We start from the raw sequence: 230,686 nt of genomic DNA, 5'->3' as shown, positions 1-230,686 counted from the left end.
ATGCCGGGACATGCTCCGGGCTATGATCAACCAGCATTACAACCACCCGTCCGTCATCATCTGGGGGCTGGGCAACGAGAACGACTGGGAGGGGGACTACGACTATTTTGACAAGGAAGCTATCCGCGGGTTTATGAAGGAGCTGCATGAGCTCTCCCATCATCTGGATGACTCCCGGGTGACGGCCATCCGGCGCTGCGAATTCTGCAAGGATATCGTCGACGTCTATTCCCCCTCCATCTGGGCCGGGTGGTACAGGGGCATCTATACCCAATATGAAACCTATACCCGGAATGAATTCGAGCAGACCGACCGTTTCTTCCATATGGAATGGGGCGCGGACAATATGGCGGGACGCCATGTGGAAAAGCCGTACACGGGCTTTGCTGAGATTGCCTCAGGGACGACTGCGGAGGAGCGGGACGGGGATTTCCTGATGTCCGGCGGTGATCCCCGGGTTTCGGTGCTGGGGGACTGGTCGGAAACCTACTTCTGCGATCTTATCGATTGGCATCTGAAATGCCAGGAAACCATGGGCTGGCTGACGGGTACCGCCCAATGGGTGTTCAAGGATTTCTCCACCCCGGTCCGCCCGGACAATCCGGTGCCGTATGTGAACCAGAAGGGTGTTGTGGAGCGGGATTTGACCAAAAAAGAAGCCTTTTACGTGTTCCAGTCCTACTGGAGCACGGAGCCGATGGTGCGGATTTACGGGCACTCCTGGAAGGTACGCTGGGGCAAGGAAGGGGAAAAGAAGCGGGTTCGGGTCTACTCCAACTGCCGCTTTGTGGAACTGTTCGTCAACGGTGAAAGCCAAGGGGTGAAGGAGCGGAACAGCCAGGATTTCCCCTGCGCCGGTCTGCGGTGGGATGTGCTGCTGCCGGAGGGAAGCAATGAACTGAAGGCTTTAGGCTGGGGCGGTACCCTCGGCAAGAACGACAGCGCCAACACCGGAGCGGGGAATGGCACCACTGTAGGGTTAGAAGCGGCTGTGGAGGATCAGGCGCAGCTGCATTACCAGACGGCTGTTTGGTCGGCACCGGCCCAGCTCCGGCTGACCGCCCGCCGGGTGGCGGAGGACCGGGTGCTGCTGGAGGCGGAGGCTTACGACACAAATGGGGTGTATTGCGCCGATGCCGCCTGCTTCGTGCGATTCTCCGGGGCGGGTGACGGCAGGCTGCTGGATAATCTGGGCACCACCCGGGGCAGCCGCCTGGTGCAGCTGGCCAACGGTCGGGCTGCCATCTTCGCAGAAGTGAAGCCTGGGGCGGGATTTGTGGCGGCTGTCTCCTCGGCGGGACTCCCCGCTGCCCATGTTGTGGTGGAATAAACAGAAGACAAACGGAAAACCGGATGGGGACAAAAAAAGTCCCGCATCCGGTTTTTTCATGGCTGTATTCGTTCGCTTAGCATCAAGCCTGTTCGGATAGAGTGTTGCTGCTTGGGTATATGTTTATCTGGGGGCATTGGGGTGGTGTACAGCTGTAGCCTTCAGTCCGTCAATTCCTGCACAATCCGCCGGATTTTTTCGGCGCTGCGGGACAGGGTCTCCAGCACCTCCAGCCAATGGTCTCCCGCCTGGAGGTATTCGCTCTCCGGATCCAGCACCGGCTGGTTCAGCGCCAGCACCGCCCCGGCCTGATTGCCGCTGTCGAAGGCGGCCAGGCTGCTCCGGATGGCGGCGATGCTGTAGTTGTTCTGCCGCAGCATATAGATAATCCGCAGCCGGGCCATATCGCTGCCTCCATAAATCCGCTGCCGGTTCGTGCCGGACCGGGAGGGGGCGGTCAACCCGTTGCGCTCCCAGTTTCGCAGAACCTCCGGGGTTACCCCCAACAGCGCAGCCGCCTCCTTGTGGCTATATCCCTCTCCGGGAACGGCCAGGGTTTCCCCTTCCGCCCAGGCCTTCAACAGGGCTGCAGTTTCCAGGGCAACGGCATATTCCTTTTCCAGGAGCCGCTTATATTCGTCCGTCAGCCGCCGGGCCTGGGGCAGGTCCCATTCCCTCAAGGCCTCCACAATCCGGAAGGCCGTATGCCGCAGGGTGCTGTTGGTATACGGATCCCCCAGGATGATCCGGCAGACACGCAGCTGTGCCAGGTGCCGCACCGTAAATTGCCGGTAGCCGTTGGCACCGCGTCCGGCCTCCGAAAGCAGTCCGCACCGTTCGTAGAAGCGGATGGTGTTGGGATGCACCCCTGCAATTTGGGCCAGCTGGCCGGTGGTGTAGAAGCCGGACTGCCGGGCGGGGCTGTCCCGGTGGTCCGCCGGGGGCGGGATAAAACGGATGATGTCCCCGGCCCCGCATTGTAGCACCGTGCAAATCCGGGCCAGAACCTGGAGATCGGGGCGTTTGATTTCATTCCTCAGGTATAAATTCAGCTGGCTGCGCTGGATGTCCGCCTGTTGCGCCAGCCGCGCCGGGTCCATATGCCGCAGGCGAAGGGCCTGCTCCAGCGTAATTTCAACCTCTCCCCATTCCTCCATCCTAACCGGCCTCCTGTGAACAGCTATTTATCCTAGGGTCTGTCCTCAAACTCCGAGGGGAACAGATTTTGGCGAATTTTCGTTCCAGGCAAGGCACTTTTGTGAAGGCGTACCGGGGGTACGTCAAGCGAAAGTAACGATAGCCTGGGACGAAAAGGCGGTAAAAGATGCCCCCAAGCGGGTTTGAAGACAGACCCTAACCCTCCAACTATACACCACCCTGGTTTGGGTTTGCTATACTGGGATCCGAATAAGCTGCGATCAAAGTGGAGGTGGGAATATGCCGCATATTATGGCGGAGGAATTAACGAAGATTTACCGGGTGCCTGTCCGCAAGGGAGGCTTGAGGTCAGCCTTTGCCAGCCTGTTAAAGCCCGAATTTATGGAGGTAAAGGCGGTGGACGGCATCAGCTTTTCCATCCGGCAGGGAGAGATGCTGGGGGTCATCGGCCCCAACGGCGCAGGCAAAACCACAACGCTGAAGCTGCTCTCCGGCTTGCTCTGTCCCACAAGCGGCAGGGTGGAGGCGGCAGGTTATGTCCCTTGGAAGCGGGAAAAACGCTATCTGCAGAGGATCAGCCTGCTTATGGGAAACCGCAGTCAGATGCAATGGAACAACACCGTGTACGATTGTATGACCATCTTCCGGGATATCTACCAGGTTCCGGAGGCAGCCTTCAAAACCCGGCTTACGGAGCTGGCCTTCATGCTGGATGTGGATAAGCTGATGCCCAAACGGGTGCGGGACCTGTCGTTGGGGGAACGCTCCAAGTGCGAGCTGATCCTGGCTCTTTTGCACCGCCCGGAAATCCTGTACCTGGATGAGCCGACACTGGGGATGGATGTGACCATGCAGATGCGGCTGCGGGAATATATCGGGGAATATAACCGGAGGTATGGGGCAACGGTGATTCTGACCAGCCACTATATGGCGGATATCACCTCCTTATGTCCCCGGGTCATGCTGATCACCGGAGGAAGGCTTTCCTTCGACGGTCCGTTGTCGGGATTGTCGGAGCAGCTTATGCCTTACAAAATGATCCGGCTGGCCTTGGCGGAGAACGGGGAGCTGACCCAGGAGCTGCTGGACAGCCGGGGGATTCCTGCGGAGCTGACCGAAAGCAAAAGCGGCGCCTATTCGCTGCGGGTGCGCAAGGAGAATGCGGTGCAGGCCAGCGCGATGCTGATGCAGACAGCCGATTTGGCGGAGTTCAGCATCACCGATCCGCCGGTGGAAGCGGTCATCGACAAGCTGTTTTCCGGGGAGGTGGCCCGATGAATTGGCGTGGGGGATGGGCAATGATCCGGGCTCAATTATTTGGATATCTCTCGGCAAAAGGCTTCTTCTGGACCCTCGCTTTAGGGTGGATGACCGGGCCATTGATTTATCTGTTTGTGTGGATGACAGCCGCGGGAAACGGCACCATCGGCACCTATGACCGGAACGGCTTCGCTGTTTATTACCTGTGCGTCATCGTCGTCAATCAGCTGACCTACCCAACCACCCACTGGTCCACGGCCCAGATGATCCACAACGGCTCCATCTCAAGTGCGCTGCTGCGTCCGCTGCCTCTTGTCTATGGTGCTATCGGGCAGGAGCTGGCAGTAAAGCTGGTTTGTGTGCCCTTTGTGCTGGCGGTGGCGTTGGTTTTGGGGGTATGCCTGGGGGTGGACACCGGCATGGATATTGGCCCGGAGCATATCCCACTGGCTGCAGGGGCTATGCTGCTGGCTGTGGGAGTCCGCTTTTTGCTGGCGTATTGTCTATCCCTTGTGGCCTTCTGGACCCGCCAATCCGGCGCTTTGCTGAGTGTCAACGACACCTTGTTTTATCTCTTGGCCGGGCAGGTGGCGCCGGTGGCGCTTTTTCCCGGTGCGCTGAATCGCTTGGCCTCCGTGCTTCCGTACCGCTACATGCTCTCCTTCCCGGTGGAGGTGCTGATGGGGAGCTTGTCCGGTCAGGAGCTGGTCCGGGGCTTCGCCATGCAGGGGATCTGGCTGACGTTGTTCACAGGCGTCTGCTTCTATATCAACAAACAAGGCGTACGCCGCTATTCCGCTGTGGGAGGCTGAGGCAAAACATGAAAGAGCTGAAACTGGTGGTGACCTTTATCCGGATGGCCTTGCAGGAGGAATCGGCGTACCGGCTTAACTTCTTGCTCCATCTGCTCAAGGCGGTGCTGGAGCTGGCGGGCAGCATCGGCGGCATCTGGGTGCTGTTCCGGAACAATGAAAGCCTGAATGGCTGGACCATGCCGGAAACACTGGCTGTGCTGGGGGTATACCTGCTGGTGCAATCGGTGAAAAATCTGGTGATTGGCCCGAGTATGAACCTGCTTGGGGGGATGGACGGCGAAATCGAACAGGGAACCTTCGATTATACCCTTCTGCGCCCGGTTTCCAAGCAATTTTATGTCAGCCTGCGCAAATGGTCCCCGTGGTCCGTTTTTCACATGGCTGTCAGCATGGGGGTTATCATCCTGGCTTTGGCCAGTATGGATAAAGCTGTATCGTGGGGGGCCCTGGTGATCTTTGCCGCTGCTCTTGCCGTCGCCATCGGCATTCTCTATTCCCTGATGCTGTTTCTCAGCTCCATGGCTTTTTGGTACAGGGGGACCTATCTGCTCTGGATCATGGAGGATCTGATGCAGGCGGGACGTTACCCAATGGGGATGTATCCCCGGTTTGTCCGGCTGGCGCTAACCTGGGTGTTCCCGTTGGGCTTCATTGTATCTGTGCCGTCGCAGGCGCTTGTGCAGGAGCCTCCCCTGGCGGCGCTTCTGGCAGGGGCAGGGATTATGGCTGTTCTGTTTATTGGAGCCTCCGTATTCTTCACGGCCAGCCTCCGCAAATACACCAGCGCCTCCAGTTAAGAAAAATATATTTTCATTCTCCCTGCCCAGGAGTATAATGGCAAAAACCAGTGTGTCTGGAAACTCTGGCGGGTTTTCAGTCACACCATATAGGGAGAGAGACAAACATGCTGCAATTCGGGAAAAATGGAGACTTTACCATTGTGCAATTTACGGATATCCACTGGAAAAACGGTGAGCCGGGGGACGAGCAGTCCTACGCTCTTATGAAGCGGGTAATCGAGGTGGAGAAGCCGGATCTGGTGGTGTTTACCGGCGATGTCATCCACAGCGAGGCCTGCCACGATCCCTTCGCCTCCTACCGGGAGGCCGTTAAGGCGGCAACGGAGTCGGGTGTGAAGTGGGCTGCTGTGTTCGGCAACCACGATGCCGATGCCCATGACGTGTCCAAGGAGCAGCTGATTGCCCTGCAGCAGGAACTGCCGGGGTGTGTGACGGAAGCGGGACCGCAGTTGGAGGACAGGCTGGGCAACTGCTGTCTGGAAATCCGTTCCGGTGACGGGCAGCGGCCGGCGGCAGCCTTGTACCTGCTGGATTCCGGCGGGCATACGGATCATCCTGTGGGCGGTTACCAGTGGATCACCCACGGCCAGATCGGCTGGTACAAGGAGCGGGCCGGCCGGCTGCAGCGGGGAAACGGAGGGGTCCCGGTTCCGGCCTTAGCCTTCTTCCATATCCCCTTGCCGGAGTACAACCAGCTGTGGGACTACCATACCTGCTACGGTGTCAACTATGAGGGGATGGGCTGTCCGAAGGTAAACTCCGGTTTGTTTACAGCGTTCCTGGAGACGGGGGATGTGCGGGGGGTATTCGCCGGGCATGATCATGTCAACGACTTTTGGGGCGAGCTGCACGGCATCCGGCTGCACTATGGCCGGGCTTCGGGCTGTGGAGAGTATGGCCAGGAAGGGGCCTATGGCAAGGAAGGCATGCTCCGGGGCGCCCGGGTAATCCGGCTGGACGAGGAGAATCCGGCGGAGTTCGCCACCTGGCTGCGGCTGGAGGATGGTTCGGTGGTGGAGACCCAACCCGTGCATCCGCCGGAGAAGGTGTGGAAGCGGATTTAGTTTGATGCGGATAGCGGGGCGGGCGCACCGGCGCACCCTTCCGCACTTGTGCGGAGGGGGCTGGTTGGCGGACAGTGCACCTAACGGGGAGCGAGCCTAGCGGACAGTGCATCTAGCGGACAGTGCGCCTAACGGGGAGCGAGCCTAGCGGACAGTGCGCCTAACGGACACAGGTTCCACTATTTCGCTGAATCATGCCATTCTGGCTGCTGAACGGACAGAGAATCCGTTATTTGGGGAAAAAGATGCGGCTGGAATGCCCAAAAGCCGAAATAGCGGATCGTGTGTCCGCGAAACGGCCAAAAAGGCGCGAAATGGGAGAATAACGAAACGACGGTCCGTTACACCCCGGGGGTACGTCGACGAAGCGCGAAAACAAGGAAAAGAGGCTTGCCATCGGGCAAGCCTCTTTCTATTGCCGCAAGCAACCGCCGCAACCGCCGCAAGCAACCGCCGCAAGCTACTGCACTACTGCCGCATGCTATTGCGGTATGCTATGGCTGCATCGTTCACGCATGAGCTACTGCTTCTTATAAGCGGCCATTCGCAGCAGCAGGGTAACCGCCTCTGCCCGGGTGGTGGAATCGGCGGGGGCATACGCGCCGCCTTCCTTTCCTTGGGCAAGGCCCGCTTCCTTCAAGGCCGCTGCCGCGCCTTTGGCCCAGGCAGGGATTTGCCCGTCATCGGCAAATCCGGAGCCAGCGCCGTTGCCCGCCGCATCAAGACCCAAAGCGCGTGCCGCCATCACGGCCATCTCGGCCCGGGTCACCTCCGCCTGGGGACGGAAGGTGCCGTCCTCATAGCCGGAAACAATGCCCAGCCGCTGCGCCTGGCCGATGGGCTTCTTCGCCCATTCCCCGATGGCAGCCTCATCGGCGAAGGACACTGCCGCAGCGTCCGCATCCGGCAGCTGGAGGGCTTTTACCAGGATGGCGGCAAACTCCGCCCTGGTCACCGCCCGGTCCGGCTGGAAGCTGCCGTCCGGGTACCCCTCCAGGATGCCGCTGCCTGCCGCTTGTTTAATCACGGCCTCGGCCCAGTGGCCGGATACGTCTGGGAAGGACACGGGGGTGCCGGGCAACCCGGACTTTTCTTGAATTGCCATAACCGCATACTTGCCAAAACGGTCGGTGGATGCGGTCATTGTATTGCCCTCCACCTTGCTGTCCTTCAGCTCAACCCAGGCGTTGGCTGCTTCATCGTAATAAAACAGCGCCGTTTTGTGCCCTGCCGGTATTTTGGCCGGATCGAACTGAACGGTCAGCGCAAAGGGCTTCGTTAACGCGGAGGAACCCTGCTTCAACACTTCATACACCCCGCCGCCCAAAGCCGAACCGGCGGGAAGCACGGGGATCAGGTCCGCCTTCACCTGCTCCACCGTTAAGGTGATTTCTCCGGCTGCCGCTTGGGACGGCACGGATACTATAACAAGTCCGTTCAGACTAACCTCTCCGGCTTGCCCGGCAGCAAGGGTTTTCGTGGAGGAGCTGCCGGTTTGGACCGGCTGGCCGCCGCCCATTGCCGGACCCGACCCCGGGGAGCCGGTATTGTCCTCATTCGGTTCCTCAATCACCCCTGCTTGCACCTTTATGGGGTGGCTGGCCGCTGCCTGCTCCAGAAGACCCGGTGCCGCAAACCGCCCGTCCACCGTGGTGGCCGTAATCACGGCGTCTCCTGCCGCATGGCCTGTTACGTTGCCCTTGGAGTCCACGGATGCAACACTGGGGTTGCTGGAGCTCCATATAACCTCCTTCACCAATGCCGCTTCCGGCGTCACCTGAGCCTGCAGCCCCACGGCGGAGCCGGCAATCACGGATGCCGGGCCTGTAATGGCCACGGCCTCAGGAGGCGCATAGGAGGAGATGCCTCCCGTAAGCAGCGGACGCAGCCGCCAATAGACGCTCCACGCGTTGTTGCCTGTGCCGGTGGTATTGCCGTTTCCGGCAATCCGGATGAAGCGTGCCTTCACAGGCTCGTCGAAGGTAAAGGTCTGCAGCGTATTTTCCGCCGCAGAGGCGCTTCCGGGGTTAAGGGTTAGTGCGTTATAGTAAGTCTGTCCGTCGGTGGTCCACTCCACCGGTGCAGATTCCCCCCCGCCGCCTGTTACGGTGCCGGAAGGGACGAAGGACCAATTCTGCCCGTCTGCCGAATATTCGATGCGCAGCTTATAGGTACGGGGGCTGGTCGCATGCTGGGTGAAGCCCACCTGTACCCCGTGCAGAGTCTGCTCCTTTTCCCCTAAGTACATTCTGATCCATACGGCACCGCTGGCTGCCCATCTTACGGAGGTTGGTCCGGCATAGTCATTGGGGTTCAGCACGTTCACCGCATAGTTCTGATTGCTGGCATCCACCTGCTGGTCGCTGGCCAGAACAATGGGAGATTTAGGAGTGGAGGCAAAGCTCACCTTGTAAAAATTCTTTACACCGGTGGCATCAGTCAGCGTAATAAGCACGGGTTCGCTGCTGTTATGCTGCGGATAGGCAATGTCTACAGCAATTCCCGGCTCCGCAACAGCGGTGATGACCGGCGGCTTGGAATAATCGTAATCCAGCGGCAGGTGATAGCTGTAGCCTGAAACCTCCGGCGAGAAGCCTGGCAAGGTTTGGCCCTCCACCTGCAAATCCCTTAGCTTGGGCTTGTAGGAACTGGACCGGTCGATGATGGGAGGAACAGTATTTTCCTTAATGACAGCCGCAGCCTTTGCACCGTGGCTGTTAACCAATTGCTGAACGTACAGGCTCTCCGGCAACCGGTCTCCTTGGGGAGACAGCTTTTTATTGATCCCGTACTCATAAGCCTCAAAATTGGGGACCATACCGCCGTTCATTTTGGCCGCTGTCATATTCTCGGATGTGCCCTTGTCCGTCTTCTGGCGTCCGGTTTCCGGATTGGTGGCGGAGCCCAGGCGGTTGGTCGCGCTGTCGAACCATTGGCCCATGATATAGTTCGGTGTAAGCTGGGGCTGTGTCACCATAAAAGGCCCGGTGGAATTGTAGATCAGATAGTTGACGCCCGCCCAGCCGTGGGAGGTGCCCATGTTCCACCGGTTCTGGAGATAAAACCGTGCGGTGGTGCTGTCGTACAATCCCCCGGAGGACCAGCGGAAGTGGGGCTCCGAGGCATTGGAGGTATATTCGCTGCTGCTGTCATAGAACACATTGGGACCGGAAGTATAAGAGTCCACAATAAAGGCATGGCGCATATACCGGGCATGTACCCGTTGGGTAAACATAAATTGGGATTTTCTGTAATATATGGAGTATCTGCGCTCTCCGGCATCCATCAGGCTGACCGGGTCCAGCACATAACCATCCTGAACCGTAATATTGCGGGAGCTGCCGTCGGTGACAAAGGCGCTGTCGATCTGATAGGTGACGAAATTCCGCATCCACCCGTCGCGCACATTCACCATAGCCACGAAGACCTGGGCATGGTTCTCATCGTTATAGGACAGGTAATGGGAGCCGTATTTCTGCAGGGCGGGTTTGCTGTCCGTATTGTAGAAGTGGGAGATACCCTGGATATTCTCCACACCCACATGATTGATCCGGTTGTCCTCCGGTGATTTGGCAAGAGTGGAAACGCCCCAGCGCCGGTCCAGATTATCCGAGAGGGGTTCGGCGAAGGTGATGGTTCCTGTTGCCGCATCAATGGCAATAATTGTCCGTTCGGCGGAGAAAGGAATTCCGGCAAAGCCGCTTTCCAGAGTGCCGTTGGTCAGCCAGCTGCTGGCGCCATCGATTTTGTCCATGTACATGGCCTTCACCCAGTTGGTGTTGACGGCCTTTCTTACGGAAACTACATCCCCCACGAAGAAGTCGTCTGTACGTGCAACATGAACGAAATTTTGCCCGGCTCCTACGTACTGGTCCGTAATTTCCACCGTCACATTGGCGGGAGTGGAGGCTTTGGGTCCCGTAATGTAAATCATGGTACCCTTCATGGACTTGTCATACGGACTGCCCCCGGTTGCGGAATGGTTGGCCGGCGGTGTATAGGACGGGCTAAGGGTCCACGTGGCAATAAGCTTGGTGGTATCCGGCTCTTCCTCCTCATTGGCGATTTGCTGGTTGTAGGGGTTAGCTGCAGAACCGTCGCCTACTACAGGAGTTGGGGTTCCGGCACCCGCTCCACGCAGCACCACACCGGAGACCGCAATGGTCAGAGGTTTGCTGATGCGGAATACTCCCGGCTCCAGATAAACCGCACCACGGAAGCCATCCTCCTGAATGGGATACATGGAAACATAATCAATGGCATCCTGAATGGACTGCCAGGCATCCTGGGTATTGTCCGCAAGCGGCGCTACCTTGGCGCGCACCGGCACGTTGGGGATGGCTGTACCGCCTCCCTTGTAGCCGACATCGGAATAATCCATGATCCGGTTGCCCTTGTAATCCGGGACATAGGCAATCCTGCCCGCATCATCCAGCTGAAGGGCGGGATAAGCTTCATTTGCCCAGGAATCGGGACTCACATTGGCTACATTGGCATTGCCGGAATGAAGCGGATGGGTAACCGACTTGTATAAATCAAACCGGTCAATAGCCGTGAAGTAAAAGGTGTCGTAAAGGGCTCCGCCCTGGTTGGTGAGGGTGAAGGAAACCTTGTAGGTGCCGTTGGCCAGAGCAACGGTGTCCGGTACGGTGAGCTCTGTCTGTGTGTCTGCGTTCACGGCAGGAAAGCTGTACGCTGCAGCGCCTCCGGGGCCGTAAAGCGTTCCGGTAATGGTGGTGCCCGGCAGAGCTTTCACAATGCGGAAGATTGGGAACTTGCCGGAAGAGGCATGGGCATCCACTACAGCCGGACGGCCAACAGTCAGGCTCATTCCCGGATAAGAGGGCTCGATCAAAGCGTAACCGCTGCCATAATCATTCATGTAAACATCCGAATACAAGGGTGATGTGACATTCAGCTCAAAGGGCACAATCGTTCCCCCTGTGAATTGAAAGCCCAGTGTAGTGGTTCCTTGGGGGAGAGATTCCAGATATCCGGTTGCGAGCACAACCTGCTGGATTCCGCCGGAAGGGGCAGACAGTGAATAATCCTGTCCCATTACCAGGTAAACGGCCTCCGCTACGGTGGGGCCTGCCTTTATTCCGGCAAGAGTATCGCCCTGAAGCTGGAGGTTGGCTGTTACTGTGCTGCCGCTGCCCTTTTCATAAGAGGCGGATACAGGAATAACAGCGGGAGAAACGACGGAGCCGGCAGCACTCAGCACCGTGAGGCCGGAAGCGCCCAAGGTGCCCGGACTTCCGGAAATTAACGTAAAATGGATCAGGACATACCGTGCCGACACCGGAGCCGACAGAGGACCTGTGGAGGTTGCTGTCCAAGCGGAAGTACCGGGTGTAAGAGAGGCGCCCCAGTTGGGATCATCGGGTGTAACAGCTGCCGGAACGGCAACATGCTTGGCCAAGGCCCAGGCATTGCTGGACCAATCCAGGACACTGGCGCTTGAGTTGTTGGTGGCGGGCAGGTTTGTCCAAGCTTCTTCGCTTGTGCTGTACAGCACCTCATAACCCGACATCCGTTTTTGGACGTTGGAGAAGCTGGTAGGAATGTCAAAACGGAATTCATTCACAGCTTGAGCCGAACCCAAATCTACGGCTACCCACAATGAAGCGGTATTGCCTGCAGTCGGGAAAATGTTGGCGGCCGAGCCGCCATACTGCCAATAGCTGCTTCCGTCATGGGAGGCGGCCAGAGGGGCCTTGCGGTTCGTATTTTCCGAGCTGACCTTTACATTCTCCCCTGTTTTCAGCGTTATTGAGGCCAGAAGATCGGTTCCCGGTGCAGCCGCATGGGCGCGGGAAGACGGGATCAGACCCATTCCCATACCGGATAATAAAGCGGCAACCAACATGATAGACAGCGCTTTCGAAAAGAATCGTTTCAAGCGTGTAACCTCCTGATCAGTCATTTGGGCGAGCTTTCAAGGTATACCATACCATAAACCCTATTTCATTAATGTCGCCGGATCATGTGAAAATATCGTTCAAATACGATGGTGTTTGGCCGGAAGAGAGGAAGGACCTGAGTCCAGGGATGGATCAGGTCCCGTTCCAGCCAACGGCGGCTATTGCTTCAGATAACGCTGGTAGGCTTCGTTCTTGATCTTCAGTACCTCTTCAATGCCCAGTGTCTTCAGCTTGCTGACATAAGCGTCATAGGTGGCTTCCAGAGGCTGGGCGCCGAGAATCCATTTTTGGCCCATTTCGCTGGTATAGGTGTTGATGGAAGCCTCCATGTTCCCCAGCTTCTTCTCCTCCTCCGTGGTGTAAGCCAGAATCGGAATCTGCTGGCGGATATACTTGTTGTTGATGTATTCGCTGATACCCTTGTCCGCAATGCTGTTCAGGTATTGGCGTTCATATTCGAAGTCCTGGTGGAAGCTGAATTGAATTTGGGCGCCATATTTGTACAGGTTCTGGGTCACTTGACCGCCTTGAAGAATTTCATCGGTGAATTTGGGCTTGCCGTCCACCATGGTGTAGGTCAGTCCTTCCACCCCGAAGTTGGCCATTCTTCTGCCTTCCTCGGTGTACCAGAAATCGAAGAACTTGATGGTCTCTACCGGGTGTTTGTTGCTGGCGGAGATGCCCCAGCCGTCGGATTTCACCACTGCCCGCGCTGTGGGCTCCACAATCTTGCCCTTGCTGTTGGCAGGAGGTGCGATGGGCAGGAATTTGAAGCCGGTAATCTTATCCTTCAGCGTATCGTTAAAGGAGGCGTTGCTGGCGAACCAGTCGTGGTTGGAGCCGCCAGTATTGTTCCCGAGAAGAATATCCCGCGCTTTGGTGCCCCTTGTGAAAATCTCCTTGTCGATCAGCCCTTCCTTATACCATTTGGCGACAGATGCGATTCCCTCTTTGTATTCCGGCTCCAGAGGGCCGTAGACAATTTTGTTGTCCTTCAGGGCATAGCCTTGGTCGGCGGCCCATAGCGAAAGCAGCTCATAAACACCCGAGGCGGAGCGGCTGAAGAAGGGGATTTCATCCGGCTGGCCGTTGCCGTTGGGATCCTTCTCCTTAAATTCCTTCAGCACCTTATAATAATCATCCACCGTTTTGGGGGAGGACAGGCCCAATTTATCCAGCCAGTCCTGGCGGATAAACCAGCCGGAGGCTGCTTCACCATCGGGGGCGAAGGGCAGGAAGTACATTTTGCCGTCGGCGGCAGTGCCCACGCTTCTTACGTCCGGGCGTTTGGCCAGGAAGGCCTTGATGTTGGGCGCATGTTTGTCGATCAGGTCATTCAGGGGAACAAAGGCGCCCTCTTGGCCGAATTTATCCATATTGGCCTTGGTGGACATGACAATATCGCTGATTTCCCCGGAGGCCATCATCATGTTGAAGGCCTCCTTGCGGTCCGTTACGGTTTTGGGGAGAGTGGCCTTCAGGGAAACATTGGTCAATTCAGCGGCTCTTTTGAACACGGCCCAGGATTCGTTAAATACGTTCCCGTCGAACATCAGGTGGACCGACAGGGAAAGGGGCTTGTCACTGGCCTTGACGCTTGTTTGCGGGGATGCCGCCGCTCCTGCAGGAGACGGGCTGCCTGCTGTTGGTTCTTCCGCGCCGCTATTGCCTCCGCAGCCTGCCAGCAAGGAGCCGCCCAGGGCCAATGCCATGATGGAGCATACTGCCGGACGGATGGTTGTTTTTTTCATGATAGAACCTCCCTTTTTAGTGTTGCCATGCTTTTATGGTAACGGTTCAACTAACCCTTGATAGAACCGATCATAACGCCCTTTACAAAGTATTTCTGGATAAACGGATAAACGGCGACAATCGGCACCACTGACAGGACAATGGTGGCGTAAATAACGGTTTCCTGGCTGAAGGCGGCTACATCAGAGGTCATCATCATGTCCTCCGTCGGCTTCATACTGACCACCAGCTTGTTCAGCAGCACCTGCAGCGGAATTTTATCCTCATCCTTCAAAATAACCATGGCCCAGAAGTATCCGTTCCAGCGGTTTATGGCATAGAAGAGGGATATAGCGGCAAGGGATGGCTTGGAGAGGGGCAGCACAATGCGCCATAGAACCTGTGCATCGGTAGCGCCGTCCACCTTGGCCGCCTCCTCCAGATCCTCGGGAATGGATTGGAAGAAGGAACGAAGGATCACCACATTAAAGGTGCTGATGGCAAAGGCGAAGATAATGGCGGTCCGGGTATTAATGAGCCCCAGCTCCCGCAGGTTCAGATAAAACGGGATCATACCTGCGCTGAATAGCATGGTGAAGGCGATAAAAAAGCCGATGGCGCCCCGTCCCAGGAGACGCTTCTTGGATAGGGGATACGCACCGAAGATGGTAAACACCACGTTCACGACCGTACCCGCCAGGGTGTAAAAGATCGTATTGGCATACGCCATCCACAGGGAATTTTCCTTCAGCACCTGCTTGTAGGCGTCGAAGGTAAGGTCTACCGGCCAAAACATAACCTTGCCGGTAACCACGGCATCCCCCGAGCTGATGGAGGCGGATAACACATACAAAAAGGGATACACAGTGCTGAGCGCCAGCAATGCCAGAAAAATATGATTGCATATGGAAAATGCTTTTTCACCCTTGGACAATTTCATAGGAGGACTCCTCTCTTTACCATAAACCGCTCTCTGTGAATTTCTTGCTGAGCTTGTTGGCGGCAATCACCAGGACAAGGCCCACGGCGGAATTGAACAGGCCTACAGCAGTGGTCAGGTCATATTGGCCCTCCCTGATCCCCGCCCGGTACATATAGGTGCTGATGACATCCGCCGTTTCGTAGGTGGCCGGCTGGTACAGGAGAATAATCGCCTCGTAGCCTACATCCAGAATATTGCCGATCCGCAAGATCAGCATGATCATCACTGTGGGCAGAATCCCGGGAAGGGTGACATGCCAAACCTGCTTCCACTTATTGGCCCCGTCAATAACGGCCGCTTCGTACAGCTCGGGGTTGATGCCGGATAAGGCGGCAATGTACAGGATGGCGCCAAAACCGGCTTCCTTCCAGATGTTCATGGAGATGAGGATGGTGCGGAAATATTCGGGAACCGTGAGGAAATAAATCTTTTCGAAGCCGAGCTTGGCCATAATAATGTTCACCAGCCCGTTGCTGGGCGCCAGGAAGTTGGTGACGATCCCCGCCACCACCACCACGGAAATAAAGTGGGGCAGATAGGTCAGAGTTTGGACCGCCTTTTTAAACAGCACATTGCGGACCTCATTGAGCAGCAGGGCCAGAATAATCGGCGCGGGAAAGCCCCATATCAGACTGTATAGGCTGATCAGGAGGGTATTGACTAAGGTGCGGACAAAGTACGGACTCTGAAAAAAGGAGATAAAGTGGTCAAAGCCGATCCATGGACTGGCTGCAATGCCTTTAAATACGCTGAACTCCTTGAAGGCAATCTGCAGCCCGTACATGGGCTTGTAGGCAAACATAAGATACCATAGAACAAACGGGATCAACAGCAGATAAAAAAATCGATCTCTCTTCACACATTTGGCGATTCTCCGCCAATCCGGGTGGAAGCCGGTCAGAACCGTCCGGTTCTTGAGCTTAGTTTCCATGGACGACACTCCTTGTCTGGTTGGGGCAGCTTTTTTTGAAAGCGCTTTAGATTTATATTAGCAACAGGGCTTCCGTGCCGTAAATCGCTATAATCGCGGCTCTCTCCAAAACCCACATTCCACACGGCGGGAAGGCTTTTGCAATCAGGTCCAGTATAGATTCTGTCGATGAGTATGGAAACTGGAGATTTACCTGGAGGGTAGGGGTGGGCTATACTATGGTTTACATCTCGAGTAAAAAAAGAAGAAATTAATGTAAGCGCATTCTTTTGGCCTGCTACAGGGGGAACAACATGAAAAAGAGATTTTGGAGGAAGCTTCTGGCTGCCTGTATTACCATTACGCTGCTTTATACGGTTATTGCCGGACTGGTGTTTGCTGTTCAGAATAATCAAATCATTCAGACAGAGCTGCTTAACCAACGGAGGGCGTTTATGGACCAGGCCCGCACCCGGATGGATATGAAGCTTAACGCGGCTTTTAATTATGCGGCCCAGCTCCGGGTGAAGAAGGACATCCTTTCGTATGCCCGTGAACAGGAGAAGGATTATTTTGTCATTACCAATGTGTTTAATGAGTTGAAGGCAAATATGAATGCTTTTACAAATTTTGGGTATCAAATCGATGTGGTCAAGCAGGGCGGGGATTTGATCATTACCCCCTACAGTACCATGACCCGGGAGCAGTATTACCGGTTTATGAATTTTGACAGCGGTACGGCAGCGTGGCTGGAGGCCTTCGAGGAAACCCGTGCTCTTCCCTCCACGGCCATGGTGCAGACAAAGCAGGCCGCTGGCAGCAGGAGTCCGGTTACGGAAAATGGGGAGCCCGATTCGAGAGGGCCGCTGGTCACCTTTGTGCAGCATGAGCCGCTCCCCAACGGGGAAGGAATTATGATCGTGATTTCCTTCTATCAGGATCAGTTTTATCCGGTTTCCGGATCGGATCAGGAGAGCTTCAAGCTGCTGTACGACAAGGAGTGGATAGGAGCAGGGGACGCCGCAGGGGAACATGTGCATCAAGCGGAAGCGGTGCTGGCGGGACTGGAGGAGAATGCCCGTTACGCCGAGTTCGAGCTGGACGGCAGGCAGGTGTTCATTGCCAAGTCGGACAGCCTGGGTAAGCTCTATTACGTGTATTCGCTCCCTGAGCATACCTGGGGACAGGGGCTGACGGGGGTCCTGAAGAAGCTGCTGCAGTTCTACGCTGTCATGATGGCTTTGGGTGTTGCGGTTTCCTTGGTGGCGGCCAACAAGCTGTATAAGCCGGTCCGCGGGGCGGTGAGCTCCTTTTCGAAGGATGGGGAGCCCATGGTGATGGACGAATTCGCCTTTATCCGGGAGTATGCCGGGCGTATCCAAACGGCCAATGACCAGCTTCAGGAGATGCTTCAGCATAACCGGCTACCCCTCAAGAAGAAATTCATGCGCGACCTGATTCTCGGATTAATGCCGGGTGGTCAGGCAGAGGCAGGGATCCGGCGGCATGAGCTGGAGTGGCTGGAGGGTCCTTCAGTGGTGGTAGTGCTGGAGTTTATGGAGGATAAGCTGTGGGGTGAGGCGTATACCCTGGAGACGATGCTGGAGATCAAAGCCCAGGCGGTGCTGATTGTTCTGGAGCATCTGAATGCGTATGGGCCCAATGACAGCGTGGAGCTGGATCATCTCCATTATGCCATCCTGCTGAAATACAGCGGCACGGAAGCGCTGCGCAAGCTGGTGCTGAGTGCGGTGGCGGGTGTGGAGGAGCGGTTCGGCATCCGGATTACGGCCGCCGCGGGACGTCCGGTTGAGAGTGGGGCGGTGCTGAAGGAATCGTATGTAACGGCAGTGAAGCTGCTGGAGGAACGGCAGGTTCAGGATCAGCACCCGGTCATCACCTTCGAGGAGATGGAGCACCGGTCCGGAATGGGCTGTTATTATCCGTTGGATGCGGAGCGGGAGCTGACGGTGTGTGTGCTTCAGGGGCGGCCGGAGGAAGCGGCGGAGCTGTTCGACCGGGTCTGGGAGGAGAATGAAGGAAGGGCGAAGGACCGGGAGGAGACGCTGCAGCTGTTCCTGTATGCCATGATGACCACCATCAGCCGGATTCTGCATCATCTGAACAAGCCGGTCTCCGAGATTATTCCCGGCGGGCTGCCCGCGTACCCGGCAGCGGATCCCGGCCGCCGGACCGGGGAGCTGCGCGGCCAGCTCCGGGAGGTGCTGCTGCGGGTGGCGGTATATGCCCGCGACCGGAGCAAGGAGCAGGACCATTCCGTGGCCAGCCAGATGGTGGCCTACGTGCATGAGCGCTACCGGTTGGACATCTCGCTGACGGATATGGCGGAATCTTTTAACCTGTCGCCCAATTACATCAGCCAGCTGATCAAGGAAAAAACCGGGGAGAGCTTCAAGGATTACCTCAGCGCCTACCGGGTCAAGCAGGCCAAGCGGATTATGAACGAGCAGGCGGAGCTGAAGATCCATGATGTGGCCGCCCTGGCCGGCTGGAGCAATGTGAACACCTTCATCCGGGTGTTCAAGAAGTACGAGGGTGTGACGCCCGGCCAGTACAAGCAGGAGATGGAGCGCTAAGGCGGCGGCGCGGACGTAGGCCTGCGGCGCAGGGGGGGCACGGCCGGGGGCCGGGAGTGGGGCTGCGCCCGCCCTGGCTGGCGGGGCAGGCGCTAACGGAACTCAGCGACCGTTAGACGCTGAATTGGGCAAACTTCGTGTTTTAACGGAACTCAGCGACTCTTAGCGCACAAATTTGCCGCCAAACGGCTGCCCAAACCCCTCTAAGAGCTCCTGAGTTCCGTTAGCCGCAGAACAAGCCTGTTTTTAGCGTCTAAGATCTTCTGAGTTCCGTTAGCGGTGGGGCGGGGGCGTGGAGGGCATAAAGTTGGTGAGGGGCCAGTGTGTTGAGTAACCATAAGAGCTTCTGAGTTCCGTTAGCGGTCGGGCGGGGCTCAGAGAGCGTAAAGCTGGTGAGGGGCGAGTGTGTTGAGTAACCATAAGAGCGTCTGAGTTCCGTTAGCGGCGGGACGGGGGCGTGGAGGGCATAAAGTTGGTGAGGGCCAGTGTATTGAGTAACCATAAGAGCTTCTGAGTTCCGTTAGCGGCGGGGCGGAGGCGTGGAGGGCATAAAGTTGGTGAGGGCCAGTGTGTTGAGTAACCATAAGAGCGTCTGAGTTCCGTTAGCGGCGGGACGGGGCTCAGAGAGCGTAAAGTTGAGTAACATTAAGGGCTTCTGAGCTCCGTTAGCGGCGGGACGGGGGCTCGGTGAAAGGAACCACAGAAAACGAAAACCCGGCACTCTCCCACAGGAGAGACCGGGTTCTTTTAGATAGAGTGAGCGGATTACAGAGTTACGCCATCCTTGAAGATGGAGATTTCGCGGTAGCCGTTGATTTCGTTACGGGTTTCCTTGCCGGAGGCTACTTCGAGCACAAGGCTGAAGAAATCGTCGCGCACGTTCGGCATGTCCTTGCCTTCCAGCAGCTGGCCGGCGTTGAAGTCGATCCAGTTGCTCTTGCGGGTAGCCAGATCCGAGTTGGTGGCCACCTTCACGGTCGGAACCGGAGCGCCCAGCGGGGTGCCGCGGCCGGTGGTGAACAGAACGATGTGGGCACCGGCTGCCATCAGAGCGGTAACCGCTACGATGTCATTACCAGGGCCTTGCAGCAGGTTCAGGCCGGGTTTGGTGGCATGGTTGCCGTATTGCAGTACGTCCACCACGTTGCCGGTGCCGCCCTTTTGGGTGCAGCCCAGGGATTTTTCCTCCAGGGTGGAGATGCCGCCTTTTTTGTTGCCTGGGGACGGATTTTCATAAACCACTTGGTTGTGGCGGATATAGTATTCCTTGAAGTCGTTGATCAGGTTGACGGTTTTGTCGAAAACCTCTTCGTTCAAGCAACGGTTCATCAGAATGGTTTCTGCACCGAACATCTCAGGCACCTCGGTCAAGATGGTCGTGCCGCCGTGAGAGATCAGGGTATCGGAGAACTCGCCCAGAAGCGGGTTAGCTGTGATGCCGGAGAAGGCATCGGAGCCGCCGCACTTCAGACCCACAATCAGCTTGGAGGCCGGTACAGGCTGGCGCTTGAAGGTTTCGGCATAGCCGACCAGCTCGTCGATCAGGCCCATCGCTGCTTCCAGCTCGTCATTTACATCCTGGGTGGACAAGAAACGGACGCGCTGTTCATCATACTCGCCCAGGAACTTCTTGAACTCAGGAATGTTGTTGTTTTCGCAGCCCAGACCCAGTACCAGAACACCGCCGGCATTGGGGTGGCGGACCATGTCAGCCAGGACCTTTTGGGTCATGGTTTGGTCGTCGCCCATTTGGGAGCAGCCGAAGGGATGAACGAAGGAATACACGCCGTCTACACGGCCCTTGTATTTCTCCGTGGCTTCCTTGGCCAGCACCTCAGAGGTTTTGTTTACGCAGCCGACAGTGTTGACGATCCAGATCTCATTGCGGATGCCCACCTCGCCGTTTTTGCGCACAAAACCATTGAAGGTTGCTTCCTTGCGGGGTTTCTCCTCGCTCAGGTTGGGGTTGTAGCTGTATTCCAGCTTCCCTTCCAGGTTGGTCTTGATGTTATGGGTATGGATATAGTCACCGGCTTGGATCGGTTCCTTGGCATGGCCGATAGGAAAGCCGTATTTGATAATGTTTTCGCCTTGGGGGATGTCCCGAAAGGCAATTTTGTGACCCTTGTCGATATCTTCACGGGCGGTAACGGTGTAGCTGCCCAGGGAAACGGTCTCGCCCTTGGCAATCGGCACCATGGCGACTGCCACGTTGTCGGCAACGTTGATTTGAATCAGTTTATCGCTCTTGATCATCTTAGATCACGTCCTTCAGTGTGGCGGCTACGCCGTTAGTCAGGATGCTGTGCAGGTAGTCGGATACCAGAGCAGTGAAGCCTTCAACCTCGTTCAGGTTCTTGCCCCACATTTCGGTGTGGGAGAGAACTTCTTCAACCAATGCGCCAGCTGCTTCGCGGCTGCCGTCGTACTTGCTCCACAGGGAAGCGAACATTTGCAGGACCGGAAGATCGTCATTGATTTGGTACTCGTTGCCGGCAGGGCGTTTGCCCACCAGAGCATTGTCCTTCAGCTCAGTGCCTTGGTAGAAGGCCAGCAGGGCAGCCAGGGAGAAGGAAAGCACCTTAGGCAGCTCGCCCTTGCGGTTCACGTACTCCAGAATGGACGGCAGCACGCGGGTCTTGAACTTGGAAGTGGAGTTCAAGGAGATGGACAGCAGATAGTGACGGATGAACGGGTTGGCAAAACGCTCGGTAACAGCTGCAGCAAATGCCTTCAGCTCGCTATCCGGCAGATCCAGAGTCGGGATCACTTCGTTGTAAATCCCTTTTTCCATGAAGGAACGGATCAGCTCGTCGTCCATGCACTCCTTGACAGTGTCCAGGCCATACAGGTAAGCAGCCAGCACGGTCATGGTGTGGGCGCCGTTCAGAATCCGGACCTTACGGGTACGGTACGGAGTCATGTCGTCGGTCCAGATCACGTCCAGGCCAACCTTGTGGAACGGAAGCTCCTCGGCAAAACGCTTGTCGCCTTCAATTACCCACAGGTGGAAGATTTCAGCGGTGTTCAGCAGCTTGTCCTCGTAACCCAGCTTTTCGGTCAGAGCCGCGATTTCGTCACGGGGATAGCCGGTTACGATACGGTCAACCATCGTGTTCAGGAAGTAGTTGCTGTTCTCAATCCAGGAGATAAAGCCGGCGCCCAGGTTCCATTCTTCAGCCAGACGGAGCACGATTTTCTTCAGGTTGTCGCCATTGCGCTCAATCAGCTCGCAAGGAATGATCACAAGACCCTTGTCTTCAGCGCCGTTAAAGGCGGTGAAGCGTTTGTGCAGAAGCACAGTCAGCTTGCCGGGGAAGGTTGCAGGAGGAGCGTCGTCATAACGGTCCTCGGCGGAGTATGCGATGCCGGCTTCAGTGGTGTTGGAAACCACGAAGCGCAGATCCGGGCTCACAGCCAGCTCCAGGTAAGCGGCGAAATCTTCATATGGGTTAATGCCGCGGCTGATGCAGGAGATGATGTCCTTTTCCTCAACGATTTGGCCGTTTTGGATTCCGCGCAGCAACAAAGTGTACAAACCGTCTTGTTCGTTCAGCATCGGAGTCAAGCCTTGAGCGATGGGTTGAACCACGGCAACCCGGCCGTTGAAAAGGTTTTGCTCGTTCAGCTTGTGGATCATCCAATCCACGAAGCCGCGCAGGAAGTTGCCTTCGCCGAATTGCAGTACTTTTTCCGGCAAAGCAGCAATTGCTTCCGGGTTGGCCAGCTGAGTTTTAGACAATGCTGTCATTTGGGTAGTGCCTCCTAGTAAGTAAGTATAATTTCACGTTATTGTTAACGTGTGCATGATCAAAGTATACCATATGAATGGGGGGATGGGAATCCCTCTTTTGGCGCTTGTGACAGCTGTCACAAAATATCCACCCATGATTCCGCTTCATTTGTCAAAAAAGACGAAGGCCCTTTCGGTAAAGGAAACGGAAAGAACAGAGCGGCCTCCAGATGCGGTCCCGGTGAAGTCCGGAGCCGGTTACCCGGGGGTGCCTGTTCCTTCCGGATGCAAAATGAATAGGGATTCTAGGCTCGTCCTCTGGCCGTATCCGAATCGGAGCCCCGTTTAATCTTAAAGACCTTGCGCAGATACGGAAGCACAAAATAGTCGCCGCCGAACCTTCCCGAGTTGGAGCTGCCCAGCAGGATCAGGATGCTGAAGATGATCAGCCAGGGGTTGGAGGACACGGTGCCCGCCAGGAGGAACATGAAGTTCATCAGCATGCCGAAAAAGGCGGCGACTACGGTAAAGGTACCCAGGATAAGCCCCAGTCCCACCAGAAATTCGCCCCACGGGATCAAAAAGTTGAATAATTTGGCATTGGGTAAAGCAAAATGTTCAAGAAACGAAACGAAGCGGGGGTAGATGGCCTCCTTGGTGGCGCTGTCTACGGGAGGTTTGGCGATGGCATTCTTCAGGAAGCCCGAGGCGTCGAAGCCTCCGGTGATTTTGTGCCAGCCTGCGTCCAGCCATTTCCAACCCAAGTAAATCCGGGCGATGAGAAGCAGCACGGAGGCCACTACACTTTCTCTTAACCATCTGGTAATCATAAGCTTGCCGCCTTTCCATCGAAAATTTTGGTTGCCCAACACGACCTAGCAGAAAAGAGGGATTGATGATGAGAAAAACAAGGCTTCCCGTGCTCCCCGGCATGTGTATGCTTGCAGGTGTGCTGGTTTTTGCCGCTGGCACTGAAGTGTCTGACGCTTCCGCACTCCGCGTGCCTGTGGCCGCAGGGCATGTCCGGTCCGAGGCGCTGCCCGAGGATGACCGGATGAAAGCCGATTACAGTGTACAGTTTCCCCTAACGGGGTTATTTTCAACCGGGCAAAAGGATGCCCGCCCCATCGCGGTTATGGTGGAAAATTCACCCGCTGCCCGTCCCCAAAGCGGACTCGGCGATGCAGATGTGGTGTATGAGATTCTGGCGGAGGGGGATATCACGCGTTTCGCCGCTTTTTACCACTGCCGGAGTCCGGTGAAGGTGGGGCCTGTCCGGAGCATCCGGCCATATTACGTGGATGTGGCCGCTGCCATGGATGCGGTGCTGGTTCATGCAGGTTGGAGCCAGGAGGCGATGAACCGGGTGGACGCCGGGGGTGTGGACCACTTCGACGAGGTTTATGGGGACCGGGTGTACTATTGGCGTTCCCCGGACAGGAAGCAGCCGCATAATCTGTACACTTCTATAGAAGGGATACGCCGCGGCATGGACAAAAAACAGCTCCGTACCGCATGGACTCCCGTGTTGCCAATGTTTGAAGCAGGAGAGGCCCGCGGGGAGGCGCGGCCTTCCGGAGCAGAGGGGAGAGCAGCCGGTGCGGAGGGGGAGGCAGTTAGCGGCGAACCGGCAGGCTCGGCGTCGGCCGATGCTTCTGTAGCTGCGGGGGCCGGAGGAACCGGCGAAGCGGTGCGGCTGCCGTACTCTGCCGGGTACGCGGTGAGCTATAGGTATGATGCCGCATCGGGCCAATATTTGCGCTGGATGAATGGCGTGCCCCACACGGATGCGGAGACGGGGCGGCAATTGGCCGCGGCCAATGTGCTAATCTGCCGCTCCAGCCACAAGGTCACAGACAGCGCAGGCCGCCGCCGGGTGGATGTGCAGGGGCCGGGCAGCGGCTACGTCCTGAGCGGGGGCAAGGTGCAAGCCGCGGTCTGGCAGCTGCGGGACGGGCTCGTCCGCGCCTACGCCGCAGACGGGCAGCAGGAGATCACCCTCGCCCCGGGAGTCACGTGGATCCAGTTTGTGCCCGAGGCAATGGCGGTGGAGCTGGCAACGGAACTGAGAGGCTCTTAGCGGGCGAAACCGGGGGTTTGCCGGCTGTAACGGAAGTGAGTGACCGTTAGGGAGGGGAATCTCCCGAAATCAGCCACCAATTGTGCTGTAAGGGCCGCTGAGTTCCGTAAGATTACAGCGGAGGCGGTTTTGGGGCTGTAAGGGCCGCTCAATTCCGTAAGCGGAGGTGGCCGGTGTTATAAGCAGATGCGGAGGGGCCGCATATCCGCCCCTCCCTATGCCGCCCCTCAACGTTTACCTGCGGCGGCTCTTATACCGCGTCCCGGTCCCCTTGCGGACCACGGGGCGCTTTTTGCTTTTGCCGCTTTTGCGGCTGTTTTTGCGCTTGCGGGAATAACCCTTGCCCTTGCTGACGGAGTTGGCTGCCGCCTTGGCCCCGAAGGAGCCCATCAAGAGCTTCAGCATCGGCGCCATCTGCTGGAAGCTGGAAACCATCTTCTGCACGCGGGTCATGGTGCCCACGATCCCGTCGATGCCGCCCATTTTGTCCACAAAACCCTTGATCTGGTTCATGTTGAGGGAACCTAACAGCCCGCCTCCCCCTGAGCCGCCGCCTCCTCCTGCCGCACCCCCGCCACCGCCGCTAATGAGCTGGGTCTGGGGCGAATAGGGAACAGGCATGTTGGAAACGCCGCCCATATAGGGGTTTTCCAAACCGGGATAAGGAGAGCCGCCGGGATACTCGTTGTACGCGCGAATTTCCGGCCCATAAACATCCTGCTGACGGATGTACGCCATTTCGTTTGGTCTCACAGTTGTCACAACCCTTTTTTGTGTTTTTCCCCGTACCGTTCGGGCGAAGCTGGCTGCAAAAGTGGTGGGGGGCTTCACTTATCGGGGCGAATTTACTATAATCTATGTCATGGGCAAACGTTTGGTATAGACGAATGTCCCGGTTGGTGCTGTCTTTTCAGTTTAGTCCGGTGACGCATAACAATTTTACAGTTTTGAAATTTTACAACCGCAAAGCAGGGATTCGCCAAAGAACGTCGAAATCCATCTAAGCCACAGTGAAGAGCAGGGGATGATGAGGATGCAGCTGAAGAAGCTGAACGATAAAGCCATCGAGCAATTATTTGAAGCGATTCTTACCTTGAAGGATATGGAAGAATGCTATGTGTTTTTTGATGACCTGTGCACCGTCAACGAGATCCAGTCTTTGTCCCAGCGGCTTGAAGTAGCCCGGATGCTGCGCAAGGGCTGCACCTACAACCAGATTGAAGCGGAGACCGGGGCCAGCACGGCCACCATTTCCCGGGTGAAAAGATGCTTGAATTACGGCAATGACGGGTATAAAATGACATTAGAACGGCTGGGCAGATAATCCCCGGCCGGTGAACTTTTTCCGGTTGGCTCATGCCCGGTTTTGAAAGCGCTCCGCTTCATCGCGGAGCAGATACGGCGTGTTGAGAACGATGAAGGAAGCTTCGCTAAGAAGCTTTTTTCTGCTGTTAAGAATGATTTTCCTGGCCGGAAACAGGCTGTGCTTCTTTACCGGATCAAGAAACGGGTCCCGTCTTAAGCGGACGGAGCAGCCGTTTCTTCTCATGTTCGCCTGATTTCCCGCTAGTCGGTTTGACTTTAAAAATTCCTTCCGCTAGCATGGTAGTACGTCCGCTATGTCATGACCGGGAGGTGCTTTGTTACATGAGCAAGTTCGGTGTAATGGTCATTAGCCACGGATCGCGCAGCAAGGAATGGGTCCGCCTGGTAGATGATGCGGTGGCCCAGGTCAGGCTGCCTGCGCAGGTTCCGGTGGTGTCGGTGTTCTTGGAGCTGATCGAGGGGCGCCTGATCCAGGATGGTATACGGATGCTGGAGGAGATGGGCGTCACGGATATTGTGGCGGTGCCCTTGTTTATTTCCTCGGGCAGTACCCATATCGACGAGATCAGCTACGCGCTGGGCGTCATCGACCATCCAACCCTGCCGACGGATATGGTACCGTTCGAACGGAAGGCAGTCATCCATTTTACCCCCCCGATTGATGATGATCCGGAGATTGCCGGCATACTCTATGAGAAGGTCCGGGAGCTGTCCGCAGACCCGTCCCGGGAGCTCTTGCTTCTGGTGGGACACGGTTCTGTAGAGAAGGGCTTCCACGGCCGTTGGCGGCAGGTTCTGGAGGGACTGGCGTCCCGTGTGCAGACGCTGGGAGGCTTCGATGCGGCGGATGCAGCAATGCTCCTGCCGGACCAGATCAACTTCAAGCTGCGGCTTTGGCAAAAGCGTAAACCCGGCCACCGGGTGATTGTGGCGCCGCTGTTTTTGAGTGAAGGATATTTTACCAGGGAGGTTATCCCTTCCCGGTTGAAAGATTGGGCTTACAGCTATAACGGACGGGCGCTGCTGCCTCATCCCCTGATGTCCGGGTGGATCGAAGGCCGGGTGCTTACCGTGCTGCGGGCCAAAAGTGAATTGATTCTGCGATAACGGGTGAGTGGAGAATGGCCAAACGTGCAAGACTGATTTACAATCCGACGTCAGGGCGGGAGGAAATGAAACGGCGCCTTCCGGAAATTCTGCAGCGGTTGGAGCGGGGAGGATTGGAAACCTCTACCCACGCGACTACCGGCGAAGGGGATGCGACTTTGGCTGCGGCGGAAGCGGTTGAACGCGGATTTGATGTCATCATTGCCGCCGGCGGGGACGGCACCCTCTATGAGGTCATCAACGGGATGGCTGAACGGGAGAACCGGCCGCCGTTAGGCCTTCTGCCCTTGGGCACCACCAATGACTTTGCCCGTGCCATGTCGATTCCGAAGAATCTGGAGGCCGCCTGCGATATCATCATCCACGGGGCCACCCGGGTGATCGATCTGGGCAAAGCCAATCAGCGGTACTTCATCAATATCGCCGGAGGGGGCTCCTTGACGGAGCTGACCTACGAGGTTCCCAGCAGGCTGAAGACCATGCTGGGCCAGCTGGCTTATTATATGAAAGGGCTGGAGAAGCTGCCACGCCTTCGCCCTGTTGAGATTGTCCTGAAATCCGAAGACCGGGAGCTGCATGAAGAGGTAATGGTGTTCCTCATCTCCAATACCAATTCGGTGGCGGGCTTCGAGAAGCTCTGTCCCGACGCGGCGATTGACGACGGACTAATGGACATCATTCTGGTCAAAAAATGCAATCTGGTGGAAATGATCCGTGTGGTGACACTTGCCCTGCGGGGAGAGCATCTGAACGATCCGCATATTATCCATTTCCAATCCAAACAGATCCAAATTACGTCTCCGGACTATACCCAGCTGAATCTGGACGGGGAATTCGGCGGTACACTGCCGGGAACCTTCTCGGTGCTGCCCTCCCATCTGCAGATTCTGGTGGACGAAACCGGCAATTCCAAATATAAAGGCAAATAACGGAGGCTTTACATGAAGAAGAACGGCAAGAACGGGCGGCAACGCAGCCCAGAAGCGGGCGGCAGACCGTCCGGCAGCCGCGGCGGCAGCAGTCAAGCCGGCAGCGGCCGTCCGAATGGCAGGCAGGATGGCCGGTCAGTAAGGGCTGCAGCTGTGGATGCTCCCTTATCCGTGGGCCAGGTGGTGGACGCGGAGATTATCGGAATCGGACATGACGGAGAAGGGGTAGGCCGGACGGCGGACGGCTTTACCCTTTTTGTGCATGGGGGACTGCCGGGTGAGCGGGTTAGTGTCCGGGTGGAGCATGTGAAAAAGCAGTTCGGCTACGCCAAGCTGCTGCATGTTGCGGGCCGAAGCGCTGACCGGCAGGAGCCCCCATGCCCGCTTTATACGGAATGCGGCGGCTGCCAGCTCCAGCACATGGGCTATGAAGCCCAACTGCGGCAAAAGCGGAAGATCGTGGTGGACGCCCTGGAGCGCATCGGCAAGCTGAAGGTAGCGGAAGCAGGGGAAGCGGCGGTTGGGAATGGGGACGAGCCATCCGAAGAAGAGCAGGGTTCTTCCGGGATTGTGGTCCATCCCACCATCGGTATGGAGGATCCTTGGCGTTACCGGAACAAGGCTCAGGTGCCTTTTGGACAAGTAGAGGGCGGACTGGTTGGCGGCTTCTATGCCCAAGGCAGCCACCGGATTATAGACATGAAGGAATGCCTCATCCAGCATGAGTGGAATGACCAGGCGGTAGGTCTGGTGAAGTCTCTCTGCGGGGAGTTGGGCATCCGGGCGTATGATGAAGAGACAGGCCGGGGTGTGATCCGCCATGTGGTGGTCAAGGTGGGCTTCCGCACGGGAGACATCATGGTGGTGCTGGTCACTAACGGAGACGACTTCACCCGCCGCCGCGAGCTGGTGGAGATGATCCGCCGGGAGCTGCCGGGGGTCAAGAGCATCTGCCAGAATATCAACACGGCCAAAACCAACGTCATCTTCGGCCCGCGGACAGAGGTGCTGTGGGGCGAGGAATATATCTATGATTATATCGGGGACGTGCGCTTCGCCATCTCCGCCCGGTCCTTCTACCAGGTGAACCCGGTGCAGACGGAGCGTCTGTACGGCAAGGCACTGGAATACGCAGCTCTCTCCGGCGGCGAAACCGTCATTGATGCCTATTGCGGCATCGGCACCATTTCGCTGTTCCTGGCGCAGCACGCGGAGCGGGTCTATGGCGTCGAGATCGTGCCGGAGGCCATCGAGGACGCGCGGCGCAACGCGCAGCTGAACGGCCTGGAGCACAAGGCCGAATTTGCCGTGGGCGCAGCCGAGACTGTCATCCCGGCCTGGGCCGAGTCCGGCATCCGCGCCGACGTCATCGTCGTCGACCCGCCGCGCAAGGGCTGCGACCCGGCCCTCTTGGACTGCATCGCCAAGATGCAGCCCCGCCGCGTCGTCTACGTCAGCTGCAACCCGGCCACCCTGGCCCGCGACCTGCGCATCCTGGAGGATGCGGGCTACCGCACCGTCGAAGCGCAGCCGGTGGATATGTTCCCGTGGACGGTGCATGTAGAATCGGTAGCTTTGTTGGTGAGGAGTAGTGTAGCCAACACATAAACTCCTGCTATTACAAATAAACTCCTGCTATTACAAATAAACTCGTGCTAAAAATCGAATAAAGTCGTGATAAATGAGAAACCAACTATGATGGTGAGAAGAAGCGGACGACGCCTGAACCTGCCAGTAAACATGGCAAACGGAATTGCCGCTACAATGGAACCAACAGCATAAGAAGTTACTAACCGACCAGCCATCCCTTTGCTAATGTTTAACCCTTCTGCGAGATTCGTTTATAAATGATAAAAATAATGAGCACTATGTGAATTTACAAGCATTCTTTGAGTTAGTCCAGACAAGGGTTAAAGCATTAAATAAAAAGACGAAGCCCATTATGGCTTCGTCTTTAGTAGATTTGCATACCCATTTAAACCTAGATATTAAGGTCCTTTTTACAGATGAACTATTGCACCGAAAATACAGTCTCTAGCTCAGGGATGTATTCCTTGACCATATCTTTGACTTCCACCCGTCCTTTAGCCTCAGGTGGAGTTTCACCTAGGGATACAACTAAGTACGGTTTGATGATTATGGTACGTGGTAGAGTCTTGAACGGTTCAAAACGAATATTATAAGATTCGCTAATAGGGTGATAACCAATGGGCTTCAGTTGAACGCCATGTTCATCCACAATGTCATACTGAAGAGCGATGATGCTCCCGTTAGCACCCTTGTATTTCGAAGGGATAGAAGCGAGCATTTCTTCTATGCTTTGGCCCGATTTAGTTTTGTACTCAACGGATAACTGCGTTGTGATTGGGGTGATTTCCACCTTACTAATCTGCAAGTTAATGTTATCGTGATGCTTGGTCTCCTCTGAAGTTAGAACGGTAACGGGTGTTGATCTTGTAACAGGCAGAACAAATTGGAACGGGACATCGTAGCCCTTTAATGTTACGTTTACAGTCAAGTCAAACTGATCAGGGAACTGGATAGTCTGTGTTGTTGTGAGCGGCTTATAATAAGTGCTGAGAACCTCAACCATTATGCTGGAAGCAGCCTCCCCGTCCATATGTTCGTAATTCCAGAGTAGAGGTTGGCCTTTATAAAGAACCTCAAACGTATCCACCTCCCCTTTATTGGCATCAGAAGGCATCGAATTGGGCTTGGAAGCCAGAGTGTTTCCAGGAGTGGTTATGTTCATAAGAATTCTGGTCCCATCAAATAACAACGTTGGTATATTCATTGTCAAATTGCCATGGGTCACGCTTTGGTTTACGTTTGTGATGAAATCCTCGGCTTGTTGAATACCGGGATCTCCGTTGTTTTCTCCCCATAATGAATAGATTTGTCCCAAAATCGGAATTTGCTTGAGTGCATTAGCCATTACGGGCGATACAAAGCCGGAAGCAATGAGGGCAAGTCCAAGGATTGCAGCGGCTACAGTGGAACCCCACCGTTTATTAAAAGTTCTTGATACCTTTATCTTTCTCTGAAGGGGGGGGATGGAATTATTGGTTTCCCTGATGATTTGGTAAGTCTCATTCAGCTTGGAGCGAGTAATATCCGATAATTGATTGGGAAGTAGGCTTTGGCAGTTTTTTAATTGTTCTTCTAACTTAGTGTTCACCATGTCGCAACTCCATTTCATGATTGATTTGAGATGAATGCTTTAGCTTTTTGCGGGCGCGATGCAGCCGGGTCTTCACGGCTATTGTAGAAATTTTGAGAATATCGGAAATTTGACTGATCGGCATGTCCTGTAAGTAATGAAGGAGAATGACAATCCGTAGGTTTTCCTCAAGATGTTGAACAGCATCCCATAATTCAATTTTCTCATAATCCTTGGAAAGGGAGGGGACGTCGGGAAGCTCTCCGTAAGGGAGGGCTCTTGAACTGCTTTTGACCATTTTGTTACATTCATTAATCAGAATCCGAAAGATCCACGTTTTGAAATAAGCGGGCTCTCTGAGTGTATGGATCGACTTAAAGGCTTTAAGCATCGTCTCCTGCAGGGCATCTGCACAATCTTCGTCTTTGTTGACGATAGACCGTGCAGTTCTATATAACGGTAGCTCTATCTCTTGCATCAACTGCATGAATGCTTCAGGATCCCCGGTTTTGGCTTTGACGACAATAGGATCTGTATGCAAGGGTTCACCTGCTTTCTTGAATAACAGTATTAGAATATTCGTAACGTTACATACATTAGATCGCGTAAGTAGCTAGAAGGTTACATTGGAAAAAAACAACGTATTCAAGGACTGTCGCCCGTTTGTAAGAACGGGGCCAAACAAGGGCCAGGCAAGCAAGCTCCCGAGCGAAAAGAACAAACAAGTTGTGATACCAAGGGGAAGTACCAGAGAAATTATCAATAAAACCCACCCGTCACGGGTGGGCCTTTTTTTGCTTATCGAAGTTTTTTCTGAAAACTCTTCTTGAAGGCAATTGGTATTCCACAGTCATTGGATGAGGGCACATGGTATAAGATTTGATCACATTGAGTACTCCACACAGGTGGAGTGCGTAATAGGACTACGTCGAGCCGATACCTAGAAGTGCTGAATTATCTGTGTTCTGCGACTTATGCATCGTTTACAACTGATGGAAGGGACTACAGAAGAGAACGCCATTCCTCGGCGTTCTCTTTCTCTACACATATTTTCAAAAGGCGGTGCTCTGAAACACAGAGGCAACCGCCTTTGCGGTTAATCGCTGCCTAGAGGAAATGTATGAGAGCCATCACCGTTTGAATGATCAAAGTCCATATCCATTTCAGCATTACCATCAGAGTCAAAATACCACAGGAGTCCCATCTTCCTTTGTTTCGTTGTAGTTTTTCATGATAATGAAAAAAATTGGAAGAGTTGAAGGATCTGCTTTTTGTGGAAGGACGTGAACAAACAAACCGGCTAATACCTTGCATTTCAAATTTCCGCCTACCCATTTCACATTTTACTTGATATTTACATTGTAAGTGCTATCATTATACTTATAAACCCATAATATGTATTTATATTCCATAATAACGATGATAAACAGTGGCTCAAAGGGTAAACAAGACGGTTTGACCCCTATATGTAGTGGTTTTGGAGCAAAAAAAGGCTAAATTTGAGGCGAAAAAGTGCAAATTTAGCCCTTTTTTGTGATTTTCATAGATGACAAAGTGCGATATTTTCCAAGTGCAAATAGCGCAGACAGGAATATATCGACTTTATGAAAGGGAGTGATAGAGCATCGCTGGTGAATCATTATTCACTGATGACAGAGTGTTTTCTAAAAAACTACGAAAGAGGGTTTATTTATGTTGAAAAGGTTAAAACTATTAAGCTTAATGATTTGTATGCTGGCCAGTCTGTTAACTGTCGTTCCTTTGACAGCAAGCGCGGCTACCATTGTAAGCTATCCATTACCGTCGAGCTATACCACGACCAGTCAATACACGGTAACAGCAGACTCTACGAATATACCGGTCATCGACACTTCGGAGGTATTTGTAAACTATAACTATTGTAATTTCTCTTTTTCAGGGACGACTACAATCACCATAACAGCAAGCGAACCAATCAATACATATCGAATTTCTCCCCTGGCTTTGGGAATCACGGCAACGAAGAGCGGCAATACACTTACCTTTACACTTTCATCACCACAATATCTGATCGTTAAAATCAATAACCTGAAGGATCTGGTTATTGCGGCAGATGCGCTTGAAACCAATGTTCCGGCTTCATCCGGTACAGGCATATACAATGTTAAAACTCAATACGGTGCCGACAGTACCGGGAACGCTATGGCTACAACTGCCATACAAAATGCCATCAATGCGGCTAACGCAGCTGGTGGCGGTATCGTATACGTTCCAGCCGGAGTTTATAAGTGCGGAAACCTTGTGTTAAAAAGTAATGTTTCGGTTTATTTGGAGGGTGGTTCGGTTATAAGGGGTTCAGGAAATCCAAACGATTACACGACCCATTTTCATAAGAATTCTCTGAATAAGGATGGAACATGGTTTATTTATACCGAAACCAATGCAAACAATATTAAGATATACGGCAGGGGAACGATTGACGGCAATGGCCATTATATGAGGAATACAAACAATTATTTGAACAATATTCTTGTACCCTTGCAGTGCAGCAACTTCACGGTTGACGGCATCACCATAAGAGACAGCGGTGGCTGGGCTACCATCGTTACAAGATCTAATAATGTAACCTTCCAGAATACAAAACACTTCAACAACAATGAACATGATTATGAAAATGATGCAATCGACATTCAAGAGAGCCAGAATGTACTCATCAAGCACACTGTAGCCGTATCGGAGGATGACACATACTCCTTTAAGACATGGGATGTAGCAACTACGGATATAGCCGCAAACTGGCCTGGAAGTCCTGAAAGCCAGTCCAATGTCGTTGTAGATGATGCTTTAGCTTGGAGCAGATGTGGAGCATTCAAGGTTGGAGATGGAGTGAAACAGCTTCAGGATGGCATCGTTGTTAAAAACTCTTATGTATACCGGTGCTGGCGCGCTGTAGCGGTGGGTCATCTTTATGGGACTCCGGCAGCTCAAAACATCATTTTTGACAATATAGATGTAGAAGGCTTCTGGCCAAGATCCGGTGTTCACTCCAGGTGGTTTGATCTTTCTGCAAAAAGCGGTCCGATCAAAAATGTGGTCTACAATAATATCAATTTACGCGCTTTAGGTGAAGTTTCCATAATGAAGGGGTGGAGTGACACCTCTACTGTCTCCGGAGTTACAATAAACAATGTTCGCGTCGGTGGAGTTGCGGCAACGACATTGGCAGAATTGCAAATCACAGATACGAACAGCTATGCTGCAGCTCCAAAGTTCAACACATTGAAATTTGAAGCGGAAGGCTATAATCTGAGTTCTGGTGTTATTTCCTATGAGGCATGCACGGATGGCGGGCTGGATGTTGGCGGAGGGAGTAATGGTGACTATATCGCGTTTAAGAATGTAGACTTTGGCAGTACAGCTAAAACAAGTATTGATTTGAAGGTTGCCTCCGCTAATTCCGGCGGAAGGATAGAATTTCACCTGGACAGCCCTACAGGCACTATGTTGGGTTATTGGACGGCAGAAAGCACAGGCGGATGGCAGACATGGTCACTCAAGAATATCCCGCTTAATGCCGGGACAGCTGTAGGAACCCATACGGTATATGTTACTTTTGTGAAGTCAGATTCAACCACAGTTGCAAATTTAACTTGGTTCCAGTTTAAATAGATGCAATAAGATGGATAAAGGGGTATATCACATGATATGCCTCTTTATCAACTTTGCAGTGCTACACTATTTTCCCCAGGTCGTGGCCAATCTCCTCGAATTTCCTGTACTCATGCGGGATATTCAACGAATCCATATATAAATGTAATATTTCATTATCGCAAAATAAAATGTCAGCTGTCCCGATATGAATATCAATGTTTAGTTTGCCGCGGATTTGCTCCGCATTTTGCCGTACCAAGCATAAAATATTGTTTTCCTCCAAATACCATTCTTCTCTCAACATATCCTCGTATACCCCGATGACTTTCTCCGGTGTTACCCCCACAGTCCGGTATTCTTTAAAATAGAGATGGTGATAGGTTCCCGCGTATGCGGTTACGGAACCAAACAGCCCGGGGTGCTTAACGGCATAATAAAACGCCATGTTGCCGCCCATCGAAAACCCGGACAGCATTCTGTTCTCCCGGGTGGTGTCTGTTCGGTACTGACTATCGATATGGGGGATCAATTCCGTAATAAGGATGGATTCAATTTGCAATAAGGCATCGAAATAATTCTCTTCCGACGAAATCGCGTTGATAAAAACAGTAATGGCCCGTCTGTTTTTGCAGACCTCCTCCAGCGGCCAGATCTCGGAGGACTCGTTGCCCGTCCAACCGTGGATGTGGTACACAACGGGATAGGTTTCGCCGCAGTCTGTGTACCCCGGCGGAAGATAGATGTTATAGCCGATTACGTGATGTAATAGGTGGCTGTAAAAGATTTTATGAGTCATATGTTGAGGTGATTCTGCTGGTGGGTTTACAAAGTTCATTTAACATGCCTCCGATATTGGCTGCTATAAATATTGTTATAATTTGATTATATTACTAGACAAATGGTTTTCAAGTGTAAGATAAATGAGCATATGGACGGCTCTAATTGCCCAGTTATGGATGTACCTAAACGGTCCATACCTTGTTAAACTAACCTTTACAGAGATGTAGAGGAAGGAGACCGGGAATGATGAACCATTTTGTGGAGGAAAATCTCAAAAGGGTCAGAGAGCACATGGAAGCGGCCTGTGCCAGGTCGGGGCGTCGGCTGGAGGATGTGAAGCTGCTGCTCGCCACCAAAACGGTAACGCTGGAAAAGCTGCAAATGGCGATGCAGGCCGGGGAGGTGCTGTTCGGGGAAAATAAAGCCCAGGAGCTCCGGGACAAATTCCCGCTGATGCAGCAATACAACCGGGTAGAATGGCATTTCATCGGTCATTTGCAGACGAATAAGGTGAAGGATGTAGCCAAATATGTGACGCTCATTCATTCTGTTGACCGGTTGAAATTGGGACAGGCTCTGAACCAGCAGCTTCTGAAGGAAAACAAAACCATGGACATTCTGGTGCAGGTCAATACGTCTTACGAGGAGAGTAAATTCGGAGTTCCGCCCGAATCCGCTCTGGAGCTGGTGGAGCAATTAGCGGCGCTGGAGAGGATCAGGATTAAGGGACTGATGACAATCGGGAAGTGGAAGGGAACGCCTGAGGAGACACGGCAATGCTTTCGGCTGCTGAAATCCATACGGGATCAAATCCGGGAGAAGGACATCCCGCATGTGGGGACGGATGAGCTTTCCATGGGAATGTCCGGCGATTTCGAGGCAGCCATTGAAGAGGGCGCAACAATTATTCGTGTGGGAACCAAAATTTTTGGAGAGCGGTACTTGCCGGACAGCTATTACTGGAATGAAAATATACGCGGGAATGAGTAACCATCAGCCCTTCCGGGCGCCTGCAGCTCTTTCAATTAAGGAGCCGTGCTTCGAGCTACACGAAGCACGGCTCCTATTAGCGTTGGATACCAAATTTTAGCTGCACGTGTGAACTTAAAGATTTCTTTAACTTTCTCACAGGGGCTAATCCGCCATGATACAGTAACGGGATAGGATAAAATCCGCTAATAGAAGAGCAAATATGCAGCTTGAAAGGTCGGAATTTGATGAAATATATCCGAATGGCAATCTTTTTGTTGCTTCTTCTTTTTGCAGCATCTCCATTGGCAGCAGCACAAGGCTCAAGCTATGCTGAAGCGCTAAACCGCTTGGGATTGTTCAGTGGAACGGAGAATGGATACGAGCTTTCGAGGGTGCCTACCCGGGCAGAATCCCTTGTGATGATGCTTCGTCTGTGGGGGAAGGAAGAAGAACTCCTGAAAAGCACCTACAGTAATCCATTTCTCGATACTGGCTGGGAAGGTCCCTATGTGTCGTATGCCTATGCACAGGGTGTAGTGAACGGAATCAATGAAAATCATTTTGGCGGTGAGCAGCCAACCTCTCTTACCCAATATTGTGCAATGGTTTTACGGGTTTTGGGATATTCCGAGTCAAAGGGCGACTTCACCTATGAAACCGCTGTAGCTTTTGCCTCGAGGGTTTTAGGAATAGACCTTACAGAAGGAGCCGAATTCAACCGGGGCACTCTTGCCAGAATAAGCAGCTATGTGTTAAACACAAGACCCAAAAACCAGCTTGCGACACTAGGCCAAATCCATAGTGAAGCAGGTATTTTTACAACACAGGGCTTAAACGAGGCAAGGTCGCTCTGGGAGCAGGATAAACAGGTGGAGTCTTCGACGGTTTTAATCTATGCCGTGGGTTCTGACCTTGAATCACAGCAGGGCCGGCTAACGGCTGACCTGGAAGAAATACTTCGCGGCCAGCCAAGCAAACATACAAAAATCCTGATTCAAACAGGTGGAACGCTCAACTATCACAATACATATATGACGAATGGAGCAGCAGAACGTTTTGAGGTTAGCGGTGGCCAGCTTAAAAAGCACGAAGGCCTTATCCAAACCGCCGCATCAGACCCTGCAACACTGAGGGATTTTCTCGTTTGGGGCAAAGCCGCTGCACCGAGTGAGCGATACATATTGATTTTATGGGACCACGGGTATGGTACGATGGGCGGATTTGGGGCAGACGAGCTAAACGGACGAAAAACCATGAAGGTTTCGGAGCTTTCCGAGGCAATCGGTGCATCGGAGCTGTATTTCGACTTAATCGTCTTTGATGCATGTCTGATGGGCACAGTGGAAACGGCCTATGCTCTTAGGAACCATGGCAGCTATCTCATCGCTTCTGAGGATGCAACCCCTGCAGCAGGGCTGTATTATACGACCTGGATCGGTGCGATGGAGCGAAATCCACGAATTAGCACGGAAAGAGTGGGGCGGTTAATGTTAGATTCCTTTACCCTTCATTCGGGGCTTGAAGGTAATAGGGCAACAACAATGTCAATGATGAAGCTTTCGCAGGCTGAATCACTGGTTCAGGCAATCGAAGTGGCAGCATTCGATTCTCCACTGACAGAGCTTGCGAACCACTCCGAGCTATTAGGTAAAAACGAGGGGATATTTGACCAATATGATCTGATTGATATCATGGGCGAATCATCAGAGATCACTGCTGCAGCCCAAGCGCTTGCATTCGAAGTAAGAAATTCGGCAGGCTATAAAAATCGCAACGGCGTGGCGCTATATGTCCCTAACAGAAGAATCGAACAGACACCTGAAATGAAAGAAGAGCTAACAGCCATTGGCCTTAGCTCAAAATATATAGCAACTATTTTCAATAAAGATTAGATCGCGACTATACGAGGAGGTACTTTTATGAAGAAGATTGTAAGCTTGATGCTAGTCCTTTCGCTTCTAATATCAGTAGCGCCTGTTTATGCGAATGTGGCAACAGAGTACACGTATGTGTTTGGGGTGAAAACAGGAGGAAACGGCGACGGCGGAACAGGCGATGATATTTACATGGGCGTAAGCACCTATGAATCGGGAACAAACTCTGATCATGTAGCAAACCTTGGCGGCGCTGCAGCTTGGTCTGAATCACAACGTACATTTAAAATGCAAAATATACCACCCTGGAGAATGAATGAATTGGTTTTTTGGCTGGTGGGCAGCGACGACTGGTACGGAGAGTCTGTGGTTCTGTGGCTTCCTTATCTGGAGGGGAATACAAATCCGACACAGGCGAAGACCATTCGACTGGACACATGGACAAAAGATCGCGGCAGACTTTACCGTGATATTTCGGACGTAACCAAAAGAAAATTCACAGATATGGGTTATGTTGATGCGCTTGGGGGAGAGTTTTATCTGGATGCCAATTCGTCAGGCTCTGAAAGCGCACAATGGAACAAATATGTCAGGGATCAATATGGTCACTATGACATTATGCAATATGAGGATGCTCCGGTTTTCAGCTATAGCGTTTCGGACGACGCGGTAGGCAGGGATTGGCTAACCTTCCAGGAGCCAACCAAAACAAAAACGTTTCAGTTGGATATTGACCGCAAGAAGCTTTACGATCAAATGGTTGCACAGGACAAAGCAGAAATTTCGCTAACCTACAGGGTGGCGCTGCTTGCCCAGTCTACCCATGCTGAAAGCCTTGGGGGAACCTTCGCCCATACAACCTCAGGAAACCCCGAAGTTAAAACCTATTTAACAACAAAGGTAGGGCAAGAGGATTACTATTATAAGGATGTAACGTATACGTTTTATCGCAGCATCTATGACCTTGGAAACCCCGATATCAGCCAGACGATTACCTATTCGCCCAGCACGGACAATAAATATGTAAACCGTAAATTTACAGATATTACGATCACAGCCGAGGCGGTTTCCATACATAAAAAAAGCATGACGCAGGAAGTGAAGACGGAGCTCATCACAAACCTTCAAGCAACCCCTGTGCTGTATCTTGGAAACAGCACGGAAACACCCCTTGCTAACCTTACCATGACCAAGCTGCAAGGCAATGACGGAAAACCAAACGGCAAGCTTCAGTTTACGGGAAAAGTGCCGATGGATGTCAGCGCAGTTGAAAGCGAGGGTGTAAGACTGCAGCTTAACAACGTGTCTACCCATTTAATGAAAAATGGGCGGGCGCAGGCCTATCAATTGGAAAATCCAACGCCAGAATCCGCAACCTCCCAAAGCTTTTATTTTTCAACTCACAAAGTGGACACCAAAACCCCAACCATAAGAGTGACCGACGCGAATGGAAATGACCTTGTGGGGGCAAATTCCATTCAAAACAATATCAGAAAGCTGCATGAGTTTTATATGGTTTCAAGCGAAACCCTCTATCCGGAGGGGAATGTCGCCCACACCACCTCGAATCAAAACTATTTTAAATATGAGCTGTACAAGAAAACCAATGATTCCTATGAACCTGCAATGACAAGAATTAAAAACTTTGACGGTACAGGAAACAGAACAACGGTGACTGCACCTATTAACACGCAAGTGTTAAACGGAGTTAGCATAAAGCTCAGTCCCATCGATCCGACAGAAGGCGAATTTAAGCTTCGGCTTTATGGATGGGATAAAGCTGACAATCCGCTGGGCGGAGATGCCGGATACGCAGAGATTGAACATATCAAAATCGATAGCCTGGCGCCGCGAGTGACCATTCACGAAACGGTACAACCGCAGGATGCGCAGCTTCGCAAAAGAAATGACTATCGTTTCGAAATGAATGACCTGCAACAAAGCAATAACGGCTGGTCAAGGACGTATTATACCTTTATAAACGGAGCAGCGGCGCCATCTGATACTCCAATCGATCAAATTGAGCCTGTATCAGGAGAGATCGCTTCCACTCAAGGAATGTGGGCATTTGTAGACTCAGAAGGTGACAGCGCAACGGCTATGTTATCCATTCCAAAGGGTGAGAACTTTGACGGAACGCTCTATTATTTCACCGTAGACTCACTTGGCAACGATTCAAGAAACGAACAAGCGTCAAGATACTATAAAAGACCTGTGCAGATTTTCAATGGAAATGTTGCCGACACCCTTATTACGGAGGATTTCAGCCTTCCAAAGCCACGGTTTGATATCCGTTTCGACACAAGTGATCCAAACCTTGAAACAAGCTATAGATGGATTGCCCATCCCAGCAATACCTGGTCGCCCACCTTTACACAAAACCTACGGGTTTATAGTGGACAAGATGTTGGTGATGCTTCACAGCGTAATGCTGCTAATGGAAGAATCATCACGATGCACGAAAGATACATCCTTGAATATACGGTTACAGATAAACCATCTGGAAACACTGCCGATTTTTCAAGAGTATATTATTTTGACTCCGAGTACCCCGAAATCAGCTATACCGTCGGAAGTCAGCATGATCTTTTTAAATCATCCCATCAATTTACTGTAAAGGTGACAGATGACAGCGGAATTGCAAGTGCATTTTACTATTTATCCAGGCCAGACACAGATATTAGAATCGAGGATACGCCAAACTATCCTTTGACTCTGACACCTAACAGTGAAAACATAGCAGAGGTTAATCAAACCTTGACCATGACAGGGCTTCCGTCAGGTGCGTACAGCATTGTTGTTGTTGCACAAGACCCGCATGGCAGAGAAAGAAAAAAGGTTTCTCCCTATTTTGGCATGAGGTCAGGACCAGCGAAGATTGATGAATTAAAGCATACCCAACCCAAGACGTTAAACGGAATGGGGACAACAACGGATGGAACCTATAAGGTCTCAGCTATTTTGAGTGAACCGCATAAATCATGGACGATTGATAGCACGAAGAAATATCAAAACCCGGTCTATTATGCAACAACGGACGGTATGCCCACAGATAACGGCGTTTTAGTGCCTACGTTTACAGCGGGCAATAACTTTGGCGGATATTATCTCTTCACACTCGACACACCTGTGCCGCTTCAAGAGGGTGTCAACACCATCTATCTTCAGTTCGGGCTTATCAATTATCCTGCTGATGAAAAACCTGAGTTTCTGACAGAAGCAAGACCGGTCACCATTCTTTATGATAGCCAAGCACCAACCTTTGAATTGCCGGACTATAGCACCATTCAGCCAACAAACGCATCCGTGACAGCCAGAATAGCAGCGTATGATGCGGGTACAGGAATCAGCAAGCTGACAGTGGAGCCAAAGGATGCAGACATAATCACGGTTTCTCCCTATACCAACGGCGGATTCACAGTAACGATCAGCGAAAACATAACAACAAATCTCATCCTGTCCGATGAGCTTGGAAATCGTGTTTTGGTTCCGGTTTCCGTTTCTAACATTGACAAAGCGGCTCCATCTGCCCTTGCAACAAGTGAAATCGTGGCAAAAGGAGCAAGGCAGGATGGTACGATCACTGTTGATGTTTCGGACAAAAGTGACTCAACCGTTTCATTCGCACTGATTAAGGACCCCGAACAAAACCATATTCTAACAGAGGCCGACTATGCGTTGTTCCGTTCAAGCCCATCTGTGGACGTGCACAGCAGTCCGGCAGTCGTTGATGGCGAAGGGAACCTACAGAAAACCTATACCATCAATCTGAAGGGGCTTAGCGGCACCTATGCAATTGGGATCAAGGCTGTTGACACATCCGGAAATGTGACGGAAAAAGTATTCTTTGACTCCAAGCTGGAGCTGGTTGATGCCCAAGCATCCATTGTAAGGGTTAGCGCAAACCCTACAACAACCAAAACCACCGCAACGGCTTCCGTTTATTTTAACGTCCCTGTAACCGTAATGCCTTACGCGCCTGTAGAGGGTGATGTTGTGGGGGATATGGCAAGGTCGAACCTTCTTCATACCGGACTGTTAACAACATCCGCTGATTATGGCATGGTCTATGATGTTGTTGTTCAGAACAATAATCCCATCAGTCTCTATGTTCAGGACGAGGTTGGAAGGGATAAGGTTTTACAATTCACACCGGATGTTGAGTTTGTTACAGGCTTCGACATTACGGGGCATGTAGAGAAAAATGGTCAAACCATCCAAAACGGAAGGTTTATATCCTATAACCAAGACGACACGCTTTATTATGTTGTCGTTCCCAATCCAGCGTATTCGGGGCAATATTTCTTTGTTGAAAACGCAGCGTATTCCGGATTAGAGCTGCATACAGAGCTGAGTGTTCCTGAGCCTTCATTTACAGAGGTAGAAGGAAGAACAGCGTATTCCAAGCTTGTTTTTAACGCGCTAAGGGATGGCACCGTGACCAAATCCGTTTATTTCGAGGCATACACCACAGAAGGGATGGAAGCGGACCGGATGGAAGGGGAGTATGCTGCCATTACAGTCGTTGACGAAACGGCTCCTGTTGTAAAGGTGGACTATTCGAATACGGAGTTAACCAACCAGAATGTGTTGGCAAAACTGGCCATATCTGACCCGGAAAGCGGAATCCTGTCCTTTGAACGTTCGTATGACGGCATCAGCTTTAGCCCGGTTGACTCTATGGTTTCCCATACCGAAACCTTCGAGAACAATGCGACGGTATATTTCAAGGTGACCAACAAAGCAGGCATGGTAACCGTTGAACCCGTCACCGTTTCAAACATGGATAAAACGCCAATCGAGCTGGACAAACATTACACGGTTGAATACAGCTATGAAAACTATCTGGGAGATTGGGTTCCCATCAAGGAAGGAAAAGCCTATAGAAGGGTTATGGCCACGCTCAAGTTTACCGGCGGCGGAAAAACTCTTTCTATGACAAACAACAACGCGGCACTCTCAAGGATTCTGACTCAAGAGGTGAACACCTTCACCTTTGAGTTCAAGGATCAAGCGGGAAACACAGGCTCTCATAAGGTTAGCTATGACCAATTTGACAACACAGCCGGTCAAACCTCCTATGTGTTATCGAACACATCCAGGACCAACCAAAACATCTTCGCGACCATCACGTTATCGGATGATTCAGGTGAAATCGCATTTGCCGAGGTGAAGAAGGGCGATGTGGTGTACCCGTTCAAGGGTGAGCCCCTTGAAAATGAATATGTCGTGGAGCTTGACAGCTCAGGCATTTATTATGTGACAGCCTATGACAATGCCGGCAACCGTTGGACGACTCCAATCACCGTTTCAAACATTAACAAAACGGCGCCAACGGCAACCGCAAAGACGTACAGCACGCTTCCAACCACACTTACTGCGCAAAGCGTGAATGTGGAGCTGACACAGTTTAGCAAGGATATCAAAACCATAACAGTCACCGGTGTAGAGCCAACCGGAAGCCTGACTGCCAACGATATCGTGCATATTCCCGGCACAAAGGCTGTCCGTTTTAGAAAGAATGGCACAGTGACCATGTTCTTTGTTGACGACTATGGCAACCAGGGACATGAGGTGATTACCATTTCGAATATTGTATCCACGCCGCCGCGGATCGAAGCACTTGCAGCATTAGCAGAAGATAAGCTGAGCGTGAATGTCACATTTGACCAAATCCGTGACGCTGACGGTGTTCCGTTGGACATTCTCCGAAAGCTGACAGACCTTACCGTGTCTTATCGTGGATATGAGCATGCACTTTTAACGGAGGTAAAGGACGAAAATGGCGTTGGGTCCTATAAAAATACGGTGATCAACGTAAACACCAACGGGGAGCATGTCTTTCTGGTTCGGGACCCGGCAGGCATCACGCAAAAGATTCTTCTGACGGTTGAAGGCATTGAAGTTGGAACACCGGCCGTTAGGGAGGTTCGTTGGACCTATAAATATCTGGAGCAAAACCAAAGCGGCGAATGGGTAGAAAAGGAGCATCATAACAAGATTATTGTTGGTGAGGATACATCCGGAAAAGAAAAAGGATATGTTGTGGGAATCGACAAAAACCCGGCAACGAACCAGAATGTGAATGTCACCGTCATCACGGACAAAGACGCCAGGTTCGTGGGCGGAAACGATCCTTGGGAACAAGAGAAGTCCATGAACTACCGGGAAAACGGACTTTACAATTTTAACCTTGAAGGAAGAACAGGGGCCTATACCTCGTATGGTGTGAACATCGGACTAATCGACAAAACGCCTCCTGTGTTAAAGCTTAAAAACGGCGAAGAGCTGATCTTCATCGAAGGAATGACGCCTAACAAGGATGCCTCCATTGCCTATGACAAGTCAAAGCTTCTGGACTTCGAGGCGTGGGACTCGGTTGCCGGTGATAATGTTGATCTGACAAACCGGGTCACCATAAACTACGGGGCAGGCGGGAGGGTGTTTAACCCTGACAGCATCTCAGCCAATGAATTTGTCCGCTCCAATCCGTACTATATCGACTATACAGTAAGAGATGATGCCGGAAATCAAACCACCCTTCGCCGAACCGTTCGCCTTGTGGGGCTTTATGACACCATAGCCCTTGTTAACGGAGTGATGCCGGACAGCTCCAATACTGCAACCGTTCTTGGAAACAAGGTTGAAATTTCGCTGAAGAACTTTTCCGGAATCTCGTATGCACGTTATGAAAAAGGGATTTTAACACAAGGTCAGATGAAAACAAAAGGAACGGTGCTTCGGGAGAAAAACGGAGTGTATACCATTGAAAATGTCCCGAACGGTTGGTACACCGTATATATCCAAACGGATAAACGCGACTATTTCAACATTTCTGTATATGTTTCGAATCAAGGAGGGAAATAGGCAATGACGATTCATAGAACAATGAAACGCAGCATAGCTGCAATTCTATTTCTATCTATGCTATTCACTTTTGCAAGTTTCCCTGTTCGTGCAAATGCCAGCAGTGCGGATTATTCCATTGCGAACGAGTTTATGAAGTATTCTATAAATTCTAGAACGGGTGGTTTTTCAATTGAAACCACGGACGGTCATCCGCAAAAGGCCTTCGACAACAATATTCCGCTGCTTTATCGGGAGGATACGGCAAGGAGCAATGGCACATCTTTTACCACCGTTCGCATTGACGGCAAGGATTATATTTTCGGTCAGGAATACGGCTGGTTTGGGATCGATACCAAGCTTCATGAGCCGGTGGTTTCAGAGCAGAACAGGCTGTTAACCATTGATTGGGATATCAAGGGTTACACCATTACGCAGAAGGTGTCCATCTCCATTGATCCTAACAACTCGAGGGCTGGAAACATTGGTATTTCCTATGATGTGAAGAATAACAATGCCAAAGCCGGAACGGTTGGGATTCGTCTTCTTCTGGATAATGCACTGGGTTCAGCAATTGATTCCCCTTATGTGTTGGTTGATCCAACACAACCCACAATCGTTGAAACGGAATATAGCGGTACAAACCTTCCCCAGCAAATCAGATATGTGGATTCTCTTTCCGCTTCGGACAAAATGGCGTATGCCCTTTTGTCCGGCTGGAGCGGCAACAAAGACGTAAACGTGGATAAGGTGATTGTGGGTCACTGGGTGAATCTTGCAAACACACGATACGATTATACGCCAAACCCCAGTGTTGACTTTACCAATTATTCCAACAAATATTTGGTTCCCGACACGGCAACGGCTTATTATTGGAACGAAAAATCAATTGGACCAGGTGAAGGCAGAATTTCCGAGATGCTCTATGGGATCGGCAACTTCTCGGAGCAAACACAAAAGGAGCATGTTTCGATTGGTATCCAAACCGAAAATGTTCTCTTGGCTGCCGACAAAAAAGCATATGAAAACAACGGGACTTTTAAAGCAACGGTAACCATTGACAACAGTGTTTCGGGAGCAAGAGAGCTCCTGGAGCCCATTGTGAGGCTTAGCCTCGATGAGGGGCTGGTTTTTGCAGCAACGAAAACACGGGAATACACGGTGAAGATTTCGGGCGGTCTTAACATTGGAACGGTATTTGATATTCCCAATGTGGAGATTATTGCAGAGACTCAGTCCATGATTACATCCAAACGGATGGTCGTTTCCTTAAACGCCACAGAAATTATTGATTCCAGCACCCATAAGGTAGTGGATTATAGTGCCAATACGAACATTCTGATTCCTGCAGTGGAAGGAAAGCTTCCGGAAGTCTCCATGAAGCATATTTTCCCCGCGTCCGTTTATTATGAAGGCGACAAGAATATCACCGTTTCTGGCGATATGAAGGTTTTGGCCGGGGCCCTTTCGGGAAGTAACGGCTGGAGTCTTTATCTTGTTTCATCAGCAAGCGGTGAGGCTGTTTTGATTGACAAAAGAAAAATAAGCTTCATTGAAGAAGGTCAAACCCTTGCATTTTCAACGAACCAAACCATGGCAGTTGGCAAATATGACATTGAATTCAGATTTACAAATCAACAGCTGATCGATGCCTTTGGCACAAAAGTGAAAGCAGCCGCTACCTTGGATGTTACCAATAACGCAGCGGATAGAAGTGCAAGCTACGGTATTGTTTCGCTGGTCCGGTTTACAAACGCTGCTAACAACAGACAGCTGTATGACTATATTAGTTTTGCAAACGAAGATGCAATGAAAAAATTTGTATCCGGCGGCGTTAATAAAGACGGTATTCTTAACAAGGGCATCACATTCGAAGAAGATAAAACAGAAATTCTGTTGACCCTGCGCGGGAAAATCAGGCTGATGGATACGGGTAAAGAGAAGTATTACTCGGCCAGCAGAGCCGATGGCGACATTACCATCAACAATATCCTCACCTATGACAGCAACCAGGCCTTGAAGATGACAGTGGACAGCAATGGTGCAAAGCTGGAAGGCGATGGCACCATTAAAGTGATTAACTCCATTAATATTTGGCATAATAAGTGGTATTTTGAAGCCAAGAATGGAACCAAATTCAGCCTGAACCGGGAGGCTGTTTCCGAGAAGGAGGCTCAGGCTTTTGAGCTTCAGCTTGGCGATGCCGGTTCTATGCTGCAGAATATTGCGGGTTTTCTGATCAATATTAAATATGGTGTGATGACCCGGGATAAGGATGATTTTGGAATCAGCTTTGGCGGAAGGATTTCCATGCCGCTAAAAGCTGCTGACCCATCCAAGGGTGAGGAGCATTATGACTATAAAGGATCATTAACGGCAAACGTTGAAGATGTGCTGTATGGAAGTGACGGGAACGATATCGGCTTCCGCGGCATTAACACAACGTTGTCCGTTGAGCTGCCGAAGGATATTCTAGGACCGTTAGTCGGAAACGAAGCAGGTGTGAAGGCCGAAATCACCATTAATACCATTGAAGATATATATAGCATTAATGCCGGTGTTTCCATAACCATGCTGGAAGTAGAAGGGTCCTTGGCGCTGAAAAAGGTTCCGATTAACGAGGTTCCCAAAATGATGCTCGATAAGCTCACCTTCTTTTTGGCGCCATCCACAATGAAAATTCCTGTGGTTGCCCCTTATGTATTTATCACCGGTCTTGGCGGAGGGATCTCCAACCTTGCAGACACCGTTGCCGGAGACCCGGCCGGCGAGCTTCCGCCGCTTACCATCCATCTCCAAACAAGGCTCTTAATTAATGCCATTATTGTAGGCGACTTTAAGCTGGAGGCAAAGCTGTCCGGTCTTGCCATTGAGGGTACTGGCCGGCTGGCAAAGGACGAAGAGGGAAGGCTTTTGAATATCCGGGCGGGCATGAATGTGCAATGGATATCGCCCTTTCAGCTTAATGCCTTTGGCGACATCAGCATTCACGCCGGAGCCATTCGCGGTGGGATAACGATAAAAATCACGGAGGATTATTTTTACGGGTATGTTTACGCGGGGCTGTTCATTCCAGACTCCATCCCGTTTGTGGGGGGCAAGGAGCTGGCAGGAGTTGAGGCAGCTGTTTCATCTGACTTTGTTGGCGCAAACTTCAAGGTCATTGGGATAAAGCTTGGCTTTATCTATTATTGGAACGGGGACCTCAGCTTTGGCGGATCCATCGATCTGTCTTCAAGAGGAAAGGCTGTTCACTATGTCCACGCGGAAGCGCTGGACGAAAGCGGCAACCTTGTGCCAACCACCACGATATATGGATCGAATATGAGAAGACTCCCTACAAAGGCAGTGGCTGCAACCCGAGCGGGTAATGGTATTACCAAAGAGGTTAGTCCAACAACGAAGGATTCGCTCCTCTTTGAAATTCCGCTTCGCGGATTTGTCAAACCTTCTGCATCAGAAATTATGGTCACCAATCCGGATGGCATCCCATTGACAATGGTTGAAGATGATCATAACGGCAATGGAAACTATCTTGTTCAATCCTTGGATGGCGTTAATTATCTGTACATTTCTATTACTGACCCATCCCTTATTGTTCCTGGAAACTGGTCCATTTCCGTTGCAACACCTGAGGTTTATATCGATAACTTTGAAGTGAACAGTGTTGATTATATGCCTGAGCTTACAGGGATTAGCGCGTCTCACAGCGAAACTTCAAGCCGTGATATCAGCGTTTCCTGGACCACGGATAAAGAAGGCCAATATTCGGGTGCACTGAATGTCTATGTCACAAAAGACCCGTCCGTCATGCAAACCATCGAATCCGCGAACATTCAAGACACTTCATCACTAATTAGTATTGGCAACCTGGAGCTGAATCAAATTGAATCCGGCTCTCATGTGTTCACACTTCCCGAGTCCTTTCCTCAAGGGGACTATCATGTTGTTGCCATGCTTGTGAACCATCAAGGCGGGATGAGTAAAAAGATTACCTCATCCACCTTCACCTTCACAAATCCATTGCTTCCTCAGAAACCACAAGCTGTTTCTGCGGTCTACAATGGGGACGGCTATGTGAGGGTGGATATAACGGGCACTGACCCAACGGCAACACATTATCTCGTGGCGATCCAGGACGAGAATGGTGTTGAGGTGGAGAATTCCTTTGGCCAATTTAAGGCTGGCAGTGACATCATTCTCAAACCATTAGAAGAGCAAACAAACCGGCCTCTGTTACAGGAGGGCAAGACCTATGTTGTTCAAGCGCAGGCTGTCAGAATTGTAGAAACTCCGCTTAACCATGCGGAATATTATCGTTCAACCGAAATTGCAGCCTCGCCAAGCTTTGTTATGCCTTCCATGGATAAACCTCAGCTTTTAAGCGTAGAAACAAACATTAACCTATCCAAAGACCGCTATTATCTAAACACGGACCGGTTAGAGGCAACGTACACCTTCGACCGGCCTGTCAAAATGACCTTAAACCTGAACACGGAGGATAAAAACACACCTCAAGAGTTTAAGACGGTTTGGTCATTTGAAGAAAGTCTGGAAGACGGCCAGCAGCTGATGGACTTCATAGCGGTTGGCGAAAACCAGGATACCATCCAAGGCAGCAGGTCATCGGGTGCCATCGGGTTTACCGTGGACACCAAAGCGCCTGTGTTACTCCTTAACGAGGATGTTCAAAAGAGCCTTGACAAGGAGAACGTGGACAACACCGTCAGCAATCAAGTTGTTTTTGTTGGCCCGGCCTCAAGCTATCGCTTCCACGGTCTGACAGAACCAACCGCAACGTTAACCTTAGACGGCAGTTCAGACGGAATTGTTATCCATCCGGACGGAACATTCGTTGTTACTCGGAGCACCTCAAGCCAAAGCCCGGACCAAACCCTGATGCTTAAAGCGGTTGATGATGCCGGGAATGAAACGGTGGTTCAGGTTTATCTTGTGAACCGTGCATTGACGGAGTTTGAAAGCCTTACACTCATCTCTGATCTTGAAAGCTCCGAGGATCAGCCTGATTCCATCGAGCTTGGTTTAGGCGGCAAAACGGCGCTTTCTGTTAAAGCCCGCCGCACAGCTGGCGACACCGTTTTAGAAGCAAAGGACGTTGTGTGGCACGTTCTATATAATCAGAACATCATCAGCCTTTCACAAGACGGGACAATTGAAGCATTGGCTCCCGGCGAAACGGCAGTCAAGGTGAGCTATAGACTTTCCGCTTTTGAAGGTATGAATGGGGAGACGGTCTATAAGGAATTGTCGGACGTTATCAAAATCAGTGTAAAGGATCTTGGGTACCGTTACGAGGTCCGCCAAACACAAGGGTTCTCGTTGTACACCCTCTACACGGAAATAAACATGGGTAAGGCAACGGTTGTGATTGAAGGAAACAAACAAACGCTTTTTTATGACAACCGTAAGAAAGCCTACATTGGTTCCTCCAAGGGGCTTGTCACAGGCGAGCAATTAACGGCCAACCTTGTTTTTGAACCCACGGTGAAATCGCCTATTCTTCTTCGTGGAGATACCGATGGCAGCGGTGCAATTGATAAAAGCGACATTTCGGCAACACTGGATGCTATTCTGGACAATGTCTACAACGGGTTTAGTTCTCCAGATAGCTGGATGAGATCGGATAAAAACGGTGACGGCATTGTGGACATTGTAGATGCGCAGCTCACCCTGATGGAGGCACTCCAAAGATGATCAAATACTTGAAAAGCATTCTTTGCATCATGCTTCTATGGGCTGTTTTACCATCCTTTGCCTACAGCGCAAACGATGCCGCGGACCTTGGTTATCGTGTACACATCACCGTAACGGACAGCTCGGGTGCCTCCAAATCATCCTTTGAGGTTGGCGAAGAAATGTTTGTTACACTACGTCTTTCGTATACTGGCGCCGGAAGGGCGCCGGTATACGGATTCCAGGGAAAGCTGCAGTTTGATTCCTATGTTCTGAAGAATACTGGTGTTCATACGGAAAAGGATATTTCAATGAAATATTCCGACGGTGCCATCAACTATCTCTACCTGGATATGACCGCCAACGGAGCAGAGGATTCCATGCTTCCAAACATCGGAACGGCTGTTTTCCAAGCCAGAAACAATGGAACCTTCGACTTTTCTGTAGGCAGCTTCATTCTGACCAACAAGGATGCGACACATCGGTACATAGAGCCGTTTGAGGATGTGCAAATCGTGGTTGGCACTGGCATAAAGGAAGCCTCCAAATCCCTGCTCTATGAAGACATTGTGGCTGCAAAATCCTTGCTTGCTTCCGTTATCATTGCGGATAATCCCAAAACCATATATAGTCCGGACTTTTGGTATCCGACAAAAGCTGCTCAAGCATTGAGGAGTGTGATTGCCGAGGCTGAGGCTGTTTTGGATCAAGCAGATGCTGTGGCTTCGGAAATCTCAGGGGCAATAGAAAGGCTTGGCATTGGCGTTGCCAATTTCGAGAACTCCAAAATTATTGGTCCGAAGCGTTGGGCTGCCCCGGACGATAACGATAATTCTGCCGTTGTTGTTAAAGATCTTAAATATTTGGTTCGTGCTTCTGTTAAAGGCGGGAATGGCAAAATTGCCGAGGGTTTTGAAGCTCAAACGGTTCGTGCCACCACCTCTGCAACCATCCGACTGATTCCTGATGAAGGGTTTGAAACTGAATATATCTTCGTCAACGGTGAAAAATTTATAGGCCGCGACATTTACACCATTCCAGAGGTGAGCCGCGATACAACGGTTGTTGTGACATTTGCCAAGAAACCTCCGTTTACCGATATCGCACATGACGATTGGTTCTATTCACCGGTAAGGTATGTGTACAACAAGGGGTTATTCACGGGAACCACTGAAACAGAATTTAACCCCTCCGGGAACATGAGCCGGGCCATGCTTGCTACTGTATTATACCGGATGGAAAATCAACCAAATGTAGAATTTGCCGATGTATTCTCTGATGTTCAAAGCGGTCTCTGGTATTCAGATCCTATTATGTGGGCGAACCAAAGCCACATTGTTGACGGATATGGCGAGGGGATATTTGCCCCCAATGCTGCCATCACCCGCGAGCAAATTGCGGTTATGCTCTATCGGTACGCGAAGGGGAAGAATCCTGATCTTCCTGCCGGAATGTCAAGCCTCAGCTTCAAGGATGCACATGAAATCTCCGACTTTGCCAAAGAGTCCATTATTTGGGCGGTGTCCAAGGATATCATGAAGGGCAACTCTGATTTGACGCTAAATCCTGCCGGTCTTGCCACCAGAGCAGAGGTTGCCACTATGCTCCAAAGGTTTAATGAGTTAAATTAACGATTACAATGCAAATACCCCTTAGAATTGGAGAACCCCATGGGTAATCCGGTTATGCTAAGGGGTGTTTTTTTATTTTTGTTTTGCATATTCACTATTTTCAAGTGCCTTCGTAAGACGCGGCAAAGGGATGCCTGTCTTTTTGGCTTCCCTCACCACTTCAAGTACCGCAAACCCTGCTTTGCTATTGTTGTATTCCATGAACAGCCGCGGCAGGCTGCCTTTGGCAAACACAACTCTGTTAAAAAGTACGCCGAGAAGTGCGGGCGGAAGCTTAGTCAGCAAAAGAGTAATGGCATCCGGCTTTGCACCTCTTGCCTTCAGCACAGGGATCATTTCCCTTATATTCAACCCCACATTGGAAAAGGAGTCCTTATGGTTCATGATCGCTGGAAAGCTTCCCCGTTTTAACACCTCGGTCTCCATTGCCGCATTCATGGCAAAGTGATTCCACAGCCAGTTTTGCATATCCTTCACCCAGCTAATTTTAAAATGGGCACTTTCAAAGCATGCTTGGATCAATTGGTTGATATGCTTGGTACCAACCCGCGGTTTTTCAAGAAATACCATTTTGAGAAAGCCGCCTCTAAGCCGATTGTTTTCGATGCCGCCTCCTGCTCCGGGGAAGCCAAACACAACATTATTCATCGGCAATGGGGCAATAGAGGATTTTAAATCCTGCCACAGGTTATTGAATATGAGGATAGGAGTATTTCCTGCAGCAGCGGATAGCAATTGTGCCGCCTCCGGAAGCTGTTCCGTGTTGACGCTCACAATAATCAGATCATAATGGGGAAGGATCTCCTCATGCAGCTTGATGCTCCAGCTTTCCTTGATCAGCTTTTTCCCTTTTCGTGCATCCCACATTTCAAGGTCTATACGGCTTCCGAAGGTTTCCTTTCTGCCTTTTCGAACGTAAAACTCAACGGTATGCCCCGCCTGCTCCAATGCCCACGCGTATTGGGTCGATATTAAACCTCTGCCGAAGAATAGAATTCTCATGTTAGCCTCCTCCAAAAAAGTTGATAGTTCCTTGTTGATGATCCAACAACGTGTTGTATAATGATATTGTAGGTGTTCACTATACGGTCATCAACCATCAGATTTTTAATATCTGTCGGATCATCTGTAGAACGGAAGAGAGGCCAATCATGAAGAAACAACCTGAAATGACGGACAAAACAAGGCAAGCCTTTATCCATGTGTTCTGTGATTTATACAGCCAAAAACCAATTGAAAAAATATCGATTCAAGAGATTGCCAACAAGTCGGGATACAATCGCAGTACCTTTTATCAATATTTCACCGATATCTATGCGTTATTGGACTACGTGGAAGAGAATGTTCTGAAATCCATTCGCGAGGAAATGGCCAGCAGGGAGCTTTCAACGCATTCGTTCCAGGATGCACTTCAATGCTTGGAAAATGCAGAAGAAATTCTGGTCCTTAAAGCCCTCTTGGGGGACTATGGTTCTGTTCATTTTGTTGAGCGTCTGAAACGCGAAATCCCCTTTGAGAAATTGATGGCAGCCTTCCAAACCAATGATAGCGTAGCGCCATACCTGATGGAGTTTTACATCTCCACCTTAATCTCTATGTTTCGCCTTTGGATACGCAACGGCAAGGATTTATCGTCGGAGGAATTGGTTAAGCTGATCGATAGCCTATTTGCAAATGGGATAACCCCGTATCATATCCTGATCAAAGGGAAGAGTTAGTTATGCCAAAAAATGAACATATGCTTTCGATTCTCTGGATGTTGAATGCAGGAGAGAAAGTAACGGCCAAGCAAATATCCGAAAAGCTGGAGATCCACATCAGAACCGTCTACCGGTATATCGATGCCCTATGTGCCAGCGGGGTTCCGATCATATCCGATGCAGGGCATAATGGCGGGTATAGCCTGCTGCATCATTTTATTAAATCGCCTCTGCTATTTAGCATGGAGGAAAAGAAGGCCTTGCTTCATGCCGCCCAATTTGCACAAGAAGCCGGATATCCGTTGAGTGAGGCATTGGAGCATGCAACCTCCAAGCTGCAAATGTATTCGAATCCGGAGCAGGAGAGGTTATTACACCATCATGCAGCCGGATTTGGCGTCATCAACCGCAGGGGATACCCCGCTCTTCAGCCGGTCCTGCAGGAATTGGAGCACGCGGTGGCACATGAAGAGTCTGTAGAAATTTCGTACCGCAACAGTCATGACAAGCAGTCCTCCAACAGGGTCATCGATCCCTATGGTGTGGTGAATTGGAACAATAAATGGTACACCGTTGCATTTTGCCGCCTGCGCAAGGAGATCCGCAGCTTCCGGGTAGATCGAATTCTGAACATTACACGCACGGCATTCACATTTCGGCGTCCCGGGGATTTTTCAGCGCGTGCTTTTTTTATGGACAAGCTGCTGCCGGATGCAGCCGGTAAGCCCGGATTGATTTCTTTCGTTGTTGGGGGCCGGGCAGAGGCGTTGGATGATGTATGCATCCATTGGTTTTTGGAGCATCATTTGCAGGAGCGGACAGCAACGCAGGCCACCTTTTTGCTGGAGGAGGAGTTGCTGTATACGCATGTTCCCAATATTCTTCTTCCCTACGGGAAGTCCATTCATGTGATCGAGCCGCAGAATCTAAAGGATAAACTCGTGGCCCTTGCCACCGAGTTAATGGAATATTATCGAGACTAACAACTTCACTGACAGTGGCTGTCAGTGAAGTTGTTTTATGATAGGGATTGTTAACCTACTACACTTGATGAGGAGCACGTAAAAATGAATCGTACCGTCTATCTTTATGTATGTGATACCATGTCCGATTGGGAAATCGGGTATGTAACCGCCGAACTGAACTCGGGAAGATACTTCAAAAAGGGGCTGGCTCCAGTCCAAATCGTCACCATTGGGATCGAAAAAACTCCAATCACAACCATGGGCGGATTGAAGATCATGCCTGATCGTACAGTGGAGGACTGCAGCATTCGAAACGGGGATGCGCTGATGTTACCCGGTGGCAATACATGGACAGAAGCGATTCACGCGCCTATATTAAACCTGGCCAAGAGGTGTCTGGAGGAAGGGATTGTTGTCGGGGCCATTTGCGGTGCTACCTTCGGACTTGCTCAGGCAGGATTGTTAGATTCCCGCGGGCACACAAGCAATGATCTGGCCTACCTCAAAATGGTTTGCCCTTCTTACACGGGCGAAGCAAATTACAAAGCGGAATCCGCTGTCACCGACGGGACATTGATCACCGCATCCGGAGTAGCTCCATTGGAATTTGCCGTTCATGTTCTGCAAGCGCTGGAGGTATGGTCGCCAGCCACAATAGATGCTTGGTATCGTCTGAATAAGACGCATGAGCCTCACTATTTCTACGAGTTAATGAATTCCATCCAGTAACAGTAAAAAAGATTGTTGAGGCGAAATCCGCGGGCAGGAAGGATATATAAATAATATGAAGAATATGGATATGTCGAAGATTTCTTTCTTCTTATGGAGGTGTTGGTTATACCCCAAATAACTAAGGGTGGCAAATTTGTTTTCGGATGGTCGGTGGTGCGAAGTAATGGCCAGGTCAGGCTTCCTGATATGGCTTCGGACGAATATCATATCACTTCGGAAGGCAAGGTAATCCTTTTTACAGGTAGTGCCAAGACCGGAGGCTTCTGTGTGACACGCCGCGGATTGCTTCTGGAATCTCCGATGGGTGTACTTCCGGATAATCCGGATTTGGACCGTTATGAGCGCCCGGAAGGCGTTTTTGTAAGCTATAAGGGACGAAAGTATTGTTGGCTCACGGTCTCCGAGGACCGGACCTTATCGTTCACTGAAGAAATGCTGCGGATTCTTGGAATTGGCCCGGGCTCCCGGTTGCTGTCCATTCGGGGGAGCTGCTTCGCATTTGTGATGGGGGCGAAGGGACCGCTGTTGGAACGGGCAAACCATTATCAAGGTGATATCGATTGTTTTGCATAGTAAATCCTGGACAAGCTCTCGGCTATCGGGAGCTTGTTCTGTCAATTCTGTTGGTCCACGCATATCCATAATAAAGGTTCCAATTTCATTTGGTGTTCTATGTATAATGAATTGAGAAAGGAGATAGGGAGGAGCATGGTAGAGAAAACTATAACAATAGACGGAATTCCTGCTCTTTTGTGGGGCGGGGATAGTCCGAAGGTAATCATTGCTGTACACGGCAACCTGTCCTCCAAGTCGGATGCTCCGATTCGGATGCTCGCGGAAGTGGCTGTTCCGTTAGGCTATCAGGTGCTTAGCTTCGATTTGCCTGAGCACGGAGACAGGAAGGACGATCCTGCGCTTTGCAAGCCCCAATATGCCGTGCCGGATTTAAAGCAGGTGTTTGCATTTGCATCCGCACGAGCAGACTCCATCCGCTTATGGGCCAATAGCATCGGTGCCTATTTTAGTTTATTGGCCTATAAGGATGAGGTCATGAAACAGAGCTTATTTCTTTCTCCAGTGGTGGATATGGCGCGGCTGATTCAAAATATGATGACATGGTTTGGCGTGACGGAGGAGCAGCTGTACGAAGAAAAGGAGATATCCACCCCAATGGGTCCTGTCTTGTATTGGGACTACTACCAGTACGTTAGGGAGAATCCCATAATGAAATGGAACACTCCAACCTCCATTTTATACGGGAAAAAGGATGAGCTTTGCGAGTATGATGCCGTTTCATCCTTTTGCAGCAGGTTTCATGGCAGGCTTACCCTGTCAGATCATAGCGAGCATTATTTTCATACGGAGGAAGATTTGGCGATATATAGAGAGTGGCTCCGGCACTCCATACCGAGGAAATAAAAACGAACAACCGAAAGCGGTGACCGAATGAACGCAGAAGCGATCTTTGACCAATTCCCGGTCCTAAAGTCAGATGAAATCATATTGAAGAGGATTGAAGACTGTCACATCGACGGGGTTTTCGCCATCTATGACAATGACACCGTATTCGAATACTGTGGTATCCTCCCCAAGCATAATAAGGACACCGTGAAGAACATGATCGGGCATTTCCAGCGGGATTATACCAAACGTTCAAGGGTGAAGTGGGGGATTTTCTCTCCGTCTCAGCCTGATCAGCTGCTGGGGATTATCGAAGCTCTCGATTTTAATCAGAAGGTAAATGCGGTGACGATTGGTTATTTCTTGGCTGAAGCGCATTGGGGCAAAGGGATTGCTGCCGAGGCAGTAAAACGGCTGGTACATTTTCTATTTGTGGAGGCCAAGGTCAACAGAATTCAGGCTGAGGTGATGCCTCTTAATGAAAAGTCAAAGAAGGTGCTTCTCAAAAACGGCTTCATCAAAGAAGGCACGTTAAGACAAGCCACCTTATGGTCAGGCAAAGGGATTATCGATATCGAGCTGTACAGTTTGCTTCGAGAGGATTATCCCCTATAACCGGATGATCCGGCGAAAATGCAGGTACCCGATCTGATCAGGCCAATCCAGCTCCGCAGCATAGGGATCACGATAAAACGTAGCGGTGGGCAGGTAACCGAGCAGAACGCCCAGACCACCGCAGATCGCAGTGCCGCCGTCGCCGCCCTTGCCGCGAACCATCCCATCCTCCGAAACGGTAAGCTCGCAATGGTAGGGATCGCCAAGGAAGTGAAGCCCGAAGAAGTTGGGCAGCTCCAGGTCGTAGGGACGTTCAGAGCCCGGGAGGCCGTTGTCCGTGTGGGTATGCCCATCGGCTCCGGCGTGGTCCAGCTCCCCGAAGTGACGGACCTTCATTGTATAGTCGAAGCTGTCCCCCCACGGGAACAGGGTCCGGGTGCCGCCGCCGTAGAGGTATTCCCATTCATCCTCCGTCAGAATGGAGAAGCCTTCCGTAAGCGAAGTCTCGGCCCATTCGGGATAGTCGTCGCTGGTCCAGAATAACTCCACCCGCACCTCTTCACCCATCCGGGTAAAACGATGCGCTTCATGCAGCTCATAGGCATTGTAGGTTGACTGGAGGAAGGTGGCCAAATCGGCCTGCAGCTCGTCATCCTCTGCCAGCTCTTCGGCAGTCGCGTCCTCCCAGCTGACCGACTGAACCTGACGCTCCACCAGCATCGGCCCGATGGTCACCTGCCGCAACGGCGACATTAGCTCCCGCAGCAGCTCCGGGGTTTCCTCCAGCGTCCTTCCAATATCCTCCAACCCCTTCTCCAGCTCTGCCCGCGTTGGAGCATCCATCCGGTCGATACGGTTTTCCCAGCCCAGGGTGACCCGGTCTCCCGGAATGAAAACGAACTCGCGGTCCTCGTAACCGAATACGCCAGTTTCCAACTGTTGGCCATACCGTGCGAAGGTATCCATACGCAGCAGCGAGAAACCCCCAGGAAGAGGCAGCGCCCGTAATTCCGACTCCTTCTCCGCAGTGGTCAAGGTTTGCCAGACAGAACGTTGATGGGTGTGCATCTGATTCCTCCTATCAGGACGGTAGATGATTCTATACTAGCAAGCCCGCCCCATGTGGGCAACTGATGTATACCAATAAACCGAACTTCAGGGGAGATCTATGAAAAAAACAGAGAGACAAAACGGGATCGTGCATTTATTACGGGTACGCAAGAAAATGACGGCACATGAGCTGGCCCGCTATTTTGAGGTGAGTGAACGGACCATATACCGGGATATCGATGCCCTTAGCCAGCTTCAGGTTCCCATTATTGCCTATGAGGGTTTGGGTGGGGGCTACGAAATTTCCCCTTCTTACTTCATGCCCAGCATTAAGCTCAGCGAGCAGGAAGCCCTTATGCTGCTGATGGTATTGAAGGCAGGCGAGGAGCTTCATATCCCCAATCTGGCCACAGACTATAACTTGCTCAGCAGCAAGGTGATGAATGCTCTATCTGACGAGGAGAGGCAACAAGCGGCTCAGGTGATGTCTCACATCGAGTTTAACATCATCCGCATTATGCCGAAGGGCTACATTGAGGATGTGCTAAAGCCTATACTGGAGGCGTTCGGGCGGTCCTGCGATCTGCGAATGGGGTATTATCACCCGGAGCGGGATGAGACCGAGCACCGGCAGGTATCGCCGATCAGGCTGTTTTTTACGGATGGGGGCTGGTATGTGAAGGGCTTCTGCCATGTCAGACAGGCCAAACGAACCTTTCGGCTGGACCGCATCGTGTCCCTGACTTGCCTGGATGTAGAAAACCGCTATATGAACAAGGAGCTGAACCTGCCGGATCAGGACAGGTTTACCTGGTTCACCTACGAGCTCCTCATTGATCCAGCCCTGTACCGGATTATCAAAGAGGATGCCTATCTCCAGCACACGGAAGTAAAAACGGCAGCAAACGGGCTGCATCTGACGATTCGGACTCCCTACAAAAACGACATCCTTCAATTGGTGTTACACCATCCGGAGCAGGTGACGGCCTTACAGCCGGAAGCCTTCCTTCAAGAAATCGAAGCCATAAGCCAAGCCATTCATAAGAAATATTGCAAACCCTGACACTCTGATGTCGGGGTTTGTTGTTTATGCTGGAGGCACATCGGTGAGGAATAGAACCGGATTGAGTCCACAAGGAGGAAAAACGATGATTTATACGGTGAGAGGTCCCATCCCGAAGAGGGAGCTGGGTCTGACCTTAGGACATGAGCATTTCAAGTGGGAATTCGACGAGTGCAAGGCAAACAGCATGTATTTTGACAAAAGCTATTCAGAGGAGGAGATTCAGTCAGACCTGAAGGTGATACTGCCCATCCTGCTGGATATTAAAAAGAAGGGCGGCCGGGCCGTGGTAGAAGCTTCGCCGCCAATCGGCGGGCAGAATGTCCGCTTATTAAAGGAATTGTCGGAGCAAGCGGATATGCATATCATCCCGTGTACGGGCTGGAATATCACCAAGCAGATCTATGAGGTATTTCCCAACCAGTTCGAAGAGCAGCTGGCCAACCGTTGGATCAAGGATTTCCAAGAAGGGCTGGATACCATCGACGGCATAGTAATTCGTCCGGGGCACATCAAGCTGCTGCTGGACAAGGGCGTGTTGTCCAAGGTGGATCAAGCCATGCTGGTTGCCGCGGTAAAGGCCAGCAAAGCCACAGGGATGCCCATTCACTGCCATATCCTCGAGGCGAAGATGGTCCCGGAGGTCATTCGGGTACTGGACGCAGAGCAGGCGGACTATCAACGATTCCTGTGGGCCCATACGGATAAAGAAGCGCATAAGGAAACCATCAAGCTCGCGGCGGAAAAAGGCATGTGGTTGGGCATGGACATCATCCGAAAGGGAACCAGCCCGGAACGGTTCGAGTTGCTGCGTTACATCCTTTCACTGGGCTATGGACACAAAGTGCTGCTTTCCCAGGATTACGACTTCTACGCAGAAGCAAAAGAGTCGATAGAGGGTCATCCGTGTACGGTCATCTTTGATGAGTTTATTCCTTATTGCGAAGAGAACGGAATAGAGAGGCAGGAGATTATACGGATGATGACGGAGAATCCTGGGGAGTTTTATGATGTAGGTACAAAAGCTAGATAATTGGTATAATGGTGGTAAATTACGAGAAGCGGAAGAGAAGGATCGCATATGTAATGGACTCCACCTTAGCGGCGGAGTTTTTTACGTAAGCCGCGGATGGGGGGAAGAGAATGAGGAAGCTTCAGATCGGTGCGATTGTGCCATTTGGCGGTTATCAATGGCGTATTCTGGATATACAGGACAATGCAGCCTTGATGATAACGGAATCCATAATTGGACAGCATCCCTATCATAATGCCGCGGGGGATGTGACATGGGCGGACTGCGCCCTAAGAAGCTATCTGAACGGTGACTTTGTTAACACATTCTCCGCGGCCGAACAGGCAAGAATCATTCCGGTGTTGAACCAGAACCACGACAATCCATGGTACGGTTCAACAGGCGGAGAGGATACGCAGGATTACATATTTCTGCTAAGCATCGAAGAAGCCGTATGCCACTATTTCGGGGACAGCAGGAAAAACCTCGACAACCGCAGCGCCAAACAACGCTACTGGTTTCAAAAGAAGGACGAAAACAACGACAAACGAAAAGCAACACTCCATGGGCGTGGATGGTGGTGGTGGCTCCGGTCGTCCGGACGTGACAATCGAAGAGCCGTATATATCCACGGCGACGGCAATATAGGCATCCAGGGAAACGGCACCTTCCGCTACAGCAGCAACACGATCCATCCTTCTACAGGCGATAACAGTGGGGGTGTTCGTCCTGTTCTGTGGGTGAGGTTGAAAGGATATATTTCGGGTGCGAAAACGCAATGAAACTGATGAAGGAGCGTTGCGGAAATCAGAGCGTAATTCAAAAGCATCATCGATTGGTTCGATGAAGTTGGCAGTGAAAACAATCCGACCTCAATAGTCTGCAACTAAGCAAATAAAGTTTACCGCTAAGCCGAGCGAGATCCATGCAAAATCCTTGCTTTTCCTTGGCTATTTCATGCCCGATTAACATGAGATCGAACTTCATAAGATAGCCTATGAGGTGCAGCGGCACAAGTAACTTTAGATTATTCACAGATTTCTCTCGAATTTAAGTATATCAAATCGTTTTTTTTCAATTTTTTATCCTAAGTTTTTTGTGCTAGTTGAAGATATCAACACATATGAAGTTGGTAACAGTGCTTATACAGTTTGCTGACCTAAGAAATTCTTCTTGGCATGGCCAAGTCACTCCAATTTAGTTTTTGCAAAAACAACTTAAATGATCTGTAAGGTGACGAAGTATGTCTATAATATTGTTGTGTTGAAAGGATTTAACTCCTAGAGTCGTTCCGTTAATTGTTAAAGAACCAGGGATACTTTCTCTGTTTCGATAATGGTATAATTGAGAAATAGTTTATTACATTTTGGTGAATTTCAGGGGGAACAGATGTGAGTGAGCAAGTTACTTCTCAACAAATAAATACAATTTTGTGGCAAGCGGCAGATACATTCCGAGGGAAAATCGACTCCAGTACATATAAGGATTACATCCTAACGATGTTGTTCATCAAGTATTTGAGTGATTTGTATAAGGAGCATGTGGAGGAATATACAAAACGTTATGACGGGGATAAACAACGCATTGAGCGTGCATTAGCCAGGGAACGTTTTGTATTAGATGAGCTGTCTACATTTGATTATTTATATAGCAAGCGGACTGATTCTGAGATTGGTGAGATCATTAATAAAGCATTGGAACGTTTGGAGAACGAAAACACAGGGAAATTGCGTGGTGTATTTCGTAATATCGACTTTAACAGTGAAGCGACACTTGGTAAAGCAAAAGAGAGAAATGCCATGCTTCGTGCATTGTTGGAGGATTTCAATAAACTTACGTTGAAACCTTCCGTTGTTGGAAGTGAAGATATCATAGGTGATGCCTACCAATTTATGATCGAGCGATTCGCATCCGATGCTGGCAAGAAAGGTGGAGAGTTCTTTACGCCATCTATGGTGTCGGAACTTCTTGCTCGATTGGTTAAGCCCAAAGAAAATGATCGTATCTATGATCCTACGTGTGGATCGGGTTCCTTGTTGATTAAAGTGGCGAATCAAGTGCCAAGCAAGAAAGTTGCTATCTATGGTCAAGAACGGAACGGACAAACACATTCCTTAGCACTCATGAACATGTACCTTCACGGAATAGATGATGCTAAGATTGAATGGGGCGACACGTTATCTAATCCACTTCACTTGGAAGATGGCAAGTTGATGAAGTTCCAGGCAATCGTTGCTAATCCCCCCTTCTCTCTCGACAAATGGGCAATGGGCTTTGCTGGTGAAGGTAATAATGATGAGAAGTTCAAAATGGAAGCGAGCCTGGACCAGTACAGAAGATTTGAGTGGGGCGTACCACCTACATCAAAGGGAGATTATGCGTTTGTACAACATATGCTTTACTCATTAGCTGAGAATGGTCGGATGGCAACAATCCTTCCTCATGGAGTTTTATTCCGTGGGTCGAGCGAAGAGAAGATTCGTCAGCAAATTATTGAGATGAACCTATTAGATGCAGTTATAGGTTTACCTGCAAATCTATTTTATGGAACTGGTATCCCTGCATGTGTAATGATATTTAAGAAGAACCGCAAAAGAAATGAAGTTTTATTTATTGATGCATCAAGTGAGGGCAATTACGAAAAGGGCAAGAACCAGAATAATTTACGTGAAATTGATATTCGTAGAATTGTTGAAGCATACGAAGGATATGAATCTATAGAAAAATACTCATACTTAGCAACATTAAATGAGATAAAGGACAATTCATATAACTTGAACATTGCTCGTTATGTCGATAGCTTCGAGGAAGAAGAGGAAATTGATATGAAAATGGTAAAGCAAAATATTATTGATATAAAAAGGGAACTCAGCAATGTTGAAACAGAACTTGAAGCAATATTAAATGAGCTTGGATTATAGGTGAACTATGAATAGATTAAATATAGCAGATACAGAGAATGAGAAATCCCGTATGCCGAACGAATGGAAACAGGTCCAGTTAAAAGAACTCATTTCTACATTAGATTCGGGTGTCAGTGTAAATGCGGAAGATTACCCAACTGACAATACTGGGTATGGAGTGCTGAAAACCAGTTCTGTCGCAAATGGATACTTTTATCCAAATGAAAACAAGAAAATAAAAAAAAATGAAATCAAAAGGGCGAAATTAAACCCTAAAAAAGGATCTATCATAGTTAGCCGTGCTAATACTCCTGAGCTTGTAGGTGAAGTTGGGTATGTAGATCAAGATTATGAGAACCTATTCTTGTCCGATAAGTTGTGGCAAACCAGTTTGCGAGAATCAGTAGACGGATTATGGTTAGTTAGTGTTCTTACATCACAAGAAATAAGAAATAAAGTAAAAGTCTTAGCTACTGGTACAAGTAGTAGTATGAAAAATATATCAAAGGAAAACTTTCTGTCGTTGAGTACAATGCTCCCTGGGTATAATGAACAGCGTAAGATAGGAAAAATAGCAATGATCTTTGATAAGGCGCTAGAGTTAAAGGGGAGATATATAGAGAAAAAAAGAGAGCAGAAAAAGGGATTAATGTTAACACTACTAACAGGTAAAATGAGATTACCCGGATTCGAAAGTGAATGGGGATATGTTCCGCTGAGGGAAATTCTACAAGTTAGGAACGAGAAAAGTGTCATAACGGAAGAATTACCTTTGTTTTCTCTAACCATTGAAGATGGTGTTACAGCTAAAACCAATCGGTATAATAGAGAGTTCTTGGTTAAGAGTGATAATAAGAAGTACAAGATATCGAGAAAAGGCGATATTGTTTATAATCCATCAAATTTGCGTTTTGGGGCGATAGCACTTAACAAAGTTGACCATCCATTATTATTGTCCCCTATTTATGAGATTCTCTACATTAGAGATAAAGAACAATATCATTTGGAGTTTTTAACACAACTGCTCACTTCTGATAGACAAATAAAGAAATTTTCAGCTAAGGCTGAAGGGACCTTAGTCGAAAGAATGGCTGTAAAGATCGATGCCTTTTTGGAAACCGATATATATATTCCCTTCGATATTGATGAACAATCCAAGATAGCTGAGGTTTTGTCAGTCATTGACAGGCAAATTAACCTTTTAAGGAGTGAACTTGAGGAGTTAAAACTTCAAAAACAAGGCTTAATGCAACTCTTACTTACAGGGAAAGTACGGGTAAAGGTTTAACCCTTGCCCTTTTCCTAATCCCTTACATAGGAGGTGTGAATGTGGATCGAATGAATAGCTATGATGAACGATTTATAAGCCAACAACCTGCTCTTGAAGTCTTAAAGGGCTTAGACTATCAGGTTTTGACTCCTGAACAAACGGAAATTATGCGCGGCAGCATCTATAATGTTTTAATAAGAACTGTATTGGAAGAACGGTTAAATGAGTTCAACTCGTATGAATATAAGGGCACTACATATAAGTTCAGTCAAAACAATATTCAGCAAGCCATTCGTAATCTGGATGAGCCGTTAACCGATGGGCTTGTTAAGACGAACGAAAAAATTTTCGAAACTTTGATGTTAGGGCGAAGCTACACGGAGTTTTTACCCGATGGTTCAAAGAAGTCATTTACCATTCAGTACATTGATTGGGAAAACTTCGAGAACAATGTTTTTCATGTGGTTGAGGAGTTTACTGTAGAGAGAATGGATGGGCGGGGAACTGTGCGCCCTGATATTGTCTTGTTCGTGAATGGGATTCCATTGGCGGTATTGGAGTGCAAGAAGGCATCAATCTCGATGGAGCAAGGGATTAGCCAAATGATCCGTAACCAGGGGAAAGATTATATCCCACAGCTCTTTAAGTTTGTGCAAATCGTCATGTCTACGAACAAGAATGAAACAAAGTATGCAACCTGTAACACCCCAAAGAAGTTCTGGTCTGTTTGGAAGGAAGAGAAAGAAGAATGGTTGCAATCGATATTAAATGAAACGGTTATGGGTCGTTTGCCAACGATACAAGACAAAAATATAATCTCTCTTTTCCACCCAGAACGATTGCTGGAGCTAACCCACTTTTTTACCTTGTTCGATAAAGATGTTAAAAAGGTAACTCGATATCAGCAATACTTTGCAATCAAGGAAATCATCAAGACCATTCATGAACGTGATGAAAGTGGAAATCGTCAATCAGGGGTTATATGGCACACGCAGGGTTCTGGTAAGAGTCTTACAATGGTGATGCTGGCAAAGTATATCCTATCTGAGATGAGTGAGTTTAACCCAAAAGTAGTGGTTGTAACGGATCGGGTTGAGTTGGACAAGCAAATACATAAGACGTTTAAGCATACCAGACTAAAGGCAAGCAGAGCAACAAAAGGTTCGCATTTGGTGGATCTTATAAGAGATAACAATGCGGATATCGTAACTACTTTGATTCACAAGTTTGATACTGCTTCTGTGATGCTAAAGCCTGTTGAGTCGAGAGATATCTTCATCTTAGTTGATGAATCACATCGTACTCAGTATGGAGAACTACACATCAAGATGAAAAAGGTGTTCCCCAATGCTTGTTACCTCGGATTTACGGGAACACCACTTATGAAGAAAGAAAAGAGTACCATGATTAAGTTTGGTAAGTTGATTCATACATACACGATTGCAGATGGAGTTAAAGACAAAGCTATAGTTCCCCTTCTTTACGAAGGGAAAATGGTCGATCAAACCGTGAATCAAAAAGCAATTGACACTCGACTTGAAATGATTACCCGTAATCTGAATGACAAGCAGAAAGATGAGGTCATGAAAAAGTGGAGTCAATTCGAGAGAATAGCTTCATCCAATCAGCGTCTTTGCATGATTGCCTTCGATATTAACCAGCACTTTCTGGACAATTATAAAACACAAGGTAGCCAGTTTAAAGCGATGCTTGCGACCAATAGTAAGATCGAAGCTATTCGATATTTGGAAGCATTCGAAGAGCTTGGTGATCTTACATGTGCCGTTGTTATATCGCCGCCTGATCAACGGGAAGGGCATGAGGTTGTTGATGAGGTTTCGAGAAATAAAGTGCTCAATTTTTGGAATCGAATGGTGAATCGCTACGGTGATGAAGAATCTTATGAAGATGCCATAAAAGAGGATTTTATCGAGGGCGATGAATTTGAGTTATTAATCGTTGTAGATAAGCTTCTTACAGGTTTCGATGCGCCGCGAGCGACTGTTTTGTACATTGATAAGCCAATGAAAGAACATACGTTGTTACAGGCAATCGCCAGGGTCAATCGATTGTATGATGGCAAGGACTATGGGTTCATTATTGATTACAGAGGATTGTTGGATCGACTCGACCAAGTTTTAGAAATGTATTCGGGTGCAGGGCTCGAAAACTATGATCCCAAGGACTTACAAGGAGCCATATATGATGTGATTAGCGTTATTGGTTCTTTGAGGCAATATTACTCCGACATGATTCAAATTTTTTCACCCATCAAGAATAAGCAGGATACGGAAGAGTACGAGGTTTGGCTTGAAGATGAGGAACGGAGACAAGAATTTTATGGAGTTCTCTCAAAGTTTGGGCAAAATCTTGGGATTGCGTTAGAGTCCGAGAAAATCTATAATGCTTTACCCGCAGAAGAGTTGAAGAAATATAAGAGAGACTTGAAATTTTATCAAGAGCTTCGGAAAGCAGTAAAGCTGCGGTATTCAGATACCATTGACCATAAAGAATACGAAGCAAAAATGCAAAATCTAATGGATCATTACATTTCGGCAGAAGAGGTTATTCGCATAACCAACCCTGTGGACATACTTAATGAAAAAGCTTTTGAAGAAGAACTTGAGCGGTTAGATTCAAAACGTGCACGAGCAGATGCGATTCGTACACGTCTGACAAAAAGTATCAATACCAAGTGGGATGAAAACCCTGCATATTATAAAAAGTTCTCTGAACGGATTAAGGAAGCAATTGACGCATATAAGCAACAAAGAATTTCAGAGGCTGAATATTTGCAGAAAATGAATGATCTTAAAAAAGAATATCAGCAAGGGGAACCTGTTAGGTCTTACCCCGAATCCATTAAGAAAAATGCAAATGCACAGGCTTTCTTTGGTGTGGCGAAAGGTATCATCAAAGAACAGAGGACTTCCTATGGTGTGGGGATAGACATAAAGAATGAACAGAAGTTAAGTGAAGAATTATTAGCCGAATTAGCATTGAAAATGGAAAGCATTATACGTGCATATACCAAGGTAGACTGGCATGATAATATGGAAGTTCACAATAAGATCGCTCAGGAAATAGATGATCTTATTTTTGATTTTATGAAAGAGCACAAAATTAGACTAGATTTTGATCAAGTGGATAAGATTATTGAGCAGATCAAGACTGTAGCATTAAGACGTTATTAAGGTAGGACAACATGGACAAACATCAGATTATTTATGCCAATCGTATAATAGAGTTTATTCTTGAACGGAAAAGTGTTAAGAATGTAAACCTCAACATTAAGCCAGATATGACAATTATGGTGTCTGCTGCAGAGAAGGTACCACTTGGTTTTATATATGATTTCGTTAAAAGTAAAGGCGAATGGATATTAAAAAACGTAAAGAACTTCGAACATGTACAATCGTATAAACAAAGTGAACGGGAATATGTCAGCGGTGAATCATACAAATACTTAGGAAAGCAATATCGTTTGAGGGTAAAGGAAACAACTGGAGAAGAAGGTGTTAAGTATTATCGAGGGTTCATTATTTTAGTTGTTAAAGAGTCGGGTAATCTTATTCGAAAAGCTAAATTAATGGAGGAATGGTTTCGAGTAAAGGCAATTAAGGCATTCGAGGAATCCTTAGATAAGCAATATCCAGTCGTACAAAAATACGGAATCCAAAGACCTAAAATTGATTTGCGTATGATGAAGGCAAGGTGGGGGTCCGCATTAATCGAATCGAACACCATCTTACTTAATTCAGAGCTAATTAAAGCACCCAAACATTGTATCGATTATGTAGTGTTACATGAATTGATTCACTTCCGATATAATGATCATAGTAATGGTTTTTACGACATGTTATTTGCCCTAATGCCTGATTGGGAAAAGCGTAAAGCAGTGTTGGATGATGAGATAGTAAGGGAACTTTAGAGTTTAGGGGCAAAGTGCAGATTATGGTTAATGCAAAATGGACAAATAGAGAGCGATGGTTGCTCCCAATTTGTCCATTTTACATTATGATTTCATTCCTTTATTAGATGCGTAATTAATGGGACATCTACTTGTAAGAAAACATATATAACCACTATTTAAGCAAACTTAAGTAGTGGTATTAAAAATATTTTTCTTTGGAGGATTCTGTAATATTATGTAGAACTTTATTCCGATAGGACTAAATATTCTTTTAACTAATTATTTATAAGGTAACTGGAATTAAAAACTGTCCATTATGTTAATTAATATTATCGAATCCTTTAGAATATAGAGATTGTATACAGGCGTCGATTACAAATAAATTGTATAATTTATACTGTAAAGGTGATGATGAAATGTTATCTAAAACGGACTTGAATAAACTAGATGTAATTAATAAAATGGTTCTAGTTGAGCAAGAACTAAATGATCAATTTCAATTAGAAGATAAGACAATTCAGAATAGCTCGTTATTATCGCTAGGACTTAATAGAGCAAAGTTTATTAACAGTCGTATAACTCAAACGATAGTACAAGATTGTTATTTAAGAAATGCTACATTTCAAAACGTCGATTTGACGGGTACAAAGTTTATAAATTGTAATTTAGAAAAGGCCAGTTTTAGAGTGTGCAACTTGCGCTATACAGAATTTTCTAAATGTAAAATTAATCTCCAAGAGATTCTGTCCAATCTTCCAACAGAATCGAATCTAAAAATTAATATATTGAAACAGTTGTTGATTAATCAAACAGAAATGTCGGAGAAAAAATCTTGCGACAAATTAAATGTGTTGATTGCTGAGGAAGAGCGTGTAAATTCTAAAAACAAATTTTTGTGTTTAAATAGCTATTACAGTAATATAGGCACTTTGGATCGAGTAAATTCATTTTTTAGTTATATTATGCAAACAATAAGTGGATTTGTTTGGGGATATGGATTAAGTCTTTGGAAGTTATTTAGATTTGCAGTTCTTACAGTGATCTTTTTTGCTGTAATTATTAGCTTTCTTGATTTAGAGTATATAGATAAAATTAACAACAATAAAGTTAGTAGTTTAGAAATACATAATGCTCTCTTCTTGAGTTTCTTGGTATTTTCGGGTAGTGGTTATGGTGAATTTTTACCAAATGGTTTTATGTCAACTATAACATTTGTAATAGAGAGTGGCTTAGGTATCATCTTTTTAGGTTTTTTTGTTTCAGCTGTGTACAGGAGGATAGCTAGATGAGCAGAATAAATTACTCACTTCATAAAGATGTTATCGCAGTAATTGAATACGGCTCCTATGCTAGAGGAGACAGTGATGAAAGATCTGACTATGATTTATTTATTTTAATAAGACAGATTTCTGATAAAAAAATAATAAGACTCAAAGAGTGGGTGGGAAATCAATTAGAGAACATAAAATATGAACTAGCTGTTTATGATGAACAAACATTTGAACTAATGTTAAAACACGGCTCATTATTTTTATGGCATTTAAAACTTGAAGGTAAATTAATATTTCATAGGAATAATATATCTATAAATACTCTTTTTGAAGGTCTTGAAAAATTTAAAGGCTCTGTAGAAGATATGTTTTTATACCATCGTTTATATAAGTCTGTACTGACTAGTGTAAAAAGTTATGGAGTTAATTTATTTGATCTTAGTATGCTCTCCATTTTAATACGTAATTCACTAATAGTATTTTGTTATAATAAAAATAACCCACAATTTGGAAGGAAAACGGTATTTGATACGGCATTAAAAATATCCGGTCATTGTTTACCTATTAGCGAATCAACTTATAATCGTTTAATTGATTCTAGATTATTGTATTCTAGAGGAGAAAACGATAATTTGGAAAAAATGCCAAACGCTGACGAGTTTGAAGTTATAGCCAATGAAGTCCAGCAATTGATTTTCTTTGTTTTAAATTCTTTGGGTGTAAAAACTTATTTAGATCGTGTCAAAGCAATCGTGAAAAATAAAATAGATAGGGATTTGTACACTAGTTACGAAATCCAAACAGAGTTTGAAAGAGACTTATATATTTCATTGTTACATTTATGCAGGGTGTCTGATTATTCACTATTAGGACTTGAGAAAAAGCACCAGGAGGCTTTTCAAAGAAGATGCAAAGAGCTAGATATATATGGTGATGTAATTCTTGGGTTTAAAATCTTTAACAGTTTTCAAGTTTTAAAGAAGGATACAACGACCTACGGAGGGGAAAGCAATATTTTTAAATATTCTTACCCAGATGGAAAGGGAATAGAAAGATTAAAAAAGATTGTGGATTTTATTGAAAAGAATAAAGTTACAAAACATATAAAAAAAATAAAACTTCTAAGGATAAATATAATGGTAGATGTATTGTTGGATTTTTTGAATTCAATGGTAAATAAAGACTTGGGGAATTTTATACAGGATATTGAGCGGTACTCAGAAATAATTAAGAATAGAAATTCACAAATTGAAATCCACTAGAATACTGCTTATTAAAGTGCATAATTCTTTTCCTAGTAGAAGATAGCAATCTCTCCGCACGGTTTTATCCGCGGCTTTACAACACTTCTGTGTAAAAATGGGTTGCTTAAAAGGAGTCTTGACAGACATGGATCAACCGTCGTTGCAAACGAGTACGGAAGTGTGGGAGTTTTTATTATTGCATGGTGGGATCGATCTCAAGACGTACGATTTGGATATTGTGAATGAGATGCGAGGAAATCTTAACATTCCTTTGAGCAAAGGAAAGAATAATTTTAGACAAGATTTAATCATCCATGGGGTTGATGTTGAACATCTAATTGTTGCTTTTTTTACCGCGGTAGCTCCATTCTCTAGTATGATGTCAGATCTTCTTGTGCAATTTGAAAAGTCAGGGGCTTTCAAAACGACTCACAACTTGAAAATTAAGTTTGATTTCAATATTAAGTCAACTGCGTTGGAATTTGATTTGGAACATTTTCGTTCGTGGCAAATACAGTTTATTCATGCATTACGTCCGATTTACATGTACGAGGTTACTTCTCATATTTTATTTCAGTTGTACATGGATATATGCACTTTTTTAGATGTGACAGGCCGCAATTGGAATCCAAATCATCAGGAAGTAAAACGGTGGATAAACGATTACGATAGCGGCTTTTTGCCTAAATATATAGTTAAATTTCAACCAGTCGGAAATGAGGGGTTTGATAGCAAGTTTAGTATTTTATGCGATATATGGAATCAAGTTTGGGCTGATTGCCATTATTATAATATTACGCGAACGACAAATGTGCAGATAGGAAAAGATGCTGACGATTATGCACTATATCTGCTAGAATTGCTGTCAGATGGTTGGCTCAAGAATTTTCTATTTGTTTTGGAAGCTATTCATAATAAAGCGTTAGCTAAGATTGAGGATATCGATGCAGAATGGTTAGTACAGGAACAGCCCAAAGAATGGCGTCAGAAATTTTTGCTAGAAGCTATTCAGTTTATGTCAAGTCTTTTGGAGCGAATCCCCAGAACGCTTCGCAATAAATCCATGCTGACACGAGAATTGTTATCCTTTCTTGAGCTCCCTGTTTGGAAAAAACGTTATGATTTATATGCCGCATGGATATCGACTCAAATAATGATTGCCATGGATCCAAACATGACCTACATTCATGAAAATGGGGTTGTCACATTTTCGTTTTCCAGAAATCATTTGGCCACTTCTCGAAAATATGAGCCTACCTTAGAATTATGGTCGGAGGTACGATCTCCCTTGGCCAATCCTTTAGGAAAATCGCGTCAAAATAGTATCCAACCGGATTACTCGTTATTATCAGATATCGGAGATGCTGAAAGAAGTACTCTGCTTGTTGTGGAGTGTAAGCAATATCGAAGAGCGGTTTCGAAAAGCTTTGCGGACGCATTGAACGATTATGCCCGTGGAAGGCCAAATGCAAAGGTTCTGATCGTAAACTATGGAAAAGGAAGTTCTGACATTGCTTCTAGAATCGACCCCCAGTTTTATTCCCGTGTAAAAGTAATTCATGAGATGTGTCCAAACTCGAGTGCGGCCATTCAAGAATTTCAAGATTATCTTAAAAAAACTATTAATCAAGCTTGTAGCGAGAGCTATCAATCAACGATTATGAATTCCCCAGAGCAGGTTACTACACCGCTGCCATTAAAAGTTATGTTAACCTGGGGAGAAAAACCTTATGATTTAGACTTGCATTTAAAAATTGTGACTAGAGACACAGATTCTATTGTTAATATTGATTATCTAAATAAAGGGAAAAGTGAAGACTCTCCTTGGGTAGCTTTGGAGAGGGATGAACAAAAAGGTTTCGGTCCAGAAGAAATGCTGGTGTTTCAATGGATTCCAGGTGGCGTTTATCATTTTTCAGTAAATAACTTTTCCAAGACACCCTCAATCGCACAAAGTGGAGCCAAGGTGAGCGTATTTGTGTATGGATACCCTTCAATTGAGATTTCATGCCCAGTGGAAGGGAGCGGCGAATCATGGGAAGTATTCTCTTTTGATTCTGTAAAATCGCAACTTAGGATATATAATCGATTGGGAAGTTAAATAGAATTCATTCTTATCCTACCGCACTCAAAAACAACCTCAAAAGCTCCAACGCATCCTTGCGTTGCTTTTCCGGACATTGGTTAAGCGCCGCGAGGATGTTTTCTATTTCATCATGGTTGGTTCCGTCATTGTCTTGTCCGAACAGCATTTCGTTGGGGGACATTTTGAGCAAGCCGCCGATGCTGAGCATGGTTTCGATGGACATGCCGGCTTGGCCGCGTTCAATGTCGGCGTAGAATCTGGGGACTCGGCCGATGTGTTCTGCCAATTGCTCGCGGGATAGGCCTAGCGCTTCGCGGCGGGCGCGGATGCGCTGTCCCACTCTCTTTTTGTCGTATGTATTCATAGGAACTCATCTCCATTTCTGTAATGTGGAGTTTATAGTTCCCATTATGTAGGAGCATATACTTGACTTAAATGAGTTTTAAAATTACCATTAAGGTAGTTTTAAAACGTATTTTTGTTTCGTTATATGTCTCTGCGAAGGATAGGAGGGCAGATGAGCAATTTCATTTTGAGACAATTGGAAGAGGAACGCCACAAGCTGAACAAGCTGGGCGAGCAATCATTGGAGCAGTTCATTTCTCTAGCCCGAAACCAAGCCGTACAAGAGCAAAGCCGCAAGGTAGACGAACTAATCACCCGTTATACCAGCACAGCAAGGAGGAACCCGCATGAATGTTCCACCCTGGTTTTTGGAGACGATTCAAGGTCGGTTGGAGGAGGTGGCGGCGCGGATTGAGCGTCATGGTGATTTTGGGCAGGTCCGCGGGGAGGAGGATGCGGCGTTTGCGGCTTTGTTCGGCTCGGTGGATGTGACGCGGATTCCGGAGTTTGTGGAGTGGGAGGACAAGCATTATATCCGGCAGGGGCTTCAGCATGAACGTCTGTATCTGCAAGGGCTGCAGGATGGGGTGCAGCTTGCGGTGGGGTTGTTGTTTTCTTCTGGACCGTTTGAGCGGGAGACGCCCGGTAAAGGTTGATCGGGTTCGAATCAGGTGTGATCCAGCCACTCGTCAAACGGGTGGCTTTTTTTACTGAACATTTACAAGGACATTTTCCTGTTGGAATGATATTATTTAGTTTATTAGCATTATTTTCGTTTTTTTGCAGATTGGGGTTGGGTTCATCATGGGCAGGCTTCTTCGGTTCGGTTCTCGTACGCTCTGGCTTTATGTAGCGGCTGCTGTTGTGGTTGGGGTGGTTGCTTGCTATGCCGTCATCTCTGCATCGGGTTCCTCTACGATCCAAAGTGAAAGAGGCGTTCTGGATGTGACGCAGGCGCATATCAGTGAGCATCCCCTCCCGTTAAAAGGGGAGTGGGCGTTCTATTGGCAGGAGCTGCTGTCGCCGGAGGACATCCATAATCGTGCTGGAAGAAACGGAGATCAAAACCATTGGATGAACATCCCCAACTCCTGGCTGGGTTACCGGTTAGATGGTGAGACGCTGAACGGTACAGGCTATGCGACGTTTCGGCTGGTGATTAAGCTTGGTGAGCAGGATCGGAATGAGCGGCTTGCGCTGCGGCTGCCTACGATCTTCCATGCGTATAAGCTATGGGTGAATGGTGAGCTGTTGGCGGAGGTTGGGGTGGTTGGTCCGGACAAGAGCAGTGTGACTCCGCGTCTGGCCACGAGGCTGGTGTTCTTCCAGCCTGAGCGTGACCAGGTGGAGCTGGTGATGCAGGTGGCCAACTTCCATCATAAGCGTGGCGGCATCACCTCGAATATTGAGCTGGGCGGCAGTGGTGTGTTAACGGTCAAGACCAAGCTGAGAATTGCCGCTGATATGTTCATCACCGCAAGCCTGCTGGTGATTGGACTGTATCACCTGCTGCTGTTTATCCTGCGGCGCAAGGAAAGGGCTGCTTTGTATTTTGGCCTGTTCACCGTGTTGATGGGGATACGGTCCTTGCTGGTGGGCGAGCTGCTGCTCACCCAATTGTGGCCTTCCATTCCATGGGGCTTGCAGTTCAAGCTCGAATATCTGATTCTTTGCAGCTGTGCATACATCATCATGAGGTACTTCGATTGTATTTTCCCTGATTATGTGTCGCGGTGGTTTCATCTTGCCACGCGGATCGTAACGGCTGTTCTGTGTACCGTTGTGGTGGTGACTCCTGCACGCATCTATACCCAATTATTGGTAATAATTGGTGTGTTCATTGTTCTCCATATGGTTTATCTCATGGTTGGGCTGGCCCATGAAGCTGTGCGGCGCAAGGAGGGAGCGCTGATCTTCCTGCTGGTGTCGGTGGTGGCTCTGGTTACGGTCATCAACGATTTCCTATACTATAATGAATGGTCCCGGGTGGGAAATACATCGCCGCTTGGTTTGCTGGTATTTGCGGTGGCTCAGATCATTCTGCTTTCGTCCCGGTTTACCCGGGCGGCAACGAATGAAGAGCGGATCACACGCGAGCTGCAGGATGCGAACCACAAGCTGGTGGAAATGAATACGAATCTGGAACGGCTTGTACAGGAGCGCACTCATGCCTTATCTGCTGCACATGATGATCTCCGCACCTCCTATGACCGGCTGCTTCATTCCGAACAAGGGAGGAAGAAGCTGCTTGCTTATATCACCCATGATCTGCGGCTGCCGCTGTCCAGCATGCTGGGGTATGTAGAGGCGGTGCAGGACGGGGTCAAGCCCGAACGCAATGATCAGTATCTGAAGTATATCCGGGATAATACCATACGGATTAACCGCATGATCGAGGAGCTGTCCTTCCTGTCGCATCTGGAGACGGGCCAGGTTCCGTACCGGATGAGGCCGGTTCAGGTGAAGCCCTTCCTGCAAGGTTTTTTTGAACAGTATGAGCTGGTTGTGCGTGACGCAGGGCTGGAGTTTGTGCTGGATATGGGAGCTGCGGAGGAGCCAACGCATAACCTGCTTGTTGTGGAGATGGATGAGCAGCGCTTCGATCAGGCTTTATTTAATCTGGTGTCCAACGCCATGAAGTTTACCTCCAGGGGCGGGCTGGTGCGTATTGCGCTGGCAGTGGAAGAGGTGGAGCATCTCCGGTATGCGGTCATCCGCGTAGAGGATTCGGGCATGGGCATTCCTCCGGACCAGCTGGAGGAAATCTTCAACCGCAATTACAAGGTGGAGCGGCCGGGCGTAGAGCAGGGAGCAGAGGGCAGCGGGCTGGGGCTGGCGATTTGCAGAGAGATCGTCCAAGCCCATGGCGGGACGGTCCGGGCGGAGAGCGACGGCAGGACGGGGGCGGTATTCTACGTGTCGATTCCTTGTATGGTAAGGAGCTTAAAATAGCGGAACATGATTTCGCAAGGAAGGTGACGGTATGGCGGACGCTTACAAAATATTGATCGTCGATGATGATCCCCATATATGCGAAATTGTTCAGGTGTATTGCGAGAGGGAGGGATTCATCTCCTCTTACAGTCATAACGGGGCGGAAGCGATGAAGCTGCTGGTTTCGTTCCAGCCGGATTTGATTGTACTGGATGTGCTGCTGGCGAATGAAAACGGCATTGACTGGTGCAGGAATGCACGGGCTTACACGGATGCGCCTATTCTGTTTCTGAGCAGCCGTGAGGAGGACGAGGTGAAGATCAGCGCCTTATCCTATGGCGGCGACGATTATGTGACCAAGCCGTTCAGTCCTGGGGTACTCATGGCCAAGATCAGGGCTCACCTTCGTAGAGTGTCCAAGGGCAGGAGAGAACAGCTGCTGGAGCTGCCGGGGTTAACGCTTGATTTCTACGCACAGACCGTCAACATGGGGAGTGAATCCATCTTTTTATCCCAAAAGGAGTTCAATCTGCTGTCCTATATGGCACAAAACGTGAATCGCCCCGTCAGTGTCGATGCGTTGTTTCAGCTCGTCTGGGGAATGGAGAGCCTGAAGGATACAAGAACGGTGGCTGTACACATCAGCAATCTACGCAAGAAAATCGAGGCTGATCCTGCCAATCCCGAGAGAATCATTACGGTTCGGGGAGGCGGCTATATGCTGGTTGCCAGAGGAGCGGCACAAGTGCGGACCTAGGCTGTGTTTGCTAACACTCCCTAGCGCCGCGGGGGTTATCGGTTCTATCTTTAAAAATTGAACAAGGGGCTTCTCCGTTATCCTCGGATAATGAAGAGGCCTCTTGTTTGTTGTGCGTCGATGGAGCAATAAAGGGGCATTGCGGCTGGTATTCTATGGTATACTCTTGGTAAATCGCGATCAGAAAGGTAGTCACCCCCATGATGCTGTGGAAGCACCCGCTTATTCAATTGTTAAACCGCAACAAAGGAAATCCGAGAACGCTGATTCTGATGGAGCCGCTCTGGGGGATTCCGTACAATTTAATTGCTCCATTTGCCACGCTGTATATGTATACCCAGGGTATAACGGATGTTCAGATTGGCCTGATTCTGTCGGTGGCGATGTTTGTTCAGGTGTTTTTTTCGTTCTTTGGCGGGATTATCACCGATAAGCTGGGGCGTAAGGTGACGACCATGCTGGGGGATTTTATGGGCTGGAGTGTGGCTTGTTTGGTCTGGGCTGTGTCGGGCAGCTTCTGGCTTTTCCTGCTGGCGGTTGTATTCAACAGCTTCGAGCAGATTAACCAGACGGCCTGGTTTTGCTTATTGATTGAGGATGCAGAGCCCAAGGATTTATTGGGCATCTATACGTGGGCCAACATCGGCGGTTTGGTGGCTGTCTTTTTTGCGCCTATTTCGGGCTTATTGATCCAGTCCTTCAGTGTGGTTCCGGTTGTCCGGGTGCTGTATGTGGTTTTCGCGGTCAATATGCTGATTAAGGTGATCATTACGCTCCGGCATTGTGATGAAACCCGGCAGGGCAAGCTCCGTATGGCCGAGACGAAGGGCACCTCTGTTTCGCAGATGCTCTATGAATACAAGGACCTGATTCCCAAGGTGCTGAAGAATAAGGAGATTCTGAAGGTGCTGATGGTCTCCGTGATTTTGCATATTACGAATCTGATCAGTGCCAATTTCTTCAGCTTGTATGTCACCCAGCGGTTAGGCATCGCGGAGCGGTATCTGGCGTTTTTCCCCATATTGAATGCAGCGGTGATGCTGAGCTTCATGGTGGGTATCCAGCACCGTCTGGAGGGGGTGAAGTTCCGGATTCCCATGCGGACGGGTCTAATCATGTATGCCGCATGTCCGATCCTGCTGATCCTGACTCCCGCCGGGAACATGCTGTTCATAATTCTCTATGTGTTTGTGGCAGCGGTGGCCAATGCTCTGGTTATGCCCCGCAAGGACGCTCTGCTCCAGCTGAACATTCATCCCCAGGAGCGTGCCCGCATTAATGCGCTGATTATGGCCTTTACCATTGCGTTTGCTTCACCCTTCGGCTACCTGGCCGGGTGGTTATCCAGTATGGACCGCCGGCTGCCGTTCTTATTTGTATTTGTGATTTTCGTGGTGGCGATCGTGATTGTTGGGCGAATCCGTGATCCGGAGTTTGCTGAGGAGCAGGGGGAGACTGGTTGAGGGGAGGTATTTTACACATGAGGATACTGCCTTGGTTTGTAGGCTTGTTTACAGGTAAGGGTGAAGACCAGGAAAGCGTAAACAATGGCGAAAGCAATATAGCTTCTCTATCAAGCCCCTTACCTCGAAGCGCGGCATTCGTTAACCTATTTCAAGAGCATAAGCCGGCGGAGTATCATTTTGAAAGATTCGTATACGCGGCACTATGCAGCAGTGGGCTTATTAAAAAGGGTGTTTCACATTCCCAGCTTATATTCATAAAAGAATCATCAGCAGGAAACATTACATGCCAGCTCAAAGTCAATAAGCAAGGAGAACGAGAGAAGAATATTTTTCGTGTTTACTTGAATCATGTATCGGATGATACGTTACAGCTCCAATTGTTTTCATTTTCAACCTACTGCTGTAATCTTAATATTGAAAAAGAGGTTTACCGATACCTTGCGATTATCGCCAGTGAAGCGGGCTATTCGTATCTGGAGCCGTCGGGGATTGTCTACGAATCGAAGGATGACTTTGATTTTTCAACACCGGATATAGGCGATTTGTTTCCTTTTTTAGGACACTTAAGGAGGTTGCCTTCAGAAAAAATTCAAGAGATGGATAGCGAAGCAGATGATGACGATTTACGGAAGCTGCTGGAACTCGTGCATCCTGTGGAATTCAATCTATTCAACTTGATTTCCTATGAACAAACGGTCGCTGTCCCTGATCTTATTATAAGAACGAATCGGGATCTATCGGAAATCCAAAAAAACTACTTGATTAAAATGGCGCGTACGCTGTATTGTGGCCTGCATACCCGCCCAGATCATCGAACTACCGTCAGAGGACAATGTGTTTTGCTAAGCCAGATTGTATTTTTTCTGGCTGCGGACAAATTGAATATACCCGTGCCCAATCTTACTATTTTGGATGGATGTATGAAGGGGATGGGAGCACATACCGTTGCAGCAATAAACGGAAGAATAGTGGATGCGACATCCGATCAGTTTCACGATGGTGGGCGCTGGCTCAATGTCTATGAAGATAATAGTATTTACTTTGACTATTCCAAGTGCTCTCCATCAGAATACAATGAAGAATACATACAACCGTATATCGAATTATTTCGAAGTCAATACAAGGAAATATCGGTAGAGGATTTTCTGCGCAGTACAGATAAATATCTGTTTAAACGATCGAGTGAAGCTCAAGTGTGGAGTTAGGAATATACCTTTTGATCAGGCAAGCTGTATTCGTGATGGGTTTTCTGAAATTTTCGTACTTAATATTCCACACCGCGAACCTTCGAGAAGATCATGGTATTCCGCAGTGAACCGTTAACATCACATGTCTCATTGCGAAGAATCCCCTCTAATGTGAAGCCGCAGCGTTCCGCTACCTTGGCGCTCCGCAGATTATGGGCGTCACACCGGATCTGGATGCGGTTCGCCGATAGCTCTCGTATGGCAAAGTCTGTAATGGCATGTACGGCTTCGGTGATGTAACCCTGCTGTTGGCAAGAGGTGCGGACCCAATATCCAATTTCGAACTTATGCGTCTGCCAATCAATTTGGTGAAGGCCGCTGCTGCCTACGAATTGACCGGTTTCCTTATGTACCAACAGCAGTCTCAGGTCCTTACGCCCGATAAATTGCGCTCTGGCATGCCGCAGGTTTGCCTCGGTTTCTTCGATGGCCGGGGTGTTTTGCGCCCAGGGCATCCAGGGACGCAATTCGTCTATACTTTCTCTGATCGCCTCGTTTACAGCCGCTCCATCATGCCATAACGGTGCACGGATGATCAAACGTTCACTTTCGAAGCTTTCCGGGAAATCCAGCAGGATCGGGTCGGGATTGGCGGTGCTCATATGCTTCCCTCCAAGGAAATATTTCCAGTAACCATACCATAGAGGGCGTTTCTTTTTCAAGAGAAAGTTATGGCAAACAGGCCATCCTTTTCTTGAAATGAAAGCGATAGTTTCATATAATGTTGATGCTGCTTTTCTGAGAATGGGGAGGTATCCGCTATGCTCCGTATTGCCATCTGTGATGACACGGAGGCTGAGCTGGAACAGATGCTGGCCTTGGCCAATGCATACATTGCCGGCTGCGGCCTTGCTGCTGATGTGCGGGCATTCGGTCATCCGGATGTGCTTTTGACAGCTTATGAAACGGAAACCTTCCATATTTTCCTGCTGGATATGGTGATGCCCATGGTTAACGGATTGGAGCTGGGCCGGAGCATCCGCCGGATCAGCACCGATGCACAGATCATCTACATCACCACCGAACCCGGGTTTGCGCTGGACGCCTATGCGGTAAACCCGCTGCATTATCTTCTTAAGCCCGTAGACAGACAGGCGTTTTTCTCCGCATTGGATTTGGCTGTGGAGAAGGTGAACTTCGGTGAGGAGCTGCATGTGACCGTCAAAACCCGGCAGGGGCTCCGCACGTTGTCCGCCGATGCCATTGCCTGCTGTGAATATGTGCGCCACAGTGTCGTGTATACGCTATTAAACGGCGAACGGGTAGAAACCACTACGATTACCGGCAGCTTTGCCAACCACATTGCCCCACTGCTCCAGGACCGCCGCTTTATCCAGCCCCACGCCGCATTTGCCGTCAATATGAGCCGGGTGGAGCGCTTAAGCAGGGAGGAATTCACCCTCCGGGGCGGTTTCCTGGTTCCGGTGTCCGGTAAGCAATATACCTCCGTGCGCAATGCCTACATGAGCTACCGGCTTGGGGAGATGTAACGATGGAGCTGTACGACATTATCCGGTCGGCCGCCACCAATGCCATGCTGGTTATGCTGCTGTTTACGCTGGCGCAGTCCAGATACCGCGCGCCTGTCCAGTGGGCGGCGCTGGCCGTCATCGTGTGCCTGAACACGGGGTTGAACATCTGGTTCTATCTGCAGGATGATTATACCACCCTGGCCAAGCTGGACATTGTGTATTTCATATTTGTGGGCATCGTGGCCAAGCCGCTTTTTCGGGACCGTCTGATGCAATGGCTGTTCAACTGCTTCATGGTCATGAATATCTATGCTGCCGGAGTCATTCTAAGCTTCTATCTGTGTCATTTGCTCCCGTATCCCAATTATGCGGTCACGCTGCTGCGTGTACTGCTGTTCGGCGCGGCCATTTATCTGTTCCGCCATCATCTGCGGCCCTTGTACCGCCAGGCAGCCGAACGGTGGGATGTGTATCTGATTGTGTCTGCGGCGCTGTTTATGAACTTTGCCTGGTACTTCTTCTCCGGCGCCGACGTGACCCGGATGCTGACGGAGAATATAGCTCCTCTTCTGCTCCTGATTCTGCTGGCGGTGCTGCTGTATCTGGCGGCCCTTCTTTCGCTTCGCAAGCACATGCAGGAAACGCTGCTGCGGGAGGAGCATCTGAACATCCGGGCCGACCGGGAGCTGACCCGCCACCGCCTGGCCCTGATGGACGAAGCGGTGCGTCAGATGAGCATTGCCCAGCATGATCGCCGCCACTTCAATAATACGCTGCTCGGCCTGCTGGAGCAGGGCGAAGCCGGCAAAGCCGCCGGCCTTATCCGCAGCTACAGCGAGTCTTTGCCCCGGAAGCCCCGGAGCTATTGCGACAATGTGCCGGTGAATGCCGCCGTGTCCTATTATGCCGAGTTGGCCAGGCAGCAGGACATCCGCTGCGATTTGCGCCTCGATATTCCCCAAACCCTGGATGTGGACGAGATGTCCCTTGCGATAACGGTGTCCAACCTGATGGAAAATGCCATAACCGCCGTATCCGCCCTTCCCGCACCCGACCGCCGCCTGCGCCTGACGGCCGTCTATGCCGGCCAGCTGATTCTGGAATGCTCCAACCCCTTTACCGGTTCGGTCGCCTTTGACGAAGCGGGGCTTCCTGTTTCCGCAAAGGAGGGGCATGGCACGGGCAGCCGGAGCGTGGCGGATTTTGTCAGGAAATGCGGCGGGGAGCTGGTGTATGAGGTGAAGGAGGGGCTGTTTCGGGTGCGCATCGGCATGATCGGCAACAATAAGTAGAAAATGGCGGTTTTTAAGTAGATTTGCCGCACACACTCCTTTTTTATGCTATTTTCGACAGAAAATACGTATAAAGAGGGAGTTTTTTTATGTCTCATCCAGAGAAGCAGCGGCTTGGAAGGAGAGGGAATATGATGCTGAAGAGGCTCGTCAGTGTACTGCTGGTGCTCTGCCTCGCAGCCGGCCTCGTTCCGCCCCGGGCATTGGCAGCAAACGGCAGCGATCCTGTGCCGCCGGTTCCCTTCACGGACGTCAGCAGCAGTGCCTGGTATTATGATGCTGTTCGATATGTGTACGAAAACAAGATTTTCGGCGGCACCTCCGATACCCGCTTCACCCCGGATGGCACCATGACCCGGGGTATGTTTGTTACCGTGCTGGGACGTATGGCAGGTGTGGATGCCACGAGTACAGGACCGTCCGCCTTCTCCGACGTCCCCCGGAACGCCTGGTACGCCCCTTATGTGGAGTGGGCCGCCAGGTACGGCATTACCTCCGGCACCGGAAACGATACCTTTTCTCCCGATGCCAGTATCAGCCGTGAGCAGATGGCCGCCTTCTTTGTGCGTTATTTTGAAGGCTTTGGTGTGGATTACCAGACGGGCGCGAATGTCGCCACAACACCCGCTGACATGGGAGAGGTGGCCGATTATGCCCAAGAAGCCGTTCTGAAGCTATGGCAAGCCGGACTCTTAAACGGCGATGGCGCAAGCTTCAATCCGTCTGCTAACGCAAGCCGTGCCCAAGCGGCGGCACTGTGTATGAGTACGGACAAGGCGGTCAAGATCTGGTACAAGGAGCCGGGTGTTCCATCGAAGCATGTCCGTACTGTACCCGAGGCGGAACCAAAGCCAACAGCGTCCCCTGGAAGCAATGACAGCGGTGACGGCGACTCATCTGAGACGGCTGTCACCTACTATACCTTCAAGTTCGATACCAATGACGGCACCGTCATTTCTGACCGGAGCCTCCGCAAGGACAGCAAGCTGAACAATCTGCCGGTCCCTTATAAGGCGGATTCCATCTTCATCGGGTGGTGCTACGACGAGGCGCTTACCCGGCTGGTGGCGGCTGGAGATACAGCGCAGGAGAGCGCCATCCTGTATGCCAAATATGAGGAGATGTCTCCCCTCCCGCAGGATTTTCAGACACCGGTAGCCCGGGCCATTGACACAAGCCCGGATTTCGCCGTAACGGTCTCGGCGCCGGACAGCATGGACCTGGACCAGTTCAAGGACGCGGTTACCCTTAAAAACCTCAGCTCCAACGAAAACAAGGAATGGTTCAGCATCACCGGCGGCAGCGGCGCCTTTGCCATCTCCGGCGTCAATGATCTGGGGGTGCAGGGTGCCCGGCAGAGTGGTTTTGTGGAGGGCTCTGCTTATAAGATCACGCTGGAGGATAAGGCCCTGTCCTTTGTGGGGCAGGATGCATCCGCCCGTGAATATGTGTTCACCATCAAGCGGGCAGAGGTGGTGAATGTGTCTCTGAATGCGCAGATGGCGCAGATTCCGCTGGCGGATATTTCCGGCCTGACCGTCAATGGAATACCTGCCACCACGGTTTCCATCCCCGTGATCACCGTAGGCCCCCATGGAGCCCCCGCCGAAAACGGCACGACCACGGGCAGCTTTATCTACAGCAAAGGAACCTTGGCCGCAGGCGACACCATTATGATCTATGAGGGGGATACCCCTCCCCAAATGGATGCCGTTAGCAGCGATAATAATACGGCCTTTGTGCGGATCACCCAAGCGGAAGGCAGCAGCTATACATACAAAACCGCGGATGCGGAGGATGTCCTGTTTACACCGGATGTATTGCCGGTCAGCATAGGGGCGGACCGCGACGGGGATGCGGGCAACCACTCCATCACCGTGGACAGGGCGGATCTCACCTATACCGATGACCGCTTTGCCCACATGGGTCTGGACTCGCAAACAACCATTGACGCGGGAGATTTCATCTCCTTCTATTCCGGCACACTGCAAACGGACGGCACTCTCGCCGATGGCGGGCACATGCTGGGTTATGCCAGGGTCACGGCTGTGACCGAAGCGGAAGGGAGCTACACCGTTGCGTACACGGATGTCAGTCTGTCCGAGCTGCAGCAGGCCATGGCCGCTTATAAGAAGGAGACCATCCGCTCCGATAATCTGCTGGAGGGTGTGGACCGTAAGGCCATCGAGTCCAGCGTGGAGCAGCAGGCCCGCAATAGCGGCTTTGCCGAGGAAGCCGGCAGGTATCTGGCGGCGTTGGCCTTGGAGACGGATTCCTTTACCCGGCTTAGAGACGATTACAGCCTGACCGCCGTGGAGATGACCATGGACGGCCAGCCCATCACCCGGGAGACCCTGCAGCGGATGGGCGGCGCCAAAGCGGAGGTTGAGCTGAGCAAGCTCCAGGCGACCCTCAGCACGAGCCTTGTCCACTTCGAAGGGATTGACGGCTTGCGTCTCACGCTGGATGTGGGGATCAAGGTGAAGATCGAATGCAACGATAATGTGACCATCGAGATCGAAATTGTCGGCTCCTTCGAGCAGGAGGTCCGCGTTGATATCGGTGTGGACGGGGATGCCGTGTGGAAATGGTGGGGCATCTTCCCATACATTGCGGAGTATGAGGTCACTGCCTATGTAGAGCTTTATGAGTACACCGGCATTGGCATTGAAGCCACCATTGCCACCAAGGAAACCGAAGACGAGGGCTTTGGCACCAAGAATGAGGAAATTGAGAAGATCGGCAAGCAGATCAAGGATCTCATGGACCAAAAGGAGAAATACATCGGAGACGGCTCCGGTACCGTGGGTGATAGTCTGGAAGAAAAGTATGCCGCCATGCTGGAGAATGAAAGCGATTGGGTGACGCTGTTTGAGAAGGCGTTGGTGGAGCAGGAGCAACAGGTCATGCTCATCATCGCCATTAACATCGAGGTTAAGCTGGTGGTGAGCGCCAACCTGAACATTTCCCTGGGGCTGGATTTCTGGTATGAGAATGCCAAGCGCTATATCTATACCGTGCAGGTGTTTGCCGGGAATGTGACAAGCGATACCATTGATCTGGTGGAGGAGCACTACGAATTTGAATTCTATGTGATGGGCACCATGGGTCTCCGGGCCGGGATTAAGGCGGAGATCAAGGTGGGCCTGTTCTCCACGAAGCTGGCCAGTGTGGGCTTCGGCGCAGAGGCGGGCGCCTATGTCCGTGTTTGGGGGTATTTCTATTATCAGCTGAAATACACCGCCTCCCAGGGGAGAAATAGCGCCTATTCCGGTGCGTTGTACCTGGAGCTGGGCATCTATCTGGAAATTACCTTCGAGGCCCAGGCCCTGGTCGGCACCTTCAAGTACAATCCAACCTTGTACGGGAACGAGTGGCCTCTCCTTACGGCAGGCTCACGGGACAACGTACGCAATTTTGCCTACGGGGCGGATGCGGTGCCCGCCATCCAGTTGAAAAGCTATATCACCACCACCCAATTGCCGGACAGCCTCTTCGAGATGGCGTATCTGGACTTGAAGGAGGGGCTGGATGAGGGCAAGCTGTTTACCGCCATCTATGATGACAAAACCAGCTTCCGAATCGCTATGACCAACGAAGCCTTTTCCTACGATGCCGACAGCAACTACATCACGGTGAATCCCGGCGGACAGCCTGAGCAGGATGGAGAAATGGTCATCACCTGGATCACACAGCCGCTGGCGTTCAGCTCCGCCCCGCTGGAGCGGCGCATTCCCCTTCATTGGGACAATCTGAGGGACGGTTATGTCATTGCCCCCTACTCCAACGGAGGCAGCTATGTCCCCGTCATTCTCAAAAAGTACGGGGAGGCAGTCCCCGCTCCGGCAGACCCCGTCAAGGCGGGGTATACCTTTGGCGGCTGGCACAACAATGCCCAGCTGACCGTTCCGTATACCTTCCCGGGAACGATGCCCAATGCGGATACCGATATCTACGCGGCTTGGAGCTCCGCCAGCGACACCCCATACAGGGTGGAGCACTACAAAGAGACTTCGGGCTCCAGTCAATATGCCTTGGCGGAGCAGGAGCAGCTGCGGGGCACCACAGGCACCACGGTTTGGCCCTCGGCCAGAGCCTATACCGGCTTCCGCACCCCCGGCCAGAAGGAGCTGACCATCAAGCCGGACGGTTCCTCTGTCCTGCGTTATTACTATGATCTGCAGACCCGCACCATAACCTTCGATCCCGGCATTGTAGGCGGGGATAAGGTCGTGAACCGGCTGAAATACGGCTCCGCCATTACTGCTCCCCAGTTTGGCGCCAAGGGTTATATCTTCAAGGGCTGGGACCGGACGGTCAGCACCTATATGGGCGAGCAGGACCAAACCTACACCGCACAATGGGAGAAGGACACCGGCACGGAGTACCGGGTGGAGCATTATGTTCAACAGCCCGACGGCAGATATTTCCTGCAGGATATCGTCTTGAAAACAGGCCAAACCGGCGAACGGATCAGCACCTCCGCTCTGGTAAACAGCCGGTATGTGACAGAGGGCGAAACCGCCTTCGAGAACGCGACCGTCAATGGCAGGGTAAGCGAAGCGGAGCCCATTTCCAGCGATGGCAAAACGGTGATCAAGGTCAACTATAAGCGCATCCGGCATACGGTGACCTTCGAGCCGGCAAACGGCGGGAATCCCGTGACCTATACGCTGTACGCCGGTGCGGCCATCGTGCCACCCGGCGCAACGCGGGTGGGCTATACCTTTGCAGGGTGGTCCCCTGAGGTGCCGGAAACGCTGGGAGCAACAGACCTCGCCTTTACTGCGCGGTGGGAGGCGGCAGGGGGTATTGCATACAGCGTTAAGCATATCCGCGAGGATGTGGACGGCGCTTATCCCGCCGCAGGCAAGCTTGTGGAATGGGAATTCCATACGGGCATAACCGGGGAAGAGACGCAGGCAGCGGCCAAAACCTATGAGGGCTTCACAGCCGGAGAGACGGCGCAGGAGCGGATCCGGCCGGACGGTTCCGCTGTGGTGGAGATCCGCTACGCCAGAAACAGCTACAGCGTACATTGGGCGGCGGGCGATATGACCATTACGGTTCCGGTCAAATATGAAGCGGTGATCGCCAAGCCGGAAACCCCGGTCAAGCAGGGTTATGTCCTGGATTATTGGCAGGGGTTTGCAGAAGGGACCCTCATGGGCACCGGGGAGCGGACCTACACTGCCGTTTGGAAGCCTGCAGCGGATACGCCCTACACCGTCAAGCATATCCGCGAGGAGGTGGACGGCACCTATTCCAGCGGGGGCGGACTGGTGGAGAGCGAGACGCTGGCCGGGATAACCGGAACCTCTACGGCTGCCAACGCCAAAGCCTACAGCGGATTTGCCCCGGGAGAGGCGGTGCAAGCAACCATTCAGCCGGACGGCTCCACCGTGGTAGAAATCCGTTACGCCAGAAACACCTATGCCATCACCTGGGTGGCGGACGGGCAGACCTTTGCCACTACCCCGAGTGTCAAATTCGGTACGGCGGTTCCCGCCAAACCCGAGGGTACACCGGTCAAGGCAGGTTATACGTTCCGGCAGTGGAAGGGAGTCCCGGATATTATGCCCGCCAAGGGGCTCACCGTGACGGCCGAATTCACCGCGAATACGTACACAGTGACACTGGATATGGCTTGTGAGCTGCCCGGCGTTTCCATAACGGTTACCTACGACAGCCCTTATGGAGATGCTTTGGCTGCACCGGAGCGGGCGGGATATCACTTTGAACGGTGGGTGAACGCTGGCGGCGATACGGTTACGGCGGCCAGCAGGGTAAGGACGGCGGAGGACCACACGCTGACAGCGGTGTGGGCGGTTAGGACGGACACCGGTTACACCGTGAAGCACATGAAGCAGGATGTGGAGGGCCATTACCCGGAATCACTGGTGGAGGCTGAACACAAGGCCGGCATCACCGGAGCGGACACCGCAGCGGCTGCTAAGGACTATGCTGGTTTCACAGCATCGGAGTCCGTCACCCAGCAGGCGGTTAAGGGGGACGGCTCAACCGTCATCGAGATCCGCTACACCAGAAACGCCTATCCCCTGATCTGGGTGGCGGACGGTAAGACCCTTGAAGCCGGGTCTGTGAAGTACGGAGCCAGCCTTATAGCTCCGGAAATTCCGGACAAACCGGGCTACCGCTTTGTCCAATGGAGGAATATCCAAACCTCTATGCCGGCAGAGGCATTGACCGTTACTGCCGAATATGCTCCCTGCTCCTACACGGTAACCTTCGATGCCAACGGCGGCAGCGGGTTAACCCCGTCGGTTACCTCGGTAACCTACGGCAGGACCTATGGCACGCTGCCCACAGGCGTTGTCCGGGAGGGGTATGCCTTTGCCGGATGGAGCCTCGGTGAAAGCATAATTAACGGCGCCTCCGTGGTAGCCATTGCGGCAGACCATACGCTGACTGCGCTGTGGGACCCGTTGGATGGCATCGCGTATACGGTAAGGCACTATAAAGACTGGGGTGATGCTCGTGGCGAGGAGCTTTTCCTGACAGAGGAAAAAACCGGCGTTGCGGGGGACACTACCCATGCAGCGTCCACCGATTGCACGGGCTTCACTGCCCAGCCCATTATCCAGAAGACCATCGACGGCAGCGGCACAACATGGGTCAGCGTCGTCTACACCCGAAACAGCTATGAGGTTGTCTGGATGGCGGAAGGGAGGCCCTATCAAACCACCCGTGTAACGTATAACGATACGGTCGTTCCTCCTGCCTCCATCCCGGACAAACCAGGCTACTATTTCGCAGGCTGGGAATCGTATCCTCCGGTTATGCCGGCCAACCCGATCACGGTGGAGGCCAGGTTTACGGCGCTTTCGTATCAAGTGTCGTTTGATAAAAACGGTGGTTTCCTCGCAAATCCCAACGCAATGACGGTCACCTATGACCAGACCTACAGCGAGCTGGCCTACCGAATTCCCTTCCGCGCAGGTTATACCTTCGAGGGCTGGCAGAACGGGCAGGGCCAGATCGTCACCGCGGACAGCGTGGTCAAAACAGCAGGGGACCATACCTTAACGGCTGTATGGAGCTTGAGCAAGGTGACCTATACGGTGGAGTATTACCAGCAGGATCTTCCGGTCAGCGCGCATACGAATACCCTGGTTGACCAGGTGTCCTATGACAGCTACAACAGCGATATCCACGTTGTGAAAACACAGGTGCCGAAATATGAGTATGAGGGTTTTTCCCTGAATGAGATCTCTCTCAATGATGAAGCCAAAAGGATCGCATTCTACTACTGGAGGAACTACTATGCCCTGAGCTATGACAGCGCCGGAGGAGTGCAGGGAACGGGAATCATGAATCTGCCCTATGGCACATCCATCAACCTTTTCACGCCTGTCCGCGCCGGCTACACGTTCCAGGGCTGGGAGCCGGAGCTTCCGGCGGTTATGCCTGCAAGTGACCTGAGCATCGTGGCCCAATGGCAGGCGGAAGAGGACAATGTGATCCTGTTGAAGGGGTACAGCCCAGAAGGGGATAAAATCATCTACGGTACTACGGATGCAACCCTTGTGCTGCCCACTCCTTACCGGACCGGGTTTACCTTTGGCGGATGGTATACACAGGAGACAGGCGGCGAACGGATAACCGCCCTGCGGGTCACAGGCGATATCACCCTGTATGCCCGTTGGACGGGGAACCCCTACCAGGTGGGCTTTGAGCTGAATGGCGCTGATGGAGAGGCTCCCGGAAGCAGACAGGTGATCTTCGATTTGCCGTATGTATTGCCTGACGTGAGTGGCGTCAGGACCGGCTACAGCTTTGCCGGCTGGTTCACCGCAGATAATGGCGGCACCCGGGTGACTGCGGATACGCCCGTGAGCACCCCATCGGACCACATCCTGTACGCCCAGTGGAAGCCAAACGAGTACCGGGTGGAGTTTAACGGCAACGGCGCAACCGGCGGCAGCATGGATGCCCAGTCCCATATCTACGACCAGCGCATTGCCCTGGCCGGGAATGCCTTCGTCAAAACCGGCGGCATCTTCACAGGCTGGAATACACAAGCCGACGGCAGCGGCACGGCCTACTCGGATGCTGAGCAGGTGATGAACCTCTCCGCACAGGAGGATATCACCCTGTATGCCCAGTGGGCACTGGGGCAGTTTACCATTACCTTCAACAGTGACGGAACGGCAGTCCCGTCCATTACACAGGCGTACGGTACAGCCGTAGCCGCCCCGGTCCCTCCGGCCAAAACCGGCTACAGCTTTATCGGATGGAAGCTGGAGGGGACTGACGGCCTGTATACCTTTACCACGATGCCCGGTGACAACATCACCCTGACGGCACGGTGGGAGACCGTCTTCTATACGATCCGCTATGCCTATGACACTAATCTGTATCTAAGGGATGACTATCTGCCCGGCTATTATTCCGTCCTGAGTGATCCCATTCGTCTGCCGGAGCTCCAATACGATAAAACGGGTTATACCTTTGCAGGGTGGTATACAAGTGACCGGTTTGCCGAAGAGGACAAGGCCGGAGTGGTCGCCATCCCGGCGGGCAGCTCCGGTGACAGGACCTTCTATGCCAAGTGGACGCCTAACCAGATTGTAGTGACCTTCCATAGCAACCGCGTCCCGGATGAGACCGTGCAGCAGCTCTTCACCTATGACGCGGCGCAGCCGCTGGCCAGCAATTCCTTTGCAAATATCGGGTATTCCTTCGCCGGCTGGAGTGTTGCAAGGGACAGCGCTGAGATTTACCGGACTGACGGACAAGTGGTGAAGAATCCGGCTGCCCAGGGAGAGGTGCATCTGTATGCCATTTGGAAGGAGAATATCAGCACTATTTCGTACAGTCTGAACGGTGTGGCTGCCAGTGTGGACAACCCTACCCTCTACCATGGCACCTCAGGGGAAATCAGGCTGAATGCGCCTACCGGCATCCGCGGGGGATTCCAGTTCCTCGGCTGGTATGATTCCGGCGGCCGTATGATCGAGTCGATTCAACCAGGCAGCACCGGCGCCATTCAACTGACGGCAAAGTGGGCACACGGCGGCTTGTTCTCACTGAGCTATGTGAGTACCGCTTATGATAACAACGGGACCGGCACCAGCACCTACCGGGTGACCCGGACCATCCCATCTGCCGCCGTAATCACTGAGGATGTCCAGTACGTGTTCTACCGCACCGTCAACGGAACAGCTATCGGAGGAACAGCGGAGGCGGAGCACTTCAAGCATGTGGGCGGTCAGGCTGTGTTTGCCACCTTCACCTCCGCGGACGGTGACGGAAGCTACCGGGAGTTCAAGGTGGAGGGAGAAACGGCTACCCCGTCGCTCCGCAGCGGCACGGCCATATCCGACAATGCGCTGGCTTCGGCTTATACCATGGGTGGAAACCGCTACTACTCCGTGGAGCTGTATAAGCTGACCAGCGCCAGGAATCTCTGTGCCGGCATCATCCACCCGGAGAAGAGGACGGTCAAGCGGGAGCTGGCCCAGAATGCAGAGTATAGGCTTGCACAGTCTGCCATAGGCGCATACAAACGAATCGCAGAGACGTCCAACAATCGTTTGGAAATCAAGGAAAGCAGCGGTGGCAGCAGCTATACCGGCACACTGGCGGTTGGTTTGTCTGCCCAGGCCTTCGATCCGAGCCGTTACAATGACAACCCGAGCCTTGGCGCATACATCAATGCCACCGCAACAGGCATGGGGGTGCAGCTGCGGAATCTGACGGCAACGGACGGCGGCTGGAGAATGTACCGCTACGTGCTGTTTAATCATGTGGAGGGGAATGTATCCTTCGACAAGAATAAAAACAGCACCAACCTGCCCAATTTGCCGCAGGCCAGCAAATATGGCATGATTTACGGCATTAACGGAGACAAGGATAATAGGGATGCCTACACCGTCACCCTGCCGGGTGCTGTGGGTACACTTGGCGCAAGCGGCACCCAATACGGCGTTCATGTGACCAGTACGCTGGGAGCATTGGGGGGAGGCTCCGGGGACTACTATGTCCCATATGGAAAGGATGAGCTCTGCTCCATTACCATGGGAGCCTACAACTCCGCATCCGCCGACTCTTACTTCTACTTCAACGCCGGCGAGCTGTGGGCCAAACCCCTCGACCAGGCCAAGCCCAATCAGATCGGCGTTGCCCCTATGGCTGTTGGCCGGTACCAGGCAGGCGATACCATTTCCATCTCTGTGGTGTATGACGAGATTGTGGCCGACCGCAATAACGTGACGCTTGGCGCCATTGAAGGACTGAATCTGAGCTATGCCGGCTATGTGGGCGGCGAGGGCACCAATGTTCTCCACTTTGTGGGCACACTCAGTGCGGATTACGAGGTGGAGGAGAAGGTGAATGAGGCGCTTGTGACCTGCAAGCCCGTCAGCGGCGCGGCCAAGGATATGTGGGGCAACTAAGGGGGGCTGCATCACGCAGCTCCAGGAGGAGCACACGGTGAAACCGATTCTCTCTTTTCGTATCCGGAATGGCTTCGAAGCATGTCGTCACTTTTGGGGGGTTATTTTGTTAGGCCAGCTGTTTCTGGCGGTGTCGGGAACGGCGGCAGCGGAGCAGCCGGGGGTGAAGGTGGCTCTCATCGACAGCGGCATCTCCCCTATCGCCATTGACGCCGCCCATATCGGCAAGGGCTGGAATTACGCCTTGCCCCGACGGGATACGGCTGATGTTATCGGCCACGGCACGGCTCTGGCGGGTTTGATTCTGGAATCGGCGCCGGATGCCGTACTGGTGCCGCTGGTGTACGATACCAGAACCGCCGGCGGGAAGCCCGTCCAATCGGATCTGAATACCATCGTCCGGATCATCCGGGATGCGGTGGATGAGTACGACTGCCAGGTCATCAACCTCAGCGCAGGAGTCACCAGGGATGTCCCTGCCCTGCGGGAAGCCATCGCGTATGCGGAGCAGCAGGGGGTCGTTGTGGTGGCTTCGGTGGGGAACCGCCAACGGACCGCTCCCGAGCTTACCTATTACCCTGCTGCCTACGAAACCGTCATCGGTGTGGGGGCGCTGCGGCAGGATGGCCGGGCGGCCTCCTTCTCCCAGCGGAACGGGGTGACTCTGGCGGCTCCGGGAGAAAAGCTGCAGGTGTTGGGGCTGCGGGGGGAGAGCACTACCGCCTCCGGCACCTCTTATGCCGCCGCTCAAGTCACAGGAGCTGTGGCTGCCGTTCTGGCGGCGCAGCCCGACCTGCAGCCGGAACAGGTGCGGCAGCTGCTGTATGACAGCGCCAGGGATGTGGAAGCGGCCGGGTTTGATCCGGACACGGGTTATGGCGCCATGCAGATTGACGAAGCCTTGAAGCTGGTGCGTACAGAAGGTTATGGAGGCTTCAAAACAGGCAGGGCTGGTTTGGAGGGACCTCTGTGAAACGACTATCCTGCAAAAGTGCATCTATTCTGCCAGAATTTCGACGCTTGCTGCATACCAAATGCAAATGTGCATTTATTTGGAGCCGCAGGGTCCAACTTGCTCCCATCTGACGGAAATAACTGCATTTTTGCAGGATAGATTGTACAAACGAAGGTTAGTCTCTCAAATAAATGCACATTTGCATTTCGGAAAGAGGCTGGAGGGAACCAAATGTTAATTTGAAGGACTCACACGGATTTTCGTCATAAAGACGAAGATGCCCAGCAGAACCAGCAGGTTGGCAGCGGGGAACACCACCATTTCCGCTACCGATATGTCCACTCCAGCCAACTTTTGGTTAATGACCATGGCCGTAAGGGAGGTCAGCATGGTGGCTCCTTTCATACACATCACCGCAGAGAGCAGCAGCCCGGCTGGTCTTCTGCGCATCAGCAGAATGGCCGACAGAATGGATACGGGAATGATCAAACCCAGATCCATTACCTGTATGACCAGTGTGGTGTAATGCTCCAGAACCAAGGGAGTGCCTCCATCCAGAAGAGGAGGAACGATCCTGCCCAGCCACATGAGTGCAATGGCACACATGAAGACGATCATGAGAATGCCGATTGTTCGGGTGGGCAGCTTCTCGCTGAATGCTTGTTGGAGCAGGGCCATATCAAAGGAAAGCATCACCAGCACAAACGCGAAAAAGCACAAGGACATCAGCGCCACATACACCAGAAACAGCGGGTTATATGTACACAGGAAGGAATAAGACATGTAGGTATACAGGAAATAGGCCAGTGTTCCCGCGAATAACAATCTTGCTCTCAGCGACTTTCGTCTTGCAAACCAGCAGGACAGGATCAAAAGCGGAACGCCGAGAAACACCGTCACCCAATCCTGTGCTATCGCTTGGGCTGCCGCCGCAACGGAGTCCTTGGCATAGATGCCCTTGCCGTGGAGCTGGACCATTTCCCCGTGAATGGATAAGAAGGTTTGGCCCTCTGCGCCTTCCCCCGGCATAATTCCGATGATTCCCGCCACTAGGGACAGTAGGACAATCAGGGCGGTAAGAATACTGATGGTTCGTTGATGCTTCATTCACATTCCTCCTTTAGGCTGTTTAGCCGGATTCCGAAGTGCTTGCAGAACAAACTCTGTTGTATGCTCCATCAACCGCTGCCGCTGCTCCTCATTCACCTGCTCCACAATGCTTCGCAGTGCAAGTCCGAAGGCCAGGGACCAGATGGTTTGTGCGGTCAGCTCCACCTGGGCGTCCGTAGACCCGGCCCATCCCGGCAGCTCCCGCAGGACTCTGCACACCATGCTGATGGCCGGACGTTCACAAGCCGCACCCTGCTGCAGCACAGAGGTACGGGCCAGCACGGCGGGGGAAGAATTGAGCATAATGCTTTTATAGGCATCGCCCATTTCTACAGCCAGCATCATGAAGCTTTTTATGCTTTCCTTCAGCCGCTCCTCCGGTGAATTCCCGGTGGTTTGGAGAGGAGACAACGCCGCCAGTATCCTGCGGTATTCTTCCTCCATAAGGATTCCGATGATCTCCTCTTTGTTCTTGAAATAGTGGTAGATGATGGCGGGGGAATAGTCGATCATGCCCGCTATTTTGCGGATGGAGATTCCGTCTATCCCGCTGTGGCTGACGATTTCGCGCGCGGCGTTCAGAATATCCTCCCGCATCTCCGCTTTTTCCCGTTCTTTTCGTTCGGCAATGCTCATCCTATACACCTCTTCGTTTGTTGAACAGTGTTCAATCATTGAATAGTGTTTATTATACTCCTGTTATTTTTGGGGTGTCAATGGCGTGATACGGGCAGCAAAAAAACCGGACGGAACACCATGTGTTTCCGCCCGGCTTATTCTTTACGTCCGGGATAGAGGATATGAGGAAGCTTACACCTTTACGGAAGCGTAATAAATCCCGCTGCCAAAAGAAGCCGCAGAAACGGAATAATCCACGGGAGCAGGAGTGGTACCCCCCGCAGGAGAATGGGTAATGCCGGGGGTACAATTGCTGGAGTTAACATTAATCCATGTGCCGCTTGCGTTCCGGTACTTCGTATTGAAGGTTTTCACTTGATTGTGCCGAATGGTGAAGGCAGGAAGAGGATTGGGAATCGAAGCAGAGGAGTCCCACTGGCCCTGTGCACAAGCCAGAACGACGCGCCCGTTGGCGAAGGTAGCGGTGGAGGAATAGGTTGGCGAGAAGCTGTGGCGGTGAACGCCATTTACATAGAATTTCACAACATAATTGGAGCCCGAGCTCAATAAAAGCTGCAGGCTGATATTCACCGTATCCCCGTTGACGAATTCCCCGTATGCTCCTCCGGCATCTGTTCCCGGGACTGCGCCGCTGTTGGCAAACCAATGCCAGCTGCTTTCGCCGTTGCGGGTGGAGATGCCGCATTCATAGTCGCCGAAGCCTACATAGAAGTTAATAAATCCGCCGCCGGAGCCAAAAGAGAACGCGCTGGGCAACACCAAATCCGTGCTAAACCCATTCACTGCAGGAGTAACCGGTAGCCGGACAATCTTGGAATATTCAATCGCCATGAAATTTCCTCCTCTTGAAGTAAGTCGAGAATACTAGCAAGCTAACTAGCATCTCACCCTTACCATATTGCAGAATGCTAGAGAAGGTTTGTGCATACTGACAGGTGATGCCGTATTTGGGCGTTTCCCTGTTTATAACGTGCTCCGCCGCAGCTCATAGAAATACTGCACGGCCGGATGTTTGGCCTTTATCTTTCCGAACAGGTTTACGATCCGCTTTTTGCCTACCCGTCTGTCGATCAGGGCCAGGATGTTCAACAGGATATCCGGGCTCTCCAGACTGTCTTCGATGGATGTCGATAAAAAGGTGGTAGCGGCGGCGGTAAAATTGGATTTACTTAGCGCCGCCTGGGCCAGCATCAGCTGCTTGGCGTGGACGGTGTTTTTTCTGCTCCTGGCTATGACAGGAAGACGCGCCTCCGGCACAGCCCCTTTGGTTTCCATGCGGATCGCTTCAATCTCTTCCGGATTAACAGGAACATCGATATCCGGATCATTCCGGACCTCCTGCTCCGTCTCATACCAACGGATGGGGCTGGACCGGTCATTCATATTCAGGATATCCTTCTTATCTACGGCAAGGTAACAAATCCCCGGCCGGTCAAGCAAGTAGCGGTAGCCGGTTGCCCGGTATGCCACTCTTTCTGCTAGTGCCGGACTGAGAAAACCCTCCAGCTGCTGCTTCAATTTACTCCAGCTCATCTCCAAATCCTTTCATCCCTAAAAATATAAAGCTAAATGGTGCATGGCCTGCTTCTTTCTTTACTTATAGCATGTTTGGGCATTGTGTTCCAATACGTGTATCATACGCCCAGACAAACTGATAATGGCATTATATGTACTACCTCGTTTCTTCTGGTGCTAGATTTGACCTACATCCCCATTGATGATGTAAATATGTTAATTGATTAATTACCGTTAATTACTAATAAAAGTGGATTTATGGAACCTTTTTGCTTTTACTTGCGTCTAAATGGGGAATGAATATTTGAATATGGAAAGAAGGTGAAAAGTGATGAATGCATGGAAAAAATTATGGATGGGAACGAGCGTGGCTTGCTTGCTGTTACTCGTATCAGCATGTTCTAACAAGGATATTACTGAAAGTAAGCATTCTCCATCTCCAGTTCCTAGCGCAACACCGACTACACAAACCCAAGTGAATGATCATTCTTTGACCGAAAAGGATATGATGATTGGCGACTTGAAAATTGGGCAATCCCCAAATGAAGTAAAGCAAAAGCTTGGTAAACCAACTGAAGAATCAATCTCGCATGGTATTGGAGATCCATTATGGATATATAAAGAAAAAGGGCTCGAATTAAACCTTGGCGAGGCAGTTTGGGCAATTCGAGTAAACAGTCCTTTCCTGGGGAAAACGCCAAGAGATATTGGTATCGGTAGTACAAAGATAGATGTAGCAACAGCATATCCCGAAGCAAAAGAGGTCAAGGGAAATGGTGATAGTCAACGTTTGGAGCAAAAATCAGCAAACAATAAATATTCAATTATATTTACGCTTGAGAAAGACAAGGTGACCCATATTGCTTTAACTATGGACCTTGTAATCAAATGATTTAGAAAACCCCAATAAGACAGCTGTCTTATTGGGGTTTGATGTTTTACCAGGAAATGTTGCTGAACCCATATACATTCGGATCACTAGACTGCTGGTAAGTGTAGTTATTCAAACAATCTCTCCCGGTTATCGTCTCATACATATTTTCGTAACCGCCACTTGCTGTCCACAATCTCCTTGTGGCTGTGCTATTCAGAGCGAAGGAATTTGATGAAGCACAATAACTAGTAGAACTGCCTGTATATCCTGAGTAGTATCCATATCTTAACGCAGTACATGCTGCATTAAGACCAGTATTCCCGAACCCTCCATCAGAGTATGCGAATTGGACATGACGGTAGCCAGAAATGATCAGATGGGCATAAGCCGAGACCCCTTCAATAACATTATTAAAAAATGTACCGTGAGGTGTGCCATCAGATGTACCGTCGTAGCCACAGTTGCCAGTTTGAAAACCTGGATTCCATGCGCTTTGAAAAGAGGACCGGCTCCAGCCATGCTCAAAAGCCCAGTGAGCAAGAATGATTGAAATTGGCAAAACTCCGTAATAAGGAGATTGAAAGCTCTGCCAAGACACCCATTTGGCTAAGTCAATGATATTGTAGGATGTTCCTTGAGAAACTACAGCCCCGTTGATAAAGTCAGATTGATTAGAAAGACATGCATTGGCACGTAAGCTATTGCTTTGCAACTTCCCGCCTGCTGGACCGAGAAAGTCACTGCTCTCTGCTTTTTGACCACAATTACAAGGTTCTTTCTTTCTGTTCTCTTCCACTCACAATCAACTCCTCATAAAAATTAACAGATTTTAAGTCTGCAATCCTAAAATATTCATAGAATGCGAACTTGTAAGGGCAGAAGAGCAAAAAGTATCTTTGGACAAGTACTATTCCGCGGCAGACTGTAATTGACATGTCAACTACTTCTTTCCCCCTTCCCAACCCACCGGACTTTCTGTATAATGCGGATGTAAGCACTTACAACTTTTATAAAAAAAGGAAATGGTGGTCGGGGCCTTGCTCAGAATTCATACCATGCGCAGCCAGATTCTGGTGGGTTTTGTCGGGGTGATGACGGTGGTTCTTTGTGTATTCGGGGCCAGCACGTATCAATCGGTGTCTCTCCTTTTGAAGAATAACTCCAGCGGCCATATCGAGCAGACGGCGGTGCAGGCCAACGGACGGCTGGATGCGCTCTTGGAGCAGACCAATGCTCTGACGGCCCAAATTATGACGGACGGGTATGTGCAGGAACTGCTGCTTCACGAGCTGAAGGGCAGGCAGGCCGACTTCACCCAGCGGCAGGGGCTGCTTCAGGTGATCAGCCGCTTCCAGTCCTATTCCACCGGGGTGAACCGGGTGGAGCTGTATGCTGCCGACGGGCGCAGGCTGTTTCCCATGGATGATCAAAGCCTGGGCGCCCGGGTAAGCCCGAAGGATATTCAAGCCGCCGATTCGGGTTTGGGCCGGCTGGCCTGGCTGGGCATTGACCCGGGCGATTCTTCGTCGGTATTATCCCTGCGCCGGATCAATCTGATGGACCGCTGGTACTCCCACGGCGGTTATTTGCTGCTGAGTCTGGACCGGTCCTACTTCGATTTTCAGACGCCGTATCCTCTGGGCCGCATGACCGAGATGATGATTCTGGCCGATCACGACGGCTCTCCCATTGCCATGAATACCAAAATCCCCCTTCCCGTGCAGGAGCTTTTGGACAGCACCAGCTCGACGGTCCCGATTAACGGGGAGGAATATATTCTGGTGAAGCAGCCCTCCGAATCCACCGGCTGGACCTTGATGATTCTCACTCCCGTCCGCGATGTGACCAAGGGGATCTCTGTCCTCCGTCAGGCCTTGCTGCTTTCGGGGGCAGCGGGTTTTGTGCTGTTCATTGTGCTGTCCTATCTGCTCTCGGGGCTTATTACCCGGCCCATTCTCCGGCTGATCAAGGCTATGCGCGGCGCCCGGGATGGTGTGCTGAAGCCCAACCTGGAGCATTCCCGCACCATGGAGCTGCAGGAGCTGAACCATACGTATAACCAGATGGCGGACAATATCAATGCCCTCATTAAGCTGGTCTACGAGAAGGAGCTGGTCCAAAGCCAGACGGAGCTCCGGGCTTTGCAGGCGCAGATCAACCCGCATTTTTTGTACAACACGCTGGAGGCCTTCTATTGGTCGCTCTCTGACAAGGGGGAGGAGGAGCTGGCGGATCTGGTGGTAGCCATGTCCCACATGTTTCGTTATGTCATCGGCGGCTCCGGCAAGCAGGAGTGGGTCACCATCGGCGATGAGCTGGAGCATATTGAGCGGTACCTTCACATCATGCGGATGCGCTTCGGCCTGCGGCTGTTCTGGTCCGTGGATTGCCCGGATTCCTGCCGGGCTACACCCATCCCAAAGCTATTGATCCAGCCTTTGGTGGAGAACGCCATTGTCCATGGCATCGAAGGGAAGGTGGAGGGCGGAAGAGTCCGCATCGCTATCGAGGAGCTCGGGCAGCTGGGGGGCCAGAGGCTTGCCGTAGTTGTAGAGGATAACGGAGCGGGGATGGAGGCCAAGGCCTTGGAGAGCCTGCTGCTGTCCATCCGCTCGGGCACGCCAGTTTCCACGAAGGGGACGGGGTTGGGGCTGCGCAATGTGAAGAGACGGCTGGAGCTATATTACCATGATCAGGCAGGTGCCCTGTCTGTGGAGAGCACACCGGGAGCGGGCACGGTGGTGCGGTTTGAGATTCCCAGGGAAGAAGGGGAGAGTGCATGAATTCGCTTAAGACTGTACTGGTGGTGGATGATGAGCCAAGAACCCGGGACGGGGTCAAAAAAACGCTGGAAACGGACTTGTCCGGAGCAGTCCGGGTTATAACCGCGGGCAGCGCGGCTGAAGCCACACGGGTGCTGGAGGAGGAGCAGGTGCATCTGCTTATCACGGATATTCGCATGCCGGAGATCACCGGGCTTACACTGGTGGAGAAAGCCCAGGCCAAGGGAGCCAGCCCGGTAGTCATTATTATTTCCGGCCACGCCGTATTCGAATATGCCCACCATGCCATCCGGCTGGGGGTGTTCCAATATCTGCTGAAGCCCCTGGAGAAGCGCAAGCTCCTGGAAACGGTGGAGCAGGCTCTGAAGCTGGACCAAAGCCGCCACCGCCAGCAGGCGATGGAGAGGATGGTGGATCAAACCCTGCTGGAGCTCCAGGAAAGCGGGGAAGGGCGGATCGGCGAGCCGGTGCTGAAGGCTATGCGTTATGTGGAGAGCCATCTCCAGGCCCCCTTAGGCCTGCGGGAGGTAGCGGAGGTGGTGCACCTGAACGCCAGCTATTTCAGCTTTTTGTTCAAGGAGCAGACCGGGTTGACCTTCCTGGAATATGTCACCCGCTGCAAACTCCAGAAGGCCAAGGAGCTGCTGCTTGCCACGGCTTTGCCCATCGGTGAAATTGCCGCGCAGGTGGGGTATCTGACCCCCAAATACTTCATCAAGCTGTTCAAGGAAAACACGGGATTAAGCCCCAGCCAATACCGCAAGCAGATGTCCGGGGACAACGGGCCCATCTAAAGAATAAGGTATTTTCCCCAAAACCTGTAACCTTACGGGAACAAAACGGCCATGCTACGATAAAGACACAGCTGCCGGAGCATTGCGCGGCGGCGACGATACCCAAGGGGGAAGTTGGAATGGTCAAAAAAGCGTTTGCTGGTCTGTTGGCGCTGTCCATGCTGGGAGCGGTTTCACTGGCGGGCTGTGCCTCGAACAAGGATGAGGAAGGGTCCAAAGCATCATCTGCACCGGCAGCTACAGCTGCAGCGTCTGCCCAAGCCACCACTCAACCGACCGCCAAGGCGGAGAAGGTCACCATTAACTTCATGCATCTGTGGCCGGCAGGGAGCTCCAAACAGCAAAATGTAATCGTTAACAAAATCATCGACGACTACACCAAGGCCAACCCCAATGTAACCGTGAAGCAGGAAATTCTGGAGAACGAGCAGTACAAAAGCAAGCTGAAGGTGCTGTCCGCCTCCAACCAGCTGCCGGATGTAGGCATGACCTGGGCAGCGGGTTTCCTGGAGCCGTATGTCAAGGGCAACTTGTTCGCTACTCTGGATGACGGGCTGCAGGGCAAGCTGAAGGATAAATTTGTGGCCGGCACTACAGAGGCGTATGCCATCGGCGGCAAAACCTACGCGTACCCCCTGGAGCTGAACATTACCCCGGTTTATTATAACAAGGCGCTTTTTGCCAAGTACGGGTTGAAGGTGCCCGGCACGTATGATGAATTCCTTGAGGTTGTGAAAACACTGGTCAAGAACAATGTGGCTCCGATTGCTCTGGGCAATAAGGACCGCTGGACCGGGTCCCTGTGGTACATGTACCTGGCCAACCGCATCGGCGGCACGGAGCCGCTGAAGAAGGCTGTGGACCGCAGCGCCTCCTTCGAGGATCCCAGCCTGATCCGGGCGGCCAAGGAAATCCAGCAGCTGGTAGATCTCAACGCCTTCAATAAGGGCTTCAACGGGCTGTCCAATGATGAAGGCAAGTCCGAATTTATGAACGAAAAAGCAGCCATGTACATGATGGGAACCTGGGAGCTGCCCAACTTTACCACCAATCCGGATGTGCCCAAAGCGTTTAAAGACAATGTCGGCTTCTTCAAATTCCCCACCGTCAGCGGTGGCAAAAGTGATGTGAACAGCTGGGTGGGCGGTCCCGGTGTTGGCCTGTTCGTGGCGCAGAACTCCAAGGTGAAGGAAGAGGCCAAGAAGTTCGTGGAGTATTTTGTAGAGCAATGGGGCAAGGTTTCCGTCACCGATGCGGGTGTGATACCGGCTACCAAGGTGGATACCTCTGCTGTGCAGTTGCCCGCCATGTATATTGATCTCCTCAAGGAGCTGAACAATGCCAGCAGCATCACACTGTTTGCCGATGTGCAGATGAAACCCTCCGCCGCTGAGGCGCATCTCAATATGATCCAGGCCATCTTCGGCAAAGCGGTGACGCCAGAGGACTTCGCCAAGAAGCATGAGGAAGCGCTGACCAAGGCAGCCAGCGAATAAAGCCGGAAGGAGGAACGGTAACCACATGGATAAGGTGCTGTCCAACAAATGGATTATCGCATTATATGTACTGCCTTCGCTTCTATTGGTCCTGGGGCTGATCTACATTCCCATTGTGCTGACGGGTTATTACGGGCTGACCAAGTGGGATGGCATCGGCGCCAAGGAGTTCATCGGTCTGGATAATTATCTGGAGCTGATGGGCGACAGGCTGTTCTGGGAGAGCGCCTTCCATTCCTTGCTGCTGGCCGTTTTCTCCGCTCTCAGCCTGCTGGTTTATCTGGCGGTGGCGCTGCTGCTGGCCGGACGGATCAAGGGCTCCAATCTGCTGCGTAAGATTTATCTGGTGCCGATGCTGCTGTCGTCGGTGGCTATCGCCCAGCTGTGGCTGAAAATCTACCATCCCACTAACGGGATTCTGACCAGCGCTCTGGAGTTTATCGGTTTTACGAATACACCTGCCTGGCTGGCTGAACCGGCTTATGTGCTGCCTGCCTTGTTTGTCCCTATTCTGTGGCAGTACGCCGGCTTCTATATTCTGATCTATTATTCCGCACTGAAGAATATCCCCTCCTCCCTGGAGGAGGCGGCCCGTATCGACGGAGCGAATCCGCTGCAGATTGCCCTGCGGATCAAGGTTCCGCTTATCGCCGAGGTGTTCAAGGTAACGGTGGTGCTGGCCGTTGTGGGTTCTCTGAAGTATTTTGACCTGATTTATGTGATGACCAACGGGGGACCCAACGGCGCCAGTGAGGTGATGGCCTCGTATATGTACCGGATCGCCTTTAAGGGCTTCAACTTCGGATATGGCAGCGCCATCGGGTTCTTCCTGCTGCTGATCTGTCTGGTTGTTACTTGGCTCATCCGCAAATGGACGGCCGCCAAAGAAACCATCGAATATTCCTAGGAGGGCACGTTCATGGCCAAAGCTGTCATCACCCGGAGCAGAGCGGTCTTACGGCAGCCCGGATCCGCAGTTTTACAAGCAGGTGGGTGGGCGCTGCTCTATCTCATTCTGGCAATGGTTGCGGTTCTGCAGGTATTGCCCCTGATCTGGCTGGTTTTCTTCTCTCTGAAGAATAACCAGGAGGTGTTTAATCTGTCTCCCTTTGCCCTGCCTCTCCATCCCCGCTGGGGGAATTATACCAAGGTGTGGACAGAGGGCCAGATTGGCCACTATTTCATGAACAGCGTGTGGATTACGGTGACGGCGGTAATATTGACGGTGCTGCTGGCCAGCATGGTCACCTATGCCATTACCCGGATGAGATGGAGGAACCGTTCTCTGGTTCTGGGGCTGTTTATGACCGGGATGATGATTCCCGTGCATTCCACCTTGATTCCGCTGTTCAGCCTGTTTTCGGATTTTAATCTGAAGGACCACCCGCTGTCGGTGATCCTGTCGTATACCGCCTTCAATATGCCGATTACGATTATGATTCTGCTGGGTGCCTATTACGCCCTGCCCCGGGAAATTGAAGAAGCGGCGGTGATGGATGGCTGCACGGTCAACCGGATGTTCTTCAGAGTGGTTCTTCCCATGACCATATCCGTCTTAACCACTACCGTGATTATTAACATGATTTATAACTGGAATGAGTTCATCTTCGTCAATACGTTCATCAGCTCGGATCATCTGAAAACCTTAACGGTAGGCGTGCAAAATTTCGTTGGGCAATACAGCACGGACTGGGGCGCCATCGGAGCAACACTGGTCATCAGTATGCTGCCCATTGTTGTGGCCTTCTTCATTCTAAGCGAGCAGATCATGGAGGGGGTTACGGCAGGGGCGGTGAAGGGGTAAAATTAGCGGGGAGCAGGATATGGCAAGGGGCTGACTGAAGAGTCCCGAAATAAATAAGCTGAGCGGAAAACCACAAGTTTTCCGTCCAGCTTTTTTGTGTCTGTTTGTCTTGTTTGGCAGTCAGGACGAGTGGGAGCAACGTGTGAAGTTTTAACGGAACTGAGAGATGCTTAGACAGCCAAAATGACCTCTGCGGGTTTTTAACGGAACTCTCCGTCTCTTAGCGGCAAATTAGAGGGGAGGAAGCAGCCGAAATGAGCGGTAAGAGTCGCTTGGTTCCGTTACGTTTCAAATCGGGCGTATTTAGCTTGCTAAGAGTCGCTGAGTTCCGCTACAGCTTTGCCACCTGTATCACCGTTACCTCACAGGTTAGCAACCCAACAAAGAGGTGGCCAATCTGCCGCATGGGCTCTACAGGAAACTGAGGCGACCCGGCTATTTTGTGAACAATTCGCGAACTTCTACATTATTCGATTTAAATTGACAATATTATGGGAATTTAGCGGGGGTTTGTGAGAATTTTGCAAGACGCTGTCGGTAGAATGGAATGTGAACTTTGTAGAAGGACTTACAAAGTAAAAGTGTGAAACGGGAGTGAAATGAATGCAGCATGCAAGAGGTTACAGAAGGCTGTTAGCTATGGTAATGGGATTCATGATGTTTGTTTCTACCGTAACACCGATGTTGACTCCAGTTGCTCATGCGAATGTAGACCCTATTATCGATGAGGGATACAGCTGGACCGTGATCAACGGTGAAGAAGATTTTAATAATCCTTACGGAATGACAATGGATGCCAGTGGTAATTTGTACGTAGTTGATGGCAATAACGACAAAATCAAAACATTCTCTATGGGCCATTGGACCACGAAAGAAGTAGCCATCCGGCTATTGAACCCAAGAGCTGTGGCAATAGACCGCAACGGCAACATGTATGTAGTGGATACATTTAATAACCTGATCAAAAAATTCTCCAATAATGTTTGGACAGATATTACCAACGGGGAAGGCTTCTCCGGTCCTTTTGGCATAGCCGTAGACAGCCATGGGACTGTATATGTGGCAGATACCTTCAACAGCAAAATTAAAAAGCTGGTTAACGAAAAGTGGGTGGATATTACATATAACGGACTCTTCCAATACCCCGAGGGTTTGTTTGTCGATGAAAGCGGAATGGTCTACGTGGCCGATACGGGTAATAACACCGTCAAAAAACTGGTTCAGGAAAGTTGGACCGAGGTTACCGGCGGCGAGCTGCAGGAGCCCAGAGGGGTGGCCGTAAGCAGCATCGGGGAGCTTTATGTGACGGACAGCGGCAATAACAAAGTCAAAAAATGGTCCAATGGCGTTTGGACGAATCTCACCGGAAGCGGGAGCTTCAGGTACCCGACAGGTATAGCAGTAGACCCGGCAGGCACGGTTTACGTGTCAGACAGTGAGAACAATAAGGTTAAACGGTTAACGGCCACGAATAACGCATCCATGCCTTCCATTGGGACACAACCGGCAGGTGCTACGGTGACCACAGGGACCGCAGGTCTAAGCTTGAACGTAACGGCAGCCGTATACGACAGCGGCACGCTGAGCTACCAATGGTACAGCAACACGACGAACAGTGCTTCCGGGTGGACGGAAATTCCCGGTGCCACACAGAGCAGTTATACTGCGCCTACAACTGCGCCGGGGACAACATACTATTATGTGGTTGTCACCAATACGAATCCCCATGTAACGGGCATTCAAACCGTCAAGGCGGCCAGCAGTGTTGCAGCTGTAGCAGTGAGTGCAGAGCCTGTGACACAAGGCTGGACAGATATTACCAACTCGGGCGGTTTTTCCGGTCTGGGTGGACTGGTCATTGACGACAACGGGATTCTACATGTGGTGGATGCCGGAAACAACACCGTGAAGAAGCTGCTGGACAACGTGTGGACGCAGATGAGCGGTCTGGAGGGCAACGAGGGAAGATTCAACGATATCGCGATGGACACCAACGGAAATTTGTATGTCCTGGATGCGAATGGCCCCTCGATCACAATGCTTTCTGGCGGAGCCTGGACGAGTCTGGATCCGTCAGGCTTAATCCGCCCATCGGATGTGGCCGTTGACAAAAACGGGAACGTGTATGTAACGGATAACTTTACTTCCTTAAAAATGCTGGTGGAAGACCGCTGGGTGGACATCGCCAGTACAGCCGGATTTAGTAAACCCACCGCAGTAACGGTAGATTCTGAAGGGAATCTGTACGTAGCGGATAATGACCGGATTAAAAAACAGTCTGGCGGCGTTTGGACAGATGTTACAGGCTCAACCCCGTTCATCTTCGCAATTATGCTCTCAGCGGATGACAACGGGAATATATACGCTGCGGATACCATCAATGGTATTGTTAGAAAACTGTCCGGCGGCATTTGGACAGACCTCAGCAGTCCTGGAGAATTTATGATGCCCGCCGGTATAGCGGCAGACAAGAGCGGAAATGTGTATGTCAGCGACGCAATGGCCAAGAAGATCAAAAAGTTGACTGTGGCCAGCACAGTTGTGAATGCGGCGACACCTTCCATCACGTCTCAGCCGGAGGGTGCTGCGGTGAATGTTGGGGACGCACGCCCCACCCTGAGCGTAGCAGCAAACGTAACCGATGGCGGAATCTTGAGCTACCAGTGGTACAGCAATACGGAGAACAGCACCAGCGGCAGCACAGCGATTGCCGGCGCCATAGGCAGCAGCTACGAGCCTCTGACCACAACAGCAGGGACCACCTACTACTATGTGGTTGTAAAAAACACGAATACAGAGGTTACGGGAGCTCAAACAAAGCTTGCAACCAGCCATATTGCAGCCGTAACGGTTAATCCGCCGGTGCCTGCGGCTTCGCCCACTATTCTTAATCATCCGTACGGCGATACCGTGTATGCAGGTGATATTGTTACCCTGGGTGTAACCGCAACGAAAAGCGATGCCGGAGCATTAAGCTATCAGTGGTACAGCAACACGGTGGAAAGTATGGAGAATGCCACCCTGATCGAAGATGCAACGGCGGATTTTTACCAGCCGGCAGCGGATACAGCGGGGGTTATGTACTATTATGTGGCCGTGAAGAATACATTGGGCAGCCAATCTGCCACAACCTACAGCAGTATAGCTAAGGTAACGATCAAGGCGGCACCTGTAACGGGCGACTGGATTGATATTACGGGATACAGACCCGTTAACGGACCCATTGACGTAGCGGCAAGTAACGACGGGACACTGTATGTAGCGGATGCCCATCAGCTTAAAAGAAGGGTTGCCGACGGAGGCTGGCAAGCTATTACGCCGCCTGTTGGACAGATTACCGGTATCACAACAGACTCCAATGGGGCTCTTTATTTGATAATGAAGAGTTCCAGTATGGTTTTGAAGTATTCCGAAGGAGGTTGGGGAGCCATTATCGCCGAAGGACTTTCCGACCCGGTGGATGTGGCCGTAGACAATCAAGGGAATATTTACGCGGCAGATACAGAGTTCCGCAGAATTATGAAGCTTGTGGGGGACCAATGGGAGAATGTTACGGATTCTTACATCAATGCTGCCGGCTTAGCAGTAGGTCATGATGGAACGATTTACGTAACCGATCATAACAACAGGGTTAAAAAGCTGTCGGGCTCCTCTTGGGTGGATATTACAGGTGAAGCTGTTTTTCTTAATCCGAAGGGGATCGGGGTCGACAGCCGTGGGGATGTCTATGTCGCCGACTCCGGCAATTCCGTCGTGAGGAAGCTGTCAGGGAACGAGTGGACTGATGTGAGTATAAAGGATGAATTCTTTGTTCCTTATGGCATGTTTGTGGCTGGCAATGGAGAGGTGTATGTATGCGATATTGATGCCGGATTGATTAAGAAGCTGGCTGCTCCAGCCTTGGCGCCATCCATTACAACGCAGCCGACCGGAGCAACAGTAAAGGTAGGAGATATCGGCCCGGTTCTGAGCGTAACCGCCAAGAGCAACGATGACGGACAACTCAGCTACCAGTGGTACCGCAACGATACCCCCAGCACCAACGGTGCCTTTATGATCGAGGGTGCCACTAGCAGCAGCTACACCATCTCGACAGAGAACGAGTCGAGCCGTTACTACTACGTGGTAGTGACCAACACGCAAAATGGGGCCAACGGCAATAAAACGGCGAAGGTTATCAGCGCTTTTGTAAAGGTCACGGTAGAAGAAGTGGTGAACGCGGCAGAGCCGACCATCATGGGTCAACCGGTGGGCAGCACCGTGAAGGTAGGGGATGCCGATCCGGTTCTGAGCGTAACCGCCAAGAGCAATGATGACGGGCAGCTCAGCTACCAATGGTACCGCAACGATACCCCCAGCACCAACGGTGCCTTTATGATCGGGGGTGCCACTAGCAGCAGCTACACCATCTCGACAGAGAACGAGTCGAGCCGTTACTACTACGTGGTAGTGACCAACACGCAAAATGGGGCCAACGGCAATAAAACGGCGAAGGTTATCAGCGCTTTTGTAAAGGTCACGGTAGAAGAAGTGGTGAACGCGGCAGAGCCGACCATCATGGGTCAACCGGTGGGCAGCACCGTGAAGGTAGGGGATGCCGATCCGGTTCTGAGCGTAACCGCCAAGAGCAATGATGACGGACAACTCAGCTACCAGTGGTACCGCAACGATACCCCCAGCACCAGCGGTGCCTTTATGATCGAGGGTGCAACGGGCAGCAGCTACACCGTCTCGACAGAGAATGAGTCCGACCGTTACTACTACGTGGTGGTCACGAACACCCAGAATGCGGCCAACGGCGACAAAACGGCGGAGGTGATCAGCGCCTTTGTGAAGGTGACGGTAGAAGAAGTGGTGAACGCGGCAGAGCCGACCATCATGAGTCAACCGGTGGGCAGCACCGTGAAGGTAGGGGATGCCGATCCGGTTCTGAGCGTAACCGCCAAGAGCAATGATGACGGGCAACTCAGCTACCAATGGTACCGCAACGATACCCCCAGCACCAACGGTGCCTTTATGATCGAGGGTGCGACAGAAAGTACATTTGCTGTGCCGACAGATACAGCAGGAATCTTCTACTACTATGTGATCGTAACCAGCACGAATCCTGCTGCCGGTGAGCCAACAACGGCAACCAGCCATGTGGCAAAGGTTATTATTGAGCTGCCGGCTTACAACGTAACGTATCATGTTCAGGATGGAAAGAATTATTACGTAGGGATTTCCCATGGCTCCAAGGTTCCCAAAATGAAGGATCCGGAAAGAACCGGTTATACGTTTGGGGGCTGGTACAAGGATGCGGCGGGAACTGTAGCATGGAATTTCGATACGGACGTGGTAACCGGTGATGTTACACTGTATGCCAAGTGGACGGAGAATTCAAGCAGCGGTGACGGCGACGGGGGTTCTGATGATAACACCGACAATGGTCCGGGTGTCGCTTCCGGCAACCAGTCAGGCGGTGCTCCGGTTCCAGCCAATGACGCTGTCATCGTTCTGGTCAATGGCCGTGAGGAGAAGATTGGCAAAAGCGCCTCTTCTACAGAGGGAGACCGTACGGTAACCACCATAACAGTGAATCCGCAGCAATTGGAGGACAAGCTTCAGGCAGAAGGTCAAGGTGCGGTGGTGACCATTCCCGTATCCGCCAAGTCTGATGTGGTTGTTGGTGAACTGAACGGCCAGATGGTGAAGAACATGGAGGACAAGCAGGCCGTTCTGGTGGTCCAAACGGGAACTGCCAGCTATACCATTCCTTCGGTTCAGGTGGATATCGCTTCGATTTCGAAGCAGCTGGGCTCTGCAGCAGCCCTGGAAGAGATTAAGGTGCAGATTCGGATTGCCGAACCGGAAGCCGCAATGCTGAAGGTAGGAGAAACGGCGAACGGACAAAATGGGCTTACATTGGTTGCTCCTCCGGTTCACTTTACGGTAGAGGCATCCTATGAGGGTCAAACCGTCGAAGTCACCAAGTTTAGCGCTTATGTCGAACGCACCATTGCACTGCCTGAAGGAATCGATCCCAATAAGATTACCACAGGGATTGTAACGGAAGCAGACGGCTCTGTCCGTCATGTGCCCACCAAGGTAACCGTGATTGGCGGCAAGTATTACGCGCAAATCAACAGCTTGACCAACAGCATGTATTCGGTGATCTGGCATCCGCTTACGTTCAAGGATGTGGAGCAGCACTGGGCTCAACAGGATGTCAATGACATGGGCTCCCGCTTGGTAGTAAATGGAGTAGGGGACGGTCTGTTTAATCCGGATGCAGCGATTACCCGTGCCGAGTTTGCAGCGATTGTGATGCGGGGACTAGGGCTGAAGCCGGTGGGCGGCTCTGCGGTGTTCACTGATGTGCAGGCATCGGATTGGTATTACACTGCAGTTCAAACCACTTCCAACTACAAGCTCATCGATGGCTTCGAGGACGGCACCTTCCGGCCGAATGAGAAGATTACCCGGGAGCAGGCAATGCTGATTATCGCAAGAGCCATGGCGGTAACCAAGCTGCAAGATAAACTGCCGGCCAAAGAAATCAGCGAGCTTCTGAAGCCCTTCGCCGATGCCGCGGCGGTGTCCGATTGGGCGAAAACAGGCATTACAGCCAGCCTTCAAGCAGGTCTGGTAACCGGCCGGAGTGCGGATGAGCTTGCTCCGCAGGCGTCCATCACCCGCGCAGAAGTGGCCACAATTGTGAAGCGGTTATTGAAGGAATCCGGTTTGATTTAAAAAAGGTGACCAACATATAAAGGGAGTCCGGCATGTCAGTAGAATCTGACCTGCCGGACTCCCTCTTTTTATTACCGAAGCTTCTATTCCACAACTGACAATAAATAACCGTAATGCTCTTCTTCCATTTGTTCAAGAGGAATGAACCGGATGGAGGCGCTGTTGATGCAGTAGCGTTTGCCGCCGCGGTCCTTGGGGCCATCATTGAATACATGGCCCAGATGGATATCACCGGCCCGGCTTCTTACCTCGGTGCGAATCATCCCGTAGCTGGTATCCTCTTTATAGGTGACAACCTCAGGGGCAACGGGTTTGGTGAAGCTGGGCCATCCGCACCCGGAATCATACTTATCTTGGCTGGTGAATAGGGGTTCGCCGGTGGCAACATCCACATACAGACCCGGCTCGTAGTTATCCCAATATTCGTTGCTGAAGGCATGCTCCGTGTCATTTTTGACCGCTACCGCGTACTGGTCCTTGGTTAACCGCTCCTTCAGCAGCTCATCGGTGGGGCGCGGATATAAGGCGGGATCAATGGACAGCTCCTGCCCATCCAGAATACTCAGATCGATGTGGCAATAGCCGTTGGGGTTCTTCACCAGATAATCCTGGTGGTACTCCTCCGCCAGATAATAGTTTTGCAGAGGCAGGACCTCCGTTACGATGGGTTTGTCATATTTACCCTGCTCTCGGGCCACTGCCTGCTGAATGACTTCCGCTTCTGCAGGGGTGGTGTAGTAGATACCCGTACGATACTGGATGCCTCTGTCATTGCCCTGTTTATTGACGCTGGTCGGATCAATCACCCGAAAATAGTAATCAAGCAGAGTCTGCAGAGTAACCTGTGCCGGATCGTACTTCACATGAACCGTTTCGGCAAAACCCCGGTCTCCGCGGATCACATCCTTATAGGAGGGATTCTCGCCCGTTCCGTTGGCATAACCCGAGGTGACATCCTGAACTCCGGGAATGCGGGACATATAGGCCTCCACTCCCCAGAAGCAGCCACCTGCCAGATACAGGCTCCGCAGATTTTCCTCCGGTATAGTCATGCTTTTGACAGAGCGGGGGGAAGGAGCAGCTGCATGGCTGCCGCCTCTACTGCCGCAAGCGGAGATGGCCATAACCAGGGCAAGGAGGAATAAACCAAGTACAGTACGTTTCATGACCCTTCCTCCTTCCTCATTTTATACCCTTTAAGGTATCGATGATTTGCTCATTGGATGCGTGGCCCGGAAGCGATTTCGCCAGAATCCCGTCGGAGCCGATATAATAGGAGCTGGGATACGCTCTGACCTGGAATTGTTTGGCCCAGACGCCATTTTCGTCGAGGAGCACGGTTAAGTGCTCATAGGGCTGCCGGTTGAACCACTCGGTAAATTCCTTGGCGGATTTTTCCCCTTTGTACTCTGGTGTAACGATGGTTACCACCTCGAAATCCTTGGTTTCGCCGGCTAAGGTATTCAAGTCCCCCAGACCCGCCAGACAAATGGAGCACCAGGAAGCCCAATATTTCACGTATACCTTCTTCCCCTGGAGATCCGCCAGCCGATGGGAGCCGCCCTTCAAATCGGTTAAGGCAAAGCTGGGTGCCGCCTCACCTTTGTTCAGGATAGCTGGCGAAGAGGCCGGTGACCCCATACCGGCGGATTGGGTCATAGGTTTCGAGCCGCATGCGCCCAAAACAGATAACAGTCCTGTTGCAACCAGCACAATTCCCATCCGTTGCCACGCCTTCTTCATAACTCACTCCCCCATCCTTTTATTGAAACCAGCTCACGATGTTATTCAGTTTGTCTGTCATAAGCAGAAGGCCCATTACAATCAGCATACAGCCGGAAGCAACTTTGATTGCCCCCATGTAACGGTATACACGGCGGAAGCTCTTTAATAAAAATTCAGAAAATACTGACAATAATAAAAAGGGAATGGCCAAACCCAGGGTATACAGGAGCATGAGAAAGCCCCCATATGCGGGAGAGCCTTCACCTGCAGCGATGCTGAGTATAGCTGCTAACGCGGGGCCGATACAAGGCGTCCATCCGAAGCTGAAGGTCAGGCCAAGCACGAAAGCTCCTATATAGCCACCCTTCTGAATACGGGTGCTGGACAACCTTCTTTCCCGTTCCAGCCAGGACAGCTTGATCAATCCCGTTTGATAAATCCCGAACAGAATCACGATGGCTCCGCAAATGGCAATGAACCTCGGGCTTGAAATGACATTGCCCAATATGCCGGAACCAAAACCCAATAGAATAAACACCACCGACAGACCAAGGACAAACAATAGGGTCCGCCCAATAAATACCGGCCGAAGGGGAGGGGAGGAGCTGCCATGCCCTCTCTGATCCGCACTGCCGGCTATACTTCCGGACAAGAAGGATACATAGACCGGAAGCAATGGCAGAATGCATGGCGCAAAAAACGATAACAGCCCCGCACCAAACACCCCAAACAGGAATACCGCATCACCGGCCATCGGAGGCACCTCCTGATTTCTGACATGCTATGCTTCATCGGCTATTATAAATCGGGAGGGTAAACCAGAAGCAGCTGCCCGCCCCCTTGGTGCTGTACACCCCGATTTCACCGCCGTGGAGCTCTACAATCGATTGGGCAATGGCCAGGCCCAGCCCGGCGCCACCGTTATTCTTGCTGCGTGACTTATCTACCCGGTAGAATCGTTCGAAGATCCGCGAGGTTTCCGCCGCTTCGATGCCCTGGCCTTCATCCGTAACGGAAATCCGCAGGAATTGGCCCTCCAGAGCGGCGGCCAAAACGATTTTACCCTCAACAGGTGAATATTGAATGGCATTCTGCAATAGGTTGGACAGGACCCGCTTCATTTGGGCAGGCATCATAAGGGCAGCGGGCAATTTATCCGGCAGCTCAATCTCGACCTGCAGTTTTTTCTCGGCGAGTTGAAAGGAGAAACTCTCCAGGGTGCTGATTAATAGCTCATCGGCATGGCTTGGAACAGGCTCGAATATTTCACCATTGGCCTCCAGGCTGGATAGCTCGAACAAGTCCTGGATCAGCCCGCCTAATCGTTTGGTTTCCAGCCGGATGGTATTGAGATAACGCTGAAAGGTTTCCTCATCCTTGATCACATCGTCCTCCAACGCTTCAACAAAGGATTGAATGGAGGCCAAGGGTGTCCGTAAATCGTGGGAGACATTGGCGATCAGCTCCCGCCGGGCGGATTCGGAGTGGTGCAAATGATCGAAGCTTTCCTTCAGCTTGCTGCTCATTCCATTAAATTGCTGAGCCAGAAGCTTAAACTCCTGCGGGCCGACTAAGGGGACCCCGGTATGGAAATCCCCTTCGGCAATCCGCACTGTCTGCTGGGTGATCCGTTCAATGGATTTTTCAAGAGGCTTCGTCAACAGGTGCTGGAGGATAAAAGAAAGCAAGCCGACTCCGGCCGTAACACCGGACAGCCAATAGAATTGCTCGATGGAGAGCAGCATTTTGGAATAGCTGATAAATAGGCAAATGAGCAGCACGCCAATCCCGGTCAGGCTGGACAATAGTAAGTACGTACGCAGTTTCATGAGCTGCCATCACCCGCAAATTTGTAGCCGATTCCCCAGACCGTCTTGATGAATTTCGGATCGGAGGGGGTCTGCTCGATTTTTTCCCTTAGTCTCCGGATATGCACGGTAACCGTGGTTGTATCTCCCTCGTAGCTGAAATCCCACACCTTACTCAGAATCTGAGTCCGGGAAAAAACCTGGCCGGGATGGCTGGCAAGCAGGTACAGCAATTCGAACTCCGTCACGGTCAATTCAACCGGCTGCCCGCTGATCTCCACCTTGCGCTTGGCCACGTCAATGGTAAGTCCCTCGCATTTGATGGTGTGTTCTGCTGAAGTGGCTGGCGATGCCTGGACATACCGCATCCGGCGCAGAATTGCCCTGACCCGCAGCACAAGCTCTCTTGGACTGAAGGGTTTGGTCAAATAATCATCTGCACCCATGGTCAGTCCCATTAGCCGGTCCTGCTCTTCACCGCGGGCGGTCAGCATCACGATGGGGATATCCTCCGTTTGCCGGATTTCGTTGCAGACTTCCCAACCGCTCTTATGGGGCATCATCAGGTCAAGCACAATCAGGTTCGGCGTTTGGCTGCGCCAAAGCTCCAGGGCCTCCACACCGTCCTTGGCGGTGATAACCAGATACCCCTCCCGTTCCAGATACCTGCGGCAAACATCGGTAATATTCGTATCGTCATCTGCAACCAGCACCCGTTCCTTCATGCTGAACCACCCCAAATTCCGGAAATTGAATTTGACACCATCATATCATAAGAGGATGGTTCAGCTCAGCTTTCCTCAGTTCATGGCCATGGCAGGCTTCATGTATTGTGTGATCAGCGCTTCCACCACATAGGTGCTGCCATCATAAATGGCTGGGGCTGTATCCAAAGTGACCTTCATGCCATCGATCATGATTTCCTTGGAGTCAATCCACAGCTTAATCATTTTCCCCGCTGGCATCAACATCTTGTCGTCCTTCATCATGGAGCCGTCGTCCATCATCTTGTCGTCCTTCATCATCGTGTCGTCGCCCATCATGCTGTCGTCCATTTTATCCATATATACTAAGGTTACGGATCGTTCCAGGTCATTCCATTCGATGCTGTAGCCATACATTTCCGATGCCTGCCTCAGATGAAAAAGCTCCATTCCGCTGTCACTCTTCATTGTTTTCAGTGCTGCGGCGTGGGCGAAGCCCGAAAAGGCCAGGGACAGCATCAATACCGCCATCATCATCAGCGTCTTGCCTTTGTTTGCTTTCATCATCCTTATCACTCTCCATTGGTTTGGTATCTTACATGGATTAGGATAAAGAAGAGAGCTTACGATTCCCTAAACGAAGTATTACGAATGTCTTACAGCTGCAAGCTCCAGGCTAACGAAGCTGTAGAACATGATCAAGTGGGCAACAATTAAAACACCTTCTCCACTCGTGTGCCTCATAAACGTTTAATATCCAATTTAACCCACTACTATCCTGCAAAAGTACATCTATTCTACCGGATTTCCGCCGCTCCCTGCGCCCCGAATGCAAAAGTGCATCTAATTTCCGCCGCAGGCTCCATCGTACACCCATCTGACGAAAATAACTGCACTTTTGCAGGGATAGAAGAAAAAACGAAGGTTTGTTTACAAAATAAATGCACTTCTGCATTTCGGACGAGGGAGGGAGTCACGTTCCCGCGTGCGCGTCCCTGAACGCTCTTCACAATAGATTCGTTAGCGTCTCTATCCGCCAAGCTGGACACACCAAACAGGACAGAACCCAAGGTTCTGCCCGTTTGATGAGTCATATCTTCAAAGCAGCTCTTACGGCTGTTTCATCATAACGGTGCACTCATTCCGCCCCTTCACAACGTCAACGTAGCAGATCACCGCTCGAGTCGTACAGGCGTCCCCGGCCAGCTCGGGACGGTCCCACCAGATGAGGGGAAGCTTGCTGAACTCCAAGTCTGCGGTGAAGCTTACGGACAGCACCTCACCCTCGGGTGTAAGCTCAACAGCTTCCTGCCAGTCAGTCAATATCGGGATTGGCTTCTTGGGGCTGGTGCCCGTTTCCGCAAAACCAACCGTTGCTCCGTAGTCGATATATTGTGCAGGTGTCTGCTCCCCTTCCCCGGCCATCCACCGGGCATCCGCGCCGTAATAACACAGCACTCCCGGATTATGTCCATCGGTTTGTCCCCAATGGGCGGGAGGGCTGCCTTTATGACGCTTAGCGGCAACCGCATCATGGCAGGTTAACGGGTCCGCCAGCTCCAGGAGCTGGGAAGGATGCTGTCCATGAGGATAACGCAGCTCCAGCCATTGACGGACCTCCTCCAGCGTTACCGCTACAACACCCTCAGGCAGCTGGGACAGATAATGCCCGATATAATGCTGGGACGATTCCCTGTGGGCATCATGATCCTCGTTATGAATAACGAAGCAGGTAAAATCGTTATGCGCATTGCTCACAAACCCCTCATGAATCCTTGTCCAATAATCCTCCTGCTGGTCCATAATGCCGGCCACCCGGATATCGTCCGGATCGGTGCTGTAATAGACGGATGCGCCGGGATACTCCAGGAAGCTGTTGACCAAATCTCTCGACGTCCAGGCAAATGCCCATAATGCGCCGCTCTCGGCCGTAGGATAGCGGAAATTATCCTCCCGCAGCCGGTACGCATCCCAGGGGGCACCTTCATGGTACATGCTGCTGTCACAGGTTTCATGATCGAAGCAGATTCCCCAGATGGCCCCGAACTCCAGCTCCTTGGCCGCCTGTAGGAAGCTGCTGCCGATGCCGCCTACCCACTGGTCTACACCCAGTATCTTCGGATGCATGAGCCAGCCTTGGCGGGACATGGCCGTCTTGATGGCTTCCCGGTGATGCTTGAGCATCCGGGCCGTCTCCTCCACCGTAGCGTCCACATTGTAGTTCACTGGATTATGGTGAAAAAATGAACTGGGCAGCACACCCACATCGTCGCCATAAGCCTGATGCCAGCCGGTTAACAGCTCCGCCCCGGCCTGGGCTACATCCGCATCGATCAGCCATGTTACAGGAGCTTCATACTGGTGACAGCCCTCCGCCATGTATATGGAGGAATCCAGCGCATGGCCGTGGCACATGACAGGGTCGCCGTAAACATGATGAAGCCGCGGCTCACCGGTCCGTTCAATCTCCTTGACCTTGCTTGGATTGTAACCCCAATGGAAATTGGAGGTGGTCACCATACACAGGAAGTGCTCCTTCCTGCCAAAAATCCGTGTTGGAATATCCTGCAGCCGGGTTTCTCCGTCCAGCCGGAGCTCCACCGTCAGACTGAGGTAGGCCGTTCTTCTGCTGTTGGCCCGCAGGGTGATTACCCAGCCCTGTTCCTCCCGGGTAGGTTGGCCTTCCAGCTCTATGTCTTCCGGACAATGGATTACGGTAAGTTGATTGGCGGTTGGGCCGCATAAACGGATGGTATGAGACTCATGTTCAACCAGGATCAGCTTTTGGAGTAAATCTAGCGTTGTGTTCAATCGGAGCACCCCTTACGATAGAATCAGATCTGTGCCCATTATAGCTCCGCCGTCCGCCGCCCGGTCAACATACAAAAAAGCCGCAACTTACATAAAGGAAAAAACGTCAGATATGTGTTGGTATTTATGTCCGGTATCAGAGGAGGATAAGATGGTTAAGGTGATATTGGCTCTGTTCACGTCTCTGTCGTATTGGTTTGGGTCGGGCGAGGAGGCCGGAGTGATTCCTGCCGGTTCGGCTGCGCCGGATCATTCATCGGAGTATTGTGCGGGAACGATGGAGTGGGATCGTGAAACCGCGGAATTTTTCTACGGAACCTGGAAGGTGGAAAGGCTGTTGGGTTTCGCCGATTCGTATAATGATGCTTCCGAATATCCTGAGGGACAGCAGGTTATCGGCGATGAGCTGATGATCAATGAACATGTTTTCTCCTCCAAAGGGTTTCAGCAATATGACGTTTATCAATATGAATTGCAAAATCCGCAATATAACATTCAAAACGTATGCTACAACAAGGATGCTTTTTACCGGCTGACAAAAATGGATATGCCAAGCTTGAATTTTAATGATCAGGTCAAACTCATCGGTGTATCCGACTCCGCTACGGGGTTTGGGATACCAATGAGCTTTATGTCCATCAATGAAAACAGGCTCATTCTGATTTTGGAAGCAACGCAGTTTGAACTGAAAAGAGTTACGGAATAAAGATCACAAAAGAGGAGGACAACATGCGGATTCTGCCTGTTTCGAAACGATTGCTTCAGTGGGGTGGTATGGTGGTGGGGGTGATTCTCCTTGGGATTTTTGTGTACCGGACAGGGGACGCGCTATATCATAATAATCAGCTGCGGAAGGATTTCTCTCCGGCGGCCAACGCCAGCCCGTATCAGCAAGGCATTCCTCTGGAGCAAATGGACCTGGCTGAATATGCCTCGTATTTTTCCGGGAATTCCGCAGAACCCGCTTATACCTTGACTCATCGGATACCGTCGCCTGTGGCCTTGCACTATTACGAAAATATCCCCGCCGGCGGAGAAGCGCCTGCCCTGGAAATTCCCAAAGGCACCACCATCACCGCTATTCCGGAGGGGACAAAAGGCTCGGCATTCTATGAAACCGGTTACGGCTATACCAGCTACCCTACGTATGAGAAGGGCTGGCGGTATGTCAGACCGTTTCAGACCAAGGAGACCTCGGAGGCTGCAGCCAACGGGAAGCATTATTACGTCAAGCTGGAGAGCCTGGAGGCGGTATTGGACAAAACTATTGAAGCCAATGAACCCTTGCGTGCCGCCATCCGTCAGCAGAAGTGGAGCATTAGCCACGGGAAGTTTGAGTTAGCCCGGTATGTGGATAACAAACTCCATCAGCATGGAGCGTATCTGTCCCCGGATTTATCCCGGCCAACCTTCGACGGCTGGAGCATAGCGCTGCTTGGAGCCATTGGAGGGCTGGGGGCGGGACTGTTCCGGACGAGGACCAAGCCAGGGGTTACCCGGACGTAGCTAAGCAGCTTTAATCGATGGTAAAAGAAAAACGCCCTGCTTCCTTGTCGAAGCACAGGGCGTTTTTGGGGATTACGTCTTTAGATATGGAAAATCCGGGAGACGGCATTGATCAGCAGGAAAATTCCAAGGACCCGCAGGGGCAGCCGCGAGGAGGTGCCGTCCTTGCGGAAGAGAGCCACGGCGAGGCGTCCGATTCGGATATTGATGAATAGCCCCAGCAGCAGCTCGGCCACGCTCAGAGTGAGGATCATGATAAACTCCTCTCCTGCGCCCGGAAGCCAAGGCGCATATTGCGGGATGCGACCAGCAGGGCCGCAAACATACAAAGTGTGCCTAAGCCTGCCAGCAGCAGAAGGGTGGGCCATTGAGACTGCAGGGAGGAGGACCCGCCGTTTAGCGCCTGGAGGCTGCGGGTCAACCATGTTCCGGGAACAAGCCGTGACAACCCATAAATCCAGCCTGGGGCGGAGGCCTTTTCGATGGAGAAGAAGGCCCCCCCCAGTATCCCGGCCAAGGCCGTTGCGATGGAGCCGAACACCGTAAAGCTGCGGTGGCTGCGGGCCAGCAAGGCCAGCACCAGGGAGATTCCCGACAGCGCCCACCAGTAGGCGGCCCAAAGGGGCAGCTCCGCAGCTGCACCCCCTCCAATCCCAATGTGCAGCAGGCCCCGGCCGCCTCCCCAAACCAGCCCGATCATCAGCAGGCCAAAGCCGAGCCCGGCGCCGATTTTGGAGAGCATATGCTGCCAATAGGGCAGGGGCGAGGCCAGAAGCCGCTCAGCGGTGCGGTTTTCCCGCTCATCGATCAGTGAGCGGAAGGCCAGGAAGGCGGCAGCCCACAGAAACATGGCCATAAAGCCGTTCAGCCGGGGCAAAGCCAATTTCCCGGCAGCTGTTTTCTCAGCGGCATCGGAGGTGTGGCCGCTAGCGGAGGCTGCTGGGAGTGTTCCGGCGGCCACGGCCGCTTCGGCCTTGGTTATGGCCGCCTCCAACACGGCAATGCTGCTGTCCGCTTGGCCAACCAGCAGGCGAAGCGGCGGTTTGGCCGCAGCAGGCTGGCCGGTGTTTCCTCGAGCCGCCAAGCCGCCGTAGCCGGGGTCAATGACAAGCCCGGCCGCCAGCTCACCGTCTGCAATGCGGCTGCGGATTAGCTTCTCTGCAGCAGGCACCACCTTGACGGTTTTGTCTTGCTCCAGGTGGGCCAGAAGGATTTTGGAGAGGCTGCTGCCATCCAGACCCGCCGTGTAGAGGGACGCCCTCGGTTCAGCTGCGGAATAGGAGAACAGATAAGCCAGCAGCAGCGGTGCAGCGATCAGAGCCAGCAGCGCTGCCCGGTTCCTACACATCAGCTTGATTTGTTTGCCGGTTATGCACAGCAGCGGCATGGATATAGCCTCCTTGTTTTTGCGAAATGAAGAATGCAGCGGTGAAAAAAACCAGCGACAACGCCACCAGTGTCAGCACATCCCCCCGGATATCCCGGAGGCCGCCGCCCCGCTGCAGGGCCAGATACGCATTCAGCGCCTTGCCGTTGGGCAGCAGCTCCTGAATGCGGCGGAGGCCGTCGGGAAGGCTGTATTTGCTGATGAAGCTGCCTCCCAGGAAGCTGAAGCCGTAGAGTATGGGCGTTGACATGGACGAAATGGCGCTGTGGCTTCCGGCGGCGAGACCGCAGCATAATACAATGGCGCCGATGGCCAGCCCGTAAGCAAGGGTAACCAGCAGCACACCCGGCACGTGATTCCAATGTACGCCGAACAAAAGCCGTGCGCCGGCCATAACCACCGTCATCTGAACGCATACCGCCAATGTCATGCCCAGCAGCTTTCCAAGGCTGTACTCCCAAACCGGCAAAGGAGAGGAGCGGATTCGTCCCAGCGTTCCCTTCAGGCGGTCGTCGACGATGCTGTGGGCCAGCTCGAAGGCTGTCAGGATCGAGAACATCACCATCATGGCTACGGATTCGTATTGCACAGCGTTCAGCGGTCCGGCCACAACGGCAACCTGCTCTACGTTCAGCACAGCCGCCAAAGACGCAGGAATCCCGGGCGCCGCAGCGGGTGCCGCTTGCTGCACGGCTCCGTCCCCGAACATACTGCCCAGAATAAACACCAACACCAGGGGCAGCAGAATCAGCTTGTAATAAAAAATTTTGGACCGGGCCAGTAGCCGTATATCCAGCAACAGCAGCCGTATGAATGGCGGGCTTCGAAGCATCGGGTTTTCCTCCTAATCTCGCGGCGCACCGCCGGTAATGTTCAGGAAAATCTGTTCCAGACTGGCTTCCTCGAAGGAGAAGCGTGTTGGCTTAAGCCCCTTCCTCGCCAGCGCCTCCAGCGTATCCGCCGCAGCGGTTTCGCTTGGGGCCAGCAGCAGGGCCAGCCTGCCCTCCCGCAGCTCCGCCGAACGGACACCGGGCAATGCGGCGGCCAGCTCCCGCTCGGCAGGCCCGCATTCCGCCAGCCCTACCGTCAGCAGATGCGGCAGCCCAAGCCGGGCTTGAATGGCCTGCTTCGTTCCTTCGGCGGCCAGCCGTCCGTGATCCACCACGGCGATCCGGCTGCATAGCTGCTCCACCTCCTCCATGTAATGGCTGGTGTAAATCACGGTGACGCCCTGCTCACGGTTCAGTCTTTTCACCGTCTCCAGAATTTGGTGCCGGGATTGCGGGTCAATGCCTACTGTGGGCTCATCCAGAATCAGGAGGGAGGGGTGGTGGATAAGCGAGGCGGCGATGTTCACACGCCGCTTCATTCCTCCGGAGAATGAAGATACGTCCTCGTTTTGGCGGTCCGTCAGGCTGACAATATCCAGCGCCTCTCGGACCCGCTCCTTCAGCAGGGGCCCTGACAAGCCATAGAGAGAGCCGAAGAATTCCAGATTGTCCCGGGCGGTGAGGGCTTCATAGAGGGCAATATCCTGGGGAACGATTCCGATTTTGGCCTTCAGCTCCTTGGTGTGCCGGGTGAGCTCCTGTCCTGCGATGCGAATTCGGCCTGATGTAGGAGCAAGAATACCGGCAATCATCGAAACAAGGGTGGATTTGCCCGCTCCGTTCGGGCCGAGCAGACCAAGCGCCTCGCCCGGCACCACTTTAAGCGACAGGCGGTCAACGGCGGTATAGCTGCCGTAGGTTTTGCTGATTTCGATCAATTCAAGCATGAGAGAAAGCCGCTCCTTTTTTTTCGTAGGATGAGGATGCAGCTTCAGTATAGACCGGATATATGGAGACTCCTATTCACCAAAGCCATCCTTTCACCGGTGACTTTCTTCATCTGTGGGGCTGGGGGTGACTGTGATACAATACCTAATTGGGGGGGGATTGGAATGGAGAGGATGCTGTCTATACAGAACCGGCGCATATCTGTTCTGCTGGCCTTTAAGCTGCTTGCGCTTATGTCCGTGCTATATGCCCTGGTGCAGCAGCGGGAGGAGCTTCCCGCCGGACATGTACTGCCTATGGTCCTGTGCCTGTGCGCTGTGGGAATCGAGCTGGTTAAATTTTTCCGCCACCTCTCTCCCGCCAGGTGGTGGGGAGTCACAACCGCTGCCAGCCTGATTTTTGCCGGAGCGCTTGGCTGCCTCGCCCCCTTCAGTGACAGTACACTTTATACCATGCTGCTGCTGATTGAATTGATGATCATGTATCCCGGCTGGCCTGTGGGGCTGCTGCTCCTGCATGCCGCCGCTTATGTGCTGCCATGGCTGATATATCCAGGTTGGGCAAGCTGGTCCTCCTTGTTCAGCAACTATGCGGTTTCCGGAACCATCGGCTACCTGTTCCACAACATCATTGAGGAGAAGCGTAAAACCGAGCAGCTTAACCGGGAGCTGGGGGATCTCAACCGCCGCCTGAAGGCGTATGCCTCCGCTGCCGAGGAGCTGGCTGTTTCCCGGGAACGTAACCGGATCGCCCAAGAGCTGCACGATTCCATCGGCCATACGCTGGTTGCGCTGAATATGAATCTGGAATACGCCGAGCAGATGGTGCTGCGGGACCCGGCCCGGTCTGCCGAGGTGGTCGCCAAGGCCCGGGTGCTCACGGGCTCCGGTCTGGTGCACCTGCGCAAGGCGGTGGAACGCCTTCGGCCGGAGCAGGAGGGAGCGGCCGGCGGGACCTTCTCCCATCGGCTGGGGCTTCTGTTTGCCGATTACGGCAGCGGCGGGGGGATTGCCTTTGAGCTGACGATGAATGAAGCTATGGAAGCGGAGGACATTCCGGTGAAGGAATGTGTGTTCAGCACAGTGCGCGAGGCCGTCACCAACGGCGTGCGGCATGGAGCCGCCACAGAGTTCGCGGTAAGCATCAACCGGGAGGCGGAGGAATGGGCGGTCCGCATCCGCAATAACGGCCGGGCGGAGGAACCGGGTCCCCCCGCAGACGGTGACGGATTAAGGGGCATGCGCGAGCGGGCTGCAGAGCTCGGCGGCCGGGTGGACATCCGGGGGACGGAGAAGGGCTTCCAGGTGGATATGCGCCTTCCGGCTAAAGGGGGAGTACGATGATCCGGGTGTGGATTGTCGATGATCAGGAAATGGTCCGCGAGGGGCTGAAGATGCTCCTCAGCCTGCATGAGGATATGGTGCCGGTGGGGGAGGCGGGAGACGGAGCGGAGCTTCTGGAGCGGCTGACAGAGCTGGCGGCCGGCGGTTTTCCGGCGCCGGATGTACTTCTCATGGATGTGCGTATGCCGGTTATGGACGGTATTGAAGCAACCCGGCGGGTTAAGCAGCTTTACCCCTCCGTCAAAATCCTGATTCTGACCACCTTTGACGAGGAGGCCTATCTGTTCGGAGGACTGCGCAACGGTGCGGACGGCTATATGCTGAAGGAATCCGGCTCGGCTGAAATCGCCGCCGCCATCCGCACCGTCTGCGGCGGCGGTATGCTGCTGGACGCCAAAGCCCGGCCCAGCATTATCCGGGTGCTGGACGGCCTGCCCCGGGAGCCCGAAGCAGGCCGGGGTGACCCGCTGGCGCTGCTTACCCCCAGGGAGCGTGATACAGTCCGGCTTGTGCTGGACGGCAAAAGCAACCGGGAGATCGGCGAAGCCATGTTCGTCACCGAAGGCACCGTCAAAAATTATGTGTCTCGGATTCTGGAGAAGCTGGAGCTGAAGAGCCGTGCGGAGCTGATCGTGTACCTGGGCGGTTCCCACTCTCGTTACAGCAGCCGCAAGGGAGAATAACGCTTACACTGTTGCTAACCCGAACATGGGCAGCGTTCAAGGATGTGAGCAGTCCAATCCTCTCTATTATTCAGGAATAAGATAGATGGAGAGGTTCCCCTCTCTTCTTCCAAAAAGGATATGGAGGCGGCTTGCACATGAGCAGAAAACAAACGGGACGGGTGGAAAATCAAGTGTATTCCAGCCGGGTGCAACGGCTGATAATGCCCAAAACGAAGTGCTGTTAGCCGACAATTCGCGGAAGCTTCTGGTTTTTAACAAGGGGGGAAGAGTCCTTGTTGGCGGAGGTGGAACAAGCCACTACAGCAAGCCGCACCGGGCAATTACCCTGCGCTAATGCTGCCATGGTTAGCTTTGCCCTTTGAAGCTCCATTCTTCGGGATGGGGCTTTTTTTTTTGTAACAAGGGCTTGCAATGGAGGGCCCCTAGCAGGAAAATGAAGGAAACCGCCAACACAGACCGATCACCATGGATACATGCCGTGAAACGGAGGATTCGTATGATCATTGATATCCACGCCCATGCCGCTGGCGAGTACAGCACCGTTGATTCTCTGAAACTGGTGGCCGCGAAATACGGTATTGAGAAAATCGGTTTATGCACAAGCCCCAAGAACATTCAGACGCTCCAGACCCCGCCGGATATGCCGTTTACCCAGAAGCCCGACAGCATTTATATGATGAACCGGTTTAATAGACTGGCTTACCGGCATTTTCTGAAGGGTGACGGTGAGGGGAACCGGTATGTTTCCGAATTAAGGAACCGGCTGCCTGAGCTGGTGATCCCGTTTCTCTGGGTCGATCCTCTGGATGGCGGGCATATGGAGCGTCTGGAGGAAAACCTCCGTACCTGCCGGCCCGGAGGCATCAAGCTGCATCAAGCGTGGAATCCCTTCCGGATTGACGGTGTTGAGTTTAAGCATCTGATAGATGTGGCCACCTCGTATAAGCTGCCGGTTTTCATTCATGTTTACTCCAAGAAGGAAGTGCTGAAGCTGCTGCGTTTCATCAAGGAAAACCCGGACGCGGTGTTTATTATCGGACATTTAACCGGTACCGGCCTCTTTAGCACAAGCGGGGTGAGCCTGAAGAATATCTACTTCGATACCTCCAGCTCCAAGCGGATTCAGGGCAATGACATCAAGCAGGCCATTGAGGCTTTTGGCTATGAGCATATCGTGTTTGGGACGGATACGCCTTATGCCGGCATCGATAGACAAATTGAGCGGATTGAAGGCTTAAAGCTGCCTGATCGTATTAAGGAGCATATTTTTAGTCTGAATGCCAGGAGCCTGTTGGCTGTAGATTAATAGAAGACCTGCTACTACGAAAGCTATGTATAGAAAAACGCCTGGCTTGTTTTCGAAGCACAAGGCGTTTTATGTTTAGTATAGGGTAGGAATGGGCGGACAAGAAACAGCATTGATTAATCTCGGATCAAATCCGTAATACGCCCAGAAAAACCCATTCCACCGGTAGCCTGAAATGCCGCTTTGCTCTACGCTAATGGGGTAAAACCAGAAGCTGTCCCCATTCCATAACCAAACATAAGTATATTGTTGCACGCAGTCCACGATATAAGAGACATCAGGTTTTGGCGGTGCGTAGGAAGGGGGCGGGGGAAGCTGTACGGCAGATCCTTGATAACCTGGCATAAATGCCATCGCTTTCCCTCCTCACTAAGATAACAAAACGATAACAAGCAATTCGAAGAGGACTAATGTAAGGATCGCCATGTCGCTGGGTCCGTAAAAAGGCCGGTGACCCCCTTGGGTTGAAACTCTTACATGAATATGACCGCTGTCACAGCCCAAAATTACACCTTCAATAACATGGCCATCCAATGTCTGAATGCGGACGAACCGGTTTATATGAGTGCTGCAAATGTGGTGTAGACGGTCCCGGATGGATCTTAAGTTTTGTGCAACGTTTGGGTCGGCTTGATAAAGCACCTGTTGATGTGCCACAGGATATTGCGTGCTAAGGCTCATGAATATAACCTCCATAAAGCTTCATAATAGAATCCCTTCATCCTATGCGAATACCTATTCACAGGTTCATTCCTATTGCTGTGCGGGAGTTACGAACCGGGTTACCGGAGCATATGATTTCTTATTGGAGGGGATACGTATGCTCTTTGTTTTATTTCAGCTTATTGGCGGGGTTATTCTTTCCTTCGGGTGGATCCCTCAAATCATTCAGATGTTAAGAACGAAATCGGCTGAAGACTTAAATAGGAATACCTTTTTGCTGTTGTTTACAGGAATCGGATTTATGGAGGTTTATGGGGTTCATTTGGCTATGGAAGGTGTGGGGTATGCATTTCTCATCACGAATAGCATGTCTCTCGTTTTAGTTGTTATCATTCTTGCACTCATTATGAAGTATAGGCGCCCTGCAGAGAAAAAGAATGGACATAGAACGTTTTAGGAATGTATCTTGATGGGTCATCCGTCATGCACTTGAATGTGCAGAAGGATGGCCTTTTGATTTCTCATGGAAAAAACAGGTTGTGCGTGGGAGGAATGCCGCGGCCGGTATCGAATATAAAGCGGAAATCAGGTGGATAGATTTGTTTATATTGCGGGGATTTTGGCCCGGCCCGGTGCGATCGTTCCGGATGGCTTTGCGTATCGTGATATTCCGGATTGCCTGATGGGGATCGGCTGGATTCAAGGAAATACCTCCCACCTGGAAAAAGGAGCCCACGGCAAAACCGAGAAGATCATGAAGACAAACGGGTATGCCCCTGATTATTCCGCTGTCGGTATTTCGATGGAATACTATTCCTTCGAGAAATATGCGAATATTGAAGAAGACGGCAAAAACACCTTCACCTTCGGCTACTATTTGCCCTGCAAGAAGGTGGAATAGGTATTCGAGGAGGTACACAGGCATGAGCCTGCTGCATGGGGAATTGGAATGGATGGAGAAACTTCGTCCCGAACTGGTGGGATATTGCTACCGGATGATGGGGTCTATCTTCGAGGCAGAGGATGCGGTGCAGGATGCCATGGTCCGTGCCTGGCAGAGCTGGGACCAACTGCAGCAGGAGGGCTCGCGCAAAGCTTGGGTGTACCGGATTGTGACGAATATCTGCATCGACCGGCTAAGAAGTGCAAAGCGCCGGGCTCTTCCGATGGATCTGTCGGAGCCTGCCGCGCAGATTACCGAGCCTAAGGAACAGCTGCCCAATGCCTCCTGGGTATGGCCTGTCCCGGACTCTGTCGGCAATCCCGCAGATATTGTGGTGAATAAAGAAAGCATTCGGTTATCGTTTATTGCAATTCTGCAGACCCTGCCGCCCCGGCAGCGTGCCGTGCTGATCCTGCAGGAGGTCTTCCGGTGGCCGGCCACTCAGACGGCAGAAGCCATGGGGATGACCGTGGCTGCCGTGAACAGCGCCTTGCAGCGGGCACGGGCAACGTTAACGAAGGCGGAGCTCCGGTCGGAAGCTCTGCAGGAGCTGGATGATGATGCGGATCAGGAGCTGCTGGCCCGTTATGTGGAGGCCTTCGAAAGATACGATATTGATTCGCTGTTGGCGTTATTTCATGAGAACGGCAGCTTGTCCATGCCGCCTTTTGTCATGTGGGTGAACGGCAGGCCGGATATGTCCTTGTTCTATGAGACCACACGCCGCCACTGTCTCGGCTCCCGAATGCTGCCGTTGCGGGCGAACGGGGGCTGCCCCGCATTTGCGCAGTATGTGCCTGCCGGAGATGATGGAAGGCTGCTCCCCTGGGCCATTCATATTCCGGAAATCAAGGACGGCCGGATTCTGCATCTCCATCATTTTATCGATCCGGCATTATTCAGCCGGTTTGGGCTGCCTCCCTTTTTGGATACAAAAATAAATTAATCGGTAGACCGATGATTTCTTCTAAGCCCGTTCGTCTATACTCATGGTAGTGAAAATAGATGGGCGTTCAAGCCTAAGGAGGATTCACCGATGACTGTAAAATTAACCCCGTATATCACCCTTGAGGGAAAAGTGAAAGAAGCGATCCGGTTTTATGAGCAGGCTATCGGAGCAGAGGTCCTTTCGTTGGCCACCTATGGGGATATGCCGGACATGCCGGAGACGTTCACCGACGAGCTTAAGCAGCTTGTGGCCCACGCTAAATTGAAGGTTGGAGAGTCGGAGCTGATGTTTTCGGATGCCTTTGGCGGTTCGGCCATTGAAGCGGGCAAACGGGTAACCATTTGTATTACAACCAACAACGTGGAGCAGTCCCGGGGAATTTTCGAGGCCCTGCAGCAAGGGGGAACCATCAACATGCCCTTTAGGGAAGAGCCGTTCAGCCCCGGTTTCGGGGATGTGACGGATAAGTTTGGCGTGACCTTCCAGATTTATACGGAGCTGCAAGGGTAAAAGGCGGGACGGCCAATTCTACGTTGGTAGGCAGATGACTCCTGGTATTTGAAGGGGTCATCTTTTTTTCAGCGGTTTTAATTTTCACCAGTACTTGTGGACCGGCACTCAGAGCTGCTACACTTTTTCAATGAGGTTACCTAAGTCCTTGAAATTCTTATTTAGAAGGGACGAATACATGTGAACAGCTCTTATATTAAAATAATGACGGCAATAATTATTGTAATTTCGATGTTTTCGATCTCGGCATGCGGAGCTAAATCAGGAAATAAGGCTCCTGTTGTTGAGTCACACGCAGATTGGCATTCTTTTAAGAGTATTGAAGAGTTGGCACTATACTCTGATCTTATTGTTGTTGGTGTAGTCGAACAGGTCAAAAATCCGGTAAAAAGAAATATGAGCTTAAGTGAAAACCAACCACCACTATATGAGATCGCCACATTATCGGATGTAAAAGTAACCGAGGTTCTTAAGGGTAACGTAAAGGGTGGTGATCTTATTGAGATCAAACAGGAGGGTGGACTTTACGAAGGAACCCAATACGTTACGGACGGCGTCGAGTTTGTAAAAGAAAAAGGGGAGTACATCCTTTTCTTAAGAGCCTTTGATAAATATAAGGCAAACGTACCATATGCAATTATTAATCCCAAGCAGGGGCTTATCCAATTAAACGCCCCGAAAGTGGATTCAAATAGCAATAAAAATGCGGCCGATCAAAACAAAAACTCACAACAGGATTTATTTAATGATAAGCCTACAAAAGAAGTTAAACTTGATTCCATAAAAAAAGCTGTTACAGAAACGAATAAACAACCCCTGCTCAAAGTAAATCCTGAAGTAGAAAAGGGATTGCTTAACCAATAAACGTTCTTAACCAAGTTAAAAACCGTCTTTTCTAAAAAATGGAGGTTACCACAACCATTTTCGAAAAGACGGTTTTTTTGTGAATCTTGTAGATATTTCATGCTGCTTCTGCTTCAGGTCCCGCAGAAGGTCTGATATGCACAGGACGAAGGTTCTGGAGGTGCGCTATATTCCTCCTGCTCCGGTGTATACGCGTACGGTGCGGCCAGCACAGCAAGGAGGCGCTCCATCACGCTATAATCTCCGTGTTCCACCGCCGCCTCCAATGCGGCTTCAACCCGGTGGTTCCGGGGGATCACCGACGGATTGCAACTGCGCATCAGCTGGCGTACGGCGTCTTCGGTGCTTTGCTGCCTGCCGAGTCTAGCCTGCCAGCGTTCTTTCCACCGGACGAATTCGGGACTTTGAACAAGACTTGAATCCTCGGTTAAGCCCAAGGTGAGCGAGCGGAAGGTATTGGTGAAGTCCGCGCGGTTCTTTTCCATCCACTGAAGCAGATCCCCGATTAAGTGTTCATCCTCCGGCTCCTCGTTTGAAAGGCCCAGCTTGGCCCGCATGCCAACAAGCCAACTCCCGCGGTAAAGCTCGTTATACTCCCCGATTGTATCCTCCGCCAGCTTCACGGCCTCTTCCTCATCCTCATGCAAAAGCGGCAGCAGCGCTTCGGCGAATCTGGTTACATTCCAGGCTCCGATGCCTGGTTGGTTGCCGTATGCATAACGCCCGTGGGTGTCAATGGAGCTGAATACGGTAGCAGGACTGTAGGCGTCCATAAAAGCACAGGGTCCGTAATCAATGGTTTCTCCGCTTATGGCCATGTTGTCCGTATTCATTACTCCGTGAATGAATCCGACTCGCTGCCATTGGGCGATTAAACGCGCCTGCCGTTTGATTACCTCACGGAGCAGGACAAGATACCGTTCCCTCCCCTCCGCCTTCACATCAGGAAAATGCCGCTTCAGCGCATAGTCCGCCAGAGCCCGAAGCTCATCGGTGCTCCCCCGGTTAGCCGCGTATTGAAAGGTGCCCACCCGCAAGTGACTGGCTGCGACCCGGGTCAGAACGGCGCCGGGCAGTACCGTCTCGCGGATCACCGGCTCGCCGGTGGCCACCACGGCAAGACTGCGTGTTGTCGGAATGCCTAAGGCATACATAGCTTCGCTGATGATATACTCCCGGAGCATGGGGCCAAGGGCGGCCCGGCCGTCACCGCGGCGGGAATAGGAAGTTCTGCCCGAGCCCTTAAGCTGGATATCCACCCGTTGTCCCGCGGGGGTGATCTGCTCGCCAAGCAGCAAGGCCCTGCCGTCCCCCAGCATGGTAAAATATCCGAATTGATGCCCTGCATATGCTTGGGCAAGAGGCATGGCTCCCTCAGGTATCCGGTTCCCGGCAAACACCGCTACTCCGGTTTCCTGCCGCAGCTCACGAACATTTAGTCCCAGCTCAGCAGCAAGCGGCTCATTGAGCACCGCCAGCTCCGGAGTGCTCACAGCGGTAGGGTTTTGTTTGGAAAAAAAGACTTGGGGCAGCCGGGAATAGCTGTTGTCCAGCTTCCATCCGGCTTCTACTTTTGCTTCTTGCTCAGACACGGACCATCCCACCTTCTGCAGCAAATTTTCAGCTCCCTATAGCGTGTACCTTCATTGTATAAATATTCCGGTTCAGATGCGAATGATTTGCCCTCTCCCAAAACGGTTACTTCAATGTTAACTTCAACAGGAGGTGCATCATATGAAACATTGGCGTACATCCTTTATGCAAGGCGCTGCCCTGTCTATTTCGCTTTTGCTTGCTGCTTGCTCCGGAGAGTCGGCAGCTCCGGGTCAATCTCCTGCGGGTACGGCTGCTGATACGCCTGCTCCCACGGTGTCGGGTTCCTTGGGTACACCCGCCGTCAGCATGTCGCCAAGTTCGACTGCGGGAGCGCGGCCAGCTGCCCGTTCCATAGAGGTAATGACATCAGAGGGATACCAGAAGAAGGAGGCAAAGCTGCAGCAAGGCCCAGGGTACTCCTTCTACATGTTCGACGGTTTTACCTACGACGCGGCGCAAGGACGGCTTTCGCTTGCAGCAGCTCCGGATTATTACGCTGTAATCGAGCCGCTGCCTACAGGCTTTTCGGTGGAGGCACTCCGCAAGCAGGGGCAGGAGGAGCTGGCAAAGTTCGGGGAGACCAGGGAATATACCGGGGAGCTGGTGGAGCATCCGCTGAGATTTACGGAGCTGTATCTGCAGGTTTCTGCGATGGAAGGGGTATGGGATTACATGGTGTGGAAATCGGAGAACTGTGACCCCTTTTTGTTCCGCCTCCACAATCCGAAGGGAGAAGCTTCGGCACAGTTTGCCCAGCCTGTTCAGGTGATGCTTTCCACGGTAGAGGCTGGGGGTAAGCCATAGGGGAATGGAAATTTGATATATCTATGAACGGCTTCCATAATGTTCTTCCGTTTGATATGATGTCTAGTGAAATTTAAGAGCATCTGGAAAAACTGGAGAGTGTTATGATGAGCAAATATGTCAAAGTGTTTGGTGCAATCGCCATTTCGGCATCCATCGCCGCAGGCTGTTCCGGCACAGCATCGGATTCGGATGAATTGGTGAAAACCAAAGCGCTTGTGGAGCAGCTGACCGCTGAGAACAAACAACTCAAGGAGCAGCTTTCTGCAAGTGGAAAAGAAGGTAGTGCCAGTGCAGCAGGGGGCGTAACCGCCAAACCGAGTCCGTCTCCCGCTGCCTCGAAGATGAAAACGATTGAATCCGGCACACCTTTGACGATCAACGATTACGCCGAAATCACATTAGTGAAAACAGAGTTTACCGCCAAGGTAATGCCGCCCAAGCCGGCATCCCTCTATACTTATTATGAGGTGAAGGACCCTGCGAATATCTATTTGGACACGGTCATCAGCATCAAAAGCCTGAAGAGCTCTGCCGGGGGTGCAGATGAATTCGCATCAGTAGCCGTTAAGTACGCAGATAAATATGATTACAAAAGCTTTTCCACGATTGAAAAGGGAGGCGGTTCGGATTTTACCTACACGAATATCACCAGTATCGAGCCCCTTAAGACCGGCACGCTGCATTACCTTGCCGAGCTTCCCAAGGAGGCATCTGCTGATGATAAATCGGTGGTGCTGATCATCACGATCGGAAAAGAAAAGTACGAATATAAGGTCAAGTAACAATGTGTGCCCGCCGGAAGCTGACCGACGGGTGTTTTTTTATAATCGCGTAAACCCGCTGTTCTACATCTCCTCCAGCGAAATAGACCTTGTATGAGGGATCATCTCCCATTTCCGCTGTTTTCTCAGGAGAGTGATGAGATTAATCGGCATCCAGCTGGCCAACAGAAACAGGAAGGAGCCGAAGGCCTTGCAGAAGCCGCGGAGGGTCCGTCTGTTCTGCTTATAGGTGAACAAGGCTGCAAGCAGGAGGCAAAGCATCAGTCCCCACAGCAATGGCTGACCCGGCAAGGAGAAGCCGTCCAGGCTGTATTTTCCCAGGAGGGTTTGCCCCGCCAGCCCAAGGGCCGACAGCACGAAGATAACCGGGCTCAAATATGTCATGGCCAAATCCAAGCAAAGGATGCTGCGGCGGCAGACCGCTTCTTTGCACAAATCCTTGAGGTAATATCGGGAGCTGTCAAAATTGCCCGTGCTCCACCGTCTTCGCTGCTTCCAGGATTGGGTAAAGGTAAGTGGCTGCTCATCGTATACAATGGCATCGCCTACATAATGCACCCGTTCACCTGCAAGCACGCACTGGGCGCTGAACTCATAGTCCTCTGTAATCGTCCGGGTGTTCCAGCCCCCCAATTTCTCCAAGAAGGGAAGGGTAGCCATAAATCCGGTGCCAGTGACAAAGCTGGACAGGCCCAAGGCTTCACGGCTTGAATTGTAAAACCGGTCAATGATCCAGAAGTAGATGGAGAAGCTGGCAGCTACGGCATTGTCTCCGGGATTTTTGCTGTTTTTGAAGCCTTGGGCAACCTGGGCGCCTGACTGCCTGGCCCGGTTCATATGCTGCAGGAAGTCCGGATGGACGATGTTGTCTGCATCGAAGACGCAGATGGCATCGTATTTGTTTTCGGTCATACATGCTCTGATAAATTGGGTCAGCACATCTCCCTTGGACCGAATTTCCCCGACTGGGTCAAAAATGCGGGCACCGCAGGCCGCAGCAATCCCTCGCGTATGGTCCGTACAATTATTGGGAGCGACATAAATATCGTACAGCTCCGCAGGGTAGTTCTGCCGCTGCAGGCTGGCAATCAAATTCCCGATCACATCCGCTTCGTTGCGGGCCGCGATGAACAAGGCAAACCGGGTTTCCGGCGGCACAGCGCCCTTTTGCGGCTTTATTTTTTTTCGCCATTCCCCCCAAAGGGCCAGGACAACAAAATATACGCCGTATACGCTTGTCAGGAAACCAAGCCACTTGATGAGATGAGCTGCAAGAGTGAAGGTTGAGGAATCCATGTTTTGTTCCTTTCGATGTGAGAAGAAGCCGTGATGTTTGTAAGACCATTATAAGGAACATTTCATAAACAAAAAGGTGGAGAAAGCCAAAGATTTTCTTAAGAAAAGGCAAATTTGTCTTCTGTTACGGACTATAGATCCGTTAAATCAACATTTTTGGGCGTTTTTGGCTTTTACCGGACCCAGGAAGCGTTATTACTCCATGTAATCATTCAAACCCGATCATTTTTGTAAAATAGCGGAGCTACGGTCCGTGTAATGCAAAAAACTCCGCTTTTTCATCGAATAGCGTACCCTGTGTCCGGCACGGTGTGTGCGCTTTTCCTCGGAGTCAATAGCCTACATTTCGAACGGAGGGAATTGTCATGTTCAATAAGAATCATCCGGATAAAAGGAAGCTGCTGGACGAGTTGGACGGGCTGGGGTATTCGGCCCGGATGAGGCACGTGGCCCAACTGGGCCGTGAGAGCACGGACGCTGCGGCGTATTCCCGGCTGCTCTCCGCGCTGCTGGAGGATGGTGCATATGAGGCCCATCTGGCTTTGACCGGGGCGGAGGCTACGGTCAACGCTGCGGTGATGCTGGAGGCGGTCCGCCACCGGGCAGCCGGTGTCCGTAAACGGGCGGCGGGGCTGTTGGCACAAGCCGCTCCTGCAGAGGAGATAGAGGGGAATCTGGAGCAGCTGTCCCAGGAAAGCCGGCGCCACTTCCTGCACAATCTGTCTCTGGGCAGCCGGCAGGAGCTGGCGGAACGTCTGCTGCCTCAGGTGAATACCCGGTGGGGCGCGAAGGAGGCGGCCATTCTGCTGCCCGCTTGCGGCAGGGAGACGGTGAGCCAATGGCTGCCGGAGCTAGGCTATGCCATCGGCAATTGGCACAGCCTGGCGAAGCGCCATCCGGAGGAGGTGGCGGCATTTTTTCGAACCAGTCTGGCAGCTGCATCATCCAGGGGAAAGGGCAATGTGTGGCAACGGTTTTCGTCGGCCATGGAGATGCTTTGCCGGCTGAAGCCGGAGGTAGTGCTGGACTGTGCTTTGCGGGAGGGGCCGAAGGATATCCTGCATCCCGTGCTCCGGCGGCATCTGGGCTTCCTGATTTCCTTCGACGCAGGTGCTGTACATACGCTGTTGACTCGTGTCGAGGCCCGTGGCGATCTGATAAAACATGGTATTCCCCATAGTGTTCTGAAGAAAAGGCGTTATTTCACCCTGGAGCAATGGAAATCCATAGCTGCATTATTGCCCGAACAGCCTTACCATCTGGCAAAATTGCTCCACGCTCTGGCCCCTTCCAAGCGGGCGGACATTTTTGAGGCGGCGTATGGGGAGGAGATGCGGTCAGCCCGGGTTTTCCCGGAGGAACTGCTGGACGAGCTTCCCCATGAGCTGCGTGATAAGGAAGCAAGCCGGATGCTGGGGCTCCGGCAGATTAAGGACTATCCGCTGTTAACCGTCCGCATTACCGCCCGCCGGTTGATCGGCCATGCGAGGGAGCCGCTGGAGCAAGAGGCAGCCGCCTCCAGTGCGGAGGAACGGGGCCAGGCCTTGGCCCTACTGGTAAAGAGCACGGCGCTGTCCAGGCGGGGGATGGACAAGACGCTGGTATTCCTCAAGCGGATCAAGAACGATCAGGACCCGGTCCGGCAGACAGTGTTTGCCGAGTTGGCCCGGTGTCCGGCCTCACTGTTCCGAGAGGAGCATATTCCGGAGCTGGACCTGCTGGTAGACAGTCTGGCGGAAGCGCGGGATACCTCCGATGCCACAAGGGCAAGAGCAGAGGAAATGGCGTTTAGCCTGATGGGCCGGTACGTTCATGAGCCGCAGGGGGCGTTTTTTCAATTTGCCCTCCGAACATTAACCAAGCTGGTCAAACAAAGCGGTCACCTTACAATGCCTTGGCTTAACCGGATGTCTCTGCCCCATGGAATTGAAGAGCTGCTGTTCGAGACGCTTCGCCCCTTCCTGGCCCAAGCTGCCAAACGGGAGAATCACAATCTGGTGCTGCAATTCGCGGATTGGCTGGGCAGACGGGCGTATTCCCTTGTTAAGCTGCAGGACATGCTGGAGGATACCACCAAGGCAAAATCCGCTTCCACCGCTGCCCAAGCTGCCCGTTATTGGCTGGCGGCGCCCCGCACACGGGATGAGCGGGTGGCCGAGCTGCTGGCCCGGGACAAATCCTTTATTACAGTGAGGGAAGTATTCGAGCATCTGCACCGGAGGCGCCAGGAATGGCTGGACCCTTATCTGTCCGGCGCTGCGGTGAAGGGCAAGTTCCTGTCCGGCAAAACCGTCTATCTGCTTCCGGCCGCCAATGGGTTTCACCGCTGGCTGCCCCGCCAGCAGCAGGCCTTTCGTGCCTTGCTGGAACGGGTTGCCTTGGATGAAAAACGGGTGCTTCAGGAGCGTGCCCAGGCGGTTCAAAGCATGGCACGGCTGCCTGATCTTTGGCCGGAGCTGCTGCCCAAACTTCTGAATCACAAGGAAGTCTTTATGGCAGAGGCAGCCCTGCATGCACTGTCCTTGACGGAGGAGCCGGAGAGAGCCCTTCCCCTCCTGCTGGAGCATTTGGACGGAGACCGGGCCAGAGTCGCCATGTATGCCATCCCCCGCTGCGCCAGCAGGGTAAGTCCGCATCTTTTGGCAGAGCTTCTGGAAAAGCTCCTCAACCGGGACAAGCTGAAGATAACCGTTCGCAAGGAGGCCGTCCGCCTTCTGGGCCTGTTCCGGCTGCCCAACAGCATGACTCTGCTGCTGGAGGAGTTTGGAAATCCCAAGGTGCATAAGGACGTATTGATAGCCATCGGACATGCAGCCAGGCAGCTCCTGGAGGATGAAAGAAGCTGGATGGTGCTGGATACCCTCGCAGCATCCCCGGAGTATGATATTGCCGTCAGCTTGCTGAAACAGCGTCCCGGGGAGCTTCCCGCTCCATACAGAGCACGCTATTTGACCTATTTCCTGAAGGCAGCTGCTCATGAGGAGCCGGCGTTGGGACATGGGGCTCTCCACGCTCTGGCCCAATGGACCGAGGGGCATGAGGACGCGATTGCGGAGGTGGCCGCTAAGGCGCTCGTGAATCTGGACGATAGCTCCCGATGGTCGCCCGCCATGTTCCTGCTGATCGAGGCAGCGCGGAATGGCAAGGTGAATGACCGGGTATTGGAGGTTGTCCGGTATCTGGCAGAGGCGCCCATACGGGAGGAATGGAACGCCTCCCGGCAACAAGACCTGCCCCACCGGCACAGACTGAAGAGTCTGACCGGGCAGCTGACCGCCTTGCCCATAAGTATAAGACTCGACCTGATTCCTTTGTACCAAGGGATGATCGAGTGTCTTTCCCCTCACGAAGCCCTTCAGCATCTGGTCATCACCCTGCATATTGCAGCCGTGGACTGGGGCAAGGAGGAGGCGGCCGTTGACGGTTTGACTCAAGTGGCTCAGTGCCTTGGCAAGCAGCCGTATCTTTTCTTGGAGGCTTATATGCAGATGGATCAGAGTCTCGGGAACTGCAAGGGATATTGGCAGCCGGAACCCCTGTTGGCTGTTGTAGATGCCCTACGTCAACAAGGAGGGGCCATGGCGCTGGCGATCGCTCTCCCGGCGCTTAAGGCGGCAGGGGAGGCACTGGAATGGAATGCGGCCAGCGCCGGACGGCTGAGGGACTGCCGGACTCACCCGGATGCGATGGTTCGCACCATGGCGCTGGACATTGAGACTGCGGATTAGTACATGCCGCTTACAGGAAATGGGCGGTTACGACCGCAGCCAGTGCCAGTACCGCGGGGGCTCCCTGCTTCAGCAAAATCGATCTGTTGGCTGTTAAACCGCCGTATACTGCTGCTGCGGCGACACAAAGCAGGAAAAACAGCTGGAGCTGGAAGGCAAAGCCCGGATCCGGGTGCAGCAGCCCCCAGATTAGCCCGGCTGCGAGAAAGCCGTTGTACAGCCCCTGATTGGCGGCCAGGGATTTGGTCTCCCGGGCGAAGGTTTCGGTGGTGCCGAAGGTTCGGCGTGCGCTGGTGCCGGTCCACAGGAACATCTCCAGCACCAGTATGTACACATGCAGAAGAGCGACCAAGGCCACAAGAATCATACTAACCGTATTCATTTCCCACATTCCTTTCGGATACCGGACGATTCCCGGTATGGATTAGTTTTATAAAATTGTATTTTATAAAACTAATTTACTTGTGAAGCTTCCGGTTGTCAATGCACTTTTGATTACCGGCCAAGGCTGTGTTTATAATAATAGATGCCGCAGGGCCGTAAGGATAACAAGCTGCCCTGCAGGCATCAGGAAGGAGTCTCTCTCTTGTGCGAAAATGGGTAAAGGTTACGCTAATTTCGGTTATTTCCCTGCTCCTGGCGGCGGGGGCAGTATTTGGGGTATACGTCTCGGATTATTACCGCGCTGACGGAGTGGCTGCCGCGGTGATGGCGAATGATCAAACCATCAGGAAGGACGGCAATCTGACGGTTCTTTCCCCCTCGACTCCCGGTGATACGGCGCTGATTTTCTATCCCGGCGGCAAGGTGGAGTACATCGCGTACCTTCCGCTCTTGGAACAGCTGCGGCAGAACGGCATCACCTGCGTGCTGGTCAAAATGCCCTTTAACCTGGCGGTATTCCGCTCCGGTGCGGCGGATCAGGTGTTTGATAAACTGCCCGGCATCAAGAACTGGTATATGGGCGGCCATTCCCTGGGGGGAGCCATGGCAAGCAGCTATGCCTCCAAGCATCAGGACCAGGTGAAGGGGCTGATTCTGCTGGGGGCTTATGTGTACGGCGGGATTACGCCTGCCGATGCCCTAACTGTCTATGGCTCTAACGACGATGTGGTCAATAAGACCAAAATCAACTACACCGAGAACGTCCATGTAATTAACGGCGGCAACCATGCCCAATTCGGCAATTACGGTCCGCAAAAAGGGGACGGCACAGCCACGGTTTCCCGGGAGGAGCAGCAGGCGGAGACGGCCCGTCTGATCTTGGATTTTATCAAAAGTAAGAATGCAGAAGGAAAATAAATAGCTTTGTGTATGCGCCGCCTTGCTTCTGCAGGGCGGATTTTTATTGCCGCAGCGTGCCTTGCGTGTGGCTGCGGAATTCATTGGGCGTAATGCCGTACTCCTTGCGGAAGGCCCGGTAAAAGGAACGCAGGCTGTTAAAGCCGGAATCAAAGGCGATGTCCGTCACGGGCTGGCTGGTGGATTGCAGCATGATCTGGGCGAGAGCGGACCGGCGGCTGTTGAGATAATCCCGGAAGGAGATATGAAGCTGCTCCGAGAAAATCCGGGAGAGCAGAAATTTGCTGATGCCCAGCTCCTTGGCAACCTGCTCTAAGGTCAGCGGCTCCATAAAATGAATGTCCACATACGCAAGAATGGTCTGGATGAGGTTGAGATCCTGGACTGTTTCCACCCGCTGCAAGGACATAAGCGGCAGCAGCTGCCCGAGTATGATAGAGATGTATGCCTTTTGCATGCGGGCGTCCCCTTGTGCATCGTAGAGCTTATACAGCGTGTGGACGTTGGCGTAAACCGCCTCCTCCAGCTGTTCCTGCCTGACCACCGGATGCTCCGGCACATACCCGGCCAGGTCGGCGGCGTAGTCCCCGGGATATTCCGCATCGATGAAGAACAGCAGGATTTTACTGGCCTCGGCTGTCCGGTAGCTGTGGGGCTGATTGGGGAAAATGAGTGCGATATCCCCCTCCAACAGGGTGCATTCCGTTTTATTGATTGTCACATTGATGGCCCCGGATAACACCAGTGCCAGCTCCACATGCTTGTGAAGATGGAGGGGATACGTATTATTGGTGGAGATGAAGGAATGGAATTTCTGCTTCCGGTGCTGGTACTGGATTTTCAAAGCGGGGCCTCCGTTTCCTCTGGGTCTGCTTCCTTGGGAAATGACATTGTTTAATCCCTAAACAATCTTATTATGAGGCCTATCCGGCACCGAATGCAAACCAAAATAGACAGGTCCACAGCCGGCCTGCCCGTATGCTATAATCGATATCATCTATATTAACGGATCGGAGAGGTGAGAATGGGAAATACCGACATTTTCGAAAGGATGGCCGCCGGGTATGACATTCCGGAGAGAATCCACATTGCCAGGGTGGCGGCGGATGCCATCCGGGCATATGCGGGAGACGCCAAGGACAAGGCAGCGGTAGATTTCGGGTGCGGAACCGGGCTGGTGGGAATGAACCTGCTGGAGGATTTCAGAACGCTGCTGTTTCTGGATTCATCCCCGAATATGATTGACCGCATCCGGCAGAAAATCTCGGAGCTCCAAATCCCCAATGCGGATACCCTGTGTCTGGATTTGGAACAGGAGACAGGGGCAGAGCTTAAGGCCGACTATATTTTTATGGTCCAGGTGCTGCTGCATATCCCGGAGATTGAACCGGTTTTGGCCCGGTTATATGAGGCTCTTCCGCCGGGAGGGCATTTGCTGGTTGTGGATTTTGACAAGAATGAACACATCGTTTCGGACTTGGTGCATAATGGCTTTCACCAAGGTGAGTTAATCAGCCTTATGAAGCATATAGGGTTTACAGAGGTGAAGGCGGAAACCTTCTATACCGGCAAGCAGATTTTCATGAACCAGGATGCCTCCATGTTTATTCTGGATGCCCATAAATAAGGACCGCTGTTAATACACCTTCACTCCTTGCCCCAGGGCCGATTGATTCTGCACGGGGTTCCCGGTAAGAAACACTCTTTGCAGCTTGGGCAACCGGGTTAAGGGCTCAATGTTGACAATAGCGTTGTTTTCCAGACGAAGCTCCTCAATCGCCAACCATTTCTCCATAAATTGCAGCGACTGGAGGGAGCTGTCCCGCAGGGTGAAGGAGCGGAGGGACGATAATGCCGCGAAATAAGGCAGCACCTTGTCGACCTCGGAGACCGAATTATTGTTCATCCGGAAGGATGTTCCGTTCAGGGCCAGCTCCTGAAGCGGCCCGTCCGCCGCAGCACTCCCGGCTCCAATCGTCAGGCTGCACTCCGTACAGGCGATGGCTTTCACATTTTGCAGGCTGAATAAGGCATCGGTTTCCTTGTTGAAGCTGGTCTCATAGAGGGACAGCTTCTGCAGCCGGGGCAGCTGATCCAATGCACGGACGTTGGCGATTCCGCTTATGCTCCGGAGGGTGAGCTGCGCCAGCTGGGGGAATTTGGCCAGATCAGATACGTTGAATTCCCTGCTGCTCCCATGGACGGTTAATGCGGTGACGGAGGGGGCTTCCAGACCGCGGATAAACGCTCCCGGCACCTCCACCTGTTTGGCATTGGGCAGTGCCAGGGGCACCTCCTCCCCATAATGGCCGGACAGAACGAATTCCCGCAGGGAAGGCAGACTATTCACAAAATCGACGGAGCCTAACTGGGACATGGAAGCCAGCTGCAGCTTCGTCAGGGAGGCCTTGCCTGTCAGAGGCGCCAGGGTAGCCAGCTTGGTGTTATTCAGTTCCAACACCTGCAGCACAGGCATATTCTGGACAAAGTCTACTGTCTTCAGGTTCGCTACGGCCTCCAGATGCAGCTCCTTCAGCTGGGTTAAAGCATACAGCGCCTTAAAATCCGCCGACTCACTGTAGTGGATCGCTAAAGACTCCAGCCCGGTCAAGGACGACAGCCAATCCAGACGGTCGACGAAGGTAAGGGACAGGGATTTCAAGGGTAATTGATTCAATAAATGAAAGTCTGTTACGGACTCATCCACATACGTAATGGCGAGACTGGACAGATTAGGGAATTCCAGCAGCATAGCCAGCTCCTGATTGCTGCGGATCTGGGTGGTGAGCTCCACAATCCTGGATTTGTCCCCGAAAAAACCGGCGAATTTGCGGAAGGATTCGTTAAAGCCGCCGCCGTAGCTTTTCAGCTCCTTCATATGGGCAAAGCTGATCTGATCCGATTGGGAAATTTCGTAGGTTCCCAGCAGGTCCAACGCGGTCAACCCGCTGAATGCCTCGAAGTCCTTTTGTTCAATCCGCTGGGAATTCTGCATTTTGTCCCGGGTGATATAGGTGGAGATCTCCGCTTGCGGATCCGTGAAGGGGTCGGAGAGACTGTAGGCAAAGCGCCACTGTTTGTCCTCATCCATGTCCACGGTCAGATAGCGTATACGGGCAATCTCCTCCGGAGTGGGGGCAGCTGAGCCTTTATTGAACACTTGCTGCAAAAAAGAAATCAGCACCGGGCTTTCCGGCATCTCCCGCACAGCTGCGCGGACACGGGTTTCCGGACGGGAGGCTCCTGTATTCCAGAACATATAAGCGCCGAAAACTCCTGCCAGCAATAACGCGGCCACAAGCAGAGCTTTCCCTTTCATTCCGGTGGCGGGCCGGACCTTGGGCTGTGGCTGTGTTCCGTAATAATGATTAATGGTCTGATCCACATGATAAACATGGTTTTCCTTGAGCAGCAGCTCTGTTTCACAGAAGGGGCACTTGAAGGTGTTGCCCTCCTTATTTTCGATTTTTCCATTGCAATTCGGGCAGGTCAATTGAATAAAGGCCACGGGGATGCCCTCCTTCTTGGGAAAATGAAACCGTATTATATAGATCATAATGGAAAGTGCGGTATTCGTCACGCGGACTGAAGCAAGGACAAGGGAAAGGTTGGTTGGATATTTTGCATCAAGAAAAGATCAGCAACGAGAAGCTGTTGGAAATTATTCAGGTTCAGACGGAAGTGGCCCAGCAAGGGCTGGATTTAAGCGGTATTATGGAGCTGGTGACCCAGAGGACACAGCACATTACCAATGCGGATGGCGCCTCTGTGGAGCTGATTGAGAACGGGGAGCTGGTATACAGCGCTGCCTCCGGCATGGCGGAGCGGTTTCTTGGGCTGCGGCTGAAGATCGATAACAGCCTCTCGGGAAGAAGCATCAGCGCACGGGTGCCGTTAATCAGCCACGATATTGAAACGGATGACCGGGTCAATAAAGAGGCCTGCCGCCAAATTGGCTTGAATTCGATGATTGTGGTTCCGTTGATCTACCGCGATGAGGTGGTGGGGATCGTCAAGGTGTTGTCCCGGAATGCGGGGCATTTCCAGGAGGAGGATATCCGGATTCTGGAGCTGATGTCGGGGCTTATTGCGGCGGAGATGTTCAGCGCCATGCGCAATGAGGAGAGCGAGCTGTTTCACAAAGCCACCCATGACAGTCTGACGGGAATATCCAACCGTTCCTTATTCTATGACCGTCTCCGTCAAAAGCTGGCCAAATCCATGCGGAAGCATGAAAACTTCGGGATCATTTCCCTGGATATGAACGGCCTGAAGGAGATTAATGATACCTATGGCCACCGGGCCGGGGATGCGGCTCTTAAGGAAGTGGCGGTGCGCACTGCCGGCTCCATAAACGAATCCGATACGGTGTCCCGGCTGGGCGGAGATGAGTTCGGCATCATTGCCGCCTCGGTTGCGGACCGGGATGAAATCAGAGCGTTGATCCGTCACGTAGACGCCGAAATTGCCAAGCCGTTTGCCTTCGAAGGCCAGGCGATCCAACTCCGGGCCAGCATCGGCTATGCCCTGTTCAGCGAGGACGGCATTGAGCTGGAGGTTCTTATCGAGAAGGCGGATCAATCCATGTACGAGGTCAAAAGAGGGCTGAAGCGGCAAAGGAGGAACAAGCAATGAGCGGATCTCATATATGGGCTTGCCCGGTATGCGGTGAGGAGCTGGAGCAGGCAGACCGGAGCTACCGGTGCTTAAACCGGCATACCTATGACCTGTCGGCCAAGGGATATCTGAATTTGTTATTGGTTAACCAGCGGAAAAGCAAGGAGCCTGGTGACAGCAAATTGATGCTAGCGGCCAGGCGGAACATTCTGGATGCGGGTTACTTCAATATGCTGTCGGATGCGCTGTCCAGGCAGGCTGCAGGACTGGCGGAGGAGGTGACGGGCAGAGGAGGGGACCCGTTCACTGTTCTCGATGCAGGCTGCGGGGAAGGTTATTATCTGGAAAGCATGAATACCTATCTTCGTAAGGCCGGGATAGATGCCAAGCTGTACGGGACAGATATTTCCAAGGACGCCATCGCCATGGCTGCAGGAAACGGAACAGGCATCCACTATGCGGTTGCCAGCTCGAAGAAGCTTCCTGTCCGGCCGGAATCGGTAGATGGTCTCTTCCAGATTTTTGCGCCTCATAGCGACAGCGAATTCAAGAGAGTGCTGCGCAGCGGCGGAAGGCTGGTAACCGTCATTCCCGGGAAGCATCATCTGTATGGGCTGAAGGAGCTGCTTTATCCGCAGCCCTATCTGAACGACGAAGCGGAGCATCCGTATCCGTCCTTCCGCGTTCTGGACCAACAACGGATCCGGGATGAGATACTGCTGACCGACCCGTGCGCCATCCGTGATCTGGTGATGATGACGCCCTACTATTGGCGTACGGAGCCTGCCATGCTGGAGCAGCTTATGGAAAAGAGTGAGCTTCGGACACCGCTGGAATTTATCGTGACCGTATACGGCAAGGAATAAGGGCGCCGGCCTCCGGCGTCTTTTTTCATGCTGTGGATTGTGTTTTTTATCATGCGGCGGATCTGCAATAACCTGTTATAATGAGAAAAAAAAGGCGGAGCCTCCCTCTTTCCCATGGGTATGAAACGGAGTAGATCATCTGATGAGAAAAATGCTGGTGCTGCTGATTGCAGTCAGCCTGGGATGTTTTCTTTTATTGTTCAGCTTATTGGAAGCCACAGATAACAAGGAAAACAATCCGGAATCTGCCCAAAACGGGATGCTGGATTTATCGGCGTGGGATTTTCATGACAATCAGGTTGTTCCGTTGGACGGAATGTGGCAATTTTATTGGAATCAGCTGCTGGAGCCGGGAAAAGAGCAGAGGACGGCTCCGGAATTGATGCAGGTGCCGGGGTTCTGGAGACAATTGGGGAAGGACGGGGATTTCCGTTCCAAGGGCGCGGCGACTTACCGTCTTCAGGTTAAGGTTCAGCCCTCCTCTCTTGTGTACGGGCTCCGAATCTCCAATATCCGAATGGCCAGCGAAATCTATGTGAACGGGGAAAAGGTGGGAGGCAGCGGGGTTCCCGCCCTTTTCCAAAGCGAATACGCCTATCAGAATAAACCGTATAATGTGTATTTCCCGGTTCAGGGGGATACGGCTGAAATTCTCATTTATGCCGCCAACTACGAGAATAGCCAGGGGGGAATCCCCTATCCGATTTATTTCGGAAGCGCCCAGGGCATCCAAACCTCCAATACCAACAGCAGCATTCTCAATTTAACCTTGATCGTGTCCCTATTGATGCTGGGCTGCTATCAGTTGGGTATATTCATCATCCGCAGAGAGGAGAGGGGACTTCTCTATTTTGGTCTGAGCTGCATTGTGATTGCATGGTCCTTCGCCAGCAACGGCGACCGGATGATTGTGGAGCACTTCCATATGCCCACCGAGCTGTATTATAAAATCCAGGCGGTCTCCTTGTATTTTTCCTTCATCACCATGGTCATGTTCATCAAGCACATGTGCAAGGGCCTGATCTCCCGGCGGTTTACCGGCATCGTCTCTTCTATCATGTGGGCATACATTGCGTTTGTCCTGGTGGCTCCGTTCCAATGGTATTCCGACTTTAACATTCTGGCCAGCACCGTTCAGCTGGGGGCATACCTGATCATTCTGGGGGTCTTGCTTCATGCATACCGGAAGGGCAGATACGGAGAGTTCACGAAGAAAAGCCTGGGGCTATTCATCTTGGCCCTGCTCTGCTATTTTGTCGGGCTGATCGACTTTGCATTGTACCTGAGCAGCCTGGTGCTTGACTTTAAGTTTGGCTATTATGCGATTTTGAGCTTTTGCTTTTTGTCCTCCTTCATTATGTCCTACCGCTTCTCGGAGGCCTACAATACCATCGAGGATATGGCGGCCAAGCTGAGGCAGGCGGACAGGCAGAAGGACGAGTTTTTGCTCCAGACCTCCCATGAGTTTCAGACTCCGCTTCACGGTATCATCAACCTCTCCCAAAATATGCTGGAAACCGGGGAGGAATTGAATGCCAGTCACAGGCAGAATCTCTCCTTAATCCGGGATACCTCCAGAAGGCTGTCCTCCCTGGTGCACGATATTCTGGACATGGAAAAGATCAAGCGCAATGAGCTGACCATTCATCCCTCCGCCGTAGATGTTCGTGTTACCGTCTCTTTGGTGTTCGATCTGTTCCGCAATGTCATCGCCGGCAAGAAAATCCGCTTGGTCAATGCGATTCCGGAGGGGCTGCCACCCGTATATGCCGATGAAAACCGGCTGAAGCAGGTGATCCACAATTTGGTGGGCAATGCGGCCAAATTCACTCAGGCAGGCTCCATCGCCATTTCGGCGGAGATGAAAGAGGACCAGGTAGTTATCCTGGTGGAGGACACCGGCGTAGGGATTGCACCCTCCCAATGGGAGACGGTATTCCAGCCCTTCGAGCAAGCACATTCCCCTTACGAGTATGGGGGAACGGGACTTGGTCTTTCCATATGCAGGAGGCTGCTCCATCTGATGGACGGGGAGATTTATATCGACTGGTCCGAACCCGACCGGGGAACGGGTATTGCCTTTACGCTGCCGGTTGCCGTTTCTTCCACGGACACCCTCTTGGAGTCCGCGGCCGCCAATGACACAAGCTTCCTGGCCGAGAGTGAAAGTCCGGTGGACTTGCCCCACCAGGAAACAGGCTGCTTTACCCTTCTGGCAGTGGATGATGAATCCTCCAACCTGCAGGTGCTCTCCCGCTTATTCGCCAACGAACCCTACATCGTGCTGTGGGCCACCAATGGGATGGAGGCGCTGGAGATTCTGCGGAGCCGTACCGATATTGATCTGGTTCTGTTGGATGTGATGATGCCCAGAATGTCCGGGCTGGAGGTCTGCCGCGAAATCCGCAAGCGTTTTTCCTTGTTTGAGCTGCCCATTGTGCTGTTGACGGTGCTTCATGCGCCCAGTGATATTGCAACAGGCTTTAAGGCAGGGGCCAATGATTTTATTGTGAAGCCCTTCGATGCTTCGGAGGTGCGGGCTAGGGCCTCCACCCTGCTGCAGCTCAAAAAATCCGTAAACGCCGTTATGAAGGCGGAGCTGGATTTCCTGCAATCCCAAATCAAACCCCACTTCCTGTTTAACGCCCTCAATTCGATCATTGCCATCTGCCAGACAGATTGGCTGCGGGCGGAGCAGCTGATCACCCATCTGAGCAACTATCTGCGGCGGAGCTTCGAACCCCGGCCGGACAGCTTCGGGGTGCTGCAGGATGAGCTTCAGTTAATCACGGATTACGTGGAAATCGAAAAAGTGAGATTTGACGACAGACTGACCTTCCTCTGCGAGATTCCCCAGGAAGCCATGAAACAGAAAATTCTTCCGCTTACCATCCAGCCCTTGGTGGAGAATGCCATCCGCCATGGCGTGATGAAGAAGGTGGAGGGGGGAACGGTGAAGCTGACCGTCACCCTGGAGGAGGACGCAATATTGGTGGAGGTGTGGGATAACGGAGCCGGTATGAGCCGCGAGCAGCTGGAGCGTTTGTGGAGCCAGGAGAAAACCTCCTCCAAACGGCGGGGAGTAGGGCTGGCCAACATCCACCGGAGATTGACGTATTACTATGGGGAAACCTTAAACGTAGCCAGTGTGGAAGGAGAATGGACGAAGGTGTGGTTCCGGTTCAAAATATAAATAAAAGGAGAGATGCTCATTGGCACATCTACAAAATACATATACAAAAAAAGAATTAAAGAATTATTATGAAGGCATTTATGATGCCGTATATGAAAACAACAAGACAGATGTAGACAAGCTTTTGGAGAAGTGTCCGGATCTTTTTCAACTCCCATATTATTCGAAGCCAAGATCGGAGAGGGATAAAAATGTAATTGGGAAGATGGTAGACATCTATAGTGTAAGCCCCGAGATGATTGTCTACTTGATAGAAAAAGGGGCTGACTTTAATCAACTGGATGATACGTTAGGCATTCCGGCCTTTTGTAATGCCGTTATGAACCCGGGAAGTGAAAATCTCCCCGTGAAAATGGCCAAACATATGAACGATTTCCGGACGGATGCCTTCCTTAACAACCCTTATTTTTATGCCATCCTCACATTGAATTTGGATCTGGTCCGGGTTTTGGTGGAAAAAGATTTGGATTTGTCTGTGACTTATGAGCATCCCTTCTTTGAAAAGGCGAAGAATGTTTTGTCTTACGCGCTGCTTTTCCGCGATTTCTTCCAGGGAAGCCAGTGGGAGCAGGAGGCAGCCAGCATTTATTCGTTGATCGAACAAGCCAGCCGTAAACAAGAGGTTGCCGTTCCCGCGGGAACTGCACCCACTGAGAACCGGCAGCAGCCACTGACAAAGGGGGATTTGTGGTTTTTCAAGAATGCTCTCATTCAAGGCGTCCGCAGAAAAAACGAAGCAATGGTGGGCTTTTTTTCAAATACCGGCGGAGCAGCACTTCGCGAACCCATTTTTGAAAATGGAACAGCACTTCATTTTATATGCGAAAAAGGAACAGTCGGGATGATTAAGGGGATGATCCAGGGCGGGGCGGACCCCTTGCAATCTGTTAAGACTTCGTATAATGGCATCAAACTTCCGGCGGTTGGAGTTGCCATTGCCAAAAGCAATGTAGAGGTTGCCTTGTATTTGTTGAAGGAATATCCCCACACGGCGGCACAGGATAAAAAAGGGGATTTATTGCAAATGGCGATTCGGTTCAGTAAGGACAAGGTTTCTTATGATCTGGTAAAGACTTTGGTGGAGGCCGGGTCAAGCATAAACGTCTATTATGAATACAAAGGCTGGAGAACTAGTCTTAATCCTATTTCATTGGCTGTATCGGACGGAAAATCGGATGTGGCTGAATATTTGGAAAAGATGGCCATAGAAAAGGGCATCGTATTGCAGGATTATCCGCTCCGGGAGCCGGATAAAGCGGAAATAGAAAAATATGAGAGCTACGTCGAACTGTATACCAGGTTGAAGTCGGAGAATAAGCTGGCAACAAAACAAGGAAAGCGGCAGAAACCGAAAGCTAAATACGCAGCGTTTGCTTTGAATCTGCGGGCTGCTGTACGTGTGGCTTTGGAATATGCGGCGACGCATTTTTCCAACGAGACCGCCTACCAGTTTACATTGGCTTTTGACCATGATGGAGAATCTTCTGTTTTATGGACTGTCCTTTCAACCGAGGAGGAATATGCCAAGGCAAACATTGATGAAAGCCTCCGGTATATCATAGATGAATCGGGGAAATGGAATTTGGCGGAGGATGCATTTGCTTTGCTCCCTTCACTATTAAAGAAATTGCCGTTTGATCAGGATGACTATTTGGACCAAATTAAGGAAACGGCCTTGCAGTGTCTGGAGGATATCCGGGAAGAGGGGCTGCTGGAAGTGAACCATTTGGGGCACACACTTGTTCAATTCCATATGCGTGAAGTGGACGGGCTTGATCAGGTCTTGCAGATGGCAGAGCGGTTAAATCCTGATGTTGAAGAGCTCGCCCGATACAAGCAAAGTATGGAATTGTTCTGGTGACGGGATGAACGAAGAATTGTGAAGGGGGAAGCAAAGATGAAGGAAGAATCTATGAAACAACGGGGCCCTCAAGCGGCTACGGCTAGGATCGATGCGTTCTGTGAGAAAATAGGAGTCGATCTACCAATGGATTACCGTCAGTTTTTGCTTGATTACAACGGAGTAATCTTCAGGGGGGAACCTTGTTTTGTTATTCCCGGGATCAATAAAACTGTCGAGTTGAACACGTTGTATGGGCTGGATTTTAATACCCCCCAAGGGACCTGTCTGGAGAAAAACTATCATTACAATTTCAATTACGGTCTCGACGGGACCACCTTGATGATAGGAGATTGTTATACGGGTGGTGTAGGCGGTTTATTCATCATGCTGTTAACGGAGGATGATGGTACTGGGGGAATTTATGCTTGTGATCTTTTCTCTGATGACTTCGTTTTTGAAGAGTCTACCGAGGATAACAATACCTTCAAGGTAGCCAATTCCTTTTCAGAGTTTATGGCCAATCTGAAGTATCCCGAATAAGGAGGGAAACGCGATGGTGTATGAGTTTGACAGCGGCATCCACATGCTGGAGGGGAAAATAAAGTGGAAGGTGGTCTACTTTCCACAGCCTGCCGAAGACGCCTTCGGCACCAACGGGAAGGTGCCTGTCCACATCACGGTGGACGGCCATACGTTCGAGCATACCCTGCTTCCCTCCAAAAACGGGCATTATTTTGTTTATAACGAAATGATCCGGCGGGCAGTGGGCAAGGAGCTTGGGGATTGTGTCCATGTGGTCCTGAAGGAGAACAAGGATATCCGTCAGGTCGTTCTGCCGGCCTATATTGAGGAAGGTTTGGAGAGCCGGCAGGTGCTGGAGGCTTTCCTGAATCAGCCGGATTACTTAAAGCGCGAGCAGATCCAGTTCATCGAGCTGGCCAAAAAAGAAGAAACCCGGCATAACCGGATCGCGGCTTTATGCGGCAAATTGGAGCCGGCTCAGCAGCAGGCAGGCTCCGGCTCGTAAAGCGGGTATTGATTGTGACATTAAAAAGTCAGCCCCGTTACAACCGGGAAGCCTTGGGGAGGCGGAACCACCGCCAGCTGTCCGTTGTTGCGGCTGGGGGTTTCCCCTTGGAAGATTTCGGCGATCCGGGTTTGATACAAGCGGAAGTTGAAATGGACATTATGGAAGCCCATCTCCACAGGATTATAGGGTCTGATAATGCCGCAGCAGACTATTCAGGTGATCCCGGATCAGCTGCTTAAGCGGGTCCGGCTTGACTGACAAGACATGCGTGCCGAACCGGGTGAAATAAGCAGCGGTAAAACCCTCCTCACCCGGGTTGTAGAAGCCTCTGATTACCGGGGGCTCTCCCTCCTCCAGCGTCATGGAAGGGTAATGCTCCTTATGGAACAGATCCTTGGCTTCCGCCGAGATTTCCACTTCATAAGGGATGCTTTGTTCCGAACGGTAGATGTCCACCGAACGGGCCAGAAGCTCGTCAAGGGTAAAAGGCGGCCGGGTCTCCATTTCTTCCACTTCTTCAATCCGGTCACAGCGGAAAACCCGGTGGCGGCAGGACGCCAGCTCCATTCCCGAGGCATACCATTGGCCAAACCGGGCGGATATTTTGTAGAATTGCACTGGAATGGATTTCTTTTGCCCAGGTTTGGAGTAAAGGATGGTACAGCTGTTTTCATTCAGGATGCTTTTGAGAATTTTGTCCAAGAATAAACTGGCGTGCTTATGGGGAACCACTTCAAATTGAAGCACCTTTTTCATGCGCTGAATCTGCTTTTGCTGGTTCTCCGAGAGGCAGCGCTCAAACTTTTCGTGCAGCTTCTGGATGTTAAGATGAAACGGGGTAGATTCGTAAGCCTCCAGGGTAAGCATGGCAAAATAAAGGGCGTAAATCTCATCCATGGTGAAGGAAATAGGGGAAAGCAGGCTGTTCTTCAGAATAGCATACCCACCGTTCCTGCCGTGTTCGGAATAAATCGGCATGCCAAGCTGCTCCAAGGCTTCAATATCCCGGAGGGCTGTGCTTTTGGAGATGCTGTATTCATCCATTAAGTCATGGAGATTGAAGAATTCCCGGTTGTTCAGATAACGCATCATTTCGTGCAGACGCTCCGGTCTTTTCATTATTTTGGCTCCTATATAAGGTGTCAATTCTTGAAACCTTTTTATATTATACTGGGCTTACGGCGGCTGCTCAATGGAATGACAGTTGGCCGTTATCCTATAGTCCGAAAAGGAGATGGAACAATGAGCGCAACCCTGGAAGCCGCAATTTTCCTGTCTATGAACGGCAGAGCGAAGGAAGCGGTGGATTTCTACAAAAAGCACCTTAAGGCTGAGCAGCACCTGCTTATTACCTATGCGGACATGGCTAAACGGGACAGCTCCGTGAGGCTGACCGACGAAAACAGGAACCACGTCACCCACTCAGTGCTGACCATCGGCAAAACCAAGATTATGCTGGCGGAGGAGACGATGGATGCCGGAGAGGCGTATACGGTGGGCAATAACACTTCACTATGCATACAGAGTGCGGATCTGGAGGAGATCAACGAATTTTATAACAGCTTGACCGGAGATGACCGAGTGACCGTGATTCTCCCGCTGGGACCGAATGTGTTCAGCAAAGCCTATGGCATTGTCCAAGACCCCTTCGGCATTCAGATCCAATTGATGTATGATGAAAGACTGAAGTAAGTGCTGATTGAACCTCTCTCATCAATAGATGAGGGAGTTTTTTCTTGCATGTGGTAAAATTGTCTGGGATGAACATTGTCCGGACAAACCCGGAATGAGAGGGGTACCGCATGGTATGAAATCGAAGATGGGCGTGATTCAACTTGGAGGGATAGCCTGTATTCTCTCCGGGATTTTATTTTTGGCGCAGCAGCTGTTTCTTTTGCCCGTACCCCATCCCCCGGCGCCGGACGGGGAGCTTTTGGCCTGGCTGGCGGAATGGAAGCTCCAGCTTTCCATGGCGGATGAACTGTTGGTGTTTGCCGCGCTGCTGCTGATTCCCGCCGTTGTTGCTATATACCGGGTGCTGGCAAAGACGGATCTGATCAAAGCCTTATTGGGCTGTGGCTTATTGGCTCTAAACATCCCTGTTTATATGATCCTGGTTGTGGTGTTGGGCCGGCTGGTCTATCCCGTTTATGATATCGAGTTGTCTCCCGAAAGCTATAGGCTTGTGCTAAGCCTGTACTATGGAGGATTACATTTGGCTTTTCTTATATTTGGCTTAGCTATCATCCTCTTGTCCTTTGCCATCCGGAAAAGTCCAATCGGCAAACCCGCGGCTTATCTGGGGTTTTTGACAGGAGTGTTAGCCTTTGCTAGCGCCTACCCGTGGCTGATGGGGAATGGGGCGGTATTGGCGATACAGCTTGTTTTCACCGCTTGGCTGATGCTGGTGGGGATTCGATTGCTGGACAGGAAGGTTGGGAACGTGTGATGAATATTAGAATGCCCCCTGGCATCTGGGCCGGCTTGGGCCAACTGGGCATTGCTGCAGAGGAAATAGCCCTTAAAGCGGGGCTGCCGCTTAGTGTTGCGACGCAGCCGGTCCTGACTGCACCCCAATATTATGCCGTGTGGCAGGCCTATGCGGATGTTACCGGGGACACGGCGCAAGCCATCATCCGGCTGGCGGCTGCCTTTGAAACCGCCCAATACCCTCCCTCCGTCCTGGCAACCTATCATGCCCGCAGTTACGGCGATGCGCTGAACCGGATGGTCCGTTATAAACAGATGTGTCCTCCCGAAAGCCTGCGGATCACCGAGGAAGGGGATTCCTGCATCATTGAATTGGCCTGGTCAACTCCCGGTGAAGCTGGACCACCCGTGCTCACTGGCATCACACTGGCATTCCTCCTGGAGCTGGGCCGCCGGGGAACAGGACTGCCGCTTACCGCGCGGGGGGTGGAATTTGCCCAGGCGATGGGAGATGTGCAGGCACTGGAGGCATATTTCGGATGTCCGGTACGGACCTGTGCGTCCAACAACCGGCTGGTGCTGCAACGCAGGGATTTGGACCGGCCGTTTCTTACGTACAATGATGAATTGCTGGAGATTCTGACTCCCGCTGTGGAGCGTTCGTTGGAAGAGCAGCAGTCCCGCTCCACAACCGAAGCCGTGAAATGGATTCTAAAACGCAGCCTTACCGCCGGGGTTCCGGATGTGCAGACAGTTGCCAGGGAGCTGGGGGTAAGTGCCCGTACTCTGCAGCGCCAGCTGGCCGGGGAAAATACCAGCTTCAAGCTTCTTTTATCCGAAGCCAGGCATGAGCTGGCACGGATATACCTGACGGACCCGTCACTGGACCTGAAGGAGGTGGCCTTCCTTATCGGTTACGAAGACCAGAATTCCTTCTACCGGGCGTTCCGGTCCTGGGAAGGCGATACCCCCTCCAATTGGCGTTTGCTTCATTCCGGAGTTGGCATCATTTAACCGAGAATAGTGATTGGCGTGTCCAGCTAGAATGTTGGCGTTGCCCGCTAGTTACTTCAGCCGTCCCTCCAAGGTAAGATAGTCTCGATCCATTGAACAAACTGCCTTGGAAGGAGACATCTGGCATGGATATGGGATTACACAACAAAACAGCTCTGGTTACAGGTTCAACCAAAGGGATCGGAAAGGCCATCGCCTTTGAGCTTGCCAAAGAAGGTGTGCATGTATATGTGAACGGCCGCAGCGAGGAGGAAGCGGAGCAGACGGTGAAGGAGCTGAAATCTGCTTTCCCCGATACCAGCCCGCAGAATGCCGCAGCTGATCTTGTGGACATTGGTCAGCGGGAAGCGCTGTTCCGGAAGTTCCCCCAGGTGGATATTCTGGTGAACAATATGGGCATCTACGAGCTTATGAAGCATGAGGATGTGGATGATGCGGTGCTGGAGAGATACTTTCGCACCAACGTTTTTGCCGCCCATGGCCTGTCCCGATTCTATCTGCCCCAAATGATAGATAATCAATCCGGCCGGGTGCTGTTCATCGCCAGTGAAGAGGCGGTTATGCCCTCCGGTCAAATGCCGCAATATGCCATGACCAAATCCGCGTTGCTGTCCCTGTCCAAAAGCTTGTCGGATTTAACCAGGGGGACAGAGGTGACGGTGAACACGATTATGCCTGGACCAACCCTGTCCGAGCAGGTGCAGAACATCATAGAGGGGTTGTATGCTAACGAAGAGTTGACCTTTTCCGAAAAAGAAAAGGCGTTTATGGCTTCCAGCCTGCCCCAATCGGAGATTCAGCGGTTTATCCGCCCTGCGGAAATCGGCAGATTGGCTGTATTCCTATGCAGCCCCCATGCGTCTGCGTTCAGGGGCTCTCCAATCCGGATGGACGGGGGAATGGTGCCTACCATATTCTAAGTCGTATCTGAAAACCCGCTCACTTCGCGGCAGCTTTTCCGTTTCAGCCGGATGGATGTCAGGTACTCTGATGTCCGCCCGGTTTTTTTCTGCTCTTGCACAACATGATATAATGCCAGTAAGGGTTTAGCAAAAGAAAGGAACGGAAGAGTATGAGAGACACAGCCGGATTTTTTCAGCGGAAAAAAGCGGAGCTTGGTGTGGAATTGAATGAGGTGCAAGCGAAGGCCGCGGTGCAAACCGAAGGGCCGATGCTGCTGTTAGCTACACCTGGCTCCGGCAAAACCACAACGATTATTATGCGGACCGGCTATTTAATACAGGAGAAGGGGGTGGCCCCTTCGCGGATTAAGGCGGTCACCTTCAGCAAGGCGTCGGCAATGGATATGAAGGAGCGGTTCAGCCGGTTTTTCCCGGAGCTGCCGCCTGTGGACTTCTCCACCATACACAGCCTCGCCTTCGAGGTGATGCGGGAGTATTTCTGGAAGAGGAAAACGACCTTCAAGATCATTGAGGGCGACATCTCCACAGAAGAGCAGGAAATCCTCCAGGAGAACGGCCAGCTGCCCCTCCACAAAAAAATCATTCTCCGGGACCTCTACAGCTCTGTTGCCCGCGAGCGGATAACGGATGACCAGCTGGAGGATTTGACCACCTATATCAGCTTTATCAAAAACAAGATGCTGCCGCCGGACGAGTGGAAGTCCGTTAAATGCGATGTGCCCCAGGCGGAGCTGGTTCTCCAGGAGTACGAGAGGTTTAAGCAGTCGGGGCATTCCAGCCTGCTGGTGGATTTCGACGATATGCTCACTTGGGCGGAGCTGGCGCTGGAGGAGGACGGGGAGCTGCTGCGCAAATACCAGCGGCGCTACGATTACCTTCTCATCGACGAAGGCCAGGATACCTCCCTGGTCCAGCATGCCATTGCCGAGAAGCTGGCCCGGGAGCATGGGAACCTGTGCATTGTGGCGGATGATGATCAGTCCATCTACAGCTGGCGGGGAGCCGAACCCTCCTACCTCCTCCGGTTTCGGGACGTGTATCCCAATGCGGCCATTCTTTATATGGAGCAAAATTACCGTTCGTCCAAGGGGATTGTTCATGTGGCGAATGCGTTTATTAAGCGCAATAAGAACCGCTACGCCAAGAATATGTTCACCCATAATCCTTCACGCGGAAGGATTAAGCACAAGAGCTTTTCACGTTATGAATCCCAAACCCAGTATCTTGTTCAGGAGATAAAAGGCATTGAGGACCTTAGCGGAGCGGCGATTCTGTACCGGAACAATTCCTCCTCCATTGCGCTCATGAACGCCTTCGACAGGGCGGGGATCCCCTTTTATATGAAGGATGCGGATGTCCGGTTCTTTAGCCATTGGATGGTTGAGGACGTATTGAATTTTATGCGGTTAACCTTTTCGGACAAACGGACGGATATTCTGGAGAAAATCCATTTGAAGCTGAACGCGTACATTACCCGCCAGCAGATGGAGTCCGTAAGAGGCATCGACAACAATGAGTCCGTGTTCGATAACCTCCAGCAGTATGCGCCCATCCAGGATTACCAGGTGAAGCTTCTGCAGGAATGCAAGGAAACCTTCGAACAGATGCGTGGCACTCCCCCTCTGGATGCCATCAAGACCATCCGCGGGAAGCTGGGTTACGAAAAAGCCATCGAGCGGATGTGCGAACGGCTGGGCTTCCGCAAGGAGTATCTGCTGGGGATTCTGAACACGCTGGAGGGGATTGCAGAGGGTTTGGAGACCATGGTGCAATTCCACGAGCGGCTGAAGCATCTGGAGGCGGAGCTCAAGAAATCCAAACGGCGCAAGGGGCAAAATGCCGTCACCTTCTCCACCTTCCACAGCGCCAAGGGTCTGGAATTCGAGCATGTGTACATGATCGATCTGGTGGAGGGGGTTATTCCCTCCAAGGACGATGACCGGGGGACGCCGGAGGTGAAGCAGGCCTTGATGGAGGAGGCGGCCAGGCTGTTTTATGTAGGCATGACTCGGGCCAAGGTGAACCTCCAGATGATCTCCTACAAGGAGCGGGACGGGGAAAAAACCTCCGAATCCCGGTTTATCAGCGATGTGAGGAATATCCTCAATCCGCCGGAGCAGCAGGCAGAGAGCAAACGGGCGGAAGGGCAGAATAAACAGGCTTCGGGGCTGAGCAAACAGATAGCAGAGCAAAGGAAACAGACTGCCGCGTCCCGGCAAGGTGCGAACACCCAGCGGGCTTCTCGCCGGCAGGCTGCCGCCAATTCCAACGCCGTCCGCCAGCGGTCCGACCTGGCCAAGGGGCAGTCCGTCAAGCACCGGGTGTTCGGCAGCGGCACCATCTCCGGTCTGACGCATAAGGAAATCAGCATCCGCTTTACAGCTGGGGTGAAAACCTTCGACCTGGAAACCTGCCTGGAGATGGGGCTGCTGGAGCTGGTTTAGAAGCTTGGGGCTAAACGAGCAAATAAATATTCTTGTGGAATGACTGGGAGGGAAGAAGTGACTTGAGGGCGAGTTTTTTGGCGGCTTTTGAGCCTCCAAGAGACTTCTTTCCCGGTAAGGAATGAAACTCGATGAATATTTATTTGCCAGATTCTAACGGCGGCCAGAGACCTTATTTCAGCGAAAACACCGCTTCAAAAAATCTAACGGCGGCCACAGCCGCTATTTGAGCTTTTTACCCCGCCGAACCCCCTTTTTTAGCCCAATAACGTCTCCTGCTTCCGTTAGATTTTGCAGCACCCCGTTTTGGGGCAAATAGCGTCTCTCACCGCCGTTAGAAATTTAACCACTCACCTGGAGGGAGGTAAGGCAGCACGCAGGAGTTAGCCAGCCCCTTCTAAGACGGCAAACACACTCTCCCAGAGGCATACACCTCCTTGACAATCACAAGGGGGATATGTCATGATATTACCGACAGACAGTCGGTCTATAAAATTCGGGGAGGGACAGCACACCATGAGAATAGTGAAGAAACCCGAGGAACGCAGGGATGAAATACTGGATGCGGCGGATGAGCTGTTTGGCCAGAAGGGCTTCGACGGCACCAGCACCAACGATATTTTGGAGAAGGTGGGCATTGCCCGGGGCACGCTGTATTACCACTTCAAGTCCAAAGAGGATATTATGGACGCCCTCATCGAACGGTACAATACCCGGCTGATGGCTGCAGCCCGGGAGGTAGCGGGTCACAAGAGCATACCGGTCGTGGAGCGGATCATTCGCACCGTGGTATCCATGAATGTAGGCGGCGGAGGCGGTGAAGAGGTGATGGAGCATATCCACAAGCCCCAGAACGCGCTGATGCACCAGAAGATCCAGCGGATGATCGTCAGCGGCTTAACCCCTATCTTGGCAGACATGATCCGGGATGGGATAGAGGAAGGGCTGTTCAACACACCACATCCTTACGAATGTATGGAGATGGTGGTGATCTATGCCAATACGGTATTTGACGATGGAGCCGGTCTGACGGAGGAGGAGCTGGCAGCACGTATTCCGGCGCTCATCCACAACATAGAGCGGCTGCTGGGAGCAAAGCCGGGAAGCCTGGCGCCTGCCATGCGGATGTTCGGAGGGGAAGGCGGCCATGAGTAGGACGGGGAATCCCTTCGGAAAATTTATGCTGCTGTGGTCAGGCCAGCTGGTTTCTGCCATTGGCAGCGGGCTTTCCTCCTTTGGCCTGGGCGTATTTGTATTTGGTCTGACAGGCAAGGCCTCTGCAGTAGCGCTTGTTACCTTGTTTGCCTTTATGCCTGGACTGCTGCTAAGCGCTATATCCGGGGTGCTGGCGGACCGTTATGACCGCCGGCTGCTGATGGTGCTGGGGGATAGTCTCTCTGCCCTGGGTTTGGTGTTTATTCTGGTTTGTATGCTGCGCGGCGAGGTGCAGCTGTGGCAGATTTACCTGGGAGTGACGGTCAGCTCCATCTTTTCCTCCCTCCTGGACCCTGCCTACAAGGCTACTGTGACGGATTTGCTTACACCGGAGCAATTCACCAAGGCAAGCGGCTTTGTCCAGCTGGCCGGGTCCGCCAAGTTTCTTATTTCGCCGGTGATCGCCGGGTTTTTGCTCACGGTAGCGGATATTAAGCTGCTTCTTCTATTGGATATATGCACCTTTTTCCTAACCGTCACCTCCACCTTGGTGGTGCGCAAGGGCCTTGCTTCACAATGGAATAGTTCCCCCCAATCCTTTGTCCGGGAATTGAAGGAGGGCTGGGCTGCCGTTTCTGAAAACAGGGGTGTGCTGGTTCTGGTCATGATAGCCTCGGTCATTACCTTTTTCCTGGGTTTCATCCAGACCCTCGCCACGCCGTTGGTGCTGGCTTTTTCGGATAGTGCCGCATTGGGAACCATCATCACCATCGCTGCGTCGGGGATGCTGGTCACCAGCGTTGTTGTTGGCATTCTGCCCATCAAAAAAGGCTACGTGAAGCTGCTTTCCGTTTCCCTGTTTTTTGCCGGGCTGGGAATGGCGGCCTTTGGCATGAGGGAGAGTATGGTATGGATCAGCGCGGCGGGCTTTTTCTTCTTCGCTATGCTGCCCTTCGCCAATGCCAGCCTGGATTTCCTGACCCGCACCAATATCGAGAACAGCAAACAAGGCAGAGCCTGGGGGCTGATCGGGCTGATTTCCCAGCTGGGGTATGTGGCGGCTTATGCGGTTTCGGGCGTATTGGCGGACTATGTGTTTAACCCGCTTCTGACAGACGGGGGAGCTCTTGCGGGAAATATCGGAAGGCTGATCGGCACAGGTGCGGGCAGAGGTACGGGGCTTCTGATTATGGTGGCCGGAGGACTGTTATGCCTGACCTCGATTCTGCTGTACCAGGTGAAGTCCGTGAAGAGGCTGGAAGTAGGAGGGGTATGATGTTCGCGAGAATGATCCGCAATGATGTGCGGAAGAGCAAGGCGACCACCTTGATTACCACGTTGTTTGTTGGGGCGGCGGCTATGCTGGTGTCACTGGCGGCGCTGCTTGCCGTCCAGCTGACCGGGTCCATTGATGCCATGATGGTGAAGGCCAAAACCCCTCATTTTATGCAGATGCATGCGGGTCCTCTGGACCGGGAACGGCTTGCCGCTTTTGCGGAGCGGAACAGCAATGTGGAGGCTTACCAGGTGCTGGAGTTTCTGAATGTGGAGGGGGCGAGGATCGTATTGGGCGGGGAATCCCTGGCCGACAGCGCCCAGGACAACGGCTTCAGCACCCAAAGTGAACGCTTCGACTATCTGCTGGACCTGGATGGGAACATCATCCGCCCGGCGGCAGGAGAGCTGTACGTTCCGGTTGCCTATATGAAGGACCACAGCGCAAGGGTTGGCGATAAAGCCGTGATCGGCAGTCGGGAGCTGACGGTGGCCGGCTTTCTCCGGGATTCCCAGATGAATTCCACCCTGTCCTCCTCCAAGCGGTTTCTGGTCAGCGGGGAGGATTATGCGGCTCTTCGCAACCAGGGCAGCATTGAATATTTGATTGAATTCCGGCTGAAGGAGCTGTCGGAGCTGGGGGCCTTCGAAGCGGCTTATGCTTCCGCAGGGATGGAAGCGAACGGTCCGACGGTAACCTATCCGCTGTTCAGAATGCTCAATGCCATTTCCGACGGAATGATGATCGCGGTAATTCTATTGATGAGCGCACTGGTGGTGGCCGTCGCCATGCTGTGCATCCGTTTCACCCTGCTGGCCAAGATCGAGGAGGATTACCGGGAAATCGGTGTTCTGAAAGCCATCGGGCTTCGGGTAAGCGACATCAAAAAACTGTATCTGGCTAAATATACAGCTATTGCTGCTATTGGCTGTGTTCTGGGATATTCATTATCCTTGCTGTTCAAGGGGCTGCTGCTGGAGCAGATCAGGCTGTCTATGGGTGAAAGCGGGCATGAGGGGACGGCTCTGCTGGCGGGTCTGGCAGGCGTGCTGCTGGTATTCCTGGTAATCCTGGCTTATGTGAGCCGGGTATTGGCCCGGTTTAAGAGGATTTCTGCCGCCCAGGCCATCCGGTTCGGTATGCCGCAGGAGCGGTCACGCAAAACCGGTGGTATCAGCTTAAGCCGAAGCAGGCTGATGGATACGAACCTATTCCTGGGGATCAAAGATGTGCTCTCCCGCAAGAAGCTCTATGCTACCATGCTTGCGGTGCTGGTGATCGCGGCGTTTATTATGACCGTGCCCCAGAACCTGTACAGCACCATTTCCTCGGAGCGCTTCAGCACTTATATGGGCATCGGGCAGGCGGACCTGCGCTTCGACCTGCAGCAAACTGACGATATTGACGGCAAGTCCGCCGGCATTGCCAAGGCGCTGGAGGGTGACAATGCCGTAACGCAGCATACCGTATTGACCACACGGAGCTTTACCGCCCGTTCGGCAAATGGCGCAGAGGAGCGGTTGTATGTGGAGCTGGGGGACCATGAGGTCTTTCCGGTCAGCTATGCCAAGGGCCGGGCCCCCACCGCATACGGCGAAATTGCGCTGTCTGTGCTGAACGGGGAGGAGCTGGGCAAAGGTGTGGGCGATACCCTGACCCTCCTCGTGGATGGAAAAGAAAGCATCCTAACCGTATGCGGCCTTTATTCAGACATTACCAATGGCGGCAAAACGGCCAAGGCGGTGTTTGGGGCAACAAGCGGGGAAACCATGCGCAGCGTTATCTATGCCAAGCTGGCCGATCCGGCGGCTGTCCCCGGCAAGGTGAGGGAATATGCGGAGCGCTTCGGGTATGCCAAGGTGTCGGATATTGAGGCGTATATGGCCAAAACCTTCGGCTCCACCATCCGTGCTGTCGGTAAGGCAGCTTATGCCGCCTTTGCCGTTGCCCTGGCGCTTATGTTCCTGGTTACGCTATTGTTTATGAAGCTGCTGATGGCCAAGGACAGAAGCTCCATTGCCATTCTGAAGGCACTGGGCTTTACGGCGGCGGATATAGCCAGGCAATACGCCTCTCGCGCAGCAGCCGTGCTGGTAGTGGCCATTGTGCTTGGATTGATTCTGGCCAACACCCTGGGCGAGGTGGTGGCGGGAGCAGCGATTTCCTCCTTTGGCGCCTCAGCCTTCGAGTTTACGGTGAATCCCCTAGCGGCTTATCTGGTTTGTCCGTTGGCGATGGCAGCTTCGGTTATGCTGGCCACTGTGGCGGGCACCCGGGGAGCAGGTGACATTCAAATATCCCGGTACATGAAGGAGTAGACCATGAAAACGATGATACGCGGTGAGCAAATAGTCAAATCCTTCGGAGCCGGCATTGAAAAGGCCAGAGTCCTGGATGGGGTATCCGTGGAAATCCGGGAGGGGGAGTTTGTTTCGGTGATGGGTCCGTCGGGCTCGGGCAAATCCACCCTGATGTACGCCTTAAGCGGCATGGACAGCATCGACGGAGGACAGGTAATCTTCGAAGGCAAGGAGCTGTCGGCCCTGCCCGAGCAGGAGCTGGCGGATCTCCGCCGTACCCGGATGGGCTTTGTGTTCCAGCAGCCCACCCTCTTAAAGAATCTGAACCTGCTGGACAACATCATCCTCCCATCCATGCGGGACAACCGCAAAAACGCCTCAGGACTTGTGGAGAAGGCTAGGGCGCTGATGAAGAAAACGGGGATTGCGGAGCTGGAAAAAAGAGAGACCGCCCAAGTATCGGGCGGCCAGCTTCAGCGGGCAGGGATCTGCCGCGCTTTAATGGGCAATCCGCAGGTGATTTTCGGCGATGAGCCTACGGGAGCACTGAATTCGTCGGCGGCAGAGGAGATAATGGAGCTGCTGGCCGCCATAAACGAAGAGGGGACCACGGTGGTGCTGGTGACCCATGACGCCAAGGTTGCGGCGCGGTCCGGACGGATCCTGTTTATGCGCGACGGGGCTATTGTCAGCGAGCTGCTGCTTCCCCGGCCGGGGAACGGTGCGAAGGATATGGACAGCCGGGTGAAGGCGGTTCTTGCGAGGATGCAGGAGCTGGGGATTTAGGGGTTATGAAAATAATGAAAGAGCCGGCTTGCGCGAAGCAGCCGGCTCTTTTCGGTAGTTAAAAATAGATTAAGGCTTCAGCAGGTTGTACAGCAGCTGGGCCATCTCCGCCCGGCTTGCAGTCTGCCCGGGGTAAAGCTGGTTGTTGCTGCCACTAACGGCTCCTGCTTGGACGAAGTGGGACAGGCCTTCCTTTGCCCAAGGTGCGACTTGATCCACATCGCTGAAGTCAGACAGCTTCTGACTTCCGGAAGCCTCCGGCAGCTCCTGAATCAGCTTCAGGCTCTTGTACAGCAGGGTGAACATTTCCTGCCGCGTAATCTCCTGCTCCGGAGCGAAGCGGTTGTCGCCTACACCTTCGGCAATGCCCAGGTGTTTGGCAGCAGCCAGGTAATCGGTATAGTAGGCACCGCCTGCATCGGCGAAGTTATCGGCTGCGCCGGCCATCGGCTCCATTTGATAAGCACGCATTAGCAGTACAACGAATTGGCCTCTTGTCAGAGATTGCCCTGGGCTGTAAAGGTTCTCCTCTGTGCCGTCGGTAATCTTCCGGGCGGCTATGAAGGTAACGGCCTGTTCAAACCAGTCGGAGGCCTTCACATCCTGGAAGCTCACCTTATTGTAAGCCACTGCATAAACGGACAGGTGGGAGGTTGTGAAGGAGACCTTGGCGCCTGACTCCTCATAAGCGCCTCTCATCACCTGCAGCTTGCCGGTTGCCTGATTCACATAGTACACAATGATGGCATTGGAATCCTGACCGGCCTTTTTGGTATACGGAATGCTGATTTCGATTTGTTTTCCGCCAAAGCTGGTGATGGGAGTATTGCCTGCCTTCAGCACAATATCCAGCACCGGCCCGACGCTAATTTCAGTCTGTGCTGCAGCAGGCAGCAGCGTGGTGTCCACCTTGCTGACGGTAAGCGTCACAGGATTGGTTCCCGCTTGACCGGCAATTTCCTGTACAGTCTGTGCTTGAAGCAGCAGCTGGCCGATTCCCGCATCGATCCGCACATCCGCTTTGGTCTCCTTGCTGATTTGCCCCAGCAAACCGGCTGGAAGCGTCAGCTCCATGGAGGTGGGGGAGGCTGTGGAATCGGTGGCGGCTTTTATTTCCACCACCGCTTTATTGCCGGAGCTTTCCGCCTTTTTGGCGGTTTCGAGAAGAGTAGCTCCCGTTTTCTCGGAGAGGGCGGCTGTCCACTTTCCAGTTGCGGCATCCAATGCTCCCTTAACCGACACAGAAGCTGTGGAAATCCCGTCCTTTGCCGTTTCGGCAATCTTTTCATCGGTGGTAGCGGGGGGTGAATAGGAACCTCCGCCGGGACTGGAAGGCTGCTCCACCCCATTCCACTTGGCATACAGGTTGTAGTCGCCGGCTCCCATTACAAGCTTGCTGCCTGCCGCATATACGTGGCCTGTAACTGTGGCATCCGTGGTCCAGCCTGCGAAGGTATAACCGCTTTTGGACAATTGATTTATATTTCCCAGTACCACAGCTTCGTCACCGGGCTTGTATTGCTTTTCGTCAACAGGAACGCTGCCGCCGGTTTGTCCGTTCCCATGATAAACAACCTTATAGGTTTTGACAGGAGGAACAACGCTGCCGGTGATGGACAAAGCTTGTGCGGCCAAAGCACCGTCCTTGCTGTTCACATATACGCGGAATTGCTCCAGCGCACTCAATTTTCCGGTTGTGACGGATACCTTCAAGGCTCCGTTGGCATCTGCTGTGGCTTGGGCCATAGCTTGAACATAGTTTTCCGCCTGATTAACCACACGTACGGTATAGGCTTCACTGCTTGCAAAACCGCTGCCGGATACCTCCACCACTCCGCCACTGTAAACAGCCTTAACGGCTGCCGCTGCAGAGGCGATTGGGGCGGAGAAGGCGGACAGAAGCAGCGCCAATGCCAGCACTGCAAGTTTCATTCGTCTCATGTTCTGCCTCCTCCAGTCTTAGTTGGTGCTGCTGTGTGCATAGACTTCCGTATTCAGGTCCTCGCCTGTCAAATCCGGCATACCGCTGACCAGCCATGCTTCAATCTTGGTTCCGGGCTTTTGGTAGGAGACGGTTGCTTTGTTATCGGACAGGGAAGTGACCACCACGGAAACCTTGGCAGCTTCGCCTGTACCTTCGGTAAATTGAACCGCCAGGTACGCATCCTCCGGCACAGAGCCCTTTGTAATGGTGATATCCCGGGTATAACCGGCGCCGCCGGTTTTTTCCTCGCCGATGGACAAGCCGTATCCAACCTCGCCTGTCAGCTGGATATTGGAGAACTTCGCATAGTTCAGCTGTTCAATCTTATTGGCGACGTCATTGCTGTCTACAGCAAAGCCTACGTAAACAGACTCATTCATCGGTACGGTGCGTTCGCCGATTTTGGTCCAGTCACTGCCATTAATGGACCCGTAAGCGGTGAAAACATCGCCGGTGCGGTTCAGCTTAAGCCAGTATCCTTGTTCCACGCCTGCTTTCTTAAACCCAATATCTGCCACCAGATCGATGCCGGCTGCTTTAGCCGCAGCCACCGAATCCAATGTTTCCGTCAGAACATCCATATTGCCGCCATTGGTCGGCCGTGCAGCCAGATAAGCGGACCAGCAGTATGCTTTGGAGATCTTCACCCAGGACATGCCCAGAATGGCCGCCGCGCTGTCGGATTGCAGGTTGTCCCGGATCATGAGGCCTGTGAATGCATGATTGTCTACTGCGCCGATGGATTCCAGCTTGGTGACAATTTCCGTATCGCCGGTTACTTTCTTATAAACATAGTGGAAGTCGTCCTCGGCTTGAGAATAATATTCCCCTGAGGTCTCATTGCTTCCTTCACTGATACCCAGCTTGCCGTTGCCCTTAACGGTCATTACGCCGTCTGTCAGGCTGGCGGAGCCATCCAGATCAGGATCGCCGATATCACGGGATGCCCAGCCGTCCTGAGCCAATGCGCCGCTGACGGTATTCACATGAATTGTCGCTGCAGTGGACTGGGTGGCGTTGCCCTTGGAATCCGTTGCTCTTGCCGAAATGAAATAGGTACCGTCATTCAATGTATCTTTTGGAATGGTATACACATAATTTTCGCCTGCAGGCGTGGCGTCTCCCAGATATTCAGATCCGTTATACACAGCAACCTTGGCAATGGAGTTCCCAAAGTTGGATGCAGCTGTGATTGCCACAGGCACGTCCTGGTCGTCCGTGAATATGGTCTGATTTAGAGGCGCTGCCAAAGTCACCTCCGGATTTTCGGCAACATGCTCCATATCTACGAGGCCGTTCATGTACTGCTCCAGCCAGGTGTAGCCTCCACCGTTAGGTGCTGCAGTCTTATAAGCGTCTGCCACACCCCAGATGCCTTTGGCCTTTTCCCAGGAGTCGGCGATGCCGTTCAGGTTGGTGTCATAATCTGCCGGATGTTCGGCTTCAATGACGCCGAAGGGAGATACATAACCCCCTACCTCTTGCTCCACGTTCACATATCTTCCCAGGCCGTTCCTTACCTCCGCCACAATCCGGGCATCAATAGCATCACGGCGGGGATAGGTGGCCCCGGCCTTCTGCAGAATGCTCTCCAAGAGGGCGCTATTGGCCTCGGTGATGCTGTTATCCAGATAAGCATCAAAGCCTGCGTTATAGACGTTCTTGGTGACACCCGTACTGTCTCCGGAACGGTATGGTGTTGTTCGTACCACGGTCTTTTGATCCCCGTCCAAGTCGCCGGAGAACTTGAAATAAGGTGTATAGGTGGCGTCCAATACTCCTGTGGTTTTACCGTTAATGCTATTTCCGGCAACATAGAAGCCGCCCAGCTTGCCCTTTTCACCGGCGTCAATGATTTGGTCCTTCACATTGTCCCGTGTACCAGGTCCGGCAATGTTGATGTTGTTCATGTAGTTGACAAAGTTAAAGCCGCCGCCGTAAGGACCGTTAAAGCCCCAATTGTAAATGGCATTGTTGGAGAATTGCACTACCGCTACATGATCCTTGTCCGCTTTCCCGCCATAACCGCCGCCAAACCGGGGATTCCGGGAGGTGTGGTTCATATACAGGTTATGGTGGAAGGTGGTTTTGTCTCCGCCGGCAATACCGCCGTAGCCGTGGCGCCCCTTGGAGTGGCCTGAGAGGGTCAGGCTTTCATATACGGTTGACCATTGAATTGTACCATTCTGGCCCCGGTAGAGGGACAGCGTCTCGTCTGTATTCCAGCTGAAGGAGGAGTGGTCGATGATAAAATAGTTATTATCCCGTCCCCACAGCGCGTCCATGGAATCGCTTCCAGTATGGACATTAGTAGCACCCGGACGGAATTTCATATAACGAATGATGATATTTTCGGAGTCGCTGATATTGGTTTCATACCCGGCAAGGGTGATGCCGTTGCCTGGCGCAGTTTGTCCGGCGATGGTCAGATTCTTGCCGCTAATGCGAAGAGTACTCTTCAATTGAATGGTACCGGATACATGAAATACAATGGTACGGCCCCCTGCCGGGGTTTCCATGATCCCCTTACGAAGAGAGCCGTCAATTAGGGGGTTACCGGTTTCATTGTCCTCCAGATTGGTAACGATGTACACATCGCCGCCCCGGCCGCCGCTGGTATAAGCGCCGCCGCCCTCCGCACCGGGAAATGCAGGAATGTCTGCCCCGTTAAAGGCTGCCTGTGCCGTACCTCCGCCCACTGTCATTGCTGTTGAAAGCGCTATCAACCCGCTCAAACAAGCGGCAGTGACTTTCTTGATTGGTGCGTGTTTTAATTTCATTCTCTTTCTCCCTTCTAATTTATGATTCTGTTCACCTCAAGCCCCTGAGCATATCTGCCGCTTTTGAATGCAAGCATATACAAAAAAAGGAGTATCAAGGACCTGATACCCTCTTATCTTATACTTAATAGCCATTTCGATCGTGTCAAAAAGGATAATTTTTGTGCCAAATTTTGCTTGGGGCCGCAGCGCCTACTGCTCCGGCACCGCCAGAGACGTCTGATATTCCTTCGGATTCATACCGGTGTGGCGCTTGAAGGTCCGGTTGAAGTGGGAGACGCTTACGTAGCCCACCTCCTCCGCCACCTGAAACACCTTCCACCCGGGAGAGGCAAGAAGCGCCTTGGCCTTCTCCATCCGCAGCATCACGGTATATTCCGTTAGCGTTATGCCCGTTTCCCTGGTGAAGAGCCGGGATAAATAATTGGGATGCACATGAAGCTTCATGGCAATGTCCTGTACCGTAAAATCCTCCAGCAGCCCGCTGTTAATAAGCTGTTTGGCCTGGGCCAACAGCCGGCTGGTGGCATGCTGGGAGCGCTCCAGCATATAGTCCATATACAGCTCCGTCACCCGGAGAGCCCAGGCGCGCAGACGGGACACAGTAGCGGGGATTTGCATGGCATAGAAAATGGAGGTTTCCTCCTTGGCCCACTCCTGAAGGGGAACCTTCCGCTTCAGGGAGGCTTTGATCAGGCTGGCGGATACCGTATTGTACAGAAGCAGCAGCATATCATAGGTCCGGGCTGGCTTCATTCCCCCGTCACCGTCGAACCAATGCCGCAGATGATAGAGCGCCTGGGTCTTATCCAGCCGCTCCACCCATTGCTCGAAGCCGGGATAGCCAAACAGCGATTGCTCCTCCTCATCCCAGCCTCCCGCTTCTGGAGCGGCTCCTTGGATAATCCCCGATTCCCAGGCCAGCGTGAACCTGGCCCGTTCCTTCAGACGGATATATTCCTCATGAACAGTCCCCGCTGCAAAAAAACGCCCGCTCCAAAACAGCGACAGGGTACATCCCAAGGAACGTTTGGCTGTGCTGAGCAGAAGCTCGGCCATCCCCTCCATATAGCGTTTGGCAGCCTGGAGCTTGGCCTCGCTGTTCTGCTGCACCAGCACCACAAGCTGACGTTCGAAGTCATTGAACATGATGCACGGTGTGCCATGAAACAGAATCTCCCCCACCAGCTTCTGCAGCTTCAGCCGCTGGTACGGGTCCGTATCCTCCCGGGGCCATTCATCCACCCGGACCAGAAGCAGCAGGCAGGGGTCATCCTCCCGGATCTCCAGGCCGCAAGGATCAAGGGAGGTAGGACCCTTGGCGGTTTTGCCCCCTCCACGGACGATCCACTGCTGCAGGAAACGCTCCTGTAGAATGGGGCGGGCGCTGTCCATAGCCAACCCGGCATTCTCCAGCAGCTGGTGCTGCTCCAGCTCCGACTCCAGTGCTGTCAGTGCTTCCTGCACAGCCTGAACCAGCTCCATGTAGGGGACAGGTTTGGTCATATAGCGGAAGACATTCAGCAGAATCGCCCGTTGGGCCAGACGGAACTCATCCAGCCCGGAGATAATAATCACCTTGGTGTGGGGCGAAAGACTGCGGATGGCCTCCGTAAAATCCAGACCGTCCATGCCGGGCATCCGGATATCCGATATCACCAGATCGGTCCGGTATTCCCGCATCAGCTCCAGCGCCTGGACGGCGGAGGTGGCTTTGAACACATGGGCGATGCCCTGCTCCTCCCAATCGATATTGTGGGCCAGACTGTTTACCACCGCAGGCTCATCATCAAGAATCAGCAGATTGTACACGGGGCCGTTCCTCCTCTGCAGGAATCATTATATGGACAGTCAGGCCGTGGGTCTGCCTGCGCTCCAGCTTCAGTCCGGCTCCCGGCCCGTACCGCAGGGCAAGCCGCCAATGGGTATTGTTCAGCCCGCAGCCGAACTCCTCATGCTCCATGGTTTCCAGGCTTTGCTGCAGCCGGCTGAGTTCCTCCGGCGTAACCCCCTTGCCGTCATCCTCCACAGTCAGATGGATGCACGCCTCTTCCCGGTGCCCGCGGATGGCGATATGCTTGGGGCTGCCGTCGCCGGCCTCGATGCCGTGGACGAAGGCATTTTCCACCAGGGGCTGCAGGGTGAGTCTGGGAATGGCCGTATAGAGTAAGGCATCGGGAATATCGATGGAAAAGGTGATCCGCCCCGAAAAACGCAAACGCTGGATCTGGATGTACGCGTCGATATTGTCCAGCTCCTGGCGCAGGCTTACATAGTGGACGTCGCTTTTGGTGGCGTACCGGAAGTATTTGCTCAGATATAAGGACATGTTGGCGGCGGCCTCGTTGTTTTCGCCCATGGACATCTGGTAGATGAAGTTGAGGCAGTTGTAGAGAAAATGGGGATTAATCTGGGACTGAAGCAGCTTCAGCTGGGCCTGCTGCTGGTTGAGGCGCTCCACATAGATTTCGTTGACCAGGGTATCGATTTCGTCGGCCATGTTGTTAAACTGGGTATAAACAAAGCCGAACTCGTTGGCCGGCGGGTCTGGAATCCGGGTTTTGAGCCGGCCCAGCCTGACCTTGCCCATGGCCTCCACCAGCACCAGCACCGGCCGCAGGAGCTTCCGGTAGGCGAACAGCGTGTAGAGCAGGCCAAGGGCCGCAGAGCCGCACAGCACGCCGATGGTCCAGGCCCGGATACGGTGGATAGGCTTCATGATCTGCTTCTCGGCAAACAGCATGCCCAGAGTCAGGCCGGGGCCAGCAGATTTGTCGAAGAGGACGATGCTTTTTTGGCCCATGTGGGAGTAAGTGAAACGTCCGGTGGTTTCGGCTTTGCCTGCAATGACGGCTTGGAGCGTGGACAGCTCGGTGCCGGCATCGGCGGAGAAGATATCGCCCTCTTGTTCCCCGAAGATGAAGGCGGTGCCTTGTTCCCGCCCCTGCATCACCTCCATCCGGGGCCGGAGCTGGGCCACGGGAATATCTACGGAGACAATGACTCCGTTATCCGACTGGACGCCGGAGCCTCTGGCGAAGGTCAGCACGGTGCGCTGCTCCCGCTCCTGGGGGGAGAGAGGCTGGCTGGTATTGCCGCGACCGGGCTTCATGCGGAAAAACCATTTTTTTTCGGCTATGGCAATCTCTCGCACAAATAGAGGGGCGTCCTCTTCAATAGGGCCAAAGCCTGCTTTGGAGGAAAGCTTGCGGTTTTTGTCGCGCAGGTAGATGGTGATATCTCCCTCCAGATCGGCGGTATTGCTGTAAAATTGAAGCTGGCGCAGCTGCTGCACGTAGGTCCACAGATGCCCGGTTTCGTAGGGGGCCTGGTTAACGGCATTGAGCTCATTATCGCTGGCCAGCGAGTAGGTTAAGCTCTCGAATTTGCCCAGGGTGGATTCCAATTGGCTGGTTAGGAGCAACAGGGACTTGGAGGAGGAGGCCACCACCTCTTCCCGGACAGCTTCCATGCTGGCCGCATTGGTGTACCAGTACGTGGCGGCCAATGGCAGCAGCACCACAAGGAACCCGCCAATCATATTCCGGGCAACGGATGATTTCCATAGCTGCCGCATGCCAGTTTTCCCCCTTGTGGACGGTTCTCTTTATTATGATTGCGCTTACATAAACATGTGGTTTCTCCGTTGGATATATGTAGGATATCATGTTTCGGCTGCGGCAAATAGTCACGGGAAGGCAAGAAAGGTTAGATAAGGGCGTGGAGCGGGGGCGCCATGCTGCTTAAGATGGAAGCAACCGGCTGAGCAGTCTGGCAGATGAAACGAGAGGGTAAATACATTTTCATGTGGAATGAGGGCGAGTTTTTTGGCGGCTTTGAACCCTTATAATTCCGATCCAATCAAGGCCGACAAAACGTGTTTGAGCATCCAAGGCACTCTTTTCCCGGTAAGGAATGAAACCTTATGTATTTACCTATCTGTCGGTCAGACTTCTGGACGATAGCCGAAATGAAGATGGTCCAAAGGGGGAGCGGGAATGGGCAAAACGTGGAGGGTGGCCGCCGCCGGACTGGCGCTGGCGCTGTTTGCCGCAGGCTGTTCGGAGACGGAGGAAAAGGCGGAGCCCCAGGCCGGTGCCAGTGTGAGTCCGGCAGGCAGTGTTCAGCCGGAGGGAAAAGGGACAGCAGGCGGGGCCGGCTTTAAGAAGTTCGATCCGCCGGTAACCTTTACCCAGAACAAGATCAACACCGAAGGAACCGTCTACCAGCCGGGAGATTCCCTGGAGAACAACGGCTATACCCGTTGGCTTCAGAATGACCTGGGCATTATCGTCAAGCCCAAGTGGATCACCCCCAATCTGGAGACTGATGTGCAGAAGCTAAATATTGGAGCGGCAAGCGGCGGTTTGCCTGATGTGATCGGGGCCGAAGCACCCGTTCTCGGCAATTTAGCCCAGCAGGGTGTGCTGACGCCGCTGAACGATCTGATCGAAAAGCATGGTTCCCCGCTGCTGAAGCATGTGATTGAGCTGGCCCAGAAGGATGCCAAGGGCAAGCTGTTTTCCCCTTTTACCATCGACGGTAAAATTTATGCCTTCCCCAAAATGATCGACCGGATGGCATATTGGAGCACCAACTGGATCCGCAAGGATCTTCTGGAGGAGCTGGGCAAGCCGGTGCCCGCCACTCTGGCGGAGATGGAGGAGGTGTTGGCCGCCTACAAGGGTAAGTATCCCAACGGCACCGGCATGGTGCTGGATAAGGATATGCTGGGGGTTGATCTGCTGACCCAGGCCTTCGATGCACAGCCCAAGAAGTGGCGGCTGGACGGGGACGGCAAGGTAATTTACGGCAGCATCCAGCCCCAGATGAAGGAGGCGCTGGTGAAGCTCCACGATTGGTATGCCAAGGGCTACATCAACCGGGAATTCATCGCCAAGAACAATGACAACACCATCAGCGACCTGACGTCTGGCAATACCCTGACCTGGACCAACGGGCAGTGGTGGAATGTGTATTTCCCGTTCCCGGATATGTGGAAGAATGTGCCCAAGGCCAATATGGCGGCTTTGCCCACCTTGAAGGGGGACAACGGCAAACGCAGCGTCATCATCGATACGGTGTCCAATTACGGGGTGGCCATCAACAAAAGCTATAAGCAGCCTGAGGTAATCATTGCCTTATACAACATGCAGCTGGATTCCTTGTACCGCAGCAATGAGGTGATCCGCAAGGAGCTGGCGGGCAAGTATGAGTTCAAGTATCCAGTGACTGCCCTGCAAACCCCGCTGAATCCCACGGAGAAAAATGCCAGCCTGTTCAAATACAGCTACGGGCAGCCGGGCTGGGGCTGGTTCAACGACTTCCCGGACAATGACGCCAATGCCTGGGGCTTCCAGGGGCGGCTGGGCTCCGAGGCAGTGAACCGGCTGGAGCGGATTGCGGCAGCGTTGCAGAAGGGGAGCAAGGACGGTCTGAACGCCAGCGAGGTTAATGATTACGACGGGCTGTCCGCCGAACCCCAGCGGCCGAACGCCTTCCAATCCGTGCTCAGCACCTGGCTGGAGCGGGAGAAGGGCAGCTATGTGTCCGCCAATGTGTACCCGGGTGTGCCTACCCCGGCCATGACCCAAAAGAAAGCGTATCTGGATAAGCTGGAGGCGGAAACCTTCGCCCGGATCATCATGGGCCAGGAGCCTGCTGCTGCCTTCGACAAGTTCGTGGACTCCTGGAAAAAGGGCGGCGGCGACGACATCACCAAGGAGATTAACGCATGGTACCAAGCCAACAAGTAGAGCGGTCGGCAGGGGGGATGCAGGCTGCGGTGAAAAGTGGGCGGCCGGCGGCAGGCAAGAGCTGGCGGCAGGCGGAGGGAAGCGGCAAGCACAGGACTGGGCAATATGCGGCTGAGGTGCAGCCCGGTGGTTCTGCGTCCGGCCCACCCGGGCGAGCGGAGGAGAGGGGGTTGCGGCAGCAAGGGGGGCGGAGAATATCCGCCCTGCTTGGCAGACCTGCCCGGAGCGCAGGCCTGGCCAACAGCCCGGTGCTGTATCTCATGCTGCTGCCTTCAGCGGTGTTTCTGCTGATTTTCTCCTATGCCCCCATGTATGGGGTTGTGATCGCCTTCCAGAATTTTATGCCGGCCAAGGGGATGCTCCGTTCCGACTTTGTGGGGCTGGAGTGGTTCACCTTCATCTTCCAGATGCCGGACTTTGGGCAAATTTTGTATAACACAGTAGCCATCGCGGGGCTGAAGATTTTGTTCGGCCAGCTGGCGCCGATCGTCTTTGCACTGCTGCTGAATGAGGCCCGGGGCAGACTTTTTAAACGGACCGTTCAAACCTTTGTGTATCTGCCGCATTTTTTGTCCTGGGTGATTATCGGCGGGATTTTTATGGATTTGCTGTCCACGGAGGGGATCGTCAACCGTTTGGTTCAGGCGGTTGGCGGTCAGCCGGTATTTTTCCTGGGGGACAATGATTGGTTCAAGTTTACGCTGGTGGCCACGGAGGTCTGGAAAAGCTTCGGCTGGGGGGCGATCCTGTATCTGGCGGCGCTGACCACCATCAACCCGGAGCTGTATGAGGCGGCAACGATGGACGGGGCGGGCCGGTGGGGCAGAATCCGCTACATTACCCTGCCCTCCCTGGTGCCAACGATGATTCTGCTGGGGGCCTTAAGCCTGGGCAGCATCCTGGACGCGGGCTTCGACCAGATTCTGGTGCTGTACAACCCCGCGGTGTACAAGTCGGGGGACATTATCGACACCTTCGTCTACCGGCAGGGGCTTCTCCAGATGCAGTACAGCATGTCGGCGGCTATCGGGGTGTTCAAGTCGGTTGTTAGTTTATTGTTTATCGCCTTGTCCAACTGGGCGGCTGCCCGGTTTGCAGGATATCGGCTGTTTTAGGGGCGGGGGATGTGGCTGGGGCAGGAGGCGGTTGGATTTGGTTACTAACTGTGCTGGGGCAACGGGTTGGTTGTGTTTGGCTGGGCGCTAACGGAACTACGCGACGCTTAGCCGATGAATGATGCGCGAATTAAATTCTTACGGAACTGAGAAGCTCTTACAGGCAAAATTTGCTGCAAAAACACCGCGTTCTCACTCCTAAGGGCGTCTGAGTTCCGTTACAGGTGCAGAACGCAGATATTTGCTGTTTAAGAGTCGCTCAGTTCCGTTAGCGCCCCGGCAAGCTCTAGCCCCTGCCGCAAACGCAGCATGACCCGGCAAACCCTGCTTACCCCGGCCCCTCCATACCGCCAACAACGCCGAATCCGCCGTCCCCAGCTTACGAAGTTAACTTTGCCAGAGGCAAAGTTCAGCCTATGCTTACGAAGCAAGCTTTCCTACGGAAAGCTCCCAGGAGGTGCTACCCTTGCCATACGATAAATCGGCGGGTTCCCGTATTTTTGAGCTTTTGAACAATACGCTGCTTGCTTTGCTTGCCCTGCTGTGTGCGTTTCCTTTTGTCCATCTGCTGGCGGTTTCCCTGAGCGATTCCGCCGCTACTCTGGCCAACCGGGTGACGGTTGTGCCGATTGGGTTCAACATGGAGGCATACAGCAAGGTGTTCGGCAACACCGCCTTCTTCCAGGCCTTCGGCGTTTCCGTGCTGCGGACGGTGACCGGTACGGCCATCAACCTGCTGCTGATCCTGGTGACCGCCTATCCTTTATCCAAAACCCCACAGGAGATGAAGGGGCGCAACACCATCATCTGGTTCTACATTGTACCTTTGCTGTTCAACGGCGGGCTGATCCCCTATTTTCTCATCGTCAAAAGCATGGGCCTTATCGACAGCTTCTGGTCCCTGGTGCTGCCCAGTGCGGTGCAGATTTTCAACATTCTGATGATGATGCATTTTTTCCGGGGGATCAACAAAAGCATGATCGAGTCTGCCATGATGGACGGCGCCGGCCATCTGACGCTGCTGTTCCGGATTTATTTGCCCGTCTCGATGGCGTCGGTGGCCACTCTGTCCCTGTTCGCGGTGGTGTTCCATTGGAACGACTGGTTTACGGGACTCCTTTTTCTCAACGACAATAAGCTGTGGCCGCTCCAGACCTATCTGAAGCAGATGATCGTCACCATTGACGTCAGCAAGCTGACCAAGGATGATCTGGACCTATTGGGAAAACTCTCCAATAAATCCCTGCGGGCGGCCCAACTCTTGGTGGCTACGGTGCCCATCCTGCTTTTGTACCCGTTTCTGCAGAAATATTTCGTCAGCGGCATTACGGTAGGCTCTGTAAAAGAATAAACGAAACTCCCCCTTCAAGGCCGAAGGGGGAGTTCTTCTGTTTACCGTCTCGAACCCCGGCTCCGCAGGAAACCGTCCACGGAGTCCCAGACGCTGATAACCACAACCACAAGGATGAAAGCATAACCGCTGTTATTGGACCAGGTGATGAGATCATCGGAGCCTGCTTTTGCAAAAATCTCGTTGAAGGTGCTTTGCAGAGAGACGTTCCACAAAGCTTCATCATTGACCATCACTGTGATCAAAGCACAGATCAGAAGATTGAACAGTGTGTTGCCGACGGCCAGCGGGAACGTCCATCTCTCCAGTACCAGCTTCCATATGGATAACAATAGAGCGAACAGGCCGGCTACCAGAATAAAGATGCTGTAAACGGACAAATGCTCGGTGTTGAAAAGAGGTGTAACGGTTCTGCCGGACGGATTACTGGAAATGACACTGATTACTTCAGGGCGGGTCAGAAGCAGGAAGGTGAAAAATATGGCGGCGCAAATACCGATAATGGTACCGCTCTTCGAGATTTTGCTCCTCTTGGACAGGGACTGGCTGGGCAGATTCTCGATCCGCCAAGGTTTGGCCTTCGTGAAGGTAGGACCGCCCAGGACATTCTTGCGCTCCAGAACCACAAATATAATCGTCACCCATAGAGCAGCCTGAAGCAATCCTTCAATCACCCCGCCTACCGTTCCTGCGATGTAGCTGGCTATACTTTCGGCCGCATTATATGCTCCCGCATCGTCGAACATCCAATCTAGGCTGATCAGCACCGTGAAGGTAACCGCCACAATGCCCAATACCAGCTTCAGCACTTCGATGTACCGGTCATACACAGCCGGACCGATTAAATACCGCTTGGTGGGAGAGTATTGCAGGGCAAGCTCCGCAGGGTCTCCCATGGATTCCAGTACCTGACGGATATCCTCCTCGCTGGGATCATCCGGCAGCATATCCAAAATATTGGACCGCAGCTCCAGCTTCACATCCGACTGGAGCTTCTCCGGCAGGCGGTCTGCCACCGCATCAATATACCGTTCAATCAGAGTCATTTCTCATCGTCCTCCTTCAATAACATGGCCAGTTGGCTGCTCATTTGCATCCATTCGTCCTTCAGCCTCTCATAAACCGCTTTGCCGGTTGGGCTGAGCATATAATATTTCCGCGGTCTGCTTTCGGTGGTATCCCATTCACTGGATAGAAGGCCCTGCTTCTCCAGCCGGCGCAGGAGCGGGTACAAGGTGTTGGCTTCAATGGCGGCCTGCTTCTCCTCCAGCTTCTGGACCAGGGAGTAGCCGTATTCGGGCGACCGCAGCTGGCTCAATACTGACAGCACCAGCGTTCCGCGTTTGAGCTCCACGATCAATGTGTTCATGAGCTCGTCGATGGATTCCATATCATCACCTCACTGTTAATATACTGTATGACACACAATATAGTCAATATATAAATATCATGGATTTTAAAATAATGGTTCATTCCGCCACCCGCAAAAAAAGAGAGGCATCATCCTCCCTTGTAAGATCCTCTATTTCCGGATAACCGCCCGGTAAAAAAACTTGGGCAAAGCGGATTGCCGCCGCCACCGGGACTTTTGGCCTTTGGCCACGGGAACCGTCAGCAGCCGGTGCAGCCATTCCAGGTTCATAGCCTTCCAGATGGCCGGTGCGGGCTTCACCTTACCCGAGATTACATCCAGGCTTCCACCCACGCCAAACACCAGCTTCACCCCGTCCAGCTCCCGCTTGTTCCGGTAAATCCACTTGTCCGTGTAAGGCGCGCCCATGGCGATAACCAGCACATCCGGCTTGGATTGTTTCATCTCCTGCAGAATGGAGAGCTCCTCGTCCCCGGAGAAAAATCCGTTATGTCTGCCTGCCACCACCACTTGGGGATAGCGGGTTTGGATATTTTCCACTGCAGCCAGGCTGGTAGTTTCGTCCGTCCCCAGAAAGTAAAAGCTCCATTTCCGGTCATTTCCCTGTTCCAAAAGACGGAGGAGAAGATCGTATCCGGTAACACGCTCCGGCACAGGGTCGCCCTTACGCTTGGAGGCCATCACGATGCCCGCTCCGTCGGGCGTGATCAGATCCGCTTCGGCGATGATGGTCTGCAGCAGCTTGTCCGTTTGGCGGACGATGGCAATCTCCGGGTTGGCGGTGATCAGGTGGAACAGCTTCGGCTGCTCCTGCCGGATGTGTTCAGATAAGAGCTCTACCGTTTCGTGCATGGTCAATTTGGAAAATGGGATGCCCAATATATTGACAGTGTCTATCATACGCTCACCTTTCCGTGGGCGGGCTTAAAGCCGCCCTTTTTTCCTCTTCCCAATAGTATACCAATATGCCACAATGAAGCATATCAGGGATTTCCAATACATGGAGACAAAGGAGAAACGTATGGGAACATTTACATTCGGAATTATGGGCGCCGGGAAAATTGCCAAGAAATTTTGCGCCGCGGTAAAGCTTATTGAGGGCTGCAAGGTAACGGCGGTATCCAGCAAATCTTTGGAACGGGCCACGGAGTTTGCAGCGGAGCAGGGTATCCCTTCCGCGTATGACAGCTATGAGCAGATGCTGGTCCGGGAGAAGCCGGACTGCGTCTACATCGCAGCCACAACAGATGCTCATTATGAGTTATGTATGCTTTGCCTGGACCACCGGGTGCCGGTGCTTTGTGAAAAAGCCATGTTTGTGAGCAGTGCGCAGGCGGAGACGGTATTTGCCCGGGCCAAAGAACTGAATGTATTTGTTATGGAGGCTATGTGGAGCCGATTTTTGCCTGCCGTCAACCAGGCCAAGCAGTGGCTTACCGAAGGACTCATCGGCAAACCCCAATCTTTGGATTTGGCCATCGGATTCGTGGCGCCGGCTGACAAGACCAACCGTTATTTTAACCCCGAGCTGGGCGGCGGAGCCGCTTATGATATTACGGTGTATGCCTACGAAATCGCTACATACATGGTGGCTGCCCCTATCGAAGATATGCAGGTGGCTGCCATTTGGGCGGATACCGGCGTGGATGTGACCAATCATATCATCCTGCGTTATTCGCATTTGTTGGCTTCCCTGCGCACCAGCATTGTAAGCGCTTTGGACCAGGGGCAGGGTCTGGTGATCTATGGCGACAGCGGCAAAATCGTCGTTCCCCGCCCCCATTTTGCCTCAGAAGCCCTTTTGTATACGAACCAACAGGAGCCTCACATCCATTATAAGGACGAACAAACCCAAAACGGCTTTGTCTACCAAATCCAAGAAGCCATGCAATGTATCCGGAACGGCCAAATCGAAAGCTCCACCGTGCCTCATGAGCTGACCCTGCAGTGTGCACGGCTGTTTGACCGGATTGGGGAAACACGGCCGCAGTTACTCTGAGATTCTGGTGTGGACAATCTGTAAGGTGGAGCTTTTCAATTCATAGATTTCCTCCATCAGGGCGGAAAGCTCCTCCCGGTAAGGCCGGACCTGTTCCGGGTCCTTCAGCGAGGCCAGGTTAATTTCTACTGTGAGCAAGGCGGATTGTGCAGCCGCCTCCAGCAGGATGATTCCAATACCCAGATCGGAGATGACGTTTTTGTTGGAGATTTCAGCAATGCTGCGGGCATGGGCCATACCCGTTCGGCACACCGTGATCAGGCGGAGGGGAACGGCGATGGCTTGCAGAATGGCATGGTGCAGCGTATTTTTGCGGTACTGTTTTTCCTCATCTGTCTGTTTGGGGAGCTTCAGGGCATCCATGTACTGATCAAAAGAAGCGATGTCCGCTTGCAGCAGCCTTTCACATTCGCCGGTCAGCTCCTTCATTTCCTGAAGGACTTGGGTAATCTGGGGCTGGAACGCAGCGAATTTTTCACCTTGGGACAAGCTGCCTGCCATGGAGGTCATGGCTGCCCCCAGTGCAGCGGCAACGGCGGCGGCGCTTCCTCCACCGGGTGTAGGGCTGGAGCTTCCCGCCTGCTCCAAAAAATTCCGGATGCTTTGATCCCATATAGGATTGCTCATTTTCTATGCGCCTCCTTGGATTGAAGAGAAATGGCCTTCATCAGGTTTTGAAACAGGATCGCGGTTGTCAGGGTTCCTACTCCGCCCGGAACCGGGGACAGGGCCGCAGCAACCATTGCTGCTTCGGGAGATACGTCGCCTGCGATTTTTCCCTCCTCCGTTTCATTGATTCCTGCATCGATAAGAGTCAGATCGGCGTGCACCATCGCCCCCTTCACCACATGGAGCCGGCCTACGGCAACAAAGGCAATTTCTGCATGACCCAAATGAAAGGCCAGATCCGGTGTGCGGGAGTGGCATACCGTTACCGTGGCATTTTCCCGCTGCAGCATATGGAACAGGGGAAGGCCTACGGTTTGTCCCCTTCCCACCAAAGTCACCTTTTTACCCTCAAGGTTGTATCCGTAATGCTTCAGCAATTGAATACAGGCTTGGGGAGTTGCCGGATAAAGTCCCGCTTCCCCTGTAACCACAGCCAGCTTGTTGGCGGGAGTCACACCGTCGATATCCTTCAACGTGGAGATGGCAGCTGTAATGCAGCCTGCCTGAAGATGCCCGGGCAGAGGCAGCTCCAGCATGATCCCGTGAACGGAAGGGTCATCATTCAGACGGGTGATAAGCTGAAGGATTTCATTTTCCGGGGTGTGAGACGGGAGGGTATGGAGCGAAAACGCCACCCCCAGCTTTTCCGCAGTTTTTTGTTTGGCCTGGGCGTAGTAGAGAGAGGCGGGGTCACCCTCCACCAGTACCGCTGCCATGTGGGGGTGAACATCCTCCTTCTTTAACCTCTCCACTTTGCTTCTAACTGAATCGTATACCTGCTCCGCCGCTTCCTTGGCTTTTAAAAGTTTAACCATCGGCATTCCCTCCATACAAATAGGATTAAAAAGCAAAAAAAGCATCCACGGCAGCTTATGAATAAGCGCCACAGATCCTTTTCCCAGGCGAACGGAATGATCCGCTGTATGCTTCCCTGTGGTTGATTCCACTTTTTCGCCAGTCACATACAGCATTATGTGCTTCATTCTATCAGAGCATCTGGGCAAATGGAAGGCAATCCAAAGAAATGGAGGCCGGCACCAATGGGGCAGAGGGCCAATCTACTGATCGTCAGAAATCAATCCTATACGCTGTATTACAGCCACTGGTGCGCGTACACTCTGCCGGTAAGCTTGTTCTGGGGCGAGCAATATGCCATACGGTTTATTGAGCTTCAGAAGCGAGTCGATGAATCCGGATGGTTGGATGATAAATGGGCGGAGGGCGGAGCCGTCCTTGATCTGGAGCGCAGAGTGCTGCTGTTTTACGGAGGGGAGGATATCTTGTACGATGTACCCCTGCGGAATGTATTGTTGGGGCTGATGAAGAATAACTGGCCGGGGTGGGAAATTCGTTGGGCTCACGAAGGGATCGCGGATCTGGCGGCATATGTCGGGTATCCGACCGATAAGGTTTTGTCCGTCCGTGAAGCGTCACGGCATGAGGTAAGTCTGGCACCTCCTGAGGAGAAAAAATGGGTTGACCTGGTGGCAAGTGTTGCATTCTCCGAGCAGGAATTGCTGATCTTCCCTTTAGAGGGGGAACTGGAGAATTTTTTGACGCGAGGTCCCCGGCTCTTGGACGGAATAGAGAAATCCTATGGCCTATCTAGTCTTGACTTAAAGGAATGGTCGGATCGATTCCCTGTGGGTGGCTTCCATATTGATGTGAAGGGGGAAAAACTGCAGGTGTGGCATGCAGAGCCCGATCCGGCATTAACCCCGAGGCTCAAGGCAGTATGGCCCGGTTGGGAAATCATCAACCAACGAAACAGCTATGAATCGCAGGCTGCCTGCACTTACGGACGGCTGCAATTCCAGGAATTGAACCAGCCTGAGCTATTGGCCCAATTAAAAACCATGCTTCTAAGTGAACCGGCCAGCCCTGTGGAGACGCTGGTTCGTTTCGCCGAGAAGGAAGAGGCTGCAGGCAAAAGGGTGGAGATCAACCCGGATGCTTTGCAGGACCAACGATATGAACTGCCCAAGCAGTTGAAGGAGGAGCTGTTGATCAAAGCCATTATGAATATGAACAAAAACCTCTTTCATTCCCTGGAAGGCACTAGGCTTCAACTGAGGACCATCACCATGGACGATGCGGCGGAGATGCTTGCTTATTTGTCCGATGGAGAGGTGTCCCGGTTTATCGGCTGGAGGCTGATGCACACCATGGAGGATACCCGCGGGCATATCGGAGCCTTGCTGGCACGGGAGGAGGCAGGCACCCATTTGTATGCGGCCGTGGTTTTGAAGGCAACAGGGGCTGTTATCGGAAACGCAATGCTGTTCAATATGGATGATGAGGCGGGCCATGCGGAAATCGGATACGTATTTGACAAAGGATACTGGGCCCAGGGTTATGGCACGGAATGTGTGGCATTGGTGGACAATTTTGCATTCGGTACGCTGCAGCTCCGTAAGCTGTATGCCTGCGTGAACCCGGCTAACCTCCCCTCCGCCCGTATTCTGGAGAAAAACGGCTATACACTGGATGAAGTATTATCCGATGGGAGCCTGCGATACCAAAAAGAAAATGGGTTGATCGTCTAAAATATGGAACATCTGGATTCGTCCTTCCGTCTGTATGGGAAAGGAAGGTGTTGACCGTGAAAAGCTGGATAAAAGCGCTGCTCATCGCAGCCGGATTATTTGCTGTTCTATTCCTGCAGCATCCCCGTAACGCCTTTGCACTTCTCTGTGCACCGCCTAACCCCATTGATGTGCTCTATGAGCGAAGCGATGGTATCGTTCTTGCCAAGGTGGAGAAGGTGGCCCGCGCGGAGGACAACACGATCGTTCAAGTCCGGGTGCTCAAAAGCTACAAAGGGGTGACCGATAACCACTTTTCCTTTGGCGAAAGTCCCGTGTACGGCTCTTATTGGGGACCAAGCGAGAAGGGGCAAACCTACTTGTTTTTTCTCAGGAAAGGTGATGCCGGCTGGGAGAATCCGCTTTGTTCTCCTACACGCAAAGAGGCGGAGGCAGTGAAGGAGCTGGCCTTTTTGAAGGGGAAGGAAATTCCTCTGAATGGAGTTCCCGAGTCCTCCGGGCCTTCCGGCGGAAGGGTATGGCAGCTAACCGGCGGAGCGCTGGGCTTATTCGGCCTTCTGGGTTATGGGGCCTACCGGTTTACCAGGCGGAGGAGGTAACAGAGGATGATGACCGTGAAAAGATGGATAAAAGCATTGCTCATCACGGCCGGAGTATTGGCCATTCTATCCTCTCAGCCTCCCCGTTTTGCGTCTGCCCTCAGCTGTTCGATGATTCTTTCCATCGAGATGAACTACGAGAAGTATGACGGTGTGATCCTTGCCAGATTAATGAAGGCGACCCGTACAGAGGATGATCCCCCGAGCGTTCAGGTTCGGGTGCTTCAAAGTTATAAAGGAGTAACCGATTCCCGTCTTTCCATCAGAGGACTTCCATTCTGGGGGGAGCCAAGCCAGGAGGGGCAAAACTATCTATTTTTCCTGAATAAAACGGAAGCCGGCTGGGAGTATCCCATTTGCTCTCCCCTATCCCCGCAGGAGAATATGACTGACTGGGAGCTTGCTTTTTTGAAGGGGAAGGAAATTCCTCTGACTGAAGTCTCCGAGTCGTCCGGTCGAAGGGTGTGGATGATTACCGGCGGAGCGCTGTGCTTATTCGGCCTTCTCGGTTATGGGGCCTACCGGTATATCCGGCGACACGAAAAATACCTTTGACTCCACGCCAAGCAGTGGGTTTATACTGGTCCCAGAACGCAAGGAGGGACCCATAATGAAAATTATCGCCATTAACGGAAGCCCCCGCAAAAACGGGAACACGGCGCAGGCTCTGGAGATCATGGCCCATGAACTGGAGCAGGAGGGCATTGAGGTGGAGACCATCCAGATCGGCCACCTGGATATTCATGGCTGCATTGCTTGCGGCTATTGCTCCAAATCCGAAGGGAATACCTGCGCCTTCACCAAGGATCCAGTCAATGAGATCGCAGCCAAAATGCGGGAGGCGGACGGTTTTATTCTGGCTTCTCCCACGTATTATGCAGGCATTGCCGGAACCATGAAGTCGTTTCTGGACCGGGTCTTCTACACCAGCTCCGGGTATTTCCGGTTTAAGGTGGCGACCTCCCTGTCCGTGGTCCGCCGGGCGGGTGGGGTAGACGTGGTTCATCAGCTGAACAACTATCTGAACCTGGCGGAAACCCTTCTGCCTCCGTCCCAATATTGGACTGTGGCTTACGGACGCGAGAAGGGCGAGGTGCTGCAGGACGGGGAAGGCATCCAGACTCTCCGCAAAAATGCCAATGCCATGGCCTGGCTGCTGAAGGTGGTGGAGACCGGCAAGGAAAAACTGGGGCTTCCTGAAGCGGAACCGCGGGTCCGTACCCATTTTATCCGGTAATTCCTGCATATCCTGCCTTCTCTCTAAGAACACTAGAAGAAACTGGGGAAGACAGGAGTGTGGCGGATTGAATTGGATGGATACGTGGGGAGAGTTTTGGAAGTCGGGTGTGGTTATTCTGGGGGCCATGGTGCTGCTGCGGATCGCCGGGCGCAAGTCCATTTCCCAAATGACCATTCCGACAACAGTGATCATGATCTCCATCGGTACCGTAATTGTGCAGCCCATCGCCGATAAGAGCATCTGGATGGCGTTGGTGGCGGCCACCACCTTTATCTCGATTCTGGTGGTACTGGAGATGTTGGAATTGAAGTGGAATTTTTTTGAAAAGCTGATGCGCGGCAAAACGGTGACCCTGATCCGGGACGGCAAGATGCAGGTGAAGGAGCTGGCCAAGCTCCGGATGACGGTGGACCAGTTGGAGATGAAGCTGCGGCAAACGGGGATTTTCCGGATGGGGGATATGAAGACGATAACCATGGAAACCAACGGTCTTATCGGCTACGAGTATATACCGGATGCCCAGCCTCTCACCTACGGCCAGATGAAGAACCTCCTGTCCCAATATGCGGCGATGGCCGGAATCGGGCAGCCCCCTGCCCTGGCGGCAGAAGCCCAGGCCGGGGCTAAACCCTCCCGAGACACCGCGGATGCCATTACACCGTCGGATAACAATTTATTCGCAGAGCTGAGCCAGGAGGGGGAGCATCATGCTTATCCGAAGCTGGATTAAGCCTCCGCCTCCTGCCTGCTTCAACTCCGGGGCGCCCATAACATCACCCAGACTCCTGCCATACAGATGGCTGCCCCGATCCAATCATAGAGATCGGGCGTTTTTTTGTCCACCAGCCATCCCCACAATACGGCCAATATGATGAACACTCCGCCATAAGCAGCATAGACCCGGCCAAAGGAAGGGAATTTCTGCAGGGTAGGGATGACCCCATACAAAACCAAAATCAGGGCGCCCAGAACGCCATACCACATGGGCTTGAACTCCTTCAGCCACAGCCAAACCAAATAGCCTCCTCCAATTTCGGCCAAACCCGCGGCAACAAACAACAGTACGGCAAACATGGAAATTCCTCCTTTACCTTTTTTAGACCATTACTCCCCATTTTTTCTCCCAAAATCAATAACCAGCTTCCGCTCCCGCCACGTAATGAACGGCCGATGAGCAGAGGAAGACAACATGCGGTCCCTGGCCGCACTCCCGTTCCGGAAGACGGACAGCATTAGTCCGAGGAGTCCCATGTTTATGACCATCCCCCCAAGACCATAAGAAATGAGCGGCAGCGACAATGGGGCAAAAAGCAAAATGCCCGTATTATACGTAATGTAATGGAATGTTTGGAGAGCAAAGGTCAACAGAACAGAGTATGATACCAGTTGGCCTAATACGCTCTTTTGGCGCCAGCATTGCCGGAAGCTGTGGACGATAAAGAGAACAAGCAGTGCAACGATCAGCCCAAAGGGCAGCCAGCCTAGTCTGAAAATCAGATAGGTGAGCATCAGATCGGAGTGTATGGAAGGCAGCGGGAAGGACTGTCTTTCCGCAAACTGCTGGGGCATGGTACCGTTTCCCCATAGCTGGGCATTCTTCAGCAGGCTTCTCATCACCAACGCCACATAACCCCCTCCCAGAGGATCTGATTCGGGATGCAAGAAGTTGCGCAGCCGCTCGATGTTATACGGGGTGCGGAGAAGGGTGGAAGCAAACAGCAGCGTCGCCCCCAAGAAGGGCAGATAGGCCCATAGATAACTGCGAAGCTTGTTAACCTGGAACCAATTTTTGGAGATAGCAACTCCAAGGATCACCATCCCGCAGGTTACAGTCAGCACAAAGCCGGCAACCGTAGGAACCATCCAGGCTAAGGCGGCGGGGAACAGAATGGCGCCTACGCAAACGGTGATGCCCCAATATCCTTCTCCTCTCATGGCATACACCATACCTGAGATGCCTAATGGAAACAGCAGTGAGCAATAGGTAGCGTAATATGGGGCGCCTCCTCTTAGAGGAGATATAAAGAGAGATATTAAAAACAAACAAAGGATTGCTATGTAGGTAGTTTTTGGATATTTACCGATGATGGAAAAGTCGATAAGATACAAGATTATAAAGACGCCCAGGCCAATCAAAGCAAATTTAAACTGATATCCCACCATGATGGGGGTACGAAACCGAGTCGCGATATCATTTTGTACCAGCGCTTGAAGAATAATCCCCACCACCACTATAACGAAGACCACACCCAGCATTCCCCACTGGGGTTTGGGCCGGTGGACACGGTCCAACTGTATTCCTACAGTTACAGGATCGCCCATATCGGCAATGGCATGTTCCGTAGCTCTGTCTTCCGTAGCTCCTTCCTGTATGTACGCCTCCCGTTGGTCCATGAGGTGGCTGTGGATTTCCTGCGATACGGCTTCACGGGCTTTTTTCCAGCGGATCTGACTGCAGACGGTGTTGGTGTATTCCCGCAGCTTCTCAATGGGTGGCATAGGTGGCACCTTCATTCAAGATGTTTTGGACAGCCTGGGCGTATTTCAGCCATTCCTGCTTTTTGTCGGCTAGCTGGCCTTTGCCCTTGGAGGTCAACCGGTAATACTTGCGCAGACGCCCGCCGTCTGCCTGCTCGTCATAGGACGTCACCATCCCGTTTTGCTCCAGGCCATGGAGAATGGGGTATAGGGTGCCGGCCTTCAAGTGGAAGGTCTGGTCGGATTTTTTGGCTAATTCCTCGATCATCTGGTACCCGTACATATCCTTATGCTCCAGCAGCTTCAACACCAGCAGCGTGGTGCTGCCGGCAATCAGTCCCTTGTCCATTCCGTGTGCCTCCATATATCGATTAGCTACATATGAATATATATCGAGGATCTATATATGTCAACCTGTGTGATCTTCTGGCGGCTGCTTAATCGGAAGCTTTATTTATAGCAATACTCGCCCTTGAGGAAAATGGAAGAGGGGACTATGCTCGAAATATCTGGTTTAAAGGGAGCGATGTACCAAAATGGAGTACAACGAACTGGCAAGCTTTTTTTGATAACCATGCGCCGCATTATATGAAAAACGGATGGTTGAGGTGAAGGAACGGAGGTATTTCCCGTTTGAGCTAAAAGCGATGTTTGCTCAGGCCGGGCTGAGGGTCGACCATGTATGGGGAGGCTCCTTGGGAAAATCGGAGCTGCGCCAGAATATCCAGTGGGATGCCATCGAGATTATGGTAACCGCCACCCTTCCATAGCCCGGTTCAAGGCAATGGAGCGCACAAACACCATAACCCGGTCCAGTAGCATAGGCCAGATGGGGGATGGAAACCTCCCAGAGAGGTGTAGCCGCAAGGCTTGGTTAGCTAACGGACCCCACAGCGCTTATTTGGTCCGGAATCATCATTTTCTTGTTTTCGCGGACTCCACGGCCCTTATTTGTCCCGATTCTCCTTATAACAAGAGGATTTGGGGTGAATAAGGGCTCTCCTGTCCGTAACATTTCCAAAAGTGGTCATTTCGGCGAAATAAGGTCTGTGGGGTCCGTTACGGGCGCACCCGCACCCCAAAGGTTACTTTACTACCAAAACACGAAGGAGGACACATTTGAACCATAACGAGGTTGTTCACATCACGAAGACTCATTTCCTTGGGCCCATCTCGGAGTTGTACGGGCTAGAAGGATACGAATTCAGCCCGGTCGAAGGCCATGACGGAGGCCGCAACATTGTATTTACCTGCGAGAAAGAGGGGGTGGCGCCCCTAATACTCCGTATCGCCTATTTACCGGACCGGAGCCGCCAGGATGTGTTGGCCGAGGCAGAATACATCCGTTATTTGGCGGCCACCGGCGGCAGTGTGGCGGATGTGATTCCCTCCCGCAGCGGGGAGCTGGCGGAGGAAATTACACTCGGGAGCCACACCTACCTGATCTGCCTGTTCCACAAGGCCAGAGGCAAATCACTGGCGGAAAACCATTACCGTTACCGCGAGGGTGCACCCCTCACCGAATATTTCTACAACTGCGGCAAAACCCTGGGCAAGCTCCATCACCTGTCCAAGGGTTACCGTCCAGTCCGCCGCCGGTATACCTTTTTTGACAAGTACAATACGGGCTACATCGGTGAATTGATCCCTGTCTCCTTATCTCTGCTCCGGGAGAAGCTGGCCGAGCTGTTGGCTTCGCTGGAAGCCCTGGACAGAAGCAGCGAAGTGTTCGGAATGGTCCATTTTGACTACAGCGACGGGAATTACAACATCGATTACGATACAGGAGACATCACCGTGTTCGATTTCGACAACTCCTGCTTCTGCTGGTACATGTACGATCTGGCCAATCTGTGGACACATGGGACGGGCTGGATCCAACGCGAGCGGGATACGGAGAAACGCAGGCGGTTTATGGAGGAGTATTTTGCAGCCGTGCTGGAAGGGTACCGGTCCGAAACCGGATTGGAGCAGCAGATGCTGGATCAACTCCCACTATTCATTCAAACGGTGCTGATGGAAAACATCGTGGATGCCTTTGAGGTAATGCGGCATAACGGTGAAGAGCCGGAGTGTGATGAGGAGCTGTTGTACAAGATCAAATGTATGGAGGAGAATATTCCGTATATGGGGTTCTACCATGAAATCTACTCCTGCGAAGCGCCGTTTGAGTATGAGGCAGACAGATAGCGGGTAGGCCGAGCGCCGTTCTAATACCGTCTCCCCCTGCGCTGCATATTCCAATGGAGGAGACAAGGGCTCTATATTCTGGCCAAAAGCAGGGAGGCACGGTGATCGTGCTCCCTGCTTTTTAATTTGCTCCTCCTTCTCGTCAGCTTTCCGCCGCTTGATCTTCCTTCGGCTTGAGGGCGAAGGCGGACAGCAGAACCGCAACGGCTCCTAACCCCGCCGCCAGATAGAAGAAGGGACCTGCTGATGGCTTCAGCATAACAGAGGCAACCGGAGGCCCGGCTGCAACGCCGATGAACCGCATGCTGCTGTAGAAGGAGGTGACGGTGCCGCGCTGCTCCTTTTCGATTCCCTCGGTGATGAAGGCGTCGAGACAAGGCAGGGCAATGCCCACCCCTGCGGAGCTTAATGAAATCAGGGTCATATCCAGCAGGAGGGAGTTTTCGCCAAACCAGGCACAGGCCAGCGCCGCGGCAGAGAGCAGGACCACACCGGCCAGGTTGAACCACTTCATCCGTTTCTTGTGGTCCCCGATGAGCTTCCCTGTTCCGAAGGAGCATATGCATAACGCCGCAGTCGGTATCGCCAGCATACTCCCCTTCAGCACCCCATGCATCCCGTGTTCATCCTCCAGCATTTCCGACAAATAAAAGAGGGTGCCGAATACCACAAACATGCTGATGCCGCCCAAAGCGAAGATGGCATACAGCCAGCGGCCTTTTTCCTTGAACAGGGTTTTAACCGATTTGAAGAAATCCGGAATCCGGGGCGGTTTGTCCTGACTCTTTTTTTTGGGCACCTTGACCATAAACCATACCATTAAGAGAGAGGCTGCACACAGCACCGGGATGGCCCAAAAAGGGGCGTACCAAATCAGGGCGGCCAATAAGGAGCCCAGAATAGGGCTCAGCACCTTGCCGAAGGTATTGGAGGTTTCGACGATACCTAAGCCTGCACTGACCTGGGCTTCCTCCTGAAACAAGTCCCCTACCAGCGGCATAACAATGGGAAACGCCCCCGCTGCGCCGATCCCCTGAATAAACCGGCCCACCAATATCCACAGGTACGCGTTCCCGAACCAAACGGAGGCAATCCCGCAGAGCAGCCCCCCGAGCCCGGTAAGGATCAGGCTGGGCACAATCACCTTTTTTCTGCCGAAACGATCGGACAGAAAGCCTGCTACCGGAATCAGGAATATCGCCACAACGGAATAGACGGTAATGATCAGACTGACCTGAAAGGAGCTGACATTCAATTGGCTGCGCATGCCGGGAAGCACCGGTATCAGCATGGAGTTTCCCAGGGTCATAATCAACGGTATGGAGGATATGGCCAGCAGGTCCTTTTTCTTAGGCGCGCTCATGTTTTTCCCTCCTTCAATTACGGGTAATCGCCCTACCCGGTGGCGCCGAAACGAATCCCAGATTACTGTGGTACGAGCCCGGGCAGCCGCATATCCTCTTATGAGGAATATGGGAGGTGGTGTGAAATGGCCGTATTGTTCAGCCATTTTCTGTTGGGTCTATCGTTGGCCGCTCCGATCGGCCCCATTAATACGGCGCAGATGGAGCGGGGCATCCGCAGCGGTTTCTGGCATGCATGGCTGGTGGGGCTTGGGGCCATGCTTGCCGACGGTGCCTTTATGCTGCTGGTTTATTTTGGCGTCATCCATTTTTTGAATGAACCGTTTATGAAAACCTTCCTGTGGCTGTTCGGCTGTTTTGTCCTGACCTATACGGGTATCGAAAGCCTGCTTCATGCCGGCAAACAAGGAGATTCCTACCGGGGAGGCGGCGAGGCGCCTATAAAGTCGTTTCTGTCAGGGTTTCTGCTGTCTGTCTCCAATCCCATGTCCATCCTGTTCTGGTTGGGGATATACGGCTCGGTTCTGGCGGATATGATCGCCAAATACGAAGCCCGAGAGGTCCTGCTGTACAGCGGTGCCATCATGGCCGGGATTATGCTGTGGGATGTATTGATGGCGCTGATGGCCAGTGCCTTCCGCCGGTTTTTAACGCGCGGGCTCCTTGTGGCGGTGTCGGTGATTTCCGGCCTGTCCCTTATCGGCTTCGGCATCTTCTTCGGTGTGGAGGCGTTCCGGCTTCTCTTTGGTTGAGGGCCCGCCGTCCTGTTCGTTCCAGATCCGCTTCATCAAAAAGGTGATAGCAGCGATAACTCCGGTGAAGCCCAGGCTGATGAAGAAGCCTGGACGGCTGATGCTGTGGAACAGGGTGCCCAAAACCGCCAGTGCGATCAGCGCCATACCGGCGAACTGCTTCGTACGCATCATGGGCGTGGCCGGAAGCAGCCGCCTTGCCGTTACCAGAATAAAAAACCAGTTGTACAACAGCATAATGCCTGCTGCCGTCGTCAAATATTCATACACACTCTCCGGCATAAGGAGTGCGAATACTACAGAAGCGGTCAAGCCTGCTGCCGACAAACCCACGGCAGTTAAGGGCTTTTTGCCGTTTCCGCCTGCTTTCCCGGCAAAAACCGCCGGTGCGTCATGATCCTTGGCCAGAGTGACCACCATGGTGGTGACGGCGAACAGGGAGGCGGTCATGGTGGAAAATCCGGCGACAATCAGTACGGCATTAAACAGATGGGGGACAAAAGGCAGATTGTATTCAGCCAGGGATATGATAAACGGGCTTTCATCGGAGGTATACGAGGTCCAGGGCTCCAGCAGCAGGACAAACCCAATGGACAAAACATACAGCACAGCAAGGGCCAGGAGCATCACCTTTCCCGACTTCGGGGCATCCTCCGGCTTCTTCAGCCGGGTAGTCAGAAGCCCGATGACCTCAATCCCCCCGAAGGCATAAAAGGAAAAGATCAGCGCCGACCAAAGTCCGGTGTAGCTTTTGGGCAGCCATTCACCCGGCATGGCCGCACCATGCTCCTTGGGGGTAAGCACCCCTGCCAGCGCCAATCCGGCAATAATCAGAAACATCAGGATGGCGGCCGTTTTCATCACAGCCAGCGTATTCTCCAGCCTGTCGAATACCTTGGTTCCCCAAATAATTACCAGCAGTCCCAGCAACCCGAAGCCCGCGGCAAAGCACCACATGGGCACCGCCGGAAACCAGAACCGGCTGAACAAGGACAAGGCCGTCAGCTGGCTGCCCATAATCAGGAGCTCAGCGGACCAATAAACCCAGCCGCTGCTGAAGCCGGCCCAACGGCCATAGGCTTTTCCGGCATAGGAGCGGAAGGAGCCTTCCATGGGATGGTCCGCCGTCATTCGGGCCAGCTGGTCGAATACCAGAAAGGTGCCGACAGCGGCCAAAGCGTAGTTGAACAGCACGGACGGTCCGCCGATCTCAATAGCAATAGCAGAGCCCAGAAAAAAACCTGTACCGACTGTACAGGCAACGCCAAGCAGTGACAATTGCCACCAAGGAAGCAGCTTCTCCTGTTGAGGAGCCTTGCCATGTTGAGCCATGTCAGTAAATCCCCTTAGGCAAATACCGGAATAGCCCGGCTTTGCTGAGTTGTTTCATGGGTTTACTATCTCCATATCCCGCAGGTTTATGTAGTTCATGGGGGGCAAATCATCATTGACAATACTATATCAACATAATATAGTTGACTCATCAGGAATGCTTCTTCAGCAGAAAGGAACATGCGGTTATGAAGGCTCAAAAAATCCGGAAGGCCATTCTTCTTATCTCCACGCTGGTGTTTCCCCTTACACTGAACTATTTCTCTCCTTATCTCATTGTCCAAGGAAGCTTTGCGGGGATTGCCTCCGGCAGCTTCCTGTTGTTCGCGGCGCTGTTCTTGACCTCATTGATCTTCGGCAGAGCCTTCTGCGGCTGGATCTGTCCGGCGGGAGGTTTGCAGGAGGCCTGCGGGGAGATAAACGGCAAACCGACCGGCCCCAGGCAGAACCGAATCAAGTATTGGGTGTGGACGCCTTGGGTGGGGTCCATTCTTGCAGGGTTCATCTCGGCAGGGGGGATCAGGAAGGTACAGCCCTTTTATTTCACGGACCATGGCATTTCGGTCTCCAATAACTACGGGTACATCACGTACTTCCTGGTTGTGGGGCTGATTGCGGGCACAGCTCTTGTGTTCGGGCGGCGCTCCTTCTGCCATTCCCTATGCTGGATGGCACCCTTTATGGTCATCGGCAGCCGGATCAAGAATAAGCTTGGGTATCCTTCCCTCCGCCTGGAGGCTGCCGCCTCCCAGTGTGTGTCGTGCAAGGCCTGTGACAAGACCTGCCCCATGAGCCTCCCGGTGAGCCGGATGGTCAAGGAAGAACGGATGGATCATGATGAATGTATCCTGTGCCGGAATTGTGTGGACGGCTGCCACAAAGGTGCGATTCGCATCGGACTGGGCAGGCGCGCACCAATTGACAGTCCTCTATCAAAAGGGCTATAATCCGCATATCATTTTGATATAAGGGGCGGCGGAATGGCCAAGGAGAACACAACAGTCTATATTATTCTGGGCTTGTTGAACCACGAGGATTTAAGCGGTTATGACATCAAGAAGCGGGCGGATTATATGATCGCAAGCTTCTGGGAAATCGGGTACGGACAGATTTATCCCACACTGGCCAAGCTGGAGCAGGAGGGATTGGTGACCAAGCGGGTCAGCGAAGAGAGCAAAGGCCCGGAGCGCAATCTCTACTCCATTACCGAAGCGGGGCGGGGGGAGCTGACCCGGTGGCTGAAGGTTCCCGAGCAGAAGGAGTATACCAAGTACGAAATTCTGCTGAAGCTGTTTTTTGGCAGCCTGGTTCCGGTGGAGGAAAGCGCCAAACGGATTGACGCCTTCAAGACCCGCCATACGGAAAATCTGAAGATGATCGAGATGTTCAAAGGGAATTTGCAGCGGGTGATGGGGGAGGATCAGGATCATCTGTTCTTCTATATCACAGTTTTGTTCGGGGAGCGGATTTACAATGCGTATCTGGAGTGGGCGGACGAGGCGTTGAAGCTGCTGCAGGAAACACAGGATGAGGGACAGGAGCCATCATGAGGATCATCATTTCACCAGCCAAAAAAATGAAAACGGACAATGATATTTTTGCCGGCAAACGGCTGCCGCAGTTTATGGATGAGACCGAAACTCTTCTGGCGCACCTGAAGGAGCTTCGTTATGAAGAGGCAAAGGCCATCTGGAGCTGCAATGACGCCATTGCAGAGCTGAATTACGAACGTATCCGGAGCATGGATCTGCGGCGTGGACTGACCCCGGCTATTTTCTCCTATGAGGGCATCCAGTACCAGTACATGGCTCCCGCGGTGCTTCAGACGGAGGAGCTGGATTATCTGCAGGAGCATCTGCGGATATTGTCCGGCTTTTACGGGATGGTGCAGCCCTTCGACGGGGTGGTGCCGTACCGGCTGGAGATGCAGGCGAAGCTGAACGGGCCGGAGCTGAATTCCCTGTACGCTTTCTGGAACCGGAAGCTGGCGGATCAGCTGTTTGCCGAGACCCGCGTCATTGTCAACCTGGCCTCCAAGGAATACAGCAAGTGCATCTCCCCCTATGTGGGGCAGGGCATCCGGTTTATCACCTGTGTGTTTGGGGTTCGGATGGGCGGCAAGGTGGTGGAGAAGGCCACCCTGGTCAAAATGGCCAGAGGGGAGATGGTCCGGTATATGGCCGAACGCCGGATCAAGTCGGTGGAGGACATCAAGGGCTTCGACCGGATGGACTTCGTTTTCGTGGAGGAGCTGTCGGACGGGGAGAAGTTTGTGTTTATTCAAAAAAGCAAGGCTGCGGAATGACAAAGACACATGGGCAACCGGAATCAGAAAGGAGAAGAACGAAATGGAACCCAAGGTTACGTTTATCCAACCCGGCAATATTCCATCCTTGGCCTCGGTGGATTATCCTTACGCGGCCAACATTCCTGCGGGAATGGATGTGCTGTTTCTGGCAGGTGCCTGCCCGCTGGATCAGGACCGGACCATACCGGAGGGAGCGGGTTACGAGGAACAAGCTAAGCTCTGTGTGGACAATATCAAGGCCGTGCTTCACGAAAGCGGCGCTGCTCTTAAGGATCTGGTGTATACCCGGATTCTGGTGGCGGCTGCGGACAGGTCCGATCTGGTGAAGGTATGGCGCACCGTCCGGGAGGAGCTGGGGGAGCATAATGTGCCCAGCACGCTGACAGGGGTAACTCTCCTGGGATATGAGCATCAATTGGTGGAAATTGAGGCGGTTGCTGCAGTGAAGCGAACGTAGAAAAAGGCTGTACCCCCGCCCGCCTTCAAGGCGGGTTTCTATATGTCACGGATTCTCCAGTGGAAAAAGACTATAATCATAGTCGGTTCCTCGGCCGATATAGGTAATATCCCCCATTTTTTGAGGAAAGGAGCTGGACCATGGAGGACAAGAAGCTGCATATTACAGCCGCCGAGCTTTCGGTGATGAAGGTGCTGTGGCAGAATCGGCGTTGTACGGCCGCGGTTATTGTGGAGCAGTTGGAGAAGCGGAGACCGTGGCATTTCCGGACCATCAAAACGCTGCTCCGCAACCTGGTGGCGAAGGGGCTGGCGGGTTATGAGGTGGACGGGAAGGACAGCCGGGTGTACCACTACTCTCCCCTAATCAGCGAGGAGGTTTATCTCACCCAAGAGCGGGAGCACTTCCTGGAGGAGTATTATGACGGCAACTTTGGAGCGATGCTGAGCGGATTTTTGAAGGACCGGAACGGATCTGAAGAGGAGCTGGAGGCTCTGCGGAGGCTGCTGGACGAAGCGGCGGAGCGGGGCCATCGCCCATGATTGCACTGCAGATTTCCTTCGCCCGGATGTTCGAGCTGTCTGTTGCGGCCGCTCTGGTTGGGGGAATCGTGCTTTTGTTCAGAGGTTTGGCCAAACGATGGGTATCGCCCGGCTGTATGGTTGTGCTGTGGCTGATTGTACTGGTGAAGCTGGTGACGCCGCTGACTCTCCCCGGTTTGACCGGAGTGGAGAATTGGTCCGACCGATTGGTCTATCAGCAGCCATATGGTGTAGGTTGGATGATGGACACGGCTGCAGGGTTATGGGAAAAGCTCCCTTGGCGGGAGTCTCCTTCTGCGGCTGTTCCCTTGGCAGGGTATGAAGGCGGACGGGAAGCCCAATGGGACGATTTTGCCTTTGATGAGGAGTCCATGGCGACCCGGAGCAAAGCCGGTGCTGTAAACGGGCTGCAGCTTTCGGTGGCTTTCCTCTGGCTGCTTGGCTGTTTGGTTTGGGCAGGGAAGGAAGGGATGGCCGCATGGCGGACAAGGAGTCTGATACAAAGGGGGCTGCCCTGCGGGGACAACGCTGTGCTCGAATTGCTGGAGCAATGCAAAACGGAAACCGGCATTTCCGCTCCCGTTCAGCTGCTGTCGGGAGGGACGGTGTTTCCGTTTCTCTATGGGGTGCTTCGGCCGCGGATTATGCTTCCGTATGATTATTCGGAGCATTATACCGAAGCCGAGCTCCGTCTGATCCTATTGCACGAGCTCCAGCATTGGCGGTCCAGGGACAGCCTGCTTCAGCTTACAGCAGATCTGCTCCGTATCCCTCATTGGTTCAATCCGCTTGTTCATCTGGCGGCAGTCCGGCTTCGGGATGATCTGGAGCTGCGGTGCGACAAGCGGGTGCTGAGCAGGCTGAAGCATGCGGACAAGCTGGCATATGGCCGGCTTCTGCTCAAACAAGGGGAGTTGAACCTCCGTTTATCCCGGCCTCGCCGGATGGGTGCCGCCGTTCATTGGCTGGAAAGCCAGTCTGCCCTGACAGAGCGTGTCCGGGCAGTTTCATTTTCCCTATGCGCGACCCCAAAGGCAAAGCGTTTGCGGCTGGCAGCCGGAGTATTGGCCGTGATCATCGGGGCGGGTGTGCTTCCCGGCGGCAGTGAGCTTTCCAGATATCTGGCCTCCACTTCTCAAGTGCCTACGATGTATGCCTTTTGGCTGGACGACTCGGTGAACCCCAGGAGCCAAGCGTCCCTTCAACAAATTGTTGCTCTTATGTTGGGGGAGGAAGGGCCTGATGACGGGATTGAACTGCTGTTGAATCAGCCCTTCCGCGGCAGCCGGACGGAAAGGTGGCTTATCTCAGCCCACCTTATGCTGCTGGATGAGGATGCTCCTGTCCGTGTGAACACCCGCCCCATCCGAGAGGAGATGCAGCGCCGGGACATCGGGCATGGGCGGATTTTGGTTCTTCTCCATTTTCCTTTTTATATGGGAAGATCGGCAGGAATCAGCGTTGGCAAACAAAGCCTCACCGATCTATCTACCCTTCAGCAACTGGAGCAGATCAAGCTGTACTAACGAATCATTTCCGTATAAACGTGAAAGGATGGTGTCAGATGTTAATCGGACAAAAGCCGGCTTCCCCTTCCCAGGAAGCATTGAATCCCAAAAGCGGCAGCCGACCAAGTGCGGCCGAGCAAATACGCAGGCAAATCGGACAATTGCAGCAGCAATTGGAAAAGCTGAAGGAAAGCAAGGACTCCCCGGAAACCAAGTCCGGCAGAATTAAGGAATTGAATGCGCAAATTCAACAGCTCCAGCAAAATTTCCAGCAGGCAACAATGGATGAAAGCCGGCAAATCAAGGAGGAGGCTGCTTCCAAGGCGGCCGAAAAAGCACAGGAGGAAGCGGTGCGGTACCAAAATGAGGAGCAGCTTCAGGCGGTCCGCCAATCCGTCAACCTGTTTGCAGTTACCGGCAAACTAGATGAGATGAAAACCTTGCATCGTGTAAAAACCGATATGATTGCCAAGAAGAATTATGCCGGCGCCGCCCAAATGACAGACCGGATCATGCAAAAATCCATGGAGGTCCAGGAGGTGTTAAAAAGAGGCAGCGCAATCAAGCCGAAGCAAATCGGCCATAAGCAGGATGAACCCTCTGCCGCAGATGCTGGAGAGGTACAGCAGAAGCAGAATCAGGAGGGGGATTCCTTGTCCGCCGGCGAAGCGGAGGAACCGGGACGAAAGGATGAAGGGAAACGCTGAGGAGTTTCCTGTGGAGTGATGGACTATGGTTATAGTCTTTTGTAAATGACGTTTGAAAGGGTGAAAAGTATGACCTTGGTTGATTCCACCAGATGTGCCTGCCGCTGCTATGAAGCCGGAATGGTTGCAGGAAAGCTGCAGGAGGGAAGCCGGAACAAAAGCTCCTTATCCAATTTTGGGGATTGGCTTTCACTGGCTTTAGCGGGACCCATGACGGTTAATCCGATGGTATCAAACCCGCTCAATCCGCTCGCCTGGGGAGGAGGATCCACCGCATACGCCAGTTCATTGAAGAATTCGCTTCTTATGTCAGCCTTAAGCGGCAATACCCAGTCGAATCCCCTTATGCTGTCAGGGCTGCTGCGTTATTCTGCGCTGAACAGTTATTCCAGGAAGAGCTGAAAACTCTGGCTCTTGATAAGGCCGTTTGGAACCTTTGTTCCAACGGCTTTTTCGTTTCCGGCGGCGGGAAGGACTGTTTAGTAGGGGCTGAGCGTTGGAAATAGGGGATTCGGTTGTATGCTTGACATACAAAAATATTATTCGTATGCTATGTATACAAACAAACGTACATTAGGAGGCGGTGTGCATGATGGAAACCTCAGCTCCAACACCTACCCGCTACTATAGGCTGCTTCACCAACAGCGGGAGGCGCAGCTGCTGCTGGCCGTGGCCGCATGAGGGCTGTCCTTGCTCCCGGCGGGTTCCTTCTAGTCATCGGGCAATTTAGCCAAAGGGAAAGCATCGATTCCGCCGCGGTTCTGGCTTGGCTGTCGGGAAGACTGGCAGGGCTATCGGCCGGGCCGGGTGCAGGGGAACTGGAGCAGGCGTGCCGCAGCGCAGGGCTGGAGCTTGTCCGGCAGCTGCCCACCGGACCGTTCAGCGGAAATTTATATACAGCCAGGAGGGATGAACCATGAAAAAAATGAAGGATGATGTCATCCATTCGTTTATTGCGCTGACGGAGCAAATCGCCAACAGCAGGACCAATGTGCTGGATTTCGGCAGTGAGAATATGGTGTTTTACCGCGGAGAGATTCATATTGTGAAGACCATCGGTGACGATCCAGGCGTCTACAGCTCCGAGATTGCCCGGAGGTTCGGCATTACCCGGGCTGTCATTCATAAGACCCTGATGAAGCTGGAGGAGCGGGGCCTGGTGATGAAGGAGCAGGATGAGGAGGACAAGAAGCGCTTCCGCCTCCACTTGACGGAAAAAGGCTGGACGGCATACCGGTTCCATGAGGAATATCATCAGCGCTTCGACCGGGAGCTGTTTGACTATATTGATACCTTGAACGGGGAGCAGTTGGAGGCCGTCAGCGGATTCCTGAAGCACGCCGGACGGTTGATCCGGAATCATGCGTAGCAGGAGGAAACATCATGAGAGAGCACATTGTGGTTGTGGGCGGCTACGGGCAGGTTGGGCAGAGCGTAAGCAGATTGCTGGCGGAGCGTTTTCCGGGGAAGGTTTACGCGGCGGGGCGCAATCTGATAAAAGCGGAGCAGTTCTGCAGCGCCACTGACGGCGCGGTCAAGCCCATGCTGCTGGATGTTTCCCGGCTCTTTCACCCAGGCGATGAGCCGCGTAAGAACAGTGGTCATGTGCCTGGACCAGGAGAATACGGCTTTTGCCCGGCAATGTCTCGCGCATGGCATCCATTATATGGATGTGACGGCGGAGGCAGGGTTTATGGCTGCTATGGAGGAGCTGCATGAGGAGGCAGCAGCCGCAGGAGCAACGGCTGTACTGAGTGTGGGGCTGGTCCCGGGAATGAGCAATTTGCTGGCTGCGGATGCTGTAGCCGGATTGGATCAGGTGGACAGCGTGGACATTGCCCTAATGCTGGGAATGGGCGAAGCCCACGGGAGAGCGGCCATCGAATGGACCGTGGAGAACATGGCTCAGGATTTTTGGACGGGGGCCGGAACGCAGAGGCGGCAGGTGTCCAGCTTCACATCAGGTAAGACCTTTGACTTCGGTGAAGGAATCGGCCGAAAAACCGCCTACCGCTTTAACTTTTCCGACCAGCATACGTTACCCGGGACATTGGGTGTTTCCCCGGTGGTGACCCGGCTATGCTTCGATTCTGCTTTTGTTACAGGGCTCCTGTTCGTCATGAAGAAAGCCGGAGTGCTCAAGCTGCTGCGTTTCAAATCCATGGCCCGGCTGGCCGCCGGACTTTTTGCCCGGATGCGGCTCGGCACGGAGGCTTATGCCCTGAAGGTGGAGGCCTCCGGCAGCAAATTAGGAATTCCGCAGAAGGCGGAGCGTTTCTACCACGGCAGCATAGAATCGGATATGACGGCACGGGTGGCTGCGGCAGTGGCGGCGGAGCTTTACCGGGGGGAACAGCCCTCCGGTGTGTACCATATTGAACAATTGTTCAATACCTCTGTGTTAGGCGGGGAAATCAGCAGCCGTATCGGACGGCGGGGGTAAGCCCGGTGATGCCGTATAGGCTGTCCCACTGCTCCTTAATTCCCCAACAAGCTTGCCGCTACCTTCACTAGCTCCTCCCTGGAAACGGGCTGGGGCTGGTTTCCCGATTTCCCCCCCGGCTGTTCCCGGCCTTGCGTAAACACACTCCGGATTTCGTAGATCAATCCGCCCTCCGCGGTTTGCACCGGCAAGTAGAGCAGCTGTTCATCCTTGATGTAAAGCGCCTCTTGGCCTTTGATAGTTACAATCTCGTACGCTTTGTGGTTGGCATCGCTTGCGGTCATATTCGCCAGGGACAGATCTTTTTCAGGCCGGATACCGATTCTCAGCACGGGAACCGCCGGTGCATCAGGGGCGGCGGAACCGCCGTATTCCAGATAGATATTAAGCGCCTCCGGTTTAAGCTTCGCAGGCCGGACGATGTAGTCCAATCCCGCTCTCTTCGCCTCCTGATATAGAGCTTCCGAATCCACAGGCTCCCCCTCATACTGGATGATCCCCTGAAGAAAGGCCAGCTTCTCCGGCACATAAGCAGGCAGCTGAAAGGCTGTGGCGGTGGCCGCCTGCAGAGCTTGAGGGGAGGTAAACACGCTTTTCTTCTGCGCCGTATAAAAATAATGGTCCAGCTCATACAGCTCGGTAATCAAGAGATAGTTCATTTCGCCGGGAGCGGCGTTTACTTCCGCATCCTGCCGGATACCGCGGTATTTCTCGAACAATTGTCTGCTTTGCGCATCCTTCTCCATCTGCTCCGGGTTGGTTTGCCCGTAGCTGAATACCACATCCCCTTGTTTGTTCCGCAGCTTCGGCGAATCCCAGATGGCGGCGGACAAGGCCGTACCTGCAGCCAAAAGCAGACATAAGGACAGAAGTGGCACCGCTAGCCGCTTCCAGCGGTGGGACAGGCGGGGACCAGAGTCACGAAGCAGATCCAATCCTTTGGGTTCAGGGATGTTTTCCTGCCTCCAGGCTTGTGTGAATTCCTCAAATGAAAGAAACACCTTCCGGGTCATGGACCTCCTCCTCCTTTTTGCAGCATGATTGCCGCAGCTTGTTTTTGGCCCGTTCGAATTTCTTGCGGACTGCGGCAGGACTTGCGCGGGTGATGAGAGCAATTTCCTCATGGCTTCTATCCTCGAGAATCCGCAGGATCATGATGGAGCGTTCCGCAGGGCTTAGACGCGCCAGCATCGCATCGATGGCCATCGCTTCCTCCGCCCGGCTGTGGCTGTCCTCCGCCACAGTCGGCTGTACGCCTATCAGGCGGACGGGCAGCAGGCGCTGGAGCCGTTTTTTGGCAGCCAGGTTCAGACAATGATGATGGGCAACACGGTAGATCCAGGCGGACGGGGAGTGGATCTCCTCCCAATGCGCTGAATGCTGAACCACCTTCAGGAATATATCTTGAACCGCGTCCTCTGCCTCCTGCTTGTGCCTTAGCATGTGGTAGCAATACCGGAAGACGGGCGTGTGGAAACGGACGATCAAATCCCGCACCGTTTCCTCGGATCCCGCCGGATGCTCCTTCTGCAACCGTCTCACCTCCTTCATGGGTTTCATATAGGGTAAGACAATCCGGCTAGGACTTCTGTGACAGGGTTAACAAAAAAGGTGTAGGGAAGCAGGTTGATGCATCGTGGGGTTAGTGGTAAGGTATGGTTGAAAAAAGAAGGAGGGGAACGGCTTGGAAACAGCCTCATTGCTTGGACGCGTAAAGCCGGAAGAAGTCGGTATCGCCTCCAAGGGAATTGAACGATTTATCGGGTTGATCCGGGAAAGACAGGTCGCCCTGCACAGCTTCATGCTGCTGCGGCATGGGAAGGTGGCGGCGGAGGGTTTTTTTGCCCCGTTCGATAAGGACAGGCTCCACCCCATATTCTCCATCAGCAAAAGTGTAACCTCTGCCGCCGTTGGCATTGCCATCGGAGAGGGGAGATTCAATCTTCAGGATAAGGCAGTGGAGCTGCTGGCACACCACATTACGGGAGAGGTTCATCCGTATACGGCCAAGCTGACAGTGGAGCATCTCTTGAAGATGACCACAGTTTACCACAAGGCGCCGTCCTCGGAGACACCCAACTGGGTGCATACCTACCTGACCTCCAGACCGGAACGGCCGCCGGGCTTCCTGTTCGCTTACGATACTTCGGGCACTAACCTGCTCTGTGCCATTCTGCAGGAAACCACGGGAATGACCGTTCATGATTATCTCCAGCCCCGGTTGTTTGATGCTATCGGCATGGGGCCGCTGACGTGGGAGTTCTGCCCCATGGGCATTAACAGAGGCGGCAGCGGGATCCGGTGCACTACGGAGGGGCTGGCGCATTTTGGCCAGCTGTACCTGCAGGACGGGATTTGGAATGACCGCCGGGTGCTGCCCGAGGGTTGGGTGGCCCGCAGCACGGCCCGCCATACAGATAATTCCGGCCACAAGGGGATGTTGGATGGCAAACCGGGGTATGGCTACCAATTCTGGCGCTTGCGCAATGGGGCGTACGGTGCATTCGGGCTGGGCGGGCAATTCGTGGTGGTCATGCCGGATAAGAATGCGGTGTTTATTTCTACCGCCAACACCCAATTTGTCAAGGATGGCCACCAGGTCATTCTGGATTGTATGTGGGAGGCCTTGTATCCGGCGATGGCGGATGAGGGGGCAGGCGCAGGGCCCGCCGCAACAGGAACGGCTTGCGGCGTTCCGGCGGAGAGCGGCACTGCTGTTGCGTCTGGGGTAGCTGTCGGATCTGACAGAAGCGGATTGGCGGAGCGGTTGGCCGGCCTGCAGCTTTCGCTTCCTCCCGGGCAGCCGGATTCCGTCATGGCTGCTGCCGTAAACGGCCGTTCCTACCGGCTGGAGCCCAACCGCCACGGTTTCACGGGCTGCCGGTTCCAATTCGCCGGGGAAGCCTCCACCTTACGGCTGACCCGTGAAGAATGCGCAGGCGGTGAGGATGCTGCTGTGCTGCCCTTTGGCCTCCACCACTGGGTGACCGCTACGGACAGCCTGTTCAGCGGCACCGAAGCCTGCTGCACCGCTGCCACCTGGGTGGATGGACACACCTGCATCCTCCATATGCATCTTTTGGACAGGCTCCAGATGGTCATGTTCATCTGCCACTTCAAAGAAGATACCATGGCCATCCAACTGGTGATGCCCGGCGTCCACTTCAAGGATGAGCTGGAATGTGATTTGATCGGGACGATGACGGATGAAGGCCACTAAGCTATTTTATTGGAGGAGGATCACATGAATCCGTTGAAGGAATACAAAAAGCGTAATGCCAGACCATGCTCCGTTTTGACAGTGGGAGGCTTCCGGCCTGCCAATGACCCGTTAGCCAGCAACTTCTTCCTGGCCCCGGTGGGCAGGCCGGAAGAGGCCTGGCCTGCTAATAACGGGCAACCTTTGACTTACATCTGCCAATTGAATCTGACGGAAGCGCCCTATGTTCCAGACATGCTGAAGGATATTGCTATTCTCACCTTTTTTATCAATGTGGATCAGTATTTGGCGGATGAACGCAATGATGAGGCCTGGTGCATCCGGGCTTACAGCTCCCTGGAGGGGCTTGTTCCCTTACAGCTGCCGCAGGGCGGCACCCCGCGAAAAGGGTTCGAATGCCGATGGGAGCTCCAAAAGGAGGATTATCCGGTTTATGATGATCCGGAGCAGGCTCCCGTACCCGGTGTTTCGGAGGAAAAGCTGGAGGAGCTATTGGAGGACCAGGAGCTGTATAATCTGAAACGAACCAAAATCGGCGGCTGGGCCAGCAATATCCAGCATCCTCAAAGCTGGAATTGCCCGGACAGCGCGGAGCCGGCTTTCTGCCTGCAGATCAACTCAGAGGAGAAGGTCCGTCTCAACTGGGTGGACAGCGGCACTATTTACATTGCCCGGAATATGGCCAAGGCTGGGGAGCCGGAGTGGTTCCTGGATTTGCAATTTTACTAAGCTGCATTATTCACAAAATCACGGCCTAAGCTGGCGCTCGCTTCCGGCGATATTAAAGGGAAGATGCCGGCTCTTCGGCAGCAGATAGGCATGTTCGCGAGGAACAGTCAACCTCTCAAAGTGGTGCAGATTGCGGTTGAAAATAGAGGCGTGCATCCCGGAGGGGCGCATGCCTTTTTGCTTTTGGCGTTAGGACCTCCCCCAGGGGGGCACGCCTTTCTGCTTTTGGAGGCCTGTGCCTTCTCCCGCGCAGAAATCTAACGGCGGCCACAGCCGCTATTAAGCGGAAAAAGGCGGCTTCAAAATTCTAACGGTGGCCACAGCCGCTATTTGCCCCTGTTAGTGGCGAATCAGCCCATTTTGTACCAAATAGCGGGCTCCTGCCGCCGTTAGAATCCGGAGAGGGCCGAATCCGGCCAGATAGCGGCGTTCACCGCCGTTAGAAAATCCGACTTGCTCTTGAAGCCCGCCGCAGCGGCCTACGGTGTGTTTGCAGCGCCCCTAAGCTGTGGAATCTTTGGCTCTACCCAAAGATTCCCGGGAGCGGGCGGCTGCAGCCAGGTATAATAGAGCCAGAAGCACCAGCGGCGGAGTAAAATATGTGACGTACCAAAAGCGGCGGAAAACGCGTGATGCACCATCCGCACCAACATATAAAAATGGGAAGTGAACACATGCTAAACCAAACACAAGAAAAAAGCTTAAGCAAACTTATGACCAAGGCCCTCCGGCACACCCCCGGAGAGTTCGGTCTAATCCTGGACCCGGAGGACGGATCATGTCCGGCGGCTTCCTTTTTGGCAGCCATTACCGCCCAGCCCCGCTGGTCTTGGGTAACACTGGAGGATATCCGGCAGGTGGTGCGCAATTCGGACAAGCAGCGCTTTGAATGGAACGGGGACCGGATTCGGGCCCGATACGGCCACAGCCATGACCATATCTCATATACACCGGGAATTCCCCCTGGCATTCTTTATCACGGCACCAACAAAAAGGCGCTCCCGTCCATACTGAAGGAGGGGCTGCTCCCTATGGGCCGGCAGTATGTCCATCTGTCGGAGGGCACCCATTTTGCCACAATGGCGGGCAGCCGCAGGGGGGAGCTCGTCATCCTGAAGGTAGAAACAGCACAGGCACAGGAGTCCGGCGCCACCTTCTACTACGCAGGCAATGAGGTCTGGCTGGCGGACCGGGTTCCGGCAAACAGCTGCTCTGTCGCAGAGCATGAGGAAGGAGAATTTGCAAAATGAATGACTCTACTTTAAAAACCCCCATCGTGGATATCGGCATCAATCTGATGCACCGTTCGTTCCAGCAGGACCGGGAGCAGGTGGTGGAGCGGGCCTTGGCCAATGGGGTGACTCCCCTGATCATCACCGGAACCAGCCTGCGGAGCAGCGTGGAGGCGGCCCGTTATGCCCGGCAATATCCCGGCAAGCTGTATGCCACGGCAGGGGTGCATCCCCATGATGCCAAACACTGCAGCGAAGCCACACTCAACCGGCTGAAGGAGCTGGCGGCCCTGCCCCAGGTGGTGGCCATCGGGGAGTGCGGCCTGGATTACAACCGGGATTTTTCGCCGCGGGATGTCCAGCGCCGCTGGTTTGCCGAGCAGGTCCGGGTGGCGAAGGAGCTGAACATGCCCCTGTTTCTCCACGAGCGTGAAGCCTCTGCAGATTTTACCGCTATCTTGAAGGAGCAGCAGGTGCAAAAAGCCGTGGTCCACTGCTTCACCGGCAACCGGCAGGAGCTCACTGCCTACTTGGACGCAGGCTGGTTTATCGGCATCACAGGTTGGATTTGCGATGAGCGCAGAGGCAAGGATCTGCGGGAGCTGGTACGGCTGATTCCGCTGGACCGTCTGATGCTGGAAACGGACGCTCCGTTTCTAACCCCCCGGGATCTGAAGGAAAAGCCTGCGGAGGGACGGAACGAACCCGCCCTCCTGCCCCATATTCTGCACACGGTAGCCCAGTGCCTGGGCAAGCCGGCCGAAGAGGTGGCACAGGGGACGACAGCAACAGCCACTGCATTTTTTTCAATAGGGAGTGGAGGTAAAGGTGAAGCAGAACAAGTATGATGACCCGTCTTTTTTTGAAAAATACAGCCAAATGAACCGTTCCGTCTATGGGCTGGCCGGGGCGGGGGAGTGGCCTGCCCTCCGCCGGATACTGCCGGACCTGACCGGCAAACGGGTGCTGGACCTGGGCTGCGGCTTCGGCTGGCACTGCCAGTATGCCATTGAGCAGGGGGCCGAGTCGGTGACGGGTATCGATATCTCCGAAAGCATGCTCCGCCGGGCCAAGGAGCTAACGGACCCGCGTATCGTCTACTACCGCACCTCCATCGAGGAGGCGGACTTCCCCGGGCAGTCCTTCGACGTTATCCTCAGCTCATTGGCGTTTCATTATGTGGAGGATTTTGGGGCGGTGGCGGAAAAGCTGAGCCGTTGGCTGATACCCGGCGGGTATGTTGTCTTTACCGTGGAGCATCCGGTATTTACCGCTTCCGGCAGCCAGGATTGGCATTATGGCGGGGACGGAAGCATCATGCATTTCCCGGTGGACCGTTATTTTGAGGAGGGCAGACGCGATACAGTGTTTCTGGGGGAGCAGGTGACCAAATATCATCGGACCCTCACCACCTACTTGGGCTGTTTACTGCAAGAGGTTTTTACCATTACCGGGATCGTGGAGCCGACACCGCCCGAGGAGCTGCTCCGCACGGTGGAGGGGATGGAGCAAGAGCTCCGCAGGCCGATGATGCTGATTATTTCCGCCGTCAAATTATAACCTGACCAAAGAGGAGCAACAGATGCGCACTGAACAGGAAATGATGGAGCTGATCCTATCCTCGGCTACTGCAGATGAACGGATCCGAATCGCCACCTTGGAGGGCTCCCGCACCAATGTCCATATTCCCAAGGATGATTTTCAGGATTATGATATTACATTTTTCGTAACGGATATGGAATCGTTCACCTCTCATGACGGATGGCTGAACCAGTTCGGCAGCCGGATTTTGCTGCAGAAGCCGGAGGACATGGAGCTGTTCCCCGCTGAGGAGAAGGGGTTCTCCTATCTGATGCTGTTTGACGACTATACCAAAATAGACCTGACCCTGCTTCCGCTGGACGAGCTGGAAAATTATCTCGACGGAGACCAGTTGGTGCAGGTTCTGCTGGATAAGGATAACCGGATTGGGCGGGAGCTTGTCCCCTCCGACATCCAGTACCATGTCCAACAACCCACCTGCCGGCAATTCGATGACTGCTGCAATGAATTCTGGAACGTCACCACCTATGTGGTAAAAGGCCTGTGCCGCCGCAGGCTTCTGTTCGCCATCGACCATCTGAACCAGATTCTGCGGCCGGAGCTTATACGGATGCTGGCCTGGAAGGTGGGCTTCGAAACTGGATTTTCCCTGAGCCTGGGCAAAAATAATACATTCATCAGCCGCTATTTGCCAAAAGCTGCTTGGGAAGACCTGATATCCACCTACCGGATGGATGGCTGCCGCCAGGTTTGGGGGGCGCTGTTCGTCTGCCACCGGCTGTTCCGGGAGACGGCGGTGGAGGTTGCGGAGCGGTTAGGGTGTACATATCCCGATTACGATTCGAATATCACCCCGTATACGGAGGACATGTTTGCCCGGTATGGTGCGCCGGAACAGGAGGAAGAATATGGACTTGATCCTATATAAAGAAAGACCGCCGGAGCTTATCGAAGCTTTGGGGGAGGTGTGGCGGTGTTCGGTGGAGGCGACGCATACTTTTTTGAGCGGAGAGGACATCGACGGACTGGCGCCACTGGTTAAAGATGCGCTTGGAGAGATCCCTGTACTGGTGGGAGCTGAAATAAACGGCATCCCCGCAGGATTTATGGGAATTGCCGATGGCAAAATCGAGATGCTGTTCCTCTCGCCGGACTATGCAGGCCAAGGCACCGGCAGACGGCTGGTAGAGGAGGCACTCCGTACATACGGTGTGCGGTATGTGGATGTGAATGAGCAGAATCCCAATGCCAGGGGATTTTATGAGCATATGGGCTTTGAGGTGGTGGAACGCCTGCCCTTGGATGAGCAGGGAAATCCGTTTCCCATTCTGAAAATGCAGCTGTTCAGCTGAAACAAAGCGGCCTGCCGTCTGGCAAGCCGCTTTGTGTTATATGCGCTATGAAGAGAGCGCCTCCCCCTCTTCGGCGTCCGGAGACCCGGCCCCGTAACGGTCCAGCGCTTTGGTGGAGGCCTCCAGCATACGCCGCTTGAGATAGCTCCCATCCACCACCCGGACCCGTTTGCCCAGGAAGCGGATTTTGGACAAAAGATACTCCGCCTGATCCCCCATTACCGTCACCTTCACTCGGTAGGTATCCGAGTCGCCGTCATAGACCACATCCTTTTCGAAGCTGGAAAAGGCATACAGAATCCGCGACAGCTCCTCATTGTAAATCGGAACAATTTCGATTAAAACTTCACTTCTGCGGGTATCCAGCAGCCTGCCGATCCTCCGGCACAGGGCATCCGCGGTTTGGGGGTGTACCGGCTCCGCCTCCAGAGAGAGGATATTGTCCAGCCGGGTGCTCATAAAGGCGTGATTCTGCAGGTGAAACCAAAGCAGATACCATTCCCGCTTGACCATGGAGTACTCCAGCTTGTAGGGATAACCCGGCTGCCCGGTATGGATCCGGCCGTCCTTCACCCTGCAGGACAGGCGGAAGCCGCTTTTGGTCTGGATCAACCGCCGGACCGTCCGCAGAAGAGGGTGGTACACCTGCTTTTCCACGCTGGCGCCCTTCTGCAGCAGATAACGGTCCGTATCCAGGGTATCATCCGGCTCCAGCAGGGTCTGCAGCTTCTCCAGGGTTTCCGGGGTAAACGCCTCTGTGGCGGCGGGATGGGCCAGCATGGTCTTCAGCCAGGCCCGTTCATGGGCGGTGACCATAAAAACGCCGGAATCCTCCAGCCGGGAGAGGATCTGGTAGTTGAAGATTTTTTCAAACAGATTCATAATAGGCCCGGATCTCCTTCCATTCGGTGATCATCTCCTGGCGAAGCTGGCGGGGCTCCAGTACCTCACAGCTGGAGCCGAAGCTGCGCAGCCACGGCTTGATCTCCGTAAAGCCGTTCACTGTGATTTCATAGATGAAGCTATGCTCCTCCTCCTGCACAATCTCTCCCCATTGCCCCTGCAGCAGCACCCGTTCCATTACGAAGTTGGGCTCGGAGCCCTCCGGGTTGAAGAACCGGGCCCGCACCCGTACCGCCGGTCCCGTATCGATGAGCCAGCTGTACCGCAGCTTGGCATCCAGCTCTGCTTGCTTTTGCCCATACCATTCCTGATCCACATCTTCATGCTCGACAATTTGGGTCAGCCCTTCCATCCGGTACTTCCGCAAGCCCTCTCTGCCGTGGGCCAACAGATACCACCTGCCGTATTGATGGTCATAGACGATACGCAGGGGCAGGGTATGGATAGATTTGCCTTCCGTTTCCCGCTCGAACAGGGGATTGGTGTTTTTGGAGGCATAGCTTTTTTCCGACTTGGGTGAAAAATAAAGGAACTCCACCTTGCGGCAGCGGCGGATGGCATGCAGAAGGGTAAACAGATGAGCCTCGTCAAGAATTCGTGAATGATAATGGTATTTGTATAAAAAAGGCTCCACCGCCAGCCCGCCGCCTCCCGTGCGCAGAAGCTGCTTCTTAAGTCCGTCCCGCAGGAGATAACCCTGTACGGACGGAACCTGAGTGTTGGCCATCACATCCACAAAATCGTAGAGATCCACCAGCTCATCGTCCGAGAGACTCCGCACCAGTTGATCCTGAATCCGGTACCGGTAAGGGCGGGGACCCGGCTCCCTGCGGATGACACCTACCTCCTCCAGGTACTTGAGGTCAGAGCGGATGGTTTTTTCGTCTGGCATGGGAAGGTTGGCGGGCATAGCGCCGCAGCAGGTATCTAACAGCTCCATAGCCGTTAAGGCCTCACCCTGCATCGCCCCTAACAGCAGGGAGAGGCGTTCGGTTTCGGATTCCTTCACGGACTTGGCTCGGAAGAGAAATAGCAGCAGCGGGTCGGCGGAATCGTAATAGCTGTAGCGGATGGTGTCGGACAGCTCCTTGCCTTGCTCCTTAGGCAGCTGCTGCTGCAGGGAGCCGACCACATCCTTCAGGCGGCGCAGGGTTTTATCGAAGGTGTGCACCGAAATGCCCAGCCGTTCGGCAAACTGCTGTCTATTGAAGGCGCCGCTGGTCAGTGCCAGCAAGCGCAAAAATTGGATTTCCTTATCGAAGCTCTCCTTAGCCATGAGTTTCCTCCGTTTCGTCTTGGTTTAATTGTAGCAGGGGTTGGGCTGGGCGCAAATGGCAATTAATTGCCGGTCGTAATACTTCCGCCATGTTCCGCCGGTCCGGGATAAGGCACAATGGATACAAGAAAGGCTGCAGCGGCAACGGTGCACGGGGAGGAGGAGCATACATGACAGAGAAAATGAAGGCAAAAATTACAGCGGAATTGGCCCGGATTGAAGCGGAGGAGCAGGTGCGGATTCTGTATGCTTGTGAGTCCGGCAGCAGGGCCTGGGGGTTTCCTTCCCGGGACAGCGACTATGATGTCCGATTCATCTATGTGCGGACGGTGGACTGGTATTTGTCCATCTATGATAAACGGGATGTCATCGAACGTCCCATCAGCGGTATGCTGGACATCAACGGCTGGGATCTGCGGAAAGCGCTGAACCTGTTCCGCAGGTCCAACCCGCCCTTGCTGGAATGGCTCCGTTCGCCTATCGTATACAAGGAGAGCTTCACCACGGCAGAGGAAATCCGGCGAATATTCCCCGCCACCTTTTCCCCCCGATCATGTATGTACCATTATCTGCACATGGCCAGGGGCAACTACCGGGAATATCTGCAGGGCGAGCAGGTTCGGGTCAAAAAGTACTTCTACGTCCTCCGCCCCATCCTGGCCTGCCGGTGGATCGAGAAGTACAACACCGTGCCGCCAGTGGAATTCCACCGGCTGGTGGAGGATTTGCTGCCGGAGGGAAGCGTCCTGCGGGAGGCGGTGGACCGGCTACTGGAGCGTAAAATGGCAGGTGAGGAGCTGGATATGGGAGCGAGAATCGCACCTGTCAGCGATTATCTTGAGGCGGGCATCGCCCACTATGAGCAGGCGGCGCCGGGAATGGCGGAGGCCGGAGCAAAGCAGGACCGGGAGCTGGATGAACTGTTCCGCAGGGCGCTGGCAGAGGTATGGAGCTGAGTGCAGCCGATTCGTTGCCCTTCTGCCGGCAGCTGCGCTCATGGAGCTGTAACGGAACTCATGCGCTCTTACAGGGCGCTTTACACGTAATCACCCAACTGGCAGCCGCGCTCATGGAGAGCTGTAACGGAACTCATGCGCTCTTAAAGGGCGCTTTACACGTACTCACCCAACCGGCAGCCGCGCATGGAGCTGTAACGGAACTCACACGCTCTTAGAGCGACATTTCACCTAATTTTCTACTGTAACGGAACTCAGAGTACCTTAAATGTGTTTTTTAGCCATCTGCAGGCACGCATCCCTCTCTAAGAGTCGCTCAGTTCCGTTACCCGCGGGAAACTCACATTTTGAGCCTCTAAGGGACGCTGAGTTCCGTTAGAACAACAATGCCGCGAAGAATGTGGCTAACAGAAGGACGAATCCAAAGGAGTGAGCATAATGGCTTATCAACAAATAGACGGCATTCGCGTGTGGGGCAGCCCCGATGAGGGGGCTTTGGCACAAGCGCGCACTTGCGCACATACGGGGAATGTGGTGCAAACCCTGCTGATGGCGGACCATCACCAAGGCTACAGCCAGCCCATCGGCGGTGTGGTGGTGTATGACGGGCAGATTTCCCCCTCCGGCGTCGGCTACGATATTGGCTGCGGCAACAAGGCGGTGCGCACCCGGCTCTATGCCGCCGATATCAAGCCCCAGCTGCCGAAGCTGATGGATACCATCGCCCGGAGCATTTCCTTCGGCATCGGACGCAACAACCAGGAGAGGGTAGACCATGCCCTGTTTGATGACCCGGACTGGGCGGTGTACCAAACCCTCGGCAAGCCGGTCCATGACAAGCTCAAGACGTTGGCCCGGGATCAATTGGGGACAGTGGGCAGCGGCAACCACTTTGTGGACCTGTTCGAGGAGGAGGGTACCGGACGCCTGTGGATTGCCAACCACTTCGGCAGCAGAGGGTTCGGGCACCGGACAGCCAGCGGCTTCCTCAATCTGGCGGCGGGCAGAGGTTTTCTGGACCGTGCGCCCGGCGAACAAATGGAGCAGCCGCCGGTTCTGCTGGACCTGGACAGCGAGCTGGGGGATATGTACGAGCGGGCTATGAGGCTGGCCGGACGGTATGCATATGCCGGACGGGATTATGTGATGGACCAGGTGCTGCGGATATTGGGAACGGACGCGGATTTTGAGGTGCATAACCACCATAACTATGCCTGGCGGGAGCAGCATAACGGCAGGGAAGTGATTGTGGTGCGCAAGGGAGCCACCCCCTCCGCACCCGGGCAAACGGGGTTTATAGGCGGCAGCATGGGGGATATCTCGGTGATCGTACAGGGCAAGGACAGCGCCGAAAACAAGGAGGCCTTCTACAGCACGGTGCACGGCGCCGGACGGATTATGAGCCGGACCCAAGCCGCCGGGAAAATGAACTGGAAAACCCGCGCCAGAACCGGCGGCCAAATTTCCAAGGAGCAGATGATGGCGGCGGTCACGGCCTTCGGTGTAGAGCTGCGGGGAGCGGGCACGGACGAAAGCCCCTTCGTATACAGAAGCCTGCGCCAGGTGCTGGATGCCCATGCGGAAACCATCGATGTGCTGCATACGCTGAAGCCGATTGGGGTATGTATGGCCGGGGCGGAAGAATTCGATCCGTACAAGGATTAGCTGCGGGAGGAGGGGCACCGGCGCCGTTCATGGATTGCCGACGCCTTCCTCCGGTTAGCCGATAGAATCTCCGCTGCGGTGCAGCTGCCTGTATTCCGTGGGAGTCATCCCGTAATGCTTCTTGAAGTTCCGCAGAAAGCTGGAAAAGTTGGTGTAACCGACCTGGAACGCCACCTCGTCCAGCTTGAGCGGCGAAGCCAGCAGCAGGCGGGCTGCCTCCTTGGCCCGTACCCCTGCCAGGTAATCCACAAAATTGCATCGGGCATACTCCTTAAACAGCCTGCTTATATAATTGGGTGTCAATCCGTACCGGTCTGCAAGGAAATTGACAGACAGGTCACTTTGGTCATAATGTCCGTTTACATAAGCCATTACCGATTCGATCAGCTCCGCGCTTTTTCTCCTGCTGCTCCGTTTCTCCTGAAGCGCCGCAACCAGCTGCGCCGCCATACCGCCCACCGCCTCCTGCATGTCCGCCAATGATCTGCTATGCTCCAGCTTGCCGGGAAGCGACAGGTGCTCCGTTCGGAACAGATCCCCCAGCCCCGCCTCCTCCGCCAGCTGCAGGAAACGAAGCACGGTTTGCAGGCATAGCTGTACCACCATTTCCTTGGAGAGCCCGCATTGGGATGACCGGGCAAAAAGCGCCTCCAGCAGCAGCTCCGTCCGCTCCGCCTGTGCCTGCCGCACCGCTTCCACCAGGGCATCGGCGGTTTCGAACACCTCCAGCAGTCGGCCATTGTCCCAATTGCCTACCTCATCCGGGGTAATGACGGTATTCTGCCCGGTCAGAATCTTGCAGGAAATCATCTGCAGCGCTTCCTGGTAGGAGGTTTTGATGCTGTCGAAGCCGGTATAACAGCCGCCGATTCCCACACAGATGGTCCGCTTGAAGCAGGCTTCAATATAACCCAGCAGAGCCTCTGCAAAACCTCTGGCAGCCTGCAGATTGCGGGCCTCCGATGAATCGGCAAAGCTCAGCACCATCACCGCCTGATAACCGTTCATCTGGACGGCGGCCCCCTTCATTCCCTCCGATGAGGAGGCAAGCTCCTCCGCCACATTGCATAGCGCATACAAAAACAGATTCATATCTCCAGGTTTGGTCCAGCCTCCCGACTGGTCAAACTCCATCGCCAGCACCGTGTAATGGGCGGGATACAGCCGGATGCCCGCCTGCTCCAGCAGCGGCTCGGCCGCCTGGTAGCGTGTCCGCGCCCCGGTAAGAAGCTCGAACATCAGCTGCAGCTTCCGCGCCGGCAGACTTTCGTGAAGCCGCCTCTCCGCATCGTAATATCCGGTAAACACCTGGCGGATTTCAAACTCCAGCTCATGAAACGAATCTCCGCTTCTTCTGCCTCCGCCGCGTCTGCCGGCCAGCTCCTCCAGCTTGCCCACAAACCGCTCCATAGGCGCAAACCATCTGCGGTTAATAAACAGAGTGGCGGCCACAGCCACCAGCACCATGGCACAGGCCAAACCCGCCAGAATGTAGCGGATGGTCAGGGTAAGTGTGCTGATCTGCCGCTGCGAAACAATATATACCAGCTTCCAGCCTGTGTACGACGTATCGTAGAAAATCAGACTCCGGCTGCCTTTGTCCGTCAGGAAACCCTGCCCTTGCCTGGCCAGCAGCTCCCGGCTGTAGCTTTGGCCTTCTATGCTTTGCCAGATGAAGCCGGGGTCCTGATGGGACAGAATGCGGCCGCTGCCATCCATGAGGAACACATTGCCGCTGCCGCTGAACTGAAGGTCGTCAAACATGGCGGAGATGCTTTTTTCGTTGATCCGGGTAATGGCGAGTCCTTTGCTGTCTGACGGTCCCGTATTCAGAGGATAATAATGAACCAGCAGAATCTGGCTGGCGCTTGCGGCTTCTCCTCCGTTCAGTCCTGCCTTCGGCCCAAGCCCTGTCCACTTGGGGAACTTGCTTTCCATAAAGGATCTGATCCACGCCATCTCCGTCCGCTCCTGCAGACTGTATACATCGGAGGCCGTCATCACCTCGTCCTTGGCACGGGAGTAGAGCATTGTCGATTGCATATTAAAATTGGTTCCCATAACGCTGCCCAGCTGGTCCTGAAGGGCGGAGATGCCCAGAAGATAAGCAGGGGAGCCGGAGGACGGCGCTTCAAAAAAGGATTGGACCCCCGGCATGCGTAAATAATTAATGACCGTAAGATTAACCTCCTGGAGCATACTGTCCAGCCGTTTGGTGATCTGCGACAGCACATTGCGGTTGGATTCCACCACCTGACTCTCCAGCTGGCGGATGGAGCTGACATAGTTCATGGCCGCTAGAAGTCCGATAATAAGAACAAAAAGACTGATATAAATCAGCTGTATTTTCAGAGATATTCGTTTGAGCAAACCCGTTGCCCCCCTCAGCAGTCTCCATTCATTATAGCTGCTGCGCCAGATTTACGCGGGTGTTATTTTCCATGATCCGCTGCCGTTTCCTGCACAAACAGCCCGGAGTGGGGGAACTGCCACCCGATCTGCCATTTTGCCACTGGTTTGTACCCTGCCCCGTCTGGTACGCTGTGGCTGCATCGGGACGGGGGCAGTTTCACCGGGATAAGGTATACGCTGCCCCTGATTCGGATCCGGTTTTGCTTCATACAGAAGAGGAGGTCTATTCATGGCAAAAACAAACAGAACGAAGAAGCTGCTTCCGGCGCTTCTGACCATCCTGGCGGGAGGCTCGGCAGTGCTGTCCGGCTGCAGCAGCAGCGGTTCAGATGCTGCCCAGCCGTCGGCATCCGCTTCCGGGGGTGACAAGTATGATGCCCTGCCCAAGGTGGTATCGGCTTCCATCTATGACCGGGGGCAGGTGGCTACCAGCGAAGGCACCTATGAGGAGAACCGCTGGACCAAGCTGATCAATGAACAATCCGGCGTGAAGGTCAACTGGGTGCCCATCCCCCGCAACCAGGAGGCCGACAAGTTCAATGTGCTGCTGGCCTCGGAGCAAGCCCCGGATATGCTGGCTACCTACAATCGGGACTTCATGGTCCGCTGGGCCAAGGAGGGGGCTATCCAGCCTCTGGATGAGTACATTGACCAATACAGCACCAGCTACAAGAAATACCTGCAGGAGCATCCCGAGCTGAAGCCGTATCTGACATTGGAGGACGGGAAAATGTACGCCATCGCCAGCCTTCGTCCCACCCGGGCCAATACCGCCATCTACATCCGGCAGGATTGGCTGGATAAGCTGGGGCTTGCCATGCCCAATTCGGTGGATGAGCTGGTTTCGGTAGCCAGAGCCTTCCGTGACGGGGACCCGGACGGCAACAATGTGAAGGATACCATTCCTATGGCCATGTCCACTGCCTATTCCGCCATTACCGATGATTGGTTCCAGGCCCGCAGCGGGGCGTGGTTTGTGGAGGACGGCAAGGTGACCCAAAGCTTCTTCACCCCCCGGTACAAGGATGCGCTGGCCTTCCGCCAAATGGTCTATAAGGAGTCCCTGGTGGACAAGGAATATGCTACCGATAAGGAGTTTTCCCGCCAGAAGCAGCTGTGGACCACCGGCAGGGCAGGCATTTATTTCAGCAACATCAGCATGGACAACACTCTGGGCGATCTGCAGAAAAACAATCCGGGCGCCAAGCTGGCCGTGGTTCCGCCGCTCTCCACCAAATACGGCACCAACGGCTACGAAATGGAGGTGCCCAATTTCCTGCTTACCTCCTTTAACAAAAAAATGAAGAATCCCAAGGCAGCGATGGAATTCATCGACTGGATGCTGGATTCGGGCTGGAAGCCTCTGACCTACGGCACGGAGGGAACCCATTACCAACTGGTCAACGGCATTCCCGTCACCAGCAATTATGACAAGTGGAAAACGGAGGTCGCCTACGGCAATGAATACCGGCTGGTGCTTCAGGAGCGGCAGACTCCGGATTACCTGATCACCCGGGCGGGCAAGGACCCGACGGATTTGGCCATGGCGCAGTTGAAGAACGCCATCATCAAAAACACGGAAACCACCCCGTTCCGCAAGGATTTCCCGTATGTGCCGCCGGTATCGGAATATTCGGCCATTGCCACCCAGTTTGAGGCCAAGTGGAAGGAAATCAACACGCGGATGGCCATGACGGATGAAACCCCGGACAAGGCCGTAGCGGAAATCAGGCAAGCCTGGGACAGCCTGGGCGGAGACAGTGTAACGGCCAAGGTGCAGGCCTGGTATGACGCCAACAAAGACAAGCTGAAGTGAGGTAGGAGATGAGCACATTACAAAAGCATTCCCGGGGGAACGCCGTTCCCCTTGACGGAGTGCCGGAGCGGAGGTCCCGGAGAGGCCTGTTGTATGTTTTGGTGCGAGACCGTTATCTGTATCTGTTCCTGCTTCCGGCCATGTCGTTTTTCCTGCTGTTCAAATATGTGACTCTGTTCGGAGAGGTTATTGCCTTCAAGGATTTTCGGCTGCTGGAGGGTATCTGGGGCAGTCCGTGGGTGGGGCTCAAGCACTTCCGGATTCTGTTCCACAGCCCGGATTTCTGGATGATCCTGCGCAACACCCTGCTGCTCAACCTATACAATCTGATCGTGGCCTTCCCCGCTCCCATTGTGCTGGCTATTCTGCTTAATGAGGTAAGGGTCAATTGGTTCAAACGGGTTGTGCAGAATATGCTGTATCTGCCGTTTTTCATTTCCTGGGTTGTACTGGGAGGAATCATCACCTCCCTGCTGTCTCCCTCCACAGGGGTGGTCAATTCGCTGCTGCAATTCTTCGGTCAGGAGCCCATCTTCTTCATGACCAGCACTCGCTGGTGGCCGGCGGTGTTCAGCGCCTCCACCGTGTGGCAGAGCGCAGGCTGGGGGACCATCATCTATATGGCGGCTATTACCTCCATTGACCCCGGGCTGTATGAAGCAGCCAAAATCGACGGAGCCTCCAAGCTGCGGCAAATCTGGCATATTACGCTGCCGGGCATCCGGGGCACCATTGCCATTCTGCTGGTGCTGCAAATGGGCAAAATGATGGATGTCGGCTTCGAGCAGGTATTGAATTTGCAGAATGCGGCTGTGTTCAGCGTATCGGATGTGATCAGTACTTATGTCTACCGGGTTGGTCTGCAGAATGCCCAATACAGCCTGGCGACGGCGGTGGGCCTGTTCCAGGGAGTCATCAGTCTGATCCTGGTGCTTGCAGTCAATAAAATTGTGAAAAAGCTGGGGGAGGGAGGACTATGGTAAAAAGCAGGCTGAGAGGACTTCCCCTGTATCTGGTGCTGGCGCTGTGCGCCTTTACCACCGTGTTCCCCATCCTGAATGTGCTGGCCATGTCCTTCAGCAGCAGCCGGGCCATTGTGTCCGGCGAGGTGGTATTGTGGCCGGTGGAATTCAACAGTATGGCCTATCTGAAGCTGTTTCAGGACGGCCAGCTGCTGTATGCCATGCGTAATACGGTGGTGATTACCCTGCTGGGCACCCTGCTTCAGATGACGGCTACCACGCTGGCTGCGTTTTCCTTGTCGAAGCAGCGCCTGAAGGGCAGAGCCGTGTTCACCTTTGCCGTGCTGTTCAGCATGATGTTCGGCACCGGGCTGATTCCGCTGTTCCTGCTGATCAAGAGCCTGCACCTGATGAACACCTTCTGGGCCATTTGGCTGCCCGGTCTGGTAAGCGCCTATAACCTGTTTGTGATGAAGTCCTTTTTTGAGGGGCTGCCCAAGGAGCTGGAGGAGTCCGCCATGATCGACGGGGCTACGGACCTGACCGTATTCATCCGGCTGACCCTGCCCCTGTCCAAGCCTATTCTGGCCGCCATCTCGCTGTTCTACGCGGTAGCCCTGTGGAATACCTACGCCAATGCCCTTTATTTCATCAGCAAATCGAAGCTCCTGCCGGTGACGGTGAAGCTGTACCAGATGCTGCAAACCCCTCTGGACGCACTGCTCAGCGGCGGAGACGCCTCCCGTTACATCCAGCCGGAGGGGCTGAAGGCGGCGGGCATTATGATTACCGTGCTGCCCATTCTGTGTGTATATCCGTTTCTGCAAAAATATTTTGTCAAAGGGGTGCTGCTGGGTTCGGTAAAGGGCTGAGCCGGCAGCTTAGAGACTGCGGGGATAACATTTCCCCGCAGCTCTTATCACGAAGGGAGCAAATGAATGAACAACCCAACCAACAGGCTTGGACAACGCAGATTCCGCAGCATACGGGCTCCGTGGAAGCGGCGGTGCTCTGCGGCGGCAGTATGGCTGCTCGTATTCGCACTGGCGGCAGGGGGATTCCCTGCTGCAGTGCTGGGGCAAGAATTGCAAGCGCTGCCACAATCCGCAGCGGAGGTATCCTCTCCGCCGGAGCCTCCGGTCTATACGGCATGGGAGGACTTCCGGTCCTCCTTCGGCAGCCATCATCATGCCTTGGCGCTGGAGGCGGCGGGAGCTATTGCCGTGGACGGCTCCCTGGCAGATTGGCAGCCCTATGCGGAGCTGCGGCTTCCCGCCGACAGCGCCCAGATTCAGATGAGCGGCTGGGCAGGCCCGGAGGATGTGTCCGCCAGCCTCTATATGGCCTATGACAATGACTATTTTTATTGGGCGGCCAAGGTGACGGATAATGTGCATGCCCCGGTGGCAGGCAGCACCATGTGGCGGGGGGACAGCATTCAGTTTGCCTTCAGCAAGGATGCCGCCTACGGGCCTGAATATGGGATCAATTATATGGACGGAGCTGCCCACCTTTGGCGCTTCAGCGAGGGCAAGGCTCAGGCCGGAGCGGACGGGATTACGGCGGCTGCTGTCCAGCAGGGCAATGAAATCACCTATGAGGTGCGTATGCCGTGGAATACCATCTATAGCTCCAGACCCGCTGCGGATGTGCTTCCTTTTACCCTGCTGATCAATGACAACGACGGCTCCGGCCGCAGAGGCTGGGTCGAGTGGACGGCGGGCATCGGCAAGGCCAAAAGCCCCTCCTCCCACGGCAGAGTACATCTGATTCCCGCAGGAGAAGGGTGGAGCATCTGGGCGGAGGGTCCGGCGGAGACAGCGGTGAACGCCACGGTGTATGTTTCCGTATACGCCGTCAATTGGCAACCCCACCCGGCAACGCTGCAGTTGGCCTCGGACGCCCTTGGCACCAGCACCGGCCTGGAGCTGCCGGGAGGGACCGTGGCGGAGGTGAGGCTTCCCTTTACTCCGAACCAGGCGGGAGATTACACCCTGGACTTTGCGGTTAGCGATGCTGCAGGCAAGTCCGCTCAAACCTCTGCGGCTGTGTCGGCGGTGAAAGCCCCGGCGGAGGTAGCAGCCATGCTGGATGCCGTAGGCGCCAAGCTTCCCGGTCTGGAGTCCTTGCTGCTGGCCTGTGAGGCGCAGGGGCTGTCCACGGATTACGAGCGGATCAACTATACCGTAATCAAGGATTTTGTTGCTTACGGGAAGGAGGATATTGCCCAGGGCAGGCTGAGCCGCGCTTATTATGTGGCGGTGGAGCTGGAAAAGCTGTTTGGCGAAGCGAAGCAGGCATTGGAGGGGCTTCTGGACGGAAGCCGGACGCCGGTGGCGGTTCCGCGGTATATCACCGGCAGGCCGGAGGTGGAGGGGGGCTCCTTCATGGCGGATACGGCTGTCCGCAGCACAGGGGCAGTGGAGGAGCGGCCGGTGTTCTTCACGGGTTATGGCGCATTCAATAAGGTGAGGGAGGATATTCCCAAGTTTCAGGACCTGGGTGTGAATGCCATCCAGGTGGAAATCGGCCCGCGGGATGTGGTTCTGGACAAGACGGACTTCATCAATCAATATTCGGTGAGCCGCGCAGGCAATGTGAATGCAACCGCTGCGGTGGCGGAGGGGGTCAGCCATTCCGGTTCCCGCTCTCTGCGGATCGCCAATTCCTCGCCGTACCAGTCCAACGTGTATATCAATGTGGCCCAGACCGTTGCAGTCGAGCCCAATACCACCTATCAGTTCAAGGTGTGGGTCAAGGGCGAAAACGCGCGCAATACCTGGTTTCCCGGCGGCAGCTCCATGAAGCAGCGGAAATCCTTTCCCAGCGGCACCTATGACTGGCAGGAGGTGATGTACGAATACACCACCGGCCCCCAGGAAACCAGCTATAAGCTGATGGTGGTGTCCGAGAATACGGGAACCATCTGGGTGGATGATCTGTGGATGGGCAAGGCGGGAAGCAGTGTGAATCTGGCGGCCAATCCGGGCTTTGAGGACCTGGGCGGTTTTTCGGCAGAGAAGGAATATGTGGTATCCACCAAGAAAATCCAGTCGGATATTGTCCAGGTTCTGCAGAATGCCGCCTCTAACCAGGTGTCGGTGAATCTCCTGGTATCGCCTCATTATTTCCCGGCTTGGGCGTTGGCCAAGTGGCCGGAGCTTGGGATCAGCAGCAACGGCTTTATCAAATTTTCCGTGTTCCATCCCATGGCCCAATCCATCATCGAAGATTATCTGAGAGCACTGATTCCCCTTGTGGAGCCATACGGCTCCCTGCACAGCATCACGCTGACCAACGAATCCGTCTATCAGACCAATAAGGATCCGTATGCCCTGCCCTTCTGGCACAGCTATCTGTCAGAGGTGTACGGCGGGGACATTGCCGGGCTGAACGGGGTGTACGGCAGCAGCTACACCGCGTTCTCGGAGGTGCCTATGCCGGCCAATGTGTCGGCTTCCCCGCGGGCGTACGATTATGTGCTGTTCAATAACGACTACTTCGCCCGCTGGCATGAGTGGATGGCCGGAATCATCCATGAACTGGCTCCTGATCTTCCTGTCCATGCCAAGATTATGGGCGATCCCTGGGGAAGTCTGTCCTGGGGTGTGGACATGGAGCGTTTTTCGGAGTTCAGCCAGATCAACGGCAATGACAATTGGAACTACATCAACGAGGGGCCAAAGGGCTTCATGGAGGAGCTGAGCTTCTATGATATGCAAACCTCCTTCAAAAAAGCTCCTGTGTTCAATTCCGAGCATCATGTCATCGCCGACGGGGACAGAGTGTACACCCCGGAGCAGGCCAAGCATGTCCGCTCTGTGCTGTGGCAAAGCGCCATTCACGGTCGGGGAGCTTCCACACTCTGGGTGTGGGAGCGCACGTATGACGAAGCCTCCAGCCGGGAGGGGAGCATTCTCCACCGTCCCGATGCGGTGGCCGCAGCCGGGCGCTCCAATCTGGACCTGAACCGGCTGGCCCGGGAGGTGACGGCTTTCCAGAATGAACAGTCCAAGGTGGCCATTTTGTATTCAACGGCGTCAGCCGTCTTTTCCGGGGATTACGACAATGTGCTGCTCCGTTCCTACGAAGCCCTGTCCTACAGCGGGGAAAAGGCGGGGTTTATCTCGGAGAAGCAGGCTGCGGGGGGCGGGCTGTCCGCCTATAAGCTGCTGGTAGTACCTGCTGCAAGCCGGGTGGAGACGGCTACCCTGGCTGCCATCAAGGCCTTCCAGGAGCAAGGTGGGCGGGTGCTGGTGATCGGCAGCCATTCCCTGGAGAAGACTCCCCGTGGGGAAAACCAGTCTGCTACTGAACGCAACGCGGTTCTGCTGCAGGCGGACTACATTACCGCCGTGAATGGGACGGCGGCGCAGCTTCGCGATTACCTCCAGCCCATTCTGACGGATCTGAGCCCGGGACGGCTCCTGCTGGCGGACCCGTCAACAGGCGCTCTGCCGTACAACGTAGAGTGGCGGAGTGTGAGCTATCAGGGCGGCACTTTGGTCAATGTGGTCAATTATGGCAATGAAACGGTGTTGGCTGCCGTATATGCCGGAGGAGTGCAGGCGGCGGGCTATACCAATCTGATTACCGGAGAGGCGCAGGATAATCCCGTGTTGACTCTGGAGCCGCTGACACCTTATCTTTTCCGAGTGGAGTAGCTGCAAAAAAGACTGTCCCCGGATGTTTTTGCGGGGACAGTCTTTTTGCATGAGAGCGAATAAAAGGGAGCTCTCCCGGATGGGATACGCTGCACGCTGGCTCAGGTTTCCGCCCAGGTGACGGTCAGCTCAACAACCCCCTCCTGGGACGCCATTTTGCCGCCGATCATCGACCAGCTTTGTTTGTTGTCCTGGGTGAAGCCTTGGATAATGATATTCTTTTCGTCTATGGTCTGGGCGGCATCACGGCCCAGCTTACCGTTGAAATAATCCTTATACAGCTTGGCAACGGCGTCTATGCTTTCCTTGGTGGTAAAGATCAGGATTGCGGTTTTTTTACCGTCTGTAGAACCGGAATGGGTGGTGGAAATCTTCGCATCCTTTGGCAGCGGGAAATCCTTCGGCAGATTATCCGGCAATTCCGCCGAACCGGCACTGGAGCTGGGACTCGGGGTTGCCGTCATGCTGGCGGCAGGACTGACCCCCGGGCTGGTGCCGGCTCCGGTGACGGTGGTTGGGCTGGCTGCGGCCGCCGACATCCCGGGTGAAGCTGTTACGGGCTCGCTGTCTTCCTTGCCGCATGCACTGAGCAAAAGGGCGCCGGAGATCACAGCCGCTGTCAGGGCAAGTATATGCTTACGCATGTGCTCACTCCTTTTCTATTGGATAAGGCTGCTAGGGGCTGTCTTCAAACTCCGAGGGGAGCAGATTTTGGCGAATTTTCGTTCCAGGCAAGGCACTTTTGCGCTAGTTCACCGGGGGTACGTCAAGCGAAAGTAACGCTAGCTCGGGACGAAAAGGCGGTAAAAGATGCCCTCAAGCGGGTTTGAAGACAGACCCTAGGATGCAGACCTCCTATTGAATACCCGTCCAGAGCGGCAATAAAACTTTTTATATAAAAATGATTATTAATCAGCTCCATACTTTATGCAATTGGCCAAGAAGATGTTCTCCGGAGATTATTCGTAATCCAGCACCACCATCTGGTGGCCCTCCAGGCGCGGCACGGTGTAGGAAACCCGCCCAGCCTCCTGCCGGAATGGGAGCTCTGTCAGCTGCGGCGCCAGATAGACCTTTTTTACCGGGCGGGCGGCAACAACAGATACCTCCACCGCATACAACGGAAGAATGTCCTCGATAATCTCAATATCCTTGCCCCGGCGTACGGGGGACGCATACAGCAGATGGTTGACCAGGCGCTTCTGCCCTCTTTGGTCCTGCAGAGTCACAACTCCTTGGGCGGGAAGTGAAGTCGTCAGCGTTTTACCGGGGAGCAGGCGGTTTAACGCATACATGACCGTCTCCTTCAGAATCAGGCTGCCCTTGGCTGCATAGTCCTCAAACACATTCCACGCCACATAAATCCCGCTTCCGCTTTCCACCATACCCGGGCCGCAGGACATATTGCTGCTGGGTGTGTGCTGGTGGGAGCAGAAGGCGGCAGCGTCCCGGTTGAAGTAAGGGTCCTCCCGGCGGCCAAGCTCCGTACCTCCGTCCAGCCCGATGCGTTGGCCCTGCGAATAGAAGATATACGAGGCTTCGCCCAGACGGCCCGGCTCAAACGAAGGGCGGAAATAATCCGGCCGGAAGGGATTTACCCCTTCATACCGCAACCCAAAATCCAGAACAAACCGGCTGCCGTCTGCAGCAAGCCCCGACCATCCGGTAGCCAGAATTTTGCCTCCCTGTGCCGCATATTGCTCCAGCTTACTCCGCAGCGTTTCATCCACCGCCACATAATCCGGCAGAATCACTACCTTGTACGGGGCGAATTCCTGCTCCCGGTCAATCACATCGAACAGAAACTTGCCCTCGAGCAGCATACGCACCGCTCCGGCATCCGAATCTGATTCGGGCTCGCGGGATGCCAGCGGGTGGACACCTGCCGCCTCCAGAGAGAGCAGGGCCACATCGGCCACGTTGGTGGCATCCACGCACCAGGCCTCCTTATCGGCTACCTCCCGGTACGCCTCGCCGATGAGCCGGTAGGTCGCCTCGTCCATCCGGCCGTCCGGATGGAGCTGGTCTCCAATGGAGCATCGGGCGCCGTTGGCGATGCTGAGCGCCGCCTCATAACGCAGGGCGTTGGGATGTTTGTACCCGCCGAACTCCCCCCAGGACGTATGGAATTTGCCTGTCATCCCCAGAAAGTCGATACCCAGCGGCTGGACATAACGGGCCGACAGCGGGAAGTGATCATATCCCCAGCCTCCGGTAGGCAAAGATTCCAGCTCCAGATGGGTGTTCATCGCTGCCAGGTCACGCCGTCCCCGCCGGACATGGCCGCTGTTGTGGAAGATGGGAAGGCCCGGCTTCACAGCCTCCACTACCTCCTTCACTCTCGCCGTATAGGTGGCGTAAGTCCGCTCCCAGAGCTTTTGCATAGCGGCTTCATCCCGGGGATCCCCGCCTTCATTGCGGATGCTCTCCAGGCAATGGTGGCAGTAGCATTTCCGCACACCGACAATATCCAGAAACAGGCCGTCAGCCTCATAACGGGTGAGCGTTTCGCGGATTTGCGCCAGCAGCAGGTCCAGATAAGGGGAGTTCATGCAGAACTGGTGGTAACCCGGCTCCATGAAGCTTCTCACCCAATTGGTCCGGTCCTCCGCGTCACGAATCAGCCACTCGGGGTGGCGGCGCGCCAGCTTTTCGTCCAGGCCCGCCGACAAATAAACCGGTGTTTTTACGCCAATTTCATGTGCAGCCTCGATCATGGCCCCCAACAAGTCGAAGGAAAGACCGGGGTGTATGTCGTTGGCTTCCGAGGGGTGATAGGCCCAGCCGTGATGACACTTGGAGAATATGGTGATGGAGTCCACATAACCCAGCTTCAGCATGTCCTGAAACTGCTGTTTGTTAAATTGCCTTCCGATGGGCTGAATGGCCTCCGAGGTGTGAAAATCCAGATGAACCTGCCGAAACCGCATAAGAATCGTCTCCTTCGTGAATGGGGATATGATGGATGCTTCTACAGCTTTACTATACGGGGCTGCATTCCGCCGGGGTAGGAACATAAACGACTTTATATAGCACAGTTTCTACCTGTTCAGGCGGCGTCTATGTTAGAATGGAGGCATGATCCCTCAGGAAAAAGGAGGCCCTTGGCTTGCAATGTCTGGAGCTGGCGATTCCGCCCTTACCCCAGTTAATGTTAATCGGCTACGGCTTCTGGAAACCGGGCCAGCAGCATTTTGTGCGGTCCTTCCATGTTTATGACATGATTTTTGTCGTAAAAGGCGCTTTGTACATGTGGGAGGACGGTCAGCAATATGATATTGGTGAAGGCTCCATGCTGGTGCTGGAGCCGGGGCGCACCCATGGCGGACAGCGGCCCTGCGAGGATACCACCGAAATCTACTGGATCCACTTTGTCCACCCGGCGCCTGTGCGGACTGTGGACAGCAGCCAGATCCCCTGGTCGGTGCCCGTTTCTCAAAGGACCGACTTCGATCTTGCGCCGTGCTCCCAGCTCATGTATCTGCCAAAGTTTGCGGAATGGCACAAATCCGATATCCTTCCGTATCTTAAGCGGATGCTGGAGCTGGAGCAGACCTTGTCGCCGGCCAGTTCGTTGCCCCTGCAGGCCCAATTCTCCGGGCTGCTGGCCGAATTGCAGGCTTCGGCGCGAAGCCGGTCCACGTCCCGCTCCAGGCTGCTCTGCGATCAGGTCATCCTGTACCTGCAGCAGAATCTGGCCCGGCCCTTCGATGCCAAGCATATGGAGCAGGCGCTGCATTTCCACTTCGACTACCTGGCCCGCTGCCTCAAGCAGCATACGGGCATGAGCCCGCTGCAGTATCTCCATGATCTGCAGATCAAAAAAGCCAAGTCACTCCTGGAGAGCACAGGCTTCTCCGTCACGGAGATCGGCCTTCAGGTTGGCATTGAAAATGTGAACTATTTTATCCGCCTGTTCCGCACCCGGACGGGAATGGCACCAGGCCAGTACCGCAGCATGAGGATGGGCATGGGATAACCGCATTACGTATGCTAACGGCACTATACTAATGGCATAACGCTAACGGTACAACGCTAACGGTACAACGCTAACGGTACAACGCTAACGGTACAACGCTAACGGTACAACGCTAATGGCACTATACTAATGGCACAACGCTAATGGCACTATACTAATGGCACAACGCTAACGGAACTCAGAGACCCTTACATACGGTTTTGGAGCAACTTTGCTTTTTAACGGAACTCAGCGACTCTTACAGGCCTCATTTTACTCTGAAGAGCCCGTTTTTCCCTGCTAAGTGCTTCTCAGTTCCGTTAGCCGTCGAAAACAGTAAATTTGCCAGTCTAAGAGTCGCTCAGTTCCGTTACGCCACGACGCTGTCCCAGAACACACCCGCACCCTGTAGATGGGCGTGGCGGAGGGCTGTATGAAACCCGCTCTAACCCAGACGCGGATGCAGAAGATATATGGAAATTTACTTTAGGCAAAAGGGGAGGCAGGAAACGGCATGAACATTCTGATCACGGGCGGCACAGGTTTTGTTGGCAGCGCTCTCACCGCAGCGCTGGCCGAAACGGGACATGGCGGCTGGATCATCAGCCGGAGAGGAGGGGCCGCCGTGCTGCCGGCGGAGGGGGATGCGGCGTTCACCTTGGTCAGCTGGGAGGCGCTGGAGGCTCAGCCCCAGCTGTTGAAGAACGTGGACGCCGTGGTGAATCTGGCGGGCGAAACCATCAACCAGCGCTGGACCCCCGCAGCCAAGGAGAAAATCCGCGATTCCCGGGTGGAGACGGCCGACCGGCTGTCCCGGCTGCTGGAATCGGCGGATGCTCTCCCGGAGGTGCTGATCCAAGCCTCCGGCGTCAATGCCTACGGCTTCTCCCGCTCCGGGACCTTCACGGAGGACAGCTCCCTGGGCGAAGGAGATTTCCTCTCCGGGGTGGTCCGGGACTGGGAGGCGGCAGCAGCCTCCATTCCCGCCCGGAGGAGAGCGGTGCTTCGCTTCGGCATTGTCCTGGACCGGGACGGCGGGGCGCTGCCGCTGATGCTGCTGCCCTTCCGCGTTTTCGTGGGAGGCCCCTTGGGCAGTGGGGAGCAGTGGATGTCCTGGATCCACCGCCAGGATCTGATCCGGCTGATCCTGTATGTGCTGGACCATGAGGACATGTCTGGCGTCATCAATGCAACGGCGCCCCAGCCGGTGCAAAACCGCGAGTTTGCCCAAGCGGCGGCGGAGGTGCTCCACAGCTTCGCATGGCTCAAGGCTCCGGGGGCGCCGCTGCGGCTTGCCCTGGGCGAGATGTCCGCGCTGCTGCTGGAGGGCCAGCGGGTCCTTCCCGGCAAGGCGCTGGAGGCGGGCTTCCGCTACCGCTATCCGGACATCCGCTCGGCCCTGGAGGAGAAATAGGAGCTGAAGCCGTGGAGTGGGGCGGCTGGAGAGGATGCCGGCCGGGGTATAGGCCCGGGTGTCAGCCCACTGGTCTCTCCCCGGAGCAGCTGCCGTGTTCAGCCCACCGGTCTCTCCCTGGCAGCCCACTGAATTCCCGCGGCTAACGGCGGCCACAGCCCTTATTGGCCTGTTTTAGCCCTGGGAAAAATTTTAACGGCGGTCACAGCCGCTATTTGCCCCAAAAGGGTATGCTTCGGGTCGAAAAATCGGAAATAACGGCTGTGGCTTCCGTTAGATTTCCCCGCCGCCCAAAAACCGCCAAATAGCGGCTCCTGCCGCCGTTAGACTTACAGGGTCCCTATGTATCACCGGATTCCACGTATCATCATGCCGAACCCTTTACGTATCATCAGATCCCACGTATCATCATGCCGAACCCTTACGTAACATCGAATCCCCACGTATCACCGTGCCGGACCTTACGTTTCACCATGCTGATCCTTATGCGGTCCCGCGAAAGAACTGTTTAGACCCATACTTTCCCAACAAGTCGCCTCCTGCCTTTGCTACACTTAGGTTAACATGCCTTATCGTTAGGGGAGCTGCAC

General features: G+C 52.9%; 177 protein-coding genes, 2 pseudogenes and 1 riboswitch (1 of these 180 cut by a window edge). Of the genes and pseudogenes, 118 read left to right on the top strand and 61 right to left on the bottom strand.

The genetic code is table 11. The features are described from left to right. Positions 1–1,330, top strand: partial view of a glycoside hydrolase family 2 TIM barrel-domain containing protein gene (locus ACI1P1_RS16730; protein WP_416217564.1) — the 3' portion only. It extends 1,229 nt beyond the left edge of the window; 1,330 of the gene's 2,559 nt are visible here — the last part of the coding sequence; the start codon falls outside the window, past its left edge; the stop codon is at positions 1,328–1,330. A 161-nt stretch (positions 1,331–1,491) separates the two neighbouring features. On the opposite strand, the gene ACI1P1_RS16725 is transcribed toward ACI1P1_RS16730, so the two are convergent. Continuing rightward, on the bottom strand, positions 1,492–2,487 hold the full coding sequence (locus ACI1P1_RS16725) for a MerR family transcriptional regulator (protein ID WP_416217563.1): 996 nt from the start codon (positions 2,485–2,487) through the stop codon (positions 1,492–1,494). 280 nt (positions 2,488–2,767) lie between these two features. Between ACI1P1_RS16725 and ACI1P1_RS16720 the strand changes: the two genes are divergently transcribed. From ACI1P1_RS16720 to ACI1P1_RS16705, 4 genes are all read left to right on the top strand, one after another. Beyond that, complete coding sequence (locus ACI1P1_RS16720) at positions 2,768–3,766, top strand: ABC transporter ATP-binding protein (RefSeq protein ID WP_416217562.1); 999 nt, start codon at positions 2,768–2,770, stop codon at positions 3,764–3,766. Continuing rightward, the gene (locus ACI1P1_RS16715; protein WP_416217561.1) at positions 3,763–4,560 is read left to right on the top strand and encodes an ABC transporter permease; all 798 of its coding nucleotides are present in this window, start codon (positions 3,763–3,765) and stop codon (positions 4,558–4,560) included. The genes ACI1P1_RS16720 and ACI1P1_RS16715 overlap by 4 nt, the downstream gene beginning before the upstream one ends. A gap of 8 nt (positions 4,561–4,568) precedes the next feature. Further along, entirely contained in the window at positions 4,569–5,360 is a 792-nt protein-coding gene (locus ACI1P1_RS16710; protein WP_416217560.1) for an ABC transporter permease, read from the top strand. A 107-nt stretch (positions 5,361–5,467) separates the two neighbouring features. Continuing rightward, positions 5,468–6,427 carry a metallophosphoesterase family protein gene (locus tag ACI1P1_RS16705; protein ID WP_416217559.1) on the top strand — a complete coding sequence of 320 codons (960 nt, stop codon included), beginning with the start codon at positions 5,468–5,470 and terminating at the stop codon, positions 6,425–6,427. 520 nt (positions 6,428–6,947) lie between these two features. On the opposite strand, the gene ACI1P1_RS16700 is transcribed toward ACI1P1_RS16705, so the two are convergent. The 4 genes from ACI1P1_RS16700 to ACI1P1_RS16685 form a co-directional block, all read right to left on the bottom strand. Next, a complete protein-coding gene (locus tag ACI1P1_RS16700) occupies positions 6,948–12,329 on the bottom strand; it encodes an S-layer homology domain-containing protein (RefSeq protein ID WP_416217558.1) in 5,382 nt (1,793 codons plus the stop codon). A gap of 180 nt (positions 12,330–12,509) precedes the next feature. Then, positions 12,510–14,102: an extracellular solute-binding protein gene (locus tag ACI1P1_RS16695; protein WP_416217557.1), complete on the bottom strand. Its 1,593-nt coding sequence runs from the start codon at positions 14,100–14,102 to the stop codon at positions 12,510–12,512. 50 nt (positions 14,103–14,152) lie between these two features. Further along, positions 14,153–15,022, bottom strand: a complete 870-nt coding sequence (locus ACI1P1_RS16690; protein WP_416217556.1) for a carbohydrate ABC transporter permease — start codon at positions 15,020–15,022, stop codon at positions 14,153–14,155. 16 nt (positions 15,023–15,038) lie between these two features. Then, a complete protein-coding gene (locus ACI1P1_RS16685) occupies positions 15,039–15,995 on the bottom strand; it encodes an ABC transporter permease (protein WP_416217555.1) in 957 nt (318 codons plus the stop codon). A 293-nt stretch (positions 15,996–16,288) separates the two neighbouring features. On the opposite strand from ACI1P1_RS16685, the gene ACI1P1_RS16680 reads away from it, so the two are divergent. Beyond that, entirely contained in the window at positions 16,289–18,571 is a 2,283-nt protein-coding gene (locus ACI1P1_RS16680; protein ID WP_416217554.1) for a helix-turn-helix transcriptional regulator, read from the top strand. Positions 18,572–19,336: 765 nt separating this feature from the next. Here ACI1P1_RS16680 and ACI1P1_RS16675 read toward each other — a convergent pair. The 3 genes from ACI1P1_RS16675 to ACI1P1_RS16665 all read right to left on the bottom strand — a co-directional run bounded on the left by ACI1P1_RS16675 (position 19,337) and on the right by ACI1P1_RS16665 (position 23,134). Beyond that, positions 19,337–20,827, bottom strand: a complete 1,491-nt coding sequence (locus ACI1P1_RS16675) for a UxaA family hydrolase (protein WP_416217553.1) — start codon at positions 20,825–20,827, stop codon at positions 19,337–19,339. Between the two features lies 1 nt (position 20,828). Next, positions 20,829–22,322 (bottom strand): tagaturonate reductase, encoded by a 1,494-nt coding sequence (locus ACI1P1_RS16670; protein ID WP_416217552.1) that lies wholly within the window; start codon positions 22,320–22,322, stop codon positions 20,829–20,831. Between the two features lie 287 nt (positions 22,323–22,609). Then, positions 22,610–23,134, bottom strand: a complete 525-nt coding sequence (locus ACI1P1_RS16665) for a DoxX family protein (protein ID WP_416217551.1) — start codon at positions 23,132–23,134, stop codon at positions 22,610–22,612. Positions 23,135–23,199: 65 nt separating this feature from the next. On the opposite strand from ACI1P1_RS16665, the gene ACI1P1_RS16660 reads away from it, so the two are divergent. Then, complete coding sequence (locus ACI1P1_RS16660) at positions 23,200–24,384, top strand: DUF3048 domain-containing protein (RefSeq protein WP_416217550.1); 1,185 nt, start codon at positions 23,200–23,202, stop codon at positions 24,382–24,384. A gap of 234 nt (positions 24,385–24,618) precedes the next feature. On the opposite strand, the gene ACI1P1_RS16655 is transcribed toward ACI1P1_RS16660, so the two are convergent. Beyond that, positions 24,619–25,122: an aminotransferase gene (locus tag ACI1P1_RS16655; protein ID WP_416217549.1), complete on the bottom strand. Its 504-nt coding sequence runs from the start codon at positions 25,120–25,122 to the stop codon at positions 24,619–24,621. Between the two features lie 295 nt (positions 25,123–25,417). Between ACI1P1_RS16655 and ACI1P1_RS16650 the strand changes: the two genes are divergently transcribed. The 4 genes from ACI1P1_RS16650 to rlmD all read left to right on the top strand — a co-directional run bounded on the left by ACI1P1_RS16650 (position 25,418) and on the right by rlmD (position 29,354). Beyond that, positions 25,418–25,708: a YerC/YecD family TrpR-related protein gene (locus tag ACI1P1_RS16650; protein WP_113022910.1), complete on the top strand. Its 291-nt coding sequence runs from the start codon at positions 25,418–25,420 to the stop codon at positions 25,706–25,708. 323 nt (positions 25,709–26,031) lie between these two features. Next, positions 26,032–26,817 (top strand): sirohydrochlorin chelatase, encoded by a 786-nt coding sequence (locus ACI1P1_RS16645; protein ID WP_416217548.1) that lies wholly within the window; start codon positions 26,032–26,034, stop codon positions 26,815–26,817. A 14-nt stretch (positions 26,818–26,831) separates the two neighbouring features. After that, positions 26,832–27,746 carry a diacylglycerol kinase gene (locus tag ACI1P1_RS16640; protein WP_416217547.1) on the top strand — a complete coding sequence of 305 codons (915 nt, stop codon included), beginning with the start codon at positions 26,832–26,834 and terminating at the stop codon, positions 27,744–27,746. A gap of 12 nt (positions 27,747–27,758) precedes the next feature. Beyond that, positions 27,759–29,354 (top strand): 23S rRNA (uracil(1939)-C(5))-methyltransferase RlmD, encoded by a 1,596-nt coding sequence (gene rlmD, locus ACI1P1_RS16635; RefSeq protein WP_416217546.1) that lies wholly within the window; start codon positions 27,759–27,761, stop codon positions 29,352–29,354. A 403-nt stretch (positions 29,355–29,757) separates the two neighbouring features. Here the strand turns inward: rlmD and ACI1P1_RS16630 are convergent, their stop codons facing one another. Both ACI1P1_RS16630 and ACI1P1_RS16625 read right to left on the bottom strand, forming a co-directional pair. Next, the gene (locus tag ACI1P1_RS16630; protein ID WP_416217545.1) at positions 29,758–30,927 is read right to left on the bottom strand and encodes a DUF4179 domain-containing protein; all 1,170 of its coding nucleotides are present in this window, start codon (positions 30,925–30,927) and stop codon (positions 29,758–29,760) included. Further along, the gene (locus ACI1P1_RS16625) at positions 30,914–31,447 is read right to left on the bottom strand and encodes an RNA polymerase sigma factor (protein ID WP_416217544.1); all 534 of its coding nucleotides are present in this window, start codon (positions 31,445–31,447) and stop codon (positions 30,914–30,916) included. Before ACI1P1_RS16625 ends, ACI1P1_RS16630 begins: the two co-directional genes overlap by 14 nt. Before the next feature lie 1,151 nt (positions 31,448–32,598). Between ACI1P1_RS16625 and ACI1P1_RS16620 the strand changes: the two genes are divergently transcribed. Continuing rightward, on the top strand, positions 32,599–34,554 hold the full coding sequence (locus ACI1P1_RS16620; RefSeq protein ID WP_416217543.1) for a carbohydrate-binding protein: 1,956 nt from the start codon (positions 32,599–32,601) through the stop codon (positions 34,552–34,554). A gap of 61 nt (positions 34,555–34,615) precedes the next feature. Here the strand turns inward: ACI1P1_RS16620 and ACI1P1_RS16615 are convergent, their stop codons facing one another. Beyond that, positions 34,616–35,371: an alpha/beta hydrolase gene (locus ACI1P1_RS16615; RefSeq protein ID WP_416217542.1), complete on the bottom strand. Its 756-nt coding sequence runs from the start codon at positions 35,369–35,371 to the stop codon at positions 34,616–34,618. 191 nt (positions 35,372–35,562) lie between these two features. Here ACI1P1_RS16615 and ACI1P1_RS16610 point away from each other — a divergent pair, with 191 nt between their 5' ends. From ACI1P1_RS16610 to ACI1P1_RS16590, 5 genes are all read left to right on the top strand, one after another. After that, complete coding sequence (locus ACI1P1_RS16610) at positions 35,563–36,306, top strand: YggS family pyridoxal phosphate-dependent enzyme (RefSeq protein WP_416217590.1); 744 nt, start codon at positions 35,563–35,565, stop codon at positions 36,304–36,306. Between the two features lie 227 nt (positions 36,307–36,533). Beyond that, positions 36,534–38,180 carry a clostripain-related cysteine peptidase gene (locus tag ACI1P1_RS16605; protein WP_416217541.1) on the top strand — a complete coding sequence of 549 codons (1,647 nt, stop codon included), beginning with the start codon at positions 36,534–36,536 and terminating at the stop codon, positions 38,178–38,180. A gap of 27 nt (positions 38,181–38,207) precedes the next feature. After that, a complete protein-coding gene (locus ACI1P1_RS16600) occupies positions 38,208–45,029 on the top strand; it encodes a hypothetical protein (protein ID WP_416217540.1) in 6,822 nt (2,273 codons plus the stop codon). A 3-nt stretch (positions 45,030–45,032) separates the two neighbouring features. Further along, a complete protein-coding gene (locus tag ACI1P1_RS16595; protein WP_416217539.1) occupies positions 45,033–50,723 on the top strand; it encodes a hypothetical protein in 5,691 nt (1,896 codons plus the stop codon). Then, positions 50,720–52,333: an S-layer homology domain-containing protein gene (locus tag ACI1P1_RS16590; RefSeq protein WP_416217538.1), complete on the top strand. Its 1,614-nt coding sequence runs from the start codon at positions 50,720–50,722 to the stop codon at positions 52,331–52,333. Before ACI1P1_RS16595 ends, ACI1P1_RS16590 begins: the two co-directional genes overlap by 4 nt. A 72-nt stretch (positions 52,334–52,405) precedes the next feature. Here ACI1P1_RS16590 and ACI1P1_RS16585 read toward each other — a convergent pair whose 3' ends face one another. Then, positions 52,406–53,335, bottom strand: coding sequence for a ketopantoate reductase family protein (locus ACI1P1_RS16585; RefSeq protein WP_416217537.1), 930 nt, complete (start codon positions 53,333–53,335; stop codon positions 52,406–52,408). Positions 53,336–53,484: 149 nt separating this feature from the next. Between ACI1P1_RS16585 and ACI1P1_RS16580 the strand changes: the two genes are divergently transcribed. From ACI1P1_RS16580 to ACI1P1_RS16555, 6 genes are all read left to right on the top strand, one after another. Then, complete coding sequence (locus tag ACI1P1_RS16580; protein ID WP_416217536.1) at positions 53,485–54,051, top strand: TetR/AcrR family transcriptional regulator; 567 nt, start codon at positions 53,485–53,487, stop codon at positions 54,049–54,051. Between the two features lie 2 nt (positions 54,052–54,053). Continuing rightward, positions 54,054–55,016: a helix-turn-helix transcriptional regulator gene (locus tag ACI1P1_RS16575; protein WP_416217535.1), complete on the top strand. Its 963-nt coding sequence runs from the start codon at positions 54,054–54,056 to the stop codon at positions 55,014–55,016. A gap of 84 nt (positions 55,017–55,100) precedes the next feature. Next, a complete protein-coding gene (locus tag ACI1P1_RS16570; RefSeq protein ID WP_416217534.1) occupies positions 55,101–55,727 on the top strand; it encodes a type 1 glutamine amidotransferase family protein in 627 nt (208 codons plus the stop codon). A 93-nt stretch (positions 55,728–55,820) separates the two neighbouring features. Beyond that, complete coding sequence (locus ACI1P1_RS16565; protein ID WP_416217533.1) at positions 55,821–56,303, top strand: hypothetical protein; 483 nt, start codon at positions 55,821–55,823, stop codon at positions 56,301–56,303. Positions 56,304–56,438: 135 nt separating this feature from the next. Then, complete coding sequence (locus tag ACI1P1_RS16560; protein ID WP_416217589.1) at positions 56,439–57,149, top strand: alpha/beta hydrolase; 711 nt, start codon at positions 56,439–56,441, stop codon at positions 57,147–57,149. Positions 57,150–57,176: 27 nt separating this feature from the next. Next, entirely contained in the window at positions 57,177–57,746 is a 570-nt protein-coding gene (locus ACI1P1_RS16555) for a GNAT family N-acetyltransferase (RefSeq protein ID WP_416217532.1), read from the top strand. On the opposite strand, the gene ACI1P1_RS16550 is transcribed toward ACI1P1_RS16555, so the two are convergent. After that, positions 57,741–58,754 carry a hypothetical protein gene (locus ACI1P1_RS16550; RefSeq protein ID WP_416217531.1) on the bottom strand — a complete coding sequence of 338 codons (1,014 nt, stop codon included), beginning with the start codon at positions 58,752–58,754 and terminating at the stop codon, positions 57,741–57,743. The genes ACI1P1_RS16555 and ACI1P1_RS16550 overlap by 6 nt on opposite strands. Positions 58,755–58,854: 100 nt before the next feature. On the opposite strand from ACI1P1_RS16550, the gene ACI1P1_RS16545 reads away from it, so the two are divergent. From ACI1P1_RS16545 to ACI1P1_RS16500, 10 genes are all read left to right on the top strand, one after another. Continuing rightward, positions 58,855–59,799, top strand: a complete 945-nt coding sequence (locus ACI1P1_RS16545; RefSeq protein ID WP_416217530.1) for a helix-turn-helix transcriptional regulator — start codon at positions 58,855–58,857, stop codon at positions 59,797–59,799. Between the two features lie 85 nt (positions 59,800–59,884). Next, positions 59,885–60,832, top strand: coding sequence for a phosphotriesterase family protein (locus tag ACI1P1_RS16540; protein WP_416217529.1), 948 nt, complete (start codon positions 59,885–59,887; stop codon positions 60,830–60,832). 110 nt (positions 60,833–60,942) lie between these two features. Next, positions 60,943–61,593, top strand: coding sequence for a DUF6273 domain-containing protein (locus tag ACI1P1_RS16535; protein ID WP_416217528.1), 651 nt, complete (start codon positions 60,943–60,945; stop codon positions 61,591–61,593). A gap of 609 nt (positions 61,594–62,202) precedes the next feature. Further along, positions 62,203–63,732, top strand: coding sequence for a type I restriction-modification system subunit M (locus ACI1P1_RS16530; RefSeq protein ID WP_416217527.1), 1,530 nt, complete (start codon positions 62,203–62,205; stop codon positions 63,730–63,732). A gap of 52 nt (positions 63,733–63,784) precedes the next feature. After that, entirely contained in the window at positions 63,785–65,002 is a 1,218-nt protein-coding gene (locus ACI1P1_RS16525; protein WP_416217526.1) for a restriction endonuclease subunit S, read from the top strand. Between the two features lie 41 nt (positions 65,003–65,043). Continuing rightward, positions 65,044–68,178, top strand: a complete 3,135-nt coding sequence (locus ACI1P1_RS16520) for a type I restriction endonuclease subunit R (RefSeq protein WP_416217525.1) — start codon at positions 65,044–65,046, stop codon at positions 68,176–68,178. Positions 68,179–68,189: 11 nt separating this feature from the next. Next, positions 68,190–68,915 carry a M48 family metallopeptidase gene (locus tag ACI1P1_RS16515; RefSeq protein ID WP_416217524.1) on the top strand — a complete coding sequence of 242 codons (726 nt, stop codon included), beginning with the start codon at positions 68,190–68,192 and terminating at the stop codon, positions 68,913–68,915. Positions 68,916–69,313: 398 nt separating this feature from the next. Continuing rightward, positions 69,314–70,186, top strand: coding sequence for a pentapeptide repeat-containing protein (locus ACI1P1_RS16510; protein WP_416217523.1), 873 nt, complete (start codon positions 69,314–69,316; stop codon positions 70,184–70,186). Further along, the gene (locus tag ACI1P1_RS16505) at positions 70,183–71,430 is read left to right on the top strand and encodes a nucleotidyltransferase domain-containing protein (RefSeq protein WP_416217522.1); all 1,248 of its coding nucleotides are present in this window, start codon (positions 70,183–70,185) and stop codon (positions 71,428–71,430) included. The genes ACI1P1_RS16510 and ACI1P1_RS16505 overlap by 4 nt, the downstream gene beginning before the upstream one ends. Positions 71,431–71,557: 127 nt before the next feature. Next, positions 71,558–73,513: a hypothetical protein gene (locus ACI1P1_RS16500; RefSeq protein WP_416217521.1), complete on the top strand. Its 1,956-nt coding sequence runs from the start codon at positions 71,558–71,560 to the stop codon at positions 73,511–73,513. A 13-nt stretch (positions 73,514–73,526) separates the two neighbouring features. Here the strand turns inward: ACI1P1_RS16500 and ACI1P1_RS16495 are convergent, their stop codons facing one another. After that, positions 73,527–73,862 carry a helix-turn-helix domain-containing protein gene (locus ACI1P1_RS16495; protein ID WP_416217520.1) on the bottom strand — a complete coding sequence of 112 codons (336 nt, stop codon included), beginning with the start codon at positions 73,860–73,862 and terminating at the stop codon, positions 73,527–73,529. A gap of 328 nt (positions 73,863–74,190) precedes the next feature. On the opposite strand from ACI1P1_RS16495, the gene ACI1P1_RS16490 reads away from it, so the two are divergent. From ACI1P1_RS16490 to ACI1P1_RS16470, 5 genes are all read left to right on the top strand, one after another. Then, positions 74,191–74,499: a hypothetical protein gene (locus tag ACI1P1_RS16490; RefSeq protein WP_416217519.1), complete on the top strand. Its 309-nt coding sequence runs from the start codon at positions 74,191–74,193 to the stop codon at positions 74,497–74,499. Between the two features lie 148 nt (positions 74,500–74,647). Further along, positions 74,648–76,795 (top strand): sensor histidine kinase, encoded by a 2,148-nt coding sequence (locus ACI1P1_RS16485; protein WP_416217518.1) that lies wholly within the window; start codon positions 74,648–74,650, stop codon positions 76,793–76,795. Positions 76,796–76,826: 31 nt separating this feature from the next. Then, a complete protein-coding gene (locus ACI1P1_RS16480) occupies positions 76,827–77,534 on the top strand; it encodes a response regulator transcription factor (protein WP_416217517.1) in 708 nt (235 codons plus the stop codon). A 200-nt stretch (positions 77,535–77,734) separates the two neighbouring features. Beyond that, entirely contained in the window at positions 77,735–78,997 is a 1,263-nt protein-coding gene (locus ACI1P1_RS16475; RefSeq protein ID WP_416217516.1) for an MFS transporter, read from the top strand. Between the two features lie 17 nt (positions 78,998–79,014). Then, positions 79,015–80,205 carry a hypothetical protein gene (locus ACI1P1_RS16470; RefSeq protein WP_416217515.1) on the top strand — a complete coding sequence of 397 codons (1,191 nt, stop codon included), beginning with the start codon at positions 79,015–79,017 and terminating at the stop codon, positions 80,203–80,205. A gap of 59 nt (positions 80,206–80,264) precedes the next feature. Here ACI1P1_RS16470 and ACI1P1_RS16465 read toward each other — a convergent pair whose 3' ends face one another. Beyond that, on the bottom strand, positions 80,265–80,849 hold the full coding sequence (locus ACI1P1_RS16465; protein ID WP_416217514.1) for a GNAT family N-acetyltransferase: 585 nt from the start codon (positions 80,847–80,849) through the stop codon (positions 80,265–80,267). A 159-nt stretch (positions 80,850–81,008) separates the two neighbouring features. Here ACI1P1_RS16465 and ACI1P1_RS16460 point away from each other — a divergent pair, with 159 nt between their 5' ends. The 4 genes from ACI1P1_RS16460 to ACI1P1_RS16445 all read left to right on the top strand — a co-directional run bounded on the left by ACI1P1_RS16460 (position 81,009) and on the right by ACI1P1_RS16445 (position 94,402). Next, the gene (locus tag ACI1P1_RS16460) at positions 81,009–81,737 is read left to right on the top strand and encodes a LytR/AlgR family response regulator transcription factor (protein ID WP_416217513.1); all 729 of its coding nucleotides are present in this window, start codon (positions 81,009–81,011) and stop codon (positions 81,735–81,737) included. A gap of 2 nt (positions 81,738–81,739) precedes the next feature. After that, positions 81,740–83,011 carry a sensor histidine kinase gene (locus ACI1P1_RS16455; RefSeq protein ID WP_416217512.1) on the top strand — a complete coding sequence of 424 codons (1,272 nt, stop codon included), beginning with the start codon at positions 81,740–81,742 and terminating at the stop codon, positions 83,009–83,011. Positions 83,012–83,142: 131 nt separating this feature from the next. After that, positions 83,143–93,429, top strand: a complete 10,287-nt coding sequence (locus ACI1P1_RS16450) for an InlB B-repeat-containing protein (RefSeq protein ID WP_416217511.1) — start codon at positions 83,143–83,145, stop codon at positions 93,427–93,429. 37 nt (positions 93,430–93,466) lie between these two features. Next, on the top strand, positions 93,467–94,402 hold the full coding sequence (locus ACI1P1_RS16445; protein WP_416217510.1) for a S8 family peptidase: 936 nt from the start codon (positions 93,467–93,469) through the stop codon (positions 94,400–94,402). 216 nt (positions 94,403–94,618) lie between these two features. Here the strand turns inward: ACI1P1_RS16445 and ACI1P1_RS16440 are convergent, their stop codons facing one another. The 4 genes from ACI1P1_RS16440 to ACI1P1_RS16425 form a co-directional block, all read right to left on the bottom strand. After that, a complete protein-coding gene (locus ACI1P1_RS16440) occupies positions 94,619–95,491 on the bottom strand; it encodes a hypothetical protein (protein ID WP_416217509.1) in 873 nt (290 codons plus the stop codon). Next, positions 95,492–96,130, bottom strand: coding sequence for a TetR/AcrR family transcriptional regulator (locus tag ACI1P1_RS16435; RefSeq protein WP_416217508.1), 639 nt, complete (start codon positions 96,128–96,130; stop codon positions 95,492–95,494). 174 nt (positions 96,131–96,304) lie between these two features. Beyond that, positions 96,305–96,964, bottom strand: coding sequence for a hypothetical protein (locus ACI1P1_RS16430; RefSeq protein WP_416217507.1), 660 nt, complete (start codon positions 96,962–96,964; stop codon positions 96,305–96,307). A 132-nt stretch (positions 96,965–97,096) separates the two neighbouring features. Next, entirely contained in the window at positions 97,097–97,666 is a 570-nt protein-coding gene (locus ACI1P1_RS16425) for an SF0329 family protein (RefSeq protein WP_416217506.1), read from the bottom strand. Between the two features lie 313 nt (positions 97,667–97,979). Between ACI1P1_RS16425 and ACI1P1_RS16420 the strand changes: the two genes are divergently transcribed. Continuing rightward, the gene (locus ACI1P1_RS16420) at positions 97,980–98,540 is read left to right on the top strand and encodes a hypothetical protein (protein WP_416217505.1); all 561 of its coding nucleotides are present in this window, start codon (positions 97,980–97,982) and stop codon (positions 98,538–98,540) included. A 46-nt stretch (positions 98,541–98,586) separates the two neighbouring features. Here ACI1P1_RS16420 and ACI1P1_RS16415 read toward each other — a convergent pair whose 3' ends face one another. After that, positions 98,587–99,318 (bottom strand): hypothetical protein, encoded by a 732-nt coding sequence (locus tag ACI1P1_RS16415; protein WP_416217504.1) that lies wholly within the window; start codon positions 99,316–99,318, stop codon positions 98,587–98,589. Positions 99,319–99,559: 241 nt separating this feature from the next. Between ACI1P1_RS16415 and ACI1P1_RS16410 the strand changes: the two genes are divergently transcribed. The 6 genes from ACI1P1_RS16410 to ACI1P1_RS16385 all read left to right on the top strand — a co-directional run bounded on the left by ACI1P1_RS16410 (position 99,560) and on the right by ACI1P1_RS16385 (position 112,131). Next, entirely contained in the window at positions 99,560–101,305 is a 1,746-nt protein-coding gene (locus ACI1P1_RS16410) for a cache domain-containing sensor histidine kinase (RefSeq protein ID WP_416217503.1), read from the top strand. Continuing rightward, entirely contained in the window at positions 101,302–102,099 is a 798-nt protein-coding gene (locus ACI1P1_RS16405) for a response regulator transcription factor (RefSeq protein ID WP_416217502.1), read from the top strand. The genes ACI1P1_RS16410 and ACI1P1_RS16405 overlap by 4 nt, the downstream gene beginning before the upstream one ends. A gap of 119 nt (positions 102,100–102,218) precedes the next feature. Then, positions 102,219–103,595 (top strand): extracellular solute-binding protein, encoded by a 1,377-nt coding sequence (locus ACI1P1_RS16400; protein WP_416217501.1) that lies wholly within the window; start codon positions 102,219–102,221, stop codon positions 103,593–103,595. Positions 103,596–103,620: 25 nt separating this feature from the next. Next, entirely contained in the window at positions 103,621–104,502 is an 882-nt protein-coding gene (locus ACI1P1_RS16395) for a carbohydrate ABC transporter permease (protein ID WP_416217500.1), read from the top strand. A gap of 12 nt (positions 104,503–104,514) precedes the next feature. Continuing rightward, positions 104,515–105,399, top strand: coding sequence for a carbohydrate ABC transporter permease (locus ACI1P1_RS16390; protein ID WP_416217499.1), 885 nt, complete (start codon positions 104,515–104,517; stop codon positions 105,397–105,399). A 603-nt stretch (positions 105,400–106,002) separates the two neighbouring features. Next, positions 106,003–112,131 (top strand): S-layer homology domain-containing protein, encoded by a 6,129-nt coding sequence (locus ACI1P1_RS16385; protein WP_416217498.1) that lies wholly within the window; start codon positions 106,003–106,005, stop codon positions 112,129–112,131. Between the two features lie 83 nt (positions 112,132–112,214). Here ACI1P1_RS16385 and msrB read toward each other — a convergent pair whose 3' ends face one another. From msrB to ACI1P1_RS16350, 7 genes are all read right to left on the bottom strand, one after another. Continuing rightward, positions 112,215–113,297, bottom strand: a complete 1,083-nt coding sequence (gene msrB / locus ACI1P1_RS16380) for a peptide-methionine (R)-S-oxide reductase MsrB (RefSeq protein ID WP_416217497.1) — start codon at positions 113,295–113,297, stop codon at positions 112,215–112,217. 16 nt (positions 113,298–113,313) lie between these two features. Further along, positions 113,314–113,874 carry a redoxin domain-containing protein gene (locus ACI1P1_RS16375; protein WP_416217496.1) on the bottom strand — a complete coding sequence of 187 codons (561 nt, stop codon included), beginning with the start codon at positions 113,872–113,874 and terminating at the stop codon, positions 113,314–113,316. A 19-nt stretch (positions 113,875–113,893) separates the two neighbouring features. After that, on the bottom strand, positions 113,894–114,610 hold the full coding sequence (locus tag ACI1P1_RS16370; protein WP_416217495.1) for a cytochrome c biogenesis CcdA family protein: 717 nt from the start codon (positions 114,608–114,610) through the stop codon (positions 113,894–113,896). Positions 114,611–114,644: 34 nt separating this feature from the next. Further along, positions 114,645–115,685 carry a sensor histidine kinase gene (locus ACI1P1_RS16365; RefSeq protein WP_416217494.1) on the bottom strand — a complete coding sequence of 347 codons (1,041 nt, stop codon included), beginning with the start codon at positions 115,683–115,685 and terminating at the stop codon, positions 114,645–114,647. Beyond that, positions 115,682–116,389, bottom strand: a complete 708-nt coding sequence (locus ACI1P1_RS16360) for a response regulator transcription factor (protein ID WP_416217493.1) — start codon at positions 116,387–116,389, stop codon at positions 115,682–115,684. Before ACI1P1_RS16360 ends, ACI1P1_RS16365 begins: the two co-directional genes overlap by 4 nt. Before the next feature lie 75 nt (positions 116,390–116,464). Beyond that, the gene (locus ACI1P1_RS16355; RefSeq protein WP_416217492.1) at positions 116,465–116,935 is read right to left on the bottom strand and encodes a stalk domain-containing protein; all 471 of its coding nucleotides are present in this window, start codon (positions 116,933–116,935) and stop codon (positions 116,465–116,467) included. Positions 116,936–117,478: 543 nt separating this feature from the next. Then, positions 117,479–119,179: a hypothetical protein gene (locus ACI1P1_RS16350; protein WP_416217491.1), complete on the bottom strand. Its 1,701-nt coding sequence runs from the start codon at positions 119,177–119,179 to the stop codon at positions 117,479–117,481. A 220-nt stretch (positions 119,180–119,399) separates the two neighbouring features. On the opposite strand from ACI1P1_RS16350, the gene ACI1P1_RS16345 reads away from it, so the two are divergent. Together ACI1P1_RS16345 and ACI1P1_RS16340 are read left to right on the top strand one after the other, a co-directional pair. After that, on the top strand, positions 119,400–119,885 hold the full coding sequence (locus ACI1P1_RS16345) for a hypothetical protein (protein WP_416217490.1): 486 nt from the start codon (positions 119,400–119,402) through the stop codon (positions 119,883–119,885). 23 nt (positions 119,886–119,908) lie between these two features. Further along, positions 119,909–120,685, top strand: coding sequence for a hypothetical protein (locus tag ACI1P1_RS16340; RefSeq protein ID WP_416217489.1), 777 nt, complete (start codon positions 119,909–119,911; stop codon positions 120,683–120,685). Between the two features lie 80 nt (positions 120,686–120,765). Here the strand turns inward: ACI1P1_RS16340 and ACI1P1_RS16335 are convergent, their stop codons facing one another. The 4 genes from ACI1P1_RS16335 to ACI1P1_RS16320 are packed head-to-tail and all read right to left on the bottom strand — an operon-like array spanning position 120,766 to position 123,849. Beyond that, positions 120,766–120,939, bottom strand: coding sequence for a hypothetical protein (locus tag ACI1P1_RS16335; RefSeq protein ID WP_416217488.1), 174 nt, complete (start codon positions 120,937–120,939; stop codon positions 120,766–120,768). Next, positions 120,936–122,072 (bottom strand): ABC transporter permease, encoded by a 1,137-nt coding sequence (locus tag ACI1P1_RS16330; protein WP_416217487.1) that lies wholly within the window; start codon positions 122,070–122,072, stop codon positions 120,936–120,938. Before ACI1P1_RS16330 ends, ACI1P1_RS16335 begins: the two co-directional genes overlap by 4 nt. Next, positions 122,026–122,904, bottom strand: coding sequence for an ABC transporter permease (locus ACI1P1_RS16325; RefSeq protein ID WP_416217486.1), 879 nt, complete (start codon positions 122,902–122,904; stop codon positions 122,026–122,028). Before ACI1P1_RS16325 ends, ACI1P1_RS16330 begins: the two co-directional genes overlap by 47 nt. Before the next feature lie 12 nt (positions 122,905–122,916). Further along, positions 122,917–123,849, bottom strand: coding sequence for an ABC transporter ATP-binding protein (locus ACI1P1_RS16320; RefSeq protein WP_416217485.1), 933 nt, complete (start codon positions 123,847–123,849; stop codon positions 122,917–122,919). A gap of 165 nt (positions 123,850–124,014) precedes the next feature. On the opposite strand from ACI1P1_RS16320, the gene ACI1P1_RS16315 reads away from it, so the two are divergent. The 4 genes and pseudogenes from ACI1P1_RS16315 to ACI1P1_RS16300 all read left to right on the top strand — a co-directional run bounded on the left by ACI1P1_RS16315 (position 124,015) and on the right by ACI1P1_RS16300 (position 127,185). After that, positions 124,015–125,193 carry a sensor histidine kinase gene (locus ACI1P1_RS16315; RefSeq protein WP_416217484.1) on the top strand — a complete coding sequence of 393 codons (1,179 nt, stop codon included), beginning with the start codon at positions 124,015–124,017 and terminating at the stop codon, positions 125,191–125,193. Beyond that, a complete protein-coding gene (locus ACI1P1_RS16310; RefSeq protein WP_416217588.1) occupies positions 125,193–125,876 on the top strand; it encodes a response regulator transcription factor in 684 nt (227 codons plus the stop codon). Before ACI1P1_RS16315 ends, ACI1P1_RS16310 begins: the two co-directional genes overlap by 1 nt. A 137-nt stretch (positions 125,877–126,013) precedes the next feature. Next, positions 126,014–126,213 (top strand): annotated as a pseudogene (locus tag ACI1P1_RS16305) (hypothetical protein). A gap of 162 nt (positions 126,214–126,375) precedes the next feature. Beyond that, a complete protein-coding gene (locus ACI1P1_RS16300) occupies positions 126,376–127,185 on the top strand; it encodes an amidohydrolase family protein (RefSeq protein ID WP_416217483.1) in 810 nt (269 codons plus the stop codon). A 75-nt stretch (positions 127,186–127,260) separates the two neighbouring features. Here ACI1P1_RS16300 and ACI1P1_RS16295 read toward each other — a convergent pair whose 3' ends face one another. Next, complete coding sequence (locus ACI1P1_RS16295) at positions 127,261–127,539, bottom strand: transporter (protein WP_416217482.1); 279 nt, start codon at positions 127,537–127,539, stop codon at positions 127,261–127,263. Between the two features lie 466 nt (positions 127,540–128,005). Here ACI1P1_RS16295 and ACI1P1_RS16290 point away from each other — a divergent pair, with 466 nt between their 5' ends. The 5 genes from ACI1P1_RS16290 (at position 128,006) to ACI1P1_RS16270 (ending at position 131,114) form a co-directional block, all read left to right on the top strand. Then, positions 128,006–128,305, top strand: coding sequence for a SemiSWEET family sugar transporter (locus ACI1P1_RS16290; RefSeq protein ID WP_416217481.1), 300 nt, complete (start codon positions 128,006–128,008; stop codon positions 128,303–128,305). Positions 128,306–128,437: 132 nt separating this feature from the next. Continuing rightward, positions 128,438–128,749, top strand: coding sequence for a hypothetical protein (locus ACI1P1_RS16285; RefSeq protein ID WP_416217480.1), 312 nt, complete (start codon positions 128,438–128,440; stop codon positions 128,747–128,749). Between the two features lie 22 nt (positions 128,750–128,771). Continuing rightward, positions 128,772–129,737, top strand: a complete 966-nt coding sequence (locus tag ACI1P1_RS16280; RefSeq protein WP_416217479.1) for a sigma-70 family RNA polymerase sigma factor — start codon at positions 128,772–128,774, stop codon at positions 129,735–129,737. 90 nt (positions 129,738–129,827) lie between these two features. After that, positions 129,828–130,250 carry a VOC family protein gene (locus ACI1P1_RS16275; protein WP_416217478.1) on the top strand — a complete coding sequence of 141 codons (423 nt, stop codon included), beginning with the start codon at positions 129,828–129,830 and terminating at the stop codon, positions 130,248–130,250. 180 nt (positions 130,251–130,430) lie between these two features. After that, complete coding sequence (locus tag ACI1P1_RS16270) at positions 130,431–131,114, top strand: hypothetical protein (RefSeq protein WP_416217477.1); 684 nt, start codon at positions 130,431–130,433, stop codon at positions 131,112–131,114. A gap of 113 nt (positions 131,115–131,227) precedes the next feature. On the opposite strand, the gene ACI1P1_RS16265 is transcribed toward ACI1P1_RS16270, so the two are convergent. Beyond that, positions 131,228–132,706 (bottom strand): protein adenylyltransferase SelO, encoded by a 1,479-nt coding sequence (locus ACI1P1_RS16265; RefSeq protein WP_416217476.1) that lies wholly within the window; start codon positions 132,704–132,706, stop codon positions 131,228–131,230. A gap of 142 nt (positions 132,707–132,848) precedes the next feature. Between ACI1P1_RS16265 and ACI1P1_RS16260 the strand changes: the two genes are divergently transcribed. Together ACI1P1_RS16260 and ACI1P1_RS16255 are read left to right on the top strand one after the other, a co-directional pair. Further along, positions 132,849–133,514 carry a hypothetical protein gene (locus tag ACI1P1_RS16260; protein ID WP_416217475.1) on the top strand — a complete coding sequence of 222 codons (666 nt, stop codon included), beginning with the start codon at positions 132,849–132,851 and terminating at the stop codon, positions 133,512–133,514. Between the two features lie 104 nt (positions 133,515–133,618). Then, positions 133,619–134,299: a hypothetical protein gene (locus tag ACI1P1_RS16255; RefSeq protein WP_416217474.1), complete on the top strand. Its 681-nt coding sequence runs from the start codon at positions 133,619–133,621 to the stop codon at positions 134,297–134,299. Positions 134,300–134,362: 63 nt separating this feature from the next. Here ACI1P1_RS16255 and ACI1P1_RS16250 read toward each other — a convergent pair whose 3' ends face one another. Beyond that, positions 134,363–135,595 carry a glycosyltransferase family 2 protein gene (locus ACI1P1_RS16250; protein WP_416217473.1) on the bottom strand — a complete coding sequence of 411 codons (1,233 nt, stop codon included), beginning with the start codon at positions 135,593–135,595 and terminating at the stop codon, positions 134,363–134,365. 365 nt (positions 135,596–135,960) lie between these two features. On the opposite strand from ACI1P1_RS16250, the gene ACI1P1_RS16245 reads away from it, so the two are divergent. Continuing rightward, complete coding sequence (locus ACI1P1_RS16245) at positions 135,961–139,323, top strand: HEAT repeat domain-containing protein (protein WP_416217472.1); 3,363 nt, start codon at positions 135,961–135,963, stop codon at positions 139,321–139,323. 10 nt (positions 139,324–139,333) lie between these two features. Here ACI1P1_RS16245 and ACI1P1_RS16240 read toward each other — a convergent pair whose 3' ends face one another. Further along, positions 139,334–139,705, bottom strand: coding sequence for a DUF1304 domain-containing protein (locus tag ACI1P1_RS16240; protein ID WP_416217471.1), 372 nt, complete (start codon positions 139,703–139,705; stop codon positions 139,334–139,336). 206 nt (positions 139,706–139,911) lie between these two features. Here ACI1P1_RS16240 and ACI1P1_RS16235 point away from each other — a divergent pair, with 206 nt between their 5' ends. Further along, on the top strand, positions 139,912–140,625 hold the full coding sequence (locus ACI1P1_RS16235; RefSeq protein WP_416217470.1) for an alpha/beta fold hydrolase: 714 nt from the start codon (positions 139,912–139,914) through the stop codon (positions 140,623–140,625). A gap of 43 nt (positions 140,626–140,668) precedes the next feature. On the opposite strand, the gene ACI1P1_RS16230 is transcribed toward ACI1P1_RS16235, so the two are convergent. Continuing rightward, entirely contained in the window at positions 140,669–141,469 is an 801-nt protein-coding gene (locus ACI1P1_RS16230; protein WP_416217469.1) for a helix-turn-helix domain-containing protein, read from the bottom strand. 180 nt (positions 141,470–141,649) lie between these two features. On the opposite strand from ACI1P1_RS16230, the gene ACI1P1_RS16225 reads away from it, so the two are divergent. Further along, positions 141,650–142,252, top strand: coding sequence for a class I SAM-dependent methyltransferase (locus tag ACI1P1_RS16225; RefSeq protein WP_416217468.1), 603 nt, complete (start codon positions 141,650–141,652; stop codon positions 142,250–142,252). A 9-nt stretch (positions 142,253–142,261) separates the two neighbouring features. Here the strand turns inward: ACI1P1_RS16225 and ACI1P1_RS16220 are convergent, their stop codons facing one another. After that, the gene (locus ACI1P1_RS16220) at positions 142,262–144,133 is read right to left on the bottom strand and encodes a leucine-rich repeat domain-containing protein (RefSeq protein ID WP_416217467.1); all 1,872 of its coding nucleotides are present in this window, start codon (positions 144,131–144,133) and stop codon (positions 142,262–142,264) included. Positions 144,134–144,246: 113 nt separating this feature from the next. On the opposite strand from ACI1P1_RS16220, the gene ACI1P1_RS16215 reads away from it, so the two are divergent. From ACI1P1_RS16215 to ACI1P1_RS16190, 6 genes are all read left to right on the top strand, one after another. Continuing rightward, positions 144,247–145,260, top strand: coding sequence for a diguanylate cyclase domain-containing protein (locus ACI1P1_RS16215; RefSeq protein WP_416217466.1), 1,014 nt, complete (start codon positions 144,247–144,249; stop codon positions 145,258–145,260). Then, positions 145,257–146,108: a putative RNA methyltransferase gene (locus tag ACI1P1_RS16210; RefSeq protein WP_416217465.1), complete on the top strand. Its 852-nt coding sequence runs from the start codon at positions 145,257–145,259 to the stop codon at positions 146,106–146,108. Before ACI1P1_RS16215 ends, ACI1P1_RS16210 begins: the two co-directional genes overlap by 4 nt. 142 nt (positions 146,109–146,250) lie before the next feature. After that, positions 146,251–149,301: an ATP-binding protein gene (locus ACI1P1_RS16205; protein WP_416217464.1), complete on the top strand. Its 3,051-nt coding sequence runs from the start codon at positions 146,251–146,253 to the stop codon at positions 149,299–149,301. 19 nt (positions 149,302–149,320) lie between these two features. Then, positions 149,321–151,162, top strand: coding sequence for a DUF4303 domain-containing protein (locus tag ACI1P1_RS16200; protein WP_416217463.1), 1,842 nt, complete (start codon positions 149,321–149,323; stop codon positions 151,160–151,162). A gap of 36 nt (positions 151,163–151,198) precedes the next feature. Further along, positions 151,199–151,684 (top strand): SMI1/KNR4 family protein, encoded by a 486-nt coding sequence (locus ACI1P1_RS16195; protein ID WP_416217462.1) that lies wholly within the window; start codon positions 151,199–151,201, stop codon positions 151,682–151,684. Between the two features lie 13 nt (positions 151,685–151,697). Next, positions 151,698–152,171 (top strand): YdeI/OmpD-associated family protein, encoded by a 474-nt coding sequence (locus ACI1P1_RS16190; protein WP_416217461.1) that lies wholly within the window; start codon positions 151,698–151,700, stop codon positions 152,169–152,171. A 20-nt stretch (positions 152,172–152,191) separates the two neighbouring features. Here ACI1P1_RS16190 and ACI1P1_RS16185 read toward each other — a convergent pair. Both ACI1P1_RS16185 and ACI1P1_RS16180 read right to left on the bottom strand, forming a co-directional pair. Then, positions 152,192–152,350: pseudogene (locus tag ACI1P1_RS16185) on the bottom strand (manganese catalase family protein); the annotation flags it as partial. 4 nt (positions 152,351–152,354) lie between these two features. Further along, complete coding sequence (locus ACI1P1_RS16180; RefSeq protein WP_416217460.1) at positions 152,355–153,293, bottom strand: helix-turn-helix transcriptional regulator; 939 nt, start codon at positions 153,291–153,293, stop codon at positions 152,355–152,357. Between the two features lie 123 nt (positions 153,294–153,416). Between ACI1P1_RS16180 and ACI1P1_RS16175 the strand changes: the two genes are divergently transcribed. From ACI1P1_RS16175 to ACI1P1_RS16135, 9 genes are all read left to right on the top strand, one after another. Further along, positions 153,417–153,866, top strand: coding sequence for a VOC family protein (locus ACI1P1_RS16175; RefSeq protein WP_416217459.1), 450 nt, complete (start codon positions 153,417–153,419; stop codon positions 153,864–153,866). 115 nt (positions 153,867–153,981) lie between these two features. Beyond that, the gene (locus ACI1P1_RS16170) at positions 153,982–154,623 is read left to right on the top strand and encodes a hypothetical protein (protein WP_416217458.1); all 642 of its coding nucleotides are present in this window, start codon (positions 153,982–153,984) and stop codon (positions 154,621–154,623) included. Continuing rightward, complete coding sequence (locus ACI1P1_RS16165; protein WP_416217587.1) at positions 154,623–155,618, top strand: AraC family transcriptional regulator; 996 nt, start codon at positions 154,623–154,625, stop codon at positions 155,616–155,618. The genes ACI1P1_RS16170 and ACI1P1_RS16165 overlap by 1 nt, the downstream gene beginning before the upstream one ends. Before the next feature lie 125 nt (positions 155,619–155,743). Beyond that, entirely contained in the window at positions 155,744–156,538 is a 795-nt protein-coding gene (locus ACI1P1_RS16160) for an SDR family NAD(P)-dependent oxidoreductase (RefSeq protein ID WP_416217457.1), read from the top strand. A gap of 152 nt (positions 156,539–156,690) precedes the next feature. Further along, positions 156,691–158,985, top strand: a complete 2,295-nt coding sequence (locus ACI1P1_RS16155) for an ATP-dependent helicase (protein ID WP_416217456.1) — start codon at positions 156,691–156,693, stop codon at positions 158,983–158,985. A 516-nt stretch (positions 158,986–159,501) separates the two neighbouring features. Then, positions 159,502–160,140 carry a TetR/AcrR family transcriptional regulator gene (locus ACI1P1_RS16150; RefSeq protein WP_416217455.1) on the top strand — a complete coding sequence of 213 codons (639 nt, stop codon included), beginning with the start codon at positions 159,502–159,504 and terminating at the stop codon, positions 160,138–160,140. Beyond that, entirely contained in the window at positions 160,133–161,416 is a 1,284-nt protein-coding gene (locus ACI1P1_RS16145) for an MFS transporter (protein WP_416217454.1), read from the top strand. The genes ACI1P1_RS16150 and ACI1P1_RS16145 overlap by 8 nt, the downstream gene beginning before the upstream one ends. After that, positions 161,416–163,734, top strand: a complete 2,319-nt coding sequence (locus ACI1P1_RS16140; protein ID WP_416217586.1) for an ABC transporter permease — start codon at positions 161,416–161,418, stop codon at positions 163,732–163,734. The genes ACI1P1_RS16145 and ACI1P1_RS16140 overlap by 1 nt, the downstream gene beginning before the upstream one ends. Before the next feature lie 3 nt (positions 163,735–163,737). After that, entirely contained in the window at positions 163,738–164,502 is a 765-nt protein-coding gene (locus ACI1P1_RS16135; RefSeq protein ID WP_416217453.1) for an ABC transporter ATP-binding protein, read from the top strand. 69 nt (positions 164,503–164,571) lie between these two features. Here ACI1P1_RS16135 and ACI1P1_RS16130 read toward each other — a convergent pair whose 3' ends face one another. The 4 genes from ACI1P1_RS16130 to ACI1P1_RS16115 all read right to left on the bottom strand — a co-directional run bounded on the left by ACI1P1_RS16130 (position 164,572) and on the right by ACI1P1_RS16115 (position 172,843). After that, the gene (locus ACI1P1_RS16130) at positions 164,572–166,443 is read right to left on the bottom strand and encodes an S-layer homology domain-containing protein (protein WP_416217452.1); all 1,872 of its coding nucleotides are present in this window, start codon (positions 166,441–166,443) and stop codon (positions 164,572–164,574) included. 18 nt (positions 166,444–166,461) lie between these two features. Continuing rightward, complete coding sequence (locus tag ACI1P1_RS16125; RefSeq protein ID WP_416217451.1) at positions 166,462–169,266, bottom strand: Ig-like domain-containing protein; 2,805 nt, start codon at positions 169,264–169,266, stop codon at positions 166,462–166,464. A 192-nt stretch (positions 169,267–169,458) separates the two neighbouring features. After that, positions 169,459–171,078 (bottom strand): response regulator transcription factor, encoded by a 1,620-nt coding sequence (locus ACI1P1_RS16120; protein ID WP_416217450.1) that lies wholly within the window; start codon positions 171,076–171,078, stop codon positions 169,459–169,461. After that, positions 171,056–172,843, bottom strand: a complete 1,788-nt coding sequence (locus tag ACI1P1_RS16115) for a sensor histidine kinase (RefSeq protein WP_416217449.1) — start codon at positions 172,841–172,843, stop codon at positions 171,056–171,058. The genes ACI1P1_RS16120 and ACI1P1_RS16115 overlap by 23 nt, the downstream gene beginning before the upstream one ends. 421 nt (positions 172,844–173,264) lie before the next feature. Between ACI1P1_RS16115 and ACI1P1_RS16110 the strand changes: the two genes are divergently transcribed. From ACI1P1_RS16110 to ACI1P1_RS16100, 3 genes are all read left to right on the top strand, one after another. After that, positions 173,265–175,022, top strand: coding sequence for an extracellular solute-binding protein (locus tag ACI1P1_RS16110; RefSeq protein ID WP_416217448.1), 1,758 nt, complete (start codon positions 173,265–173,267; stop codon positions 175,020–175,022). Next, positions 175,001–176,137: an ABC transporter permease gene (locus ACI1P1_RS16105; RefSeq protein WP_416217447.1), complete on the top strand. Its 1,137-nt coding sequence runs from the start codon at positions 175,001–175,003 to the stop codon at positions 176,135–176,137. The genes ACI1P1_RS16110 and ACI1P1_RS16105 overlap by 22 nt, the downstream gene beginning before the upstream one ends. A 466-nt stretch (positions 176,138–176,603) precedes the next feature. Beyond that, complete coding sequence (locus ACI1P1_RS16100) at positions 176,604–177,488, top strand: carbohydrate ABC transporter permease (protein WP_416217446.1); 885 nt, start codon at positions 176,604–176,606, stop codon at positions 177,486–177,488. A gap of 41 nt (positions 177,489–177,529) precedes the next feature. Here ACI1P1_RS16100 and ACI1P1_RS16095 read toward each other — a convergent pair whose 3' ends face one another. The 3 genes from ACI1P1_RS16095 to ACI1P1_RS16085 all read right to left on the bottom strand — a co-directional run bounded on the left by ACI1P1_RS16095 (position 177,530) and on the right by ACI1P1_RS16085 (position 179,760). Continuing rightward, positions 177,530–178,534: an HAAS signaling domain-containing protein gene (locus tag ACI1P1_RS16095; protein WP_416217445.1), complete on the bottom strand. Its 1,005-nt coding sequence runs from the start codon at positions 178,532–178,534 to the stop codon at positions 177,530–177,532. Continuing rightward, positions 178,531–178,869 (bottom strand): PadR family transcriptional regulator, encoded by a 339-nt coding sequence (locus ACI1P1_RS16090; RefSeq protein WP_416217585.1) that lies wholly within the window; start codon positions 178,867–178,869, stop codon positions 178,531–178,533. The genes ACI1P1_RS16095 and ACI1P1_RS16090 overlap by 4 nt, the downstream gene beginning before the upstream one ends. Positions 178,870–179,010: 141 nt before the next feature. Then, complete coding sequence (locus ACI1P1_RS16085; RefSeq protein ID WP_416217444.1) at positions 179,011–179,760, bottom strand: WecB/TagA/CpsF family glycosyltransferase; 750 nt, start codon at positions 179,758–179,760, stop codon at positions 179,011–179,013. Between the two features lie 121 nt (positions 179,761–179,881). Here ACI1P1_RS16085 and ACI1P1_RS16080 point away from each other — a divergent pair, with 121 nt between their 5' ends. Next, the gene (locus ACI1P1_RS16080; protein WP_416217443.1) at positions 179,882–180,859 is read left to right on the top strand and encodes a Gfo/Idh/MocA family protein; all 978 of its coding nucleotides are present in this window, start codon (positions 179,882–179,884) and stop codon (positions 180,857–180,859) included. Here the strand turns inward: ACI1P1_RS16080 and ACI1P1_RS16075 are convergent. Together ACI1P1_RS16075 and ACI1P1_RS16070 are read right to left on the bottom strand one after the other, a co-directional pair. Beyond that, a complete protein-coding gene (locus ACI1P1_RS16075) occupies positions 180,851–181,486 on the bottom strand; it encodes a cyclodeaminase/cyclohydrolase family protein (RefSeq protein WP_416217442.1) in 636 nt (211 codons plus the stop codon). The two genes, ACI1P1_RS16080 and ACI1P1_RS16075, sit on opposite strands and share 9 nt — an antisense overlap. Further along, positions 181,483–182,343, bottom strand: a complete 861-nt coding sequence (locus ACI1P1_RS16070; RefSeq protein ID WP_416217441.1) for a bifunctional 5,10-methylenetetrahydrofolate dehydrogenase/5,10-methenyltetrahydrofolate cyclohydrolase — start codon at positions 182,341–182,343, stop codon at positions 181,483–181,485. Before ACI1P1_RS16070 ends, ACI1P1_RS16075 begins: the two co-directional genes overlap by 4 nt. Positions 182,344–182,417: 74 nt before the next feature. Continuing rightward, a riboswitch (ZMP/ZTP riboswitch) is annotated at positions 182,418–182,500 on the bottom strand. Positions 182,501–182,568: 68 nt separating this feature from the next. Between ACI1P1_RS16070 and ACI1P1_RS16065 the strand changes: the two genes are divergently transcribed. The 5 genes from ACI1P1_RS16065 to ACI1P1_RS16045 all read left to right on the top strand — a co-directional run bounded on the left by ACI1P1_RS16065 (position 182,569) and on the right by ACI1P1_RS16045 (position 186,643). Then, complete coding sequence (locus tag ACI1P1_RS16065; protein ID WP_416217440.1) at positions 182,569–184,074, top strand: GNAT family N-acetyltransferase; 1,506 nt, start codon at positions 182,569–182,571, stop codon at positions 184,072–184,074. 56 nt (positions 184,075–184,130) lie between these two features. Next, entirely contained in the window at positions 184,131–184,673 is a 543-nt protein-coding gene (locus ACI1P1_RS16060; RefSeq protein ID WP_416217439.1) for a hypothetical protein, read from the top strand. Between the two features lie 6 nt (positions 184,674–184,679). Next, entirely contained in the window at positions 184,680–185,228 is a 549-nt protein-coding gene (locus ACI1P1_RS16055; protein WP_416217438.1) for a hypothetical protein, read from the top strand. 55 nt (positions 185,229–185,283) lie between these two features. Further along, a complete protein-coding gene (locus ACI1P1_RS16050) occupies positions 185,284–185,910 on the top strand; it encodes a flavodoxin family protein (RefSeq protein ID WP_416217437.1) in 627 nt (208 codons plus the stop codon). A gap of 76 nt (positions 185,911–185,986) precedes the next feature. Next, entirely contained in the window at positions 185,987–186,643 is a 657-nt protein-coding gene (locus ACI1P1_RS16045; RefSeq protein WP_416217584.1) for a DUF421 domain-containing protein, read from the top strand. 20 nt (positions 186,644–186,663) lie between these two features. Here the strand turns inward: ACI1P1_RS16045 and ACI1P1_RS16040 are convergent, their stop codons facing one another. The 3 genes from ACI1P1_RS16040 to ACI1P1_RS16030 are packed head-to-tail and all read right to left on the bottom strand — an operon-like array spanning position 186,664 to position 188,740. Next, on the bottom strand, positions 186,664–186,987 hold the full coding sequence (locus ACI1P1_RS16040; RefSeq protein WP_416217436.1) for a YnfA family protein: 324 nt from the start codon (positions 186,985–186,987) through the stop codon (positions 186,664–186,666). A 30-nt stretch (positions 186,988–187,017) separates the two neighbouring features. Next, the gene (locus tag ACI1P1_RS16035; protein ID WP_416217435.1) at positions 187,018–188,412 is read right to left on the bottom strand and encodes an FtsW/RodA/SpoVE family cell cycle protein; all 1,395 of its coding nucleotides are present in this window, start codon (positions 188,410–188,412) and stop codon (positions 187,018–187,020) included. Next, on the bottom strand, positions 188,399–188,740 hold the full coding sequence (locus tag ACI1P1_RS16030) for a PadR family transcriptional regulator (RefSeq protein WP_416217434.1): 342 nt from the start codon (positions 188,738–188,740) through the stop codon (positions 188,399–188,401). Before ACI1P1_RS16030 ends, ACI1P1_RS16035 begins: the two co-directional genes overlap by 14 nt. A gap of 259 nt (positions 188,741–188,999) precedes the next feature. Here ACI1P1_RS16030 and ACI1P1_RS16025 point away from each other — a divergent pair, with 259 nt between their 5' ends. Next, entirely contained in the window at positions 189,000–189,161 is a 162-nt protein-coding gene (locus tag ACI1P1_RS16025) for a hypothetical protein (RefSeq protein WP_416217433.1), read from the top strand. Positions 189,162–189,510: 349 nt separating this feature from the next. Then, positions 189,511–190,581, top strand: coding sequence for a phosphotransferase enzyme family protein (locus ACI1P1_RS16020; protein ID WP_416217432.1), 1,071 nt, complete (start codon positions 189,511–189,513; stop codon positions 190,579–190,581). Positions 190,582–190,723: 142 nt separating this feature from the next. Here ACI1P1_RS16020 and ACI1P1_RS16015 read toward each other — a convergent pair whose 3' ends face one another. Then, positions 190,724–191,944 carry an MFS transporter gene (locus tag ACI1P1_RS16015; RefSeq protein ID WP_416217431.1) on the bottom strand — a complete coding sequence of 407 codons (1,221 nt, stop codon included), beginning with the start codon at positions 191,942–191,944 and terminating at the stop codon, positions 190,724–190,726. 126 nt (positions 191,945–192,070) lie between these two features. On the opposite strand from ACI1P1_RS16015, the gene ACI1P1_RS16010 reads away from it, so the two are divergent. Next, a complete protein-coding gene (locus ACI1P1_RS16010; RefSeq protein WP_416217430.1) occupies positions 192,071–192,697 on the top strand; it encodes a LysE family transporter in 627 nt (208 codons plus the stop codon). On the opposite strand, the gene ACI1P1_RS16005 is transcribed toward ACI1P1_RS16010, so the two are convergent. Beyond that, entirely contained in the window at positions 192,593–194,029 is a 1,437-nt protein-coding gene (locus ACI1P1_RS16005) for an amino acid permease (protein ID WP_416217429.1), read from the bottom strand. The genes ACI1P1_RS16010 and ACI1P1_RS16005 overlap by 105 nt on opposite strands. A gap of 188 nt (positions 194,030–194,217) precedes the next feature. Between ACI1P1_RS16005 and ACI1P1_RS16000 the strand changes: the two genes are divergently transcribed. From ACI1P1_RS16000 to ACI1P1_RS15950, 11 genes are all read left to right on the top strand, one after another. Next, the gene (locus ACI1P1_RS16000; protein ID WP_416217428.1) at positions 194,218–194,976 is read left to right on the top strand and encodes a 4Fe-4S binding protein; all 759 of its coding nucleotides are present in this window, start codon (positions 194,218–194,220) and stop codon (positions 194,974–194,976) included. Between the two features lie 33 nt (positions 194,977–195,009). Beyond that, complete coding sequence (locus tag ACI1P1_RS15995) at positions 195,010–195,579, top strand: PadR family transcriptional regulator (protein ID WP_416217427.1); 570 nt, start codon at positions 195,010–195,012, stop codon at positions 195,577–195,579. After that, the gene (yaaA, locus tag ACI1P1_RS15990) at positions 195,576–196,334 is read left to right on the top strand and encodes a peroxide stress protein YaaA (protein ID WP_416217426.1); all 759 of its coding nucleotides are present in this window, start codon (positions 195,576–195,578) and stop codon (positions 196,332–196,334) included. The genes ACI1P1_RS15995 and yaaA overlap by 4 nt, the downstream gene beginning before the upstream one ends. A 43-nt stretch (positions 196,335–196,377) precedes the next feature. Further along, positions 196,378–196,794 carry a RidA family protein gene (locus tag ACI1P1_RS15985; RefSeq protein ID WP_416217425.1) on the top strand — a complete coding sequence of 139 codons (417 nt, stop codon included), beginning with the start codon at positions 196,378–196,380 and terminating at the stop codon, positions 196,792–196,794. Positions 196,795–196,934: 140 nt separating this feature from the next. Beyond that, positions 196,935–197,336: a BlaI/MecI/CopY family transcriptional regulator gene (locus ACI1P1_RS15980; RefSeq protein ID WP_416217424.1), complete on the top strand. Its 402-nt coding sequence runs from the start codon at positions 196,935–196,937 to the stop codon at positions 197,334–197,336. Further along, the gene (locus ACI1P1_RS15975) at positions 197,333–198,862 is read left to right on the top strand and encodes a M56 family metallopeptidase (RefSeq protein ID WP_416217423.1); all 1,530 of its coding nucleotides are present in this window, start codon (positions 197,333–197,335) and stop codon (positions 198,860–198,862) included. The genes ACI1P1_RS15980 and ACI1P1_RS15975 overlap by 4 nt, the downstream gene beginning before the upstream one ends. A 38-nt stretch (positions 198,863–198,900) precedes the next feature. Further along, positions 198,901–199,551, top strand: a complete 651-nt coding sequence (locus ACI1P1_RS15970; protein WP_416217422.1) for a FlxA-like family protein — start codon at positions 198,901–198,903, stop codon at positions 199,549–199,551. 678 nt (positions 199,552–200,229) lie between these two features. After that, the gene (locus ACI1P1_RS15965; RefSeq protein WP_416217421.1) at positions 200,230–200,472 is read left to right on the top strand and encodes a hypothetical protein; all 243 of its coding nucleotides are present in this window, start codon (positions 200,230–200,232) and stop codon (positions 200,470–200,472) included. After that, complete coding sequence (locus tag ACI1P1_RS15960) at positions 200,469–200,921, top strand: MarR family winged helix-turn-helix transcriptional regulator (RefSeq protein WP_416217420.1); 453 nt, start codon at positions 200,469–200,471, stop codon at positions 200,919–200,921. The genes ACI1P1_RS15965 and ACI1P1_RS15960 overlap by 4 nt, the downstream gene beginning before the upstream one ends. 14 nt (positions 200,922–200,935) lie before the next feature. Next, entirely contained in the window at positions 200,936–201,271 is a 336-nt protein-coding gene (locus ACI1P1_RS15955) for a hypothetical protein (RefSeq protein ID WP_416217419.1), read from the top strand. Further along, positions 201,246–201,995 carry a saccharopine dehydrogenase family protein gene (locus ACI1P1_RS15950; RefSeq protein WP_416217418.1) on the top strand — a complete coding sequence of 250 codons (750 nt, stop codon included), beginning with the start codon at positions 201,246–201,248 and terminating at the stop codon, positions 201,993–201,995. Before ACI1P1_RS15955 ends, ACI1P1_RS15950 begins: the two co-directional genes overlap by 26 nt. Positions 201,996–202,030: 35 nt before the next feature. Here the strand turns inward: ACI1P1_RS15950 and ACI1P1_RS15945 are convergent, their stop codons facing one another. Continuing rightward, positions 202,031–203,008, bottom strand: coding sequence for a hypothetical protein (locus tag ACI1P1_RS15945; protein WP_416217417.1), 978 nt, complete (start codon positions 203,006–203,008; stop codon positions 202,031–202,033). Next, positions 202,980–203,528: an RNA polymerase sigma factor gene (locus ACI1P1_RS15940; protein ID WP_416217416.1), complete on the bottom strand. Its 549-nt coding sequence runs from the start codon at positions 203,526–203,528 to the stop codon at positions 202,980–202,982. The genes ACI1P1_RS15945 and ACI1P1_RS15940 overlap by 29 nt, the downstream gene beginning before the upstream one ends. A gap of 151 nt (positions 203,529–203,679) precedes the next feature. Between ACI1P1_RS15940 and ACI1P1_RS15935 the strand changes: the two genes are divergently transcribed. The 7 genes from ACI1P1_RS15935 (at position 203,680) to ACI1P1_RS15905 (ending at position 210,070) form a co-directional block, all read left to right on the top strand. Further along, positions 203,680–205,215, top strand: a complete 1,536-nt coding sequence (locus tag ACI1P1_RS15935; RefSeq protein ID WP_416217415.1) for a serine hydrolase domain-containing protein — start codon at positions 203,680–203,682, stop codon at positions 205,213–205,215. 24 nt (positions 205,216–205,239) lie between these two features. Continuing rightward, entirely contained in the window at positions 205,240–205,944 is a 705-nt protein-coding gene (locus tag ACI1P1_RS15930) for a DUF1963 domain-containing protein (protein ID WP_416217414.1), read from the top strand. A 674-nt stretch (positions 205,945–206,618) separates the two neighbouring features. Next, on the top strand, positions 206,619–207,194 hold the full coding sequence (locus ACI1P1_RS15925) for an RNA 2'-phosphotransferase (RefSeq protein ID WP_416217413.1): 576 nt from the start codon (positions 206,619–206,621) through the stop codon (positions 207,192–207,194). After that, on the top strand, positions 207,191–208,024 hold the full coding sequence (locus ACI1P1_RS15920) for a TatD family hydrolase (RefSeq protein WP_416217412.1): 834 nt from the start codon (positions 207,191–207,193) through the stop codon (positions 208,022–208,024). Before ACI1P1_RS15925 ends, ACI1P1_RS15920 begins: the two co-directional genes overlap by 4 nt. Further along, entirely contained in the window at positions 208,005–208,736 is a 732-nt protein-coding gene (locus tag ACI1P1_RS15915) for a class I SAM-dependent methyltransferase (protein WP_416217411.1), read from the top strand. The genes ACI1P1_RS15920 and ACI1P1_RS15915 overlap by 20 nt, the downstream gene beginning before the upstream one ends. Before the next feature lie 22 nt (positions 208,737–208,758). Beyond that, positions 208,759–209,646 (top strand): aminoglycoside 6-adenylyltransferase, encoded by an 888-nt coding sequence (gene ant(6) / locus ACI1P1_RS15910; RefSeq protein WP_416217410.1) that lies wholly within the window; start codon positions 208,759–208,761, stop codon positions 209,644–209,646. After that, entirely contained in the window at positions 209,627–210,070 is a 444-nt protein-coding gene (locus ACI1P1_RS15905) for a GNAT family N-acetyltransferase (RefSeq protein ID WP_416217409.1), read from the top strand. The genes ant(6) and ACI1P1_RS15905 overlap by 20 nt, the downstream gene beginning before the upstream one ends. 45 nt (positions 210,071–210,115) lie before the next feature. Here the strand turns inward: ACI1P1_RS15905 and ACI1P1_RS15900 are convergent, their stop codons facing one another. Together ACI1P1_RS15900 and ACI1P1_RS15895 are read right to left on the bottom strand one after the other, a co-directional pair. Continuing rightward, the gene (locus ACI1P1_RS15900) at positions 210,116–210,952 is read right to left on the bottom strand and encodes a WYL domain-containing protein (protein ID WP_416217408.1); all 837 of its coding nucleotides are present in this window, start codon (positions 210,950–210,952) and stop codon (positions 210,116–210,118) included. After that, positions 210,939–212,249, bottom strand: a complete 1,311-nt coding sequence (locus ACI1P1_RS15895; protein ID WP_416217407.1) for a WCX domain-containing protein — start codon at positions 212,247–212,249, stop codon at positions 210,939–210,941. Before ACI1P1_RS15895 ends, ACI1P1_RS15900 begins: the two co-directional genes overlap by 14 nt. Before the next feature lie 170 nt (positions 212,250–212,419). Between ACI1P1_RS15895 and ACI1P1_RS15890 the strand changes: the two genes are divergently transcribed. Both ACI1P1_RS15890 and ACI1P1_RS15885 read left to right on the top strand, forming a co-directional pair. Beyond that, a complete protein-coding gene (locus tag ACI1P1_RS15890) occupies positions 212,420–213,205 on the top strand; it encodes a nucleotidyltransferase domain-containing protein (RefSeq protein WP_416217406.1) in 786 nt (261 codons plus the stop codon). Between the two features lie 438 nt (positions 213,206–213,643). Further along, positions 213,644–214,870, top strand: a complete 1,227-nt coding sequence (locus ACI1P1_RS15885; RefSeq protein ID WP_416217405.1) for an RtcB family protein — start codon at positions 213,644–213,646, stop codon at positions 214,868–214,870. A gap of 54 nt (positions 214,871–214,924) precedes the next feature. Here ACI1P1_RS15885 and ACI1P1_RS15880 read toward each other — a convergent pair whose 3' ends face one another. Continuing rightward, entirely contained in the window at positions 214,925–217,240 is a 2,316-nt protein-coding gene (locus ACI1P1_RS15880) for a helix-turn-helix domain-containing protein (protein WP_416217404.1), read from the bottom strand. A 271-nt stretch (positions 217,241–217,511) separates the two neighbouring features. On the opposite strand from ACI1P1_RS15880, the gene ACI1P1_RS15875 reads away from it, so the two are divergent. The 4 genes from ACI1P1_RS15875 (at position 217,512) to ACI1P1_RS15860 (ending at position 224,724) form a co-directional block, all read left to right on the top strand. Continuing rightward, on the top strand, positions 217,512–219,098 hold the full coding sequence (locus ACI1P1_RS15875; protein WP_416217403.1) for an extracellular solute-binding protein: 1,587 nt from the start codon (positions 217,512–217,514) through the stop codon (positions 219,096–219,098). Between the two features lie 8 nt (positions 219,099–219,106). Beyond that, positions 219,107–220,081: an ABC transporter permease gene (locus ACI1P1_RS15870; protein ID WP_416217402.1), complete on the top strand. Its 975-nt coding sequence runs from the start codon at positions 219,107–219,109 to the stop codon at positions 220,079–220,081. After that, positions 220,075–220,932 carry a carbohydrate ABC transporter permease gene (locus tag ACI1P1_RS15865; RefSeq protein WP_416217401.1) on the top strand — a complete coding sequence of 286 codons (858 nt, stop codon included), beginning with the start codon at positions 220,075–220,077 and terminating at the stop codon, positions 220,930–220,932. Before ACI1P1_RS15870 ends, ACI1P1_RS15865 begins: the two co-directional genes overlap by 7 nt. Before the next feature lie 66 nt (positions 220,933–220,998). Continuing rightward, the gene (locus tag ACI1P1_RS15860) at positions 220,999–224,724 is read left to right on the top strand and encodes a sugar-binding protein (RefSeq protein WP_416217400.1); all 3,726 of its coding nucleotides are present in this window, start codon (positions 220,999–221,001) and stop codon (positions 224,722–224,724) included. 101 nt (positions 224,725–224,825) lie between these two features. Here ACI1P1_RS15860 and ACI1P1_RS15855 read toward each other — a convergent pair whose 3' ends face one another. Together ACI1P1_RS15855 and ACI1P1_RS15850 are read right to left on the bottom strand one after the other, a co-directional pair. Beyond that, entirely contained in the window at positions 224,826–225,368 is a 543-nt protein-coding gene (locus tag ACI1P1_RS15855; RefSeq protein ID WP_416217399.1) for a hypothetical protein, read from the bottom strand. A gap of 315 nt (positions 225,369–225,683) precedes the next feature. Beyond that, on the bottom strand, positions 225,684–227,654 hold the full coding sequence (locus ACI1P1_RS15850; RefSeq protein ID WP_416217398.1) for a beta-galactosidase trimerization domain-containing protein: 1,971 nt from the start codon (positions 227,652–227,654) through the stop codon (positions 225,684–225,686). A gap of 179 nt (positions 227,655–227,833) precedes the next feature. On the opposite strand from ACI1P1_RS15850, the gene ACI1P1_RS15845 reads away from it, so the two are divergent. Beyond that, complete coding sequence (locus ACI1P1_RS15845; RefSeq protein ID WP_416217396.1) at positions 227,834–228,703, top strand: helix-turn-helix transcriptional regulator; 870 nt, start codon at positions 227,834–227,836, stop codon at positions 228,701–228,703. A gap of 493 nt (positions 228,704–229,196) precedes the next feature. Then, entirely contained in the window at positions 229,197–230,096 is a 900-nt protein-coding gene (locus tag ACI1P1_RS15840) for a TIGR01777 family oxidoreductase (RefSeq protein ID WP_416217395.1), read from the top strand. Positions 230,097–230,686 lie beyond the last annotated feature (590 nt).

It is taken from the genome of Paenibacillus mesotrionivorans (assembly GCF_046098205.1).
Classification (GTDB): Bacteria; Bacillota; Bacilli; order Paenibacillales; family NBRC-103111; genus Paenibacillus_AR; species Paenibacillus_AR mesotrionivorans.
Note: the sequence above shows the minus strand (reverse complement) of the source record. Positions and strands in the feature narration are given on the sequence as shown.

What these genes read in the sequence shown, in the direction of transcription:
- ACI1P1_RS16725 (WP_416217563.1), bottom strand. Translation starts at nt 2,487, where the DNA reads ATGGAGGAATGGGGAGAGGTTGAAATTACGCTGGAGCAGGCCCTTCGC.
- ACI1P1_RS16720 (WP_416217562.1), top strand. Translation starts at nt 2,768, where the DNA reads ATGCCGCATATTATGGCGGAGGAATTAACGAAGATTTACCGGGTGCCT.
- ACI1P1_RS16715 (WP_416217561.1), top strand. Translation starts at nt 3,763, where the DNA reads ATGAATTGGCGTGGGGGATGGGCAATGATCCGGGCTCAATTATTTGGA.
- ACI1P1_RS16710 (WP_416217560.1), top strand. Translation starts at nt 4,569, where the DNA reads ATGAAAGAGCTGAAACTGGTGGTGACCTTTATCCGGATGGCCTTGCAG.
- ACI1P1_RS16705 (WP_416217559.1), top strand. Translation starts at nt 5,468, where the DNA reads ATGCTGCAATTCGGGAAAAATGGAGACTTTACCATTGTGCAATTTACG.
- ACI1P1_RS16695 (WP_416217557.1), bottom strand. Translation starts at nt 14,102, where the DNA reads ATGAAAAAAACAACCATCCGTCCGGCAGTATGCTCCATCATGGCATTG.
- ACI1P1_RS16690 (WP_416217556.1), bottom strand. Translation starts at nt 15,022, where the DNA reads ATGAAATTGTCCAAGGGTGAAAAAGCATTTTCCATATGCAATCATATT.
- ACI1P1_RS16685 (WP_416217555.1), bottom strand. Translation starts at nt 15,995, where the DNA reads ATGGAAACTAAGCTCAAGAACCGGACGGTTCTGACCGGCTTCCACCCG.
- ACI1P1_RS16680 (WP_416217554.1), top strand. Translation starts at nt 16,289, where the DNA reads ATGAAAAAGAGATTTTGGAGGAAGCTTCTGGCTGCCTGTATTACCATT.
- ACI1P1_RS16675 (WP_416217553.1), bottom strand. Translation starts at nt 20,827, where the DNA reads ATGATCAAGAGCGATAAACTGATTCAAATCAACGTTGCCGACAACGTG.
- ACI1P1_RS16670 (WP_416217552.1), bottom strand. Translation starts at nt 22,322, where the DNA reads ATGACAGCATTGTCTAAAACTCAGCTGGCCAACCCGGAAGCAATTGCT.
- ACI1P1_RS16665 (WP_416217551.1), bottom strand. Translation starts at nt 23,134, where the DNA reads ATGATTACCAGATGGTTAAGAGAAAGTGTAGTGGCCTCCGTGCTGCTT.
- ACI1P1_RS16660 (WP_416217550.1), top strand. Translation starts at nt 23,200, where the DNA reads ATGATGAGAAAAACAAGGCTTCCCGTGCTCCCCGGCATGTGTATGCTT.
- ACI1P1_RS16655 (WP_416217549.1), bottom strand. Translation starts at nt 25,122, where the DNA reads ATGGCGTACATCCGTCAGCAGGATGTTTATGGGCCGGAAATTCGCGCG.
- ACI1P1_RS16650 (WP_113022910.1), top strand. Translation starts at nt 25,418, where the DNA reads ATGCAGCTGAAGAAGCTGAACGATAAAGCCATCGAGCAATTATTTGAA.
- ACI1P1_RS16645 (WP_416217548.1), top strand. Translation starts at nt 26,032, where the DNA reads ATGAGCAAGTTCGGTGTAATGGTCATTAGCCACGGATCGCGCAGCAAG.
- ACI1P1_RS16640 (WP_416217547.1), top strand. Translation starts at nt 26,832, where the DNA reads ATGGCCAAACGTGCAAGACTGATTTACAATCCGACGTCAGGGCGGGAG.
- rlmD (WP_416217546.1), top strand. Translation starts at nt 27,759, where the DNA reads ATGAAGAAGAACGGCAAGAACGGGCGGCAACGCAGCCCAGAAGCGGGC.
- ACI1P1_RS16630 (WP_416217545.1), bottom strand. Translation starts at nt 30,927, where the DNA reads ATGGTGAACACTAAGTTAGAAGAACAATTAAAAAACTGCCAAAGCCTA.
- ACI1P1_RS16620 (WP_416217543.1), top strand. Translation starts at nt 32,599, where the DNA reads ATGTTGAAAAGGTTAAAACTATTAAGCTTAATGATTTGTATGCTGGCC.
- ACI1P1_RS16615 (WP_416217542.1), bottom strand. Translation starts at nt 35,371, where the DNA reads ATGAACTTTGTAAACCCACCAGCAGAATCACCTCAACATATGACTCAT.
- ACI1P1_RS16610 (WP_416217590.1), top strand. Translation starts at nt 35,563, where the DNA reads ATGAACCATTTTGTGGAGGAAAATCTCAAAAGGGTCAGAGAGCACATG.
- ACI1P1_RS16605 (WP_416217541.1), top strand. Translation starts at nt 36,534, where the DNA reads ATGAAATATATCCGAATGGCAATCTTTTTGTTGCTTCTTCTTTTTGCA.
- ACI1P1_RS16600 (WP_416217540.1), top strand. Translation starts at nt 38,208, where the DNA reads ATGAAGAAGATTGTAAGCTTGATGCTAGTCCTTTCGCTTCTAATATCA.
- ACI1P1_RS16595 (WP_416217539.1), top strand. Translation starts at nt 45,033, where the DNA reads ATGACGATTCATAGAACAATGAAACGCAGCATAGCTGCAATTCTATTT.
- ACI1P1_RS16590 (WP_416217538.1), top strand. Translation starts at nt 50,720, where the DNA reads ATGATCAAATACTTGAAAAGCATTCTTTGCATCATGCTTCTATGGGCT.
- ACI1P1_RS16585 (WP_416217537.1), bottom strand. Translation starts at nt 53,335, where the DNA reads ATGAGAATTCTATTCTTCGGCAGAGGTTTAATATCGACCCAATACGCG.
- ACI1P1_RS16580 (WP_416217536.1), top strand. Translation starts at nt 53,485, where the DNA reads ATGAAGAAACAACCTGAAATGACGGACAAAACAAGGCAAGCCTTTATC.
- ACI1P1_RS16575 (WP_416217535.1), top strand. Translation starts at nt 54,054, where the DNA reads ATGCCAAAAAATGAACATATGCTTTCGATTCTCTGGATGTTGAATGCA.
- ACI1P1_RS16570 (WP_416217534.1), top strand. Translation starts at nt 55,101, where the DNA reads ATGAATCGTACCGTCTATCTTTATGTATGTGATACCATGTCCGATTGG.
- ACI1P1_RS16565 (WP_416217533.1), top strand. Translation starts at nt 55,821, where the DNA reads ATGGAGGTGTTGGTTATACCCCAAATAACTAAGGGTGGCAAATTTGTT.
- ACI1P1_RS16560 (WP_416217589.1), top strand. Translation starts at nt 56,439, where the DNA reads ATGGTAGAGAAAACTATAACAATAGACGGAATTCCTGCTCTTTTGTGG.
- ACI1P1_RS16555 (WP_416217532.1), top strand. Translation starts at nt 57,177, where the DNA reads ATGAACGCAGAAGCGATCTTTGACCAATTCCCGGTCCTAAAGTCAGAT.
- ACI1P1_RS16550 (WP_416217531.1), bottom strand. Translation starts at nt 58,754, where the DNA reads ATGCACACCCATCAACGTTCTGTCTGGCAAACCTTGACCACTGCGGAG.
- ACI1P1_RS16545 (WP_416217530.1), top strand. Translation starts at nt 58,855, where the DNA reads ATGAAAAAAACAGAGAGACAAAACGGGATCGTGCATTTATTACGGGTA.
- ACI1P1_RS16540 (WP_416217529.1), top strand. Translation starts at nt 59,885, where the DNA reads ATGATTTATACGGTGAGAGGTCCCATCCCGAAGAGGGAGCTGGGTCTG.
- ACI1P1_RS16535 (WP_416217528.1), top strand. Translation starts at nt 60,943, where the DNA reads ATGAGGAAGCTTCAGATCGGTGCGATTGTGCCATTTGGCGGTTATCAA.
- ACI1P1_RS16525 (WP_416217526.1), top strand. Translation starts at nt 63,785, where the DNA reads ATGCCGAACGAATGGAAACAGGTCCAGTTAAAAGAACTCATTTCTACA.
- ACI1P1_RS16515 (WP_416217524.1), top strand. Translation starts at nt 68,190, where the DNA reads ATGGACAAACATCAGATTATTTATGCCAATCGTATAATAGAGTTTATT.
- ACI1P1_RS16510 (WP_416217523.1), top strand. Translation starts at nt 69,314, where the DNA reads ATGTTATCTAAAACGGACTTGAATAAACTAGATGTAATTAATAAAATG.
- ACI1P1_RS16505 (WP_416217522.1), top strand. Translation starts at nt 70,183, where the DNA reads ATGAGCAGAATAAATTACTCACTTCATAAAGATGTTATCGCAGTAATT.
- ACI1P1_RS16500 (WP_416217521.1), top strand. Translation starts at nt 71,558, where the DNA reads ATGGATCAACCGTCGTTGCAAACGAGTACGGAAGTGTGGGAGTTTTTA.
- ACI1P1_RS16495 (WP_416217520.1), bottom strand. Translation starts at nt 73,862, where the DNA reads ATGAATACATACGACAAAAAGAGAGTGGGACAGCGCATCCGCGCCCGC.
- ACI1P1_RS16490 (WP_416217519.1), top strand. Translation starts at nt 74,191, where the DNA reads ATGAATGTTCCACCCTGGTTTTTGGAGACGATTCAAGGTCGGTTGGAG.
- ACI1P1_RS16485 (WP_416217518.1), top strand. Translation starts at nt 74,648, where the DNA reads ATGGGCAGGCTTCTTCGGTTCGGTTCTCGTACGCTCTGGCTTTATGTA.
- ACI1P1_RS16480 (WP_416217517.1), top strand. Translation starts at nt 76,827, where the DNA reads ATGGCGGACGCTTACAAAATATTGATCGTCGATGATGATCCCCATATA.
- ACI1P1_RS16475 (WP_416217516.1), top strand. Translation starts at nt 77,735, where the DNA reads ATGATGCTGTGGAAGCACCCGCTTATTCAATTGTTAAACCGCAACAAA.
- ACI1P1_RS16470 (WP_416217515.1), top strand. Translation starts at nt 79,015, where the DNA reads ATGAGGATACTGCCTTGGTTTGTAGGCTTGTTTACAGGTAAGGGTGAA.
- ACI1P1_RS16465 (WP_416217514.1), bottom strand. Translation starts at nt 80,849, where the DNA reads ATGAGCACCGCCAATCCCGACCCGATCCTGCTGGATTTCCCGGAAAGC.
- ACI1P1_RS16460 (WP_416217513.1), top strand. Translation starts at nt 81,009, where the DNA reads ATGCTCCGTATTGCCATCTGTGATGACACGGAGGCTGAGCTGGAACAG.
- ACI1P1_RS16455 (WP_416217512.1), top strand. Translation starts at nt 81,740, where the DNA reads ATGGAGCTGTACGACATTATCCGGTCGGCCGCCACCAATGCCATGCTG.
- ACI1P1_RS16450 (WP_416217511.1), top strand. Translation starts at nt 83,143, where the DNA reads ATGATGCTGAAGAGGCTCGTCAGTGTACTGCTGGTGCTCTGCCTCGCA.
- ACI1P1_RS16440 (WP_416217509.1), bottom strand. Translation starts at nt 95,491, where the DNA reads ATGAAGCATCAACGAACCATCAGTATTCTTACCGCCCTGATTGTCCTA.
- ACI1P1_RS16435 (WP_416217508.1), bottom strand. Translation starts at nt 96,130, where the DNA reads ATGAGCATTGCCGAACGAAAAGAACGGGAAAAAGCGGAGATGCGGGAG.
- ACI1P1_RS16430 (WP_416217507.1), bottom strand. Translation starts at nt 96,964, where the DNA reads ATGGCGATTGAATATTCCAAGATTGTCCGGCTACCGGTTACTCCTGCA.
- ACI1P1_RS16425 (WP_416217506.1), bottom strand. Translation starts at nt 97,666, where the DNA reads ATGAGCTGGAGTAAATTGAAGCAGCAGCTGGAGGGTTTTCTCAGTCCG.
- ACI1P1_RS16420 (WP_416217505.1), top strand. Translation starts at nt 97,980, where the DNA reads ATGAATGCATGGAAAAAATTATGGATGGGAACGAGCGTGGCTTGCTTG.
- ACI1P1_RS16405 (WP_416217502.1), top strand. Translation starts at nt 101,302, where the DNA reads ATGAATTCGCTTAAGACTGTACTGGTGGTGGATGATGAGCCAAGAACC.
- ACI1P1_RS16400 (WP_416217501.1), top strand. Translation starts at nt 102,219, where the DNA reads ATGGTCAAAAAAGCGTTTGCTGGTCTGTTGGCGCTGTCCATGCTGGGA.
- ACI1P1_RS16395 (WP_416217500.1), top strand. Translation starts at nt 103,621, where the DNA reads ATGGATAAGGTGCTGTCCAACAAATGGATTATCGCATTATATGTACTG.
- ACI1P1_RS16390 (WP_416217499.1), top strand. Translation starts at nt 104,515, where the DNA reads ATGGCCAAAGCTGTCATCACCCGGAGCAGAGCGGTCTTACGGCAGCCC.
- ACI1P1_RS16385 (WP_416217498.1), top strand. Translation starts at nt 106,003, where the DNA reads ATGCAGCATGCAAGAGGTTACAGAAGGCTGTTAGCTATGGTAATGGGA.
- msrB (WP_416217497.1), bottom strand. Translation starts at nt 113,297, where the DNA reads ATGAAACGTACTGTACTTGGTTTATTCCTCCTTGCCCTGGTTATGGCC.
- ACI1P1_RS16375 (WP_416217496.1), bottom strand. Translation starts at nt 113,874, where the DNA reads ATGAAGAAGGCGTGGCAACGGATGGGAATTGTGCTGGTTGCAACAGGA.
- ACI1P1_RS16370 (WP_416217495.1), bottom strand. Translation starts at nt 114,610, where the DNA reads ATGGCCGGTGATGCGGTATTCCTGTTTGGGGTGTTTGGTGCGGGGCTG.
- ACI1P1_RS16365 (WP_416217494.1), bottom strand. Translation starts at nt 115,685, where the DNA reads ATGAAACTGCGTACGTACTTACTATTGTCCAGCCTGACCGGGATTGGC.
- ACI1P1_RS16360 (WP_416217493.1), bottom strand. Translation starts at nt 116,389, where the DNA reads ATGAAGGAACGGGTGCTGGTTGCAGATGACGATACGAATATTACCGAT.
- ACI1P1_RS16355 (WP_416217492.1), bottom strand. Translation starts at nt 116,935, where the DNA reads ATGATGAAAGCAAACAAAGGCAAGACGCTGATGATGATGGCGGTATTG.
- ACI1P1_RS16340 (WP_416217489.1), top strand. Translation starts at nt 119,909, where the DNA reads ATGCGGATTCTGCCTGTTTCGAAACGATTGCTTCAGTGGGGTGGTATG.
- ACI1P1_RS16335 (WP_416217488.1), bottom strand. Translation starts at nt 120,939, where the DNA reads ATGATCCTCACTCTGAGCGTGGCCGAGCTGCTGCTGGGGCTATTCATC.
- ACI1P1_RS16330 (WP_416217487.1), bottom strand. Translation starts at nt 122,072, where the DNA reads ATGCCGCTGCTGTGCATAACCGGCAAACAAATCAAGCTGATGTGTAGG.
- ACI1P1_RS16325 (WP_416217486.1), bottom strand. Translation starts at nt 122,904, where the DNA reads ATGCTTCGAAGCCCGCCATTCATACGGCTGCTGTTGCTGGATATACGG.
- ACI1P1_RS16320 (WP_416217485.1), bottom strand. Translation starts at nt 123,849, where the DNA reads ATGCTTGAATTGATCGAAATCAGCAAAACCTACGGCAGCTATACCGCC.
- ACI1P1_RS16315 (WP_416217484.1), top strand. Translation starts at nt 124,015, where the DNA reads ATGGAGAGGATGCTGTCTATACAGAACCGGCGCATATCTGTTCTGCTG.
- ACI1P1_RS16300 (WP_416217483.1), top strand. Translation starts at nt 126,376, where the DNA reads ATGATCATTGATATCCACGCCCATGCCGCTGGCGAGTACAGCACCGTT.
- ACI1P1_RS16295 (WP_416217482.1), bottom strand. Translation starts at nt 127,539, where the DNA reads ATGGCATTTATGCCAGGTTATCAAGGATCTGCCGTACAGCTTCCCCCG.
- ACI1P1_RS16290 (WP_416217481.1), top strand. Translation starts at nt 128,006, where the DNA reads ATGCTCTTTGTTTTATTTCAGCTTATTGGCGGGGTTATTCTTTCCTTC.
- ACI1P1_RS16280 (WP_416217479.1), top strand. Translation starts at nt 128,772, where the DNA reads ATGAGCCTGCTGCATGGGGAATTGGAATGGATGGAGAAACTTCGTCCC.
- ACI1P1_RS16275 (WP_416217478.1), top strand. Translation starts at nt 129,828, where the DNA reads ATGACTGTAAAATTAACCCCGTATATCACCCTTGAGGGAAAAGTGAAA.
- ACI1P1_RS16260 (WP_416217475.1), top strand. Translation starts at nt 132,849, where the DNA reads ATGAAACATTGGCGTACATCCTTTATGCAAGGCGCTGCCCTGTCTATT.
- ACI1P1_RS16255 (WP_416217474.1), top strand. Translation starts at nt 133,619, where the DNA reads ATGATGAGCAAATATGTCAAAGTGTTTGGTGCAATCGCCATTTCGGCA.
- ACI1P1_RS16250 (WP_416217473.1), bottom strand. Translation starts at nt 135,595, where the DNA reads ATGGATTCCTCAACCTTCACTCTTGCAGCTCATCTCATCAAGTGGCTT.
- ACI1P1_RS16245 (WP_416217472.1), top strand. Translation starts at nt 135,961, where the DNA reads ATGTTCAATAAGAATCATCCGGATAAAAGGAAGCTGCTGGACGAGTTG.
- ACI1P1_RS16240 (WP_416217471.1), bottom strand. Translation starts at nt 139,705, where the DNA reads ATGAATACGGTTAGTATGATTCTTGTGGCCTTGGTCGCTCTTCTGCAT.
- ACI1P1_RS16225 (WP_416217468.1), top strand. Translation starts at nt 141,650, where the DNA reads ATGGGAAATACCGACATTTTCGAAAGGATGGCCGCCGGGTATGACATT.
- ACI1P1_RS16210 (WP_416217465.1), top strand. Translation starts at nt 145,257, where the DNA reads ATGAGCGGATCTCATATATGGGCTTGCCCGGTATGCGGTGAGGAGCTG.
- ACI1P1_RS16205 (WP_416217464.1), top strand. Translation starts at nt 146,251, where the DNA reads ATGAGAAAAATGCTGGTGCTGCTGATTGCAGTCAGCCTGGGATGTTTT.
- ACI1P1_RS16195 (WP_416217462.1), top strand. Translation starts at nt 151,199, where the DNA reads ATGAAGGAAGAATCTATGAAACAACGGGGCCCTCAAGCGGCTACGGCT.
- ACI1P1_RS16190 (WP_416217461.1), top strand. Translation starts at nt 151,698, where the DNA reads ATGGTGTATGAGTTTGACAGCGGCATCCACATGCTGGAGGGGAAAATA.
- ACI1P1_RS16180 (WP_416217460.1), bottom strand. Translation starts at nt 153,293, where the DNA reads ATGAAAAGACCGGAGCGTCTGCACGAAATGATGCGTTATCTGAACAAC.
- ACI1P1_RS16175 (WP_416217459.1), top strand. Translation starts at nt 153,417, where the DNA reads ATGAGCGCAACCCTGGAAGCCGCAATTTTCCTGTCTATGAACGGCAGA.
- ACI1P1_RS16170 (WP_416217458.1), top strand. Translation starts at nt 153,982, where the DNA reads ATGAAATCGAAGATGGGCGTGATTCAACTTGGAGGGATAGCCTGTATT.
- ACI1P1_RS16165 (WP_416217587.1), top strand. Translation starts at nt 154,623, where the DNA reads ATGAATATTAGAATGCCCCCTGGCATCTGGGCCGGCTTGGGCCAACTG.
- ACI1P1_RS16160 (WP_416217457.1), top strand. Translation starts at nt 155,744, where the DNA reads ATGGATATGGGATTACACAACAAAACAGCTCTGGTTACAGGTTCAACC.
- ACI1P1_RS16155 (WP_416217456.1), top strand. Translation starts at nt 156,691, where the DNA reads ATGAGAGACACAGCCGGATTTTTTCAGCGGAAAAAAGCGGAGCTTGGT.
- ACI1P1_RS16150 (WP_416217455.1), top strand. Translation starts at nt 159,502, where the DNA reads ATGAGAATAGTGAAGAAACCCGAGGAACGCAGGGATGAAATACTGGAT.
- ACI1P1_RS16145 (WP_416217454.1), top strand. Translation starts at nt 160,133, where the DNA reads ATGAGTAGGACGGGGAATCCCTTCGGAAAATTTATGCTGCTGTGGTCA.
- ACI1P1_RS16140 (WP_416217586.1), top strand. Translation starts at nt 161,416, where the DNA reads ATGTTCGCGAGAATGATCCGCAATGATGTGCGGAAGAGCAAGGCGACC.
- ACI1P1_RS16135 (WP_416217453.1), top strand. Translation starts at nt 163,738, where the DNA reads ATGAAAACGATGATACGCGGTGAGCAAATAGTCAAATCCTTCGGAGCC.
- ACI1P1_RS16130 (WP_416217452.1), bottom strand. Translation starts at nt 166,443, where the DNA reads ATGAGACGAATGAAACTTGCAGTGCTGGCATTGGCGCTGCTTCTGTCC.
- ACI1P1_RS16125 (WP_416217451.1), bottom strand. Translation starts at nt 169,266, where the DNA reads ATGAAATTAAAACACGCACCAATCAAGAAAGTCACTGCCGCTTGTTTG.
- ACI1P1_RS16115 (WP_416217449.1), bottom strand. Translation starts at nt 172,843, where the DNA reads ATGCGGCAGCTATGGAAATCATCCGTTGCCCGGAATATGATTGGCGGG.
- ACI1P1_RS16110 (WP_416217448.1), top strand. Translation starts at nt 173,265, where the DNA reads ATGGGCAAAACGTGGAGGGTGGCCGCCGCCGGACTGGCGCTGGCGCTG.
- ACI1P1_RS16105 (WP_416217447.1), top strand. Translation starts at nt 175,001, where the DNA reads ATGGTACCAAGCCAACAAGTAGAGCGGTCGGCAGGGGGGATGCAGGCT.
- ACI1P1_RS16095 (WP_416217445.1), bottom strand. Translation starts at nt 178,534, where the DNA reads ATGACTCTGATTGAACGGTATATTGATGCGGTGGCAGACCGCCTGCCG.
- ACI1P1_RS16085 (WP_416217444.1), bottom strand. Translation starts at nt 179,760, where the DNA reads ATGATAGACACTGTCAATATATTGGGCATCCCATTTTCCAAATTGACC.
- ACI1P1_RS16080 (WP_416217443.1), top strand. Translation starts at nt 179,882, where the DNA reads ATGGGAACATTTACATTCGGAATTATGGGCGCCGGGAAAATTGCCAAG.
- ACI1P1_RS16075 (WP_416217442.1), bottom strand. Translation starts at nt 181,486, where the DNA reads ATGAGCAATCCTATATGGGATCAAAGCATCCGGAATTTTTTGGAGCAG.
- ACI1P1_RS16070 (WP_416217441.1), bottom strand. Translation starts at nt 182,343, where the DNA reads ATGGTTAAACTTTTAAAAGCCAAGGAAGCGGCGGAGCAGGTATACGAT.
- ACI1P1_RS16065 (WP_416217440.1), top strand. Translation starts at nt 182,569, where the DNA reads ATGGGGCAGAGGGCCAATCTACTGATCGTCAGAAATCAATCCTATACG.
- ACI1P1_RS16055 (WP_416217438.1), top strand. Translation starts at nt 184,680, where the DNA reads ATGATGACCGTGAAAAGATGGATAAAAGCATTGCTCATCACGGCCGGA.
- ACI1P1_RS16050 (WP_416217437.1), top strand. Translation starts at nt 185,284, where the DNA reads ATGAAAATTATCGCCATTAACGGAAGCCCCCGCAAAAACGGGAACACG.
- ACI1P1_RS16045 (WP_416217584.1), top strand. Translation starts at nt 185,987, where the DNA reads ATGGATACGTGGGGAGAGTTTTGGAAGTCGGGTGTGGTTATTCTGGGG.
- ACI1P1_RS16040 (WP_416217436.1), bottom strand. Translation starts at nt 186,987, where the DNA reads ATGTTTGCCGTACTGTTGTTTGTTGCCGCGGGTTTGGCCGAAATTGGA.
- ACI1P1_RS16035 (WP_416217435.1), bottom strand. Translation starts at nt 188,412, where the DNA reads ATGCCACCCATTGAGAAGCTGCGGGAATACACCAACACCGTCTGCAGT.
- ACI1P1_RS16030 (WP_416217434.1), bottom strand. Translation starts at nt 188,740, where the DNA reads ATGGACAAGGGACTGATTGCCGGCAGCACCACGCTGCTGGTGTTGAAG.
- ACI1P1_RS16015 (WP_416217431.1), bottom strand. Translation starts at nt 191,944, where the DNA reads ATGAGCGCGCCTAAGAAAAAGGACCTGCTGGCCATATCCTCCATACCG.
- ACI1P1_RS16010 (WP_416217430.1), top strand. Translation starts at nt 192,071, where the DNA reads ATGGCCGTATTGTTCAGCCATTTTCTGTTGGGTCTATCGTTGGCCGCT.
- ACI1P1_RS16005 (WP_416217429.1), bottom strand. Translation starts at nt 194,029, where the DNA reads ATGGCTCAACATGGCAAGGCTCCTCAACAGGAGAAGCTGCTTCCTTGG.
- ACI1P1_RS16000 (WP_416217428.1), top strand. Translation starts at nt 194,218, where the DNA reads ATGAAGGCTCAAAAAATCCGGAAGGCCATTCTTCTTATCTCCACGCTG.
- ACI1P1_RS15995 (WP_416217427.1), top strand. Translation starts at nt 195,010, where the DNA reads ATGGCCAAGGAGAACACAACAGTCTATATTATTCTGGGCTTGTTGAAC.
- yaaA (WP_416217426.1), top strand. Translation starts at nt 195,576, where the DNA reads ATGAGGATCATCATTTCACCAGCCAAAAAAATGAAAACGGACAATGAT.
- ACI1P1_RS15985 (WP_416217425.1), top strand. Translation starts at nt 196,378, where the DNA reads ATGGAACCCAAGGTTACGTTTATCCAACCCGGCAATATTCCATCCTTG.
- ACI1P1_RS15980 (WP_416217424.1), top strand. Translation starts at nt 196,935, where the DNA reads ATGGAGGACAAGAAGCTGCATATTACAGCCGCCGAGCTTTCGGTGATG.
- ACI1P1_RS15975 (WP_416217423.1), top strand. Translation starts at nt 197,333, where the DNA reads ATGATTGCACTGCAGATTTCCTTCGCCCGGATGTTCGAGCTGTCTGTT.
- ACI1P1_RS15970 (WP_416217422.1), top strand. Translation starts at nt 198,901, where the DNA reads ATGTTAATCGGACAAAAGCCGGCTTCCCCTTCCCAGGAAGCATTGAAT.
- ACI1P1_RS15965 (WP_416217421.1), top strand. Translation starts at nt 200,230, where the DNA reads ATGAGGGCTGTCCTTGCTCCCGGCGGGTTCCTTCTAGTCATCGGGCAA.
- ACI1P1_RS15960 (WP_416217420.1), top strand. Translation starts at nt 200,469, where the DNA reads ATGAAAAAAATGAAGGATGATGTCATCCATTCGTTTATTGCGCTGACG.
- ACI1P1_RS15955 (WP_416217419.1), top strand. Translation starts at nt 200,936, where the DNA reads ATGAGAGAGCACATTGTGGTTGTGGGCGGCTACGGGCAGGTTGGGCAG.
- ACI1P1_RS15950 (WP_416217418.1), top strand. Translation starts at nt 201,246, where the DNA reads ATGGCTGCTATGGAGGAGCTGCATGAGGAGGCAGCAGCCGCAGGAGCA.
- ACI1P1_RS15945 (WP_416217417.1), bottom strand. Translation starts at nt 203,008, where the DNA reads ATGACCCGGAAGGTGTTTCTTTCATTTGAGGAATTCACACAAGCCTGG.
- ACI1P1_RS15930 (WP_416217414.1), top strand. Translation starts at nt 205,240, where the DNA reads ATGAATCCGTTGAAGGAATACAAAAAGCGTAATGCCAGACCATGCTCC.
- ACI1P1_RS15925 (WP_416217413.1), top strand. Translation starts at nt 206,619, where the DNA reads ATGCTAAACCAAACACAAGAAAAAAGCTTAAGCAAACTTATGACCAAG.
- ACI1P1_RS15920 (WP_416217412.1), top strand. Translation starts at nt 207,191, where the DNA reads ATGAATGACTCTACTTTAAAAACCCCCATCGTGGATATCGGCATCAAT.
- ACI1P1_RS15905 (WP_416217409.1), top strand. Translation starts at nt 209,627, where the DNA reads ATGGACTTGATCCTATATAAAGAAAGACCGCCGGAGCTTATCGAAGCT.
- ACI1P1_RS15900 (WP_416217408.1), bottom strand. Translation starts at nt 210,952, where the DNA reads ATGAATCTGTTTGAAAAAATCTTCAACTACCAGATCCTCTCCCGGCTG.
- ACI1P1_RS15895 (WP_416217407.1), bottom strand. Translation starts at nt 212,249, where the DNA reads ATGGCTAAGGAGAGCTTCGATAAGGAAATCCAATTTTTGCGCTTGCTG.
- ACI1P1_RS15890 (WP_416217406.1), top strand. Translation starts at nt 212,420, where the DNA reads ATGACAGAGAAAATGAAGGCAAAAATTACAGCGGAATTGGCCCGGATT.
- ACI1P1_RS15885 (WP_416217405.1), top strand. Translation starts at nt 213,644, where the DNA reads ATGGCTTATCAACAAATAGACGGCATTCGCGTGTGGGGCAGCCCCGAT.
- ACI1P1_RS15875 (WP_416217403.1), top strand. Translation starts at nt 217,512, where the DNA reads ATGGCAAAAACAAACAGAACGAAGAAGCTGCTTCCGGCGCTTCTGACC.
- ACI1P1_RS15870 (WP_416217402.1), top strand. Translation starts at nt 219,107, where the DNA reads ATGAGCACATTACAAAAGCATTCCCGGGGGAACGCCGTTCCCCTTGAC.
- ACI1P1_RS15865 (WP_416217401.1), top strand. Translation starts at nt 220,075, where the DNA reads ATGGTAAAAAGCAGGCTGAGAGGACTTCCCCTGTATCTGGTGCTGGCG.
- ACI1P1_RS15860 (WP_416217400.1), top strand. Translation starts at nt 220,999, where the DNA reads ATGAACAACCCAACCAACAGGCTTGGACAACGCAGATTCCGCAGCATA.
- ACI1P1_RS15855 (WP_416217399.1), bottom strand. Translation starts at nt 225,368, where the DNA reads ATGCGTAAGCATATACTTGCCCTGACAGCGGCTGTGATCTCCGGCGCC.
- ACI1P1_RS15850 (WP_416217398.1), bottom strand. Translation starts at nt 227,654, where the DNA reads ATGCGGTTTCGGCAGGTTCATCTGGATTTTCACACCTCGGAGGCCATT.
- ACI1P1_RS15840 (WP_416217395.1), top strand. Translation starts at nt 229,197, where the DNA reads ATGAACATTCTGATCACGGGCGGCACAGGTTTTGTTGGCAGCGCTCTC.